Source organism: Pseudomonas sp. SAR267, from assembly GCF_052077595.1.
Classification (GTDB): domain Bacteria; phylum Pseudomonadota; class Gammaproteobacteria; order Pseudomonadales; family Pseudomonadaceae; genus Aquipseudomonas; species Aquipseudomonas vlassakiae.
Genome location: NZ_JBQIHU010000001.1, coordinates 1,719,587 through 1,945,522, shown reverse-complemented (window position 1 = coordinate 1,945,522; position 225,936 = coordinate 1,719,587). Strand labels below are relative to the sequence as shown.

213 protein-coding genes, 1 tRNA gene, 1 other RNA gene and 3 pseudogenes (2 of these 218 only partly in view) are annotated in these 225,936 nt (G+C 62.6%); 124 read left to right on the top strand and 94 right to left on the bottom strand.

Annotation, left to right across the window (positions count from 1 at the left end; genetic code table 11):
- The 5 genes from ACTORR_RS09385 to moaE all read left to right on the top strand — a co-directional run.
- Positions 1–306, top strand: partial view of a polysaccharide deacetylase family protein gene (locus ACTORR_RS09385; RefSeq protein ID WP_313364219.1) — the end only. It extends 822 nt beyond the left edge of the window; only the last 306 of its 1,128 coding nucleotides appear in the window; its start codon lies off the left edge, out of view; it ends in the stop codon at positions 304–306.
- A 282-nt stretch (positions 307–588) separates the two neighbouring features.
- Positions 589–1,983: a PhoH family protein gene (locus ACTORR_RS09380; RefSeq protein ID WP_054884663.1), complete on the top strand. Its 1,395-nt coding sequence runs from the start codon at positions 589–591 to the stop codon at positions 1,981–1,983.
- A 116-nt stretch (positions 1,984–2,099) separates the two neighbouring features.
- Entirely contained in the window at positions 2,100–2,570 is a 471-nt protein-coding gene (gene moaC / locus ACTORR_RS09375) for a cyclic pyranopterin monophosphate synthase MoaC (protein WP_054884662.1), read from the top strand.
- Positions 2,570–2,815, top strand: a complete 246-nt coding sequence (gene moaD / locus ACTORR_RS09370; RefSeq protein WP_099815833.1) for a molybdopterin converting factor subunit 1 — start codon at positions 2,570–2,572, stop codon at positions 2,813–2,815. The genes moaC and moaD overlap by 1 nt, the downstream gene beginning before the upstream one ends.
- Positions 2,816–2,817: 2 nt before the next feature.
- Entirely contained in the window at positions 2,818–3,264 is a 447-nt protein-coding gene (gene moaE, locus ACTORR_RS09365) for a molybdopterin synthase catalytic subunit MoaE (protein ID WP_099815832.1), read from the top strand.
- A gap of 152 nt (positions 3,265–3,416) precedes the next feature.
- Here moaE and rhlB read toward each other — a convergent pair whose 3' ends face one another.
- Together rhlB and ACTORR_RS09355 are read right to left on the bottom strand one after the other, a co-directional pair.
- Positions 3,417–4,880, bottom strand: coding sequence for an ATP-dependent RNA helicase RhlB (gene rhlB / locus ACTORR_RS09360; RefSeq protein WP_099815831.1), 1,464 nt, complete (start codon positions 4,878–4,880; stop codon positions 3,417–3,419).
- Between the two features lie 100 nt (positions 4,881–4,980).
- A complete protein-coding gene (locus tag ACTORR_RS09355; RefSeq protein WP_054884658.1) occupies positions 4,981–5,637 on the bottom strand; it encodes an alpha/beta hydrolase in 657 nt (218 codons plus the stop codon).
- 331 nt (positions 5,638–5,968) lie between these two features.
- Here ACTORR_RS09355 and ACTORR_RS09350 point away from each other — a divergent pair, with 331 nt between their 5' ends.
- The 4 genes from ACTORR_RS09350 (at position 5,969) to ACTORR_RS09335 (ending at position 10,126) form a co-directional block, all read left to right on the top strand.
- Positions 5,969–6,997, top strand: a complete 1,029-nt coding sequence (locus tag ACTORR_RS09350; RefSeq protein ID WP_054884657.1) for an amino acid ABC transporter substrate-binding protein — start codon at positions 5,969–5,971, stop codon at positions 6,995–6,997.
- 67 nt (positions 6,998–7,064) lie between these two features.
- Complete coding sequence (locus ACTORR_RS09345) at positions 7,065–8,243, top strand: amino acid ABC transporter permease (protein WP_054884656.1); 1,179 nt, start codon at positions 7,065–7,067, stop codon at positions 8,241–8,243.
- Between the two features lie 10 nt (positions 8,244–8,253).
- Positions 8,254–9,351, top strand: coding sequence for an amino acid ABC transporter permease (locus ACTORR_RS09340; protein ID WP_054884655.1), 1,098 nt, complete (start codon positions 8,254–8,256; stop codon positions 9,349–9,351).
- A 10-nt stretch (positions 9,352–9,361) separates the two neighbouring features.
- A complete protein-coding gene (locus ACTORR_RS09335; RefSeq protein WP_027918029.1) occupies positions 9,362–10,126 on the top strand; it encodes an amino acid ABC transporter ATP-binding protein in 765 nt (254 codons plus the stop codon).
- A gap of 43 nt (positions 10,127–10,169) precedes the next feature.
- On the opposite strand, the gene algW is transcribed toward ACTORR_RS09335, so the two are convergent.
- Positions 10,170–11,330, bottom strand: a complete 1,161-nt coding sequence (gene algW, locus ACTORR_RS09330) for a Do family serine endopeptidase AlgW (protein WP_054884654.1) — start codon at positions 11,328–11,330, stop codon at positions 10,170–10,172.
- Positions 11,331–11,498: 168 nt separating this feature from the next.
- Here algW and ACTORR_RS09325 point away from each other — a divergent pair, with 168 nt between their 5' ends.
- The 4 genes from ACTORR_RS09325 to ACTORR_RS09310 all read left to right on the top strand — a co-directional run bounded on the left by ACTORR_RS09325 (position 11,499) and on the right by ACTORR_RS09310 (position 16,111).
- Positions 11,499–12,257, top strand: coding sequence for a Nif3-like dinuclear metal center hexameric protein (locus ACTORR_RS09325; protein ID WP_262108700.1), 759 nt, complete (start codon positions 11,499–11,501; stop codon positions 12,255–12,257).
- A 223-nt stretch (positions 12,258–12,480) separates the two neighbouring features.
- On the top strand, positions 12,481–13,398 hold the full coding sequence (gene cysD / locus ACTORR_RS09320) for a sulfate adenylyltransferase subunit CysD (RefSeq protein ID WP_054884652.1): 918 nt from the start codon (positions 12,481–12,483) through the stop codon (positions 13,396–13,398).
- A gap of 16 nt (positions 13,399–13,414) precedes the next feature.
- Positions 13,415–15,316, top strand: a complete 1,902-nt coding sequence (gene cysN, locus ACTORR_RS09315; protein WP_441343621.1) for a sulfate adenylyltransferase subunit CysN — start codon at positions 13,415–13,417, stop codon at positions 15,314–15,316.
- Between the two features lie 156 nt (positions 15,317–15,472).
- Positions 15,473–16,111 carry a hypothetical protein gene (locus ACTORR_RS09310; RefSeq protein WP_177332361.1) on the top strand — a complete coding sequence of 213 codons (639 nt, stop codon included), beginning with the start codon at positions 15,473–15,475 and terminating at the stop codon, positions 16,109–16,111.
- Positions 16,112–16,146: 35 nt separating this feature from the next.
- Here ACTORR_RS09310 and ACTORR_RS09305 read toward each other — a convergent pair whose 3' ends face one another.
- The 5 genes from ACTORR_RS09305 to ACTORR_RS09285 all read right to left on the bottom strand — a co-directional run bounded on the left by ACTORR_RS09305 (position 16,147) and on the right by ACTORR_RS09285 (position 19,239).
- Positions 16,147–16,815 carry an RES family NAD+ phosphorylase gene (locus ACTORR_RS09305; RefSeq protein WP_256218604.1) on the bottom strand — a complete coding sequence of 223 codons (669 nt, stop codon included), beginning with the start codon at positions 16,813–16,815 and terminating at the stop codon, positions 16,147–16,149.
- Positions 16,816–16,878: 63 nt separating this feature from the next.
- A complete protein-coding gene (locus tag ACTORR_RS09300; RefSeq protein WP_054884650.1) occupies positions 16,879–17,061 on the bottom strand; it encodes a hypothetical protein in 183 nt (60 codons plus the stop codon).
- The gene (locus tag ACTORR_RS09295) at positions 17,058–17,324 is read right to left on the bottom strand and encodes a bacteriocin immunity protein (RefSeq protein WP_262108706.1); all 267 of its coding nucleotides are present in this window, start codon (positions 17,322–17,324) and stop codon (positions 17,058–17,060) included. Before ACTORR_RS09295 ends, ACTORR_RS09300 begins: the two co-directional genes overlap by 4 nt.
- Positions 17,318–17,662: an S-type pyocin gene (locus ACTORR_RS09290; protein ID WP_371263241.1), complete on the bottom strand. Its 345-nt coding sequence runs from the start codon at positions 17,660–17,662 to the stop codon at positions 17,318–17,320. The genes ACTORR_RS09295 and ACTORR_RS09290 overlap by 7 nt, the downstream gene beginning before the upstream one ends.
- A 1,097-nt stretch (positions 17,663–18,759) precedes the next feature.
- Positions 18,760–19,239 (bottom strand): Lrp/AsnC family transcriptional regulator, encoded by a 480-nt coding sequence (locus tag ACTORR_RS09285; RefSeq protein WP_054884646.1) that lies wholly within the window; start codon positions 19,237–19,239, stop codon positions 18,760–18,762.
- 127 nt (positions 19,240–19,366) lie between these two features.
- On the opposite strand from ACTORR_RS09285, the gene ACTORR_RS09280 reads away from it, so the two are divergent.
- On the top strand, positions 19,367–20,563 hold the full coding sequence (locus ACTORR_RS09280; protein WP_054884645.1) for a methionine gamma-lyase: 1,197 nt from the start codon (positions 19,367–19,369) through the stop codon (positions 20,561–20,563).
- A 151-nt stretch (positions 20,564–20,714) separates the two neighbouring features.
- Here the strand turns inward: ACTORR_RS09280 and ACTORR_RS09275 are convergent, their stop codons facing one another.
- Positions 20,715–21,152, bottom strand: a complete 438-nt coding sequence (locus ACTORR_RS09275; RefSeq protein ID WP_027918018.1) for a YhcB family protein — start codon at positions 21,150–21,152, stop codon at positions 20,715–20,717.
- Between the two features lie 135 nt (positions 21,153–21,287).
- On the opposite strand from ACTORR_RS09275, the gene ACTORR_RS09270 reads away from it, so the two are divergent.
- From ACTORR_RS09270 to zapE, 3 genes are all read left to right on the top strand, one after another.
- Positions 21,288–21,923: an alpha/beta hydrolase gene (locus tag ACTORR_RS09270; RefSeq protein WP_099815770.1), complete on the top strand. Its 636-nt coding sequence runs from the start codon at positions 21,288–21,290 to the stop codon at positions 21,921–21,923.
- A gap of 25 nt (positions 21,924–21,948) precedes the next feature.
- Positions 21,949–23,298, top strand: a complete 1,350-nt coding sequence (locus tag ACTORR_RS09265; protein WP_441343620.1) for a tryptophan--tRNA ligase — start codon at positions 21,949–21,951, stop codon at positions 23,296–23,298.
- 165 nt (positions 23,299–23,463) lie between these two features.
- Entirely contained in the window at positions 23,464–24,558 is a 1,095-nt protein-coding gene (gene zapE, locus ACTORR_RS09260; RefSeq protein WP_054884642.1) for a cell division protein ZapE, read from the top strand.
- 117 nt (positions 24,559–24,675) lie between these two features.
- Here the strand turns inward: zapE and ACTORR_RS09255 are convergent, their stop codons facing one another.
- Positions 24,676–25,596, bottom strand: a complete 921-nt coding sequence (locus ACTORR_RS09255) for a GlxA family transcriptional regulator (protein WP_178075590.1) — start codon at positions 25,594–25,596, stop codon at positions 24,676–24,678.
- A gap of 224 nt (positions 25,597–25,820) precedes the next feature.
- Positions 25,821–26,861, bottom strand: coding sequence for an NADP(H)-dependent aldo-keto reductase (locus ACTORR_RS09250; RefSeq protein WP_054884641.1), 1,041 nt, complete (start codon positions 26,859–26,861; stop codon positions 25,821–25,823).
- 258 nt (positions 26,862–27,119) lie between these two features.
- Between ACTORR_RS09250 and rplM the strand changes: the two genes are divergently transcribed.
- The 7 genes from rplM to ACTORR_RS09215 all read left to right on the top strand — a co-directional run bounded on the left by rplM (position 27,120) and on the right by ACTORR_RS09215 (position 31,984).
- Positions 27,120–27,548, top strand: coding sequence for a 50S ribosomal protein L13 (gene rplM / locus ACTORR_RS09245; RefSeq protein ID WP_003260798.1), 429 nt, complete (start codon positions 27,120–27,122; stop codon positions 27,546–27,548).
- A 14-nt stretch (positions 27,549–27,562) separates the two neighbouring features.
- Entirely contained in the window at positions 27,563–27,955 is a 393-nt protein-coding gene (gene rpsI / locus ACTORR_RS09240) for a 30S ribosomal protein S9 (RefSeq protein ID WP_003260797.1), read from the top strand.
- A gap of 263 nt (positions 27,956–28,218) precedes the next feature.
- Positions 28,219–28,812, top strand: coding sequence for a ubiquinol-cytochrome c reductase iron-sulfur subunit (gene petA, locus ACTORR_RS09235; protein WP_054884640.1), 594 nt, complete (start codon positions 28,219–28,221; stop codon positions 28,810–28,812).
- Positions 28,812–30,023, top strand: a complete 1,212-nt coding sequence (locus ACTORR_RS09230) for a cytochrome b (RefSeq protein WP_054884639.1) — start codon at positions 28,812–28,814, stop codon at positions 30,021–30,023. Before petA ends, ACTORR_RS09230 begins: the two co-directional genes overlap by 1 nt.
- Complete coding sequence (locus ACTORR_RS09225; protein ID WP_313365665.1) at positions 30,023–30,802, top strand: cytochrome c1; 780 nt, start codon at positions 30,023–30,025, stop codon at positions 30,800–30,802. The genes ACTORR_RS09230 and ACTORR_RS09225 overlap by 1 nt, the downstream gene beginning before the upstream one ends.
- 116 nt (positions 30,803–30,918) lie before the next feature.
- Positions 30,919–31,542, top strand: coding sequence for a glutathione S-transferase N-terminal domain-containing protein (locus tag ACTORR_RS09220; protein ID WP_054884637.1), 624 nt, complete (start codon positions 30,919–30,921; stop codon positions 31,540–31,542).
- A 10-nt stretch (positions 31,543–31,552) separates the two neighbouring features.
- Positions 31,553–31,984 carry a ClpXP protease specificity-enhancing factor gene (locus ACTORR_RS09215; protein ID WP_099815773.1) on the top strand — a complete coding sequence of 144 codons (432 nt, stop codon included), beginning with the start codon at positions 31,553–31,555 and terminating at the stop codon, positions 31,982–31,984.
- A gap of 47 nt (positions 31,985–32,031) precedes the next feature.
- Here the strand turns inward: ACTORR_RS09215 and ACTORR_RS09210 are convergent, their stop codons facing one another.
- The 5 genes from ACTORR_RS09210 to ACTORR_RS09190 form a co-directional block, all read right to left on the bottom strand.
- The gene (locus ACTORR_RS09210) at positions 32,032–32,250 is read right to left on the bottom strand and encodes a YgdI/YgdR family lipoprotein (protein ID WP_054884635.1); all 219 of its coding nucleotides are present in this window, start codon (positions 32,248–32,250) and stop codon (positions 32,032–32,034) included.
- 79 nt (positions 32,251–32,329) lie between these two features.
- Positions 32,330–32,908 (bottom strand): BON domain-containing protein, encoded by a 579-nt coding sequence (locus tag ACTORR_RS09205; RefSeq protein ID WP_054884634.1) that lies wholly within the window; start codon positions 32,906–32,908, stop codon positions 32,330–32,332.
- Positions 32,905–33,498 (bottom strand): phosphoheptose isomerase, encoded by a 594-nt coding sequence (locus ACTORR_RS09200; RefSeq protein ID WP_054884633.1) that lies wholly within the window; start codon positions 33,496–33,498, stop codon positions 32,905–32,907. Before ACTORR_RS09200 ends, ACTORR_RS09205 begins: the two co-directional genes overlap by 4 nt.
- An 86-nt stretch (positions 33,499–33,584) precedes the next feature.
- Positions 33,585–33,956: a YraN family protein gene (locus ACTORR_RS09195; protein ID WP_286934798.1), complete on the bottom strand. Its 372-nt coding sequence runs from the start codon at positions 33,954–33,956 to the stop codon at positions 33,585–33,587.
- Positions 33,956–35,773 (bottom strand): penicillin-binding protein activator, encoded by a 1,818-nt coding sequence (locus ACTORR_RS09190; RefSeq protein WP_054884631.1) that lies wholly within the window; start codon positions 35,771–35,773, stop codon positions 33,956–33,958. Before ACTORR_RS09190 ends, ACTORR_RS09195 begins: the two co-directional genes overlap by 1 nt.
- Before the next feature lie 221 nt (positions 35,774–35,994).
- Between ACTORR_RS09190 and rsmI the strand changes: the two genes are divergently transcribed.
- From rsmI to lpxC, 18 genes are all read left to right on the top strand, one after another.
- Positions 35,995–36,837 (top strand): 16S rRNA (cytidine(1402)-2'-O)-methyltransferase, encoded by an 843-nt coding sequence (gene rsmI, locus ACTORR_RS09185; RefSeq protein ID WP_177332364.1) that lies wholly within the window; start codon positions 35,995–35,997, stop codon positions 36,835–36,837.
- A 67-nt stretch (positions 36,838–36,904) separates the two neighbouring features.
- Positions 36,905–37,264, top strand: an RNA gene (gene rnpB, locus ACTORR_RS09180) — RNase P RNA component class A.
- Positions 37,265–37,573: 309 nt separating this feature from the next.
- Positions 37,574–38,029, top strand: a complete 456-nt coding sequence (mraZ, locus tag ACTORR_RS09175) for a division/cell wall cluster transcriptional repressor MraZ (RefSeq protein WP_011535546.1) — start codon at positions 37,574–37,576, stop codon at positions 38,027–38,029.
- Positions 38,026–38,973, top strand: coding sequence for a 16S rRNA (cytosine(1402)-N(4))-methyltransferase RsmH (rsmH, locus tag ACTORR_RS09170; protein WP_409521012.1), 948 nt, complete (start codon positions 38,026–38,028; stop codon positions 38,971–38,973). Before mraZ ends, rsmH begins: the two co-directional genes overlap by 4 nt.
- Positions 38,970–39,263: a cell division protein FtsL gene (gene ftsL / locus ACTORR_RS09165; RefSeq protein ID WP_054884628.1), complete on the top strand. Its 294-nt coding sequence runs from the start codon at positions 38,970–38,972 to the stop codon at positions 39,261–39,263. The genes rsmH and ftsL overlap by 4 nt, the downstream gene beginning before the upstream one ends.
- Positions 39,263–40,996, top strand: coding sequence for a peptidoglycan D,D-transpeptidase FtsI family protein (locus ACTORR_RS09160; RefSeq protein ID WP_176508370.1), 1,734 nt, complete (start codon positions 39,263–39,265; stop codon positions 40,994–40,996). The genes ftsL and ACTORR_RS09160 overlap by 1 nt, the downstream gene beginning before the upstream one ends.
- Positions 40,993–42,483: a UDP-N-acetylmuramoyl-L-alanyl-D-glutamate--2,6-diaminopimelate ligase gene (locus ACTORR_RS09155; protein ID WP_409521011.1), complete on the top strand. Its 1,491-nt coding sequence runs from the start codon at positions 40,993–40,995 to the stop codon at positions 42,481–42,483. The genes ACTORR_RS09160 and ACTORR_RS09155 overlap by 4 nt, the downstream gene beginning before the upstream one ends.
- The gene (locus tag ACTORR_RS09150; protein ID WP_054884626.1) at positions 42,476–43,843 is read left to right on the top strand and encodes a UDP-N-acetylmuramoyl-tripeptide--D-alanyl-D-alanine ligase; all 1,368 of its coding nucleotides are present in this window, start codon (positions 42,476–42,478) and stop codon (positions 43,841–43,843) included. The genes ACTORR_RS09155 and ACTORR_RS09150 overlap by 8 nt, the downstream gene beginning before the upstream one ends.
- Complete coding sequence (gene mraY / locus ACTORR_RS09145) at positions 43,843–44,925, top strand: phospho-N-acetylmuramoyl-pentapeptide-transferase (protein ID WP_054884625.1); 1,083 nt, start codon at positions 43,843–43,845, stop codon at positions 44,923–44,925. Before ACTORR_RS09150 ends, mraY begins: the two co-directional genes overlap by 1 nt.
- A 6-nt stretch (positions 44,926–44,931) precedes the next feature.
- Entirely contained in the window at positions 44,932–46,278 is a 1,347-nt protein-coding gene (gene murD, locus ACTORR_RS09140; RefSeq protein WP_054884624.1) for a UDP-N-acetylmuramoyl-L-alanine--D-glutamate ligase, read from the top strand.
- Positions 46,278–47,489, top strand: coding sequence for a putative lipid II flippase FtsW (gene ftsW, locus ACTORR_RS09135; protein WP_176508371.1), 1,212 nt, complete (start codon positions 46,278–46,280; stop codon positions 47,487–47,489). The genes murD and ftsW overlap by 1 nt, the downstream gene beginning before the upstream one ends.
- Positions 47,479–48,558, top strand: a complete 1,080-nt coding sequence (gene murG, locus ACTORR_RS09130) for an undecaprenyldiphospho-muramoylpentapeptide beta-N-acetylglucosaminyltransferase (RefSeq protein ID WP_054884622.1) — start codon at positions 47,479–47,481, stop codon at positions 48,556–48,558. Before ftsW ends, murG begins: the two co-directional genes overlap by 11 nt.
- Complete coding sequence (gene murC / locus ACTORR_RS09125; RefSeq protein WP_054884621.1) at positions 48,551–49,999, top strand: UDP-N-acetylmuramate--L-alanine ligase; 1,449 nt, start codon at positions 48,551–48,553, stop codon at positions 49,997–49,999. Before murG ends, murC begins: the two co-directional genes overlap by 8 nt.
- Positions 49,996–50,952 (top strand): D-alanine--D-alanine ligase, encoded by a 957-nt coding sequence (locus ACTORR_RS09120; RefSeq protein ID WP_286934792.1) that lies wholly within the window; start codon positions 49,996–49,998, stop codon positions 50,950–50,952. The genes murC and ACTORR_RS09120 overlap by 4 nt, the downstream gene beginning before the upstream one ends.
- A 5-nt stretch (positions 50,953–50,957) precedes the next feature.
- Positions 50,958–51,827, top strand: coding sequence for a cell division protein FtsQ/DivIB (locus ACTORR_RS09115; RefSeq protein ID WP_054884619.1), 870 nt, complete (start codon positions 50,958–50,960; stop codon positions 51,825–51,827).
- Between the two features lie 14 nt (positions 51,828–51,841).
- Entirely contained in the window at positions 51,842–53,104 is a 1,263-nt protein-coding gene (ftsA, locus tag ACTORR_RS09110; RefSeq protein ID WP_027594020.1) for a cell division protein FtsA, read from the top strand.
- Between the two features lie 55 nt (positions 53,105–53,159).
- Positions 53,160–54,356, top strand: a complete 1,197-nt coding sequence (gene ftsZ, locus ACTORR_RS09105) for a cell division protein FtsZ (protein ID WP_003260772.1) — start codon at positions 53,160–53,162, stop codon at positions 54,354–54,356.
- Positions 54,357–54,470: 114 nt separating this feature from the next.
- On the top strand, positions 54,471–55,382 hold the full coding sequence (gene lpxC, locus ACTORR_RS09100) for a UDP-3-O-acyl-N-acetylglucosamine deacetylase (RefSeq protein ID WP_054884618.1): 912 nt from the start codon (positions 54,471–54,473) through the stop codon (positions 55,380–55,382).
- Between the two features lie 53 nt (positions 55,383–55,435).
- On the opposite strand, the gene ACTORR_RS09095 is transcribed toward lpxC, so the two are convergent.
- Complete coding sequence (locus tag ACTORR_RS09095) at positions 55,436–55,897, bottom strand: DUF721 domain-containing protein (protein WP_099815781.1); 462 nt, start codon at positions 55,895–55,897, stop codon at positions 55,436–55,438.
- A gap of 353 nt (positions 55,898–56,250) precedes the next feature.
- Between ACTORR_RS09095 and secA the strand changes: the two genes are divergently transcribed.
- The 4 genes from secA (at position 56,251) to ACTORR_RS09075 (ending at position 62,091) form a co-directional block, all read left to right on the top strand.
- The gene (gene secA / locus ACTORR_RS09090) at positions 56,251–58,986 is read left to right on the top strand and encodes a preprotein translocase subunit SecA (RefSeq protein WP_286934787.1); all 2,736 of its coding nucleotides are present in this window, start codon (positions 56,251–56,253) and stop codon (positions 58,984–58,986) included.
- 172 nt (positions 58,987–59,158) lie between these two features.
- Complete coding sequence (gene argJ / locus ACTORR_RS09085) at positions 59,159–60,376, top strand: bifunctional glutamate N-acetyltransferase/amino-acid acetyltransferase ArgJ (RefSeq protein ID WP_054884616.1); 1,218 nt, start codon at positions 59,159–59,161, stop codon at positions 60,374–60,376.
- Positions 60,377–60,517: 141 nt separating this feature from the next.
- The gene (locus ACTORR_RS09080) at positions 60,518–61,150 is read left to right on the top strand and encodes a glutathione S-transferase family protein (RefSeq protein WP_054884615.1); all 633 of its coding nucleotides are present in this window, start codon (positions 60,518–60,520) and stop codon (positions 61,148–61,150) included.
- A complete protein-coding gene (locus ACTORR_RS09075; protein WP_286935789.1) occupies positions 61,147–62,091 on the top strand; it encodes a Nudix family hydrolase in 945 nt (314 codons plus the stop codon). The genes ACTORR_RS09080 and ACTORR_RS09075 overlap by 4 nt, the downstream gene beginning before the upstream one ends.
- Before the next feature lie 131 nt (positions 62,092–62,222).
- On the opposite strand, the gene ACTORR_RS09070 is transcribed toward ACTORR_RS09075, so the two are convergent.
- Genes ACTORR_RS09070 through ACTORR_RS09060 form a run of 3 tightly spaced genes read right to left on the bottom strand, consistent with a single transcriptional unit; the run spans position 62,223 to position 65,769 of the window.
- Positions 62,223–62,789: a cob(I)yrinic acid a,c-diamide adenosyltransferase gene (locus tag ACTORR_RS09070; protein ID WP_054884613.1), complete on the bottom strand. Its 567-nt coding sequence runs from the start codon at positions 62,787–62,789 to the stop codon at positions 62,223–62,225.
- A 1-nt stretch (position 62,790) separates the two neighbouring features.
- Positions 62,791–64,821 (bottom strand): sensor histidine kinase, encoded by a 2,031-nt coding sequence (locus tag ACTORR_RS09065; RefSeq protein ID WP_286935788.1) that lies wholly within the window; start codon positions 64,819–64,821, stop codon positions 62,791–62,793.
- 30 nt (positions 64,822–64,851) lie between these two features.
- The gene (locus ACTORR_RS09060; RefSeq protein WP_286935787.1) at positions 64,852–65,769 is read right to left on the bottom strand and encodes a putative 2-dehydropantoate 2-reductase; all 918 of its coding nucleotides are present in this window, start codon (positions 65,767–65,769) and stop codon (positions 64,852–64,854) included.
- 102 nt (positions 65,770–65,871) lie between these two features.
- Between ACTORR_RS09060 and ACTORR_RS09055 the strand changes: the two genes are divergently transcribed.
- The 3 genes from ACTORR_RS09055 to ACTORR_RS09045 all read left to right on the top strand — a co-directional run bounded on the left by ACTORR_RS09055 (position 65,872) and on the right by ACTORR_RS09045 (position 68,785).
- The gene (locus tag ACTORR_RS09055) at positions 65,872–66,357 is read left to right on the top strand and encodes a YajQ family cyclic di-GMP-binding protein (protein WP_054884610.1); all 486 of its coding nucleotides are present in this window, start codon (positions 65,872–65,874) and stop codon (positions 66,355–66,357) included.
- 116 nt (positions 66,358–66,473) lie between these two features.
- Complete coding sequence (locus tag ACTORR_RS09050) at positions 66,474–67,316, top strand: mechanosensitive ion channel family protein (RefSeq protein WP_262108714.1); 843 nt, start codon at positions 66,474–66,476, stop codon at positions 67,314–67,316.
- 224 nt (positions 67,317–67,540) lie between these two features.
- Entirely contained in the window at positions 67,541–68,785 is a 1,245-nt protein-coding gene (locus tag ACTORR_RS09045) for an MFS transporter (protein ID WP_286935786.1), read from the top strand.
- A gap of 69 nt (positions 68,786–68,854) precedes the next feature.
- Here the strand turns inward: ACTORR_RS09045 and ACTORR_RS09040 are convergent, their stop codons facing one another.
- Both ACTORR_RS09040 and ACTORR_RS09035 read right to left on the bottom strand, forming a co-directional pair.
- On the bottom strand, positions 68,855–70,402 hold the full coding sequence (locus tag ACTORR_RS09040; protein ID WP_176508328.1) for an AmpG family muropeptide MFS transporter: 1,548 nt from the start codon (positions 70,400–70,402) through the stop codon (positions 68,855–68,857).
- Positions 70,403–70,445: 43 nt separating this feature from the next.
- Positions 70,446–70,799 carry an MGMT family protein gene (locus ACTORR_RS09035; RefSeq protein ID WP_286935785.1) on the bottom strand — a complete coding sequence of 118 codons (354 nt, stop codon included), beginning with the start codon at positions 70,797–70,799 and terminating at the stop codon, positions 70,446–70,448.
- A 153-nt stretch (positions 70,800–70,952) separates the two neighbouring features.
- On the opposite strand from ACTORR_RS09035, the gene ACTORR_RS09030 reads away from it, so the two are divergent.
- The 5 genes from ACTORR_RS09030 (at position 70,953) to groL (ending at position 75,550) form a co-directional block, all read left to right on the top strand.
- Positions 70,953–71,963 (top strand): DUF481 domain-containing protein, encoded by a 1,011-nt coding sequence (locus ACTORR_RS09030; RefSeq protein ID WP_054884605.1) that lies wholly within the window; start codon positions 70,953–70,955, stop codon positions 71,961–71,963.
- A 91-nt stretch (positions 71,964–72,054) separates the two neighbouring features.
- Entirely contained in the window at positions 72,055–72,786 is a 732-nt protein-coding gene (locus tag ACTORR_RS09025) for a HugZ family pyridoxamine 5'-phosphate oxidase (RefSeq protein ID WP_286935783.1), read from the top strand.
- Positions 72,787–72,853: 67 nt separating this feature from the next.
- Positions 72,854–73,315, top strand: coding sequence for an FxsA family protein (locus ACTORR_RS09020; protein WP_054884603.1), 462 nt, complete (start codon positions 72,854–72,856; stop codon positions 73,313–73,315).
- A 251-nt stretch (positions 73,316–73,566) separates the two neighbouring features.
- Complete coding sequence (locus ACTORR_RS09015) at positions 73,567–73,860, top strand: co-chaperone GroES (RefSeq protein WP_054884602.1); 294 nt, start codon at positions 73,567–73,569, stop codon at positions 73,858–73,860.
- Between the two features lie 49 nt (positions 73,861–73,909).
- The gene (groL, locus tag ACTORR_RS09010) at positions 73,910–75,550 is read left to right on the top strand and encodes a chaperonin GroEL (RefSeq protein WP_418055782.1); all 1,641 of its coding nucleotides are present in this window, start codon (positions 73,910–73,912) and stop codon (positions 75,548–75,550) included.
- A 58-nt stretch (positions 75,551–75,608) separates the two neighbouring features.
- On the opposite strand, the gene ACTORR_RS09005 is transcribed toward groL, so the two are convergent.
- On the bottom strand, positions 75,609–76,337 hold the full coding sequence (locus ACTORR_RS09005; protein ID WP_286935781.1) for a phosphatase PAP2 family protein: 729 nt from the start codon (positions 76,335–76,337) through the stop codon (positions 75,609–75,611).
- 180 nt (positions 76,338–76,517) lie between these two features.
- On the opposite strand from ACTORR_RS09005, the gene colR reads away from it, so the two are divergent.
- The 5 genes from colR (at position 76,518) to ACTORR_RS08980 (ending at position 80,203) form a co-directional block, all read left to right on the top strand.
- Positions 76,518–77,201, top strand: coding sequence for a two-component system response regulator ColR (gene colR, locus ACTORR_RS09000; protein ID WP_003255215.1), 684 nt, complete (start codon positions 76,518–76,520; stop codon positions 77,199–77,201).
- Positions 77,191–78,492 carry a sensor histidine kinase gene (locus ACTORR_RS08995; RefSeq protein WP_054884599.1) on the top strand — a complete coding sequence of 434 codons (1,302 nt, stop codon included), beginning with the start codon at positions 77,191–77,193 and terminating at the stop codon, positions 78,490–78,492. Before colR ends, ACTORR_RS08995 begins: the two co-directional genes overlap by 11 nt.
- 107 nt (positions 78,493–78,599) lie before the next feature.
- Complete coding sequence (locus ACTORR_RS08990) at positions 78,600–79,280, top strand: class I SAM-dependent methyltransferase (protein WP_286935780.1); 681 nt, start codon at positions 78,600–78,602, stop codon at positions 79,278–79,280.
- A 6-nt stretch (positions 79,281–79,286) separates the two neighbouring features.
- Positions 79,287–79,988, top strand: a complete 702-nt coding sequence (locus ACTORR_RS08985) for a lipopolysaccharide kinase InaA family protein (protein WP_054884597.1) — start codon at positions 79,287–79,289, stop codon at positions 79,986–79,988.
- Positions 79,985–80,203 carry a hypothetical protein gene (locus ACTORR_RS08980; protein WP_054884596.1) on the top strand — a complete coding sequence of 73 codons (219 nt, stop codon included), beginning with the start codon at positions 79,985–79,987 and terminating at the stop codon, positions 80,201–80,203. The genes ACTORR_RS08985 and ACTORR_RS08980 overlap by 4 nt, the downstream gene beginning before the upstream one ends.
- A gap of 204 nt (positions 80,204–80,407) precedes the next feature.
- On the opposite strand, the gene ACTORR_RS08975 is transcribed toward ACTORR_RS08980, so the two are convergent.
- The 9 genes from ACTORR_RS08975 to ACTORR_RS08935 form a co-directional block, all read right to left on the bottom strand.
- Positions 80,408–83,452, bottom strand: a complete 3,045-nt coding sequence (locus tag ACTORR_RS08975) for a multidrug efflux RND transporter permease subunit (protein ID WP_054884595.1) — start codon at positions 83,450–83,452, stop codon at positions 80,408–80,410.
- Between the two features lie 13 nt (positions 83,453–83,465).
- The gene (locus ACTORR_RS08970) at positions 83,466–84,614 is read right to left on the bottom strand and encodes an efflux RND transporter periplasmic adaptor subunit (protein ID WP_262108725.1); all 1,149 of its coding nucleotides are present in this window, start codon (positions 84,612–84,614) and stop codon (positions 83,466–83,468) included.
- 223 nt (positions 84,615–84,837) lie between these two features.
- Complete coding sequence (locus tag ACTORR_RS08965) at positions 84,838–85,935, bottom strand: DUF1513 domain-containing protein (protein ID WP_054884593.1); 1,098 nt, start codon at positions 85,933–85,935, stop codon at positions 84,838–84,840.
- Positions 85,936–85,937: 2 nt separating this feature from the next.
- Entirely contained in the window at positions 85,938–87,002 is a 1,065-nt protein-coding gene (locus tag ACTORR_RS08960) for an imelysin family protein (RefSeq protein WP_054884592.1), read from the bottom strand.
- A 19-nt stretch (positions 87,003–87,021) separates the two neighbouring features.
- Entirely contained in the window at positions 87,022–88,449 is a 1,428-nt protein-coding gene (locus ACTORR_RS08955) for a di-heme oxidoreductase family protein (protein WP_054884591.1), read from the bottom strand.
- 291 nt (positions 88,450–88,740) lie between these two features.
- Complete coding sequence (locus ACTORR_RS08950) at positions 88,741–90,078, bottom strand: imelysin family protein (protein ID WP_099815948.1); 1,338 nt, start codon at positions 90,076–90,078, stop codon at positions 88,741–88,743.
- Between the two features lie 159 nt (positions 90,079–90,237).
- Positions 90,238–92,289, bottom strand: coding sequence for a putative bifunctional diguanylate cyclase/phosphodiesterase (locus ACTORR_RS08945; protein ID WP_099815949.1), 2,052 nt, complete (start codon positions 92,287–92,289; stop codon positions 90,238–90,240).
- A gap of 332 nt (positions 92,290–92,621) precedes the next feature.
- Complete coding sequence (locus ACTORR_RS08940) at positions 92,622–93,218, bottom strand: superoxide dismutase (protein WP_054887251.1); 597 nt, start codon at positions 93,216–93,218, stop codon at positions 92,622–92,624.
- A gap of 295 nt (positions 93,219–93,513) precedes the next feature.
- A complete protein-coding gene (locus tag ACTORR_RS08935; RefSeq protein WP_054885087.1) occupies positions 93,514–94,113 on the bottom strand; it encodes a LysE/ArgO family amino acid transporter in 600 nt (199 codons plus the stop codon).
- 90 nt (positions 94,114–94,203) lie between these two features.
- Between ACTORR_RS08935 and ACTORR_RS08930 the strand changes: the two genes are divergently transcribed.
- The 3 genes from ACTORR_RS08930 (at position 94,204) to ACTORR_RS08920 (ending at position 97,044) form a co-directional block, all read left to right on the top strand.
- A complete protein-coding gene (locus ACTORR_RS08930) occupies positions 94,204–95,094 on the top strand; it encodes a LysR family transcriptional regulator ArgP (RefSeq protein WP_054885086.1) in 891 nt (296 codons plus the stop codon).
- Positions 95,095–95,139: 45 nt separating this feature from the next.
- Positions 95,140–96,135 (top strand): NAD-dependent epimerase/dehydratase family protein, encoded by a 996-nt coding sequence (locus tag ACTORR_RS08925; RefSeq protein WP_054885085.1) that lies wholly within the window; start codon positions 95,140–95,142, stop codon positions 96,133–96,135.
- Between the two features lie 87 nt (positions 96,136–96,222).
- The gene (locus tag ACTORR_RS08920; RefSeq protein ID WP_054885084.1) at positions 96,223–97,044 is read left to right on the top strand and encodes a hypothetical protein; all 822 of its coding nucleotides are present in this window, start codon (positions 96,223–96,225) and stop codon (positions 97,042–97,044) included.
- A 39-nt stretch (positions 97,045–97,083) separates the two neighbouring features.
- Here the strand turns inward: ACTORR_RS08920 and ACTORR_RS08915 are convergent, their stop codons facing one another.
- Positions 97,084–98,133: an alkene reductase gene (locus ACTORR_RS08915; protein WP_054885083.1), complete on the bottom strand. Its 1,050-nt coding sequence runs from the start codon at positions 98,131–98,133 to the stop codon at positions 97,084–97,086.
- Between the two features lie 17 nt (positions 98,134–98,150).
- Entirely contained in the window at positions 98,151–98,453 is a 303-nt protein-coding gene (locus tag ACTORR_RS08910; protein WP_286934064.1) for an ArsR/SmtB family transcription factor, read from the bottom strand.
- A 152-nt stretch (positions 98,454–98,605) separates the two neighbouring features.
- Between ACTORR_RS08910 and ACTORR_RS08905 the strand changes: the two genes are divergently transcribed.
- Positions 98,606–99,187 (top strand): acyl carrier protein phosphodiesterase, encoded by a 582-nt coding sequence (locus tag ACTORR_RS08905; RefSeq protein WP_054885081.1) that lies wholly within the window; start codon positions 98,606–98,608, stop codon positions 99,185–99,187.
- A 131-nt stretch (positions 99,188–99,318) separates the two neighbouring features.
- Here the strand turns inward: ACTORR_RS08905 and ACTORR_RS08900 are convergent, their stop codons facing one another.
- Both ACTORR_RS08900 and olsB read right to left on the bottom strand, forming a co-directional pair.
- Positions 99,319–100,107, bottom strand: a complete 789-nt coding sequence (locus tag ACTORR_RS08900) for a lysophospholipid acyltransferase family protein (RefSeq protein ID WP_262108731.1) — start codon at positions 100,105–100,107, stop codon at positions 99,319–99,321.
- Positions 100,107–100,862, bottom strand: coding sequence for an L-ornithine N(alpha)-acyltransferase (olsB, locus tag ACTORR_RS08895; protein WP_054885079.1), 756 nt, complete (start codon positions 100,860–100,862; stop codon positions 100,107–100,109). The genes ACTORR_RS08900 and olsB overlap by 1 nt, the downstream gene beginning before the upstream one ends.
- Positions 100,863–101,009: 147 nt before the next feature.
- On the opposite strand from olsB, the gene ACTORR_RS08890 reads away from it, so the two are divergent.
- The 6 genes from ACTORR_RS08890 to ACTORR_RS08865 all read left to right on the top strand — a co-directional run bounded on the left by ACTORR_RS08890 (position 101,010) and on the right by ACTORR_RS08865 (position 105,752).
- Positions 101,010–101,897: an acyl-CoA dehydrogenase gene (locus ACTORR_RS08890; protein WP_054885078.1), complete on the top strand. Its 888-nt coding sequence runs from the start codon at positions 101,010–101,012 to the stop codon at positions 101,895–101,897.
- A gap of 68 nt (positions 101,898–101,965) precedes the next feature.
- On the top strand, positions 101,966–103,045 hold the full coding sequence (locus ACTORR_RS08885) for a serine hydrolase domain-containing protein (RefSeq protein WP_286934068.1): 1,080 nt from the start codon (positions 101,966–101,968) through the stop codon (positions 103,043–103,045).
- Positions 103,042–103,338 carry an amidase gene (locus tag ACTORR_RS08880; RefSeq protein ID WP_286934069.1) on the top strand — a complete coding sequence of 99 codons (297 nt, stop codon included), beginning with the start codon at positions 103,042–103,044 and terminating at the stop codon, positions 103,336–103,338. The genes ACTORR_RS08885 and ACTORR_RS08880 overlap by 4 nt, the downstream gene beginning before the upstream one ends.
- 44 nt (positions 103,339–103,382) lie before the next feature.
- Positions 103,383–103,964, top strand: coding sequence for a YceI family protein (locus ACTORR_RS08875; RefSeq protein ID WP_099815764.1), 582 nt, complete (start codon positions 103,383–103,385; stop codon positions 103,962–103,964).
- A gap of 1 nt (position 103,965) precedes the next feature.
- Positions 103,966–105,123: a phospholipase D-like domain-containing protein gene (locus tag ACTORR_RS08870; RefSeq protein ID WP_054885074.1), complete on the top strand. Its 1,158-nt coding sequence runs from the start codon at positions 103,966–103,968 to the stop codon at positions 105,121–105,123.
- A gap of 50 nt (positions 105,124–105,173) precedes the next feature.
- Positions 105,174–105,752 (top strand): DJ-1/PfpI family protein, encoded by a 579-nt coding sequence (locus ACTORR_RS08865; RefSeq protein ID WP_054885073.1) that lies wholly within the window; start codon positions 105,174–105,176, stop codon positions 105,750–105,752.
- Here ACTORR_RS08865 and ACTORR_RS08860 read toward each other — a convergent pair.
- Positions 105,749–106,147 carry a nuclear transport factor 2 family protein gene (locus ACTORR_RS08860; protein WP_054885072.1) on the bottom strand — a complete coding sequence of 133 codons (399 nt, stop codon included), beginning with the start codon at positions 106,145–106,147 and terminating at the stop codon, positions 105,749–105,751. The two genes, ACTORR_RS08865 and ACTORR_RS08860, sit on opposite strands and share 4 nt — an antisense overlap.
- Positions 106,148–106,262: 115 nt before the next feature.
- Here ACTORR_RS08860 and ACTORR_RS08855 point away from each other — a divergent pair, with 115 nt between their 5' ends.
- Together ACTORR_RS08855 and ACTORR_RS08850 are read left to right on the top strand one after the other, a co-directional pair.
- Positions 106,263–106,853 carry a GNAT family N-acetyltransferase gene (locus ACTORR_RS08855; protein WP_286934071.1) on the top strand — a complete coding sequence of 197 codons (591 nt, stop codon included), beginning with the start codon at positions 106,263–106,265 and terminating at the stop codon, positions 106,851–106,853.
- Complete coding sequence (locus tag ACTORR_RS08850; protein ID WP_099815763.1) at positions 106,850–107,722, top strand: carbon-nitrogen hydrolase family protein; 873 nt, start codon at positions 106,850–106,852, stop codon at positions 107,720–107,722. Before ACTORR_RS08855 ends, ACTORR_RS08850 begins: the two co-directional genes overlap by 4 nt.
- A gap of 298 nt (positions 107,723–108,020) precedes the next feature.
- On the opposite strand, the gene ACTORR_RS08845 is transcribed toward ACTORR_RS08850, so the two are convergent.
- Positions 108,021–109,544: a fumarate hydratase gene (locus ACTORR_RS08845; RefSeq protein WP_054885069.1), complete on the bottom strand. Its 1,524-nt coding sequence runs from the start codon at positions 109,542–109,544 to the stop codon at positions 108,021–108,023.
- Positions 109,545–109,794: 250 nt separating this feature from the next.
- Here ACTORR_RS08845 and ACTORR_RS08840 point away from each other — a divergent pair, with 250 nt between their 5' ends.
- Entirely contained in the window at positions 109,795–110,715 is a 921-nt protein-coding gene (locus ACTORR_RS08840; RefSeq protein ID WP_286934494.1) for an iron-sulfur-binding ferredoxin reductase, read from the top strand.
- Between the two features lie 123 nt (positions 110,716–110,838).
- On the opposite strand, the gene pyk is transcribed toward ACTORR_RS08840, so the two are convergent.
- A complete protein-coding gene (gene pyk, locus ACTORR_RS08835; protein ID WP_054885067.1) occupies positions 110,839–112,293 on the bottom strand; it encodes a pyruvate kinase in 1,455 nt (484 codons plus the stop codon).
- Positions 112,294–112,474: 181 nt separating this feature from the next.
- On the opposite strand from pyk, the gene ACTORR_RS08830 reads away from it, so the two are divergent.
- From ACTORR_RS08830 to sbcB, 3 genes are all read left to right on the top strand, one after another.
- Entirely contained in the window at positions 112,475–112,861 is a 387-nt protein-coding gene (locus tag ACTORR_RS08830) for a hypothetical protein (protein ID WP_099815760.1), read from the top strand.
- A gap of 124 nt (positions 112,862–112,985) precedes the next feature.
- Positions 112,986–113,345, top strand: a complete 360-nt coding sequence (locus ACTORR_RS08825) for a PilZ domain-containing protein (RefSeq protein WP_054885065.1) — start codon at positions 112,986–112,988, stop codon at positions 113,343–113,345.
- Positions 113,346–113,390: 45 nt separating this feature from the next.
- Positions 113,391–114,830: an exodeoxyribonuclease I gene (gene sbcB, locus ACTORR_RS08820; protein WP_286934497.1), complete on the top strand. Its 1,440-nt coding sequence runs from the start codon at positions 113,391–113,393 to the stop codon at positions 114,828–114,830.
- A 67-nt stretch (positions 114,831–114,897) separates the two neighbouring features.
- Here sbcB and mvaT read toward each other — a convergent pair whose 3' ends face one another.
- Positions 114,898–115,275, bottom strand: coding sequence for a histone-like nucleoid-structuring protein MvaT (gene mvaT, locus ACTORR_RS08815; protein ID WP_099815758.1), 378 nt, complete (start codon positions 115,273–115,275; stop codon positions 114,898–114,900).
- Positions 115,276–115,572: 297 nt separating this feature from the next.
- Between mvaT and purU the strand changes: the two genes are divergently transcribed.
- Both purU and ACTORR_RS08805 read left to right on the top strand, forming a co-directional pair.
- Positions 115,573–116,424 carry a formyltetrahydrofolate deformylase gene (gene purU, locus ACTORR_RS08810; RefSeq protein WP_023378897.1) on the top strand — a complete coding sequence of 284 codons (852 nt, stop codon included), beginning with the start codon at positions 115,573–115,575 and terminating at the stop codon, positions 116,422–116,424.
- Positions 116,425–116,571: 147 nt separating this feature from the next.
- A complete protein-coding gene (locus tag ACTORR_RS08805) occupies positions 116,572–116,802 on the top strand; it encodes a hypothetical protein (protein WP_082433544.1) in 231 nt (76 codons plus the stop codon).
- Here ACTORR_RS08805 and ACTORR_RS08800 read toward each other — a convergent pair.
- From ACTORR_RS08800 to ACTORR_RS08780, 5 genes and pseudogenes are all read right to left on the bottom strand, one after another.
- The gene (locus tag ACTORR_RS08800) at positions 116,708–117,700 is read right to left on the bottom strand and encodes a lysylphosphatidylglycerol synthase transmembrane domain-containing protein (protein WP_286934500.1); all 993 of its coding nucleotides are present in this window, start codon (positions 117,698–117,700) and stop codon (positions 116,708–116,710) included. The genes ACTORR_RS08805 and ACTORR_RS08800 overlap by 95 nt on opposite strands.
- The gene (locus tag ACTORR_RS08795; RefSeq protein ID WP_099815755.1) at positions 117,697–118,461 is read right to left on the bottom strand and encodes a DUF2334 domain-containing protein; all 765 of its coding nucleotides are present in this window, start codon (positions 118,459–118,461) and stop codon (positions 117,697–117,699) included. Before ACTORR_RS08795 ends, ACTORR_RS08800 begins: the two co-directional genes overlap by 4 nt.
- The gene (locus ACTORR_RS08790) at positions 118,454–119,575 is read right to left on the bottom strand and encodes a glycosyltransferase family 4 protein (RefSeq protein ID WP_099815754.1); all 1,122 of its coding nucleotides are present in this window, start codon (positions 119,573–119,575) and stop codon (positions 118,454–118,456) included. The genes ACTORR_RS08795 and ACTORR_RS08790 overlap by 8 nt, the downstream gene beginning before the upstream one ends.
- A gap of 198 nt (positions 119,576–119,773) precedes the next feature.
- Positions 119,774–120,370: pseudogene (locus ACTORR_RS08785) on the bottom strand (methyl-accepting chemotaxis protein); the annotation flags it as partial.
- Positions 120,371–120,631: 261 nt separating this feature from the next.
- Positions 120,632–121,648: pseudogene (locus tag ACTORR_RS08780) on the bottom strand (HAMP domain-containing protein); the annotation flags it as partial.
- 164 nt (positions 121,649–121,812) lie between these two features.
- Between ACTORR_RS08780 and ACTORR_RS08775 the strand changes: the two are divergent.
- Positions 121,813–123,288, top strand: a complete 1,476-nt coding sequence (locus ACTORR_RS08775) for a helicase HerA-like domain-containing protein (RefSeq protein WP_286934506.1) — start codon at positions 121,813–121,815, stop codon at positions 123,286–123,288.
- A 158-nt stretch (positions 123,289–123,446) separates the two neighbouring features.
- Here ACTORR_RS08775 and ACTORR_RS08770 read toward each other — a convergent pair whose 3' ends face one another.
- Both ACTORR_RS08770 and ACTORR_RS08765 read right to left on the bottom strand, forming a co-directional pair.
- Complete coding sequence (locus ACTORR_RS08770; protein ID WP_099815751.1) at positions 123,447–124,919, bottom strand: inorganic phosphate transporter; 1,473 nt, start codon at positions 124,917–124,919, stop codon at positions 123,447–123,449.
- A gap of 315 nt (positions 124,920–125,234) precedes the next feature.
- Complete coding sequence (locus tag ACTORR_RS08765; RefSeq protein ID WP_027917930.1) at positions 125,235–125,435, bottom strand: hypothetical protein; 201 nt, start codon at positions 125,433–125,435, stop codon at positions 125,235–125,237.
- A 454-nt stretch (positions 125,436–125,889) separates the two neighbouring features.
- On the opposite strand from ACTORR_RS08765, the gene pcaR reads away from it, so the two are divergent.
- From pcaR to pcaC, 7 genes are all read left to right on the top strand, one after another.
- Complete coding sequence (gene pcaR, locus ACTORR_RS08760) at positions 125,890–126,765, top strand: pca regulon transcriptional regulator PcaR (protein WP_054885056.1); 876 nt, start codon at positions 125,890–125,892, stop codon at positions 126,763–126,765.
- Positions 126,766–127,056: 291 nt separating this feature from the next.
- Entirely contained in the window at positions 127,057–128,400 is a 1,344-nt protein-coding gene (locus tag ACTORR_RS08755) for an MFS transporter (RefSeq protein ID WP_054885055.1), read from the top strand.
- Between the two features lie 152 nt (positions 128,401–128,552).
- Positions 128,553–129,758, top strand: coding sequence for a 3-oxoadipyl-CoA thiolase (pcaF, locus tag ACTORR_RS08750; RefSeq protein ID WP_177332383.1), 1,206 nt, complete (start codon positions 128,553–128,555; stop codon positions 129,756–129,758).
- A 188-nt stretch (positions 129,759–129,946) separates the two neighbouring features.
- Positions 129,947–131,236 (top strand): MFS family transporter, encoded by a 1,290-nt coding sequence (locus tag ACTORR_RS08745; RefSeq protein WP_286935678.1) that lies wholly within the window; start codon positions 129,947–129,949, stop codon positions 131,234–131,236.
- A gap of 9 nt (positions 131,237–131,245) precedes the next feature.
- Positions 131,246–132,598, top strand: coding sequence for a 3-carboxy-cis,cis-muconate cycloisomerase (locus ACTORR_RS08740; protein ID WP_286935677.1), 1,353 nt, complete (start codon positions 131,246–131,248; stop codon positions 132,596–132,598).
- 11 nt (positions 132,599–132,609) lie between these two features.
- Positions 132,610–133,401 (top strand): 3-oxoadipate enol-lactonase, encoded by a 792-nt coding sequence (pcaD, locus tag ACTORR_RS08735; protein ID WP_286935675.1) that lies wholly within the window; start codon positions 132,610–132,612, stop codon positions 133,399–133,401.
- Between the two features lie 10 nt (positions 133,402–133,411).
- Positions 133,412–133,804: a 4-carboxymuconolactone decarboxylase gene (pcaC, locus tag ACTORR_RS08730; protein WP_028635111.1), complete on the top strand. Its 393-nt coding sequence runs from the start codon at positions 133,412–133,414 to the stop codon at positions 133,802–133,804.
- On the opposite strand, the gene ACTORR_RS08725 is transcribed toward pcaC, so the two are convergent.
- From ACTORR_RS08725 to ttgA, 6 genes are all read right to left on the bottom strand, one after another.
- The gene (locus ACTORR_RS08725; RefSeq protein WP_286935671.1) at positions 133,801–134,313 is read right to left on the bottom strand and encodes an Mpo1 family 2-hydroxy fatty acid dioxygenase; all 513 of its coding nucleotides are present in this window, start codon (positions 134,311–134,313) and stop codon (positions 133,801–133,803) included. The two genes, pcaC and ACTORR_RS08725, sit on opposite strands and share 4 nt — an antisense overlap.
- A gap of 181 nt (positions 134,314–134,494) precedes the next feature.
- Complete coding sequence (locus ACTORR_RS08720) at positions 134,495–135,418, bottom strand: LysR family transcriptional regulator (protein ID WP_286935669.1); 924 nt, start codon at positions 135,416–135,418, stop codon at positions 134,495–134,497.
- A gap of 191 nt (positions 135,419–135,609) precedes the next feature.
- The gene (locus ACTORR_RS08715) at positions 135,610–136,866 is read right to left on the bottom strand and encodes an OprD family porin (protein WP_286935667.1); all 1,257 of its coding nucleotides are present in this window, start codon (positions 136,864–136,866) and stop codon (positions 135,610–135,612) included.
- 351 nt (positions 136,867–137,217) lie between these two features.
- Positions 137,218–138,672, bottom strand: coding sequence for an AdeC/AdeK/OprM family multidrug efflux complex outer membrane factor (locus ACTORR_RS08710; protein ID WP_054885047.1), 1,455 nt, complete (start codon positions 138,670–138,672; stop codon positions 137,218–137,220).
- A complete protein-coding gene (gene ttgB / locus ACTORR_RS08705) occupies positions 138,669–141,821 on the bottom strand; it encodes a multidrug efflux RND transporter permease subunit TtgB (RefSeq protein WP_054885046.1) in 3,153 nt (1,050 codons plus the stop codon). Before ttgB ends, ACTORR_RS08710 begins: the two co-directional genes overlap by 4 nt.
- Before the next feature lie 3 nt (positions 141,822–141,824).
- Entirely contained in the window at positions 141,825–142,979 is a 1,155-nt protein-coding gene (gene ttgA / locus ACTORR_RS08700) for a toluene efflux RND transporter periplasmic adaptor subunit TtgA (RefSeq protein WP_099815744.1), read from the bottom strand.
- A gap of 252 nt (positions 142,980–143,231) precedes the next feature.
- Here ttgA and ttgR point away from each other — a divergent pair, with 252 nt between their 5' ends.
- The gene (gene ttgR, locus ACTORR_RS08695) at positions 143,232–143,864 is read left to right on the top strand and encodes an efflux transport transcriptional regulator TtgR (RefSeq protein WP_099815743.1); all 633 of its coding nucleotides are present in this window, start codon (positions 143,232–143,234) and stop codon (positions 143,862–143,864) included.
- Positions 143,865–143,940: 76 nt separating this feature from the next.
- On the opposite strand, the gene ACTORR_RS08690 is transcribed toward ttgR, so the two are convergent.
- Complete coding sequence (locus tag ACTORR_RS08690) at positions 143,941–145,392, bottom strand: MDR family MFS transporter (protein ID WP_286935582.1); 1,452 nt, start codon at positions 145,390–145,392, stop codon at positions 143,941–143,943.
- Between the two features lie 352 nt (positions 145,393–145,744).
- Between ACTORR_RS08690 and ACTORR_RS08685 the strand changes: the two genes are divergently transcribed.
- Positions 145,745–146,614, top strand: a complete 870-nt coding sequence (locus tag ACTORR_RS08685; RefSeq protein ID WP_054885042.1) for an isocitrate lyase/PEP mutase family protein — start codon at positions 145,745–145,747, stop codon at positions 146,612–146,614.
- A gap of 19 nt (positions 146,615–146,633) precedes the next feature.
- Here the strand turns inward: ACTORR_RS08685 and ACTORR_RS08680 are convergent, their stop codons facing one another.
- Positions 146,634–146,807: a hypothetical protein gene (locus ACTORR_RS08680; RefSeq protein WP_165837344.1), complete on the bottom strand. Its 174-nt coding sequence runs from the start codon at positions 146,805–146,807 to the stop codon at positions 146,634–146,636.
- 44 nt (positions 146,808–146,851) lie between these two features.
- Positions 146,852–147,760, bottom strand: coding sequence for a LysR family transcriptional regulator (locus ACTORR_RS08675; RefSeq protein WP_099815741.1), 909 nt, complete (start codon positions 147,758–147,760; stop codon positions 146,852–146,854).
- A gap of 102 nt (positions 147,761–147,862) precedes the next feature.
- On the opposite strand from ACTORR_RS08675, the gene ACTORR_RS08670 reads away from it, so the two are divergent.
- Both ACTORR_RS08670 and ACTORR_RS08665 read left to right on the top strand, forming a co-directional pair.
- Positions 147,863–148,738, top strand: a complete 876-nt coding sequence (locus tag ACTORR_RS08670) for an MBL fold metallo-hydrolase (protein WP_286935583.1) — start codon at positions 147,863–147,865, stop codon at positions 148,736–148,738.
- A gap of 28 nt (positions 148,739–148,766) precedes the next feature.
- On the top strand, positions 148,767–149,381 hold the full coding sequence (locus ACTORR_RS08665; RefSeq protein WP_054885039.1) for an NAD(P)-dependent oxidoreductase: 615 nt from the start codon (positions 148,767–148,769) through the stop codon (positions 149,379–149,381).
- Between the two features lie 87 nt (positions 149,382–149,468).
- Here the strand turns inward: ACTORR_RS08665 and ACTORR_RS08660 are convergent, their stop codons facing one another.
- Entirely contained in the window at positions 149,469–150,344 is an 876-nt protein-coding gene (locus ACTORR_RS08660; protein ID WP_286935585.1) for a LysR substrate-binding domain-containing protein, read from the bottom strand.
- Between the two features lie 129 nt (positions 150,345–150,473).
- On the opposite strand from ACTORR_RS08660, the gene ACTORR_RS08655 reads away from it, so the two are divergent.
- Positions 150,474–152,111, top strand: coding sequence for a 5-guanidino-2-oxopentanoate decarboxylase (locus tag ACTORR_RS08655; protein WP_286935586.1), 1,638 nt, complete (start codon positions 150,474–150,476; stop codon positions 152,109–152,111).
- A gap of 135 nt (positions 152,112–152,246) precedes the next feature.
- Here the strand turns inward: ACTORR_RS08655 and ACTORR_RS08650 are convergent, their stop codons facing one another.
- Positions 152,247–153,167, bottom strand: a complete 921-nt coding sequence (locus ACTORR_RS08650) for an AraC family transcriptional regulator (RefSeq protein ID WP_286935587.1) — start codon at positions 153,165–153,167, stop codon at positions 152,247–152,249.
- Between the two features lie 202 nt (positions 153,168–153,369).
- On the opposite strand from ACTORR_RS08650, the gene ACTORR_RS08645 reads away from it, so the two are divergent.
- Positions 153,370–153,663, top strand: a complete 294-nt coding sequence (locus ACTORR_RS08645) for a putative quinol monooxygenase (protein WP_054885035.1) — start codon at positions 153,370–153,372, stop codon at positions 153,661–153,663.
- A gap of 45 nt (positions 153,664–153,708) precedes the next feature.
- Positions 153,709–153,942: a hypothetical protein gene (locus tag ACTORR_RS08640; protein WP_099815646.1), complete on the top strand. Its 234-nt coding sequence runs from the start codon at positions 153,709–153,711 to the stop codon at positions 153,940–153,942.
- Here the strand turns inward: ACTORR_RS08640 and ACTORR_RS08635 are convergent, their stop codons facing one another.
- Together ACTORR_RS08635 and ACTORR_RS08630 are read right to left on the bottom strand one after the other, a co-directional pair.
- Positions 153,943–154,548 carry a flavin reductase family protein gene (locus ACTORR_RS08635; protein WP_286935588.1) on the bottom strand — a complete coding sequence of 202 codons (606 nt, stop codon included), beginning with the start codon at positions 154,546–154,548 and terminating at the stop codon, positions 153,943–153,945. It abuts the gene before it with no gap.
- Between the two features lie 100 nt (positions 154,549–154,648).
- The gene (locus tag ACTORR_RS08630; protein ID WP_054885032.1) at positions 154,649–154,975 is read right to left on the bottom strand and encodes a hypothetical protein; all 327 of its coding nucleotides are present in this window, start codon (positions 154,973–154,975) and stop codon (positions 154,649–154,651) included.
- Positions 154,976–155,328: 353 nt separating this feature from the next.
- Here ACTORR_RS08630 and ACTORR_RS08625 point away from each other — a divergent pair, with 353 nt between their 5' ends.
- Entirely contained in the window at positions 155,329–156,081 is a 753-nt protein-coding gene (locus ACTORR_RS08625; RefSeq protein WP_054885031.1) for a COG4705 family protein, read from the top strand.
- A 67-nt stretch (positions 156,082–156,148) separates the two neighbouring features.
- Here the strand turns inward: ACTORR_RS08625 and ACTORR_RS08620 are convergent, their stop codons facing one another.
- The 4 genes from ACTORR_RS08620 to bglX form a co-directional block, all read right to left on the bottom strand.
- Positions 156,149–157,468: an MFS transporter gene (locus tag ACTORR_RS08620; RefSeq protein ID WP_099815645.1), complete on the bottom strand. Its 1,320-nt coding sequence runs from the start codon at positions 157,466–157,468 to the stop codon at positions 156,149–156,151.
- Positions 157,469–157,725: 257 nt separating this feature from the next.
- The gene (locus ACTORR_RS08615; RefSeq protein ID WP_054885030.1) at positions 157,726–159,060 is read right to left on the bottom strand and encodes a sigma-54-dependent transcriptional regulator; all 1,335 of its coding nucleotides are present in this window, start codon (positions 159,058–159,060) and stop codon (positions 157,726–157,728) included.
- Complete coding sequence (locus ACTORR_RS08610) at positions 159,054–160,811, bottom strand: ATP-binding protein (RefSeq protein ID WP_441343619.1); 1,758 nt, start codon at positions 160,809–160,811, stop codon at positions 159,054–159,056. Before ACTORR_RS08610 ends, ACTORR_RS08615 begins: the two co-directional genes overlap by 7 nt.
- Positions 160,812–160,954: 143 nt before the next feature.
- Positions 160,955–163,246, bottom strand: coding sequence for a beta-glucosidase BglX (gene bglX / locus ACTORR_RS08605; protein WP_054885089.1), 2,292 nt, complete (start codon positions 163,244–163,246; stop codon positions 160,955–160,957).
- A 185-nt stretch (positions 163,247–163,431) separates the two neighbouring features.
- Between bglX and ACTORR_RS08600 the strand changes: the two genes are divergently transcribed.
- Together ACTORR_RS08600 and ACTORR_RS08595 are read left to right on the top strand one after the other, a co-directional pair.
- Entirely contained in the window at positions 163,432–164,049 is a 618-nt protein-coding gene (locus ACTORR_RS08600) for a TPM domain-containing protein (RefSeq protein WP_054885029.1), read from the top strand.
- A 72-nt stretch (positions 164,050–164,121) separates the two neighbouring features.
- The gene (locus tag ACTORR_RS08595) at positions 164,122–165,336 is read left to right on the top strand and encodes a class I SAM-dependent methyltransferase (RefSeq protein WP_054885028.1); all 1,215 of its coding nucleotides are present in this window, start codon (positions 164,122–164,124) and stop codon (positions 165,334–165,336) included.
- Between the two features lie 16 nt (positions 165,337–165,352).
- Here ACTORR_RS08595 and ACTORR_RS08590 read toward each other — a convergent pair whose 3' ends face one another.
- From ACTORR_RS08590 to ACTORR_RS08560, 7 genes are all read right to left on the bottom strand, one after another.
- Positions 165,353–166,363 (bottom strand): DUF4917 family protein, encoded by a 1,011-nt coding sequence (locus ACTORR_RS08590; RefSeq protein WP_054885027.1) that lies wholly within the window; start codon positions 166,361–166,363, stop codon positions 165,353–165,355.
- A 203-nt stretch (positions 166,364–166,566) separates the two neighbouring features.
- Positions 166,567–168,267, bottom strand: coding sequence for a SulP family inorganic anion transporter (locus tag ACTORR_RS08585; RefSeq protein WP_054885026.1), 1,701 nt, complete (start codon positions 168,265–168,267; stop codon positions 166,567–166,569).
- A 199-nt stretch (positions 168,268–168,466) separates the two neighbouring features.
- Positions 168,467–168,540: transfer RNA gene (locus ACTORR_RS08580), tRNA-Gly, on the bottom strand.
- A gap of 105 nt (positions 168,541–168,645) precedes the next feature.
- A complete protein-coding gene (locus ACTORR_RS08575; RefSeq protein ID WP_054885025.1) occupies positions 168,646–169,536 on the bottom strand; it encodes an alpha/beta fold hydrolase in 891 nt (296 codons plus the stop codon).
- A 324-nt stretch (positions 169,537–169,860) separates the two neighbouring features.
- Positions 169,861–170,562: a pseudouridine synthase gene (locus ACTORR_RS08570; RefSeq protein ID WP_054885024.1), complete on the bottom strand. Its 702-nt coding sequence runs from the start codon at positions 170,560–170,562 to the stop codon at positions 169,861–169,863.
- Between the two features lie 127 nt (positions 170,563–170,689).
- Entirely contained in the window at positions 170,690–170,920 is a 231-nt protein-coding gene (locus ACTORR_RS08565) for a cysteine-rich CWC family protein (RefSeq protein WP_286934692.1), read from the bottom strand.
- Entirely contained in the window at positions 170,913–172,403 is a 1,491-nt protein-coding gene (locus ACTORR_RS08560) for a sensor domain-containing diguanylate cyclase (RefSeq protein ID WP_441343618.1), read from the bottom strand. The genes ACTORR_RS08565 and ACTORR_RS08560 overlap by 8 nt, the downstream gene beginning before the upstream one ends.
- A 213-nt stretch (positions 172,404–172,616) precedes the next feature.
- Here ACTORR_RS08560 and ACTORR_RS08555 point away from each other — a divergent pair, with 213 nt between their 5' ends.
- Complete coding sequence (locus ACTORR_RS08555; protein WP_054885021.1) at positions 172,617–173,057, top strand: hypothetical protein; 441 nt, start codon at positions 172,617–172,619, stop codon at positions 173,055–173,057.
- Between the two features lie 5 nt (positions 173,058–173,062).
- On the opposite strand, the gene ACTORR_RS08550 is transcribed toward ACTORR_RS08555, so the two are convergent.
- Positions 173,063–174,172 carry an enoyl-CoA hydratase/isomerase family protein gene (locus ACTORR_RS08550; RefSeq protein ID WP_099815635.1) on the bottom strand — a complete coding sequence of 370 codons (1,110 nt, stop codon included), beginning with the start codon at positions 174,170–174,172 and terminating at the stop codon, positions 173,063–173,065.
- A gap of 126 nt (positions 174,173–174,298) precedes the next feature.
- Here ACTORR_RS08550 and ung point away from each other — a divergent pair, with 126 nt between their 5' ends.
- The gene (ung, locus tag ACTORR_RS08545) at positions 174,299–174,991 is read left to right on the top strand and encodes a uracil-DNA glycosylase (protein WP_054885019.1); all 693 of its coding nucleotides are present in this window, start codon (positions 174,299–174,301) and stop codon (positions 174,989–174,991) included.
- Positions 174,992–175,103: 112 nt separating this feature from the next.
- Here ung and ACTORR_RS08540 read toward each other — a convergent pair whose 3' ends face one another.
- From ACTORR_RS08540 to ACTORR_RS08520, 5 genes are all read right to left on the bottom strand, one after another.
- The gene (locus ACTORR_RS08540) at positions 175,104–176,135 is read right to left on the bottom strand and encodes an AbrB family transcriptional regulator (protein WP_054885018.1); all 1,032 of its coding nucleotides are present in this window, start codon (positions 176,133–176,135) and stop codon (positions 175,104–175,106) included.
- On the bottom strand, positions 176,128–177,642 hold the full coding sequence (locus ACTORR_RS08535) for a tripartite tricarboxylate transporter permease (RefSeq protein WP_054885017.1): 1,515 nt from the start codon (positions 177,640–177,642) through the stop codon (positions 176,128–176,130). Before ACTORR_RS08535 ends, ACTORR_RS08540 begins: the two co-directional genes overlap by 8 nt.
- Before the next feature lie 3 nt (positions 177,643–177,645).
- Positions 177,646–178,104 carry a tripartite tricarboxylate transporter TctB family protein gene (locus ACTORR_RS08530; RefSeq protein ID WP_054885016.1) on the bottom strand — a complete coding sequence of 153 codons (459 nt, stop codon included), beginning with the start codon at positions 178,102–178,104 and terminating at the stop codon, positions 177,646–177,648.
- A gap of 178 nt (positions 178,105–178,282) precedes the next feature.
- Positions 178,283–179,263: a Bug family tripartite tricarboxylate transporter substrate binding protein gene (locus tag ACTORR_RS08525; protein ID WP_054885015.1), complete on the bottom strand. Its 981-nt coding sequence runs from the start codon at positions 179,261–179,263 to the stop codon at positions 178,283–178,285.
- 43 nt (positions 179,264–179,306) lie between these two features.
- On the bottom strand, positions 179,307–180,596 hold the full coding sequence (locus tag ACTORR_RS08520) for an OprD family porin (protein ID WP_286934675.1): 1,290 nt from the start codon (positions 180,594–180,596) through the stop codon (positions 179,307–179,309).
- Between the two features lie 201 nt (positions 180,597–180,797).
- Between ACTORR_RS08520 and ACTORR_RS08515 the strand changes: the two genes are divergently transcribed.
- On the top strand, positions 180,798–181,469 hold the full coding sequence (locus tag ACTORR_RS08515; protein ID WP_054885013.1) for a response regulator: 672 nt from the start codon (positions 180,798–180,800) through the stop codon (positions 181,467–181,469).
- Positions 181,462–182,841, top strand: coding sequence for a sensor histidine kinase (locus ACTORR_RS08510; RefSeq protein ID WP_099815633.1), 1,380 nt, complete (start codon positions 181,462–181,464; stop codon positions 182,839–182,841). Before ACTORR_RS08515 ends, ACTORR_RS08510 begins: the two co-directional genes overlap by 8 nt.
- A 64-nt stretch (positions 182,842–182,905) precedes the next feature.
- Here the strand turns inward: ACTORR_RS08510 and ACTORR_RS08505 are convergent, their stop codons facing one another.
- Together ACTORR_RS08505 and ygfZ are read right to left on the bottom strand one after the other, a co-directional pair.
- On the bottom strand, positions 182,906–183,712 hold the full coding sequence (locus ACTORR_RS08505; protein WP_054885011.1) for an HDOD domain-containing protein: 807 nt from the start codon (positions 183,710–183,712) through the stop codon (positions 182,906–182,908).
- 31 nt (positions 183,713–183,743) lie between these two features.
- Entirely contained in the window at positions 183,744–184,685 is a 942-nt protein-coding gene (gene ygfZ / locus ACTORR_RS08500; RefSeq protein WP_054885010.1) for a CAF17-like 4Fe-4S cluster assembly/insertion protein YgfZ, read from the bottom strand.
- Between the two features lie 133 nt (positions 184,686–184,818).
- Here ygfZ and ACTORR_RS08495 point away from each other — a divergent pair, with 133 nt between their 5' ends.
- The gene (locus ACTORR_RS08495) at positions 184,819–185,073 is read left to right on the top strand and encodes an FAD assembly factor SdhE (RefSeq protein WP_008094993.1); all 255 of its coding nucleotides are present in this window, start codon (positions 184,819–184,821) and stop codon (positions 185,071–185,073) included.
- Positions 185,057–185,518, top strand: coding sequence for a protein YgfX (locus ACTORR_RS08490; protein WP_054885009.1), 462 nt, complete (start codon positions 185,057–185,059; stop codon positions 185,516–185,518). Before ACTORR_RS08495 ends, ACTORR_RS08490 begins: the two co-directional genes overlap by 17 nt.
- Here the strand turns inward: ACTORR_RS08490 and ACTORR_RS08485 are convergent.
- A pseudogene (locus tag ACTORR_RS08485) lies at positions 185,505–185,684 on the bottom strand (L-aspartate oxidase); the annotation flags it as partial. The gene ACTORR_RS08490 and the pseudogene ACTORR_RS08485 sit on opposite strands and share 14 nt — an antisense overlap.
- Before the next feature lie 43 nt (positions 185,685–185,727).
- On the opposite strand from ACTORR_RS08485, the gene ACTORR_RS08480 reads away from it, so the two are divergent.
- From ACTORR_RS08480 to ACTORR_RS08450, 7 genes are all read left to right on the top strand, one after another.
- The gene (locus ACTORR_RS08480; protein ID WP_286934681.1) at positions 185,728–187,170 is read left to right on the top strand and encodes a site-specific integrase; all 1,443 of its coding nucleotides are present in this window, start codon (positions 185,728–185,730) and stop codon (positions 187,168–187,170) included.
- A 28-nt stretch (positions 187,171–187,198) separates the two neighbouring features.
- Positions 187,199–187,576, top strand: coding sequence for a hypothetical protein (locus tag ACTORR_RS08475; RefSeq protein ID WP_286934683.1), 378 nt, complete (start codon positions 187,199–187,201; stop codon positions 187,574–187,576).
- An 18-nt stretch (positions 187,577–187,594) separates the two neighbouring features.
- Positions 187,595–188,098 carry a BRO-N domain-containing protein gene (locus tag ACTORR_RS08470; protein WP_286934685.1) on the top strand — a complete coding sequence of 168 codons (504 nt, stop codon included), beginning with the start codon at positions 187,595–187,597 and terminating at the stop codon, positions 188,096–188,098.
- Positions 188,099–188,563: 465 nt separating this feature from the next.
- Entirely contained in the window at positions 188,564–188,854 is a 291-nt protein-coding gene (locus ACTORR_RS08465; protein WP_286934687.1) for a hypothetical protein, read from the top strand.
- 215 nt (positions 188,855–189,069) lie between these two features.
- Positions 189,070–189,471 (top strand): hypothetical protein, encoded by a 402-nt coding sequence (locus ACTORR_RS08460; RefSeq protein WP_054904073.1) that lies wholly within the window; start codon positions 189,070–189,072, stop codon positions 189,469–189,471.
- 50 nt (positions 189,472–189,521) lie between these two features.
- A complete protein-coding gene (locus ACTORR_RS08455) occupies positions 189,522–190,523 on the top strand; it encodes a hypothetical protein (protein WP_054904072.1) in 1,002 nt (333 codons plus the stop codon).
- A 204-nt stretch (positions 190,524–190,727) separates the two neighbouring features.
- Positions 190,728–191,462, top strand: a complete 735-nt coding sequence (locus tag ACTORR_RS08450) for a hypothetical protein (protein WP_286935413.1) — start codon at positions 190,728–190,730, stop codon at positions 191,460–191,462.
- 356 nt (positions 191,463–191,818) lie between these two features.
- Here ACTORR_RS08450 and nadB read toward each other — a convergent pair whose 3' ends face one another.
- Complete coding sequence (gene nadB, locus ACTORR_RS08445) at positions 191,819–193,426, bottom strand: L-aspartate oxidase (RefSeq protein ID WP_286935416.1); 1,608 nt, start codon at positions 193,424–193,426, stop codon at positions 191,819–191,821.
- A 434-nt stretch (positions 193,427–193,860) separates the two neighbouring features.
- Here nadB and rpoE point away from each other — a divergent pair, with 434 nt between their 5' ends.
- The 10 genes from rpoE to pdxJ all read left to right on the top strand — a co-directional run bounded on the left by rpoE (position 193,861) and on the right by pdxJ (position 203,885).
- The gene (rpoE, locus tag ACTORR_RS08440) at positions 193,861–194,442 is read left to right on the top strand and encodes an RNA polymerase sigma factor RpoE (protein WP_003252049.1); all 582 of its coding nucleotides are present in this window, start codon (positions 193,861–193,863) and stop codon (positions 194,440–194,442) included.
- A gap of 31 nt (positions 194,443–194,473) precedes the next feature.
- The gene (locus ACTORR_RS08435) at positions 194,474–195,064 is read left to right on the top strand and encodes a sigma-E factor negative regulatory protein (protein ID WP_054885007.1); all 591 of its coding nucleotides are present in this window, start codon (positions 194,474–194,476) and stop codon (positions 195,062–195,064) included.
- A gap of 12 nt (positions 195,065–195,076) precedes the next feature.
- Complete coding sequence (locus tag ACTORR_RS08430; RefSeq protein WP_099815630.1) at positions 195,077–196,042, top strand: MucB/RseB C-terminal domain-containing protein; 966 nt, start codon at positions 195,077–195,079, stop codon at positions 196,040–196,042.
- A 187-nt stretch (positions 196,043–196,229) separates the two neighbouring features.
- A complete protein-coding gene (locus ACTORR_RS08425; protein ID WP_197895369.1) occupies positions 196,230–197,666 on the top strand; it encodes a DegQ family serine endoprotease in 1,437 nt (478 codons plus the stop codon).
- 182 nt (positions 197,667–197,848) lie between these two features.
- The gene (gene lepA, locus ACTORR_RS08420; RefSeq protein ID WP_176505995.1) at positions 197,849–199,648 is read left to right on the top strand and encodes a translation elongation factor 4; all 1,800 of its coding nucleotides are present in this window, start codon (positions 197,849–197,851) and stop codon (positions 199,646–199,648) included.
- Positions 199,649–199,653: 5 nt separating this feature from the next.
- Complete coding sequence (gene lepB, locus ACTORR_RS08415; protein ID WP_054885003.1) at positions 199,654–200,508, top strand: signal peptidase I; 855 nt, start codon at positions 199,654–199,656, stop codon at positions 200,506–200,508.
- Between the two features lie 161 nt (positions 200,509–200,669).
- Positions 200,670–201,359 (top strand): ribonuclease III, encoded by a 690-nt coding sequence (gene rnc / locus ACTORR_RS08410; protein ID WP_027917873.1) that lies wholly within the window; start codon positions 200,670–200,672, stop codon positions 201,357–201,359.
- Complete coding sequence (gene era / locus ACTORR_RS08405; protein WP_012273926.1) at positions 201,352–202,254, top strand: GTPase Era; 903 nt, start codon at positions 201,352–201,354, stop codon at positions 202,252–202,254. The genes rnc and era overlap by 8 nt, the downstream gene beginning before the upstream one ends.
- Before the next feature lie 163 nt (positions 202,255–202,417).
- Positions 202,418–203,101, top strand: a complete 684-nt coding sequence (gene recO / locus ACTORR_RS08400) for a DNA repair protein RecO (RefSeq protein WP_099815627.1) — start codon at positions 202,418–202,420, stop codon at positions 203,099–203,101.
- A gap of 61 nt (positions 203,102–203,162) precedes the next feature.
- On the top strand, positions 203,163–203,885 hold the full coding sequence (gene pdxJ / locus ACTORR_RS08395; RefSeq protein WP_189660492.1) for a pyridoxine 5'-phosphate synthase: 723 nt from the start codon (positions 203,163–203,165) through the stop codon (positions 203,883–203,885).
- A gap of 123 nt (positions 203,886–204,008) precedes the next feature.
- Here pdxJ and ACTORR_RS08390 read toward each other — a convergent pair whose 3' ends face one another.
- Positions 204,009–205,391 (bottom strand): heavy metal sensor histidine kinase, encoded by a 1,383-nt coding sequence (locus tag ACTORR_RS08390; protein WP_099815626.1) that lies wholly within the window; start codon positions 205,389–205,391, stop codon positions 204,009–204,011.
- The gene (locus ACTORR_RS08385; RefSeq protein ID WP_286935418.1) at positions 205,388–206,062 is read right to left on the bottom strand and encodes a heavy metal response regulator transcription factor; all 675 of its coding nucleotides are present in this window, start codon (positions 206,060–206,062) and stop codon (positions 205,388–205,390) included. Before ACTORR_RS08385 ends, ACTORR_RS08390 begins: the two co-directional genes overlap by 4 nt.
- A gap of 243 nt (positions 206,063–206,305) precedes the next feature.
- Between ACTORR_RS08385 and ACTORR_RS08380 the strand changes: the two genes are divergently transcribed.
- The gene (locus ACTORR_RS08380; RefSeq protein ID WP_054885088.1) at positions 206,306–206,509 is read left to right on the top strand and encodes a hypothetical protein; all 204 of its coding nucleotides are present in this window, start codon (positions 206,306–206,308) and stop codon (positions 206,507–206,509) included.
- 70 nt (positions 206,510–206,579) lie between these two features.
- Here ACTORR_RS08380 and cmoB read toward each other — a convergent pair whose 3' ends face one another.
- From cmoB to ACTORR_RS08345, 7 genes are all read right to left on the bottom strand, one after another.
- Positions 206,580–207,536: a tRNA 5-methoxyuridine(34)/uridine 5-oxyacetic acid(34) synthase CmoB gene (cmoB, locus tag ACTORR_RS08375; RefSeq protein ID WP_099815625.1), complete on the bottom strand. Its 957-nt coding sequence runs from the start codon at positions 207,534–207,536 to the stop codon at positions 206,580–206,582.
- Positions 207,533–208,276, bottom strand: a complete 744-nt coding sequence (gene cmoA, locus ACTORR_RS08370; RefSeq protein WP_099815624.1) for a carboxy-S-adenosyl-L-methionine synthase CmoA — start codon at positions 208,274–208,276, stop codon at positions 207,533–207,535. The genes cmoB and cmoA overlap by 4 nt, the downstream gene beginning before the upstream one ends.
- 89 nt (positions 208,277–208,365) lie before the next feature.
- Positions 208,366–208,758 (bottom strand): protease inhibitor I42 family protein, encoded by a 393-nt coding sequence (locus tag ACTORR_RS08365; RefSeq protein WP_099815623.1) that lies wholly within the window; start codon positions 208,756–208,758, stop codon positions 208,366–208,368.
- Positions 208,759–208,929: 171 nt separating this feature from the next.
- Positions 208,930–211,350, bottom strand: coding sequence for an endopeptidase La (lon, locus tag ACTORR_RS08360; protein WP_099815622.1), 2,421 nt, complete (start codon positions 211,348–211,350; stop codon positions 208,930–208,932).
- A 238-nt stretch (positions 211,351–211,588) separates the two neighbouring features.
- On the bottom strand, positions 211,589–214,000 hold the full coding sequence (locus tag ACTORR_RS08355; RefSeq protein WP_099815621.1) for a glucose/quinate/shikimate family membrane-bound PQQ-dependent dehydrogenase: 2,412 nt from the start codon (positions 213,998–214,000) through the stop codon (positions 211,589–211,591).
- 27 nt (positions 214,001–214,027) lie between these two features.
- The gene (locus ACTORR_RS08350) at positions 214,028–215,374 is read right to left on the bottom strand and encodes a carbohydrate porin (RefSeq protein ID WP_099815620.1); all 1,347 of its coding nucleotides are present in this window, start codon (positions 215,372–215,374) and stop codon (positions 214,028–214,030) included.
- 298 nt (positions 215,375–215,672) lie between these two features.
- Complete coding sequence (locus tag ACTORR_RS08345; protein WP_286935055.1) at positions 215,673–217,718, bottom strand: TonB-dependent receptor; 2,046 nt, start codon at positions 217,716–217,718, stop codon at positions 215,673–215,675.
- A gap of 164 nt (positions 217,719–217,882) precedes the next feature.
- Here ACTORR_RS08345 and ACTORR_RS08340 point away from each other — a divergent pair, with 164 nt between their 5' ends.
- Together ACTORR_RS08340 and ACTORR_RS08335 are read left to right on the top strand one after the other, a co-directional pair.
- Positions 217,883–218,104, top strand: coding sequence for a VF530 family DNA-binding protein (locus ACTORR_RS08340; protein WP_023378991.1), 222 nt, complete (start codon positions 217,883–217,885; stop codon positions 218,102–218,104).
- Position 218,105: 1 nt separating this feature from the next.
- Positions 218,106–218,741 carry a Pr6Pr family membrane protein gene (locus ACTORR_RS08335; RefSeq protein ID WP_286935056.1) on the top strand — a complete coding sequence of 212 codons (636 nt, stop codon included), beginning with the start codon at positions 218,106–218,108 and terminating at the stop codon, positions 218,739–218,741.
- A gap of 120 nt (positions 218,742–218,861) precedes the next feature.
- On the opposite strand, the gene ACTORR_RS08330 is transcribed toward ACTORR_RS08335, so the two are convergent.
- The 3 genes from ACTORR_RS08330 to ACTORR_RS08320 all read right to left on the bottom strand — a co-directional run bounded on the left by ACTORR_RS08330 (position 218,862) and on the right by ACTORR_RS08320 (position 223,382).
- On the bottom strand, positions 218,862–219,620 hold the full coding sequence (locus ACTORR_RS08330) for a siderophore-interacting protein (RefSeq protein ID WP_286935057.1): 759 nt from the start codon (positions 219,618–219,620) through the stop codon (positions 218,862–218,864).
- Positions 219,613–220,158, bottom strand: a complete 546-nt coding sequence (locus ACTORR_RS08325) for a PadR family transcriptional regulator (RefSeq protein WP_054884988.1) — start codon at positions 220,156–220,158, stop codon at positions 219,613–219,615. Before ACTORR_RS08325 ends, ACTORR_RS08330 begins: the two co-directional genes overlap by 8 nt.
- Before the next feature lie 86 nt (positions 220,159–220,244).
- Positions 220,245–223,382: a biosynthetic peptidoglycan transglycosylase gene (locus tag ACTORR_RS08320; protein WP_054884987.1), complete on the bottom strand. Its 3,138-nt coding sequence runs from the start codon at positions 223,380–223,382 to the stop codon at positions 220,245–220,247.
- Between the two features lie 390 nt (positions 223,383–223,772).
- Here ACTORR_RS08320 and ACTORR_RS08315 point away from each other — a divergent pair, with 390 nt between their 5' ends.
- Positions 223,773–225,191: an amino acid permease gene (locus tag ACTORR_RS08315; protein WP_286935058.1), complete on the top strand. Its 1,419-nt coding sequence runs from the start codon at positions 223,773–223,775 to the stop codon at positions 225,189–225,191.
- Positions 225,192–225,207: 16 nt separating this feature from the next.
- Here ACTORR_RS08315 and ACTORR_RS08310 read toward each other — a convergent pair whose 3' ends face one another.
- Complete coding sequence (locus tag ACTORR_RS08310) at positions 225,208–225,441, bottom strand: hypothetical protein (protein ID WP_156351926.1); 234 nt, start codon at positions 225,439–225,441, stop codon at positions 225,208–225,210.
- A 94-nt stretch (positions 225,442–225,535) separates the two neighbouring features.
- Between ACTORR_RS08310 and ACTORR_RS08305 the strand changes: the two genes are divergently transcribed.
- Complete coding sequence (locus ACTORR_RS08305; protein WP_313365324.1) at positions 225,536–225,877, top strand: GtrA family protein; 342 nt, start codon at positions 225,536–225,538, stop codon at positions 225,875–225,877.
- Positions 225,862–225,936, top strand: partial view of a glycosyltransferase family 2 protein gene (locus tag ACTORR_RS08300; protein WP_441343615.1) — the 5' portion only. 888 nt of this gene lie beyond the right edge of the window; 75 of the gene's 963 nt are visible here — the first part of the coding sequence; its start codon is at positions 225,862–225,864; its stop codon lies off the right edge, out of view. The genes ACTORR_RS08305 and ACTORR_RS08300 overlap by 16 nt, the downstream gene beginning before the upstream one ends.

Here is a 225,936-nt window from a genome sequence, read left to right as displayed (position 1 = left end):
CCGGAGCAATACGTGCCGCTGTTCCGCCCGCCATATGGGCAGCGCCGGGCTGACGCCGAAGGGTTCATGGCCAGCCAGCAGCTGCGGGTTTCGCTATGGGACATCGACGCTCAGGATGATGGCGCGCTGACTGCCGAAGCTTCGGCCCAGCGGGTGATAACCTTGATGCTGTTATGGCGCAAGGGGGTGATCCAGTTCCATGACAGCCTGCCCAAGGCCCGGACGGCGCTCGAGTGGTTGCTGCACAACACCGCGCAAAGCGGCATCGGCTGGGAGGGCTGCCACGATTACGCCTATCGCGAATAGAGGGTATGACTTCTGACTGTAGCCTCGTCTGGTGCTGCCGCCAAGCGCTCTTCGTCAATCGGAAAAATAAACTTCAAAATCTCGTAAAAATGCTTTTTCCGGTAATGGCTTTTGCGGTATGAAGAAACCAGACAGCCGATTCCTGCAGCACAGGTGGCGTCATCCAGGCCCACCTTGCCAGGTACGCTTCCCGCCCGTAGCAACGCGGATACGGGGAGAACGGCGGTCACTCTGCGGCGCACACAGAGCGTGCCGTGTGGCTTCGACATAAGGTGACCGAGTATGGATGACCAAGGACGCAACCCTTCCTCCAGCAAGCCAATCCTCTATGTGCTCGATACCAACGTCCTGATTCACGACCCCAACGCATTACTCAACTTCGAGGAGCATCACGTCGCCATTCCGATGACGGTGCTGGAGGAACTCGACAAGCTCAAGACCGGCAAACAGAGCATCGCCGCCGAATGTCGTCAGGCCATCCGCCTGATCGACCAGACCCTCGGTGACGCTTCGCCCAGCGATGTCGAGCAGGGCGTGCCGATTCAGCGTGGCAAGAGCGGCGCCAAGGGCTACTTGTCGATCCTGATGAGCCCGCGCAACGAACCCAGCAAGTTGCTGCCGGAAAACCTCAACGACAACATCATCATCAACACCCTGTTCGAAGTTCGCAGCCGGCGCACCGACCTGGACGTGGTGCTGGTTACCAAAGACATCAACATGCGCCTGAAGGCGCGCGCCTGCGGGATCGCGGCCGAGGACTACAGTACCGACCAGTTGGTTGACGACGTGTCATTGCTGTCCAAGGGCTATCACTCGGTCACCGGCTCGTTCTGGGACCGGGTCAGCAAAGTCGATACCCGCCAGGAACGTGGCCGCACCTGGCATCGGGTGCAGATGATCGATAACCTGCCGGCCGTGCATATCAACGAGTTCATCATTGACGAGCAGGGTTTTGTCGGCTGGGTAAAAGGCATTCGCAACGACGAACTGCTATTGCTCGACCTGCACCAGGAACCCTTGCTGCACCAGGAAGCCTGGGGCCTGAAGCCGCGGGACATTCATCAGAGCCTGGCGCTGTTCGCCTTGCTCGACCCGGACATCCACCTGGTCAACCTGACCGGCGCTGCCGGCTCCGGCAAGACCATCCTGGCCCTGGCCGCAGCCATCGAGCAGACCATGGTCAGCAAGCGCTACCGGCGCATCATCGCCACCCGCAGCGTGCAGGGGCTGGACCAGGAGATCGGCTTCCTGCCGGGCACCGAGGCGGAAAAGATGGAGCCTTGGCTGGGTGCCATCACCGACAACCTGGAAGCCTTGCACATGGACGATGAAAGTACCCATGGCAGCGTCGAATACATCCTCGAACGCGTTCCGCTGCAGTTCAAGTCGCTTAACTACATCCGTGGGCGCAGCTTCCAGCAGAGCCTGATCCTGATCGACGAGTGCCAGAACCTGACGCCGCATCAGATGAAGACCATCATCACCCGGGCAGGCTCCGGTTCCAAGGTGGTGTGCCTGGGCAACCTGGCGCAGATCGACACGCCTTACCTGTCCGCGACCAGTTCGGGGCTGACCTACCTGACCGAGCGTTTCAAGGACTTCCCCCATGGCGTGCACATCACCCTGCAGGGTGTGCCACGCTCGGTGCTGGCCGAGTACGCCGAGTCCCATCTGTAATACCTCCAGCCGGGCGGTGCGCCGCCCGGCCTCTTCGCCGGTCCTGCCGACACATATCGCTGCTCAAACCTGACCCACGGGTTTACACTCTCTGTTCCCTTCACAGGAGCAGAGCAGTGCTGACTCATCTTGATTCCCAGGGGCGCGCCAACATGGTCGACGTCACTGAAAAGGCCGTGACCGAGCGCGAGGCCGTGGCCGAGGCGCGGGTGCGCATGTTGCCGCAGACCTTGCAGATGATCGTCGACGGCGAGCATCCCAAGGGCGATGTGTTCGCCGTGGCGCGCATTGCCGGCATCCAGGCGGCGAAGAAGACCAGTGACCTCATCCCGCTGTGCCACCCGCTGATGCTCACCAGCGTCAAGGTCGAACTGAGCGCCGAAGGCCAGGACGCGGTGCGTATCCTGGCCCGCTGCAAGCTGGCCGGCCAGACCGGGGTCGAGATGGAAGCGCTGACTGCGGCCAGCGTCGCTGCGCTGACGATCTATGACATGTGCAAGGCAGTGGACAAGGGCATGGTCATCGAACAGGTGCGCCTGCTGGAAAAAGTTGGCGGCAAGAGTGGGCACTACAAGGTGGAGGCGTGATGAAGGTCAAAGTGATGTACTTCGCCCGTTACCGTGAATTGCTGGGCGTCGATGCCGAGCGCCTGGAAGGCGAGTTCAAAGTGGTCGACGATGTGCGCCAGGCCCTGGTGGCCAAGGGTGGGCAGTATGCGGTGCTGGCCGAACAGAACCTGATGAGTGCGCGAAACGAAGAGCTGTGCAAGCTCGACGAGCCGCTGGAAGAGGGCGATGAAGTGGCGTTCTTCCCGCCGGTGACCGGAGGCTGAACATGGCAGTGCGAGTGCAACACGGGGCGTTCGACCCGGGGGCCGAGGTCAATGCCATGCATGCGGCCAACGTCGGCGTTGGTGCCGTGGTCGGTTTCGTCGGCTATGTCCGCGATTTCAACGATGGTCGGGACGTGGCGGGGATGTTTCTCGAACATTATCCGGGCATGACCGAGAAGGCCCTGGCCAAGATCGTGGTCGAGGCCGAGCAGCGCTGGCCGTTGCTCAAGGTCGAGGTGCTGCACCGCATCGGTGCGCTGGAGCCGGGTGAGCCGATCGTCTTTGTCGGTGTGGCCAGTGCCCATCGGCAGGCGGCGTTCGATGCCTGCAACTTCATCATGGACTACCTGAAGACCCGGGCGCCGTTCTGGAAGAAGGAAAATACCCAGGATGGGCCGCGCTGGGTGGAAGGCAAGCAGAGTGACCAGGATGCCGCCGGGCGCTGGTAAGGCAGGACACAGATCGCTTTTGTAGGAGCGGCCTTGTGTCGCGAAAGGAGCGCGAAGCGGTCCCAACAATTTCTGCATACAAGCTGAAATCCTGGGGCCGCTCCGCGGCCCTTTCGCGACACAAGGCCGCTCCTACAAGGGCGGCTAGCGCATCAGTGGTGCTTGCGAGGCACCGGTTTCAGCAATTCATCCGGCGGCATCTCGCACTTGATCTTGCGCCCCAGCAGCTCTTCGATGGCCGGTAGCTGGTAGGAATCATCCTCACCGGCAAAGCTGATCGACACCCCGCTGGTGCCCGCGCGGCCCGTACGGCCAATGCGGTGCACGTAGTCGTCCGGGTCTTCCGGCAGGGTGAAGTTGATCACGTGGCTGATGCCGTCGATGTGAATCCCGCGCCCGGCCACATCCGTGGCCACCAGCACGGTGATGCGCCCTTCGCGGAAGTTTTCCAAGGTGCGAATACGCTTGTGCTGCGGTACGTCACCGGACAACTGCGCGGCGTTGATACCGTCGCGCACGAGCTTTTCCTCGATGCGCCGTACCTCATCCTTGCGGTTGGCAAACACCATCACCCGTTCCCACTTGTTCTGGGTCACCAGGTTGTACAGCAGCTTGTACTTGTCGCTGCCGGCCACCGCATACACGTGTTGCTCGACCGTCTCGCTGGCGACGTTCTCCGGCTCGATCTCGACGATCGCCGGGTTGGTGGTCCACTGCTTGGCCAGGTTCATCACGTCGTCGGTGAAGGTGGCGGAGAACAGCAGGGTCTGGCGTTCGCTCTTCGGCGGGGTCTGGCGGATGATCTGCCGCACTTGGGGGATGAAGCCCATGTCGAGCATGCGGTCGGCTTCATCCAGCACCATCACCTCGACCATGTCCAGGTGCACCTCGCCGCGCTGGTTGAAGTCCAGCAGGCGGCCCGGGGTGGCCACCAGAATGTCGCAATGACGGGCTTCCAGCGCTTTGAGCTGCTTGTCGAAGTCCATGCCGCCGACGAAGCTCATCACGTTCAGGCCGGTGTACCTGGTCAGGGCAACGGCATCCTTGGCGATCTGCACCACCAGCTCGCGGGTTGGCGCGATGATCAGCGCGCGCGGCTCGCCCATGTAGCGCTCTTTGGGCGGCGGCGTCTGCTGCAGCTGGGAAATGATCGAAATCAGGAATGCCGCGGTCTTGCCGGTACCGGTCTGGGCGCGGCCGATGGCATCCTGGCCGGCCAGGGTATAACCCAGTACCTGCGCCTGGATCGGCGTGCAGTAAGGGAAACCGAGGTCGTGGATGGCGTGCATCAGCTCGTTTGAGAGCTTGAAGTCGTGGAAGCGGGTCTTGCCCTCTTGCGGCTCGACCACGAAGTCTTCCGGCTTCCACAGGCTCGCCTGGGGCTTTGGCTTGCGTTCGCGGCGTGGTTTGTCCTTGGCCGGCTTGTCGGCAGGCGCTGCCGCGTGGGCGGGTGCTTCTGCTTTGGCGGCGGGCTTGGCGCGGGGCGCGTCCGGTTTCGGCGCGGGCCGGGCCTCGGCAGTGGGGGCGGGCGCCGTCGGCGTCACGCTGGCAGCAGGAGCGGCGGGCTGTGCCGCAGCGTCTCCTTTGCCGAATATTTTCTTGAGTGCCTTGAGCACGATCGTCTCATCAACTGGTTAAGGAATGTACGCCGGGCAGTGTAAAGCAAGATTTGGGCGCGGCGTAGCGGAAAACTCCCACAGCTACAGAAGCTGAGGCTTATTGCAATTGCTTGCTCAGCCAGTCGTGGATATCGCTCAGTTCCTCGACCACCACCTCGTGCTCCATCGGGTATTCGTGCCAGCGTGCGGCGACGCCCCAGGTATTGAGGTATTCGAACGCGGTACGGCCCATGGACGGAATCACTACCGGGTCGTGCACGCCATGCAGGCAGAGGGCCGGGGTGCGTTGCTGGCAAGCGCTCAGCTGATGGCTGTCGGAGAAGGTCGGGGCGTAGGTCGACAGGGCGATCACTCCGCCCAACGCTTCCTGCCACTTTATATAGGCAGTGTGCAGCACCACCGCGCCACCTTGGGAGAAGCCGGCGAGGAAGATCCGCGACAGGTTGATGCCCTTGGCCTGCTCGGCCTTGATCAGGCCGATGATCTGCTCGGCCGATTCTTCCAGCTGTGCTTCGTCGATGGCGCGGGCCGGTGTCATGGCCTTGATGTCATACCAGCTGGGCATGGCGTAGCCGCCGTTGATGGTCACCGGGCGGGTCGGCGCCTGGGGCATGACGAAGCGGGTGCTGGTCAGCCGTTCCTGCATGAATTCGGCCACTGGTAGGAAGTCGTAACGGTCGGCACCCAAACCGTGCAACCAGATCACACAGGCGTCAGCGGTTTTCTGGGGTTCGAGAATCAACGGGTTGGTCATGACTGCTCCGAAAGAGTGCGGATGTTATTAGGCCGTGCGTGAAAAGAAGGCGCTGCAATTGATTGTCGGAAAAAGAATGTCGCAACGATACAACTTTCCCTACTTGACGAGCGCTTAAACGCTCCAGCCAGCAAATCTGGTACGCGCTTTGCACTTCTTCATACGATGCAAAGGGCGGGCCGTGACGGTAACACCCTCTGCACGCGAAGGCTGTCACAGAACAGCCCATTGCGCCAATTGACCCAATAACAAGCCAACAAGGGTCGGATGCGCCTCATAAGGGTGCGGTGCAATTCCGGCTCGTACAACAAGAGCGATTTGGAGGTTGTGAATGAAGATGTTGAAAACCACCCTGGCAGTCCTGACCGCTGCCGCTGCACTGGGCGCCGTGAGCACCGCCCAGGCCGGCGCCACGCTCGATGCGGTAAAGAAGAAGGGCTTCGTCCAGTGTGGCGTGAGCGACGGTCTTCCAGGCTTCTCGGTACCTGATACGCAGGGCAAGATCGTCGGTATCGACGCCGATGTCTGCCGCGCCGTGGCCGCCGCCGTGTTCGGCGACGCGACCAAGGTCAAGTTCAGCCAGCTCAACGCCAAGGAACGCTTCACCGCGCTGCAGTCGGGCGAAGTCGACGTGCTGTCGCGCAACACCACCTGGACCAGCTCGCGCGATGCCGGCATGGGCCTGGTGTTCGCGGGCGTGACCTACTACGACGGCGTCGGCTTCCTGGTCAATAAAAAGCTCGGCGTTTCCAGCGCCAAGGAACTCGACGGTGCGACCATCTGCATCCAGGCCGGTACCACCACCGAACTGAACGTTTCGGACTACTTCCGCGCCAACGGGCTGAAGTACACCCCGATCACCTTCGACACCTCCGACGAAAGCGCCAAGTCGCTGGAATCCGGTCGTTGCGACGTGCTGACCTCGGACAAGTCGCAGCTGTTCGCCCAGCGCTCCAAGCTGGCATCGCCCAAAGATTACGTGGTGCTGCCGGAAACCATCTCCAAGGAACCCCTGGGCCCGGTAGTGCGCAAAGGCGACGAAGACTGGTTCAGCATCGTCAAGTGGACCTTGTTCGCCATGCTCAACGCCGAAGAGGCCGGCATCACCTCGAAGAACGTCGAGGCCGAGGCCAAGTCCACCAAGAACCCGGACGTTGCCCGCCTGCTGGGCGCAGACGGTGAATATGGCAAGGACCTGAAGCTGCCCAAGGACTGGGTAGTGCAGATCGTCAAGCAGGTCGGCAACTACGGCGAAGTGTTCGAGAAGAACCTGGGCAAGAGCACACCGCTGGAGATCGACCGTGGCCTGAACGCTCTGTGGAACAACGGCGGCATCCAGTACGCGCCACCCGTGCGCTGATGGTTGCACCCTGCGGCGGCGTGTTGCCGCCGCGGGCTGTTCGAATCCCTAATGTCCGGGGCACTTCATGCAAAATCATATCGGCGCACGGAAGGGCTTGACCCTGAGTGATCCACGAGTGCGCGCGTGGCTGTTCCAGGTTCTCACGATCGCTTTCGTGGTGGGCCTGGGCTGGTACCTGTTTCACAATACGCAAACCAACCTGCAACACCGGGGTATCACCTCGGGCTTCGACTTCCTCGAACGTAGCGCTGGCTTCGGCATCGCCCAGCACCTGATTCCCTACGTGGAATCCGACAGCTATGCGCGGGTATTCGTCATCGGCTTGCTCAACACCTTGCTGGTGACGTTCATCGGCGTGATCCTGGCGACCCTCCTTGGCTTCATCATCGGCGTGGCGCGGCTGTCGCCGAACTGGATGATCAACAAGCTGGCGACCGTTTATGTGGAAACCTTCCGCAACATTCCGCCGCTGCTGCAGATCCTGTTCTGGTACTTCGCGGTGTTCCTGACCCTGCCGGGGCCAAGGGGCAGCATCAACATCAACGATGCCTTCTTCATCAGCAATCGGGGCCTGAACATGCCCGGTGCCTCGATGGCCGAAGGCTTCTGGCCGTTCGTGGTCGCCCTGGTGCTGGCACTGGTGGCAATCGTGCTGATGGTGCGTTATGCCAACAGGCGCTTCGACGCAACCGGCGAGCCGTTCCACAAGTTCTGGGTGGGGCTGGCGCTGCTCATCGCCATTCCAGGTGCCTGCGCGCTGCTGTTCGGCAGCCCGGTGCATTGGGAGGTACCGCAGCTCAAAGGCTTCAACTTTGTCGGCGGCTGGGTGTTGATCCCTGAGCTGCTGGCGCTGACCCTGGCGTTGACCATCTACACGGCGGCGTTCATTGCCGAGATCGTGCGTTCCGGCATTCGTTCGGTGAGCCACGGCCAGACCGAAGCGGCCCACTCGCTTGGCCTTCGCGACGGCCCGACCCTGCGCAAGGTGATCATCCCCCAGGCACTGCGGGTGATCATTCCGCCGCTGACCAGCCAATACCTGAACCTGGCGAAGAACTCGTCACTGGCGGCCGGTATCGGTTACCCCGAGATGGTCTCGCTGTTCGCCGGTACCGTGCTCAACCAGACCGGCCAGGCCATCGAGGTGATCGCCATCACCATGAGTGTCTATCTCGCCATCAGCATCAGCATTTCGCTGCTGATGAACTGGTACAACAAGCGCATCGCGCTGATCGAGCGGTGAGGATACGCCCGTGAATGCTCATGTTTTCAAACCCGACATGCCGCCACCGGTGAAAACCGTCGGCGTGCTCGCATGGATGCGTGCAAACCTGTTCTCCAGCTGGCTCAACACCCTGCTGACCGTGTTCGCCGTGTACCTGGTGTGGCTGATCGTGCCACCGTTGGTGCAATGGGCGTTGATCGACGCCAACTGGGTCGGCACTACCCGCGCTGACTGCACCCGGTCGGGCGCCTGCTGGGTGTTCGTGCAGCAGCGCTTCGGCCAGTTCATGTACGGCTACTACCCGGCCGAGCTGCGCTGGCGTGTCGACCTCACCGTGTGGCTGGCGGTGCTCGGTGCGGCACCGCTGTTCATCAAGCGTTTCCCGCGCAAGGCCTTCTACGGCCTGGGCTTTCTGGTGCTGTATCCGATCATCGCCTACACCTTGCTGCATGGCGGCGTGCTGGGCCTGAGCAATGTCGCCACCAGCCAGTGGGGCGGCCTGATGCTGACCCTGGTGATCGCTACCGTGGGGATCGTCGGCGCCTTGCCACTGGGCATCCTGCTCGCCCTTGGCCGGCGCTCGCGGATGCCGGCGGTGAAGGTGGTCTGCGTGACCTTCATCGAGTTCTGGCGTGGCGTGCCGCTGATCACCGTGCTGTTCATGTCGTCGGTGATGCTGCCGTTGTTCCTGCCGGAAGGCATGAGCTTCGACAAGCTGCTGCGAGCGATGATCGGGGTGATCCTGTTCCAGTCGGCCTATGTCGCCGAAGTGGTCCGTGGTGGCCTGCAGGCTATCCCCAAGGGCCAGTACGAAGCCGCCGCTGCCATGGGCCTGGGCTACTGGCGCTCGATGGGCCTGGTGATTCTGCCGCAGGCGCTCAAGCTGGTGATCCCCGGTATCGTCAACACCTTCATCGCCCTGTTCAAGGACACCAGCCTGGTGATCATCATCGGCCTGTTCGACCTGCTCAACAGCGTCAAGCAAGCCGCCGCTGACCCGGCCTGGCTGGGCATGGCCACCGAGGGCTACGTGTTTGCCGCCCTGGTGTTCTGGATTTTCTGTTTCGGTATGTCCCGCTACTCCATGCACCTGGAGCGCAAGCTGGACACTGGCCACAAGCGTTAGGAGTTTCGAAATGAGTGAAGCGATCAAGCAGCCTGCCGGCCCCGAAGGCATCATCCAGATGCAGGGCGTGAACAAGTGGTACGGCCAGTTCCATGTGCTCAAGGACATCAACCTGAACGTGCGCCAGGGCGAGCGCATCGTCCTGTGCGGGCCATCCGGCTCGGGCAAGTCGACCACCATCCGCTGCCTCAACCGCCTGGAGGAACACCAGCAGGGCCGCATCGTGGTCGATGGCGTGGAACTGACCAACGACCTCAAGCAGATCGAAGCGATCCGCCGAGAGGTGGGCATGGTCTTCCAGCACTTCAACCTGTTCCCGCACCTGAGCATTCTGGAAAACTGCACCTTGGCACCGATGTGGGTGCGCAAGATGCCACGGCGCAAGGCCGAGGAAATCGCCATGCACTACCTTGAGCGGGTACGCATTCCGGAGCAGGCGCACAAGTTCCCAGGGCAGCTCTCGGGTGGCCAGCAGCAGCGTGTGGCGATTGCCCGGGCGCTGTGCATGAAGCCGAAGATCATGCTGTTCGACGAGCCGACCTCGGCGCTGGACCCGGAAATGGTCAAGGAAGTGCTCGACACCATGGTCGGCCTGGCCGAGGACGGCATGACCATGCTCTGTGTGACCCACGAAATGGGCTTTGCCCGCACCGTGGCGAACCGGGTGATCTTCATGGACAAAGGGGAAATCGTCGAGCAGGCGGCGCCGGATGACTTCTTCGACCGCCCGCGCAGTGACCGGACCAAACTGTTCCTCAGCCAGATCCTGCACTGATACACGCAGTGAAAAAAGGGGCCGCGCATGCGGCCCCTTTTTTTCAGTTCTCTTCCTTCGCCGGGCTCGGCGCCGGTGGTGGTCGTAGCCCCACCTCGGCAATCAGCTTGAGCTGCTGACCATTGCGCATCACCTCGATGGTGATCTTCTCGGTCGGCTTGATCCGCGCTACCTGGTTCATCGACTTGCGCCCGTCACCGGCCGGTTCACCGTTGATGCTCAGGATCACGTCGCCCAGCTGCAGCCCGGCCTTCTGTGCCGGGCCGTCGCGGAAGATCCCGGCCACCACGATGCCCGGACGGCCCTGCATGCCGAACGATTCAGCCAGCTCCTGGCTCAACGGCTGCACTTCGATGCCCAGCCAGCCACGGATCACCTGGCCATGCTCGACGATCGACTTCATCACCTCCAGTGCCAGTTTGATCGGAATGGCGAAGCCGATGCCCTGGGAACCGCCGGACTTGGAGAAAATCGCGGTGTTGATGCCGACCAGGTTGCCATTGGCGTCGACCAGTGCACCGCCGGAGTTGCCCGGGTTGATTGCCGCGTCGGTCTGGATGAAGTCTTCGTAGTTGTTCAGGCCCAGCTGGTTGCGGCCGGTGGCACTGATGATGCCCATGGTCACGGTCTGGCCAACGCCGAACGGGTTGCCGATGGCCAGTACCACATCACCGATGTGGATGTTGTCGGAGCGGCCGATGGTGATGGCGGGCAGGTTCTTCAGGTCGATCTTCAGCACCGCCAGGTCGGTTTCCGGGTCGCTGCCGATCACCCGTGCCAGGGTTTCACGGCCGTCTTTCAGGGCCACGACGATCTGGTCGGCGCCGCTGGTGACGTGGTTGTTGGTGAGCAGGTAGCCCTCGGGGCTCATGATCACCGCCGAGCCCAGGCTCGACTCCCAGCGGCGCTGCTTGGGCAGGTTGTCGCCGAAGAAGCGGCGGAACTGCGGGTCTTCGAACAGCGGGTGGGCGGTCTTGTTCACCACCTTGGTGGTGTACAGGTTGACCACGGCCGGGGCGGCGAGGGTCACGGCGTCGGCGTAGGACACCGGGCCCTGCATGATCCGCGTGGTTTGTGGAGCTTGCTGCAGGTTGACGTCCTGGCTGGGCAGGCCGACCCACTCCGGGTAGCGCTGGATGATCAGTACGGCAATCAGAACACCGGTAAGCAGGGGCCAGCCAAAGTAACGCAACGCCTTGAACATGAACGAGTCCTGGAAAGAGCGGGGGCCGGTGGCCGCGCAATGGGGCATGAGCGCGCGCGATCATACACCGGTTCCCCCGATGCCGGCGACGGCCCATAATGGCCGGCATTATACGGGCGTTCTGCAGGCGTTGCGCCCGTGAAAAGCGCAGATTTCGAGGAGATTTTCATGGCCGTCGCTCTCAACACCCTGGTCGAGGAAGCCGAACGCTACCTGGGCAGCGCGAAGATCCAGGACTATTGCCCCAATGGCCTGCAAGTCGAGGGCCGGCCGCAGGTCAGCCGCATCGTCAGCGGCGTCACCGCCAGCCAGGCCTTGCTGGATGCGGCGGTCGAAGCCGAGGCCGACCTGATCCTGGTGCACCATGGTTACTTCTGGAAGGGCGAGAACCCCTGCGTGACCGGGATCCGACAACGCCGGCTGAAGACCCTGCTCAAGCACGACATCAGCCTGCTGGCGTTTCACCTGCCGCTGGATGTGCACCCTGAAGTCGGCAACAACGTGCAGCTGGCGCGGCAACTGGACGTCACTGTCGAAGGCCCGCTGGACCCGGAAAACCCCAAGGTGGTCGGGCTTGTCGGTTCGCTGGCGGAACCGGTGACCGCGCGCGATTTTGCCCGCCGGGTGCAGGAAGTGCTCGGGCGTGAGCCATTGCTGGTAGAAGGTGACGCGATGATCCGCAGGGTGGGCTGGTGCACCGGGGGCGGGCAGGGCTACATCGACACGGCGATTGCTGCGGGAGTTGACCTGTACCTCACGGGCGAGGCGTCCGAACAGACCTATCACAGCGCCCGCGAGACTGGCGTCAGCTTCATTGCTGCCGGGCACCATGCTACCGAGCGCTATGGGGTGCAGGCGCTGGGTGATTACCTGGCGCGGCGCTTCGCCCTGGAGCACCTGTTCATCGATTGCCCGAATCCTATCTGACATCGGTGTCGCCTGCTTCGCGGGTGAACCCGCTCCCACGGGATCGCGCCGGGCCTGTGGGTTTACCCGCGAAAGGGCCGGGCCTGCCAGCCCAAACCCGCAGTCATATCGTTAGACTTTTTCGATCTAGCCCGCCTCCTAAATAGAAGCAGCCCCTGTGATAAAGTGGCTCGCTCGAACACGGCCCGCAGGCCGTCCATAAGATCGTTTTTCGTGAGTAGCCATGGTCGACAAACTGACGCACTTGAAACAGCTGGAGGCGGAAAGCATCCACATCATCCGCGAGGTGGCCGCCGAGTTCGACAACCCGGTGATGCTGTACTCGATCGGCAAGGATTCCGCCGTGATGCTGCACCTGGCGCGCAAGGCCTTCTTCCCGGGCAAGCTGCCGTTCCCGGTGATGCACGTCGACACCCAGTGGAAATTCCAGGAGATGTACCGCTTCCGCGACAAGATGGTCGAGGAAATGGGCCTGGAGTTGATCACCCACGTCAACCCTGAGGGTGTGGCGCAGGGCATCAACCCGTTCACCCATGGCAGCTCCAAGCACACCGATATCATGAAGACCCAGGGCCTCAAGCAGGCGCTGGACAAGCATGGTTTCGACGCCGCCTTCGGTGGCGCGCGCCGCGACGAAGAGAAGTCCCGGGCCAAGGAGCGCGTGTATTCGTTCCGTGACAGCAAGCACCGCTGGGACCCGAAGAACCAGCGCCCGGAACTGTGGAACGTCTACAACGGCAAGGTCAACAAGGGCGAGTCGATCCGCGTCTTCCCGCTGTCGAACTGGACCGAGCTGGACATCTGGCAGTACATCTACCTCGAAGGCATCCCGATCGTACCGCTGTACTTCGCCGCTGAGCGTGAAGTCATCGAAAAGAACGGCACCCTGATCATGATCGACGACGATCGCATCCTCGAGCACCTTTCCGAGGAAGAAAAGGCGCGCATCGTCAAGAAGAAGGTGCGTTTCCGTACCCTCGGCTGCTACCCGCTGACGGGCGCTGTCGAGTCGGAAGCCGAAACGCTCACCGACATCATTCAGGAAATGCTCCTGACGCGCACTTCCGAGCGCCAGGGCCGAGTCATCGACCACGATGGCGCCGGTTCCATGGAAGACAAGAAACGTCAGGGCTACTTCTAATTTTCAGGGTCACTCCATGTCGCACCAATCCGATTTGATCAGCGAAGATATCCTCGCTTATCTGGCTCAGCACGAGCGTAAAGAACTGCTGCGTTTCCTCACCTGCGGTAACGTGGATGACGGCAAGAGCACCCTGATCGGGCGCCTGCTGCACGACTCGAAGATGATCTACGAGGACCACCTCGAGGCCATCACCCGTGATTCGAAGAAAGTTGGCACCACCGGCGAAGAAGTCGACCTGGCGCTGCTGGTAGACGGCTTGCAGGCCGAGCGCGAGCAGGGCATCACCATCGATGTCGCCTATCGCTACTTCTCGACCGCCAAGCGCAAGTTCATCATCGCCGACACCCCGGGCCACGAGCAGTACACCCGCAACATGGCCACCGGCGCGTCCACCTGCGACCTGGCGATCATCCTGGTCGATGCCCGCTACGGCGTGCAGACCCAGACCCGTCGCCACAGCTACATCGCATCCTTGCTGGGCATCAAGCACATCGTGGTCGCAGTCAACAAGATGGACCTCAAAGGCTTCGACGAAGGCGTGTTCGAGTCGATCAAGGCCGACTACCTGAAGTTCGCCGATGCCATCAACCTGAAGCCAAGCAGCCTGCACTTCGTGCCGATGTCGGCGCTCAAGGGCGACAACGTGGTCAACCACAGCGAGCAATCGCCTTGGTACGCCGGCCCGACCCTGATGGAAATCCTCGAGACCGTTGAAGTGTCGGCCGACCGCAACGTCACCGATCTGCGCTTCCCGGTGCAGTACGTCAACCGCCCGAACCTGAACTTCCGCGGCTTCGCCGGCACCATCGCCAGCGGCGTGGTGCACAAGGGTGACGAAGTGGTCGTGCTGCCGTCGGGCAAGAGCAGCCGGGTCAAGTCCATCGTCACCTACGAAGGTGAACTGGAGAACGCCGGCCCAGGCCAGGCCGTGACCTTGACCATGGAAGACGAGATCGACATCTCCCGTGGCGACTTGCTGGTGCACGCCGATAACGTGCCGCCAGTTACCGACCAGTTCGACGCCATGCTGGTGTGGATGGCCGAGGAGCCGATGCTCCCGGGCAAGAAGTACGACATCAAGCGCGCCACCAGCTATGTGCCGGGCTCGATTGCCAGCATCACCCACAGAGTTGATGTGAACACCCTGGAGCAGGGCGCTGCCAGCGCGTTGCAGTTGAATGAGATCGGCCGCGTCAAGGTCGCCCTGGACGCCGCGATCGCCCTGGACGGTTACGACAGCAACCGCACCACTGGTGCGTTCATCGTCATCGACCGCCTGACCAACGGCACCGTCGGCGCCGGCATGATCATCGCGCCGCCAGTCCTGCCGCACGGCGGCGCCGGGCAGCATGGCAAGCTCGCTCACGTGTCCACCGAAGAGCGCGCCCTGCGTTTCGGCCAGCAGCCGGCCACCGTGCTGTTCAGCGGTCTGTCCGGCGCTGGCAAGAGCACCCTGGCCTATGCCGTTGAGCGCAAGCTGTTCGACATGGGCCGTGCGGTATACGTGCTCGATGGCCAGAACCTGCGCCACGACCTGAACAAGGGCCTGCCACAGGACCGCGCCGGCCGCACCGAGAACTGGCGCCGCGCAGCCCATGTGGCGCGCCAGTTCAACGAAGCTGGCCTGCTGACCCTGGCTGCGTTCGTTGCCCCGGATGCCGAAGGTCGCGAGCAGGCCAAGGCGCTGATCGGCAAAGAGCGCCTGGTGACCGTGTACGTTCAGGCCTCGCCGCTGGCCTGCCGTGAGCGTGACCCGCAGGGCCTGTACGCAGCCGGTGGCGACAATATCCCGGGCGAAAGCTTCCCGTACGATGTGCCGCTGGATGCTGACCTGGTGATCGACACCCAGAGCACCAGCGTTGAGGAAGGTGTGAAGCAGGTGCTGGATGTGCTGCGGCAGCGTGGCGCGATCTAAGCGTTGTTGCTTGTGGAAAACCCCGCTTCGGCGGGGTTTTTTGTTGGTGGGGATATCTATGGTTGATTTATATTTTGACTAATTGACAAGTTGACATGTTTTTCGCGGCGGCCTAGCCTATAGACACATGGGCTATTCAGGCCCTGAGGAGGGTCTATGAGTGCGGTCACCCACGATGCCATTCATCCCGCGCTAGCAAGCATCGAGGCTGCCAAGGCTGCATTGCGGGAGCGCTTCGAGGAGCATCTTGCCCGAGCGTCGGCTGCGGTAGTGCTCAAAGCCGTGGCGCTTGCGGACGAGAAGGCTTTTGCTGCGCTCGCCAAGGTCGAGGTCGAGGTTGAGGCGAAACGCAGTATTGCTACGCGCAACCAGGAAGCGGTGGCCAGGATGAAGGCGCGCGCCTTTGAACGGGTAGACAGCCGCTGTGAGCTGCTTGACGCCAAAGCAGTGTGCGAAATCCTGGGCATTACCAAGCAAGCACTGAGTCAGAAGACCAAGGCGGGGAAGCTCCTGGCCTACACCAAGACCGGCAATCGCAGAAAGTTCTACCCGTCGTTTCAGTTTGCCGAAAACAAGCCAAGGTCAATCGTTGAGGCATTGATGACATCGCTTGATGTTGATCCTGCTGATACGGAAGCAATGAACACGCTCGTTCAGCACTTGGTCGGCAGAATGGATTACTCCGATCCAGGTGAGCCGAGCCACGAAGTGCCCCGGTTTGAAATGCTGGATGATCCAGCCGCTCTGGAAATCATCAAGCGTGACTACCGGAATGCGTTGATGGCGGGACAGTGAAGGCGGGCCTCGTGAGAGGTCCGCCTTTTTCGTGCTTACTCCAGTACTACACCCAGACTTTCCAGGAATTCCACAGCCGTCTCGCCATTCAATAGCAGTGCTTCCATTACCAGCTGGTGGCTGATCGCCTCGACTTGGCGCCTCCGGCCCTCGAACAGCACAAGGTTGCACCCGTCCATTGACCCGGTCACGGTGTAGACCGCTGACTGATAGAGCAGGCCATCGACCTCAGCGACATTCATGCATGCCTGGCTGATTTTTTGGGTGAGTGCATATCCCTCTCGCCCCTGTCCCTTGGCCTGCACGATATCGCGCACTTTGTGGTGGGTGGCTCTATTCGCCAATGCGGCCACGTCAACCACGTTCAATACACGCGCCGCCTTGAGTCGATGCAGTGACGTTTGCGCTAGTCGCCAGAGACTTACTGACTGGTTATCAACACCCTGGCCAGGCTGGAACGACTCGGCGACGGCAACTTCCTCAGTGAGACCGAGGTAATAGACACCGATCTGTTTGGCGGGATCGGCATAGCGGGTGTCGGAGTCTGCTCGGTAGTTGACGGGGTTGGCATCGTAAAGGGAAGGCTGGACGCGGTGCACCACGGTACCTACGGGTATCTGGCGTATCAGCTCCGGGTAACGCCTCAGTGTTTCCAGCACTTGCCTGGCGATTGTATTTTCGGGCTGCTTCGCCATACCGCTCATGAAATGCCTCCGAGCAATCGCGGTGGTGTTCGCAGATAGCGCCATATGAACGGACTGGCCCACCTACCTCTTCTTGTCCTCGACTGACTTGAAGTGCCGGTCATAATCGCTTTGGCGTTCACATCCCTGCTTGTAAGGATCAATGTCGCAGGAAAATTTCTGGTCCTGCTGATCAGGCAAAAGAAAGAATTTGCCGTCTACACAACCGGTCAGAAACAGCATCAACACCCATACAGATTTTTTCATTGCACGTCCTTGAACAGGGGAAGTCCCTTTGATTTTCGCCAGGCGATGATACGTGCGATCACCCCTACGGCGCAGCCCTCCAGTTCGTTTGCCGGGTAGTAGAGGAGGTCAGAGCCATCCGGATGTCCGGCCATGTCGATAAAGTGTTCGAGCAAGCGATCCTGCCAGCTGGAGGTTCCAGACGCCTGTAGCAATTCCTCAACCACCGTCTTGAATTCGGCGCAGGTGTAGTCGGCAAGGGAGTGTTTTGGGCTGATCACCATTTCACCTCCGATGACAGCGCATACTGCAGGGCGCTCATGATCCGCATGTTCTCGGCGTCGTACGTCGCACCGCCAAAGGCGGGTGGGTCGAGGTGGCAGATCTGGTAGTTGCGCACGCCTTTTGCGGTTTCGCAGAAGGGTGCGCGAGGTGGCCAGCCTTTCTTGAGGCGGTTGAGTTGCGAGGTAACGAATTGTTGGGAGTAGACCGGATCTTCGGCGATTGCCAGCCAAAAGGCTTGGGAGAAATCGTCGAAGCTGTAGAAGGAGCGTTTTTCCAGCTTCTTTGCGATGTAACTGGGTAGCGGGAATGCCATGCCGGTATTTCTCTCTTGTTTGATGGTGAGGTCATCGTTCAGCTAGTTGGTTTCTTGATCCAGCGGCGGTGCTCTTGATAGTCCATCTGCCGTTCGCAGCCTTGTTTGTAAGGGTCCAAGTCACACTGGAATTTCATTTCTTGCCTGTTGGGAAGCAGTAGGGGCATTTCGCCTGTGCATCCGGACAATATGAAAATAACGATTACTAATAGCTGTATCATATTGTGCTCGAGTCTATGTGTTGGCAACGTCCTTTTGAGTCGTTGTTTAGTGTGGTTTATTTTTGTGCCAGCGGGGGGAGCCTTGCCATGCATTGGATATTATGGCTAATTTATAAATGTGAAATGTGATAATTGTATGTGGGAGTATTCTATCTTTGCTGTAGGAGATTTTCCCCATGGTTGGGACGGTAATATATTCTGGGTGTGACGGTGAATTGCATTTGCGGATGATGAGCGCGTGCCACTACTGAGTGGTATCCTGAACTTATCTGAATAGGACTTTTGGGAAAAGCAAGTATCAACAGATACAATATCAGCCGTTCCAAGGGTCTGGGGGAGTATTGCTTCCTCCTAATCAGGCCATGCGGGCTGGGCATTTTCATAAGGTCTGATAATGGAAGATTTGTACTTCGTCTTAGGGGCGATGGTAATCTGGTTTTGGAAGACGCTGGTTCGGTCATTTGGATCGCTGATCATACGCAGCCATACAGTTCTACATTCCGTAATCGATCTCGCGAACCGCTTCAGTTTGTCGTGAGTAACTCTGGATTTTTATATGATCCGTCACGCGATAGGATATGGTCTGCGCAAAGCACTGAGACGCTGGATAGGTCCTATTGGACAAATAATCATCTGAAAATTACCGATACCGGGAATATTCTAATATTTGATGGCCGCAATGGGGAGGTTCGATGGGCGCGTCATGGTTATGCGCCAGGACGACTGCCTCGTAAACCTAAGATATATCCTCATGTTTACCCTCCCATTCCTGGTCCGCTCATTGAAATTCCTCATGATTATCCATGAGTTGTAGCGGTGAATTAGGTCGTGCCGATCTCCAAGCTGCATGCTTTGCTTTGATTCTAGTAGTTTGGAGATCGTTATTGATTGTGTGGCTTTTCAGATGTGTATTTCTGATACCGGAATCACCCGTTTTTCCTTGACCGCCTTATAGGAAAAACTCGAATAGATCTCCTTCACCCCCGGCAACCGCTGCAGCACTTCCCGGGTAAATTCCCCAAACGACTCCAGATCCCTCGCCAGAATTTCCAACAAAAAGTCATACCGTCCAGAAATGTTGTGGCAAGCAACGATCTCGGGAATCTCCATCAGCCTCTGCTCGAACGCCAGCGCCATGTCCTTGGTATGCGAATCCATCATGATGCTGACAAACGCCGTCACCCCGAACCCCAGTGACTTGGGTGACAAGATGGCCTGGTAGCCGGTGATATAGCCGTTGTCTTCCAGCAACTTGACCCGCCGCCAGCACGGCGAGGTAGTCAGTGCGACCTGGTCGGCAAGTTCGGAAATGGTCAGACGGGCGTTGTCCTGCAGCGCGGCAAGCAGGGCGCGGTCGGTGCGGTCGAGGCTTGAAGGCATGATTTGCCCTCCTGGTTTCGTATTTGTTGTTTTCATTCCAAAACAGTCGGGAACGCGTGGGCTATTTTGGAAAAATTCAGGCAGCTCGGTGGCATAAGCTTATAACAAACCACCAGAGGCTGTTGCCATGCGCGACTCCCATAACAACACCGGTTTTTCCACCCGCGCCATCCACCACGGCTACGACCCGCTTTCCCACGGCGGTGCCTTGGTGCCACCGGTTTACCAGACCTCAACCTATGCCTTCCCCAGCGTTGAATACGGCGCGGCGTGCTTTGCCGGGGAGGAGGGTGGGCACTTCTACAGCCGTATTTCCAACCCGACCCTGGCCTTGCTGGAGCAGCGTATGGCTTCACTGGAGGGGGGCGAGGCGGGCCTGGCGCTGGCGTCGGGCATGGGGGCCATCACCTCGACGCTATGGACCCTGTTGCGCCCCGGTGACGAGCTGCTTGTCGGGCGAACGGTGTATGGCTGCACCTTTGCCTATATGCACCACGGCATCGGCGAGTTCGGGGTAAAGGTCCGCCATGTCGACCTCAATGACGCCAAGGCGCTAAAGGCGGCGATCACCCACAAGACCCGGATGATCTACTTCGAAACTCCGGCCAACCCGAACATGCAATTGGTCGATATCGCGGCGGTGGCCGAAGCGGCGCGGGGGCATGACCTGCATATCGTGGTCGACAACACCTATTGCACGCCCTACCTGCAGCGGCCACTGGAACTGGGGGCGGACCTGGTGGTGCATTCGGCGACCAAGTACCTCAGCGGCCACGGCGATATCACCGCAGGCCTGGTGATCGGGCGCAAGGCGCTGGTGGACCGGATTCGCCTCGAAGGCCTCAAGGACATGACGGGCGCGGTGCTGTCGCCGCACGATGCCGCGCTGTTGATGCGTGGCATCAAGACGCTCGCGTTGCGCATGGACCGGCACTGCGCGAATGCCCAGCGGGTTGCCGAGTTTCTCGCGCGTCAGCCGCAGGTAGAGCTGATCCAGTATCCGGGACTGCCATCATTTGGCCAATATGAACTGGCGCAGCGGCAGATGCGCCTGCCGGGTGGGATGATTGCTTTCGAGCTCAAGGGCGGGATCGAGGCCGGGCGGCGCTTCATGAATGCGCTGCAACTGTTTGCCCGGGCGGTGAGCCTGGGCGATGCCGAATCGCTGGCGCAGCATCCGGCGAGCATGACCCATTCCAGCTATACCCCCGAAGAGCGGGCGCATCACGGGATTTCCGAGGGGCTGGTGCGGTTGTCGGTGGGGCTGGAGGATGTGGAGGATCTGCTGGTGGATGTGGGGCAGGCACTGAAGGCTTGCAGCTAGGTTGCCTCTCGGGCCTCTTCGCGGGCACGCCCGCTCCCACAGAGATCGCGCAGCCTCAAAACCTGCGCCGTTCCTGTGGGAGAGGGCGTGCCCGCGAAGAGGCCAGTGAATCCAGCCCAAGAAAAAGGCCTCTTGCGAGGCCTTCTTCATTTCAGCGCTTGAGCCCGTAGCTCTCGTCGAGCATGCCCGGCGAGTTCGGCGACTTCGGTGCATAGTCACGTGGCACTTCGGCGGTGTCCTTCGGCGGGGTCAGGCGGTCACGCGGACCCTGGGTGCCCTCGGAGTGCAGCGCGGCCAGCAGGCGCTGGCGGGTCAGCTCGTCGAGCGCCAGGTGGTTGGCGCCGTCGGCCAGGTGATCCTGCACGTCCTGGTAGCTCTGGGTCAGCTTCTTGACCAGTACTGCAGTGCTGTTGAAGTGGGTAACCACCTGGTTCTGGTAGCTGTCGAAGCGCTGCTGGATATCATCCAGCTGACGCTGGGTGCTGCTGGGCGCCGCGTTGGGCAACAGCCGGGCCACGATGAAACCGACCGCCACACCGATGACCAGGGCCAGGGTTGGCAACAACCAAACAAGGAGCGAGAGTTCCACGAGTCCTTCCTCTATAAACGGCTTTGCTTTACGTTAACGGCTCAGACCTGCGCTGTATACCGCGAGCGATCGCAAATCAGAACAGAATTCCTCACCTAGACGAATCGACCCCCTTCGAGGTCACGGAGTAGTGCCTTGCTTGTCCGCGAAACCCCCTTGTTCATCGATGGCCCGATCGGCCAGCTGGAAGCCTTGTACCTGGACGTGGCCGATGCCCGCGGTGCGGTGTTGATCTGCCACCCCAACCCGGTCCAGGGCGGCACCATGCTCAACAAGGTGGTCTCGACCCTGCAGCGCACCGCACGTGACGCCGGCTACGTGACCCTGCGCTTCAACTACCGCGGTGTTGGCCAGAGCGCCGGCAACCATGACATGGGTGCCGGCGAAGTGGCCGATGCCGAGGCCGCTGCAGCGTGGCTGCGCGCGCAGCATCCCGAGCTGCCCTTGGTACTCATGGGCTTCTCGTTCGGTGGCTTCGTCGCCACCAGCCTGGCCGGGCGCCTGGAAGCGCAAGGCGTGGAGCTGCAGCAGCTGTTCATGATCGCCCCGGCGGTAATGCGCCTGACCGCCGACTTCCCGCTGCCGCAGCGCTGCCCGATCGCCGTGGTGCAGCCTGAGGCCGACGAAGTCGTCGATCCGCAGCTGGTTTACGAATGGTCCGACGCACTGGGGCGCCCCCATGAGCTGCTGAAAGTGGCAGAATGCGGACACTTCTTCCATGGCAAGCTGACCGATCTGAAGGATCTGCTGCTGCCGCGCCTTTCGAACTGAGCCAAGCCTGAATAAGCGAACACCCATGACCACGCGTATCCTCACCGGTATCACCACCACCGGCACCCCGCACCTGGGCAACTACGCCGGCGCCATCCGCCCGGCGATCGTCGCCAGCCAGCAGCCGGGTGTCGACTCGTTCTACTTCCTGGCCGACTACCACGCCCTGATCAAGTGCGACGACCCGCTGCGCATCCAGCGCTCGCGCCTGGAAATCGCCGCGACCTGGCTTGCCGGTGGCCTGGACCCGGCCAAGGTGACCTTCTACCGGCAGTCCGACATCCCCGAGATCCCTGAGCTGACCTGGCTGCTGACCTGCGTCGCCGCCAAGGGCCTGCTCAACCGCGCCCACGCCTACAAGGCCTCGGTGGACAAGAACCTGGAAACCGGCGAAGACCCTGATGCCGGGGTGACCATGGGCCTGTACAGCTACCCGGTGCTGATGGCTGCGGACATCCTGATGTTCAACGCCAACAAGGTGCCGGTCGGCCGTGACCAGATCCAGCACGTGGAAATGGCCCGTGACATCGGCCAGCGCTTCAACCACCTGTTCGGCCAGGGCAACGACTTCTTCGCCCTGCCGGAAGCGGTGATCGAGGAGAGCGTGGCGACCCTGCCAGGCCTGGACGGGCGCAAGATGTCCAAGAGTTACGACAACACCATCCCGCTGTTCACCAGCGCCAAGGACATGAAAGACGCCATTTCGCGCATCGTCACCGACTCGCGGGCACCTGGCGAAGCCAAGGACCCGGACAATTCGCACCTGTTCACCCTGTTCCAGGCGTTCTCGACGCCGTCGCAGTGCGCCGAGTTCCGCGAAGAGCTGCTCCAGGGCCTGGGCTGGGGCGAAGCGAAGCAACGCCTGTTCCAGCTGCTCGACGGCCAGCTGGCCGAGAAGCGCGAGCACTACCACCAGCTGATTTCGCGTCCGGCAGACCTGGAGGACATCCTCCTCGCTGGCGCCGCAAAGGCGCGCAAGATCGCCACCCCGTTCCTCGAGCAGCTGCGTGAGGCCGTGGGCCTGCGCTCGTTCCGCAGCAGCGTGCAGGCCAGCACCGAAGTGAAGAAAAAAGGCGCCAAGAGCGCGCGCTTCGTCAGCTTCCGTGATGAAGACGGCAGCTTCCGCTTCCGCCTGCTGGCCGCCGATGGCGAGCAATTGCTGCTATCGCGCAGCTTCGCCGATGGCAAGAGCGCCGGCGCCGTGAGCAAGCAGCTGCAGCAGGGGGGTGACGCTGAGGTGCGCGTTGACGGTCTGGGCTTCAGCCTGTGGCTGAACGACGAGCATGTTGCCGACGGGCCGCAGTTCGGCAGTGCCGAAGCCCGTGATTCGGCGATCGAAAGCCTGCGTGTAGCGCTTCAGCCGCAACAAGACTGAGGCATATTGCCTGTAGGAGCGGGCTTGCCCGCGATCACCGGCGAAGCCGGTGCCATACAGCGTAAAAATGCCTTGAATGAGGCATATTGACGCAAGTCGCATTGCCATTAAGCGGGCCTGTCGCTACAGTGACGGCCCGTTTTTTGTTGCCTCGCTAACGAAATCATGACGCCCCTAGAACGATATCAAGCAGATCTGAAACGTCCCGACTTCTTCCATGACGCGGCGCAGGAAACTGCGGTACGTCACCTGCAGCGTCTGTACGACGACCTGGTGCACGCGCAGAACAACAAGCCGGGCGTGTTCGGCAAGCTGTTCGGCAAGAAGGAGCAGACGCCGGTCAAAGGCCTGTACTTCTGGGGTGGGGTAGGGCGTGGCAAGACCTATCTGGTCGACACCTTCTATGAAGCGCTGCCGTTCAAGCAGAAGATGCGTACGCACTTCCACCGTTTCATGAAGCGCGTCCATGAGGAAATGAAAACCCTCAAAGGCGAGAAGAACCCGCTGACCATCATCGCCAAGCGCTTCAGCGAAGAAGCCAAAGTGATCTGCTTCGACGAATTCTTCGTGTCCGACATCACCGATGCCATGATCCTCGGCACCCTGATGGAAGAGCTGTTCAAGAACGGCGTCTCGCTGGTGGCGACCTCCAACATCGTCCCGGACGGCCTGTACAAGGATGGCCTGCAGCGCGCACGCTTCCTGCCGGCCATCGCCATGATCAAGCAGTACACCGACGTGGTGAACGTCGACAGCGGCGTCGACTACCGTCTGCGTCACCTGGAGCAGGCCGAGCTTTACCACTTCCCGCTCGATGACGCGGCGCACCAGAGCATGCGCGCAAGCTTCAAGGCCCTGACGCCGGAATGCACCCAGGCCGTCGAGAACGACGTGCTGATGATCGAAAATCGCCCGATCAATGCCCTGCGCACCTGCGACGACGTTGCCTGGTTCGACTTCCGCGCCCTGTGCGACGGGCCGCGCAGCCAGAACGACTACATCGAACTGGGCAAGATCTTCCATGCCGTATTGCTGAGCAACGTGGAGCAGATGGGCGTCACCACCGACGACATCGCCCGCCGCTTCATCAACATGGTGGACGAATTCTACGATCGCAACGTCAAGCTGATCATCTCGGCCGAGGTCGAGCTGAAGGACCTGTACACCGGCGGGCGCTTGAGTTTCGAATTCCAGCGGACCCTCAGCCGTTTGCTGGAAATGCAGTCACACGAATTCCTGTCGCGCGCGCACAAGCCTTAGGACACTGGGGCCGCTTTGCGGCCCTTTCGCGACACAAGGCCGCTCCTACAGAAATTCGCGTTCCCCTGTAGGAGCGGCCTTGTGTCGCGAAAGGGCTGCAAAGCAGCCCCATTGGCCTCAAGCCTCTTGTACGAATTGCTGCCGATACTGGTTTGGCGACAACTCCGTGTGCTGGCGGAACAACCTCGCAAAGAAACTCGCATCGTCATAACCGACCTCATAACTGATGGTCTTGATGCTCTTGCGTGTGCTCGACAGCAATCCCTTGGCTGTCTCGATGCGTAACCGTTGCAGGTAGTGCAGCGGTTTGTCACCGGTCGCCCCTTGAAAACGGCGCATGAAGTTGCGGATGCTCATGCCATGGTTGCGAGCCACATCCTCGAAGCGGAACTTGTCGGCGAAATGCTCCTCCAGCCAGTGCTGGATCTGCAGGATGATCAGGTCCTGATGCAGCTTCTGGCCGCCGAAGCCCATGCGCCCTGGCGTGTAGTTGCGCTGCACCTCGTAGAGGATATCGCGGGCTACGGCACGCGCTACATTGGCGCCGCAGAAACGCTCGATCAGGTAGATGTACAGGTCACAGGCTGATGTGGTGCCGCCGGCGCAGTACAGGTTGTCGGCGTCGGTCAGATGCTTGTCCTGGTTCAGGCGGATCTTCGGGAAGCGCTCGGCGAAACTGTTGAAGAAGCGCCAGTAGGTGGTCGCCTCCTTGCCATCGAGCAGGCCGGATTCGGCCAGCCAGAACACCCCACTGGCTTCGGCGCAGAGCACGGCGCCACGGGCGTGCTGTTCGCGCAGCCAAGGCAGCACCTGTGGATAACGTTGCAGCAGGTTGTCGAAATCGTCCCAGAAGGCCGGGAGGATGATGACGTCGGCATCGTCGAGGCCGCCATCGACCGGCAATTGCACATTGCTGAAGCTGTCCACCGGCTGGGCATCGGGGCTCACCAGGCGAATCTCGAACATGGGCTGCAAGCCCAGGCCCAGCTGCTTGCTATAGCGCAAGCTGGCGAGGTGGAAGAAATCCTTGGCCTGCATCAGGGTCGAAGCGAACACCTTGTCAATGGCCAGGATGCTGACGCGCCGCAACGACGCGGAGGGTTGGGTAAACATCATTGTCATTGTTCTTATAGGGTAGAGTGGTCAATCACCGGCTGGATCGTCTTATTTTTTGGCGATTGTGTCTACCCCGCCCCCTCAAGGTCTGCACCAAACCCTGTGGGCGCGGGTTTACCCGCGATGAAGCCGATACCGGGTTCAGCTCAAGGCGCCGGGTTCGGCTGCTCCTGATGGATCGCCTCGATCCCCGCGAGCAGTTCATCACTGAGGTTCAGCTGCAGGCTGTCGAGGTTGCTCTGCAGCTGCACCAGGTCGGTTGCGCCGATGATGTTGCTGGTGACGAATGGCTGCCGGGTCACGAACGCCAGGGCCATTTGTGCCGGGTCCAGGCCATGCGCCCGGGCCAGTTGTACATAACGGCTGCAGGCTGCCACGGTCTGCGGGTTGGAGTAGCGGGCGAAGCGGCTGAACAGGGTCAGCCGGCCTTTTTCCGGTCGGGCACCGTTCTCGTACTTGCCCGAGAGCATGCCGAATGCCAGTGGCGAATAGGCCAGCAGGCCGCATTGCTCGCGGATAGCCACCTCCGCCATGCCGACTTCGAAGCTGCGGTTGAGCAGGTTGTAAGGGTTCTGGATCGACACCGCCCGCGACCAGCCGCGGCTATCGGCCAGGTGCAGGAACTTCATGGTGCCCCATGGCGTTTCGTTGGACAGGCCGATGTGCCGGATCTTGCCGGCACGTACCTGTTCGTCGAGCACTTCGAGGGTCTCTTCCAGTGGGGTGAACAGGTCGTTGGCCAAGTGCTGGTAGCCCAGCTTGCCGAAGAAGTTGGTACTGCGCTCCGGCCAGTGCAGCTGGTAGAGGTCGATGCGGTCGGTCTGCAGGCGCTTGAGGCTCTGGTCCAGCGCGGCGACGATGTGCTGGCGGTTGTGCTTGAGCTGGCCGTCGCGGATGTGGCTGATGCCATTGCCGGGCCCGGCGACCTTGCTGGCCAGTACCCAGTCATCGCGATCGCCGTTGGCACGGAACCAGTTGCCAATGATGCGCTCGGTGGCGGCATAGGTTTCCGGGCGTGGCGGCACCGGATACATCTCGGCGGTGTCGATGAAGTTGATGCCGCTGGCCTTGGCCAGGGCAATCTGCTCGAAGGCCTCGTCCTGGGTGTTCTGCTCGCCCCAGGTCATGGTGCCCAGGCACAGGGCGCTGACGTCGAGGTCGGTACGGCCGAGCTTGCGGTATTCCATCGGGAAAACACTCCTTGGCAAAAGAAGCCCATCAAAGCAGGTTGAAATTTTTCGCGCAATCTGGATAATTCTGCACCTCTCCGCGTGGCGGAAGTGATGCACCACCACGCAGGAAGAACCCCGTCGAACATTGGCGTGCCCGACCCGAGCCCCCAAAAGCGTCAGCGTTCGGCTGCGCGCTTGCCCTTGGCAAGCTGTGCACTATCCAGTAAGATTCGCCGTCTATTTTTCGCTGGGCGGCCTCTGAGGCTTTAGAGAATGAAAACTTTTACTGCTAAACCGGAAACAGTAAAGCGCGAGTGGTTCGTAGTCGACGCCGCTGGCCAGACCCTGGGTCGTCTGGCTACCGAAATCGCTAGCCGTCTGCGTGGCAAGCACAAACCAGAATACACCCCTCACGTTGACACCGGCGACTACATCGTCGTCATCAACGCTGAACAGGTTCGTGTGACTGGTGCCAAGTCTTCCGACAAAATGTACTACTCCCACTCCGGTTTCCCAGGCGGTATCAAGGAAATCAACTTCGAGAAGTTGATCGCCAAGGCCCCTGAGCGTGTTATCGAAACCGCGGTCAAAGGCATGCTGCCTAAGAACCCGCTGGGTCGCGACATGTACCGCAAGCTGAAAGTGTACGCGGGTGCTGCTCACCCACACACTGCTCAGCAGCCTCAAGAACTGAAGATCTAACGGGAAAGTTCATTATGTCGGCGACTCAAAATTACGGCACTGGCCGTCGCAAGACCGCAACCGCTCGCGTATTCCTGCGTCCGGGTACTGGTAACATTTCCATCAACAACCGTTCTCTGGACGTGTTCTTCGGTCGCGAAACCGCTCGCATGGTTGTTCGCCAGCCGCTCGAGCTGACCGAAACCGTTGAGAAGTTCGACATCTACGTCACCGTTTCCGGTGGTGGTGTCAGCGGTCAGGCCGGTGCTATCCGTCACGGTATCACCCGCGCTCTGATGGAATACGACGAAACCCTGCGTGGCGCTCTGCGTCGTGCTGGCTACGTCACCCGCGACGCTCGTGAAGTCGAGCGTAAGAAAGTGGGTCTGCGTAAAGCGCGTAAGCGTCCTCAGTACTCCAAGCGTTAATACCGCTTCGGCAGTCGAAGAAAGCCCGGTTCCTTGGAACCGGGCTTTTTTTTGTGCTTGAACTAACCTGTCAGCATGTCGGTGACCACTGGTCGCATAGACGCAGATCAAGCAAAGCGCGGGTTATGGCTCCCTGTGGGGGTAATCACCTTGTCACTGTGTGGATTTGTTTCTTACCATGGCGACCAATTTTTAGTGCCACAGACACAACCTAAGTACAGGTCAGGTCCAACTGGCCAAGCAAGCTGATGGGAGAGGACTGAATGAGCAATGACGGCGTCAACGCAGGCCGGCGCCGCTTCCTCGTAGCCGCGACATCCGTGGTCGGGGCAGCGGGGGCAGTGGGGGCTGCGGTACCGTTCGTGGGGTCATGGTTTCCCAGTGCCAAGGCGAAGGCAGCCGGGGCACCGGTGAAGGTCAATATTGCCAAGGTCGAGCCTGGGCAGCAGATGGTTGCCGAATGGCGTGGCCAGCCGGTATTCATCGTGCGGCGTACCCAGGAGATCCTTGGCAACCTCAAGAAGATCGAAGGCGACCTCTCCGATCCTCAATCGAAAAGCTCGGTGCAGCCGACCTATGTCGACCCCGAAGTCCGCTCGATCAAGCCGGAAATCCTCATTCTCGTCGGCCTCTGCACGCACCTGGGTTGCTCGCCGACCTTTCGCCCGGAAGTTGCGCCCGCAGACCTCGGGCCGAAGTGGGTCGGTGGCTATTTCTGCCCTTGCCACGGCTCCCACTACGACCTGGCCGGTCGTGTCTACAAGGCGCAACCGGCGCCTCTCAACCTGCCAGTACCGCCGCATTCTTATGAGTCGGACGACATTGTCGTCATCGGCGTCGACCAGGAGAAAGCATGATGAGCAAGTTCATGGACTGGATTGACGCGCGCTTCCCCGCCACCAAGATGTGGGAAGACCACCTGAGCAAGTATTACGCGCCCAAGAACTTCAACTTCCTGTATTTCTTCGGCTCGCTGGCACTGCTGGTGCTGGTCAACCAGATCGTCACTGGCGTATGGCTGACCATGAGTTTCACGCCCTCGGCGGAAGAGGCCTTTGCCTCGGTCGAGTACATCATGCGTGACGTCGAGTATGGCTGGATCCTGCGCTATCTGCACTCCACCGGCGCTTCGGCATTCTTCATCGTGGTTTACCTGCACATGTTCCGCGGCCTGCTCTATGGCTCGTACCAGAAGCCTCGTGAGCTGGTGTGGCTGTTCGGCATGCTGATCTACCTGGCGCTGATGGCGGAAGCGTTCATGGGCTACCTGCTGCCTTGGGGGCAGATGTCCTACTGGGGGGCCCAGGTGATCATCTCGCTGTTCGGCGCCATACCGGTGATCGGCGGCGACCTGACCCAGTGGATCCGTGGTGACTACCTGATTTCGGGCATCACCCTGAACCGCTTCTTCGCCTTGCACGTGGTGGCTTTGCCAATCGTGATTCTCGGCCTGGTGGTGCTGCATATCCTGGCCCTCCACGAAGTAGGCTCGAATAACCCCGATGGTGTCGACATCAAGAAGAAAAAGGACGAAAACGGCATTCCGCTCGACGGCATTCCGTTCCACCCGTACTACACGGTGAAAGACATCGTCGGTGTGGTGGTCTTCCTGTTCGTGTTCTGTGCCGTGGTGTTCTTCTTCCCGGAGATGGGCGGTTATTTCCTGGAAAAACCCAACTTCGAGCAGGCTAACGCGTTCAAGACGCCCGAGCATATCGCGCCTGTGTGGTACTTCACGCCGTTCTACGCGATCCTGCGGGCGGTGCCCGACAAGCTCATGGGTGTAATCGCCATGGGTGCTGCAATTGCCGTGCTGTTCGTGCTGCCCTGGCTCGACCGCAGCCCGGTGCGCTCCATGCGCTACAAGGGCTGGATCAGCAAGGTCTTCCTGCTGGTGTTCTGCATCGCCTTCGTCATCCTCGGCATCCTCGGCGTACTGGCGCCTACGCCTGGGCGTACCTTGCTGTCGCAGGTGTGCACGGTGCTGTACTTCGCCTACTTCGTGTTGATGCCGTTCTACACAAGGCTCGAGAAGACCAAACCGGTTCCGGAAAGGGTGACTGGCTGATGAAAAAGTTGATTGCAGTATTTTTGCTGGCAGTGATGCCTGCCTTTTCCTTCGCTGCCGAACACGGCCTGGAGCTGGACAAGGTCGATATCGACCTGAGCGACAAAGCGGCCATGCAGGACGGTGCGCGCACCTTCGCCAACTATTGCATGGGTTGCCACAGTGCCAAGTTCCAGCGTTACGAGCGGGTTGCCGATGACCTCGGTATCCCTCACGAGTTGATGCTCGAGAAGCTGGTGTTCACCGGGGCCAAGATTGGCGATCACATGCAGATCGGCATGCAGCCCAGCGACGCCAAGACCTGGTTCGGTGCTGCACCGCCCGACCTTACCCTGGTTGCGCGGGTGCGGGGTACCGACTGGCTGTACACCTACCTGCGCAGCTTCTATGAAGACAAGTCGCGCCCGTACGGGGTCAACAACAAGGTGTTCCCGAACGTCGGCATGCCCAACGTGCTGGTCGGCCTGCAAGGCAACCAGGTGATTGGTTGCAAGCAGGTGCAGATGGTGGTCGATGGCAAGAAGCAATTTGACCCATTGACGGGTAGCCCGCTCACCCATGAAGCCTGTGACCAGCTGACCATTACGCCGAATTCCGGTACCCTGAACACCGAGCAGTTCGACGAGAAGGTCAAGAACCTGGTGACCTTCCTGGCCTATTCGGCCAACCCGGTCAAACTGGAAAGCCAGCGCATCGGTACCTACGTGTTGCTGTACCTGGCTTTCTTCTTCGTATTTGCCTACTTGCTCAAGCGCGAATACTGGAAGGACGTGCACTGATCACGCAGTAATTTCTGGTAGTTGAACGCGCCCGCGGGGGGCTGGCAAATTTGCCAGGCCCCCGCGGGCGCGTTTTCATTTAGAGTTTACAAGCATCCCCTGCGAGGAGGCGCTACATGGGCGCAACCAACCGGTTAGCCTGTTATTCCGACCCTGCTGACCATTATTCTCATCGGGTACGCCTCGTGCTCGCCGAGAAGGGCATCAACGTGCAGGTGATCGACGTCGACCCTGCGCGTCTGCCAGCCAGGCTGGCAGAGGTGAACCCTTACGGCAGCGTACCGACCCTGGTCGATCGTGACCTGGCGTTGTATGAGTCTACCGTGGTGATGGAATACCTCGAGGAGCGTTACCCGCATCCGCCGTTGATGCCGGTCTACCCGGTGGCGCGTGGTAATAGCCGTCTGCTGATGCACCGCATCCAGCGTGACTGGTGCGCCCTGGCGGATACCATTCTCGACCCGCGCAGCGCTGAGGCCGCCCGTGTCGAGGCGCGCAAGGCGCTGCGCGAAAGCCTGACCGGCGTCTCGCCGCTGTTCGGCGAGTTTGCTTGCTTCATGAGTGAGGAGCAAAGTCTGGTCGACTGTTGTCTATTGCCCATACTGTGGCGTTTGCCGGTTATGGGTATCGAGTTGCCGCGGCAGGCCAAGCCGCTGCTGGATTACATGGAGCGGCAGTTCGCCCGCGAGCCTTTCCAGGCGAGCCTGTCCTCTGTTGAACGTGAAATGCGCAAGCTTTAAGGAGCCGTTGATGAACTCCAGTCGCCCCTACCTGGTTCGAGCACTGTACGAATGGATCGTCGACAACGATTGCACCCCCCATATGCTGGTCAATGCCGAATTCCCGGCTGTCCAGGTGCCACAAGGTTTTGCCAGTGATGGCCAGATTGTCCTGAACATTTCGCCAAGTGCCGTGCGCAACCTGCACATGGATAACGACGCGGTAAGCTTCGAGGGGCGCTTCAGTGGCGTTGCCCACTCGTTGTTCGTGCCAGCAGGTGCCATCCTGGGGATCTATGCTCGCGAGAATGGCCAAGGCATGGTCTTCGAGCTGGAGCCACCGCTGATGGATGGCGATGAACTGGAAGACGATGCTGTCGAACCGGATGACGATGGCCCGCCGGAAGGGGGTGGCCAGCCTCCACGTCCAAGTGGGCGACCCAGCCTGAAGGTGGTCAAGTAATAAAAAAGGCGATCCGCATGGATCGCCTTTTTTTTGCCAAGCTGAGCTTACAGGTCGCTGATGGTGCGAACCTGGTCCCGATTGATGCGGGTGCGCTTGCCGTCGAGCTGCTGGAATTCGTAGAAGCCCGAGTCCTTGTCGAAGTGCGGGGCGTCGACAGCCTGGATTTCGCGGCCGTCGTTGAGGGTGATCAGGCTTGGGGTCGAGCAGCCAGCCAGGGTGGCGAAGGTGCCGAGCAGCAGGGCGGGCAGCAGAAGCTTTTTCATGCGGTATTTCCTGGAAATTGAACGGGTGGGGCAAGTTGCCGCCGATGCCAGCCGGTAGCGGGCAGCGGCGGCAACTGAATCAGTCGATGTACTCGAACAGCTTGACGATCTTCTGCACGCCAGAGACACCTTGAACCACGGCGGTGGCGGAGTTGGCCTCTTGCTGGGTCACCAGGCCCAGCAGGTAGACGATGCCGTTCTCGGTGATGACCTTGATGCGCGAGCTGGGCACGGCATTGTCGGTGAGCATCTGGGCCTTGATCTTGGTGGTCAGCCAGGCATCGTTGTTGCGCGCCAGGATCGACGAGGGCTGCATCACCTGCAGTTCGTTGTGTACCTTCTTCACTCGCTGGACCTGGCTGGCCGTCTGTTCGGCCAGGCTCTTGAGGTCGGCACGCGGGGTTTGCCCGGCGAGCAGGACGATACCGTTGTAGCTGCTGACGACGATGTGCGAGCTCTTGTCCAGGTCAGGGCTGGCCTTGGCAATGTTCACCGAAGCCTTGGTTTCGATCAGCGAGTCGTCGATCTTGCTGCCGATGGTGCGGGTGCCGCGATCATCCTCGATCGGCGAGTTGCGGGTCGAGGTCAGTACCGAGCTGCAGCCGGTGACGCTCAGGCACAGGGTAAGGGCCATCAGGCCGAGGCGCATGGGGGTCATTCTTCACTCCCGAACAGTTGGCTGTCGATCAGATCGCACAGGCAGTGGATCGCCAGCAGGTGGACTTCCTGGATACGTGCGGTGACCATCGACGGTACGCGGATTTCCACGTCTTCCGGCAGCAGCAGCGATGCCATGCCGCCGCCGTCACGTCCGGTCAATGCTACGACAATCATTTCGCGATCATGTGCGGCCTGGATCGCTTGAATCACGTTGGCAGAGTTGCCGCTGGTCGAAATCGCCAGCAGTACGTCGCCGGGCTGGCCCAAGGCGCGAATCTGCTTGGAGAAGATTTCGTTGTAGCTGTAGTCGTTGGCGATCGAAGTCAGCGTCGAGCTGTCGGTGGTCAGGGCGATGGCCGGCAGGCTCGGGCGCTCACGCTCGAAACGGTTGAGCAGCTCCGAAGAGAAGTGCTGGGCATCGCCGGCTGAGCCGCCATTGCCGCAGGCGAGCATCTTGCCTTCGTTGAGCAGCGCATTGACCATGACCAGGCTAGCCTGCTCGATGTGCGGTGCCAGGATGTCCATTGCCTGTTGCTTGGTGTCGATGCTGGCCTGGAACAGCCGGCGAATTCGGGATTGCATGTCCATCGGGTGACCTTAAGTGGGGCGGTGGCCTTTGCTACGCGCAACAAGGACCAGCCCGCGAAACATAGAGCAAAAAAATCGGAGTGGGTTCAGCATTCGAAGGCGTTTTTCAGCCATTGAAGTGGCCGGCCTGCATGGTGACTGCCCTGCAGGGCGACAACGTCGAAGCGGCAGGGGTGATTGGCCCAGCGGGACTCCTTCTGCAGGAACAGTGTGGCGGCAAGCACCAGTCGTTTCTGCTTGCGCCCGTCAATGCTGCCGAGGGCGCCACCGAAGTCCGCGTGCAACCGGTAGCGGACTTCGATGAATACTACTGTATCGGCGTCGAGCATGACCAGATCAAGCTCGCCGCCTTTGCATCGCCAATTGCGCGTCAGCAGTTGCAGGCCTTGCCCTTGAAGGTACTCAAGGGCTTGGTTTTCTGCTGCCTGGCCGGCGCTGCTTGGCGATGCTGCGGGCATCAGCGCGAGGTATCTGGCAGGCGCTTGACCTGGCCACCAGCAAACTCGGCCCATGGCAACTGGCGCTCGACGCGCTGGCTGGCGTTGATGCTCAGGCTGCCGGACAGGCCTTGCACGCGGTTGTCTGGCAGTGCCTTGAGCTGGCCCAGGCGCGGCGCCAGGCTGTAAGCGTCGACACCCATCGCATACAGGCGGCCGAGGCTGCCGGCAGCCTGTGGCCACTGCTGTACCACCTGCTGGCGCAGGCTGTTGCTGGTGTCGAGCAGCCATGGGGTTTCGCAGAAGCGAATGCCGTTCATGTCGTTGTACTGGTTGACGTCACCGCTGGCGCTGTACAGGTTCGAGGTGGCGTAGACCGGTACGTCCCCGGCGTACTGGAAGTTCAGCGTCGGTTTGATCTGCTGCGCCTGCTGCGGGGTCGAGGCGAGGAAGATGAAGTCGATGTCCTGGCGGCGCGACGGTTGTGCCGCGATAGTACCGCCCACGGTGCTCTGCAGGCTCTGGGCGCGGCCTTCGCTCTGGCGCAGCTGGAACAGGTTGGCGATCTGCTGGGCGAGGGCGACCGGCTGGGCGATGCGCTCGGCGGCGATGATGGTGCCACCATTGCCTTCCCAGTCCTGGCGGAAGGCGGCCAGTACGCGGTCACCCCACTCACCGCTCGGTACCAGGGCAACGGCGCGGACCATGCCATCAGCACGGGCGCGGCGCGCCACTTCACGGGCTTCGTCCTCGGCGGCGAGGCCGAACTGGAACAGCTGCGGTGGTGCTTTCTGGCCGGCGTCGGCGTAGTTCAGGGCGAGGGTGGTGATGGGCAGTTGGCTGTTGCCAGCGAGTTGCTTGACCAGCGGCTTTTCAAGCGGGCCGACCACCAGTTGCACGCCATCGGCCTGGGCCTGGCGATAGAAGGCATCGAGCGAGCCGATGCGCGAGCTGTCGTAGACCTGCACGGCAGGCGCTTGCCCGCCCGCTTGCTGGGCCTGGAAGTGGGCGGCCATGAAGCCGTCACGCAGGGCCCGGGCAACGCCGGCCAGCGGGCCTTCCTGGGGCAGCAGCAGGGCGATCTTGGTCAGCGGCTGGCTGGCCAGTTCCTTGAGCTTGGTCAGCGCCGTTGGCAGCTGCTTGGCGGCTGGGTGATCAGGGTGCTGTTTGCGCCAGGCTTCGATGGCAGCCTGCTGCTGCTCCAGGGTACCGGCGCTTTTCACTGCCAGCGCCAGGCTGGCCCAGCCGGCCAGGATTTCGTTGTTGGCTGGCTGTTGCAGCTGCTCGGCCGGCAGCGAGGCGACCAGGGCCCAGATCGCGTCATGGTTCGCGCTGGCGGCCTGGCCACTGAGCAGCGGGCTCAGCAGCACGCGTTGCTGGGCGGCGGCCATGGCCTGGCCATCGGCTTCGAGGGCGGCGGCATGGACGCTGTAGGTGCGCACCTGCTGTTGCTCCGGCAGCTCTGCAATGTGTTGCAGGCTCGGATGGGACAGCGCGGTCAGGGCCGCCTTGGGCTGGTTGCGGCTCATGGCGAGTTCCGCGCCGAGGGTGGCGGCGAAAATCTGCTGGGCTGGCTTGAGCGTGTCCATCGGCACCTGTTCGAGGATGCGTGCCGCGCGTGGGAAGTCCTTCTGCTTGTAAGCCAGGTCGGCTGCGCTCAGGCGCAGCAGGGCAGCGTCTTCCGCGGACTTGCTGGTGGCGGCCTTCTCGAGCAGTTGCTCGATGCTGGCATCCGGGGTGCGTGGCAGTTCGCCCAGGCTGGATGAGGGCGAGCTGGCGCAGGCTGCCAGCAGGGCAGCGAGGCAGAGGGCTGTGAACAGCCGCAGGCAAGCGATCATGTAAAGGTCCTGTTACTCGATCAAGTTGGCCGGCAATTGTACCCAAGCAGCAGCCGGGGCGCGATCTGCCGTTAGCGGAACCTTCACTATAGGTGGCGTGCGCAGGAGGGCCGAAGAAGTTCTTTGCGCCCTGTTACCGGTGCTCGGGCTACAATGACGCCTTTGATCCGAAAGGCAGGGTGTGTGCAGTGACTGATGTGGCCGGGACTTCGAAATCCACCATGGGGACGCTTTATGTGGTCGCGACGCCCATTGGCAACCTTGATGACATGAGCGCCAGGGCGCTCAAGGTGCTGGCCGATGTCGCCCTGATCGCTGCCGAGGACACTCGGCATTCGATCCGCCTGCTGCAGCACTTCGGCATCGACACGCCGTTGGCGGCCTGCCATGAACACAACGAGCGCGACGAGGGTAGCCGCTTCATTGGCAAGTTGCTGGCCGGTGAAGATGTGGCGCTGGTATCCGATGCCGGTACGCCACTGATTTCCGATCCGGGTTACCACTTGGTGCGTCAGGCCCGTGCCGCCGGTGTCAGCGTGGTGCCCGTGCCTGGCGCCTGCGCCCTGATTGCCGCGCTGTCGGCAGCCGGCCTGCCATCCGACCGCTTCATCTTCGAAGGCTTCCTGCCCGCCAAGGCCGCGGGTCGTCGTGCGCGTCTGGAGCAGGTCAAGGAGGAGCCTCGCACGCTTATTTTCTACGAGGCGCCACACCGCATTCTGGAGTGCCTCGAGGACATGGAGTTGGTGTTCGGTGCCGAACGTCCGGCGCTGCTGGCCCGTGAGCTGACCAAGACCTTCGAGACCCTCAAGGGGCTGCCGTTGGCTGAGCTGCGTGCGTTCGTCGCCGGCGACAGCAATCAGCAACGGGGCGAGTGCGTGGTGCTGGTGGGTGGCTGGAGTGCGCCTGAGGGCGAAGATGCGATCAGCGCCGAGGCCCGGCGCGTGCTGGACCTGTTGCTGGCCGAGTTGCCGCTGAAAAGGGCGGCGGCATTGGCGGCGGAAATTACTGGTGTGCGCAAGAACCTGCTGTATCAGGTGGCCCTGGAAAAGCAGAAAGCGCAGTAGTGGCAATCAGGCATAGTTGACGGTATCGCTTGTTCTTGCGCGCGCGTGCCGTTAACCTTGTCGGCGGAGAGTCGATCGGACAGTCGCTGCCGTCTTTTGTTCCGCAAAAGATGGGGGAGGAAAGTCCGGGCTCCATAGGGCAGAGTGCCAGGTAACGCCTGGGAGGCGCGAGCCTACGGAAAGTGCCACAGAAAATAACCGCCTAAGCACTTCGGTGCCGGTAAGGGTGAAAAGGTGCGGTAAGAGCGCACCGCACGGCTGGCAACAGTGCGTGGCTAGGTAAACCCCACTCGGAGCAAGACCAAATAGGGTTCCATCAGGCGTGGCCCGCGTCGGAACCGGGTAGGTTGCTAGAGGCGTCCAGTGATGGCCGTCGTAGAGGAATGACTGTCCTCGACAAAACCCGGCTTACAGATCGACTCTCCACCTTTTCCTGTCCTGCTTGAATCGATAGCAGATAGCTCCTGGTAATACCAAAAAGATCTTACTCTTAATAATTCACTTTAACTTCGAACGACATTTGTTTGAGTCGGTTTGATTTTTCTCGCGTTTTTCCCCTCCTGGCAGTCTTTCCTCGTTCCTTTGTTGCGCTAAATCTCGGTCCTGTAAGGGATTTCCTTATGAACGTGCCTTGACGGTGCAGCGGACGGATTCCTATAGTGTGCGCAAGTGGCAGAAAGTGGGATGAAGTGGGTTTTCTGACACAGAAAAGCTAACATTGTGGGGAATCGCAGCCGTGTTCCGCGGAGCCAACGCCGTCAGCCTCGATGCCAAGGGCCGTCTCGCCATGCCGAGCCGGTACCGTGACGAGCTCGATTCGCGTTGCAATGGTCAGCTGATCGTGACCATCGACGCCGTAGACCCCTGCTTGTGTGTTTATCCCCTCGATGAGTGGGAACAGATTGAAGCCAAGTTGCGTGCCTTGCCGTCGTTGCGTGAGGAAAACCGCCGCCTGCAGCGTTTGCTGATCGGCAATGCGGTTGACCTGGAGCTCGATGGCAGTGGGCGTTTCCTGGTGCCGCCCCGCCTGCGTGAGTACGCCAAGCTGGACAAAAAGGCGATGTTGGTGGGGCAGCTGAACAAATTCCAGCTGTGGGACGAGGATGCCTGGAACGCGGTTTCGGCAGCCGACCTTGCAGCTATCCAACAACCGGGTGCCATGCCCGACGATTTGCGTGACCTGATCCTGTGACCATAGATAGCGGCTTCAACCACATCACCGTCCTGCTCGACGAAGCTGTCGAGGCATTGGCCCTGCGCGCCGACGGTTGCTATCTGGACGGCACCTTCGGGCGTGGTGGCCATAGCCGCCTGATCCTCAGCAAGCTCGGGCCGCAAGGGCGGCTTCTGGGCTTCGACAAAGATCCTCAAGCGATTACCACCGGGCAAGCGCTGGCGGCCGAAGACGGCCGCTTTGTCATTGTGCAGCGCAGCTTTGCCGAGCTTGGTTCGGAAGTCGCCGAGCGTGGTCTGCACGGCAAGATCAGCGGCATCCTGCTTGATCTGGGCGTGTCTTCACCGCAGCTGGATGACCCTGAGCGCGGCTTCAGCTTTCTCAATGACGGCCCGCTGGACATGCGCATGAACCCGCATCAGGGCATCAGTGCCGCCGAGTTCATTGCTACCGCACCTGTCGAAGAAATTGCCCGCGTGTTCAAGGAATACGGCGAAGAGCGCTTTGCCGGGCGCATGGCGCGTGCCGTGGTCGAGCGCCGCGAAAAGCAACCGTTCACCCGCACCGCTGACCTGGCTGAAGTGCTCAAGGTTGCAAACCCGGCCTGGGAAAAGGGCAAGAACCCGGCGACCCGGGCCTTCCAGGGCCTGCGCATCCACGTCAACAACGAACTGGGTGACCTGGAGGCTGGCCTCGAAGCAGCGCTCGATGCCCTGGAAGTGGGCGGCCGCCTGGCGGTCATCAGCTTCCATTCACTGGAAGACCGCATCGTCAAACTGTTCATGCGCAAGCTGGTCAAGGGCGAGGCCGACAATCTGCCGCGCAATCTGCCGGTACAGCACAAGGTCTTCGAGCCGAAGATCAAGCTGATCGGCAAGGCCCAGTTTGCCTCTGAGGCCGAACTCAAGGCCAACCCACGGTCGCGCAGCGCCGTGATGCGGGTTGCGGAGAAGCTTCGGTGAGCCGGCTTTTCGCCAAACCTCTGCCAGGCGGAAGCTTCCTGATGCTTCTGCTGTTTATCGGTGTGCTGGTTTCGGCCATCGCCGTGTCTTACAGCGCCCACTGGAATCGCCAGTTGCTCAACACCCTGTACGGCGAATTGAATGAGCGCGACAAGGCTCAGGCCGAGTGGGGCAGGCTGATTCTTGAACAAAGCACCTGGACCGCCTCCAGCCGTATCGAGAGCCTGGCCTCCGAGCAACTGAAAATGCGTGTGCCTGCGGCTGACGAAGTACGGATGGTGGCGCCATGATGAAGCTCGAAGGCGCACTCTACCCCTGGCGCTTCCGGGTCGTGATCGGCTTGCTCGCGCTGATGGTGGGCGCCATCTGCTGGCGCATCATCGACCTGCAGGTGGTCGACCGTGACTTCCTCAAGGGCCAGGGCGACGCCCGCAGTCTGCGTCATATTCCGATTCCTGCGCACCGTGGCCTGATCACCGACCGCAACGGCGAGCCGCTGGCGGTCAGTACCCCGGTCACCACCCTCTGGGCCAACCCCAAGGAAATGCAGGCGGCCAAGGATCGCTGGCCACAGCTGGCCGCGGCGCTTGGGCAGAACGCCCAGCAGCTGACCGAGCGCCTGACCCAGCAGGCCAACAAAGAGTTCATCTATCTGGTCCGCGGCCTGACCCCGGAGCAGGGCCAGCACGTGCTCGACCTGAAGGTACCGGGCGTGTATGGCCTGGAAGAATTCCGCCGTTTCTATCCGGCCGGTGACGTGACCGCCCACATGGTTGGCTTCACCGACCTCGACGACCACGGCCGCGAAGGTGTGGAGCTGGCCTACGATGAATGGCTGGCCGGCGTGCCCGGCAAGCGGCAAGTGATCAAGGACCGGCGTGGTCGCCTGATCAAGGACATCCAGGTCACCAAGAACGCCAAGGCCGGCAAGACCTTGGCGTTGTCGATCGACCTGCGCCTGCAGTACCTGGCCACCCGCGAACTGCGCAACGCCATCGCCGAACAGGACGCCAAGGCCGGCAGCCTGGTGATCATGGACGTCAAGACCGGCGAGGTCCTGGCCATGGTCAACCAGCCGACCTACAACCCGAACAACCGCCGTAGCATGTTCCCGGCTGCCATGCGTAACCGGGCGATCATCGACGTGTTCGAGCCAGGCTCGACGGTCAAGCCGATCTCGATGAGCGCGGCGCTGCAGAGCGGCCGATGGAAGCCGACCGACAAGGTCGAAGTGTATCCGGGCAGCCTGCAGATCGGCCGTTACACCATCAAGGACGTGTCCAAGAGCGAGGGGCCGATCCTCGACCTGACCGGCATCCTGATCAACTCTTCCAACGTCGGCATGAGCAAGATCGCCTTCGATATCGGCGGCGAGGCTATCTACCGGGTCATGTCCCAAGTGGGCCTTGGCCAGTACACCGGCCTCGGCTTCCCGGGCGAACGCGTCGGCAACCTGCCTAACCACCGCGAGTGGCGCAAGGCTGAAACCGCGACACTGTCCTACGGCTACGGTGTGTCGGTGACCGCCCTGCAGCTGGTGCATGCCTACGCCGCGCTGGCCAACGACGGCAAGATGGTGCCGCTGTCGATCCTCAAGGTGGACAAGGCGCCCGAAGCGGTGCAGGCCATTCCGAAGGAAACCGCCGAAACCGTCCAAGGCATGCTGCAGCAGGTGATCGAAGCGCCGCGCGGCGTGTTCCGTGCCCAGGTGCCGTTCTACCACGTGGCCGGCAAGTCCGGTACTGCACGTAAGGCCACCGTCGGCTCCAAGGGTTACACCGAAAACGCCTACCGCTCGCTGTTCGCCGGTTTCGGCCCGATGAGCGACCCGCGCTATGCCATCGTCGTGGTCATCGACGAACCGGGCAAAGGTGGTTATTTCGGTGGCCTGGTATCGGCCCCCGTATTCAGCAAGGTCATGTCGGGCACCCTGCGCCTGATGAACGTGCCGCCAGACAACCTGCCGCCGCCAAGCGATCCACAGCAGGCCAGCGCAGCACCCGCCAAGGGAGGGCGTGGATGATGACAATGCCTTTGAGCAAGCTTTTCGCCCACGCCAGCCGCGATCCGCTGATCCGTGAATTGACCCTGGACAGCCGTCAGGTGCGCCAGGGTGATCTGTTCCTGGCCGTGCCAGGTGCCAAGGTTGATGGCCGTGAGCACATTGCCGATGCCCTGTCCCGTGGCGCTGCGGCTGTGGCCTATGAAGAGCAGGGCGTCAACGTGCTGCCGCTTACCGACGTGCCGTTGATTCCGGTGAAAGGCCTGATCGGCCAGTTGTCGCAGATTGCCGGGCGCTTCTACGGCGAGCCGAGCCGCCAGCTGAACCTGGTGGGCGTCACTGGCACCAACGGCAAGACCAGCGTCACTCAGCTGGTGGCCCAGGCGCTCGATGCGTTGGGTCAGCGCTGCGGCCTGATCGGCACCTTGGGCACCGGCTTTTATGGCGAGCTGCAGAGCGGCCGCCTGACCACGCCCGACCCGATCGCCGTGCAGTCGACCCTGAACGACCTCAAGAAAGGCGGCGCCAAAGCCGTGGCCATGGAGGTGTCCTCCCACGCCCTGGAGCAGGGCCGGGTCGCCGCGCTGGAATTCGACATCGCGGTCATGACCAACCTGTCACGCGACCATCTTGACTACCACGGCAGCATGGAGGCCTACGAGGCCGCCAAGGCCAAGCTGTTCGCCTGGCCGAGCCTGCGTTGCCAGGTGGTCAACCTCGATGATGATTTCGGTCGCCGCCTGGCCGAAGACTTCGCCCGCCGCCCGAGCGTGGACCATATCGAGACCCGGTTGCTCAGCTACAGCCTGGAAAACCCGGACGCTTCGCTGTTCTGCCGCGAAGCGCATTTCGACGACGATGGTGTGCGCGCCATCATCGTCACCGCGCAGGGCGAACGCACCCTGCGCAGCCAGCTGCTTGGCCGCTTCAATCTGAGCAACATGCTTGCTGCTGTGGCCACGCTGCTGGCACTGGACTACTCGCTGGATGAGGTTCTCAGGGTCACCCCGCACCTGCAAGGGCCGGTCGGCCGCATGCAGCGCCTGGGGGGCGGTGACAAGCCGCTGGTAGTGGTCGATTACGCCCATACGCCCGATGCGCTGGAAAAAGTCCTCGAAGCCCTGCGTCCGCATGCTCACGGCAAACTGCTGTGCCTGTTCGGCTGCGGCGGCGACCGTGATCGCGGCAAGCGCCCGCTGATGGCCGAAGTGGCCGAGCGCCTGGCCGACCGCGTACTGGTCACCGACGACAACCCGCGTACCGAAGACCCGCTGCGCATCTTCGACGACATTCGACCTGGTTTCGCCAAGCCTGCGGGCGTCGAGTTCGTCGCTGGCCGTGGCGCAGCCATTGCCCATCTGATCGCCACCGCTGCCGCCGATGACGTCATCGTGCTGGCTGGCAAGGGGCATGAGGATTACCAGGAGATCAATGGCGAGCGCCATGCGTTCTCCGACCTGATCGAAGCCGACAAGGCACTTGCAGCCTGGGAGGCTCCGCATGCTTAAGCCCATGACCCTCAGCCAGCTGACCGGCGCCTTGAACGCGCGCCTGGTCAACGCCGACGCCAGCTTCACCGGGGTCAGCATCGACAGCCGTAGCGTCGCTGCCGGCCAGCTGTTCGTTGCCCTGACCGGGCCGCGCTTCGATGGCCATGACTACCTTGCCGACGTGCAAGCCAAGGGCGCCGTCGCTGCGCTGGTCGAGCGCGAAATTGTCAATGTCGATCTGCCGCAGCTGGTGGTCGCCGACTGCCGTATCGCACTCGGCCAGCTTGGTGCGCTGAACCGCGCTGCCTTCGACAAGCCAGTGGTCGCCATCACCGGTTCGAGCGGCAAGACCACGGTCAAAGAGATGCTGGCCAGCATCCTGCGCACCCGTGGCCTGGTGCATGCCACCCGCGGCAACCTGAACAACGACCTCGGTGCTCCGTTGACGCTGCTGGAAATCTCTCCGGAGCACAGCGCCGCCGTGATCGAACTGGGTGCTTCGCGCATCGGCGAGATCCGCTATACCGTCGGCCTGACCCAGCCGCAGGTGGTGATCATCAACAACGCCGGCACTGCTCATGTCGGTGAATTCGGCGGCCCGGACAAGATCGTCGAAGCCAAGGGCGAGATTCTCGAAGGCCTCGGCGAGGGCGGCACCGCCATCCTCAACCTGGCCGACAAGGCGTTCGACATCTGGCGCAAGCGCGCTGGCAGCCATCGTATCTTCAGCTTCGCCCTGGACAACCCGCAGGCCGACTTCCATGCCAGCAACATCGGCCGTGATGCCCGTGGCTGCCCGTCGTTCACCCTGCATGGCCCTGATGGCAGTGTGCCGGTGCAGCTGAACCTGCTGGGTACCCATAATGTCAGTAACGCCCTGGCTGCTGCCGCCGCTGCCCATGCCGTTGGTCTGAGCCTCAGCGGTATCGCCGCGGGCCTCAACGCAGTGCAGCCGGTCAAGGGCCGCACCGTGGCGCAAATCGCCCCCAACGGTGTGCGCGTAATCGACGACAGCTACAACGCAAATCCCACCTCCATGTGCGCGGCCATTGATATACTCCGCGCCTTTTCCGGGCGCACCGTTCTGGTGCTGGGGGATATAGGTGAACTTGGCCAGTGGGCGGAAGAAGGCCACCGTCAGGTGGGCGAGTACGCGCACGGCAAGGTCGATGCCCTTTATGCGGTGGGTTCCAACATGATTCATGCGGTCAAGGCGTTCGGCGCCCATGGCCGCCATTTCGCAACGCAAGCTGAGTTGATCGACGCTGTTCGCGCCGAAACTGCCAGCGAAACCACTATTTTGATCAAGGGCTCGCGCAGCGCTGCGATGGAAAACGTCGTGGCCGCACTGTGCGGTGCCAGCGGGGAGAAACATTAATGCTGCTGCTGTTGGCCGAGTATCTGCAACAGTTCCACAAAGGCTTCGCGGTCTTCCAGTACCTGTCCCTGCGCGGGATTCTTGGCGTACTGACCGCGTTGTCGCTGGCACTGTGGCTGGGGCCGTGGATGATCCGTACCCTGCAGATTCGCCAGATCGGTCAGGCCGTGCGTAACGACGGCCCACAATCGCACCTGTCCAAGTCTGGCACCCCGACCATGGGCGGCGCACTGATCCTGTCGGCCATCGGGGTCAGCACCCTGCTGTGGGCCGACCTGTCCAACCGTTATGTCTGGACCGTGCTGATCGTCACCTTGCTGTTTGGTGCCATCGGCTGGGTCGACGATTACCGCAAGGTGATCGAGAAGAACTCGCGTGGCCTGCCGAGCCGCTGGAAGTATTTCTGGCAATCGGTGTTCGGCCTGGGCGCTGCGGTGTTCCTGTACATGACCGCACCGACCACTGTCGAGACCACGCTGATCGTGCCGTTCCTCAAGGATGTCACCATCCCGCTGGGTATCGGCTTTGTCGTATTGACCTATTTCGTCATCGTCGGCTCCAGCAACGCGGTCAACCTGACCGACGGCCTCGATGGCCTGGCGATCATGCCGACCGTGATGGTGGGTGGTGCGCTGGGCATCTTCTGCTACCTGTCGGGTAACGTGAAGTTCGCCGAATACCTGCTGATCCCCTACGTGCCGGGCTCGGGCGAACTGATCGTGTTCTGCGGGGCGTTGATCGGTGCCGGCCTGGGCTTCCTGTGGTTCAACACCTATCCGGCCCAGGTGTTCATGGGCGACGTCGGCGCGCTGGCGCTGGGCGCCGCGCTGGGCACCATCGCCGTGATTGTGCGCCAGGAAATCGTGCTGTTCATCATGGGCGGCATCTTCGTGATGGAAACCCTGTCGGTGGTGATCCAGGTCGCCTCGTTCAAGCTCACCGGCAAGCGCGTGTTCCGCATGGCGCCGATTCACCACCACTTTGAACTCAAAGGCTGGCCTGAGCCACGCGTGATCGTCCGTTTCTGGATCATTACCGTGATTCTGGTGCTGATTGGCCTGGCAACCCTGAAACTGAGGTAGAAAAGCGTGTCACTGATCGCTTCCGACCAATTCCGCATCGTTGTCGGCCTCGGCAAGAGCGGCATGTCCCTGGTTCGCTTCCTGGCGAACCGGGGCATTGCCTTTGCGGTCGCCGACACCCGCGAGCAACCGCCGGAACTGGAAACCCTGCGTCGTGATTATCCGCAGGTGGAAGTGCGCTGTGGTGAGCTGGACGTGGACTTCCTGTGCCGCGCCAACGAACTGTACGTGAGCCCGGGCCTGGCGCTGGCCACCCCGGCGCTGCAGCAGGCGGCAGCACGTGGCGTGCAGCTGTCCGGTGACATCGAACTGTTTGCCCGCCATGCCAAGGCGCCGATCGTGGCGATCAGCGGTTCCAACGCGAAAAGCACGGTCACTACCCTGGTCGGCGAGATGGCCGCCAAGGCCGGCAAGCGCGTGGCGGTGGGGGGTAACCTGGGCACCCCGGCGCTGGACCTGCTGAGCGACGATGTCGAGTTGTACGTGCTGGAACTGTCGAGCTTCCAGCTGGAAACCACCGACCAGCTCAACGCCGAAGTAGCCACCGTGCTCAACATCAGCGAAGACCACATGGACCGCTACAGCGGCCTGCCGGCCTATCACCTGGCCAAGCACCGGATCTTCCGTGGTGCCCGTCAGGTCGTGGTCAACCGCCAGGATGCCCTGAGCCGGCCGCTGCCGGTGGAAGGCCGTCCATGCTTCACCTTCGGCCTCAACCAGCCAGACTTCAAGGCCTTTGGCCTGCGTGAGGTCGACGGCGAGAAATACCTGGCGTACGAATTCCAGGCACTGATGCCGGTGCGTGAGCTGAAGATCCGTGGCGCCCACAACCAGAGCAATGCCCTGGCGGCCCTGGCCCTCGGCCATGCCGCCGGCCTGCCGTTCGCGCCGATGCTCGAAGCGCTGCGTGAATTCAAGGGCCTGGCTCATCGTTGCCAGTGGATCCGGGAGCGCAACGGCGTCAACTGGTACGACGATTCCAAGGCCACCAATGTCGGTGCTGCCCTGGCGGCGATCGAAGGCTTGGGCGCGGACATCGACGGCCAGCTGGTGCTGATCGCCGGTGGCGACGGCAAGGGCGCCGATTTCGCCGCCTTGCGCGAGCCGGTCAAACGCTTCTGCCGCGCTGTGGTGCTGCTTGGCCGTGATGCCGAACGCCTGGCCGATACCCTGGGCGATGGCGTGCCGCTGGTGCGAGTGAAGACCTTGGATGAGGCTGTGCAGCAGTGCGCCGAGCTGGCCCAGCCAGGCGACGCAGTGCTGCTGTCGCCGGCCTGCGCGAGCCTCGACATGTTCAAGAACTTTGAAGAACGCGGGCGCCTGTTCGCCCAGGCGGCGGGAGGGCTGGCATGATCTTCGGCGTCCTCAAGCCGTACCCTTCGCCGCTGATCAGCGGCCGCGGCGTCGACCTCGACTTTGCCATGCTGGCCGGTTGCCTGGCGCTGCTGGGGCTGGGCCTGGTGATGATCACCTCGGCGTCATCGGAAGTTGCCGCCGTGCAATCGGGCAACCCGCTGTATCACATGTTCCGCCACCTGGTGTACGTGTTGCTCGGCCTGGCCGCTTGTGGCGCGACGATGATGGTGCCGATCGCCACCTGGCAGCGCATGGGCTTCATGATGCTGATCGGCGCCTTCGGCCTGCTGGTGCTGGTGCTGGTGCCGGGGATCGGCCGTGAAGTGAACGGTTCGATGCGCTGGATCGGCTTCAGCTTCTTCAACGTGCAGCCTTCGGAAATCGCCAAGGTCTTCGTGGTCATCTACCTGGCCGGCTATCTGGTGCGCCGTCAGACCGAGGTGCGCGAAACCTGGATGGGCTTCTTCAAGCCGTTCATCGTGCTGCTGCCAATGGCTGCGCTGCTGCTGATGGAGCCGGACTTCGGTGCCACCGTGGTGATGATGGGGGCTGCTGCGGCGATGCTGTTCCTCGGCGGGGTAGGCCTGTTCCGCTTCAGCCTGATGGTGGTGCTGGCGGTGGCTGCAGTGTTCATTCTGGTACAGGCGCAGCCGTACCGGATGGCGCGTCTGATCACCTTCACCGACCCCTGGTCCGACCAGTTCGGCTCCGGCTACCAGCTGACCCAGGCGCTGATCGCCTTCGGTCGTGGCGAATGGCTGGGCGTCGGCCTGGGCAACAGCGTACAGAAGCAGTTCTACCTGCCTGAAGCGCACACTGACTTCGTGTTCTCGGTACTGGCCGAAGAGCTGGGTGTGGTTGGCTCGCTGGTGACCATCGCGCTGTTCGTCTTCGTCACCATTCGCGCCCTGTACATCGGCCTGTGGGCGGAGAAAGCCAAGCAGTTCTTTGCCGCCTACATGGCGTTCGGCCTGGCGTTCCTGTGGATCGGTCAGTTCCTGATCAACATCGGGGTGAACGTCGGGCTGCTGCCGACCAAGGGCCTGACGCTGCCGTTCCTCAGTTATGGCGGCTCTTCGCTGGTGATCTGCTGTGCCTGCGTGGGGTTGCTGCTGCGCATCGAATGGGAGAGCCGCACGCACCTGGGCAGCGAGGAGCATGAATTCAAAGAGAGCGATTTTGCCGAGGAGACCACCCATGGCCGCTGACGGCAAGAACGTCCTGATCATGGCGGGCGGCACCGGGGGCCACGTCTTCCCGGCCCTGGCCTGCGCCCGTGAGTTCCAGGCCCGGGGCTACTCGGTGCACTGGTTGGGTACCCCGCGCGGCATAGAGAACGAACTGGTGCCGCAGGCCGGCTTGCCACTGCACCTGATCCAGGTCAGCGGCCTGCGTGGCAAGAGCAAGCTCTCCCTGCTCAAGGCGCCGTTCACCCTGTTCAAGGCGGTGCTCCAGGCACGTCGTATCGTGCGCGAGCTCAAGCCGGTGTGCGTGGTTGGCTTCGGCGGTTATGTGACCGGCCCGGGTGGTGTCGCGGCACGGCTATGCGGTGTGCCGCTGGTGATCCACGAGCAGAACGCCCGCGCCGGCACCACCAACCGCCTGCTGTTGCCGCTGGCGTCGCGGGTCTGCGAAGCCTTCCCGGCGACCTTTGACGCCAGCGACAAGCTGCGTACCACCGGCAACCCGGTGCGTCCGGAGCTGTTCATGGACGCCGTGCGCGCTCCTCTGGCCGAGCGCCGCGCACGGCTGCTGGTCATGGGGGGCAGCCTGGGTGCGGAACCATTGAACAAATTGTTGCCTAAGGCCCTGTCCGAAGTGCCGGCGAACCTGCGCCCGGAGGTGTTTCACCAGGCCGGCAAGCAGCATGCGCCGGCGACTGCCGAGCGTTACCGCGAGGTGGGGGTCGAGGCCCAGGTCGAACCGTTCATCAAGGACATGGCCCATGCCTATGGCTGGGCCGATATCGTGGTCTGCCGGGCCGGTGCCCTGACCGTCAGCGAACTCGCGGCGGCGGGCCTGCCTTCGATGCTGGTGCCCTTGCCCCACGCAATCGACGACCACCAGACCTACAACGCCCAATATCTGGCCCGGGAAGGTGCTGCCTTCCTCATGCCACAAGCGACAACTGGCGCAGCGCAACTCGCTGAACGCCTGAACGAGGTGCTGATGCAACCCGAGAAACTCAACACCATGGCAGGTACCGCACGGCGCCTGGCCAAACCTGCTGCAACCAGCACCGTGGTCGATATCTGCCTGGAGGTGGCCCATGGTTGAAAGCCAGAAAGCCATGCCCCAGCCAAAGATGGGCCGCATCAATCGCATCCACTTCGTCGGTATCGGTGGCGTGGGCATGTGCGGTATCGCTGAAGTGCTGCTGAACCTGGGCTACCAGGTATCCGGTTCCGACCTCAAGGCGTCGCCGGTGACCGAGCGCCTGGAGTCGTTCGGCGCTGAAATCTTCGTCGGCCACCGCGCCGAAAACGCTGCCAATGCCGATGTGCTGGTGGTGTCCAGTGCCATCAACCCGGCCAACCCGGAAGTCGCCACCGCTCTGGAGCGGCGAATTCCAGTGGTGCCGCGTGCCGAAATGCTCGCCGAGCTGATGCGTTATCGCCACGGCGTGGCGGTTGCCGGTACCCATGGCAAGACCACCACCACCAGCCTGCTGGCGTCGGTTTTCGCCGCCGGCGGCCTGGACCCGACCTTCGTCATCGGTGGGCGCCTGACCGCTGCCGGCACCAATGCGCAGCTCGGCACCAGCCGTTACCTGATTGCTGAAGCCGATGAAAGCGATGCCAGCTTCCTGCACTTGCAGCCGATGGTGGCCGTGGTCACCAACATCGACGCCGACCACATGGCGACCTACGAAGGCGACTTCAACAAGTTGAAGAAAACCTTCGTCGAGTTCCTGCACAACCTGCCGTTCTATGGCCTGGCCGTGATGTGCCTGGACGACCCTGTGGTGCGCGAGATCCTGCCGCAGGTCAAGCGCCCGACTGTCACCTACGGCTTCAGCGAAGAGGCTGACGTGCGCGCCATCAACGTGCGCCAGCAAGGCATGCAGACCCACTTCACCGTGCTGCGCCGCGACTGCGAGCCGCTTGAAGTGTCGGTGAACATGCCCGGCAACCACAACGTGCTCAACGCCTTGGCCACCATCGCCATCGCCACTGACGAAGGCATCAGCGATGACGCCATCGTCCAGGGCCTGTCCGGTTTCCAGGGCGTCGGCCGACGCTTCCAGGTCTATGGCGAACTGCCGGTCGACGGCGGCAGCGTGATGCTGGTCGACGACTACGGTCACCACCCGACCGAAGTGGCTGCGGTGATCAAGGCCGTGCGCGGTGGCTGGCCAAGCCGCCGCCTGGTGATCGTCTACCAGCCGCACCGCTACAGCCGTACCCGCGACCTGTACGACGATTTCGTCCAGGTGCTGGGCGATGCCAACGTGCTGCTGTTGATGGAGGTCTACCCGGCCGGCGAAGAGCCCATCCCCGGTGCCGACAGCCGCCAGCTGTGCCACAGCATCCGCCAGCGCGGCAAGCTGGACCCGATCTACATCGAACGTGGCGCCGAACTGGCACCGCTGGTCAAACCGCTGCTGCGCGCCGGCGACATCCTGATCTGCCAGGGTGCCGGTGACGTCGGTGGCCTGGCCCCGCAACTGATGAAAAGCCCGCTGTTCGCTGGCGCCAAGCAGGAGAAGTCGAAATGACCAGCGCCTACGAACAACTGCATTCGACCCTGGACGTGAAAGCGTTAGGCCGTGTAGCCGTGCTGTACGGTGGCAAGAGCGCCGAGCGTGAAGTGTCGCTGAAGTCTGGCGCCGCGGTAATCGACGCGCTGACCACCGCCGGTGTCGACGTGGTCGGCATCGATGTCGGTGATGACCTGCTGGTGCGCCTGCAGCGCGAGAAGATCGACCGCGCCTTCATCATCCTTCACGGCCGTGGCGGTGAAGACGGCAGCATGCAGGGCCTGCTCGAGTGCCTGGGCATCCCCTACACCGGCAGCGGCATCCTCGCTTCGGCGCTGGCCATGGACAAGCTGCGCACCAAGCAGGTGTGGCAGAGCCTGGGGATTCCGACGCCGCGTCACGCGGTGCTGGCCAGCGAGCACGACTGTGTTGCCGCCGGTACGGAACTGGGCTTCCCGTTGATCGTCAAACCGGCCCATGAAGGTTCCAGCATCGGCATGGCCAAGGTGAACAGCGTGGAAGAGCTGGTCACCGCCTGGAAGGATGCCGCCCGTTACGATTCGCAGGTCCTGGTCGAGCAATGGATTCACGGCCCGGAGTTCACCATCGCCGTGCTGCGTGGCCAGGTGCTGCCGCCGATCGCCCTGGGCACTCCGCACGTGTTCTACGACTACGACGCCAAGTACATCGCCAATGACACCCAGTACCGCATCCCGTGCGGCCTGGACAGTGCCAAGGAGCAGGAGCTGATCGACCTGACCGCGCGCGCCTGCGATGCCATCGGCATCGAGGGCTGGGGCCGGCTGGACGTGATGCAGGACGAGCAAGGCCGGTTCTGGCTGCTCGAAGTCAACACCGCACCCGGCATGACCGACCATAGCCTGGTGCCCATGGCGGCCCGCGCGGCCGGCCTGGACTTCCAGCAACTGGTGCTGGCGATCCTGGCCGAAAGCGTGAAGACGCGAGGTTAACCATCATGCAAGGCGCAATGATACGTCAGCAGCAACCCGTTACCGGCCGCAGCAAGCCGGTGCCGCGCGGTGCCAGCCGACTGGTGGCCGACGAGCCCGTATCGGCGCGCCTGCCGCGGCCCAGCCTGGGTGGCCTCAAGCGCTTGTTGTGGCCGCTGGTGCTGGTAGCTGCGGGCTTTGGTGCCTATGAAGGCGCCATCCGCCTGATGCCGTATGCCGACCGCCCGATCACCAAGATCGACGTGCAGGGTGACCTCAGCTACATCAGCCAGCAGTCGGTGCAGCAGCGCATTGCGCCGTATGTGGCGGCGAGCTTCTTCAGCGTCGACCTCACGGCGATGCGCGCCGAACTCGAACAGATGCCATGGATCGCCCACGCCGAAGTGCGCCGCGTGTGGCCCGACGAAGTGGTGATCCGCCTGGAAGAACAGCTGCCGGTGGCGCGCTGGGGTGACGAGGCCTTGCTCAATAACCAGGGCCAGGCCTTTACCCCGCGCGAACTGGCCAACTATGAGCACCTGCCGCAGCTGGCCGGGCCGCAGCGCGCTCAGCAACAAGTCATGCAGCAATATCAGGTATTGAGCCAGATGCTGCGCCCCATGGGCTTTTCCATCGCTCGCCTGGAGCTGCGCGAGCGGGGCAGCTGGTTCCTGACCACCGGTGCGAGCAGTGCCGGGCCGGGTATCGAGCTGCTGTTGGGGCGCGACCACCTGGTGGAGAAGATGCGCCGTTTCATTGCCATTTACGACAAGACACTCAAAGAGCAGATCACCAATATCGCCCGCATTGATCTGCGTTATTCCAACGGACTTGCCGTTGGTTGGCGGGAACCGAACGCACCGACGACGGCCAAACCCGCCGTTGCGAAGAATTAGAGAGAGGCAGGACCATGGCAAACGCGCATAGCGGCAAAATGATCGTCGGGCTGGACATCGGCACCTCCAAGGTGGTGGCGCTGGTGGGTGAAGTGGGCGAAGACGGCACCCTCGAGATCGTGGGTATCGGCACTCATCCATCCCGCGGCCTGAAGAAGGGTGTGGTGGTGAACATCGAATCGACCGTGCAGTCGATCCAGCGCGCGGTGGAAGAAGCCCAGCTGATGGCTGGCTGCCGCATTCACTCGGCGTTCGTCGGCGTGGCCGGCAACCACATCCGCAGCCTGAACTCCCATGGCATCGTCGCCATCCGCGACCGTGAGGTGAGCGTCGCCGACCTCGAGCGCGTGCTCGATGCTGCCCAGGCCGTGGCCATTCCGGCTGACCAGCGCGTGCTGCACACCCTGCCGCAGGACTACGTGATCGACAACCAGGAAGGCGTGCGCGAGCCGCTGGGCATGTCCGGCGTGCGCCTGGAAGCCAAGGTTCACGTGGTCACCTGCGCGGTCAACGCGGCGCAGAACATCGAGAAGTGCGTACGCCGCTGCGGCCTGGAAATCGACGACATCATCCTCGAGCAGCTGGCCTCGGCCTACTCGGTGCTGACCGACGACGAGAAAGAGCTGGGCGTGTGCCTGGTCGACATCGGTGGCGGCACCACCGACATCGCCATCTTCACCGAAGGTGCGATCCGCCACACCGCGGTCATCCCGATTGCTGGCGACCAGGTCACCAACGACATCGCCATGGCCCTGCGTACGCCGACCCAGTACGCCGAAGAAATCAAGATCCGCTACGCCTGTGCCCTGGCCAAACTGGCCGGCGCCGGTGAGACCATCAAGGTGCCGAGCGTGGGCGATCGCCCACCTCGCGAGCTGTCGCGTCAGGCCCTGGCCGAGGTGGTGGAGCCACGTTACGACGAGCTCTTCACCCTGATCCAGGCCGAGCTGCGCCGCAGCGGCTACGAGGATCTGGTGCCGGCCGGCATCGTCCTCACCGGCGGCACCGCGAAGATGGAAGGTGCCGTGGAACTGGCCGAGGAAATCTTCCACATGCCGGTACGCCTGGGCGTACCGCACAGCGTTCGGGGGCTGAGCGACGTGGTGCGCAACCCGATCTATTCCACCGGCGTGGGCTTGCTCACCTACGGCCTGCTCAAGCAGTCCGAGGACATGGTCCTGACCGGTAACAGCAACAGCAGCAGCAACAGCTATGGCGATGAACCGAAGGCCCCAGTGCTTGAACGCTTCAAGCGCTGGGTCCAGGGCAACTTCTAAGTTTCAAAGCAGTAGTGGTAGGCGCGACAACTAGAGAACTGTAAGGAGAGGGAAAATGTTCGAGCTCGTAGACAACGTCCCGCAAAGTCCGGTCATCAAGGTGATCGGTGTTGGCGGTGGCGGCGGCAACGCCGTCAACCACATGGTGAAGAGCAGCATCGAAGGCGTCGAGTTCATCTGCGCCAACACCGATGCCCAGGCGCTGAAAAACATCGGCGCACGCACCATCCTGCAACTGGGTACCGGCGTGACCAAAGGTCTGGGTGCCGGTGCCAATCCGGAAGTCGGCCGTCAGGCCGCGCTGGAAGACCGCGAGCGCATCGCCGAGGTGCTGCAGGGCACCAACATGGTGTTCATCACCACCGGCATGGGCGGCGGTACCGGCACCGGTGCGGCGCCGATCATCGCCGAAGTGGCCAAGGAAATGGGCATCCTCACCGTTGCTGTGGTGACCCGTCCGTTCCCGTTCGAAGGCCGCAAGCGCATGCAGATCGCCGATGAAGGCATCCGGATGCTGGCTGAGAGCGTCGACTCGCTCATCACCATCCCCAACGAGAAGCTGCTGACCATCCTGGGCAAGGATGCCAGCCTGCTGTCCGCCTTTGCCAAGGCCGACGATGTACTGGCCGGTGCCGTTCGCGGTATCTCCGACATCATCAAGCGCCCAGGCATGATCAACGTCGACTTCGCCGACGTACGCACCGTCATGGGTGAAATGGGCATGGCGATGATGGGTACCGGCTGCGCCAGCGGCCCGAACCGTGCGCGCGAAGCTACCGAGGCTGCAATCCGCAACCCACTGCTCGAAGACGTCAACCTGCAGGGCGCCCGCGGCATCCTGGTGAACATCACCGCAGGTCCTGACCTGTCGCTGGGTGAATACTCCGATGTGGGTAGCATCATCGAAGCCTTCGCCTCCGACCACGCCATGGTCAAGGTCGGCACCGTGATCGACCCTGACATGCGTGACGAACTGCACGTGACCGTAGTAGCCACTGGTCTGGGCGCGCGCATCGAAAAACCGGTCAAGGTGGTCGACAACACCCTGCAGACTGCACAGCAGGTGTATGAGGCTTCCAACCCGGCGCCGGTGCGCCAGGAGCAGCCAGCCGTCAACTATCGTGACCTCGAGCGCCCTACCGTGATGCGCAACCAGGCCCACGCAGGTGCCGCTGCGGCAGCTAAACTCAACCCTCAGGATGATCTGGACTACCTCGATATCCCAGCCTTCCTGCGTCGTCAGGCCGATTGATGGAATTTATCAGGGGTATAAGGGTGATTGGTGTTCAGCAAAGGCCGGGTCTGTTATCATCCCCAGCCTTTGTTGATACCTGTTCGCATTATTTGCGCTGAAGCGGCCAATGCCATGATTAGACAACGCACCCTGAAGAATACCATCCGTGCCACGGGCGTCGGCCTGCACTCCGGGGAGAAGGTCTACCTGACCCTCAAGCCTGCGCCTGTCGACACCGGCATCGTCTTCCGTCGCGCCGACCTTGACCCTGTGGTCGAGATCCCGGCGCGTGCGGCCAACGTCGGTGAGACCACCATGTCCACCACGCTGGTCAACGGTGACGTCAAGGTCGATACGGTCGAGCACCTGCTCTCCGCCATGGCGGGCCTGGGCATCGATAACGCCTACGTCGAGCTCTCCGCCTCGGAAGTGCCGATCATGGATGGCAGCGCCGGTCCCTTCGTATTCCTGATTCAGTCTGCCGGCCTGGAAGAACAGGACGCAGCCAAGAAGTTCATCCGCATCCTGCGCGAAGTGACAGTGACGGAGGGCGACAAGAGCGCCACCTTCCTGCCGTTCGACGGGTTCAAGGTGAGCTTCGAGATCGACTTCGATCACCCGGTCCTCAAGGGCCAGACCCAGAGTGCGGTCGTCGACTTCTCCAGCACCTCGTTCGTGAAGGAAGTCAGCCGCGCCCGTACTTTCGGTTTCATGCGTGACATCGAGTACCTGCGCAAGCACAACCTTGCGCTGGGTGGCAGTGTCGAGAATGCCATCGTGGTGGACGAGACTGGTGTGCTCAACGAAGACGGCCTTCGTTCCGATGACGAATTCGTCAAGCACAAGATCCTCGACGCCATTGGCGACCTTTACCTGCTGGGCAACAGCCTGATTGGCGAGTTCAAGGGCTACAAGTCCGGCCACGCGCTGAACAACCAGCTGCTGCGCAAGCTCATCACTGAAACCGATGCCTGGGAAGTGGTCACTTTCGAAGATGCCAGCACGGCACCGATCTCGTACATGCGCCCTGTTGCGGCTGTGTAAGTTCGAACACTCTCTAGTTCATTAAGGCCACCTTCGGGTGGCCTTTTTTATTTTCAGGGTTTTTCTTTGTGTTTGGCGTGGCTGGCCAACCGCTCCAGGGCGGCACGCAGCTTCGGATCGGCGATGCCTTCGGCGGAATCGCGGATACTTTCGGCGGCATCGTTCGACAGCTCGGTCGTGTTGCCGCCACGCTTGGCCGGCACCAGCGGTGGCTGCACCTTATAGAGGATGCGCTGCAGGTTGCCAAAGGCTTCCAGGGCCTGCAGCTGGCGCTGAAGACGCTTTTGCTGGTAGCGCAGGCGAGTCGCCCAATGGCCGTCGGTCACCACCAGCAACAACGTGCCATCGCGCCACGACGCCACATGACAGTGCTCGCGGGCAGCCGGCTGCAGCTGGCTTTCCAGCAGGCGCTGCAGATGCGCCAGGCGTTCGGCCTGGTTCAGCAGCAGGCGCAGCGGGCGGTTCTGGCGCAGCAGGGTGGCGGGCGGCTGGGCGGCGGAGGGTTTGTAGGCCATGGCGGTGTGCATGAGGTGGCAAGGTGGTCAGTCTAGCATGCCTGCACTGGCCTCTTCGCGGGCACGCCCGCTCCCACAGGATTCGCTGATCCCTGTGGGAGCGGGCGTGGCGAAGAGGCCAGTGCAGGATAAGAGTCATTCCCGCTACGTTTCATCAAGCTGCGGGTTGAACTCAGGGAAAATGCCCCTATCTTAGAAAAGCCCCCGCCAAAGCGCTGTGCCAGCATCGTGGCAATCGACCACTTTCCTCACCATCGTTTCCGGGTAGAATGCTCGTTCGCATGCGGCCTCAGGGCTGCACGGGCGACTCATGGGGCCGCCCTCCATCCCTACGTGTGGAAGATCCTGCCGATATGTTTGCGCCTTTGTTAAAAAAACTTTTTGGAAGCAAGAACGAGCGTGAAGTCAAACGCATGCTCAAGACGGTAGCTATCGTCAATGCCTTCGAAGAGAAGATGGTGGCCCTCTCCGATGAGCAACTGCGGGCCAAGACCGCAGAGTTCAAGGAGCGCCTGGCCAAAGGCGAGACGTTGGACCAATTGCTGCCCGAAGCCTTCGCCGTGGCCCGTGAGGCTGGCAAGCGTGTGATGGGCATGCGCCACTTCGACGTGCAGCTGATCGGCGGCATGACCCTGCACGAGGGCATGATCGCAGAAATGCGTACCGGTGAAGGCAAGACCTTGGTCGGTACCCTGGCCGTCTACCTCAATGCCTTGTCCGGCAAGGGCGTGCACGTGGTCACGGTGAACGACTACCTGGCCCGCCGTGACGCCAACTGGATGCGTCCGCTGTACGAATTCCTCGGTCTGTCCGTAGGCATCGTCTCGGCCTTCCAGCCGCCCGAAGAAAAGCGCGCCGCCTACGCTGCCGACATCACCTACGGCACCAACAACGAATTCGGTTTCGATTACCTGCGCGACAACATGGCGTTCAGCCAGGAAGAGAAGTTCCAGCGTGAACTGAACTTCGCCGTGATCGACGAAGTCGACTCGATCCTCATCGACGAAGCGCGCACTCCGCTGATCATCTCCGGCCAGGCCGAAGACAGCTCCAAGCTGTACATCGAGATCAACCGCCTGATCCCGCGCCTGACCCAGCACATCGAAGAAGTCGAAGGCCAGGTCACCCAGGAAGGCCACTTCACCATCGACGAGAAGAGCCGCCAGGTCGAGCTCAACGAAGCCGGTCACCAGTTCATCGAAGAAATGCTCACCCAGGCTGGCCTGCTGGCCGAAGGGGAGAGCCTGTATTCGGCGCATAACCTCGGCCTGCTGACCCACGTCTACGCCGGCCTGCGTGCGCACAAGCTGTTCCACCGCAACGTCGAGTACATCGTCCAGGACGGCCAGGTCCTGCTGATCGACGAACACACCGGCCGTACCATGCCCGGCCGCCGCCTGTCCGAAGGCCTGCACCAGGCCATCGAGGCGAAGGAAAACCTGAACATCCAGGCCGAAAGCCAGACCCTGGCTTCGACCACCTTCCAGAACTACTTCCGTCTCTACACCAAGCTGTCCGGCATGACCGGTACCGCCGACACCGAAGCGTTCGAGTTCCAGTCGATCTACGCCCTCAACGTCATGGTCATTCCGCCGAACAAGCCACTCGCGCGTAAAGACTTCAACGACCTGGTGTACCTGACCGCTGACGAGAAATACGCCGCGATCATCGCCGACATCAAAGAGAGCATGACCCAGGGCCGCCCGATCCTGGTGGGTACCGCCACCATCGAAACCTCGGAGCACATGTCGAACCTGCTGAAGAAGGAAGGTATCGACCACAAGGTACTGAACGCCAAGTACCACGAGAAGGAAGCCGAAATCATCGCCCAGGCCGGTGCCCCGGGTGCGCTGACCATCGCCACCAACATGGCCGGCCGTGGTACCGACATCCTGCTGGGCGGTAACTGGGAAGCCGAAGTGGCTGCACTGGAGAACCCGACCCCTGAGCAGATCGCCCAGATCAAGGCCGACTGGCAGAAGCGTCACCAGCAGGTGATTCAAGCCGGTGGCCTGCACGTGATCGCTTCCGAGCGCCACGAGTCACGCCGTATCGACAACCAGCTGCGTGGCCGTGCCGGCCGTCAGGGCGACCCGGGTTCGAGCCGCTTCTACCTGTCGCTGGAAGACAGCCTGATGCGCATCTTCGCCTCTGACCGGGTGAAGAACTTCATGAAGGCACTGGGCATGCAGTCCGGCGAGGCCATCGAGCATCGCATGGTCACCAATGCCATCGAGAAAGCCCAGCGCAAGGTCGAAGGCCGCAACTTCGACATCCGCAAACAGCTGCTCGAATACGATGACGTGGCCAACGAACAGCGCAAGGTGATCTACCACATGCGCAACAGCCTGCTGGCGGCCGAGAACATTGGCGACACCATCGTCGAGTTCCGCCAGGAAGTCCTGGACGCCACCATCAGCCAGCATATTCCGCCGCAGTCGCTGCCGGAGCAGTGGGACGTGGCCGGCCTTGAAGCTTCGCTGGCCAGCGACTTCGGCATGAAGCTGCCGATCCAGCAGTGGCTGGACGAAGACGATCACCTCTACGAGGAGACCCTGCGCGAGAAGCTGCTGAACCAGATCACCACCGCCTACACCGAGAAGGAAGACCAGGCCGGTATCGAAGCCCTGCGTACCTTCGAGAAGCAGATCCTGCTGCGTGTGCTGGACGACCTGTGGAAAGACCACCTGTCGACCATGGACCATCTGCGTCACGGTATCCACCTGCGTGGTTATGCACAGAAGAACCCGAAGCAGGAGTACAAGCGCGAGTCGTTCGCGCTGTTCCAGGAACTGCTCGAGTCGATCAAGCGCGACACCATCCGCGTGCTGTCGCACGTTCAGGTGCGCCGCGAAGACCCGGCCGAAGAAGAAGCCCGCCTGCGCCGCGAAGCCGAAGAGCTGGCCAGCCGCATGCAGTTCCAGCATGCCCCTGCGCCAGGCCTTGAAAGCGAGCAACTGAGCGAGGAGGGCGCCGAAGTGGCCGTGGCCGCTGCCCCGGTGCGCAACGACCTGAAGCTGGGCCGCAACGAGCCGTGCTGGTGTGGTTCGGGCAAGAAATTCAAGCATTGCCATGGTCAGATTGAATGATCTGATTCACTCGCTGTAACGTGACAAACCGGGGGCCGCTTTGCGGCCCTTTCGCGAAACAAGGCCGCTCCTACAGGAATCGCAACAATCTTGTAGGAGCGGCCTTGTGTCGCGATGGGGCGCGAAGCGGCCCCGTTTTTTGCAATCAACCGATTTTTCTAGGAGCGCTCTAATGGCTGTTGGTCTTGGTCCTTTGCCCACCCTGCACCCGGTTCCGGGTTTTGAACTCGGCATCGCTTCTGCCGGCATCAAGCGTCCTGGGCGCAAGGATGTGGTGGTCATGCGCTGCGCCGAAGGCTCCAGCGTGGCTGGCGTGTTCACCCTCAACGCCTTCTGTGCCGCTCCCGTGATCCTCTCCAAGCAGCGCGTGCAGGGCACCGTGCGCTACCTGCTGACCAACACCGGCAATGCCAACGCCGGTACCGGCGCGCCAGGCCTGGCAGCTGCCGAACGTACTTGCGCCAAGCTCGCTGAACTGACCGGGGTGCCGGCCGAGTCGGTGCTGCCGTTCTCCACCGGTGTGATCGGTGAGCCCCTGCCGGTCGAGAAGATCGAAGGCGCGCTGCAAGCCGCGCTGGACGACCTGTCGGAAAACCACTGGGCTGAAGCCGCTACTGGCATCATGACCACCGACACGCTGCCCAAAGGTGCCAGCCGCCAGTTCCAGCACGATGGTGTGACTGTCACCGTCACCGGCATCAGCAAAGGCGCCGGCATGATCCGTCCGAACATGGCCACCATGCTCGGCTACATCGCCACCGACGCCAAAGTCGCTCCGGCCGTGCTCAAGGACCTGATCCTCGACGGCGCCAACAAATCGTTCAACCGCATCACCATCGATGGCGACACCTCGACCAACGATTGCTGCATGCTGATCGCCACCGGCAAGGCCAACCTGCCGGAAGTCACCGAAGCCAGCGGAGCGCTGTTCGAAGCGCTGAAGAAGGCCGTGTTCGAAGTGTGCATGGAAGTGGCCCAGGCCATCGTCCGTGACGGCGAAGGCGCCACCAAGTTTGTCACCGTGCAGGTCAATGGCGGTGGCAACCACCAGGAGTGCCTGGATGTCGGTTACGCCGTGGCCCACTCGCCGTTGATCAAGACCGCGCTGTTCGCTTCCGACCCGAACTGGGGCCGGATTCTGGCTGCCGTGGGCCGTGCCGGTGTGCCAGAACTGGATGTCAGCCTGATCGACGTTTACCTGGGTGACGTGTGCATCGCCAGCAAAGGCGGCCGCAGCCCGAGCTACACCGAGGCACAAGGTTCGGCGGTGATGGCTCAGGAAGAGATCACCATCCGTATCGAGCTTGGCCGTGGCCAGTGCAGCGAAACCATCTGGACCACCGACCTGTCCCACGAATACGTGAAGATCAACGCCGAATACCGCACCTGATGTAATGCTGGGGCCGCTTTGCGGCCCTTTCGCGACACAAGGCCGCTCCTACAGGAAATCGCGTTCCCTTGTAGGAGCGGCCTTGTGTCGCGAAAGGGCTGCAAAGCAGCCCCCAAATCCCCAAATACATGGAGCCGAACCATGAGCTATCACCTGATCATCGGCGACAAGCTGTATTCCTCCTGGTCGCTGCGTGGCGCCCTGGCCCTCGAGCTGGCTGGCGTGCCCTATGAAGAAACGCTTATCTCGTTGAACCAGCCCGACACCCGCAAACGCATCCTCGAATTCTCCGCTACCGGCAAGGTGCCGCTGCTCAAGACTGAGCACGGTGTGATCGCCGACTCCCTGGCCATCGCCGAGTACCTCAACGAACGCCACCCCGAGGCCCAGCTGTGGCCGGCAGACGTTGCCGCCCGTGCCCAGGCCCGCTCGGCCTGTGCGCAGATGCACAGCGGCTTTTTCGCCCTGCGCGGTGCCATGCCGTTCGACCTGACACGTGACCAGGGGCTGGATAACATCCCGTTGGAGGTCCAAGTGGATATCGACCGCATCGTCGCGCTGTGGTCCGAATGCCGCCTGGTGGCCAAGGACAGCGGCCCCTTCCTGTTCGGCAAGCCGACCTTGGCCGATGCCTTCTTCGCCCCGGTGGCGGTGCGCCTGCGTAGCTACCGCGTAGAGGTGCCCGCCGAGGCAGCCACCTATATCGAAACCATTTACCAGTGGCCGGCCTTCCAGGCCTGGCGGCAAGCTGGCCTGGCGGAGCGTGCAGGTTGAAAAGAATCCATGTAGTCGCCGCGGTGATCCGCGGCAATGACGGGCGCATTCTGATTGCCCGTCGTGCTGATACCCAGCACCAGGGCGGCCTGTGGGAGTTCCCGGGTGGCAAGGTGGAAGAGGGCGAAGGCGTCGAAGCGGCGCTCGCCCGCGAGTTGCGCGAAGAATTAGGTATCGAAGTGACCCGTTCGCGGGCGCTGATCAAGGTCAGCCACGACTACCCGGACAAGCAGGTGCTGCTGGATGTCCGTGAGGTCGATGCGTTCACCGGCCAAGCCCATGGCGCCGAGGGCCAGCCGCTGGCCTGGGTCGCCCCGCGGGACCTGGCACAGTACCAATTCCCTGAAGCCAACAAGCCGATCGTCGCTGCTGCGCGCTTGCCGGATCAGTACCTGATCACGCCGGATGGCCTGGAAGTGCCGCAGATGCTCAAGGGTATCCAGAAGGCCGTGGCCAGTGGCATCCGCCTGATCCAGTTGCGCGCACCGGACATGTACGACCCCAAGTACCGCGATGTGGCGGTGGACGCGGTCGGGTTGTGCGCCGGCAAGGCGCAGCTGATGCTCAAGGGGCCGCTGGAGTGGCTGGGCGACTTCCCGTCCGCTGGCTGGCACCTGACCGCCTCACAGCTACGCAAGTACGCAGCAAATGGCCGCCCGTTCCCCAAGGAACGCTGGCTGGCAGCGTCGTGCCACAGTGCCGAAGAGCTGGCGCTGGCCGAGCAGATGGGCGTGGACTTCGTCACCCTGTCGCCGGTGCAGGCAACCCAGACCCACCCCGAGGCGGTGCCGTTGGGCTGGGATGAGGCGCAGCGGCTTATTGCCGGCTTCAACCAGCCGGTTTACCTGTTGGGTGGGGTTGGGCCGGGTGAGCGGGAGAAGGCCTGGGAGGCCGGTGCCCAAGGTGTTGCCGGGATCCGCGCATTCTGGCCTGAGGCCTGAGTAATTGGGGTCGCCTTGCGACCCATCGCAGGCAAGCCAGCTCCCGCAGGGATCTCACTGTCCGAGAAATCGGCGCAGTACCTGTGGGAGCTGGCTTGCCTGCGATGGGCTGCAGAGCAGCCCCGGCGATATCAGCCTTTAGGCTTTTCCGCAGGCTGCCACAAAACCTCTGCAACACCCTGCCGCCGCCCAATGATCCGCGCCGCCACGAACAGCAGATCCGAAAGCCTGTTGATATACGCCAACCCAACCCCCTCCAACGGCTCCAGCGCATTCAACTGCTGGCAGCGCCGCTCCGCACTGCGCGCCAGGCTGCGGCACACATGGGCCTGCGCCACCAGCGCCGAACCACTGGGCAGGATGAAGTTCTCCAGTGGCCCCAGTTCTTCGTTCCATACATCGATCGCCGCTTCGAGCCGCTCCACCTCAACCTGATTCAAGGCCTGGTAGCTGGGCATCGCCAACTCGCCACCAAGGTCGAACAAGCGATGCTGGCATGGCGCCAGAACACTGCTCACCTCATCCAGCTTGTGCTCATCCAGGCCAGCCAGCAGCAGCCCGAGCTGGCTGTTGAGGCTGTCCACCTCGCCGATCGCCTCGACCCGTGGGTGGTCCTTGGGTACCCGTCGCCCGTCGCCCAGGCCGGTTTCGCCTTTGTCGCCAGTGCGGGTATAGATCTTCGACAGGCGATAGCCCATGTCATGCCTCCGTGTGGGTCGGCGCAGCCGCTGGCGGCTGGCCGAGGGGCAGGCGCAGGGTGAAGCAGGTGCCCTGGCCGGGCGTGGACTGCACTTCCATCTGCCCCTTGTGGTTGTTGGTGATGATGAAGTACGAAACCGACAGCCCGAGGCCGGTGCCCTGGCCGATCTCCTTGGTGGTGAAAAACGGCTCGAAGGTACGCTTGCGAACGGCTTCGGGCATGCCCACGCCGTTGTCCTCGACCTCGATCTCGGCCCACGGCGGATTCAGCTTCGTACGCAGGATGATGCGCCCTGGCTCGCTGGGCTGCGGCCGCTGATGGATGGCCTGGGCAGCGTTCTTGAGCAAGTTCAGCAGCACTTGCTCCAGCTCGTTGGCGGTGCAGGGCACCGGGCCCAGGTTTGGGTCGAACTGACGGATGATGGCCTGGCCCTTGAAGTCGAAGCCGATGGTCAGGTCGAAGTCGTTGCTGGCGATCTCCACGGCCTGGTCGATCAGCGCCGGCAAGTCGCAAGGCGCCAGTTGGCGGTTGCTGCGACGGCTGAAACTGAGCATGTGGGTCACGATCTTCGCCGCGCGAGCGCCGGCCTGCTGGATGCCGTCGAGCAGTTGCGGTACTTCACGGTTTTCCAGGTAGCGGTTGACGTTGGCCAGGTCGATGCCCAGCTCACTGGCCTGTTCCTGGTTGCGCGGCAGCTCTGCCGAAAGGCGTCGGCGTATGTTCTGTACGTTGTGCAGGATCGCGCCCAACGGGTTGTTGATTTCATGGGCCATGCCGGCTGCGAGGCCGCCGACCGAGAGCATCTTCTCCGACTGCACCATCATCTCTTCCAGCGACAGGCGCTGGGTGATGTCGTCGATACGGATGACCACGCCGCGACCGCCGCCGCCCATCAGCGGGTAGAAGGTCAGGGCGTAATGACGCAGGTCGTCGCCCTTGGGCCAGGTGACCCGCTCGATTTTCGCCACCCGGTGCTTTTCGACGCTTTCCTTGAGCTGCGGCAGGAACGGCTTGAGTGGTTCGAAGGCGATGAAGATCGGCTGGTTCAGCGCTTCGTCCAGCGGCGTGCCGGAAAGCACCGTGGCCTCGTGGTTCCACTGCGTTACATAGAGTTGCTCATCGAGGGCGATCAGTGCCGAGGGCATGGAGTCGATGATGCTGTTGAGGTAGTTCTGGAACCCGGTGAGCTTCTTCTCGATCTTGCTGCGCACCTGGACTTCCAGCTCCAGTTTGCGATTGGTGTTACGGGTTTCCTCGGCCAGGCCTTGGGCTTGGTCGTAGGCGGTCTGGAATTCATCGCGGGTGCGCTTGAGTTGCTGCTCGCGGGCCTCGATACGCGAAAGCATGGTGTTGAAGGCTTCGGCCAGGCTGCCGATCTCATCGTCGTTGCCGCGGGTAGCACGCAAGGCATAGCTTTCTTCGCGGGTGACCTGACGGCTGAGTTCTTCGAGCTGGTTGATCGGCTGGGTGATCAACCGCTTGATCTGCCTGGCGATGACCAGCCACAGCAGGATGCTGAACACCAGGATCGCCAGGCTGGCGCTGAGCGTGCCGGTGTAGAACGCCGTGGGCAGCTCACTGCTGGCCACCAGCAGCAGGTGCGCCGGTGGGCTGGCGTCGCGCGGGATGCGGATCAGCTGGGTGCTGCGAAACTCCATCAGGCGCCAGCCGTCGATGTTGCGGTAGCGCTTGGGCAGGGCCAAAGACTCGCCGTGCTGGAGCTGGGCCAGCATGCTGCCGTCGCCGCCGTAGATGGCCGCGGCGCGTAGCGGCGTGTAGCTGTCCAGCTCCTTGAGCAGGGCCGTGGCGGTCTCGGTCGAGTCGCCGGCACGGGCCGACAGTTGCGGGTTGGCCACCAACTTGCCGATGGTCTGTAACGCCTGCGGCGCCATGCTCTCCTGGGTGATCCAGTAGGCGGCGCTGATGAAGGTCAGGTTGGCGACCAGCAGGATGGTCACCAGCAGTACCAGCAGGGCTGCCAGCAGTTTCTGCCCGACCGGGAGGTTTTCCAGGCGTTGGCGCAGGCTCATGGGCAAGGCAATGTCCGTATTGGGTTGACGTCAGGCGCTGGGCAAACCACGCGCTCGCAGGTTATCGACCAGGCGCTGGTGCAGGTGTTCCAGCTGCGGCAACGCCATGCCGTGGCGCTCGGCTGCCCGGCAGGCATGGCCCAGCAGGTAGTGCACTTCGGTGCGCCGGCCAGCGCGCACGTCCTGGTACATGGAAGAGTAGTTGGCCGCAGTGGCCAGGATCACCCGCAGCACTTCTTCGCCCAGATCGGCTGCGGCTTCGGGCTGGCCGCAACGGCGCAGCAGCTCGGCCAGTTCCGTGCTCAGTGCTTCGACCTCGCCGAGGTGCCCGAGCAGACCGCCGTTCTGGCAATCGTGCAGCACCGTCAGCGGGTTGATGGCGCAGTTGAGCGCCAGCTTGCGCCACAGGCGGGTAAGGATGTCGACCGTCCATTCGGCGGCAATGCCCGCGTCGTTCAGGTCATCGAACCATGCTGGTGGGGTGGGGTTGGCCGGGTCCCCCAGCCAGTTGAAACCATGACCGGCGAAGCGCACTCGCCAGTCGTCCTCGCGGAATGCACCTTCGGTGCTGGAGGCGAAGATGCAGCGGGCGAGGGGGGCCTGGTCGGCCACTTCGTCCTGGCTACCCAGGCCGTTCTGCAATAGCACCAGTTCTGCGCTCTCAGCCAGGCGCGGCGCCAGGCCGGCGACGGCGGGAGCGGCATCGTAGGCCTTGCAGGCTACCAGCAGGCGATGGATGGGGCCGCCGGATTCGGCCGTTTCGGCCGGGATGGCGTAGCGGCGGGTTTGCTCCTGCTCGGTCAACGTCAGGCCGCCGGCCTGCTGGTAGGCCTGCAGGCGCTGCGCATCACGCAGGATCAGGCGCACTGCCTTGCCGGCGCGTGCCAGGCGGCAGGCCCAGAGGCTGCCGAGGCTACCGGCGCCGAGAATATGCCAGGTGCTGCTCATCTGCGTTTCGCAACCCGTTATAATGAGCCCGCATTTTAACCCGCTAACACCGACGCGCTCCATGTTCAGACTGAGCGCGCGTTTATTTTATGGAGATTACCCATGCCTTCGTTCGACGTGGTATCGGAACTGGACAAGCACGAAGTGCAGAACGCGGTCGACAACGCCATCAAGGACCTCGATCGCCGCTATGACCTCAAGGGCAAGGGCAGCTTCGAGTTCAAGGACAAGGAGCAGACCGTGGTGCTGACCGCCGAGGAAGAATTCCAGCTCGAAGCCATGCTGGAAATCCTGCGCCTGGCGCTGGTCAAGCGCAAGATCGACGTCAAGTGCCTGGAAACCAAGGACCCGTACGCCTCGGGCAAGGAAAAGAAACAGGAAGCCAAGTTCCGCGAAGGCATCGACAAGGACCTGGCCAAGAAGATCGTCGCCACCATCAAGGACGGCAAGCTCAAGGTCCAGGCCGCGATCCAGGGCGAGCAGGTGCGTGTCACCGGTAAGAAGCGTGACGACCTGCAGGAAGCCATTGCCCTGCTGCGCACCAAGGAATTCGACATGCCGCTGCAGTTCAACAACTTCCGCGACTGATCGCTGGGTTGCCCGGAACCTCGATGGCGCAATGATGTCCATGGGGGCCGTGGCCGCTGGATGACCGGCGGCCTGCTTTACTGTGTACGTGCCGCACGGCATCAGGAGATGAATACATGGATTTGAACGCTGAAGTCGATCAGCTGGTCCGCCAGTCGCAGACCTGGATCCCCATGATCATGGCGTATGGCAGCCGTCTGCTGCTTGCGCTGGTGACCTTGGCCATCGGTTGGTGGATCACCAACAAGGTCAGTGACCGCTTGGCCAGGCTTGTCGGCCTGCGGGTCGCGGACCCGGCGTTGCAGGGTTTCATTCGCACGTTGGCCAACATCGTCATGAAGGTGATGCTGGCGATCAGTGTGGCGTCGATGATCGGCATCGAGACCACTTCGTTCGTGGCAGCCATGGGTGGCGCTGTGCTGGCTGTCGGCCTGGCGCTGCAGGGCAGCCTGGCGAACTTTGCCGGTGGCGTGCTGATCCTGATGTTCCGCCCGTTCCGCATCGGCGACTGGATCGAAGCACAGGGTGTATCCGGTACCGTCGACAGCATTCAGATCTTCCACACCGTGCTACGGACCGGTGACAACAAGACCGTGATCATGCCGAACGGCAGCCTGTCCAATGGCATCATCACCAACACCAACCGCCAGCCGACGCGCAAGGTGGTGTTCGATGTGGGGGTGGACTACGAGGCTGACTTGCAGAAGGCCCGCAACGTGTTGCTGGAGCTGGCGCAGGACCCGCGCGTGCTGCAGGACCCGGCGCCGCAGGCGGTCGTCTCGACCTTGGGTGACAGCTCGATCACCGTGTCGCTGCGCCTGTGGACCAAGACCGCCGACTACTGGGACGTGATGTTCATGCTCAACGAGCATGCCCGTGACCGGTTGAAGGCTGAAGGAATCGACATTCCGTTCCCGCAGCGGGTGATCCGCGTGGTGCAGGAGACTGCAACGCAGTAATACCGCGTTGCAACCGGGGCCGCTCCGCGCCCCTTCGCGGGCACGCCCGCTCCCACAGGTATCGCACAAGCTTCGAGACTTGTGCAGTACCTGTGGGAGCGGGCGTGCCCGCGAAGGGGCGCGAAGCGGCCCCGGCTATTTCTGTTCCCTTACACTTGTTCACAGCAATTCCCCGGCATTTCTGGCATATAGCCTGTCCCCCAGCCTGCACCTGATACACCATCATGAAACCACTGCTGTACATCACTCCGCTTCGGGCTCTGCTGTTCGGCCTGACCCTGGCCCTGTTCGAGCTGCTCACCTACCTGGCCAGTGACGCCGTGATGCCGGCGATGCCGGTGGTGGTCGAGCACCTGAACGCCAGCCCCGAATACATCCCGCACGCGCTCAACCTGTACCTGCTCGGTGGCGTGGTGCTGCAATGGCTGATCGGCCCGCTGGCCGACCGCTATGGGCGCCGTCCACTGTTGCTGGCCGGCTGCGCGTTTTTCGGCGGCGCCTGTCTGGCCACCTATTGGGTGCAGGACATCGGCCTGTTCAACCTGCTGCGCCTGTTGCAGGGCATCGGCCTGGGCTTCGTGGTGACGGTCAGCTACCCGGCACTGAACGAGTCGTTCAGTGAAGCGGACGCGGTGCGCATGATGGCGTTGCTGGCCAACATCGCCCTGCTGTCGCCGCTGCTCGGCCCGCTGGTCGGTACCCTCATGCTGCAATGGCTGGACTGGCGCTGGCTGTTCGTAGCCTTTGCCATCGGCGCGGTGTTGTGCTGGTTGCTGCTGCATCGGCTGATGCCGGAAACCCTCGGAGTGGAGCGTCGCGATGGTTCACGTCTGCCGTTCACCCCTATCCTCCTGCTGCCACTGCTCGTCGGTTACGGCCAGTTGCTGGCCAACCGCAAGTTCGTTGCCGGCAGTGCCGCGCTGGGTCTGGTGGGCTTGCCGCTGATTGGCTGGATCGGCCTGTCGCCGGTGCTGCTGATCCACGATGAGGGGCTGAGTACGATGGCCTATGCGCTGTGGCAGTTGCCGGTGTTTGGTGGGCTGATCCTGGGTAACCTGGTCATCAACCGCATTGCCGACCGCTACCCGCTGCCGGCTTTGGTGCGTGGTGCGCTTGGGCCGTACCTGGCCGGCTTGTGCCTGATGGTGCTGGCGACCTGGGTGTGGCCGACGGTGACCAGCGTGGTCGCTGGCATGTCGCTGTATGCGTTGGGGCTGGGCGTGGCCAATGCGGTGCTGTACCGCATGACGCTGTTCGCCAGCGAGCAAAGCAAGGGGCTGGTGTCGGCGATGCTGGGGATGATCACCATTGCCTTGCTGGGGCTGGGCGGGGCGGTTCTGGCGATGATCGGGGCGGGGGACAGCTTGTTGCACTTTGCCCTGGCGGCTGGCGTTGCAGGTGCCCTGGCACTTTGGCCGCTCTGGTTCGTGGTAGGAGGGCGGCCTGGGGAAAGTGCCGCCGCTCAATAACTGTCGTTGCGTTGCCGGCCTTTTCGCGGGTTCACCCGCGAAGAGGCCGGTACAGGCAGCGGAGAAGGATCAGGGCTGTTCGGCCGCCGGGTTATCCACCGGCACCTGCTTTCCCCGGCTCACTTCCTGGCGCCAGTGCAGCGCGATCAGGATCAGCGTGGGCACGCCCAGCAACGCAGTGATCAGGAAGAAGTCGTGATACCCGTATTTCTCCACCATCACCCCTGAATAGCCGCCGATCAGGCGTGGCAGCAACAGCATGATCGAACTGAGCAAGGCATATTGCGTGGCCGAGAACTTCAGGTTGGTCAGGCTCGACAGGTAGGCGACGAACGCCGATGTCGCCAGGCCCGAGCTGAAGTTGTCCAGCGAAATGGTCACCACCAGCATTTCCAGGTTCGGCCCCATGTCGGCCAGCATCAGGAACAGGATGTTGGTGGCCGCCGAGGCCGCGCCGCCGATGAACAGGATCGGCAGGATGCCGAAACGCACGATCAGCAAGCCGCCGACGCCTGCACCGACCAGGGTCATGATCAGGCCGAAAACCTTGCTGACGCTGGCGATCTGGTCCTTGGTGAAGCCCATGTCGATGTAGAACACGTTGGCCATGACGCCCATGACCGTGTCCGACATGCGATAGGTGGCAATCAGGCCGAGCAGCAACAGGGCCTGCCAGCGGTAGCGGGAGATGAAGTCGTGCACCGGTGTCAGTACCGGGGCCAGGCCACGCCGGCCCATGCTCGAAAGGCAGGCCCAGGTCAGCAGCACGTACAGGATCAGGCGCAGGAAGGCACGGTCTTCCAGCAGCAGGTCGAGAGGCGTCGCATCGCCGGAAATGACGCTTGACCAGCCGGTGTTGAACATCTGGGTAAAGCTGGCCGGCACCGACACCAGCAGGATGATCAGCACGAACACCGAGGCCATCTGATGCATCAGGCCATAGCGTGCGGCCGACAGCTGGGTGCGCATTGGCACCGCTGGTTCACGCATCACCAGGGTGGTGAACAGTGCCGGTAGCATCAACACACCGAACAGCACGTAAGTACCGGCCCAGGCCTTGTGCAGGTAGCTGAAACCGGTGGAGCCGAACCACTCAGCGAAGAACAGCGCGCCTGCTGTCGCGAGCAGGGCGGCAACCCGGTAGCCGGCCATGTAGCTGGCGGCAAGGGCCGCCTGGCGCTGGTCGTCGGCAATCTCCAGGCGATAGGCATCCACGGCGATGTCCTGAGTGGCCGAGGCAAAGGCCACCAGCACCGCCAGGGCGATCAGCCAGGAAAGGTGTTGCTGCGGGTCGCACAAGCTCATGCCGACCAGCCCGATCACCACCAGCGATTGCGACAGCAACAGCCATGAGCGCCGTCGCCCCAGGCCGCCAAGCAGCGGCAGGCGCCACTGGTCGAGCAGCGGTGACCAGACCCATTTGAAGGCATAGGCCAGGCCGATCAGGCTGGCGTAGCCAATGGTTTCACGGGCCACGCCGGCTTCACGCAGCCACACCGACAGGGTCGAGAACACCAGCATGTAGGGCAGGCCGGCGGCAAAGCCCAGCAGCAAAAGTACCAAGGTTGACGGGCTGGCATAGGCAGCAAGCGCAGCGCGCCAGGTTTTACGGGGCATGGGCCAACATCTGCCTCAAATTTGCGAAAACAAAGCGCGCACTCTAACCGCTGTGCTCCATCGGACGCCAGCCATGGAGCGTCAGATCCACACGATTATTGGTCACATTCACGCCCTCTGCGCGCAGTCTGGCCCGCTGTTCATCGCCCGAAGGCGTGCCCGGCGCCAGGCTCAGCCGCCCGCCAGCACCGAGTACCCGGTGCCAGGGCAGGCGCGTGTCGGCTGGCAACTGCCCAAGGATACGCCCGACCCAACGTGCCGCCCGCCCAAGCCCCGCCAGCTCGGCGAGCTCGCCGTAGCTGACCACCTTGCCCTCTGGTACCTGGCCAAGCACCGAATACAGCGCCGTTCGTCGGGCTTCGGGCGATGCCAGGGTGTGCTCATATCCCTCAGACATCAGGGCTGCCCTGGCCTGGGATGAAACCGGACGAATGGTTGCAGCAAATGAGAGTTGAACTCAACGGCATGCTCCTGGGTCAGTCCTTGCTCTGGTCGGTGGTATCTGGATAATGCCCGGCTTTTTTCGTCAAATCGAACCTGTAGCGCGCTTATGTATTCTAGATCCTTGCTTTGCCTGTTGACCGCTTCCCTGTGCGCCAGTCCGGTGTTCGCCGACACCGTGTGGATGAAGAACGGCGACCGGCTCAGCGGCAAGATCCGTGTATTCGACGGTGGCAAGCTGCTGCTGGAAACCCCCTATGGCGGCTCGATCTCGCTGGACTGGAAACAGGTCCAGACCCTGGAGAGCGACCAGGAACTGCTGGTCAAGCAGGACGCCTATAGCGGCGAGAAGGCCAAGTCGCTGAAGGCTGCCGAGCCGGGCAAGGTGACCCTGGCCAACGGCGATGCGCCGAAGACGGTCGACCTCGCCAGTGTCCAGCAGATCATGAAGCCAAAACCGCTGGTCGAGGACTTCATCTGGAAAGGCAATGTCGACGTGGCCATGGACTACAAGCGTGCCGAGACAGACAGCGACGACTACGACGTCGACTTCAAGACCACTGCCCGCCACGGTCGCTGGCGGCACAATGCCGAAGGCGAATACAACCGCGAATCCAAGGACGACGTCACCACCACCGACAACTGGAGCGCCGAATACGCGCTCGACCGCTTCATCACCGAGAAGTGGTTCTGGCAGGGGCGCATGGAGTACAAGCGCGACCGCATCGAAGACCTCTCCCGCCAGCGCACGATCGGTACCGGCCCTGGCTACCAGTTCTGGGACGATGAACTGGGCGCGTTCTCGCTGGGCTCGCTGATCAACCGTACTGATTTCGAGTACCAGGACGGCGCCAAGGACAACTTCTACTCGGCAGCGGTGAAGTGGGACTATACCCGCTACCTGATCGGCAAGAACGTCCAGCTGTTCACCAATGGCGAGTTCGCCAAACCGCTGGGCGGCGTGGCCGACTACGCGCTGGATGCCGAAGTGGGGCTGCGCTACAAGGTCACCGAATGGGCTTCGCTCAACCTCAAGGCAGAAAAGGACATCATCACCGGGACGCGCGACAGCGATCTGGACAAGACCCGCTATACCGCAGGGTTCGGTGTGGCCTGGTAAATCGTCGGGGACTGCACAGCAGCCCATTGGCGCTGGCAGCTGACAATGCTTATCTTGTCAGCATCCAGTCCGCCGTCAGGAGCCGCCCTCTGTGAGTACCAACGCCATTCGTCCCGCCCGGGAACTGCTGCTCAAGGAATACCGCGGCGTGCTTTCGACCCATTCCAAGTCCATGCCTGGCTTCCCGTTCGGATCAGTGGTGCCGTACTGCCTGGATGCCCAGGGCAATCCGCTGATCCTGATCAGCCGCATCGCCCAGCACACCCACAACCTGCAGAAAGACCCAAAGTGCTCGCTGCTGGTCGGTGAGCGCGAAGCTGAAGACGTGCAGGCCGTCGGCCGCCTGACGGTGATGGCCGAGGCGCACAAGTTGGTCGACGAGGCTGCCATCGAGGCCGCCGCCGAGCGCTACTACCGCTACTTCCCCGATGCCGCCAACTACCACAAGGCCCATGATTTCGACTTCTGGGTCCTGCAGCCGGTGCGTCATCGCTACATTGGCGGCTTCGGTGCGATCCACTGGCTCGACCAGGTCACCCTGGCCAATCCCTTTGCGGGCAAGGCCGAGGCGAGCATGATCGAGCACATGAACAGCGACCATGCCAATGCCATCGCTCATTATGTCGCGCTGAGCGACCTGCCGCGCAGCGTGCCGGCACAGATGGTCGGCATCGACAGCGAAGGCATGCACCTGCGTATCGGCCAGGGCATCTACTGGTTGGCATTTCCCGCGCCTTGCAACACTCCGACACAAGTCCGCGAAGCCCTGGTTCTGCTGGCGCGCGCCGACCAATGGCCGACTGCGAGTGAAGTCGAGGCTTGAAATAGCGAGCGCATGCATCCATCTGTAGGTCTTACAGGAAGGGTCTCTTCCGACGAGGAATGCTTTGATGCGTGCTTTTCTACTGCTGTTTCTCCTGTTTCCGGTGCTGGAGTTGTTCGTTTTCGTCAAGGTTGCCGGCGCCATCGGTTTCTTTCCGGCGCTGCTGCTGATCATCGCCGGCTCTGCATTGGGTGTGCTGGTGGTCCGCGTGGCGGGCCTCGCCACCGCCCTGCGTGCCCGTGAAAGCCTGCAGCGCGGCGAACTGCCCGCCGAGGACATGTTCCAGGGCCTGATGCTGGCCGTGGGTGGTGGTTTGCTGCTGTTGCCCGGCTTCATCAGCGATGTGCTGGGCCTGCTGTGCCTGCTGCCGTTCACCCGCCATCTGGCGGCGCGCAAGATGCGCCAACGCGCCGAAGCCCAGGCCATGCGCCAGCGTGCGTTCCAGGACGAGCCGTTCCAGGCACCGCCGCGTGACGGCGGCCATCGGCCGAACGTGATCGAAGGCGAGTACGAGCGCCGCGATCAATAATCAGAACTGTATCTTCCGGGGCCGCGCAAGCGGCCTCGGTCTTTTTGAGTGCCCTGAAATTTTTTGCATATCAAGCCTTGTAATTGCATATGGCGGCCTCATGTATGTGGTCACCGCAAGGTTTCTGGTGGTAACACCAGTCATGACAAAGGTGGTTCGCCCTTTGCGGGCCACCCCCGGCATCGCCGGATTGCATTAACCCGCCGGTTTCGTACCGGCCGATGAAAACCACTATTTGGGAGAGATCGACAATGAAGCTTCGTCCTCTGCATGACCGCGTAGTCATCCGTCGCAGCGAAGAAGAATCGAAAACCGCTGGCGGTATCGTCCTGCCGGGTTCGGCCGCAGAAAAACCAAACCGCGGTGAAGTCGTTGCAGTTGGCACCGGTCGCGTTCTGGAAAACGGCGAAGTACGTGCGCTGGCCGTTAAAGTCGGTGACAAAGTGGTATTCGGCCCTTACTCGGGCAGCAACACCGTGAAAGTCGATGGCGAAGACCTGCTGATCATGGCCGAGAACGAAATCCTCGCCGTTATCGAAGGCTGATTTTCCCCGACTTCCCGTTACTCCAAAGATTTTCAAGGATTAAACGATCATGGCTGCTAAAGACGTAAAATTCGGCGATTCCGCTCGTAAGAAAATGCTGGTTGGTGTCAACGTTCTGGCTGACGCAGTAAAAGCGACCCTCGGCCCGAAAGGCCGTAACGTAGTGCTGGCCAAGAGCTTCGGCGCTCCGACCATCACCAAGGACGGCGTTTCCGTCGCCAAAGAAATCGAGCTGAAAGACGCCTTCGAAAACATGGGCGCCCAGCTGGTCAAGGAAGTTGCTTCCAAGGCCAACGACGCTGCCGGTGACGGCACCACCACCGCTACCGTTCTGGCTCAGGCCATCGTCAACGAAGGCCTCAAGGCCGTCGCTGCCGGCATGAACCCGATGGACCTGAAGCGCGGCATCGACAAGGCCACCGCCGCCGTTGTCGCCGAGCTGAAGAACCTGTCCAAGCCATGCGCCGACTCCAAGGCCATCGCTCAGGTAGGCACCATCTCCGCCAACTCCGACAACTCCATCGGTGAAATCATCGCCGAAGCCATGGAAAAAGTCGGTAAAGAAGGCGTGATCACCGTTGAAGAAGGCTCGGGCCTGGAAAACGAACTGTCCGTAGTAGAAGGCATGCAGTTCGACCGTGGCTACCTGTCGCCATACTTCGTCAACAAGCCGGACACCATGGTTGCCGAGCTGGAAGGCCCGCTGCTGCTGCTGGTCGACAAGAAGATCTCCAACATCCGTGAGCTGCTGCCAGTTCTGGAAGCCGTTGCCAAGGCCGGCCGTCCGCTGCTGATCGTTGCCGAGGACGTGGAAGGCGAAGCCCTGGCTACCCTGGTAGTCAACAACATGCGCGGCATCGTCAAGGTTGCTGCGGTCAAGGCCCCGGGCTTCGGCGACCGCCGCAAGGCCATGCTGCAGGACATCGCCGTCCTGACCGGCGGCCAGGTCATCTCCGAAGAAATCGGCCTGACCCTGGAAACCACCACCCTGGAGCACCTGGGCAACGCCAAGCGCGTCATCCTGTCCAAGGAAAACACCACCATCATCGACGGTGCTGGCGTTGACGCCGACATCGAAGCTCGCGTCAAGCAGATCCGTGCCCAGATCGAAGAAACCTCTTCGGACTACGACCGTGAGAAGCTGCAAGAGCGTCTGGCCAAGCTGGCTGGCGGTGTTGCCGTGATCAAGGTCGGTGCTGGCACCGAAGTTGAAATGAAAGAGAAGAAAGCCCGCGTTGAAGACGCCCTGCACGCTACCCGTGCTGCCGTCGAAGAAGGCGTGGTGCCTGGCGGTGGTGTTGCCCTGGTTCGCGCCCTGGCAGCCATTGCCGATCTCAAAGGCGACAACGAAGACCAGAACGTCGGTATCGCCCTGCTGCGTCGCGCTGTAGAAGCGCCGCTGCGCCAGATCACTGCCAACGCCGGCGACGAGCCAAGCGTTGTCGCTGACAAGGTCAAGCAAGGTTCGGGCAACTACGGCTACAACGCCGCTACCGGCGAATACGGCGACATGATCGAGATGGGTATCCTCGACCCAGCCAAGGTCACCCGTTCGGCTCTGCAAGCTGCAGCTTCGATCGGCGGTCTGATGATCACCACCGAAGCCATGGTTGCCGACCTGCCGGAAGACAAGCCAGCTGCTGGCATGCCTGACATGGGCGGCATGGGTGGCATGGGCGGCATGATGTAAGCCAGCCTTACCCCCTGCACCAAGAAAAAGCCCCGCCTAGTGCGGGGCTTTTTCATTTTCAGGCGACGCGATGCTCGGCGGCTGGCACCTCGACCATGCCCTTGCGGTACAGCACCAGGTAATACGAGCCCAGGCCAATCAACCAGCAGAACACGGCGGTCCACACGTTATGCGACAGGAAGTGCGCCCCCTGCAGCATCCGCCCCAGCCCCAGCGCCGAGCCCGCCACCAAAGCCACCCCGAACGCCACCCGCGCCAGCTTCGGCTTGCGATCACGCAGCATGAAGAACAGGCCGAACAGGCAGAAACCGGTGGCGGCATGCCCACCTGGCCAGCACAGGCCTGGCTTGTCGGTTGCCGGGCGATGTTCCAGCAGCTTGCTGTAGGTTTCCTTGCCGCCGAACTGGGTCAGGCTCCAAGGGCATTGCACCTGGGTCACCTTCTTCAGCGGCGTGACGAAGGCGGTTGAAAGCCCCAGCGCCAGCACCAGGCAACCCAGCTCGCGGCGCCAGCTGAACAGGCGCTTCCAGAAGAAGCTCGAGGCGAACGCGCCCAGCGAGATCAGGCCAAGCAGGATCACGCCTTGCTTGACCCGGTCATGCATGACGGTTTCCAGCAGGTAACTGTGACGCCCGATGAACTGCCCGGCGGCGGCGTCGTAGAACAGGTTGGCGACGTCCATGTCGACCGAGGTCAGTTCCAGCAGGAGCAGGGTCGCGGCAACCGCCAGCGGTATGCCCAGGTACAGCCAGAGGTTGATCGGACGCGGACGAGTGCGTTGTTGCATGACAGCTCCAGGGGGTAAAAAGACCGGGCATTGTCATGCGCCCGCTATTCTCTGTCCGTGAAGGATCAGTGAAAAAACTGTCAAGTTCGCTGAATTTGCCCCAGGGCTGGCACAGTACCGGCGATGGCCTTAAGCTGCGCCTGCCGCGCACCGTAGCGAAGCGCCGCACAGGAGAACCCGATGCGTATTCTTTTGGTTGAAGACAACCGCGATATTCTTGCCAACCTTGCCGATTACCTGGGCATGAAAGGCTACACCGTCGACTGCGCCCAGGATGGTCTGTCGGGCCTGCACCTGGCCGCCACCGAGCATTACGACCTGATCGTGCTCGACATCATGCTGCCCGGTATCGATGGCTATACCCTGTGCAAGCGCCTGCGCGAGGATGCCCGCCGTGACACCCCGGTGATCATGCTCACGGCCCGCGACCAGCTGGACGATCGCCTGCAAGGCTTCCGCTCTGGTGCCGATGATTACCTGCTCAAGCCCTTTGCCTTGTCCGAACTGGCCGCGCGCATCGAAGCGGTGCTGCGCCGGGCCCAGGGCGGCGGGCGCCGTACCCTGCAGGTCGCGGACCTGAGCTACGATCTCGATACGCTCGAAGTGACCCGCCAGGGCCGCCTGCTCAAGCTCAACCCGGTCGGCCTCAAGCTGCTCGCCGTACTGATGCAGAAAAGCCCGCACGTGCTGCGGCGCGAAGTGCTGGAAGAAGCCCTGTGGGGTGATGATTGCCCTGATAGCGACAGCCTGCGCAGCCATGTGCACCAGCTGCGCCAAGTGATCGACAAACCGTTTGAAAAACCGCTGCTGCATACCGTCCATGGCGTCGGCTATCGCCTCGCCGAGGGCCGCGATGGAGTTTAAGCAAAGCCTTGCCCAGCGCATCATCATCGCCTTTGCGTTGATGAGCGCGCTGGTGGCCGGCGCCTTCGCCTTCGGTATCGTCGCCACCGTGCATTTGGTTGAGGAGCGCCTGATCTCATCGGTGCTCGGCGGCGACCTGCAGCGCCTGCTGCGCATGGACAGCGTCAGTGACTGGAGCCACCGGCCACGGCCTGACCAGCTTTTCTACTTCAGTGGCGGGCGCGATGATTTCGAGCTGCCCAAGGACTTGCGCCACCTCGATGTGGGCTTCCATGAAGTATTCCGCGACCAGTTGTCCTACCACGCGATGGTCGAGATCGTCGATGGTCGCCGCTACGTACTGCTGCAGGACCAAAGCGATTTCGAAGAGCGCGAGCGGGTGCTGTTCGCCGTGGTGGTGGTGGGCTTCGTGCTCAGCCTGGTACTGGCCGTGGTGCTCGGCTGGTTACTGGCGCGCAGGGTCATGGCACCGGTCATCCGCCTGGCGCGCCAGGTTCGCCATCGTGACCAGTTGCTCGGCCTGGCGCCGCCTTTGGCACCGGACTACGCGGCCGACGAAGTCGGCCAGTTGGCGGCGGCGTTCGACGATACCCTCGGCCGGCTGCGTGATGCACTGACCCGCGAGCGCTTGTTCACCAGCGATGTCAGCCATGAGCTGCGCACGCCGCTGATGGTGCTGGCCACCTCGTGCGAACTGCTGATGGAAAACCCCAATCTGGATACCCGCTCGCGCAATCAGGTAGAGCGCATCGCCCGCGCCACGGAAGAGATGCGCGAGCTGGTCAAGACCTTCTTGATGCTGGCGCGTGCCCAGCGTGACCAGGGAGCCGTGGCGTCCCAGGCAACCCTGCGCGAAGTCGCCGACGACTTGATCGGGGTGTGGCGCGATACCATCGAGCAGAAGGGCCTGGCGCTCTACTATGATGGCCAGGTCAGTGCAGGCCCATTGCTGTACAACGCCACCTTCCTGCACTCGGTGATGGGCAACCTGCTGCGTAATGCCGCGCATTACACGGATAGCGGTTATATCCGCCTGAGCCTGGAGCTCAACGGCTTCAGTGTCGAAGACAGTGGCGTGGGTATCCCGGAGGAAAAGCGCGAGGCCATGTTCCAGCCTTTCGTGCGTGGCGAGGAGCGGCGTGGCGAAGGCCTCGGCTTGGGCCTGTCGCTGGTACAGCGGATCTGCGATGACCAAGGCTGGCGGGTGACATTGACTTCGACGTCGCCGCACGGCTGCCGCTTCCAGGTGGACCTGAGCCAGAGTGCGGAAAAGACCGATCCCACCCTGTAATATGATGAAACAGTCCTGCCGTTTGGTGACGTTATTTTCACATTGGCATGACCTGTTTCCCACGATTTGTTACCTAAGGTAGGCGCATTGAAGATAGGAGCCTCTCGATGCGCAGCCCGATCAAACTCGAATTTTCCGAGAAGTACGACCAGCAACATGCCCAAGCGTATTTCCTCAAGCATCAGGATGGACTGGCACGACGCCTGTCCCACAAGCGCGACGAGCATCTCGCCCGTCGGGCCCTGACGCTGGCCGGCGAACCGGGCCTGGTCCTTGATCTGCCCTGCGGAGCGGGCCGATTCTGGCCGCTGCTGGCGGAAAAGCCGAACCGGGTGATCATCGGCGCCGATAACTCCGAGGCGATGATCAAGACCGCCTGTGCCGCACAACCGCCAGAAGTGGTGGCGCGGGTACGCCCTTTGCAGACTTCGGCGTTCGCCATCGATTTGCCGGATAATTCAGTCGACAGCATTTTCTGCATGCGGCTGTTTCACCATATCGGCCAAGCGGCTCATCGCAAAACCATTCTTGACGAGTTTCAAAGGGTTAGCCGTGACAGCGTAATCCTGTCATTGTGGGTGGACGGTAACTTCAAGGCTTGGCGCCGCCAGAAGCTCGAGCAAAAGCGCAGTGCCAACGGCGAGCAGGGCAGCTATCAGAACCGTTTCGTGTTACCGGTAGAAACGGTTGAAGCAGAATTCAAGGCCGCCGGCTTCAGAATCCAGGAGCGCCTCGACTTCCTGCCGTTCTATGCCATGTGGCGGGTATATGTATTGCGTAAGGGGTAGTGTTTGATGGCTGTAGCCCAAAATGGGGAGTCGCGGTTCGATTATTACTGGCGCCAGCAAGGTGAATGGGTCGAGGAACCCAACCAGCGGCGCGGTGGTGAAAGTGGCGTACAACGTCTGAGGGATGGCAACGGCAAGGTGCTGTATGCCAAGCGTCAGGTTGGCCATATCTATCGCAGCCTGTTACACCCATTCGGCAGGCCGACGGTGTTGCGCGAGCTCGATGCACTGAACAGCTTCGAACAACTCGGCGTGCGCGTGCCACGTATCGTGTTTTGTGGTGCCGAGCGTGATCCTGAGCATCAATGGCGTGCGCTGCTGGTCAGCGAGGCGCTGGATGGCTTTGTCGAGCTCGACACCTGGCATGCCGAAGGTGCGCGCGAGCGTTATCCCCAGGTGGTGCATGAACGCATGCTCAAGGACCTGGCCGACAACCTGGCGCGCATGCACCTGGGGCATTGGCAGCATGGCTGCCTGTACGGCAAGCACGTCTTCATCAAGGTCATCGGCGCAGGTGAGCAGGCCCGCGTCGAGGTAGCACTCCTGGACCTGGAAAAGTGCCGACGACGCATCAGTTGTCAGCGGGCCGCGGGCAACGACCTGCGCCAGCTGCGCCGCCACTCGTCGCTAAATGACACGGAATGGCAAACGCTGCTCTATTTTTACCAGATGGCGTTTGGCAGCGCTGTCAAAGGGTTAGGGCAATGAAACTAGAAATAGCTCGAGCTTTGTTCCTGGTGGCTGGGTTGGCTGTGACCACGGCGGCGGTAGCTGCCTGGGAAGAACCGCGGCCTGTGGTGTTCAGCAAGGCTGGCCAATGCGCGGTGCCGCATACGGTGAAGCAGCAGAACAAGGCCGAGCCGGACCAGGATCTGCTGTTGTTCCTCTTTGGAATGCGCCAGGGGCTACGGCCATTTGGCTGATACAGCTCGAGCAAGATAAAGGCCTCGCCAATGCGAGGCCTTTGTTTTTTCTGTGTGCCTCATCGGCTCTTCGCGGGCAAGCCCGCTCCCACACGGATCGCGCCAGCTTAAAATTGAGCAAGACAGTTGCTCCTGCAGGGCCAGCACATTGCTCAAGGGGTACGTTGTCTCTGTGGGAGCGGGCGTGCCCGCGAAGGGGCCGGATCAGGCGACAACAGGCTCCTTGGCTGCTGATTTGTGTGCCAGCAAGGTGTAGATACACGGCAACACGAACAGGGTAAACAAGGTCCCGATCGACATCCCGGTGGCAATCACCGTGCCGATGTCGAACCGGCTGACTGCCCCGGCACCGGTAGCCAGAATCAGCGGCACCATGCCGAACACCATGGCCGCCGTGGTCATCAGCACCGGCCGCAGGCGAATGGCGGCAGCCTCCTCGATGGCCTGGCGGATGCTCAAGCCCTGTTCCTCTCGCAACTGGTTGGCAAACTCGACGATCAGGATGCCGTGCTTGCTGATCAGGCCGATCAGGGTCACCAGCCCCACCTGGGTATAGATGTTCATGCTGGAAATGCCCAGGAACAGCGGAAGCAGCGCGCCACAGATCGACAAGGGTACGGTCACCAGAATCACCAGCGGGTCGCGGAAGCTCTCGAACTGCGCGGCCAGTACCAGGAAGATGATCGCCAATGCCAGGCCGAAGGTCACCCACAGGGCGCTGCCCTCCTGAACGTACTGCCTGGCCGCCCCGGCATAGTCGAAGGCAAAGCCCTCAGGTGCTTCTTCCCGGGCGATATCGCGCACCGTCTGCAACGCCTCGCCAATGCTGACCATCGGCACCCCTTGGATGATCGCCGAGTTCAGCTGCTGGAACTGGTTGAGCTGGCGCGGGCGGGCCCGGTCACGGAGCGTGATCAGCGTCGACAACGGTAGCAGCTGCCCTTGCTCGTTCTTCACGTAGTAGTTGTTCAGCCAGCCGGCGTTGTCCCGGAAGGGCCGCTCCACCTGGGCAATCACCTTGTAGCTGCGGCCTTCGAGGGTGAAGCGGTTGATTTCAGCCTCGCCCAGCAGGGTTGCCAAGGTACTGCCCAGCGTATCCATGGACACACCCATCTGCGCCGCCTTGGCCCGGTCGATGTCGACCACCACTTCTGGCTTGTCGAAGGCCAGGTCGATGTCGAGGAAAGCGAACTTGCCTGATGCCTGCGCCCTCTGCTTGACCCGCTGGGCGACTTCCAGCAGGGCAGGGTAGTCCCCGGCGGTGTTGATCACGAACTGAAACGGCAGGCCTTCGCCGGTACCCGGCAGCGACGGCAGGTTGAAACCGAAGATCTGCAGCCCACCGATCTGCTCGAGTTTGGCCTGCACCAGCGGCAGCAGCTCCATCTGCGTGCGTTGGCGTTCGTTCCACGGCTTGAGCAGAAAGCCACCGATGCCGCTCTGCACGCCGTTGAAGCCGTTTATCTGGAACGACGAGTAGTACTCGGGGAAACTCTTGAACAGCGGCGTGAACTGGTCGGTGTAGGCATTCAGGTAGTCGAGGTTGGCCGGCTGTGGCGAACTGCTCATCATGAAGATCACGCCCTGGTCCTCATTGGGCGCCAGTTCGTTCTGAGTGAACTTGAGCAACAACGGGATCAGGCACAGGATGATCACGGCGAACACCAGTACCACCGGGCGGCTGTCGAGGGTAGCGTGCAGCACGCGCTGATAACGCAGCTTGAGGCCGTCGAACAGCACATCGAGCCGATGGGCCAGGCCGCTGGGGTTCTGCTCCTGGCGCAGCAGCAGGGCGCACATCATCGGCGACAGGGTCAGGGCGACGATGCCGGAGATCACCACCGCCCCGGCCAGGGTCAGGGCGAACTCCTTGAACAGCGCACCGGTGAGCCCGGTGAGAAAACCGATGGGGGCGTACACCGCGGCCAGGGTGATGGTCATCGACACCACCGGCATGGCGATCTCCCGTGCGCCCTCCAGGGCCGCGTCGAAGGGGGACTTGCCTTCCTCCATGTGCCGGTGAATGTTCTCTACCACCACGATGGCGTCGTCCACCACCAGGCCGATGGCCAGCACCATGGCCAGCAGCGTCAGCAGGTTCAGCGAGTAACCCATCATCTGCATGAAGAACAGCACGCCAATCATCGACAGCGGAATGGTCACCACCGGGATCAGCACCGAGCGCAGGGCGCCGAGGAACAGGAACACCACCACGATGACGATCAGCACCGCTTCGCCGAGGGTCTTGATCACTTCGTCGATGGAGGCCTGGATGAACAGTGTGGCGTCGTAGGCGATCGATACCTTCAGCGCCGAAGGCAGCTGGCTCTCCAGCTCGGGCATGATGCGCCGTACTTCCTTGATCACGTCCAGCGGGTTGGCTGCCGGAGTGGCCTTGATGCCGATATAGACAGACGGCGTGCCGTCGAACGAGCTGACCGTGTCGTAGTTTTCCGCGCCCATTTCCACACGTGCCACATCACCCAGCAGTACCCGGCTGTCGCCGGACACCTTGAGCGGCAGGGCGGCAAAGGCTTCGGCCGATTTCAGCTCGGTGCTCGCGTTGATGCTGGTGACCACGTATTCGCCCTTCACCTCGCCGGCGGCGGAGAGGAAGTTGTAGCGGCGCACGGCATTGGTCACGTCGCTGGCGGCCAGGCCGAAGCCGGCCAGTTTCACCGGGTCGATCCAGATACGCATGGCGAACACCTGGTTGCCAAGGATTTCCGCCTCGGCCATGCCTGGCAAGGTGGCAAGCTTGGGCTGGATCACCCGCGACAGGTAGTCGGTGATCTGTGGGTTGCTCATATCCTTGCTGTAGAAGCTGATGTACATCAGTGCCGAGGCGTCGGCGGCCTCCTTGCTGAGCACCGGGTCTTCGGCGTTCTGCGGCAGCTGGTTGCGCACTTCGTTGGCCTTGGCCAGCAGTTCGGTGAACAGGCGGTCGCTGTCGGCGCCGACGCGCGCGTAGATGGAAATCACCGAGAAGTTCTGGCGGCTGACCGAGGTCATGTAGTCGATGCCTTCGGCACTGGCCAGGCTCTGTTGCAGCGGCTGGGTGATGTAGCCCTGAATGGTCTCGGCGTTGGCCCCGGGGTAGGCGGTGGTCACCGTGATCAGGGCGTTCTCCATTTTCGGGTACTGGCGGATCTGCAGTTTGTGCCAAGCCTGGAAACCGAGCAGCAGGATCAGCAGGCTGACCACGCTGGCCAGCACCGGGCGGCGGATGAACGGGTCGGTGAACGCCATGCCTGCCTCCTGCTCAGTCGCTGCGCGGTGCGCCCTGTTCGGGCTTGAGCGCGCTGTCCTGGCCAATCCGGATGGCCGCTCCAGGGGTCAGCTTGAGCTGCCCGGCGGTGACCACCTGCTCCCCGGCCTTGAGGCCTTTGCTGACCACCACCAGCCCATCGCGGCGTTCGCCGGTCTGTACGGTGCGCTGTTCGGCGCTGAGCTGTGGCTCGCCCTTTTCGTCGGTGACGGGGTTGCCGTCCTTGTCCTGCTTCGGCGTGGCGACGTACACCGAGTTGCCATAGAGGGTATAGGTGATTGCGCTTTCCGGCACGACCACCTGGGGTTGCGGGTCGGGCAGCAGGATCAGCAGGTTGGCGAACATGCCTGGCAGCAGTTTGTCTTCCGGGTTGGCCAGGGTCGCGCGAACCAGCAGGTTTCGCGTGTTCTCATCGACCTTGGGGTTGATCGCGCTGAGGCTGGCCGGGAAGGTCTGGCCAGGGTAGGCGGCCACCTGCACCAGCACCTGCTGGCCCAGGCTCAGGCGCGGCAACGCCTGCTCTGGGACGTTGAAGTCGACGTACAGGCTGGACAAATCCTGCAGGGTGGCAATCACCGTGCCGGCGGCCAGGTACTGGCCGATGTCCACCTGGCGAATGCCGATGGTGCCACTGAACGGCGCGTTGATGCTTTTCTTGATCTTCTGCGCCTTGAGCTGTTCAACCACCGCCTGATTGCGCCGGTACTGGGAGGACAGGCGATCGAATTCACCGCGGGAGATGGCGGCATCACCGACCAGCTGGCTGCCGCGACCGAAGTCGACCTTGGCCAGCCCCAGGTCGGCCTGGGCAGTGCCGAGCAGGGCGGTTTCCTGGTCGTCGTTGAGCTGCAGCAGCGGTTGCCCGGCTTTGACCTTCTGCCCGGAGTCGAAGTACAAGGCCTTGACGATGCCCTCCACTTCCAGGCTCAGTTCGACGCCTTGCAGGGCCTTCAGGCTGCCGACGGCAGGCAGGCGCTCCTGCCACTGGCGCTGTTCGGCCGGGGCGGCCGCAACAGTGATGGGTGGCCTGGGCGCAGAGAACATCTGGATCTGTTGGTAGATCGAGAAGCCCTTGTAGCCCCCCAGGGCCAGCACGATCAACAGAACGACAGCCAACATGATGAGCATGCGGCGGCGTAGCATAAGTCCGGTTCCTTGGATGCGTGATTGTTATTCGCTCGAACACGACAACGGGCGATCCTGCCCACGTGCGGATGGAGGAAGTATTGCAGAAGGGGGAGGAGATTGCCTGTGCCGGCCCTTTCGCGGCTAAAGCCGCTCCCACAGGGACCGCGTAGTCAGAGGGTGCGCGGTCCCTGTGGGAGCGGGCGTGCCCGCGAATAGGCCGGCACAGGCGGCAGAAAAATCAGACCAGATGCAGGTGGTTGTCCCAGAACCCGGACGGCAGGTCCATCGGTTGCCCGATGAGCTCGGCCTTGCGGCAATCGTAGAAGCGGCAACGACCCTGCCCGGACGTCACGACAAATCCATCCTCGACCGCACCGACCCCGGCGCAATCGGGCATCGGGGCATCGAGCTTCACCGCACCGCTGTCCAGGTCCCAGACGAACAGGCGGTTGGCCCGCGGTGCGGTCAATGCTACCAGGCGCAGGTCGCTGTGGATGGCGACGCTGGCGGTGTACTGGGCCATCGATTGCAGCTGGCGCTCCGGCACCGGGAAGGCCTTGAACGGCTCGCCCGGGCGCTTGATCGCCAGCAGCTCGGCGGTTTCGTCGGCAGCCCCCATGAACTGCTGGCAGGCGGCAATGGTGCCATCGTCGCCCACTGCGAGGTGGCGCACGCTGTTCATCTGCTGGGCCAGGGTTTCCTTGCTCAGCAGGGTGCCGTCGCGCTGCATCAGCACCAGGCTGGGTTCCATGGCGTCGAGGTTCATCTCGACCCGGCTCTCGGCCTCGGTGCGGATACCGCCGTTGGCCACGACCAGGGTTTCGCCGTCCGGCAGCCAGGCCAGCTCGTGGGGGCCGATGCCATGGGTCGGGATCTCACCGCTGTGCACCAGGCGCTCGCCCTCGAAACGGTACACGCCGAGCACACCGCGGCCTGGGTCGGTGGTGTCGTTTTCGGTGGCATACAGCCATTCGCCACCCTTGTGGATCACCGCATGGCCATAGAAGTGGCGGTTTGGTTGCGAGGTGATGGTCTGCAGCAGGCGCCCATCGCGCAGGTCGACCAGGTAGCTTTCGGTACCGGGGCGACGGGCGACGAACAGGGCGATCGGCAGCTCGGGGTGGTTAATGATGGCATGGCAACGCTGGGCGACCTGGGTGCTGAACACCTGGGTGCCGTCCAGGCGGAACCCGACCGCGTAATGCTTGCCGTCGCCATCGTCCCGCGCCGACAACAGCAAGGGTTCGCTGCCTTTGTTGCGCAGCAGGCTCCAGCCGCCCAAGGTCAGGGCGCTGAGCAATACGCTACCGAGTTTGAGGGCCTGGCGTCGCAGCATGATCAGTCACCGTCGTTGGCATTGAAGCCCAGCTGGATGTTCAGCGCCTTGGCCAGGTCGCCTTCGTGCAGGCGGTGGACGGCGTTCAGAGCATCGTAGATCTGATTGAGGGTCTGCTGCCCGGCGTCGTCGGCCAGCAGCTCGCCGAGGGTCTTCTGGTTGTCGGCCAGCAGTTTGAGCGCCGTAGCGTAGGCGTCGTCGATCTTCTGCGCCAGGGGTTTCTGATCGCTGGGCAGCAGGCCGCGCAGGCCCTGGTTGTCGACCCCGACCCACACCGCCTGGGCGGCCTTGAGGGTGGCTTCCAGGCTTTTCAGCGAGGAGTGGCTGCGCCAGGCTTCGGCCTGCAGCGGTTGTGGGATGCCCTTGCTCTGCCGGCCCATGGGGGCGCCCAGCTTCTTCTTCAGGGTATCCAGGGCGGTAACCTGGGAGCGCAGCAGGTCGGCGATCGCCTCGTGAGAGTCGGCGTAGCGCTGGTTGGGGAACTTGGTCATCTGCGACAGCATGCCGTCGGTGCTGTTCCAGGTCTTGAGAATATCCTCGGCCAGGGCCTTCTGGTGATCGGCAATGGCGACCAACAGCGGGCAATAGCGGGCCTTCTGCTCGGCAGTGGCGATGTCTGGCTTGCTGTCGAAAAGGATGTACTCGTAAGCCGACAGGCCGCGTACCACGACGCTGGCCTTGCCCAGGGCGGCGGCATCGACCGGCTTGTCGCCATTGACCAGCTGCTCGACCTGGCGGCCGACCAGGTTCTTCTTGTCCGGCCAGAATTGTACCTGCCAGGCGCGGTTGCCTTCGGCCAGCGGGCCGACCAGCAGCGGTTGCAGTTCGGCCCAGGCTTTTTGCGCATTGAGGAAATCGGCGCGGGCGGTGTCCAGGCTTTCCTTGCCCTCACAGTAGGCCAGGGCGCTGGCGGCCAGCTGGCGGTCGGCTTCGACCCAGCGGCTGTAGGTCGGCAGGATCACCTGCTTGGCGATGGCGGCGGAAGTCACTGCCTGCGGGTCCTGCGGCGAGCAGGCACCCAAGGCGAGTGCGGCGAGGCTGGTGAACAACAGTTTGGGTCGGAACATGCCCGGCTCCTTGCGCGTTTCAAAGTGAGTTCAGGAAAGCCAGCAACGCGGCGCGCTGCTCGGCATTGAAGGTCAATACATGGTCGCGCGCCGACTGTGCTTCGCCGCCGTGCCAGAGCACGGCTTCGAGCAGGTTGCGGGCGCGGCCGTCGTGCAGGTACTGGGTGTGGCCGCTGACCGTTTCGGTCAGGCCGATACCCCACAACGGCGGGGTACGCCAGTCCTGGCCGTTGGCGGCGAATTCGGTGCGCTCGTCGGCCAGGCCTGGGCCCATGTCGTGCAACAGCAGGTCGCTGTAGGGGCGGATCACCTGATTGGCCAGCTCCGCTTCGGCGGTGTTGGCGGCAGTGGTGAACTGCGGGATATGGCAGGCCTGGCAGCCGGCCTGGAAGAACAGGTTCTTGCCGGCCAGCACTTGCGGTGCGGCGACGTCACGACGTGCCGGCACGCCGAGATTGCGGGTGTAGAAGGTGACCAGGCGCAGGATGTTGTCGCTGACCTCCTTCTCGTCGCCTTCACCGTCGCCATTGGGCGCGGCCAGGCAGTCGACCTGGGCCGGGGTGCAGTCGTCCTTCGGTTGCAAGCGGCTGGTCAGGCCCATGTCGCCGTTGAAGGCGTGCACGTTCTGCTGGTTGACGTTGGGCTGCCCGGCCTTCCAGCCGAAGCGGCCGATCACGGTCTTGCCCTGGGCGTCGTCCCAGACCCGGTTGGCGCGGCCGCGGATACCATCGTGGTTGCGGTCGTCCGGGTCTTCGTTGGCCAGGATGTCGGCTTCGGCGATGGCTTCGAGCAGGCCCAGGCCAATCATCGGCGGGGCGACACGGGCCGAGAAGCGCGTGTCGGGGTGCATCGGGCCGTAGCCAAGCTGGGTGATCTGCAGGGTCGGGCGGCGCAGTTCGACCGGGTGGCCGTCCTTGAAGGTAACGGTCTGGGTGGAGTAGTTCACCCGCACCTTGCCCTCTGGCGCCACGCCGGGGATGGCCATGTCCTGTAGCTGGGTGCCGTAGACCGGCTCAGGGACCACGCCCAGGCGCTCGATCTGCTTGGCCAGGTAAGGCTGATCGGGGATCGACAGGCGCACCAGCATGCCCACGGCATTGCTGTCATCGGGCCCAGGTGGATGCCCGCGGCCATCGCGCACGTGGCAGTTCTGGCAGGCCGTGGTGTTGAACAACGGGCCCAGGCCATCACGCGCGGTGGTGGTGGACGGGGCGATCACCCAAGGGCTGCGGAAGAAGCTGTTGCCCACGGCGAAGTCCAGGCGCCGCTCGGCCGAAAGGTTGGCCGAGGGCAGGGAAAACGCCTTGCGGTCGTCGCGCTGAACCGTTGCCTGGCCGCCAGACAGCGCTTCGCCGGGCTCGGCCTGGGTGAAACGCGGGGCGTCATCACAGGCGGCAAGGGCGAGGGCCAGCAGCAGAGGGGAGAGTCGGGACAGCGACGAGGACATGCAAAATCCTGGGCGTGGACGAAAAACCGGCGTGCAAGCTTAGCAGGCCAGCCTTGTTTGAATAAGAGCAATTTGCAATTACCCGGGTGAAAAGAATGTTAAATGCCAGCATTTTCATCAGTCTGCACCGGCCTCTTCGCGGGCAAGCCCGCTCCCACAGGGGCCGCACAAGACCAGAGCCTGGGAAGATCCTGTGGGAGCGGCGGTGCGGCGATCCGACTTGCCCGCGAAGAGGCCGGGACAGAAAAAAGGCGACCCGAAGGTCGCCTCTTGGTGAACCGAAATTGTCGATCAGAATTCGTGATCGGCGGTGTCCGGGTTCAGGTTGGCGATGCCCAGCTTGCCTGCAGCCTGTTCGATCGAGCCGGTCTGCTTGACCAGCGAGGCGATGGCATCACGCACGATCTGGTTGCCGGCAGCGTTGTCGGCGGCGATCAGTTGGTCATAATGCTCACCCTTGAGCGCGTGGTCGACCATCACCTGGATTTTCGCTTCGGTGGCTTCGAGGTCGGCCTTGAGGGTGGCGTCGGCAGCCGGATCGGCTTTGGCCACCAGCGAGGACAGGCTCGGGCCGGTCAGCTTGGTGCCGTCGACACGGGTGTACTCGCCCAGGTAGACGTTACGGATGCCCTTGGCGTCGTAGAAGTGCGAGTAGTGGGTGTTGTCGCTGAAGCAGTCCTGCTCGTCTTCCGGCGAGTTGGCTTCCAGCGAGACCTTCATGCGCTCACCGGCCAGTTCGCCCAGCGACAGGCTGCCCATGCCGAACAGCATCTTGCGCAGGCCATCGGCCACCGGCTCGGCTTCCAGCGTGGCACGGTAGTTGTCGGCGACGTTCGGCTTCCAGTTGCCGACCATCTCTTCGAGGTCCTTTACCAGCAGCTCGGTGACCGCTTTCAGGTAGGCGCGGCGACGGTCGTTGTGGCCGCCGGTGGCACCTTTGCCTTCCAGGTAATCGGAAGCCGGGCGGTTGCCTGCGCCTGGGCCGGTGCCGTTGAGGTCCTGGCCCCAGAGCAGGAACTCGATGGCGTGGTAGCCGGTGGCGACGTTGGCTTCGGAACCTGCCAGTTCGTTCAGGCTGGCCAGTTTCTCAGGGGTTATGTCCTTGACATCGACCTTCTCTTCACCAACCTGGATCTCGGTGTTGGCAATGATGTTGGCGCTGGCCGCCGGGTTGCCCAGGGCATGCTCATAGCTCTTGTCGACATAGTCGATCAGGCCTTCGTCCAGCGGCCAGGAGTTCACCTGACCTTCCCAGTCATCAATGATGGTATTGCCGAAGCGGAACACCTCGCTCTGCAGGTAAGGTACGCGCGCGGCAGCCCAGGCCTCTTTGGCGGCTTTCAGGGTTTCGTCGTTGGGCTTGGCAAGGAACGCGTCGACGGCGGTCTGCAGGGTCTTGGCGGTGCTCAGCGCGTCGCTGTACACGGCATAGACCATTTCGGAGTAATGCTTGACCACGGCTTTGCCGGCCGCTTCGTCGACAGCCCCGGGCGCCGCTGCTGCGGTGCTGGCCGCAGCAGGTGCCTGAGCTTGCGGAGCGGCAGCCTTGTCATCCTTGCCTTCGCCGCAACCGGCGAGAGCGATGGCGATGGCGAGCAGACTGGCGGAGGCCAGAGGCATACGAATCATTATTGGTTTTCCTGCGTCGTGTGGTTGGACCAAGGGGTTAGGCCGTGCGCCGTGGCACGCGAAACGACAACATCATGCGAAAGATTTGCATTTGCTGTAAAGGGGTTGGCGCGCAATTCATGCAAATGCGCATCACGGGCCGGAATCGAGGGGCAAGCCTTACAGCGCGGAGACCTGATTGCGCTGGGCTTGTTTGAGGAAGTTGGTCAGTTCGCGGGCCGACAACGGCTTGCTGTAGTGATAGCCCTGACCTTCATGGCAGCCTTGGGCGATGATGTAGGTTTCCTGCTCGGCGGTTTCCACACCTTCGGCGATTACCTGCATGCCCAGGCTCTTGCCCAGCTGGATGATGGCGCGAACGATGGTCGCATCATCGTCATCGTCGAGCAGGTCCTGGACGAAGCTCTTGTCGATCTTGATCTTGTCCAGCGGCAGCGACTTCAGGTAGCTGAGCGACGAGTAACCGGTGCCGAAATCGTCGATGGCGATCAGCGCCCCCGAGCGGCGCAAGCTGAGCAGGTGCTGGGCGGCGGTGCTGATGTCTTCCATCAGGCCGGTCTCGGTCACCTCCAGCTCCAGGCTGCGCGGAGGCAGGCGGTAAGCCTGCAGCAGGTTGTTGACCACCCGCGGCAGCTCGCTGTGATGCAGCTGGACGGTGGACAGGTTGACCGCCATGCGTAATTCGCTGAAGCCCATGTCATGCCATTCGCGCAACTGCCGGCAGGCCTGGTCGAGTACCCACTCGCCAATTCTGATGATGCTGCCGTTCTGTTCGGCCAGGGGGATGAACTGATCGGGCGGGACCATGCCGAGCTCCGGGTGTTGCCAGCGCAACAAGGCCTCGACGCCGACCACGCGGTGGTCGCGGTAACTGATTTGCGGTTGGTAGACCAGGTACAGCTGGTTGCGCGGCAGGGCTTCGCGCAGGTCTTTTTCCAGCTCGCGGCGGCGGCGCATTTCGCTGTCGACGCTGGCGATGTAGAACTGGTAACGGTTGCGCGAGCGGGCCTTGGCCAGGGTCATGGTCTGTTCGGCTTTTTGCAGCAGCTTCTCGGTGCTGTCACCGTCCTCCGGGAACAGCGTGATGCCGATGGTGGCGCGCAGGCGGATTTGCTGTTGGTCCAGGGCGAACGGCAGTTCGAGGTCGTCGAGAATGATCTGGGCCAGCTCTGCCGCCTCGTAGGGCTGCTGGATATTGGCCTGGACCAGGGCAAACTGGTCGCCTCCCAGCCGCGCCAGAGAACCCAGGCGGCCACTGTGAGCGCGCAGGCGATCGGCCAGGGCCAGCAGCAACTGGTCGCCGGCCTGGTAGCTGAACTGCTCGTTGATGCCCTTGAAGTCGTCCAGGCCCACGCACAGTACGGCCACGCGATGTTGCAGGCGGCCGGCGTCGGCGAGGATCTTGTCGAGTTGCTCCTGCAATTGCTGGCGGTTCGGCAGGCCGGTGAGGAAATCGTACTGCGCCATGCGCTGCAAGCTGTTCTCGGCTTCGTGGCGCAGGTGGGTGTTGCGCTCGATCGAGGCCAGCAGCTGGTTGGCGGTATTGACCCAGAGGCCCAGCTCATTCTTCTCGTGGCCCTTGAGCAGCGGAATCTGGTGCTGGCTGGGGCGGTCAGGGTTGATCTGGGTAAGGTGCTCGATGATCTTCGACAGCGGCTTGGTCAGCAGCCAGTGATACACCAGATAGAGCACCAGGCCCATGGCCAGGGCGCGCAGCACGCCGGAAATGAAGATGATCACCGCATTGACCAGGAAGTCTTCGCCATAGGACGACGTGTCGAGGGTGATGCTCAGGTCGCCGTAGTACTCGCTGTACGGGCCACGGCCGACCAGTTGGGTGGTGTAGGTGCGTTCCTGGCCGAGGATCAGGTCGGTCAGCCAGCGCATCGGCATGTCCTGCAGCGGACGGGACTTTTCCGCCAGCATGGTTTCGTTGGGGTGGCCGATCGAAGCCATGCGCACCGACTCGTCCTGGAACAGGCCTTCCATCACCTGCATGCCCATTTCACGGTCGAGGCTGTATACCGCCTGGGTGGAGGGGTCGCGGAACATGTCGAGAATGCGTTGGGCGTCGTTATTGACGGCCTGGCGGGTCTTGTAGGTGTCGTAGACGATCTGCGCGCAACTGAGGACGACGCCGACCGCCAGCGCCGAAAGGAGCACGACCCTGAGCAACTTGACCGACAAGCTGTTCCGCAATTCCAGCTTCAATGGGGTTTTCCTTAATCCATGCGCATAACATCATTTTGCCATTAACCGTTGGCAATACACTATCGGCCGACCTTGGGTAGTGTATCGGTTGCCCGACCCTGCAACTTGAGTGCGCGGTATCAAACTTCCAGACGGTTGATGTTAGCGTGCTCTACGCGCTGAGCAAGCAAAACCGTGCCGGCCTCTTCGCGGCTAAACCCGCTCCCACAGGTACTGCGCCGCCTGTGATCTTGAAGCTGTCCCTGCGGGAGCGGGTTTACCCGCGAAGAGGCCGACACAGGCATGAAAAAACCCGGCACATGGCCGGGTTTCTTCGTTCAGGGCTGACTGAATCAGGCCTTGAAGGTCTTGCCTTCGAACTGCTCGGCAACGAATTTCCAGTTGACCAGGTTCCAGAACGCCTCGACGTACTTCGGACGCAGGTTGCGGTAGTCGATGTAGTAGGCGTGTTCCCAGACATCGCAGGTCAGCAGCGGGGTGTCGCCGCTGGTCAGCGGGCAGCCGGCGCCGATGGTGCTGGCCAGGGCCAGGGTGCCGTCAGCTTTCTTCACCAGCCAGCCCCAGCCGGAACCGAAGGTGCCGACCGAAGTCTTGGTGAACTCTTCCTTGAACTTGTCGAAGGAACCGAAAGCAGCGTTGATGGCATCAGCCAGGGCGCCGGTCGGCTGGCCCCCGGCGTTAGGTGCCAGGCAGTTCCAGTAGAAGGTGTGGTTCCAGACTTGAGCGGCGTTGTTGAAGATGCCGCCCGAAGAGCTCTTGACGATCTCTTCCAGGGTCTTGCCTTCGAATTCGGTGCCTGGGACCAGGTTGTTCAGGTTCACGACATAGGTGTTGTGGTGCTTGTCGTGGTGATACTCCAGGGTTTCCTTGGAGATGTGCGGCTGCAGGGCATCGTGGGCGTACGGCAGCGGCGGCAATTCAAAAGCCATGGTGGATCTCCTGATTCAGGTCTGTTTGCGGTTTGCGCAAGGCCGGTCACGGGCGGCCCGATGTACGTCGGCGAGTTTGTACTCTTTGCGACGCAAGGCCTGGATCATAGCACCGGGCCCGACGCATAACCACGCAACAAAGATAGGGAATAGAGGTTCCAGAGCGGTTGGCGGCTGCCGACCGGCGGTGTTTGCCCGGGTGCTTGTCTTGATGTTTGTGTTGCCTGTGAGATCGAGCGCCGCCCGCGCGGCGCTCGATTTCACAGGCGCTGAAAATGTTGTGCCAAGTCCGAGGTCAGTTGAACACCAACTGCGCAGCCACAGCGAACATCATAACCGCCACCATCAGGTCGAGCATGCGCCAGGTCGCTGGCCGGGCAAGCCATGGCGCCAGCCAAGCGGCGCCGATCGCCAACGTTGAGAACCACAGCAGCGATGCGCTGGCCGCCCCGGCCACGTAGGCACCTGGGGCCGTCTGCTGGGCACCGAGCGAGCCGATCAGCAGCACGGTGTCGAGGTACACGTGCGGGTTGAGCAGGGTAACCGCCAGTGCGCTCAGCAGTACCGCCCGGCGCGAGCGCATGCCCTGGCCTTCCTGATGCTGCAGGCTCTGCTTGGAGAAAGCGCTGCGCAGGGCCTTGGCGCCGTACCAGATGAGGAACACTGCGCCGCCCCAGCGGGCGATCGCCAGCAGCGTCGGGTTATGCGCCAGCACCGTGGCCAGGCCGAACACCCCGGCCGCCACCAGGATCGCGTCGCATACGATGCACAGCGCAGCCACCGGCAAGTGATGCTCGCGGCGCAGGCTCTGGGCGAGGACGAAGGCGTTTTGTGCACCGATGGCCATGATCAGGCCGAAGGCCACCAGCATGCCGTTGAGATAGCTTTGCCACATGGCGAATACTCCAAACAAGATGCTGGATATTGTGGCGAGTGAGGCTGTATAAGAAAAACAAATAACGCTGATCCATCATTAGGAAAATCGATGTTCGACTACAAGCTGCTGGCTGCCCTCGCGGCGGTGATCGAGCAAGGCGGTTTCGAACGTGCCGCGCAGGTGCTTGGGCTGTCTCAGTCGGCCATTTCGCAACGCATCAAGCTGCTCGAAGCGCGGGTCGGCCAACCGGTGCTGGTGCGTGCTGCACCGCCGAGCCCGACCGAAGTCGGCCGGCAACTGCTCAACCATGTGCAGCAGGTACGGCTGCTCGAACGTGACTTGCAACGCCAGGTGCCAGCGTTGGACGAGGAAGGCATGCCCGAGCGTCTGCGCATCGCCCTGAACGCCGACAGCCTGGCGACCTGGTGGGCCGGTGCAGTAGGAACATTCTGCGCCGAGCATCAGCTGTTGACCGACCTGGTGGTTGAAGACCAGGAGGTTGGCCTCAAGCGCATGCGTGCGGGCGAAGTGGCGGCCTGCCTGTGCGGCAGCGAGCGGCCAGTGGCTGGCGCACGCAGCCTGCCCCTAGGCGCCATGCGCTATCGGGCGCTCGCCAGCCCAGGGTTCATGGCGCGGAATTTCCCGCAGGGTTTCGCGGCGCAACGGCTGGCCCGCACGCCGGCCATCGTCTACGGGCCAGACGATTTCCTGCAGCACCGTTACCTGGCTTCGCTGGGGATCGAGGACGGCTTCCTGCACCATTTATGCCCGTCGTCCGAAGGTTTCCTGCGCATGACCGAAGCCGGTCTGGGCTGGGGTCTGGTGCCTGAATTGCAGGCTCGTGAGCAATTGGCCAATGGCCAACTGGTGGAAATCTGCAGCGATACCCCCATCGATGTGCCGTTGTACTGGCATCATTGGCGCAACGGCGGGCACCTGCTCGCGCAACTGACCGAACACCTGCGGCACACGGCACGGCATTGGCTGGTGCCCTTGTAGCGGCGGCTGGCGTCTGTTGCATCTGAAATCAAGGCGGAGTCATACATGCAAATTCTGGTCACCGGCGCGAGCGGCTTCATTGGCGGGCGTTTTGCGCGCTTTGCCCTGGAGCAAGGCCTGGCTGTGCGGGTCAGCGGCCGGCGCGCCGAAGGCGTGGAGCACCTGGTCAAACGTGGTGCACAGTTCATCCCTGGCGACCTGGGTGACCCTGAACTGGCCCGCCGCCTGTGCCAAGGCGTCGAGGCGGTGGTGCATTGCGCGGGGGCAGTGGGCAGCTGGGGGCGCTACCAGGACTTCCATCAAGGCAATGTGGTGGTCACGGAAAACGTCGTCGAGGGCTGCCTCAAGGAGCATGTGCGGCGCCTGGTGCACCTGTCGTCGCCGTCGATCTATTTCAATGGGCGTTCGCGCCTGGGTATCCGGGAAGACCAGGTGCCGCGTCGTTTTCACGACCACTATGCGCAAACCAAGCATATCGCCGAGCAGAAAGTCTTCGGGGCCCAGGAGTTCGGCCTGGAGGTGTTGGCGCTGCGGCCACGCTTCGTTACCGGGGCCGGTGATGCAAGTATCTTCCCGCGCTTGATGCAGATGCAGCGCAAGGGCCGTGTGGCGATCATCGGCAACGGCCTGAACAAGGTCGACTTCACCAGCGTGCACAACCTCAACGAGGCGCTGCTCAGCGCGCTGTTCGCCGAAGACCGTGCACTGGGCCAGGCCTACAACATCAGCAATGGCCAGCCGCTGCCGCTGTGGGACGTGGTCAACTACGTGATGCGCCAGATGCAGCTGCCGCAGGTTACCCGCTACCGCCCTTACGGCCTGGCCTACAGCCTCGCGGCGCTGAACGAAGCCGCCTGCATGCTGTGGCCCGGGCGCCCGCAGCCAACTTTGTCGCGTCTGGGCATGCAGGTCATGAGCCGTGATTTCACCCTGGACATCAGCCGCGCCCGTCAATATCTGGATTATCAGCCCAAGGTCAGCCTGTGGACCGCTCTGGATGAATTCTGTGCCTGGTGGAAGCATCAACCGCCGGGCCAGTGAACCCGATCGACAGATGATGGTCATCAGTGCGCCGCACGAGCGGTTTATACTCATGTCTCTTTGCTACCACCGCGGTTGAAGCCACCTATGCGTAACGATCCCCACGACGATTTCGATGATGTGCCTACCTTGCGGGCGGGTACCCCCGACGACGACGAGTTGCTGCCCGCGCACGTCGCGCGCAGCCGCCAAAAGGCCGCCAGGCCCGCCAGCAATGGGCCACTGTGGGCATTGCTGGGCGCGTCGTTGATCGCTTTGGCAGGGCTGGGCTGGTGGAGCTTTCAGCAGATCTCGCTGATGGAGCAGCAACTGGTGGCCACCCAGGAAAGCTTCGCGCGGATCAGCGAAGAAGCTGCCGGGCGTTTGCAGGCCATCAGCGGCAAGGTCGATGCCAGCGAGTCATCGACTGCCACCGGCAGCGAAGCATTGAAGCTGCAGATTCGTCAGTTGCAGGCCAGCCTGGCCGAGCAGGGCAAGCAGCAGCAAGGTGTGGCCGGGCAGGCGGGTGACCTGGGCAAGCGCCTGGAGCAGGTGCTGGCCGATACCCGTGAGCAGCAGAAAGCGGTGACCGAGTTGCAGACGCAACTGCAGGCCCAGTTGAAGGCCGTGAATGCTGAGTTGGCGGCGCTGAAGTCGGGGCAAGTGGATGGCGGCAAGCTCGATGGCCAACTGAAGAACCTGAGCGATGAAGTGGCCGCATTGAAAAAGCAGGGCAACCAGAAAGCGGCAGTGGAAAGCCTGGAGCAGGATGTGCTGGTGCTCAAGACCCAGATGGAAAACCGCACGGCGTCATCGAGTGGCGCGACGGTGCAAGAGTTCGATGCGTTCCGCGGGCAGACCACGCGCAACTTCAATACCCTGCAAAGTCAGATTCAGAACCTGCAGCAGCAGATCAATTCCCGGCCTTGAACCTGTCGGGGGCCGCTTTGCGGCCCCCGACGAGCTCGGTTACAGGCGCGGATAGTCGATGTAGCCCACTGGCCCTTTGCCATAGAACGTCTCCGGATGTGCCTCGTTCAGCGGAGCATCCGCCGCCAGCCGCGCCGGCAGGTCTGGGTTTGCTATGAACGGCACGCCGAACGCCACCGCATCTGCCTTGCCCGCCGCCAGGGCAGCGTTGGCGCTGGCCTTGTCGAAGCGTTCGTTGACGATATAGGGGCCACCGAATGCCGCCTTGATCAGCGGGCCGATGCTGTCGTCAGCTTCCTTCTCCCGCGAGCAGATAAAGGCAATGCCGCGTTTACCCAGTTCGCGCGCCACGTAGGTGAAGGTCTCGGCGCGGTCGGCATCGCCCATGTCATGGGCATCGGCACGTGGTGCCAAGTGCACGCCGACGCGACCTGGGCCCCACACGTCGATAGCTGCATCGGTCACTTCCAGCAGCAGCCGCGCACGGTTTTCCAGCGAGCCGCCGTACTGGTCGGTACGCTGGTTGGTGCTGCTCTGCAGGAACTGGTCCAGCAGGTAGCCATTGGCGCCGTGGATTTCCACGCCGTCGAAACCGGCGGCCTTGGCATTCTCGGCAGCGCTGCGGTAGGCCTCGACGATGTCGGCGATCTCTTCGGTTTCCAGGGCGCGCGGGGTCGGGTACTCGCTCAGCGGGCGCACCAGGCTGACGTGGCCTTTGGGCTGGATCGCGCTGGGCGCTACGGGCAGTTCGCCATTGAGGTAGCTGGGGTGGGAGATACGGCCAACGTGCCACAGCTGCAGGAAAATGCGCCCGCCAGCGCCGTGCACGGCCTGGGTGACGTTATGCCAGCCGCGCACCTGCTGGTCGTTCCAGATGCCGGGCGTGTCGGGGTAGCCGACGCCCATCGCGCTGACCGATGTCGCTTCGCTGAGAATCAGGCCGGCACTGGCGCGCTGCACGTAGTATTCGGCCATCAGCGCATTGGGCACGCGGCCTTCGTCGGCGCGGCAGCGGGTCAGCGGGGCCATGATGATGCGGTTGGGCAGTTGTACGTCGCCCAGTTGGATCGGATCGAAAAGCGTGGTCATAACGGTTACCTGCCTTGTCAAAGCGCTTGGCGCAGTTGTTCGAGGAACGCCTCGATGGTGGCTTCGTTGCGTTTGAAGAAGTGCCACTGGCCGACCTTCTGGCTGCTGATCAGGCCGGCCCGTTGCAAGGTGGCCAGGTGAGCAGAGACGGTCGACTGCGACAGCCCGCAGCGTTGGTCGATCTGCCCGGCGCAGACACCGTTCTCGGTGCTGTGGTGCTGGTCGGGAAATTGCGTTGCCGGGTCTTTCAGCCAGCTGAGGATTTCTCGCCTGACCGGGTGGGCCAGTGCTTTTATGATTTCGTCGAGATCGAGGGGCATGGATGGAGGCTCGTGCTGTAGCGGTGTATCGCGATATGGCGAAACTAACATCGTTATTTCGCGATATACAAATATGAAGAAGTTCTGAGCTTGGCGCGAATCGCTATATCGCGTTATAACGATATACGGGCCGGGAGTGCTAGACTGCGCCCATGAACTACCTTGCACACCTGCACCTGGGCGGCCCGGCGCCGCAGCAACTGCTTGGCAGCCTGTATGGCGACTTCGTCAAAGGCTCGCTGGAGGGGCGCTTTCCGCCTGCGCTGGAGGCGGCCATCCGGCTGCATCGGCATATCGACAGCTACACCGACCAGCACCCCTTGGTGCTGGCAGCGCTGGCGCGTTTTCCGCGGGAGCGGCGGCGCTTTGCCGGGATCGTCCTGGATGTGTTTTTCGACCATTGCCTGGCGCGGCACTGGGGGGATTACGCTGAGCAGCCGCTGGTGCAGTTCACCGGTGATTTCTACCGGGTGTTGCTGGCCGAGCCCGAGTTGCCGGGGCGGCTGGCGCGGATTGCGCCGTTCATGGCAGCGGATGACTGGCTGGGGGCGTATGGCGATTTTGCCGCGCTGGAGCAGGTGTTCAACGGCATTGCCCGACGATTGTCGCGGCCGCAAGGAATGGCCGGGGTGATGGATGAGCTGGAGCGGTTGTATGAACCGTTGCTGGCGGATTTCAGAGCGTTCTATCCACAGCTGCAGACGTTTGCTGCAGCGAGGCGTTTTGATAGCTAAGTCTTGTGCTGCCTGTGCTGGCCTCTTCGCGGCTAAAGCCGCTCCCACAGGATCACCACAGGCTCGAAAACTCTGATGTACCTGTGGGAGCGGTTTTAGCCGCGAAGAGGCCAGTGCAGGCAATCCATGAATCAAGCAGCGCGTGCCTGACGCCGAGGCATCACCGCCACTTCCTCAGCCCCGAACAACGCCATGTGAATCGCCTGTTGCGCCTGAAATGCCAGCGCCGCACGTTCCTTCTCGATGCTGCCAATCGGCTTCAACAGGTGAATGCACACCTCACTCCGTGGCTCGGCAAACAAGCGCATCAGGTGTGAAACCAGGTCATCGTCGCCAATGAATGGCGCAATCGGGTCCGCCTCGCCATTGCGCAAGTACTGGATGGCCACCGGCTGCACTGCCACGCCCTGGTCGATGGCCCCGGCCAGCAGACGACCGTGGAAGGTGCGCAACTGGCGCCCGTCGGTGGTGGTGCCTTCGGGAAAGATCAGCAGTGGCCGTGCCTGGCCCAGTTGCTCGCTGATCTGTTCGCGCAGGCGTTGGCCATCGCCGCCACCGCGGCGGATGAACAGCGTGCCGGCCTTTTCCGCCAGCCAGCCGGCCACCGGCCAGTGACGCACTTCGGCCTTGGACAGGAACGACAGCGGCAGCAGCATGCCGAGCAGGGGAATGTCGGTCCAGGAAACGTGGTTGCTGACCCACAACATCGGCTGTTTTGGCAGCTCACCGATTACCCGTACCTCGAAGGGCAAGGCGGCGACCAGGCGTTTCATGAACCAGCAGGACCAGCGCTGGCGAAGCTCGATCGAAGCCTTGATGCCCAAGCGTTCGCCCCCGGCAATGACACCGGCCATGAGCATGCCCAGCGACAATACCAGCAGCAGCCGCCAGAGGCGGGCGACTACCCGCAGGCCAGGCATCAGACCGCTGCCTTGAAGTGGCGGGCGTAGCGCGGGCAGAGGTCGTCGCGCTTGAGCAGGATGAACACGTCGGCGACCTGGAAATCCTCGTCCCAGCACGGCTCGCCGCAAATTTTTGCGCCCAGGCGCATGTAGGCCTTGAGCAGTGGCGGCATTTCAGCGATCACGTTGTTCGGCAGGGCCAGGCTGGGCAGCGGGTTCTTCGGCACGGCACGCAGGTGCTCGGTGCACAGGTAGCGCTCGCGCAGGCGCTGCATGACCGCGTGGGCTTGCATGCCGCCGTCCTGCATGGGGATGCTGGCGCAGCCCATCAGGTAGCTGTAGCGCCCCTCGTTGAGCACCTCCGCCAGCTCACCCCAAAGCACGGCAATGGTGCCGCCGTTGCGGTAGTTGGCGGCGACGCAGGTGCGGCCGAGTTCGAGAATCGGGCCCTGCAGTTGCAGCAGGCCATGCAGGCTGAATTCTTCTTCGCTGTAGAAGCGCCCCAGGCTGCTGGCTGCCTGGTGGTCGAGCAGGCGCGTGGTGGCCACCAACTCGCCAGTGCTCAGGTCGCGCACGCCGATGTGGCGGCAATGTACGTCGTAGTCATCCATGTCCAGGCCCAGTTCGGCGCCTTTGAGCTTGGCCTTGAACTCCGCGCTGAACACCTTGTAGCGCAGGGCCTGGGCTTCCTGCAGGGCCGCAGCGCCGACCAGGCGTTCGGCTTGCAGACGGCGTTCAGTGCTGTTGTCGCCAGAGTGAGCGATCCGAGTCATTACGAGTCTCCATAAGCCAGCCATGAAAGGTTGCGGCCGGTCGGCTTTGTTGTGCAAAGTCAGCCTAGGTAGGCGCGGTGTCACCCCTGTGAACCTTTGGTGATGCTTGCATGACACACCCCGACAGCCCCCGTGAAGGAGCGTCCGATGGCTTGGTTGCAACGACTCAACGACCCCCTCCGCCAGCCCCTTTCCGGCACTTTGGGCGAGGCCTATGCCGCGCAGCTCGAACGTCTTGGCGCGGTAGCCCCGTTCGAACTGGCGGTGCTGGGCGGCCGCGCCATGGCCACGCCAGGCCTGGCGTTCCTCATCGGTTACCAAGCTGCCTTGCGCGTGCTCTGGCCCAGCGCACCGGCCAGCCTGGGTGCGCTGTGCGCCACCGAGCGGCGCAGCGTGCGCCCGGCAGACATGCATACCCGGCTGGTCGGTTTGCGCCTCAATGGCGCCAAGGATTTCGTCACCGCCGGCCTGGATGCCGAGTGGCTGCTGGTGGCCGCACGCAGCGAAGCGCTGGGTGAAGCGCCGCGGCTGAGTCTGGCGGTGGTCTACCCGGGGGAGGCCGGGGTTACGCTGGACGCATTGCCGACCCTGCCGCTGATGCCCGAAGTAGGACATGGTCGCCTGCACTTGCAGGACGCGGCGTGCGAGCTGCTGGCTGGCGATGGCTGGGACGCTTACGTCAAACCGTTCCGCTCGCTGGAAGACTTGTACGTGCTCGCGGCGCTGACCGCCTGGCTTTACGGGGTAGGGCAGGAGTGTGGCTGGCCGCAGGAGCTGCGCCTGCGTCTACTGGGGCTGTTGGCGGCATGTGCCGAGGGTAGCCGACAGTGCGCTGACAGCGTCGGCTGCCACCTGTTGCTGGGGGGATTGTTTTCGCAGTTTCAGGAGCTGCGCGGGGCAATCGACAAGGCGCTGCTGGCAGGGCCGGAGCAGTGGGCGCAACTTTGGCAGCGCGATCAGGGGGTGCTTGCATTGGCCACTGCGGCGCGGGAAAAGCGCCTGGCCAAGGCCTGGTTGGCAGCAGGGCTGTCATGAAAGCCTGAAAAACTGGGGGACCTTTTGGATCCTGGGGCCGCTTCGCAGCCCACACTTGGGCGATAACGATGAAAGCACTGCTTCTGAGTCTTGCATTGGCTGTGTGCCCCGCCTGGGCCGAGGTCTGGCCGGAACCGGACTGGCCAGTCGACGACACTGCCCTCGACTGGCAAGCCGTCGATGCCTACGCTTTTCCGGAGCGCAACGCCAGCGAGCGCAGCGGCATCCGCACCGACGCCTTGTTGATCATCCGTGACGGTCGCATCCTCCACGAACGCTACAACGCCCCCACCACCGCCAATACCGCGCACCTGACCTGGTCGGTCAGCAAGAGCGTGCTGGCCACCGTGCTCGGCGTGGCCCAGGGTGAAGGCCGCTTCCAGCTGCAGGACCCGGCCGCACGCTTCTACCCGCCGATGCAGGCCCACCCTGATGTGCAACTGGCCGACCTGCTGCACTGGGCCAGTGGCCTGGACTGGCAGGAAGACTACGAGTACGCACCGCTGAAGTCCTCGGTGGTGGCCATGCTCTATACCCGCGGGCGCGACGACATGGCGGCTTATGCCGCTGCCCGCGCCAGTGCCGAAAAGCCTGGCCAGCGCTTTCTCTACTCCAGCGGCGACAGCAATGTGCTGGCTGCCGCACTGCGCGGCATGCTCGATGCCCGTACCTATGCCGACTATCCCTGGCAAGCGCTGTTCACCCCGCTGGGCATCGATAGCGCGGTGTGGGAGCGTGATGGCGAGGGCACGTTCGTCGGCTCTTCCTACCTCTACCTCAGTGCCCGCGACCTGGCGCGCATCGGTTTGTTGATGCAACGCGATGGTCGCTGGCAAGGGCACCCGCTGTTGCCAGCAAGCTGGGTTGCGTTCAACCGCACAGCGTTCACCCAGGCCGCCGCAGTAGCCGGTGAACCCACCCCGGGCGGCCACTGGTGGCTCAACCTGCCACTGGCAGGAAGCCCGACACCGTGGCCCGACGCCCCGACCGATACCTATGCGGCGCTCGGCCACTGGGGCCAGGCGTTGTATATCGTGCCGTCGCAGAAGCTGGTGATCGTGCGCTATGCCGATGACCGCGACGGCAGCTACCGCCATAACGAACTGCTCAAGCGGGTGCTCGCAGCACTGACCAGGGAGGGCGCATGAAGCGCGTGCTGTTGCTGATGATCGTCGCCTTGCTTGGCTGGGCATGGCTGAAGCGCCAGGCATTGGCGGACTTCCCGGGCATCCTCTCGGCCTATTCGGCCAAGGAATACTGCTCGTGCCGCTTCGTGATGGGCTTCGACGAAGCCTATTGCCGGGGTTATGTGAAGCAATGGTTGCCCCTGAGCCGGCTGGAGGAAGACGGCCCACAGCGGCGTGTCCGCGCCGAAGGCCTTGGCCAGCGCAACCAGGCGGTCTGGCAGGGCGCGCAGGCGGGCTGCCGCTTGCTGCCATGAGGACGGGCGGGTAAGGTTGGCGGTCAAGTTTCACGAGACCTGCCATGTTCAAGCTGCCCCGTATCCTGCCTGCCCTGCTGCTGGCTTTGTGCCTGCCCGCCCACGCCAACTGGCACCTCGATGGCGAGTCCTCACGCCTGTCGTTCGTCACCGGCAAGAACGGGGACACTGCCGAGGTGCATCGCTTCCTGGTCTTGCACGGCAGCGTCGACCGCAAAGGTGCGGCAGCGCTGCGTATCGAGATGGACTCGGTGAGCAGTGGCATCCCGCTGCGTGACGAGCAGATGCGCGACAACCTGTTCGAGGTGCAGCGCTTCGCCGAGGCGAACGTGAAGGCGCAGATCGACCTGCGGCCGATCAACGACCTGGCCGATGGCGCACAAATCGAGCTGCGCCTGCCGCTGACGGTCACCCTGCATGGCCAGTCGCACAGTTATAACGCGCTGTTGCTGGCCACTCGCCTGGATGAGCGGCGCTTTCAGGTGGTGACCCTCGAACCGCTGGTGTTGCGGGCCTCGGACTTCGGCCTGCTGCCGGGGCTGGAAAGCCTGCGCACGTTCGCCAAGCTGAAATCCATCAACCCGTCGGTACCGGTCAATGCGGTACTGATCTTCAACGCCCGCTGACATGTCGGGGCCGGTCTTCCCATGGCGGGGTGGCAATCAGTTCGAACTGCTGATCGACGGCCCCGAGTTCTTTCCGCGCATGCTCCAGGCGATCATGCGCGCCGAGTTCCAGGTCGACCTCGAACTGTATCTGGTCGAGGCGGGTGCATGTGCCGAGGCTGTGGTAGAGGCGCTGGAGCAGGTGGCTTTGCGTGGCGTACGCGTGCGTTGCCTGTTCGATGACTACGGCTCGCTGGCCTTTACCGCAGCGTTGCGCCAGCGCCTGGTGGAAGCCGGGGTGTACTTGCGCTGCTACAACCGCCTGCGCTGGAAGCGGGGATTTCGCAACCTGTATCGCGACCATCGCAAGCTCTTGCTGGTGGACGAACGTTGGGCGGTGGTGGGCGGCACGGGCGTCACCGATGAGTTCTGGACGCCAGGTGAGCCGGCCAGCGCCTGGCACGAAGTGATGGTGCAGATGCAAGGGCCAGTGGTGAGCGACTGGCAGTTGCTGTTCGATCGCCAGTGGCAAGCCAACAACCGCCGCACCGCCTGGCGCCCGGCTGAAGGCTTTGGCCTGCCGCGCCTGCCAAGGGTGCCGGTGCAGGGCCAAGGCATGGGCCGCGTGGCCTATGCCGACGCCCGTCAGCACCAGGACATCCTGCATTCGCTGGTGCGGGCGATCAACAGTGGCAAACAGCGGGTGTGGCTGGCCACGCCCTATTTCCTGCCGACCTGGAGCGTGCGCCGGTCGTTGCGCCGCGCTGCCAGCAAAGGCGTCGATGTGCGGCTGCTGCTGACCGGGCCACGCACCGACCACCCTTCTGTGCGTTATGCCGGGCATCGCTATTACCCCCGCTTATTGCGCGCCGGGGTGCGCATCTACGAATACCAGCCGTGCTTCCTGCACCTGAAGATGGTGCTGATCGACGACTGGGTCAGTATTGGCTCGTGCAATTTCGACCACTGGAACCTGCGCTTCAACCTGGAGGCCAACATCGAGGCCCTGGACCCGCCGTTGACGGCTGCCGTGCAGGCCAGCTTCGAGCGTGATTTCGCCTTGAGCGAGGTTGTCGACCTTCACCACTGGCATGCCCGCCCGCTGTGGCGACGGGTGAAGCAGCGCGTATGGGGCTGGCTGGACCGGCTGGTGGTCAACTTGCTCGACCGGCGCGACTGAGAGCGGCTATCGTGCAGTGACTGTCCAAGGCAATCGAAGGAGTGGGTGCGATGACGGCGAAGAAGATTCTCATGCTGGTGGGCGACTATGTCGAAGACTACGAGGCCATGGTGCCGTTCCAGGCCCTGAGCATGGTCGGACACACGGTGCATGCGGTGTGCCCGGAGAAGGTCGCAGGGCAGACCGTGCGCACGGCGATTCATGATTTCGAAGGCGAGCAGACCTACAGCGAAAAGCCCGGGCACAATTTTGCCCTCAACTATGATTTCGTGCGGGTGCGGGCCGAGGGTTACGACGCGTTGCTGATCCCGGGTGGCCGTGCGCCGGAATACCTGCGCCTGGACGAGAAGGTGCTGGAACTGGTTCGGGCGTTCGACCAGGCGGGCAAGCCGATTGCCGCAGTGTGCCATGGCGCGCAGTTGTTGGCGGCGGCGGGTGTGCTGGAAGGGCGCGAGTGCAGTGCCTATCCGGCCTGTGCGCCGGAAGTACGCCTGGCCGGTGGCACGTTCATCGATATCGCGGTGGACCAGGCGCACGTCGATGGCAACCTGGTGACCGCGCCGGCGTGGCCGGCGCACCCGGCATGGCTGGCCGCTTTCCTCAAGGTACTGGGTACCCGGATCGCTTAACCGACTTGCTCGACCCAGTCGTTGAGGTTGTAGTAATTGGTCACCCGGGCAATCTTGCCGCAGTGAATGTAGAAGAAGGCCCCCGCCGGCAGCACGTAGGTCTGGCCATTGGCTGCCGGCAGCCCTTCGTCGTCGGCCAGGTATTGGCCATGCACGGTGAATTCCGCAGCCGCCCGGCTGCCGTCGGCGTTCTGCATCACCACGATGTCGGCCAGGCGCTCGCGGTAGCAGCGGTTCATCTTGTCCATGAACGCAGCGAATCTGGCTTTGCCCATCTGCCGCTCGCCCTGGTTGATGTCGTGGATCACGTCTTCGCTGAGCAGTGCCAGGAAGGCCGGCATGTCGCCAGCATTGAAGGCGGCGTAGTAAGCATTTACCAGTTCGGTAGCGGTCATGGAACAATACCTGTCGTGTAGGGAAAAGGCGGTGCGTTGGCTCGGATGATAGGGTTTCCCCTCAAGCCCGGCTTAGCCGAGCGCGTCATCCACATCGACAAAACGACCGCCAAGCATGGAAATACGCCTGTTGCACGGCGCCGCTATCGCGCCTCACATCGATGACCTCGCTCGCCTGCGCCTGACCGTGTTTCGCGAGTTTCCCTATCTGTACGACGGTACCCCGGAGTACGAGGCCGACTACCTGGCCAGCTATGCCCGTTCCGGGCGCAGCCTGGTGGTGCTGGCCCTGGATGCCGGCCAGGTCATTGGCGCCTCGACCGCCCTGCCGCTGGTGGACGTAGCCCCGGAGTTCCAGCAGCCGTTCCTGGCGCTGGGGCGCGACCCGGCAAGCGTCTACTACTTCGGCGAGTCACTGGTGCTGCCCGAGTACCGTGGCCGCGGCCTGGGCGTGCGCTTTTTCATCGAGCGCGAATCCTATGCCCACAAGCTGGCCGAGTTCGACTTCTGCGCGTTCTGTGCCGTCGAGCGACCGGGAGGACACCCGCGCCGGCCTGCGGATTACAAGCCGCTGCATGGGTTCTGGCGCAATCGTGGCTTCCTGCACGACCCTTCCCTGCGCACCCGCTATGCCTGGCGCGACCTGGACGAGCAGGAAAGCTCGGAAAAGATCCTGTCGTTCTGGACCAAGGAGCTGCCGATTTGATTCGTCTCGCAGCCTGCCAGTACGCCATCGAGTTGCATGAAACCTGGGATGCCTATGCCGACCATCTGCAGGCCTTGTGCGCCGAGGCGGTGGAAGCGGGCGCCCGGTTGCTGCTGTTGCCGGAATACGCCGGGCTGGTGCTTAGCGGCCAGTTGCCGGCCGAGCAGCGGGGTGACCTCAAGGCTTCGATCGCCGGCATCCAGCCGCTCATCGAGCCGTGGCTGGCGCTGTGCGAAGGGATTGCCCGGCGCTGGGGCATCTACCTGCAGCCGGGCAGCCTGCCGGTGCTCGACCTGGATGGGCAGTACCGTAATCGGGCCTGGCTGTTCGGCCCAAAGGGCAAACTCGGTTATCAGGACAAGCTGATGATGACCCGCTTCGAGCGGGAGCAGTGGGGCATTGCTGCCGGAGAGGGGCTGCAGGTGTTCGACACTGATCTTGGGCGCCTGGGCATCCTGATCTGTTACGACAACGAGTTCCCGATGCTGGCGCGGCGCCTCGCCGAAGGTGGTGCCGACCTGATCCTGGCGCCGAGCTGTACCGACACCGAGGCGGGTTACCACCGGGTGCGCATTGGCGCACAGGCACGGGCATTGGAAAACCAGGTAGCCGTGTTGCAAAGCCCGACGGTAGGGGTGGCGCCCTGGTCGCCGGCACTGGATGAGAACATCGGCCGGGCTGGGCTGTTCGTTCCGCCGGATCATGGGATGCCGGGGGACGGGGTGGTTGCGCTGAGTGGGGCGATGAGCCCGGTGAGCAGCCAGTGGCTGGTGTGTGAGGTGGATCTTGAGGAAGTGCGGCGGGTGAGGCGGGAGGGGCAAGTGTTTACCCGCAGGGACTGGCCGGAACAGTTCGAGAGGCTTCTGTGAGAGCGGCGGCGCCTGTTCGCGGGTACGCCCGCTCCCACAGATACAGCGTAGCCTTCAGGCTTGAGCCGTACTTGTGGGAGCGGGCGTGCCCGCGAAGCAGGCGCCGCCGTTACAGCAGGCTTCCCACAGATACAGCGTAGCCTTCAGGCTTGAGCCGTACTTGTGGGAGCGGGCGTGCCCGCGAAGCAGGCGCCGCCGTTACAGCAGGCTTCCCACAGATACAGCGTAGCCTTCAGGCTCGAGCTGTACTTGTGGGAGCGGGCGTGCCCGCGAAGCAGGCGCCGCCTTTACAACAGGTTTACTTCACTTCGACTGCCAGGCTCTGGGCAATCTTGCTCTGCCACAGGGCAGGGCCAGTGATGTGCACCGACTCACCGTTGCTGTCGACGGCGACGGTCACCGGCATGTCCTTGACCTCGAACTCGTAGATCGCTTCCATGCCCAGTTCGGCGAAGGCCAGGACCTTCGACTTGCGAATCGCCTGGGCCACCAGGTAGGCGGCGCCGCCGACGGCCATCAGGTACACGGCCTTGTTGTCCTTGATCGCTTCGATCGCGGTCGGGCCACGCTCGGACTTGCCGATCATGCCCAGCAGGCCGGTCTGCTCAAGGATCTGGCGGGTGAACTTGTCCATGCGGGTGGCAGTGGTCGGGCCGGCTGGGCCTACCACTTCGTCACCGACTGGATCGACCGGGCCGACGTAGTAGATGAAGCGGCCCTTGAGGTCTACCGGCAGTTGTTCACCGCGGTTGAGCATCTCGACCATGCGCTTGTGGGCCGCATCGCGACCGGTGAGCATCTTGCCGTTGAGCAGGATGGTCTCGCCCGGTTTCCAGCTGGCGACTTCTTCCGGGGTGATGTCGTCGAGGTTGACGCGACGGGCGCTTGGGCCGGCTTCCCAGACGATTTCCGGGTAGGCGTCCAGCGACGGCGCTTCCAGCTCGGCCGGGCCGTTGCCGTCGAGCACGAAGTGGGCGTGACGGGTGGCGGCGCAGTTCGGGATCATGCACACCGGCAGCGAGGCGGCGTGAGTCGGGTAGTCCATGATCTTGACGTCGAGCACCGTGGTCAGGCCGCCCAGGCCCTGGGCGCCGATGCCCAGCTGGTTGACCTTCTCGAACAGCTCCAGGCGGATCTCTTCGAGGCGGTTTTGCGGGCCACGGGCTTTCAGTTCGTGGATGTCGATGGACTCCATCAACACTTCCTTGGCCATGACCGCAGCCTTCTCGGCGGTACCGCCGATGCCGATGCCGAGCATGCCAGGCGGGCACCAGCCAGCGCCCATGGTGGGAACGGTCTTCAGCACCCAGTCGACGATCGAGTCGGACGGGTTGAGCATGGCCATCTTCGACTTGTTCTCCGAGCCGCCGCCTTTGGCTGCAACGTCCACTTCGACCTTGTCGCCAGGGACGATGGAGTAGTGGATGACGGCCGGGGTGTTGTCCTTGGTATTCTTGCGGGCACCGGCCGGGTCGGCCAGGATCGAAGCGCGCAGGACGTTTTCAGGCAGGTTGTAGGCGCGACGCACACCTTCGTTGATCATGTCGTCGACGCTCATGGTGGCGCCGTCCCAGCGCACGTCCATGCCCACGCGGATGAACACGGTCACGATACCGGTGTCCTGGCAGATCGGGCGGTGGCCAGTGGCGCACATGCGCGAGTTGATCAGGATCTGGGCGATCGAATCGCGTGCCGCAGGCGACTCTTCACGCAGGTAGGCCTCGTGCATCGCCTGGATGAAATCGACGGGGTGGTAGTACGAAATGAATTGCAGGGCGTCGGCGACGCTCTGAATCAGGTCGTCTTGCTTGATCACGGTCATGCAGCGCGCTCCTCTTAAAGACGGGAACATTCAAAAAGACGCTCGACGGTGCCGACCAGCGTGTCGAAGCGCCTTGCAAGGCGCGCCGGCAGGCTGGCCGACGCAAAAGGGCGCGGCAGTATAGCGCGCCTCACCGCGCGAAACACCTGCGCGTGGTCTGGACCATGGTCGGCAGCTGGCAGGCATCCTTTTTGCTGCCAATGCGCGCTTGGCATACAGTGACTCGATGATCGACGGAGACAGACTTACCATGCCCGAACTTTGCGTGGGCGAGCGCCGCTGGGCGGTGCCGAACGGCAGCAACCTGCTCGATGCCCTCAACGGTGCCGGGCTGAATGTGCCCTACAGCTGCCGTGCCGGCAGTTGCCACGCCTGCCTGGTGCATTGCCTGGAAGGGCAGCCGGCGGACGCCTTGCCCGAGGCCCTGGCGCTCGACAAACATGCCCTGGGCTGGCGCCTGGCCTGCCAGTGCCAGGTGGTAGAGGACCTGCGGGTGGCCGTGTTCGACCCGCAGCAGGACGGGGTGCCGGCACAGGTGTGCGCGGTCGACTGGTCTGGCGATGTGCTGCGCGTGCGGCTGCGACCGGAGCGGGCGCTGCGTTATCAGGCGGGGCAGCATGTGGTGTTGTGGAATGGCGCTGTTGCCAGGCCTTACTCACTTGCCAGCTTGCCGGGGGAGGATGACTTCCTCGAGTTTCATATCGATTGCCAGCATCCCGGTGCCTTTTGCGACAAGGCGCGTGGGTTGCAGGTGGGCGACCAGTTGCGCCTGGGCGAGTTGCGGGGCGGGGCGCTGCATTACGACCCGGACTGGCAGGCGCGGCCGCTCTGGCTGCTGGCAGCGGGCACTGGCCTGGCGCCGTTATGGGGCATCTTGCGCGAAGCGTTGCGCCAGGGGCATCAAGCGGAGATCCGGGTAATGCATGTGGCGCGGGACAACGCAGGGCACTACATGGCTGAGTCGCTGATGCAACTGCAGGGGGTGACGGTCGAGCTGGTACTGGCGGAACAGATGGAGGAGGCGCTGGCGGGGTTGCGGCCGTCATCGCGGCAGACAGTGGCGCTGGTGTGCGGGGCGCCGGGACGCGTCGAGCGGTTTGCCCGGCGGCTGTTCATTGCCGGGGTGCCGCGGGGGCAGGTGTTTGCCGATGTGTTCGTCGAGCATGCCTGAATGAGCAGGGAGGGCTTTGCCCTCCTTTCGCGACACAAGGCCGCTCCTACAGGGAAATGCAATCGCCTGTAGGAGCGGCCTTGTGTCGCGATTGGGCCGCAAAGCGGCCCCATTTGGAGCAGATCAACCGACCATCGGGTCACCGACGTGGAGGATCTTCATGCCGTTGGTGCCACCGATGGTGTGGTAGCTGTCGCCCTTGGTCAGGATTACCCAGTCACCTTGCTCCACCAGGCCGCGCTTGAGCAGCTCGTCGACGGCCGCCTGGCTGACCTTGTCGGCCGGCAGCGAAGCCGGGTCGAAGGCAATCGGGTAGACGCCGCGGAACATGTTGGCGCGGGCCTGGGTGGCGCGGTGCGGTGACAGCGCGAAGATCGGCACGTGCGAACGCAGGCGCGACATGATCAGCGGGGTGTAGCCGCTTTCGGTCAGGGCGATGATCGCCTTCACGCCCGGGAAGTGGTTGGCGGTGTAGATGGCCGCCAGGGCGATGCTTTCGTCGCAGCGCTCGAAGGTGGTGTGCAGGCGGTGGCTGGACTTCTGGCTGGTCGGGTGCTTTTCGGCACCGGAACAGATACGCGCCATGGCCTGTACGGCTTCGATCGGGTAGGCACCTGCGGCGCTTTCGGCCGACAGCATCACCGCATCGGTGTTGTCGAGTACGGCGTTGGCCACGTCGGACACTTCGGCGCGGGTCGGCATCGGGTTCTGGATCATCGACTCCATCATCTGGGTCGCGACGATCACCGCCTTGTTGTTGCGGCGGGCGTGCTGGATGATCTTCTTCTGAATGGCGATCAGCTCGGCGTCGCCGATTTCCACACCCAGGTCGCCACGGGCAACCATGACGGCGTCGGAGGCGAGGATCAGCTTGTCGAGTGTTTCATCGTCGGCAACGGCTTCGGCGCGTTCGATCTTGGCCACCAGCCAGGCGCTGCCGCCAGATTCGTCACGCAGCTTGCGGGCGTATTCCATGTCGCTGGCGTCACGCGGGAACGAGACGGCCAGGTAGTCCAGGTCCATTTCCGCGGCGAGCTTGATGTCGGCCTTGTCTTTTTCGGTGAGGGCCGGAGCGGTCAGGCCGCCACCTTTGCGGTTGATGCCTTTGTGGTCCGACAGCGGGCCACCGATGATCACCACGCAGTGCAGGGCATCTGCGGTGGCGGTCTCGACGCGCATGACCACACGGCCGTCGTCGAGCAGCAGTTCGTCACCGACGCCGCAGTCCTTGACCAGGTCGGGATAGTCGATACCGACGATGTCCTGGTTGCCTTCGGTCAGCGGGTGGGCGGTGGAGAACGTGAACTTGTCACCGATCTTCAGTTCGATGCGCTTGTTGGCGAACTTGGCGATGCGGATCTTCGGACCCTGCAGGTCGCCCAACAGTGCGACATGGCGGCCGTTCTTGGCGGCGATGTCACGGATCAGGCGGGCGCGTGCCTTGTGCTCGTCCGGCGTGCCGTGGGAGAAGTTCAGGCGTGCCACGTCCAGGCCGGCAAGGATCAGCTGTTCGATCACTTCCGGCGAGTTGCTGGCGGGGCCAAGGGTGGCGACGATTTTGGTACGGCGGATGCTCATGCACAGACTCCTATAGTGAAGCGCAGCGAAAGGCTACTCCTCAATTACGCTGTAGTCATTGTTCCGTTGCACTACCTGCGGCCGATGCAGGGTGGCATTTGAACGGGTGGGAGTATCCTTGCAAAACGCTGTGAAGATTTGCCGGCAATGGCCGATACACTGGCATCAAAGGAGATACCCCATGCGCGCCCTGATCATCATTGCCCTGGCGGCCAGCACCGTCGGCTGCACCCGCTGGTCCATGGACCACCACCTGAACAACGCCTACCGCGCCTATGACCGGGGCGACTGTTCGAAGGTCATGCTGGAGTTGTCGCAGGTCGACCGCACCAGCCGTGCGCGGCCGTTCATCCACCCGGAAGTGTCGCTGCTGCGCGGTCAATGCCTTGAGCGTGACATGCTTTATGTGGATGCCGCGCAAACCTACGAGTACCTGATCCAGCAGTACCCGGGCAATGAATACGCCTATCGCGCCAAGGCGCGGCTGGAGACCCTGCAGAAGCTCGGTCACTACCGGGGTGGGGAGGCGGCAGTGACCAACCCGGTGACTACCCCCACTTGGCGTTAACACCAAGGTGTCTCTAATTTCACGGGATTTGCCCGGGCTGCTGCGCTAATCTGTAACTCAGTCGTTACAGCAACCGCCAGTACCTCGCATTCCTGGCACCAGGTACAGGACTGCACTCGCTATCATGTTCATCCAGCGCCATATCGAACGCCATCAGTTGCCTTGTGTGCTGACGGTCTACAACCGTTTCACCGATCAGCCGATCGGTCAGCTGGGCAATGCCTCCGAAGACGGCATCATGCTGATCAGCTCGCTACCCGTGCTGGTCGGGCCGGACTTTGAACTGCAATTGCGCCTGCCGTTGGCGGGTGGCGGGTTTCAGTTCATCAACCTGACCGCCAGCTGCCTGTGGTGCCGGGAAGACCAGACCCCGGGCCACTACGATTCTGGCTTCATGCTGTTGCAGGCGCCGCGCGAATACGACGAATTCGTCCGCTCGCTGCGCGACTATTTCAGTTTCCGCCCCGCCAACGCTTCCGCCTGAGCCTGTCTCCGCTAGAATCGGTCGACCTTGAAACAGGACGACCCCGTGACTTCCAGCATCTTCTGGCACGACTACGAAACCACAGGCATCAACCCGCGCTGCGACCGGCCGCTGCAGGTTGCAGGTGTGCGCACCGATTTCGAACTCAACGAGATCGAAGAACCGATCAACCTCTACTGCCGCCCCTCGGACGATATTCTGCCGCACCCGGCGGCCTGCCTGGTCACTGGTATCACCCCCGAGCAACTCGCCAGGCAGGGCTTGTGCGAAGCCGAGTTCATGACCCGGGTGCACGCGCAACTGGCGCGCCCCGGCACATGCAGCGCCGGCTACAACACCCTGCGTTTTGACGATGAAGTCACCCGCTACAGCCTGTACCGCAACTTCTTCGACCCTTATGCCCGCGAGTGGCAGGGCGGCAACAGCCGCTGGGACCTGATCGACGTGGTGCGCACTGCCTATGCCCTGCGCCCGGAGGGTATCGTCTGGCCACAACAGGACGGGCGCACCAGCCTGCGCCTGGAATTGCTCAGCCAGGCCAATGGCATCGACCACGGGCATGCCCATGAAGCGCTTTCCGACGTACGGGCCACCATTGCTTTGGCACGCCTGATCAGGCAGAAACAACCCAAGTTGTACGAATGGCTGTTCCAGTTGCGCAGCAAGCACAAAGTGATGGAACAGATCTGCCTGTTGCAGCCGATGGTGCATATATCTGGGCGTTTTTCTGCGGCGCGTAATTATCTGGGCGTGGTCTTGCCGTTGGCCTGGCACCCGCGTAATCGCAATGCACTGATTGTATGCGACCTGCACCAGGAAACCCTACCGTTAATAAGGGAAAGTGCCGAGGTACTGCGCGAGCGTTTGTACACGCGGCATGAGCAATTGTCCGAGGGGCAATTACCGGTTCCGCTCAAGTTGGTGCAGATCAATCGCTGCCCCGTAGTGGCTCCGCTTTCGGTATTGCGCCCTGCCGATCAGCAGCGACTGGGCATCGATTTGCCACAGGTGCAATCACGTGCTGAACAACTGGCTAAGCAACAGGCGCTGTGGCAAGACAAGCTGGAGTTTATCTATGGCAAGGAAGATTTCGCTGCGGTGGAAGACCCGGAACAGCAGTTGTATGACGGTTTCATCGGTGATCGCGACCGTCGCTTGTGCGAGCAAGTTCGTACGCTGGACCCTGCCCAGTTAGCGCATGGCCACTGGATGTTCGATGATTCGCGCCTGCCGGAGTTGCTGTTCCGGTATCGCGCCCGTAACTTCCCGCAGACCCTGAACAGCGAAGAGCGCCAACGCTGGTATGGCTTCTGCCAGCGACGCCTGAGCGACCCGCAGTGGGGCGCACCGAACACGCTGGGGGATTTCGAGCAGGCCAGGCTGAGCGCCTGGGCCAACGCCGACGAGGCCGGACGGCGGGTGTTGGCGGCGTGGCAGGCGCATGCCCGCAACTTGGCTGAGCAGTTTGCCATCAGTGTTGAATGAACAAACAAAAACGCCGGCATCATGCCGGCGTTCTTGTTGGTATATGTAGCAGCGTTGCTGCGGACAATCAGTCCAGCAGGGTCGCCCAGCTTTCAACCACGTCGCCGCCCCATTTGGCTTTCCATTCTTTCAGGGTCTTGTGGTTGCCGCCTTTGGTTTCGATCACTTCACCGTTGTGCGGGTTCTTGTATTGCTTGACCTTGCGCGCACGCTTGGTAGCAACAGGTTTCGCTGCACCGCGTGGGCCTTTGCTCAGTTTCGACTCTGGGTCGAGCAGGGCAATGACGTCGCGCAGCGACTTGGAATATTCGCCCATCAGGTTGCGCAGTTTGCCTTCGAACTCCAGTTCTTTCTTCAGCTTGTCATCCTGCGACAGGTTGGCCAGGCGGGCCTGAAGTTCCTTGATGGCTTCTTCGGTAGCGCGGTACTCGTTGATCAGGGACATGGAGTGTTCCTTTAATGCGTGTTCAGAAATGTGTGAGGCAATAATAGACAGGCGATACTCTCAAGTAAACATATTATTCAGTACTTAACTGTTATTAGCCCTGTGACAAAATATCTCAAGATTAAGAAAATTTTACATAAGGCCCTGGACTTCGGCCTGGTTGTGATCAGGCTGTAGCCGCCGGGCTCACGGCCAGGGTGGCCGGGCATATCATTGCCGGCGGGCGCGATGATTACTGCGTTTTTCTGGTCGGGCCGCTAGAATGAGCGCCTTTGCGAAGTTCTGGAGTCTTAATTCATGCGCACCTATCGTCTGGTGATCGCCTGCCCCGACCGTGTTGGCATCGTGGCGAAAGTCAGTAATTTCCTGGCCTTGTACAATGGCTGGATCAACGAAGCCAGCCACCACTCTGATGAACAGAGCGGCTGGTTCTTCATGCGCCATGAAATCCGCGCCGAATCGCTGCCATTCGGTATCGAGGCGTTCCGTGAGGCCTTCGCGCCGATCGCCGAAGAGTTCTCCATGACCTGGCGTATTACCGACTCGGCGCAGAAGAAGCGTGTGGTCTTGATGGCCAGCCGCGAATCGCACTGCCTGGCTGATCTGCTGCACCGCTGGCACACCGATGAACTGGACTGCGAGATCCCGTGCGTGATTTCCAACCACAACGACCTGCGCAGCATGGTCGAGTGGCACGGTATTCCGTTCTTCCACGTGCCGGTCGACCCCAAGGACAAGGCCCCGGCCTTTGCCGAAGTGTCGCGCCTGGTTCAGGAGCACGCGGCTGACGTGGTGGTGCTGGCGCGTTACATGCAGATCCTGCCGCCGCAACTGTGCCAGGACTATGCCGAAAAGGTCATCAACATCCACCACAGCTTCCTGCCATCGTTCGTCGGCGCCAAGCCGTATCACCAGGCAGCCCTGCGTGGCGTGAAGCTGATCGGTGCGACCTGCCATTATGTAACCGAGGAGCTGGACGCCGGCCCGATCATCGAGCAGGACGTGGTGCGTGTGAGCCACGCCGACAGCATCGAAGACATGGTCCGCTTCGGCCGTGATGTCGAGAAGATGGTTCTGGCCCGTGGCCTGCGCTATCACCTGGAAGACCGCGTACTGGTGCATGGCAACAAGACCGTGGTATTCGACTGATAGTCAGTGGGGCTGCGCAGCAGCCCTTGTGGGAGCGGGCGTGCCCGCCAAGCAGGCGGTGCGATGGATGGCACCGGCGTCGCCGGTGTTCGCGGGCACGCTCGCTCCCACAGGGGCGTGAAGCACCCTCGTTAACGGGAGTCACTTATGGCCAAGCGTAACCAGCCCACAGCCTCATCCCCACCCACCCTCGGCGAAGGCTGCCTGGCCCGCTACGACCCCGAAGCCCTGAGCGACGATGACGGCACCGACTTCCCCGATGCCGCCCAATTGTGGCGCCAGCTCAACCCGCCTGACCCCGCCAGCGCTCCAGCAACGGACGCGCCAGCAGGCAGAAAAACACCGGCCCGCCCGCCAGCAGATAAAAGTAGTAAGTGATCGCCCGCCAGATGAAGATCGCCGCTGCGGCTGTCGAACTGCCCACCAGCGGCGTCAGCAGGCTGGCTGATGTCAGCTCGGCGGCACCAGCGCCACCTGGCAGCAGGCTGAATTGCCCGGCGCTGAGCGACAGCATCTGCACCAGGAAGCTCGGGATCCACGATAGCTCCACCCCCAGGCCCTGCAGCACCAGGTACAGCACGCTGTAGCGCAGGCTCCAGTGCAGGCAGGTGAGGGTGAACACCAGCGCCAGGGTGCGTTTGGGCAGCTGCCAGGTCTGTGCCAGGGCGTCGATGAAATGCAGAACCTTGCGGGCCCAGCGGCGTTTGCGCCTGGCGGGCATGCCCAGGCGTTGCAGCAGGCGCCCGTTGAAGCGCATCACAGCCCGGCGATAACGCAGCAGTACCACGATCATGGTCAGGGCTGCACACAGCATCAAAGCGCTGCCCAGCAACATGCTTTGCTGACTGCGCCCGAGGCTGTGGAACAGGGCATAACCGGCAATCGCCAGCATCGCGCAGAAAAAGAACAGCAGGTCGTTCAACTGATCCATGGCAAATACCGCACCACTACGGGCCGGCCCGATGCGGTCACGGGCGAGCAGGGCCATCAGGGTGATCGGGCCGCCGCTGCCGCCAGGCGTGGTACAGATAGCGAACTCGGTGGCCATCACCACGCCCAGGCTGCGCACCCGACCCAGCTGCGCCGCCTGCTGGCCGAGCAGCAGGCGCAGGCGCATGGCATTGATCACCCAGCACAGCAGGATCATGCCGAGCAGGGCCAGCAATAACCGGGTGTCGAAGGCCGCCAGCCTGGGCAGCAGTTCGTCGCCGCCGAGCCAGGCCGGCACCAGCAGGGCGCCAGCCAGTGCCAGGGCCAGCCAGCCGAAGCGGTTCATGCGCCCACCTGGCGCTCCAGCCACGCCGACTTGGTCAGTGGCTCCCGGCCTTGCTGCAGCAAGTGATCGAGGGTGCGCAGCCAGTAATTGCGCGATGAGCGGTGGCGCATGTCGACAGGATGCAAACCCAGACGCAGGGTGTCAGCGCTGCGCCAGCGCCGACACTGCCAGTCGCAGACCACCTTCGACAGCCCCCGGCGCCACGCGCTGCGTGCGCTCCATACCAGCCCCGGCGCCTCGAACGCGGTGAAGTCCGGCAAGCGGTAAAGGTGCCGGGGCGTGCTGGTGTAACGCAGGGGGAGCTGGCTCAGTGCCTGCCGGGTGCCTTGGCTCATCAGCCAGGCCGGGGCGACGAACCCGGCCACTGGCCAGCCTTGCCCGGCGAACAGCGCCAGGCCTCGTTCCAGGCGCTGCAGGGCTTGCGCCTGGTCCAGGGCATAGAATTCGCCTTCGTGGGTGTAGATGCGCCGCATGAAGTACTCGCCGAGGCTGCGCGGGGTGGGCCCATCGTCGGCGTGGTAAAAGCCGTGCAGGGCCAGCTCGTCACCCTGCGCCAGGCGCCGTTCGAGCAGGCGGCAGAAGGTTGGTGAGCGGGTCAGCGGGTTGCGGTGATGAAAGTCCGGCACCACCAGCCAAGTCATTGGCACGTCACCCATCTCGTCCACGGCCTGCACGAACGGCTGGTAGTCCGGCCAAGTCTCGGGCGCCACATCGTGCAGCACCAGCATCAGGCTGCCCGAGGCGGTAGCGGCCTCAGCCATGGGCGCGGACCTGAGGTTGGTGGCCGAGCACTGCCTGGTAGTGTTGCAGCAGGCCGCAGACCACGTTGTCCCATGAATAATGTTGCTCCACATGGCGGCGAGCCTGGGCACCCAGCTTGCGCACGCCGGCTTCGAACGCTTCGCGCACCGCCAAGGCCATCGCCCGGCCATCATTGGCCGGGCACAGACGGCCACACTGATCGTTGACGATTTCGCCGAACGCCCCGGCGCGAACCGCGACCACCGGCGTGGCACTGGCCATGGCTTCGAGGATGACCAGGCCGAAGGTTTCCTGGTCGCCAGCATGCACCAGCAGGTCGGCGCTGGCCATCAGCCGGGCGACTTCTTGCGGCGGGCGGAAATGGTCGATGACGGTGACGTTCCCGGGCACGTTGGCCGGCATGTTCGAGCCGACCAGCAACAGGTGGTAGGGCTGCCCAAGGTGTTGCATGCATTCGAGCAGCACGGGCAGGTTCTTCTCCCGTGAGCCACGCCCGGCATAGATGAGCAGGCGGCTGGTATCGGCGATGCCCAGCTGGGCCCGCAGTTGCGGGTCGCGCCGGTCAGGGTGGAAGGTCTGCAGGTCGACACCCAGCCGCTGCACGTGCACGTCGCGCACGCCGAGGCGGCGCAGTTTGTCGGCCATCACCAGGCTCGGCGCCAGCACCCGGTCGAAATTGCCATAGAGTTTGCTCACATAGGCTTCGACATTCGGTGTGAACCAGTTACCCATGCGGTTGCTCACCAGCAGTGGCAGGTCGGAGTGGTAGAAGCCGATCACTGGCACGTCGAGCTTGCGCCGGGCTTCCAGCGCCGCCCAGGCAGTCAGGTAAGGGTCGCCGACTTCGATCAGGTCGGGCTTGAGGTGGCGCAGCACGTTGCACCAAGGCGCCAGGCGCACCGGGAAGCGGTAGCCGTTGCCGAAAGGCAGGGGCGGTGCAGGGACCTGGTAGATGCCATCGGCATGGCTGGCGCTGGGGCCGGGGATCAGAAGGCTGTGGCGTACGCCCGCAAGCGCGTCGAGGCGATGGTGTTTGGCGTCGAGGTAAGTCCGCACGCCGCCGCTGGCCGGGGCGTAGAACATGGTGATGTCGGCGATGTGCACGATCAGCATCCCTCCGGGATCGTCTTCGGGTTTGTCATCTGGCGATGACGCGCCTAAAGGTTGACCTACCAGAAGGATAGTTTGTTCGATCGGGTTGGGCGGCAGGGCAGGGGTGGATTCTTCGCGGCTTAAGCCGCGCTCCTGCAGGGAATTGCGCAATCCTGTAGGAGCGGATTTAGCCGCGAAGCAGGCGACGCGGTCTGGCGGTCAGATCCGGAAGCTGCCGACCAGATGCTTCAGGCGGGTGGCCTGCTGCTCCAGGTCCGAGCAGGCGCGCAGGGTGGCCTGGAGGTTCTCGACACCTTCCTGGTTGAGCATGTTGATTTCGTTGATGTCCATGTTGATCGAATCGACCACTGCGGTCTGCTCTTCCGTGGCAGTGGCCACCGACTGGTTCATGCCGTCGATTTCGCCAATGCGCACGGTCACGCTGTCCAGGCGCTCGCCGGCCTGGTTGGCGATCTGCATGCTGTCCTGGCTGTGGCGCTGGCTCTGGCTCATGGTATCGACCGACTCGCGGGCGCCGACCTGCAACTCTTCGATCATGGTCTGCACCTGCTGTGCCGACTCCTGGGTGCGGTGCGCCAGGTTGCGTACCTCGTCGGCAACCACGGCGAAACCACGCCCGGCCTCACCGGCGCGGGCCGCCTCGATCGCAGCATTGAGCGCCAGCAGGTTGGTTTGCTGGGAAATACTGGTGATCACTTCGAGGATCTGGCCGATGTTCACGGTCTTGCTGTTGAGCGTCTCGATGTGCGCGCTCGAGGTGACGATCAGGTCGGACAGGCGGTTCATCGCGGCGATGTTGCGCTCCACCACCTGCTGGCCTTCCTCGGCCAGCAGGCGCGCGGAGCTGGCGTGCTGCGAGGCTTGAGCGGCATTGCCAGCGATTTCCTGGGCAGCGGCGCCAAGTTCGTTGATGGCTGCGGCGACGCTGTTGGTGCGGTTGGACTGCTCGTCGGAGTTGGCCATCGATGAATTCGAGGCGCTGATCACGCGCAGGGCCACTTCATTGACCTGCTCGGTCGCCGACGACACTTCGCGGATCGAGCCGTGGATGCGTTCGACGAAGCGGTTGAAGGCTTTGCCGAGGATGCCGAACTCGTCGTCGCTGTGGATGCTCAGGCGCTTGGTCAGGTCGCCTTCACCTTCGGCGATGTCTTCCATGGCCCGGGTCATGGTGAGCAGCGGCTGCATCAGCACGCGGATCAGCAGGCCGAGCAGGCCGATGATGATCACCACCGCCACCAGCGTGGCGATCACCGCCGAGGTGCGGAAGGTGCTGAGCATGGCAAAGGCCTTGTCCCGGTCCACCGAAAGGCCGATGTACCAGTTGGCCGAAGGCAGGCCCTTGATCGGGGTGAAGGTCAGCAGGCGGGCTTGGCCGTCGGCGCTGACTTCGGTCAGCGCGCCGGACAGTTTCGGCGTGTCCTGTGGGAACAGGTCCGACAGCGACTTCATCACCAGATCCTTGTCCGGGTGGACCAGGATCTTGCCTTGGTCGTTGACCAGGAAGGCATAACCCATGCCGCCAAAGTTCAGCGAGTTGATGATTTGTACCAGGCCATCGAGGGCAAGGTCGCCACCGACCACGCCGACGTTGGCGGAAACCTTGCTGATGATGCCGATGACCATCTTGTTGGTGGCCATGTCGATGTAAGGCTCGGTGAGAATGGTGCCCTGCGCGTTCATGCCGTCCTTGTACCAGGGGCGGGTGCGCGGGTCGTAGCCATCGGGCATCTTGGAATCAGGGCGCACGCTGAAGCCACCATCGACCTTGCCCAGGTAGACCGTGAGGAAGCTCGAGATCAGGGCATTCTGGCCCATCAGTGTTTCAGCGTTGGCCGGTTGCTGGGCAATGTTCTGCGCCAGGTTTTCGACCAGTTTGATACGGCCATCGAACAGGTTGCGGATGTTGGTCGAAGTGGACTCGCCCATTTCAGCCAGATAATTCTCCAGATCCTGGCGGATCGCATTACGCTGAAGGTAATCGTTGTAAAAGGTGAATAGGCTGAAGGCGAGTATCACGATCAATGACGCAGCCAGAAGGATCTTGTGGCTGAAACGCAGGTTTTTGTTCATGGCGTAATCGATTCCGCTAAGGTTTTATCGGGCGTTCGCACGGTATCGCTGCAAACAGTGCAACATCCCGAAAAGTCCTTTTCGGTTGCTCCTGTCTATTAAGGCGAATATCACCCAATGGTATCGGCCGAATTAAGCCAAAGCTTGAGCGGGGGATGAGAGAGATGTCGGATACTTCGACCATAGTTGTAGGTGCTGACCCAGGCGGTCAGCCAGTCCAGCAAGCCATGCGCCTGGCCAATCGCCATGGCCTGGTCGCCGGTGCTACGGGTACTGGCAAGACCGTGACCCTCCAGCACCTGGCGGAGGTGTTCAGCGATGCCGGGGTGGCGGTGTTCGCGGCAGACGTCAAAGGCGACCTGTGCGGCCTGGGTGCTGCAGGCACGCCACAAGGCAAAGTGGCCGAGCGAATCGCTGGCATGCCTTGGCTTGGGCATACCCCCCAAGCCTATCCGTTAACGCTCTGGGACGTGGCGGGGCAGTCGGGGCACCCGTTGCGGACCACGCTCAGCGAAATGGGCCCGCTGCTGCTTGGCAACCTGCTGGAGTTGACCGACAGCCAGCAGGCCGCCCTGTATGCGGCATTCAAGGTGGCGGATCGCGAAGGCTTGCTGCTGCTCGACCTGAAAGATCTCAAGGCCCTGTTGGCGCACCTGAAGGACAACCCGCAACTGCTCGGCGAAGACAGTGCGTTGATGACCACTGGCTCGACTCAGGCCTTGCTGCGCCGGCTGGCGACGCTGGAGCAGCAAGGGGCTGAGGCGCTGTTTGGCGAACCGGCGCTGCAACTGGAGGACCTGTTGCGGCCGGATGCCGATGGCCGCGGGCGTATCCACCTGCTCGACGCCAGCCGGCTGGTGCATGAGGCGCCGAAGGTGTACGCGACATTCCTGCTGTGGTTGCTGGCTGAGCTGTTCGAGCAACTGCCGGAGCGCGGTGATGCTGACAAACCGGTACTGGCGCTGTTCTTCGATGAGGCGCATCTGTTGTTCAACGGCACGCCGAAAGCACTGCAGGACCGCCTGGAACAGGTGGTACGGCTGATCCGTTCCAAGGGGGTTGGCGTGTATTTCGTCACCCAGTCGCCGGGCGATCTGCCCGATAGCATATTGGCCCAATTGGGCTTGCGTATCCAGCATGGCCTGCGCGCCTTTACCGCCAAAGAGCAAAAATCGCTCAGGGCCGTGGCGGATGGCTTCCGCCCGAACCCGGCGTTTGACAGCCTGGCGGTGCTGACCGAACTAGGGATTGGCGAGGCGTTAGTCGGCACCCTGGAAGACAAGGGCACGCCGGCGATGGTCCAGCGGGTGCTGATCGCGCCACCGCAATCGCGGATCGGGCCGCTGAGTGCGGCCGAGCGCAGCGCGTTGATTGCGGCTTCGCCTTTGCTGGGGCGGTATGACAAGGCGATCGACCGGGAGTCGGCGTATGAGATGCTGACCCAGCGCAAAGGTGAGCCGGTCGAGCCGGCGCCAGTGCCGAAAGCGGATGAAGAGAGTTTCGCCGACAAGGCAGGGGATTTTTTGCAGAGTGCGGCGGGGCAGGCGATCAAGTCGGCGGTGCGCCAGGCGGCCAATCAGTTCGGGCGGCAATTGGTGCGGGGGTTGATGGGGTCATTGCTGGGTGGCAAGAAGAAGTGAAGGCAGCGCGGCCTTTGTGGGAGCGGCCTTGTGTCGCGAAAGGGCCGCCCAGCGGCCCCAGCAATCTGTGCTTTTGCATAGATCCTGGGGCCGCTTCGCAGCCCTTTCGCGACACAAGGCCGCTCCCACAGGGCGCCTTTTCAGTGCAGCGGGATCGCTCAGGCCAGTGCCTTGGACGCCAGCCAGAACAGGCCGGCCGCCAGGCCCATCGAGGCCGGCAGGGTCAGTACCCAGGCCAGCAGGATGGTCTTCACGGTGCCGCCTTGCAGGCCGCTCTTGTTGGCGACCATGGTGCCGGCAACGCCGGACGACAGCACGTGGGTGGTCGACACCGGCAGGGCGAACACGTTGGCCATGCCAATGGCGCAGGCTGCGGTGATCTGCGCAGACATGCCCTGGGCATAGGTCATGCCCTGCTTGCCGATCTTTTCGCCGACGGTCAGTACCACACGCTTCCAGCCGACCATGGTGCCCAGGCCCAAGGCCAGGGCAACGGCCACGATCACCCAGAACGGAGCGTATTCGGTCGTGGCGGTCAGGTCCTTGCGCAGCTTCTCGAGGTCGGCCTTTTCACGGGCCTCCAGGCCAGGCAGCTTGCCTACTTTCTTCGCAGTGTCGTCCAGGCACAGCAAATAGCGGCGCACTTCAACACGCTTCTCGGCATCCAGCGCATGGTAGTCGGTCACGCCTTGCAGCGACGCCTGCAAGGCGGCAATGGTCGGTTCGGTCTGTTGCGGGTTGCAGCTGAACTGCTCCGGCAAGTCGGTCGACTTGGCCTTGCCCAGTGCCAGGAACTCGCCGAGGGTGGCGGCGTTGCGCTGGTAGAACTGGCTCATGTGCAAGGTGGCGTCGCGGGTGCGCTCGATCTGGTAGGTGGTGCTGTTCAGGTCGAGGACGAACTTGGCCGGAACGATGCCAATCAGCACCAGCATGATCAGGCCGATGCCTTTCTGGCCATCGTTGGACCCGTGCACGAAGCTCACGCCCATGGCCGAAATCACCAGGACCAGGCGGTTCCAGAACGGTGGGTGCTTCTTGTCGTCGAGCTTGCGGCGCTGTTCCGGCGTCTTATGCATCTTCGACAGCGGGCGCCACCATTTCAGGCCGATGAGCACCAGGGCTGCGACAGCGAAGCCGGCGATCGGCGAGACCACCAGCGACATGGCGATGTCGATCGCCTTCTGCCAGTTGACGCCATCGCCCAGCGGGATGTCGTTGATCAGTGCATTGGCCAGGCCCACCCCGAGGATCGAGCCGATCAGGGTGTGCGAGCTGGATGCGGGGATGCCGAAGTACCAGGTCCCGAGATTCCAGGTGATGGCGGCGGCCAGCAACGAGAAGACCATGGCCAGGCCATGCCCGGTATTCACATTGATCAGCAGCTCGACCGGCAGCAGGTGCACGATGGCGTAGGCCACCCCGACACCACCGAGCAGAACGCCGAGGAAGTTGAACACCCCGGAGAAGAACACGGCCAGGTGTGGTGGCATGGCTTTGGTATAGATGACGGTGGCTACCGCGTTGGCGGTGTCATGAAAGCCATTGATGAACTCGAATGCGAGCACGAAGGTCAGGGCGAGCAGCAGGCTCACCAATACCCAGGCATCCAGTCCGCTGAATAAATCGATCATGAAGGTTGTCTGGCGGTCATAGGGGGGCGGGATTATGCCAGAAAACCTTGGCAATCGATGCACCCACTGCTGACCGATGGCAGCGTTGTGAGTGCGCTCTCAGCCTGGCTGGCGGCGAGATTTGGCGAAATAAGTTCCGCAAAAAAACGAGAAAAAGCAAAAAAAACGGCAAATATCCGGGAAAATCCAGGAGCGATCAGGCTTCAAACGGTTGTATGAAATTTGTGTGATTCCATTTCATCCTCGGCTTTTCAGTAAAGATAAGCCGCGTCGAGGGCGCTGCGCCCGCGACGTGATGGCCGTGCAGCGAGCAGATCAGGGTTGCTCGCTGCGCAGTTCCTTTTCCATTTTTTCCAGTTCCTGGCTGAACGCCTGGTCCTGGACAGTGGCACGTTTGCGCCACGGCTTGCGTTCCGGTTCCGGTTGCGCGGCATAGGTGGTGACTTCACCACCGTAAACTTCCTTGTAACGTTCTGCCTGGCGCTCGAGTTCTGCGCGCAGTTCATCTTTCGTCACAGTAATACCTGAATGAGTAGTCGTGGGTTGGTGTTGTGCACAGGACAAATTGTCCATACATGCGACGTGCTGTGGGCGAACGAAACCTGGCCAGTGTTGCATGGCAGCGTGTCGATCCGGGCCAGCGGAATCGATTATAGCAATCAGTAAATCGTCAAACAGGGGGTGCTTATGTAATGGCGTGCAAAGTTTCAATAACCTTGGCGGTTCGTACAAACTTTGAGCAAACAGTACCTGCTGCAGTTCACTGTGTTTTAACCAAAGCAGAAATAAAACGGCCCCGCACGAGGCGAGGCCGTTACCTTGGGACTTCTACGGTGGGTACCTGACCAGTCTCTCCAAAGAAGCCACATGTGGCAGGAGAAAGGTATAAGTAAATTTGTCGGCGGTCAATTGCGATTATCGGCCGTTCGTTCGATAATCGCACGAGCCAGCGATTTATTTGAGGTGAGCGATGAACGACGAAACCACGGCCAACGAAACTGCCAACCCAGAAGCGCCCCGCCCAAGCGCACCTGCGCTGGCACCGCCGATCGTGGCTTCGCCGGCCAAGCGTATCCAGGCGTTCACGGGTGACCCTGATTTCATGACCTCCCTGGCGCGTGGCCTGGCGGTGATCCAGGCCTTCCAGGAGCGCAAGCGCCACCTGACCATCGCCCAGATCAGCCATCGCACGGAAATCCCCAGGGCTGCCGTGCGCCGCTGCCTGCACACCTTGATCAAGCTGGGTTACGCCACTACCGATGGGCGTACCTATTCGCTGTTGCCGAAAGTGTTGACCCTGGGCCATGCCTACTTGTCGTCAACACCGCTGGCGGTGTCGGCCCAGCCCTACCTGGACCGCATCAGCGACCAGTTGCACGAGGCTGCCAACATGGCAACCCTCGAAGGCGACGACATTCTGTATATAGCCCGCTCGGCTACGGTGGAGCGGCTGATTTCGGTCGACCTGTCGGTCGGCGGGCGGTTGCCGGCCTATTGCACGTCCATGGGCCGTATCCTGCTGGCGGCGATGGACGACACCAGCCTGCGCGAATACCTCGACCGCGCCGACCTCAAGGCGCGCACCAGTCGTACCCTGAATGACCCTGAGTCATTGTTCGCCTGCATTCAACAAGTGCGGGAACAGGGTTGGTGTGTGGTCGACCAGGAACTGGAACAAGGGCTGCGCTCGATCGCCGTGCCTATATATGATGCGTCCGGGCAGGTGCTGGCGGCGCTGAACGTGAGCACTCACGTCGGGCGGGTGACTCGCAGTGAACTGGAGCAACGCTTCCTGCCGATCCTGCTGGCGGCCAGCCGCGATCTTTGTCACCAGTTGTTCGGCTGACAGCATTGGCGAGACTGTTTCCTGTTCGATAAACGCACAGTGTCGCTCCGGGTCAATTGCGCCTCCTCCAATCGCTGATTAATGTCTCTCGCAACGGTCGGCTCAGCCGACCGATACAAGAAAAACATAAGAGGCGCATCTCATGACCACTGTCACTCGACTGCCGCGGCCGCACCCGTTCGCAGTACCGTTGTATCCAGGCTGACTCAGGCCGCACTTCATCGCTATCAAGCCCTGTACTGTCGACCCTGGTGCAGTGGCCGAACCGTGCCCCCTTTCTGGATAATAACAATGAACCAACCACAGTCTGTCGGGAACGATCTCGACGTTCAGTCCTTCATCAATCAACAACCGCTGTCGCGCTATCAGTGGCGCGTGGTGATCCTCTGCTTTTTGATCGTCTTCCTCGATGGCCTCGACACGGCTGCAATGGGCTTCATCGCGCCAGCCCTGTCGCAAGAGTGGGGGATCGACCGTGCCAGCCTCGGCCCGGTAATGAGTGCCGCGCTGATCGGCATGGTGTTCGGTGCCCTGGGTTCCGGGCCGCTGGCCGACCGTTTCGGGCGCAAGGGTGTGCTGGTCGGTGCGGTGCTGGTGTTCGGTGGTTTCAGCCTGGCTTCGGCCTATGCCAGCAACGTTGATCAGCTCCTGGTGCTGCGCTTCCTCACGGGCCTGGGGCTGGGGGCGGGGATGCCCAATGCCACCACGCTGTTGTCCGAATACACCCCGGAGCGCCTCAAGTCGCTGCTGGTGACCAGCATGTTCTGCGGCTTCAACCTGGGCATGGCCGGCGGTGGCTTCATTTCGGCGAAGATGATCCCGGCCTACGGCTGGCACAGCCTGCTGGTGGTCGGTGGCGTGCTGCCGCTGCTGCTGGCCGTGGTGCTGATGGTCTGGCTGCCGGAGTCGGCGCGATTCTTGGTGGTGCGCAACCGCGGTAACGACAAGGTGCGCAAGACCCTGGCACCGATCGCGCCGGCGGTGGTGGCCCAGGCGACCAGCTTCAGTGTGCCGGAGCAGAAGGCCGTGGCTGCGCGCAATGTGTTTGCGGTGATCTTCTCGGGTACTTATGGCCTGGGCACGGTCCTGCTGTGGCTGACCTACTTCATGGGCCTGGTGATCGTCTACCTGCTGACCAGCTGGCTGCCGACGCTGATGCGCGACAGCGGCGCCAGCATGGAGCAGGCTGCGTTCATCGGTGCGCTGTTCCAGTTCGGCGGCGTGCTCAGCGCTGTAGCGGTAGGCTGGGCCATGGACCGCTTCAACCCGCACAAGGTCATTGGCATCTTCTACCTGCTGGCCGGTGTGTTTGCCTACGCCGTGGGCCAGAGCCTGGGCAATATCACCGTGCTCGCGACCCTGGTGCTGGTGGCTGGCATGTGCGTCAACGGCGCGCAGTCGGCCATGCCGTCGCTTGCAGCACGCTTCTACCCGACCCAAGGCCGCGCCACAGGCGTATCGTGGATGCTGGGTATCGGCCGCTTCGGCGCCATCCTTGGGGCCTGGAGTGGTGCAACGCTGCTGGGCCTGGGCTGGAATTTCGAGCAGGTCTTGACCGCCTTGCTGGTGCCGGCGGCGCTGGCGACGGTGGGGGTGATCGTCAAAGGGCTGGTGAGCCACGCCGACGCGACCTGATCCGGCGGGGCTGCACTGCGGCCCCGTAAACGGAGATGGATAGCAGAGCAACATTTGGTTCGATAATCGCACATATAGTCGATTATCGAATTGTAAGCGACCCCTCTGTCTCCTTAATCTGGGCTCAACGTAGCACCCCTGGCAGGAGAAGCCTGATGCGTGAAGTATTTATCTGTGACGCCATCCGCACCCCGATCGGCCGCTTCGGCGGCGCCCTGGCCGGCGTGCGTGCCGACGACCTGGCGGCCGTGCCGCTGAAGGCGCTGATCGAACGCAACCCGTCGGTACAGTGGGGCGAGCTCGACGAAGTGTTCTTCGGCTGCGCCAACCAGGCCGGTGAAGACAACCGCAACGTCGCGCGCATGGCCCTGTTGCTGGCCGGCCTGCCAGAGAGCGTGCCGGGCGTGACCCTGAACCGCCTGTGCGCTTCGGGCATGGATGCCATCGGTACGGCCTTCCGTGCCATTGCCAGCGGTGAGATGGAGTTGGTGATTGCCGGCGGCGTCGAGTCGATGTCGCGTGCGCCGTTCGTCATGGGCAAGGCCGAAAGCGGCTATTCGCGCAACATGAAGCTGGAAGACACCACCATCGGCTGGCGTTTCATCAACCCGCTGATGAAAAGCCAGTATGGCGTCGACGCCATGCCGGAAACCGCCGACAACGTGGCTGATGACTACAAAGTGTCCCGCGCTGACCAGGACGCCTTCGCCCTGCGCAGCCAGCAGAAGGCGGCTGCGGCCCAGGCCGCCGGCTTCTTCGCCGAAGAGATCGTGCCGGTGCGTATCGCCCACAAGAAGGGTGAAACCATCGTCGAGCGTGACGAGCACCTGCGCCCGGAAACCACCCTGGAAGCGCTGACCAAGCTCAAGCCGGTCAACGGCCCGGACAAGACGGTTACCGCCGGCAATGCCTCGGGCGTCAACGATGGCGCTGCGGCACTGATCCTGGCCTCGGCCGAGGCAGTGAAGAAACACGGCCTGACCCCGCGCGCCCGGGTACTGGGCATGGCCAGCGCCGGCGTCGCGCCGCGTGTCATGGGCATCGGCCCGGTGCCGGCGGTGCGCAAGCTGACCGAGCGCCTGGGTGTGGCGGTCAGTGATTTCGATGTGATCGAGCTCAACGAAGCGTTTGCCAGCCAAGGCCTTGCGGTATTGCGTGAGCTGGGCGTGGCCGACGATGCGCCGCAGGTGAACCCCAACGGCGGCGCCATCGCCCTCGGCCACCCGCTGGGCATGAGCGGTGCGCGCCTGGTGCTGACAGCACTTCACCAGCTGGAGAAGAGTGGCGGCCGCAAGGGCCTGGCGACCATGTGTGTGGGCGTTGGCCAAGGTCTGGCGTTGGCCATCGAGCGCGTTTGATCGGTGCCGGCCTCTTCGCGGGTAAACCCGCTCCCACAGGGGGAACCACGCCTCCCTCTGTGGGAGCGGGTTTACCCGCGAAGAGGCCGGCGCTTTCGACACAAGGCCATTTGCCAGCCCGCAAGCTGAACGAGTGTGTTACCGGGTATGTCTAGACTTACCTGTGACCCTTCAGGAGTAAACACACCATGACCTCAACCTATTACACCGGTGAAGAGCGCAGCAAGCGCATCTTCGCTATCGTCGGTGCCTCATCGGGCAACCTGGTTGAATGGTTCGACTTCTACGTCTATGCCTTCAGCGCGATCTACTTCGCCGCGTCGTTCTTCCCCTCCGACGACCCCACCGTGCAGTTGCTCAACACGGCCGGTGTCTTCGCTGCAGGTTTCCTCATGCGCCCGATCGGTGGTTGGCTGTTCGGCCGCCTGGCCGACCGCCATGGCCGCAAGAATTCTCTGATGATCTCGGTGCTGATGATGTGCTTCGGCTCGCTGATGATCGCCTGCCTGCCGACCTATTCGAGCATCGGTGCCTGGGCACCGGCGCTGCTGCTGCTCGCCCGCCTGATCCAGGGCCTGTCGGTGGGAGGCGAGTACGGCACCACCGCGACCTATATGAGTGAAGTGGCCCTGCGCGGCCAGCGCGGCTTCTTCGCGTCGTTCCAGTATGTGACCTTGATCGGTGGCCAGTTGCTGGCGGTACTGGTGGTCGTCATCATGCAGCAACTGCTCACCGATGAAGAATTGCGCGCCTGGGGCTGGCGCATTCCGTTCGTGGTTGGCGCCATCGCCGCGCTGGTTTCGCTGATGCTGCGCCGCTCGCTGCACGAGACCAGCAGCGCCGAAACCCGCAAGGACAAGGACGCCGGCACCATCAAAGGGCTGTTCCGCCACCACACCGCAGCGTTCATCACCGTACTGGGTTATACGGCCGGCGGTTCGCTGATCTTCTACACCTTCACCACCTACATGCAGAAGTACCTGGTCAACACGGCCGGGATGCCGGCGAAGACCGCCAGTTTCGTGATGACCGGCGCGCTGTTCCTGTACATGGTGATGCAGCCGTTTTTCGGCATGCTCTCCGACCGCATCGGCCGGCGTAACTCGATGCTGCTGTTCGGGGCGCTGGGCACGCTCTTCACCGTACCGCTGCTGATGGCGCTGAAGACCGTGAGCAGTCCGTTCATGGCCTTCGTGCTGATCACCCTGGCGCTGTGCATCGTCAGTTTCTACACCTCGATCAGTGGCCTGGTGAAAGCCGAGATGTTCCCGCCGCAGGTCCGTGCGCTGGGCGTGGGCCTGGCTTATGCAGTAGCCAACGCGGCATTTGGTGGCTCGGCCGAGTACGTGGCCCTGGGCCTGAAGACCATGGGCATGGAAAACACGTTCTACTGGTACGTGACGGCCATGATGGCAATCGCTTTCCTGTTCAGCTTGCGCCTGCCCAAGCAGGCGGAATACCTGCACCACGATGATTAAGGACGTTGCATGAGCAACCAATTGTTCGACGCCTACTTCACCGCGCCGGCCATGCGCGATGTGTTCTCCGACCGTGGCCGGCTGCAGGGCATGCTCGATTTCGAAGCCGCGCTTGCGCGTGCCGAGGCCGCCGCCGGCTTGGTACCGCACAGCGCCGTGGCGGCCATCGAGGCAGCTTGCCAGGCCGAGCGCTATGACGTGCAGGCCCTGGCCGATGCCATCGCCACTGCCGGCAACTCGGCGATCCCGCTGGTCAAGGCGCTAGGCAAGGTGATCGCCAGTGGTGTGCCCGAAGCCGAACGCTACGTGCACCTGGGCGCCACCAGCCAGGATGCGATGGATACCGGGCTGGTCTTGCAGTTGCGCGCTGCACTGGACCTGATCGAAGCCGATCTCGGCAAGCTGGCCGAGACCCTGGCTCGCCAGGCCTTGCTGCATGCCGACACGCCACTGGTGGGGCGCACCTGGCTGCAACATGCCACGCCTGTGACGCTTGGCATGAAGCTGGCGGGTGTGCTCGGTGCCTTGACTCGCCATCGCCAGCGCCTCCAGGAACTGCGCCCGCGTCTGCTGGTGCTGCAGTTCGGCGGTGCTTCGGGCAGCCTGGCGGCCTTGGGTAGCAAGGCCATGCCGGTGGCTGAAGCGCTGGCCGAACAACTCAAGCTGAGCCTGCCCGAGCAACCTTGGCACACCCATCGGGATCGGCTGGTGGAGTTCGCTTCGGTATTGGGCCTGGTTGCCGGCAGCCTGGGCAAGTTCGGCCGTGATGTCAGCCTGTTGATGCAGACTGAAGCCGGGGAGGTGTTCGAGCCTTCCGCACCGGGCAAAGGTGGCTCCTCAACCATGCCGCACAAGCGCAACCCGGTGGGTGCGGCGGTGCTTATCGGCGCCGCTACCCGCGTGCCGGGCCTGCTTTCGACGCTGTTCGCCGCCATGCCCCAGGAGCATGAGCGCAGCCTCGGCCTTTGGCATGCCGAATGGGAAACCTTGCCGGATATCTGCTGCCTGGTCTCTGGCGCCCTGCGCCAGGCCCAGGTGATCGCCGAAGGCATGCAAGTGGATGCCGAGCGCATGCGCCGCAACCTCGACCTGACACAAGGCCTGGTGCTGGCCGAAGCGGTCAGCATCGTGCTCGCCCAGCGCCTGGGCCGTGACCGTGCACACCACTTGCTGGAGCAATGCTGCCAGCGGGCCGTGGCCGAACAGCGCCATTTGCGCGCCGTGCTGGGTGACGAGCCGCAGGTCAGTGCCGAGCTGAGCGCGGAAGAACTCGACCGCCTGCTCGATCCTGCTCATTACCTCGGCCAGGCCCGCGTCTGGGTGGCGCGCGCCGTGGCTGAACATCAACGTTTGACTGCCTGAAGGAGACCGCTGTGGCGCACTTGCAACTGGCCGATGGCGTACTGAACTACCAACTCGACGGCCCGGCCGATGCGCCGGTGCTGGTCCTGTCCAACTCGCTGGGTACTCACCTGGGCATGTGGGACAGCCAGATTCCGTTGTGGAGCGAGCACTTTCGCGTGCTGCGCTACGACACCCGTGGCCACGGCGCTTCGCAGGTCACTGATGGCCCTTACAGCATCGAGCAACTGGGCCGGGATGTACTGGCGCTGCTCGACGCGCTGGACATCCAGCACGCGCACTTCGTCGGCCTGTCCATGGGCGGCCTGATCGGCCAGTGGCTGGGTATCCATGCAGGCGCGCGCCTGCACAGCCTGACCCTGTGCAACACCGCCGCCAAGATCGCCAACGACGAGGTGTGGAACACCCGTATCGACACCGTGCTCAAGGGCGGCCAGCAAGCCATGGTCGACCTGCGCGATGCGTCCATCGCCCGCTGGTTCACCCCGGCGTTTGCCCAGCAGCAGCCACAAGAAGCCCAGCGCATCTGCCAGATGCTGGCGCAAACCAGCCCGCAAGGGTATGCCGCCAACTGCGCGGCTGTGCGTGACGCCGACTTCCGCGAGCAACTGGGTCGCATCCAGGTGGCGACGCTGATCGTCGCCGGTACCGAAGACGTGGTCACCACACCGGAGCACGGCCGCTTCATGCAAGCCGGCATCATCGGTGCCACCTACGCCGAGTTCCCGGCCGCGCACCTGTCCAACGTCGAAATCGGCGAGGCATTCAGCCGCCGCGTACTCGACTTCCTGCTGGCTCGCTGAGGATTTGGCCATGGATGAGAAACAACGTTACGACGCTGGCATGCAGGTTCGCCGTGCGGTGCTGGGTGATGCCCATGTGGACCGCAGCCTGGAGAAGCTCAACGACTTCAACGGCGAATTCCAGGAAATGATCACCCGGCATGCCTGGGGTGACATCTGGACCCGTCCGGGCCTGCCGCGGCACACCCGCAGTCTGATCACCATCGCCATGCTGATCGGCATGAACCGCAACGACGAGCTCAAGCTGCACTTGCGCGCGGCAGCCAACAACGGCGTGACCCGCGACGAGATCAAAGAAGTGCTGATGCAAAGCGCGATCTACTGCGGCATCCCGGCAGCCAATGCCACCTTCCACCTGGCCGAGTCGGTGTGGGATGAGCTGGGCGTAGAGTCGCGGGGTTAAACCCCGCGCACGGCCACCGGCCCGGCATTGGCTTCCACAGCCTGTTTCAGTGCCGGGCACAGGCCCAACATGAATGCCGCTTCAGCCACCACGAACAGCGGGCCGATGATCAGCCCGCTGATATCGTCGATGAATGCCGGTTTGCGGCCTTCGTAATGATGCCCGACGAACTGGATGATCCAGCCCACCACGAACGCACCCAGCCCGGCGCCGAGCCACAGGGCGGTGGTTTGCGTGGCCAGTGCCTGGCCGAGCCACAGGCACAGGCCCAGCAGCAGGCCCATGACCAGGCCGAAGCGCAGGTCCAGGCGCAGGTAGAAGCGCACGGCAGCGGCCGCGGCGAGCAGGGCAGGTGATAGCCAGATACCGGCAACGTCCCAGCCGGGGCGCGACAGCAGCACTGTGACGGCGACGACGATCAACGGAATGCCGACGAAGTGAGTGGCGATGTTGCGTGGGTCGCGGTGGTAGTTGGCGTATTGACTCAGGTGTTCGACGAGGTTTTTCATTGTTGTTCCTCCCTGGTTTGCCTGATCGGGGTGTGCTGGCCTCTTCGCGGGTAAACCCGCTCCCACAGGTACGGCGCAGTTCTCCGCAGCTGTGGTATCCCTGTGGGGGGGTACCCGCGACAGGGCCGGGACTGGCAACCCATATAGCCCAGAATAGCCGGAAGCCACCACCATCATCAGCTCAGCGAATGGCCGTCACGCGCATTGGTGCATCCAGCCCCACCAGGGTCTCGATCATTGCCCGTGCCGCCGGTGACAACCGGTAGCCGCTGCGGCTGACCACTCCACACCTCACGCTCAGCACTTCCAGTGCCGATGGCAGGTTGCGCCAGTGCAGGCGCACCAGGCGCCCGCTGGCGAGGTCCTCGGCCACGGCCTCTTCACTGGCCGTGCCCACGGCATCGCTGGCCAGCACCACGCTGCGCAATACCGCCAGGTGCTCGGTCTGTAGGTGCGGGATGAAGTCGCTGCGCCCACTGAGGTTGGCCAGGCGCTTGCGCACGCCAGGGGCGAGCAGGGCGCTGGCCAAGGGGTAGGCGAACAGATCGTTGGTCGACAGGCTGTCCTTGGCCAGCAGCGGGTGGCCGGGGCGGCAGAAGAACAGCCCGGGGCGCGGCGTGAGCGGTTCGGTGTGGAAGTTGGGGTCGGCTTCGAAGGGGCGGATGTCGTCAACGAAGAACTCGATTTGTTCGCGCCGTAAGGCCTGGCCCAGGCGCTCGGCATTGTCCACCATCAGCGCCGTGCGGATGCCGGGGTGGCTGGCGATGAAATGCTGCAATGCTTGCGGGACCAGGCGCACAGCCAGGGCCGGGCCGCTGCCAAAATGCAGCTCACCCGCGTCGAGCTTGGTCATCTGCAGCACTTCATTGCTCAACTGGTTGGCGCCTTGCACCAGGCGGCGGGCGTGCTGCAGCACCACCAGGCCCTCGGGAGTAGGGTGCAGGGCTTTGCTGGCGCGGTCGACCAGAGGGCAGCCGAAGTTTTGTTCGAGGCTCTGGATGGCCCGGCTGAAGGCGGGTTGGGTGATGCCCATGGCTTCGGCGGCGCGGACGAAACTGCGGTATTCGGTGAGGGCGATGAAGTAGCGCAGTTGGCGAAGGTCCATGTCGAGGCTCTGCGGCGGAACAGGGCTCGATTTAAGCGGCTACTGCATATGTCGTCAAAGAAGGTTTATTGATTTGGTTATGTCTTTTAATTATTCAAAGGGCAGCTGGCCTCTTCGCGGCTAAAGCCGCTCCCACAGGTCTGACCCAGTACTCTGTGGGAGCGGCTTTAGCCGCGAAGAGGCCGTTGGATTTAGAGGAGATTCAGCGGATAGCTCACGATCAAGCGGTTCTCATCGAACGCGTTGGTACTGAAATCCCGGCGCATGGTGGAATTACGCCATTTTACCGACAGGTCCTTGAAGGTGCCGGACTGGATCACATAGGCCAGCTCGCTTTCCCGTGCCCATTCCTTGCCGTCGGTCACGCCGCCAGCGGTGACATTGTCGCCCTTGATGTAGCGGTTCATCAGGGTTAGGCCGGGAATGCCGACGGTGACGAAGTTGAAGTCATGGCGTACCTGCCAGGAGCGTTCCTTGGCATTGTCGAAGCTTGAGTTGTAGCTGTCGTTGGCCAGGGTGCCGCCACTGGTGCCGTTGACCCGCAGCCAGGCATTGTCACCGCTGACCTTCTGCAGGCCGACGTAGAAGGTGTTGCCCTTGTAGCGCGCCGAAAGCATCGCCGAGGCGGTCTTGTTGTCCAGCTGGCCTGCGCGTTCGGCGCCATCTTCCTTGCCCCAGAAATAGCCCAGGTTGGCCCCCAGCGTCCATTCGCCCAACGGCTGGCTGTGCACCACGTTGAGGTACTGCTGGCGGTAGATGTCCTTGAGCTGGGCGTCCCACAGGCCGATCATGGTGCGCTTGTCGTTGAAGGTATATTCACCGCCGCCGAAGTTGAAGCGGTCGGAGGTGAAGGCCGCGCGGCCGTTGAGCGACATGTCTTCCATGCTCGCGTCGTTGCGCGGGCTGTTGCCGCGGAACTGGCCGGCATACAGGGTCAGGCCCTCGATTTCTTTCGAGGTGACCTGGCCACCACGGAAGGTTTGCGGCAGCGAACGGCCGTCGTCCGAGCGCAGGATCGGCAGTACCGGCATCCATTCACCGACTTTCAGCTCGGTCTCGGACAGCTTGGCTTTCAATGCCACGCCCAGGCGGCCGAAGTCGTCGGCGGGGCGGCCGTCGTCATGCACCGGCAGCAGCTGGGTGTTGGCGGTACCTTTGCCGCCATCGAGCTTGATCGAATACAGGCCCAGTACGTCCACGCCGAAGCCGACAGTGCCTTGGGTGAAACCGGAGCGGGCATCGAGGATGAAGCTCTGGGTCCATTCTTCGCCCTTGCCCTGCGGGTAGGCCGGGTCGACGAAGTTGCGGTTTATGTAGAAGTTGCGCAGGTTGAGGCTGGCCTTGGCGTCCTCCATGAACCCGCCATTGTCGGCGGCGCATACAGGCAGGGCGCAGGAAATGGCCAACAGGCCGGGCAGCAGCTGGCGTGCGGGTTGCGAAGTGCTCATCTGTCGTAAATCTCTTGTTTTTATGGGCGAACCTGCGCTGCAGGATGCGGCCTGCAGGCGAGGGTCTTTTGATGAACTTGCGAAGCGTTGCGTGGGGGATGGTGCGGGGCTGGGCGGGGGTGAGGCAATTCGCCGCAAACGGTATTGGGCGATAATCGAACGCTATGTAACGTCTAGTTAATTATTTGCCCGAGCTGGCCTCTTCGCGGGCTTGCCCGCTCCCACAGGTACTGCACAGCCTTCAGATTCTGTGCAGTACCTGTGGGAGCGGGCAAGCCCGCGAAGAGGCCAGTACAGGCGAGACACAAAAAAGCCCAGCGCGAGGCTGGGCTTGAGGCGGTTGCCGGTCGATCAGCCTTTCGGTGTGTCCACCGAAGCCTGCTGGTTGGCCTGGCCACTCTGCTCGTACCAGCCACCGCCGAGCGCCTTGTACAGATTGACCTCGCTGGTCAGCTGCGAGAGGCGGTCGGTGATCAGCGACTGCTGCGACGAGTACAGGTTGCGCTGGGCATCGAGGAAGGTCAGGTTGCTGTCGATACCGATGCGGTAGCGGCGTTCGGCCAGGCGGTAGTAGTCCTGGTTCGCCTGCACCAGGTCGCGTTGCGCCTGCAGCTGCTCTTCGAAGGTCTTGCGCGCCGCCAGGCCATCGGAGACTTCCTGGAAGGCCGTCTGGATGGTTTTTTCGTACTTGGCGACGTTGATGTCCTTCTGGATCTTCGAGTAGTCCAGGCTGGCCTTCAGGCTGCCGGCGTTGAAGATCGGCAGGTTGATCTGCGGCTGGAACAGCCAGGTGCCCTGGCCGCCGGCGAACAGGTGGCCCATGTCGGGGCTCAGGCTGCCGGCGTTGGCGGTCAGGCTGATGCTCGGGAAGAACGCAGCACGGGCCGCACCGATATTGGCATTGGCGGCTTTGAGCAGGTGCTCGGCTTCCTGGATGTCGGGGCGACGCTGCAGGATCTCGGACGGCAGGCCGGCCGGCACTTCGGCCAGCTGGTCGGCATCGAGCTCCAGCGGCTTGGCCAGGTCGGCCGGAATGCCGGTACCCAGCAGCACGGTCAGGCTGTTGACGTCCTGCGCCACCAGGCGCTGGTACTGCGAGTACTTGACCCGTGCGCCTTCCACGGCGGTGCGCGACTGGCTGACGTCGAGCGCCGAAGCCACACCGACTTCGTTGCTGCGACGGGTGAGGTTGTAGCTTTCCTCGTAGGTCTTCAGCGTCTCTTCGGTCAGCTTGAACAGGGCTTGGTCGGCCTGCCAGGTGTAGTAGGCGTTGGCCACGCTGGCCACCAGGGCGATCTGCGTGGAGCGGCGCGCCTGCTCGCTGGACAGGTAGGTTTCCAGGGCCTGCTCGGTCAGGCTGCGGACGCGGCCGAACAGGTCCAGCTCATAGGCGCTGACACCCAGGGTGGCCGAGTACTGGCTGGTGATGCCGGATTCGCCGGTTTGCGACATGTTCGCCGGCACACGCTGGCGGCTGCCGCTGCCGGTGGCCGAAACCGCCGGGAACAGGTCGGCCCGCTGGATGCGGTACTGGGCACGATAGGCGTCGATGTTCAACGCCGCCACACGCAGGTCGCGGTTGTTGACCAGCGAGGTCTGGATCAGCTGCTGCAGTGCCGGGTCGTGGAAGAACTGGCGCCAGCCCTGTTCGGCGGCGGCGACTTCGGCCGACTGGGTCGGCGAGTACGCAGGGCCTTGCGGCCACTGCGCAGCCACCGGCGATTCCGGGGTCTGGTAGTCAGGAATCAGCGAGCAGCCGCCGAGAATGAAAGCGGTTACCGCCAGGGACAACAAAGACTTGGTCATTGCCCAGCCTCATAACGTGGAGTTTCAGGGGTGGCGTCCTTTTCCGGCTCTTTGCTGCCGAACAGCGACGACACTGCGACGAAGAATAGCGGTACCCAGAAGATTGCCAGGACGGTCGCACTGATCATGCCGCCGATCACACCCGTGCCGATGGCGTGCTGGCTGCCGGCGCCGGCGCCGCTGGAGATGGTCAACGGTACCACGCCGAGGATGAACGCCAGCGAGGTCATGATGATCGGGCGCAGACGCATGCGGCACGCTTCGATGGCCGAGTCGTACAGGCTGCGGCCCTGCTCATGCAGTTCCTTGGCGAATTCGACGATCAGGATCGCGTTCTTCGCCGCCAGGCCGATGGTGGTCAACAGGCCGACCAGGAAGTACACATCGTTGGACAACCCGCGCAGGCTGGTGGCGATCAGTGCACCGATGATACCCAACGGTACGACCAGCACCACGGCGATCGGGATCGACCAGCTTTCATACAGCGCTGCCAGGCAGAGGAACACGAACAGTACCGAGAGGGCGAACAGCGCCGGCATCTGCGAACCGGAGAGTTTTTCCTCGTAGGACGTGCCGGTCCAGGAGAAGCCGACGCCGCTTGGCAGTTCACTGGCAATGCGCTCGACCTCGGCCATGGCGTCGCCGGTACTGTAGCCCGGGGCCGGGGCACCCAGGATTTCCATGGCCTCGACGCCGTTGTAACGCGACAGCTTCGGCGAACCGTAGGTCCACTCGCCCTTGGCGAAGGACGAGAACGGTACCATCTCGCCGGCGCCGTTGCGCACGTACCATTTCTGCAGGTCTTCCGGGCTCATCCGCGAGTTGGGTTCACCCTGGATGTACACCTTCTTGACCCGGCCACGGTCGATGAAGTCGTTGACGTAGCTGGCACCCAGGGCAATCGACAGGGTGTTGTTGATGTCGGAGATGGTCACGCCGAGGGCGCTGGCACGTTCGTCATCGATGGTCAGCTGGTATTGCGGTTCGTCGTTCAGGCCGTTCGGGCGCACGGCACTGAGGATCTTGCTCTGTGCGGCCTTGGCCAGGAACTGGTTGCGCGCTTCCATCAGCTTGGCATGGCCGACGCCGCCGCGGTCCTGCAGGAACACGTCGAAGCCGGTGGCGTTACCCAGCTCCAGCACCGCAGGCGGGGCGAAGGCGAACACCATCGCGTCACGGAAGGTAAAGAAGTGCTGCTGGGCACGCTGGGCCAGGGCGAACACGCTGTTCTCCTTGGAACGTTCACCCCACGGCTTGAGCATGATGAACGCCATGCCCGAGCTCTGGCCGCGACCGGCGAAGTTGAAGCCGTTCACGGTGAATACCGAGGATACGGTGTCGGCTTCGTCCTTGAGCAGGTACTCGCGCATCTGGTCGACCACCACCTGGGTGCGCTCGGCACTGGAGCCAGCCGGTGTCTGCACCTGGGCGAACAGTACGCCCTGGTCTTCTTCAGGCAGGAACGCGGTAGGGATGCGGGCGAACAGCCAGATCATGCCGACCACGATCAGCGCATAGGCCAGCAGGAACGGCACCTTGTTGCGCAGGATCGCGCCGACACTGCGCTCATAACCGTTGACGCTGCGGTCGAAGTTACGGTTGAACCAGCCGAAGAAGCCACCTTTGGCGGTGTGGTGCTCGCCTTTCTTCAGCGGCTTGAGCATGGTTGCGCACAAGGCCGGGGTGAAGATCAGCGCCACCAGCACCGACAGGCCCATGGCCGATACGATGGTGATGGAGAACTGCCGGTAGATCACACCGGTGGAGCCGCCGAAGAACGCCATGGGCAGCAGTACCGCCGACAACACCAGGGCGATACCCACCAGGGCGCCCTGGATCTGCTCCATGGAGCGCTTGGTTGCCTCCTTGGGTGGCAGGCCTTCCTCGGACATCACCCGCTCGACGTTTTCCACCACGACGATGGCATCGTCCACCAGCAAGCCGATGGCCAGGACCATGGCGAACATGGTCAGGGTGTTGATGCTGAAGCCCGCAGCGGCAAGGATGCCGAAGGTGCCCAGCAGCACCACCGGTACGGTCATGGTGGTGATGATGGTGGCGCGGAAGTTCTGCAGGAACAGGTACATCACCAGGAACACCAGGACCACCGCTTCGATCAGGGTGTGAATCACGCCGCTGATCGATTCGGTGACCACCGGGGTGGTGTCATACGGGAACACCGCTTTCACCCCAGGCGGGAAGAACGGTTCCAGGTCGGCAATGGTCTTGCGCAAGGCCTTGGCGGTGTCCAGGGCGTTGGCGCCGGTGGCCAGTTTGACTGCAAGGCCGGAAGCCGGCTTGCCGTTGAACTGGGCACTGACCGCATAGTTTTCACCGCCCAGGCCGACCTGGGCAACATCACCCAGGCGCACCTGCGAACCGTCGCTGTTGACCTTGAGCAGGATCTTTTCGAACTGCTCGGCGGTCTGCAGACGGGTCTTGCCGATGATGGTGGCGTTCAGCTGGGTGCCTGGCATGGCCGGGAGCCCGCCAAGCTGGCCGGAGGACACCTGCACGTTCTGTGCAGCCACCGCGGTCTTGACGTCGACCGGGGTCAGCTGGAATTTGTTCAGCTTGGCCGGATCGAGCCAGATACGCATGGCGTACTGCGCACCGAACACCTGGAAGTCACCCACACCGGCAGTCCGCGAAATCGGGTCCTGCATGTTGGAAACGATGTAGTTGGCCAAGTCGTCCTTGGTCATGCTGCCGTCTTCGGACACCAGGCCGATCACCAGCAGGAAGTTCTTCACTGCCTTGGTGACGCGGATACCCTGCTGCTGCACTTCCTGCGGCAGCAACGGGGTGGCCAGGTTCAGCTTGTTCTGCACCTGGACCTGGGCGGTGTCAGGGTTGGTGCCCTGCTCGAAGGTGGCGGTAATAGTCATGCTGCCGTCGGAGTTACTTTCCGACGACACGTAACGCAGGTTGTCGATACCGTTGAGCTGCTGCTCGATGACCTGCACCACGGTGTCCTGCACGGTCTGCGCCGAGGCGCCCGGGTAGGTCACGGCGATGGCGATAGCCGGCGGCGCGATGCTTGGGTACTGGTTGATCGGCAGCTTCAGGATCGACAAGGCGCCGACCAGCATGATCACCAAGGCGATCACCCAGGCGAAGATCGGGCGATCGATAAAGAACTTCGACATGGTTTACTCCGCTTTGGCGTCTGCTTTGGCCGCGCTGGCCTGATCAGGTTTGCCTGGCTGCTTGACGTTGGTGGCGTCGCTGACCTTGACCTCGACACCTGGGCGCACGTACTGCAGGCCCTCGGTGATCAGGCGGTCGCCCGGGTTCAAGCCTTCCTCGATCAGCCAGTCGCTGCCCAGGGTACGGCTGGCCTTGAGCTGGCGCAGTTCGACCTTGTTCTCCTGGTTGACCACCAGTGCGGTCGGCGCGCCCTTGAGGTCGCGGGTCACGCCCTGTTGCGGGGCCAGGATGGCATTGGCATTGACCCCGGCCTTGAGCCGTGCATGCACGAACATGCCAGGCAGCAGGGTGTGGTCGGGGTTGGGGAACAGCGCACGCAGGGTCACCGAGCCGGTGGTCTCATCGACCGCGACTTCGGAGAATTCCAGGCGGCCTTCCTGCTTCAGCAGGCTGCCGTCTTCCAGCACCAGCTGTACCGAGGCGGCGTTGTCGCCGGCCTTCTGCAACTGGCCGCTTTCCAGGTCACGGCGCAGCTTGAGCAGCTCGGCGGTGGACTGGGTGACGTCGACGTAGATCGGGTCGAGCTGCTGGATGGTGGCCATGGCGTTGGTCTGGCCATTGCTTACCAGGGCGCCTTCGGTGAACGCGGAACGGCCGATGCGGCCGCTGATCGGTGCGAGGACCTTGGTATAGCGCAGGTCGATCTGCGCGCTTTTCAGCGAAGCTTCGGCTTGCAATCGTTTGGCATTGGCGTCGTCGTATTCCTGTTTCGACACCGCCTGCTCGTTGACCAGCTGCTTGTAGCGCTCGGCCAGCGACTTGGTGGACTGCAGGTTGGCCTGGGCGTTGGCCAGGTTGGCTTCGTACACGGCCGGGTCGATCTGGTACAGCTGTTGGCCTTCCTTGACCTCGCTGCCTTCCTTGAACAGGCGCTTGAGGATGATGCCATTGACCTGTGGGCGTACTTCGGCGACGCGGTAGGCACTGGTGCGGCCCGGCAGTTCCGAGGTCAGGGTGAAGGGTTGTGGCTGGATGGTCACGACGCCGACCTGAGGAGCCTGCGCTGCGGGCGGGGCTTCTTCTTTCTTACAGCCACTTAGCAGGGTTGCCAGGGCGACGGCGGAAACCAGAGCGGTAACGGCTGGCTTGAATTGCATAGGATCCTCGGGTCGCAAGAGCAGGGAGACGCTCAAGAGTAATGGAAGAGTCTTGTCAGAAAAAAACTATCCGGTGGATAAATAGCTTACTAACGAATATACTTACATTCACGGTTGTTTGTAAATACCGCTGGGTAGTACTTGGCTACTACCGCAGCCCTTGATTAGCCCATCCGAGAGTCACCCTGCAGAGGTGACCCCGGCGGTTTCCCCCCTGCACAGCGCAGCGGGCCCAGATGAGGTTGCACTGCCATGGTCCGTCGAACCAAAGAAGAAGCCCAAGAGACCCGCGCCCAGATCATCGAGGCAGCGGAAAGGGCCTTCTACAAGCGCGGCGTCGCGCGCACCACATTGGCCGACATCGCCGAACTGGCGGGCGTGACCCGGGGGGCGATCTACTGGCATTTCAACAACAAGGCGGAGTTGGTGCAGGCGCTGCTCGACAGCCTGCATGAAACCCATGACCATCTGGCGCGGGCCAGTGAAAGTGAAGACGAACTGGACCCGCTCGGCTGCATGCGCAAGCTGTTGCTGCAGGTGCTCAACGAGCTGGTGCTGGACGCCCGTACCCGGCGTATCAATGAAATCCTGCATCACAAGTGCGAGTTCACCGATGACATGTGTGAAATCCGCCAGCAGCGCCAAGGCGCGGTGCTGGACTGCCATGTGGGCATCGACCTGGCGCTGGCCAATGCCGTTCGCCGAGGTCAGTTGCCGGCGGAGCTGGATGTCGGGCGCGCTTCCGTCGCCTTGTTCGCCTATGTTGACGGCTTGATCGGGCGCTGGTTGCTGCTACCGGACAGCTTCGATCTGCTGCGCGACGCGGAAAAATGGGTCGACACAGGGCTGGATATGCTGCGCTTGAGCCCCGCGCTGCGCAAATGACACTTTGTTAAGGATTGTGAGGAAGTGTTTCCCTCATGTATTAAGTGAGTATTAATGCTGTGGGCTCCCACAGCCCTTAACGGCCACGCAATTGCCGGTCCGGCAACGCCAGGGCCGCCAGCAGCCCCAGCAAGGCAATTCCCGCACTGCCCAGCAACAACTGGCGGAACGTCTCCAGCAGTTTCATCTGCGTGTGCGGGTCCGCCTCACCTGCCTTCAGGCTCCCCAGCAGCGGGTTGCCCAGCAACTCGAAACCACCTTGTTGAAGCAGCGCCAGCAACAGGCTGGACATGCAGGCCACGCCCATGGCCCCGCCGAGCGAGCGGAACAGGTTGGTGGTGCTGGTGGCCACGCCGATATCCTTGCTTTGCACCGCGCTTTGCGTACCCACCAGCGAGGTTGGGAACTGCAAGCCGCAGGCGATACCGGTCAGCAGCATGAACACGGCACTGAGCAAGCCAGCCTGGGGGGGCGTGATGGCCATGGCGAAGATTGCCATGGGCATCAGCACGGCACCGGCCAGAATCTGTGGTTTGAAGCGCCCGGTGCGGCTGGTCATGCGGCCACCGGTGAAGGCGCCCAGGGGCAAGCCCATGGCCAGTGGCAGCAGGTGCAATGCGGCGCTGTCGGCACCGGCGCCAGTGATGCCCTGGTAGCGCAGCGGCATCAGCATGGTCAGCGAGATCGACTGGAAACTGGCGAAGAAGATCACCCCCCAGCACAGCACGGCCACCCGGTTGCCGAACAGGTCCATGGGCAGCAGCGGTTCATCGTAGCGACGCTCGTGGCCGACGAACAAGGCCAGGCCGAGCACCGCGCAGGCGAACAATGCCAACACGGGAGGGGCGGTCCAGGGCTGCCCTTGGCCGACCAGGGTGATGCCCAGCAGCAAACTGCCCAGGCCGACAATCAGCAGCACGGCGCCAAGGTAATCCACCCGGGCCTGGCGGTGCTGCACTGGCATGCCGGCCAGGGCGCGACGAATCGCCCACAGCGCGAGCAGGCCCAGCGGCAGGTTGATCCAGAATACCCAGCGCCAGGACAGGTATTCGGTCAGCCAGCCGCCCAGCACAGGCCCGGCCACGCTGGCCACGGCGTACATGCTGCTGAAGTAGCCCTGATAACGGCCCCGTTCACGCGGCGGCACGAAATCCCCGATGATTGCCTGGCTCACCGACACCATGCCGCCGGCACCGATGCCTTGCAGTACGCGCGCCATGACCAGCTGCTGCATGTCCTGAGCCAAGGCGCAGGCGATCGAGGCCAGGGTGAACAGGCTGATGCCTGTAAGGATCATCCGCCGCCGGCCATACAGGTCACCGAGCTTGCCGTAGATCGGCACGGCTACGGTCATCGCCACCATGTAGCCAGAAATCACCCAGGCAAGCAGGCCGACGTCGTTGAACCGGGCCGAGATGGCCGGCAGCGACACGGCGACGATGGTCTGGTCAAGGGCACCAAGGAAGATCGCCAGCATCAGGGCGGTCAGCACGTTGCGCAGGACGGTCGGGGGCAGGGCGGCTGTCACGGGAGTACCTTGTCTGGAAGGGTGACGCGATAGGCCGATTGTAACCCGAGTTAGGTAGCTTCCTATGTACTATCTGCATCGCCTATGCAAGATCGGCATTGGCGCATTCATCCAGAGCAGCATGGCTGCATGATATCGTTGGTATGCCACAGGGGCTGAAAGCCGCGGCCTGCACCAGCTTGGTGCAGCAATTTGTCGCAGGTTGTCAGGCCACTGTCTCCCACACCTTTTATTCCTCTGCCTGCATGTCGAGCATGACCGCCCAGATGGCGACGGTTGGAACAGGTCAGGTAGACCCGATTCAGGGGTCGGTAGCAACCGTTCAATTTCTACATATATAAGCGGAGTGATCATGCCCAAGGCTTCCCATCAAGATCTGCGTTTTGCCTTCCGCGAGCTGCTCGCTTCAGGGGCCTGCTACCACACCGCCTCCGTATTCGACCCGATGTCGGCGCGCATCGCTGCCGACCTGGGCTTCGAAGTCGGCATCCTCGGCGGTTCGGTGGCTTCATTGCAGGTGCTGGCCGCACCGGACTTCGCCCTGATCACCTTGAGCGAATTTGTCGAGCAGGCCACCCGCATTGGCCGTGTGGCGCAACTGCCGGTGCTCGCCGATGCCGACCACGGTTATGGCAATGCGCTCAACGTCATGCGCACGGTCATCGAACTGGAGCGCGCCGGCGTCGCTGCGCTGACCATCGAAGACACCCTGCTGCCTGCCCAGTTCGGACGCAAGTCCACTGACCTGATCTCGGTCGAGGAGGGGGTGGGCAAGATCCGTGCGGCCCTGGAAGCGCGTGTCGACTCGTCGCTGTCGATCATTGCCCGGACCAACGCCGGGGTGCTTTCCACCGAGGAAATCATCGTCCGCACCCAGAGCTACCAGAAGGCGGGTGCCGACGGTATCTGCATGGTCGGTGTGAAGGATTTCGAGCAGTTGGAGCAGATTGCCGGGCACCTGACCGTGCCGCTGATGCTGGTGACCTACGCCAACCCTGCCCTGCGTGACGACGAGCGCCTCGCTCGCCTGGGTGTGCGTATCGTGGTCGATGGCCATGCCGCCTACTTTGCCGCGATCAAGGCCACCTATGACTGCCTGCGCCTGCAGCGCGGCCAGCAGAACAAGTCCGAGAACCTGAGCGCCACCGAGCTCTCGCACACCTATACCCAGCCTGAGGACTATATTCGCTGGGCCAAGGAGTACATGAGCGTCGAGGAGTGATTGGCGTGGCGCCAATCAACTAACGGACGGCACTCAAGGTTGCGGTGTGGGGCACGCAGTGTTCCTGCTCGCAACGGTTGGCCGCACTGGGCTGGCTGCGCAGCAGTTCGGCCCGCCAGCAGGCCGAGCCATACAGCGCCGCGACCGCGGTCAGGGCCATGACCATGGCGACTCTTCTGGACTTGATGCCCATGGTGCTCACCTCCTGTTACTGCACAGGTGACACTCTAAGCATAGTCAATACAAATCCCGGTCCCACTCCGGTTCGTCCTTGAACCGTTGCACCAGAAAATCCAGCATGCTGCGCAAGGTCGCCGGCATATGCTTGCGCGAGGTGTAGACCGCGTTCAGGTTCAGCTCCCGTGGCCGCGCTTGCGGCAGCAGCCGCACCAGGGCGCCGCTGCGCAGTGCCGAGGCCGCCTGGTAGGTTGGCAGCATGGCGATGCCGGCACCTGCCAGTGTTGCGTTCTGCAGCGTCATGACCTCGTTGGCGCTGATGTTGCCTTGCACCGGCACGGCAATCTGCTGGCCGCCCACCTCGAAATGCCACAGGCTGTGGCCGAAATAGGCATGGGTCAGGCAGTTATGCTGGCTCAGTTCCTCGACCCGATGCGGCGTGCCGTGCTCGCGCAGGTAGGCGGGTGTTGCACAGATTACCGAACGGCACACGGTCAGGCGCCTGGCAATCAGGTTCGGGTCCAGATCGTTGCTGGTGCGGATCGCCAGGTCGATCCGCTCGTCCACCAGGTTGACCGTGCGATCGAGCATCTGCAGTTCAACCTTCACCCCAGGGTAGCGCCGCACATATTCGGCGACCGCATCGGCCAGCTGCGCCTGGCCAAACGACGTACTGACACTGATACGCAGGGCACCCTTAGGCGAATCTTGCGGTTGTTGCACGGCGGCCTGCAGGTCGCCGGCCAGGTCCAGCAACTGCCGGCAGCGGGGCAGGGTTTCCTGGCCGGCAGCAGTCAGGCTGAGCTTGCGCGTGGTGCGCTGCATGAGCCGTGCGCCGACCCATTCCTCCAGCTCGGCCAGGTAGCGCGACACCACAGGCCGCGACAGCTGCAGGTGGTCTGCCGCTGCCGACTGGCTGCCCAGATCGACGACGGTGACGAAAACGCGCATGGCGTTGAGACGGTCCATTATTTGCCCGATTTTAGAAACAAACTATGTCTGAGCATCGCATTTTTTGTCATGGATCGGGCAACTAAGCTGTTGCCCATCGTTCATCCCGCAGGAGTCACCATGTCGTTCCTCACCCCCTTGCGTGGCCTGCTGCTGGCCTGCATCACCCTGGCCGGCCCGGCACTGGCCTCCGAGCCGTTGCAGCTGGAGGTTTACAACCCGGGGCATCAGGCCATTTTCCCGGTCAGTTCGGTGATCGTCAGTGGCGAGAAAGAGGCCATCCTGGTCGATGCCCAGTTCGGCAAGGCCCAGGCCGAGCAACTGGTGCGGCGCCTGCAAGCCAGCGGCAAACGCCTGACCACCATCTACATCAGCCACGGCGACCCGGATTACTACTTCGGTCTGGACACCGTGACCCAGGCCTTCCCCGACGCCAAGGTGTTCGCCTCGGCAGCCACGCTGGCCCATATCCGCCAGACCATGGACGCCAAACTGGCCTACTGGGGGCCACAGATGGGCGCGGACAAACCGGCACGGCTGGTGCTGCCGCAGGTGCTGCACGGCCACACCCTGATGCTGGAAGGTCGGTCGCTGGAGGTCGTCGGCCTGGATGGCCCGCAACCGGATCGCAGCTTCGTCTGGATTCCGTCGATCAGGGCAGTGGTCGGCGGTGTCGTGGTTGCGCAGAACATCCACGTGTGGATGGCTGACACCCAGACAGCCAGGTCCCACGCCGACTGGCTTGCCACCCTGGCGAAGATCGAGACCTTGGCACCGCGTACGGTGGTGCCTGGCCATTACCTGGGCCAGAGCGACCACTCACTCGACGCCGTGCGCTTCACGTCGGGCTACATCCGCGCGTTCGATGCCGAAGCGGCGAGGGCGAAGGATAGCGGCGCGTTGATTGAGGCGATGAAACAGCGCTACCCCGCGCTTGCCGATGAGAGTTCGCTGGAGCTCGGCGCGAAGGTCGCCAAGGGCGAAATGAAGTGGTAATTGCGTTCAACTGACAGGAGCATTTTCGATGAGCAAGATCGCAATCATTGGCGCCACCGGCCGTGCCGGCAGCCAATTGCTGGAAGAAGCCCTGCGCCGTGGCCACAGTGTGGTGGCCATTGCCCGTGACCCATCGCAGTTGCAGGGGCGTGAAGGTGTAACCACCCAGGCATTGGATGCCAAGGACAGTGCCGCCCTGCAGCAGGCGGTCGCAGGCGTCGACGCGGTGCTCAGTGCAGCGCATTTCTCGACCCTCGAACCCCACGCCATCATCGAGCCGGTCAAGCGCGCCGGGGTCAAGCGCCTGCTGGTGGTGGGCGGCGCAGGCAGCCTGCTGCTGCCTTCCGGGCACCGCGTGATCGACAGCCCGGACTTCCCGGAGGCCTACAAGGCCGAGGCCAGTGCCGGGGTGCGTTTTCTCGATGTGCTGCGCCAGGAGCCGACGCTGGACTGGACCTTTCTCTCGCCATCGGCGGAGTTCGTCGAAGGCGAGCGCAGCGGGCACTACAAACTGGGCAAGGACCATCTGCTGATCGGTGCTGATGGCAAAAGCACAATCACCTTTGCCGACTTTGCCATTGCCATGCTCGATGAGCTGGAGAAACCGGCGCACTCGCGCCAGCGCTTCACCGTCGGTTACTGAGTCGTCTGCTTCGCGGGCATGCCCGCTGCCACAGGTTTCAAGCCTGGTGCCGAACCTGTGGGAGCGGGCGCGCCCGCGAATAGGCCCTCATTGACTGGCTCGGCTTTCCAGCCAATCAAACAATTCCACCAAGCCTGGCAGATGGCTCTTGGGGTGGCTCACCAGGTAATACCCTTTACCGGTCTGCACCTTCAGCGCAAACGGCATGCACAGCCGCCCCCCGCGCAAGTCATCACCGATCAGCGCCCAATCACCAATCGCCACCCCGGTTCCCTGCGATGCCATGGCCATCGCCATGTCCAGTGTTTCGAAATGCTGCTTCGGCCCCTGTGCCTCCAGCACCACGCCTGCTGCCTGCAGCCACAGCCGCCAGTCATGTTCATCCCGTGATGGATGCAGCAGCATGTGCCGGGCCAGATCCTGGATCTGCTGCAGGGGGACCGCCCCTTTCAACAGCGAAGGCGCGCACACCGGTGTCAGTTGCTCGTCGAACAGCTTGCGCACCCGCAGCCCATGGTTCGGCGCAGCGCCATAGACCACGGCGGCATCGAACCCCTCACGGCGAAAGTCCACCCCGTGCTGCACCGTGGTGGTCAACTCGACCGGCACGTCGGGTCGCAGCGCCTGCCACTCCATCAGCCGCGGCAGCAGCCAGCGCATCACGCAGGTCGGTGCCTTGAGCTGCAAGGTGGCGCTGCGCCCGCCCACTTCACGCACGCCTTGTTCGATAAGGCCGAAGATCTGCTGCACCCGAGGCAGCCAGTCCTGGCCTTCGCGGGTCAGGCTCAGGCCGCGAGCCTGGCGCTGGAACAAGGCGTAGCCCAGGTGCTCCTCGAGCCCGGCGATCTGCCGGCTGACGGCGCCTTGGGTGATATGCAGCTGCTGTGCGGCACGGGTGAAATTGCAGTGCTGTGCGGTGACCAGAAAGGTGTGCAGGGCGGGCAGGGGGGGTAGCCGTTTCATTGCGCTGAGCCATGATTACAGGACATGGCTAGTATGTGTTTTTTTGCATTGTGGCGGTAGCGCTGCCTTGGGTCCAATGGGCGCAGATTGCAACAAGATTCCCCCCAACAAGATCTTAGGTGAAACCCCATGGCAACCTGCGGCGAAGTATTGGTCAAACTCCTTGAAGGCTATGGCGTGGACCATGTCTTCGGCATTCCCGGCGTACATACCGTGGAGCTCTACCGTGGCCTGGCGGGCTCGTCGATCCGCCACATCACCCCGCGCCACGAGCAGGGCGCCGGGTTCATGGCTGATGGCTATGCGCGTACCCGTGGCAAGCCAGGCGTGTGCTTCATCATCACCGGCCCCGGGATGACCAACATCACCACCGCCATGGGCCAGGCCTATGCCGATTCGATCCCGATGCTGGTGATTTCCAGCGTGCAGTCGCGCGATCAGCTGGGCGGTGGCCGCGGCAAGCTGCACGAATTGCCGAACCAGGCAGCGCTGGTGTCGGGCGTTGCAGCGTTCTCGCAGACGCTGATGAGTGCCGATGACCTGCCGCAGGTGCTGGCTCGCGCCTTTGCCGTGTTCGATGGCGCCCGCCCGCGCCCGGTGCATATCGAGATCCCGCTGGACGTGCTGGTCGAGCCCGCCGACCACCTGCTGCCTGGCCGCCCTGTGCGCAGTGCTCGCGCAGGTGCTGCACCCCAGGCTGTAGCCGCCATGGCCGAACGCCTGGCCAATGCCCGCCGGCCGCTGATCCTGGCCGGTGGTGGCGCGCTGGCTGCGGGCGCACCGCTGGCGCTGCTGGCTGAGCACTTGCACGCACCGGTGGCACTGACCATCAATGCCAAAGGCCTGCTGCCAGCCAACCACCCGCTGCAGATCGGTTCGACCCAATCGCTGGTCGCCACCCGTGAGTTGGTGGAAGAGGCCGATGTGGTGCTGGCAATCGGCACCGAACTGGCCGAGACCGACTATGACGTGACCTTCAAGGGCGGCTTCAAGATTCCCGGCAGCCTGCTGCGCATCGACATCGACCCGGACCAGACCGTACGCAACTACCTGCCGGAACTGGCGCTGGTGGCGGATGCCGAACTGGCTGCGCAATCCCTGCTTGAGGCCTTGCGTCAGCTACCCGCACCGGTGTGTGCCGAGGGCTGGGGCGTTGCCCGTGCGCAGCGCCTGCGCGAAGCGTTGGCAACGGGCTGGGACCAGCCGACGCTGAGCCAGACACGCCTGCTGAACAGCATTCTGCAAAGCCTGCCCAACGCCATTCTGGTTGGTGACTCAACCCAGCCGGTGTACACCGGCAACCTGACCCTGGACATGGATCAGCCGCGCCGCTGGTTCAATGCCTCGACCGGCTACGGCACCTTGGGTTATGCATTGCCAGCGGCGATGGGTGCCTGGTTGGGCAGCGCCGAGCAAGCGGCCGAGCGTGCGCCAGCGGTCTGCCTGATTGGCGATGGCGGGCTGCAGTTCACCCTGCCAGAGCTTGCCAGCGCGGTGGAGGCGCAGGTGCCGCTGATCGTGCTGCTGTGGAACAACCAGGGTTACGAGGAAATCAAGAAGTACATGGTCAATCGGGCGATCGAGCCGGTCGGGGTGGATATCCATACCCCAGACTTCATCGGCGTGGCACGGGCGCTGGGTGCCGAGGCTGTGCACGTGGCCGATGTCGCGCAACTGCAGGCTGCGCTTGGCAAGGCGGTGGCGCGCAAGGGCCCGACCTTGATCCAGGTCGACCAGAACCAGTGGCAGGCTTCAGTGGTGGAGTGAAATAGCGTCTTTCCTGCCCGGGCCTCTTCGCGGGTAAACCCGCTCCCACAGGTACTCCCCAGCATTCAAGGCTTGTGGTGATCCTGTGGGAGCGGGTTTACCCGCGAAGAGGCCGGTGCAGGTTCACGTGATTCTTCAACCGGCGCTGGCGCGCAACCGCGCCACATCTCGAATCGGCGGTGCGCCATACAGCCGGCTGTACTCGCGGCTGAACTGCGACGGGCTTTCGTACCCCACCCGGTAGGCCGCCACCGCTGCTTCCAGGCCGTCGTTGAGCATCAGCCGCCGCGCTTCCTGCAGGCGCAGTTGCTTCTGGTATTGCAGCGGGCTCATTGAGGTCACGGCCTTGAAGCGGTGATGCAGGGTCGAGATGCTGAGGTTGACCTCGCGCGCCAGGTCCTCGATGCGCAGCGGCTGCTGGAAGTTCTGGTTGAGCCAGGTAATGGCCTGGCTCACCCGGTGGGTCTGGCTGTTGGCCAAGGCGATTTCGTACAGGCGATAACCCTGCGGCCCACGTAGCAGGCGGTAAAGAATCTCGCGACGAATCAGCGGCGCCAGCATGCCGATGTCGCGCGGGGCATCCAGCAAGCGGACCAGCCGCAGCAGCGCGTCGAGCAGCTGCGGATCGGTGCGTTCCACATACAGGCCGCGACCGGAGGGCAGGTTGGGCACCAGCATCGGCCCGCTCTCTGCGATCAGCTGGCTGATTTCGGCCGGGTCGAGGTCCATGCGCAAGCCAAGGCTGGGGTGCTCCGGGCTGGCGTCCAGCCGCACCGCGCTCAGCGGCAAGGTCACCGACACCACCATGTAATGCAACGGGTCGTAGGCGTATTGCTCGTCGCCGAGGAACAGGCTCTTGCTGCCTTGCGCCAGGATGCACAACGCCGGTTGTGCCAGGGTCGGCACCGATCGGACGTTTTCGGTGTAGCGCACCAGATACAGGTCGTCGATGGCCGAGGCGGGGCCGTAGGGTTCACCGGCGTGCCTGCGGATCAGGTCGGCCAGTTCCTGGCGTTGTACTTCCAGTGTCGGGTCGATGGACCGGGCTGTGGTCATGATGGCTTTCCTCTGCTGACCGACGCAGCATAGGTTTGGGCAATGACAGGCGCTAGTCGAAAGCTGCACGTCGATTGCCTGATCCTGCCGCGCTGCAGGATCAGGCAATCGCCGAGCAGTAATGGCCTAACGCGTCGCGTGCGCCAGCCCCTAATCTTGGCAGCCTGGTATTTCCGCCCGCTTGCTTCAAGGAGATCGTGCAATGACCCTACGACAACCGGTCACCCATCTGGCTTTCATCCGTGCCAGCAGCGGTCGCTCCGCAGAACTCGGCGCCCGCCTGCGCGACCTGCTGGAGCCGTCATTACGTACCCCGGGTTGCCTGAGCTTCAGCGTGCAGCGTTCCCAGGCCGACGCCGACCTGTGGCTGCTCAGCGGTAGCTGGCGAGATCAGCAGGCGATGAGTGGTTATTTCGCTTCACCTACCCTGGATGTGTTCGGTGAACTGGTCCAGGCGCAGGTCGTCAGCAGCCTCGACTTGCATACCTTCGATTGAAACACGGTTAGAATGCCGCCCTTCGATCAACAGGCGGAAGGCAACATGGCACGTAGAGAATTCCCGCATTTCGAAGCGGTTTCGGCGATGGTCCCGGTGGAAGGCGGCGGCTATCACGCCGCTATCGCGGTCAAGGCCCTGGGCATGGGCGGCGCGCCGCGCTTTCACAAGGTACTCGACGAACAAGTGTTCAAAAGCGCCGTGGCGGCTGACGAAGCCGCCTGCGCCGAGCTCGCACGCCTGCAGGGCGTGGGCGAGGAAGGCGAACTGATCTGGTGATCAGGCCTGTGGGCGAGCCATCTTGAACAGGTTGCCCAACTCGAAGTAATCCGCCGGGCCACCGCCACGCAGGATCGGTTCGGCGGCAGCGGTGTCGTAGATACCGTTCTTCAGCAGGTGTTCGGCGATGTGCACCGCCACCACTTCACCCAGGATCAACCAGCTCGGCACCAATGCCTGATCGGCGCGCTTGAGCTGGACGATCTGGCTCACCTTGCATTCGAAGGCCACTGGCGTTTCGCCAACGCGCGGCACCTTGACGATGTTCGATGCCACCGCAGTCAGGCCGCTCAGTTCGAACTCGTCGATATCGGCGGCAACGGCCGCGCAACTTTGGTTCATCTGCTCGGCCAGTGGCCGGGTAGCCAGGTTCCAGACGAACTCACCGGTCTGCTCGATGTTGTTCAGGCTGTCTTTGCGCCCGACGCTGCAGAACCCGATGATCGGTGGAATGTAGTTGAAGGCATTGAAGAAGCTGTACGGCGCGAGGTTCAGCTGGCCGTCCCGGCTCTGTGAGGAGATCCAGCCGATCGGGCGCGGGCCGACGATGGCATTAAATGGGTCGTGGGGCAGGCCGTGGCCTTTGGCGGGTTCGTAGTAGTACATCTGCCAGCATCCTTGGAACGAGGCGCCTAGCGTGCCAAGCCTTCGGCCGTCTGGAAATGATCAAGCCCGGCCGAGGCCGGGCTGGTAGCGCACAACAGGGTTAGCTGATGCGGTGGGCGTTGGTGCGGTCGAAGCCGTCTTCGGCGAAGCGTTGGCCGCCAGTGCGGTCGAAGCCGTCTTCGGCGAAGCGTTGGCCGCCAGTGCGGTCGAAGCCGTCTTCGGCGAAGCGTTGGCCGCCAGTGCGGTCGAAGCCGTCTTCGGCGAAGCGTTGTGCGCCAGTGTGGTCGAAACCGTCTTCGGCGTAGCTGGCCGATTGAGATTGAGCGGCGGCGAAAGTGTGGGCATTGGTGCGATCAAAACCATCTTCGGCAAAAGCGCCAGCAGCGAATACCGAGAGGGCCAGGGTGAGGATCAGTTTGCTTTTCATGGTTGTTGCTCCTTTGGATTCGAGAGGTTGTTTGTTTCTATGGGGTTAATGCTACGCCTATTAAATTGATTAAAAAGCGCAAAAAATAGCGTTTAAAAATCGAATTAGTAGATATTTAGGCCGTGCGCTTTGCCGCCCAGCGTTTGCTCAAGCTTGTCGATGAGGTGTGTTATGCCCAGGCGAGCGCAATGCTTCGCCAGCCACTGCAGATTGCGGGTGGTGGATTAATCGCTGGTTAAGAACGCAAAATCTTAATTTGTAACAGCGTATGAACGCTTTTTTCATATATCGCCAACCGATTTTTCAGGCGCTGCTCAGCACCATCGCCGCACTCAATTCCGGAGCGGCAAACGATGAACAAACTCCCGCAAATCACCTTGGCCTTCTGGGTCATGAAGATCTGCGCCACCACCCTTGGCGAAACTGCCGGTGATCTGCTGTCGATGACCCTTAACGTGGGTTATGCCGTCAGTTCGATGGTGCTGATCAGCGTGTTTCTGGTGACCTTGTTCGGTCAGCTGTTTTCGCGCAGTTATCATCCGATGCTGTATTGGCTGGTGATTCTGTCCACCAGCACGGCTGGCACCACCATGTCTGACTTCATGGACCGCACCCTGGGCCTGGGTTATGCCGCGGGTTCGGCAATCCTGATCGGCATCCTGCTGCTGACCTTCCTGGTCTGGCGCCTGAGCGGCAACCCACTCGACGTCACCCGCATCAAGAACCGCACCGGTGAAATCTATTACTGGATCGCCATCCTGTTCTCCAACACCCTGGGTACCGCGCTGGGTGACTACCTGGCGGATGACTCAGGTCTGGGCTTTGCTGGCGGTGCACTGCTGGTTGGCAGTGCCATCGCTCTGGTGGTACTGGCCCGATACTGGACGCGCATTCCCGGTGTGGTGTTGTTCTGGGTGGCCTTCGTGCTGACCCGTCCGTTCGGCGCGACCCTTGGCGACGTCCTGACCAAGCCGCATGAGAAGGGCGGGCTGGATTTCGGCACCATCGGTTCTTCCGCAGTGCTGGGCGGTGTGCTGCTGGTGCTGGTGCTGATGGCGAGCTGGTCCCAGAAGCGTGAGCCGCGCCAGGTGCTGGAAATGTCCTGATTACGGGTGTTTGACAAATAAAAAGGGCGCCCTCGAGAAGGCGCCCTTTTACATTACGCAATGGCATTCAGTCAGTGGTAATCCGCGAATGCTGCTTGGTGTCCTTCATGGTCGCATACACCAGCAGCGAGCAAGCGATGCACGCCGTGACGTACCAGTAGAAGCCGCTTTCCATGCCGACGCTCTTGAACCACAGCGCCACGTACTCGGCGGTGCCGCCGAAGATCGACACGGTCAGCGCGTACGGCAGGCCAACACCCAGGGCGCGGATTTCGGTAGGGAACAGCTCGGCCTTCACCACTGCGTTGATCGAGGTGTAGCCGCTGACGATGATCAGCGCTGCCATGATCAGGAAGAACGCGCCCCACCAGGTCTGGATGGTGTGCAAGGTGCTGAGGATCGGCACGGTAAACAAGGTGCCGAGCACGCCGAAAGCGATCAGGATCGGGCGACGGCCGATCTTGTCGGACAGGCCACCGATCACCGGCTGCAGGCACATGAACAGGAACAGCGTGGCCGCCGAGATGGTGGTCGAATCGCTGATGCTCATGCCTACGGTGTTGACCAGGTACTTCTGCATGTAGGTGGTGTAGGTGTAGAAGGCCAGCGTGCCGCCCATGGTCAGGCCGACCACGGTCAGCAGCTCCTTGGGGTGGCGCATGAGGGTGCGCATCAGGCTTTCCTTGGCCTTTTCCTTCTTGGTGAAAGACGCCGTTTCTTCCATGCCGCGGCGCAGGTACAGGGCAACCACTGCGCACAGGGCACCGATCACGAAGGGTACGCGCCAGCCCCAGGCATACAGCTGCTCGGTGGTCAGGGTCTGTTGCAGGATGATAAGTACCGCCAAAGCGATGAGCTGGCCGGAAATCAGCGTCACGTACTGGAAGCTGGAGAAGAAGCCACGGCGGTCCTTGCTGGCCATCTCGCTGAGGTAGGTGGCCGAGGTCCCGTATTCGCCGCCCACCGACAGGCCCTGCATCAGGCGTGCGATGACCAGCAGGATCGGCGCGGCGACGCCGATGGTTTCATAGCCGGGGGTCAGGGCGATCACCAGGGAGCCGGCACACATCAGCAGCACCGAAGCCATCAGTGCAGCCTTGCGCCCCTTGCGGTCGGCGTACAGACCCATCAGCCAGCCACCGATCGGGCGCATCAGGAAGCCCACGGCGAAGATCGCAGCGGTGTTGAGCAACTGGGCGGTGGAGTCGCCGGCGGGGAAGAAGGCTTTGGCGAAGTACAGCGAGAACGCGGCGTAGACGTACCAGTCGTACCATTCGACCATATTGCCGATGGAACCACTGAAGATCGACTTCAGGCGGCTGGCGGTGGTTTTTTCAGCGGCGGGCGTGACGGCCGCCCCGGCTGGCAGGGAGGTGGCGTTATCCATCAGGGATACCTTCTCGTTGTTTTTGTGGAGCGCGCCGAAGCGCAGCTTGCCTGGGCAATAGCAGAAGGTGTGCCAAATGGGTGCGTAGCGATCCAAATGGGGGCGTTGCAGCGTCACGGGAACCGCGTGTTACCTGGCGCGGCGCAGTTCCCTGTGGCAGCGGGCGTGCCCGCGATGGGCTGCCCAGCAGCCCCCGAAATCGCGCAGGGATAAGCGGATTTTCGCCGATCAAGATCCGTCGATAAGCGGATTTCCGCCTATTCCCGCTCGACGAATGCCTCGCGGACCAAACCGTGGCGCTGCATCTTTTCGTTCAGCGTGCGCCGAGGCAGCTGCAAGGCCTCCATCACCGCCTTGATCTCCCCCGCATGCTGGCGCAAGGCAGCACGCAGGCACTGGGCCTCGAACGCTTCCATCTGTTCACCCAACGACTGACCGGCAGGCGCTACCTCGATGTTCGGCGAACCCAACCCCAGGGCATGCCGCTCCGCGGCATTGGCGAGCTCACGCACATTGCCCGGCCAGTCATGGGACAGCAGCTGCGCCAGTTGCGCACCGCTCAGAGCGGGCGCCGTGCGCCCCAGCTTGGTCGCGGCCGCACGGGCGAAATGCTCGAACAACAGCGGGATATCCTCACGCCGTTCACGCAGCGGCGCCAGGCGCAGTTCCGCCACGTTCAGGCGATAGGCCAGGTCCTCGCGGAAACGCCCGGCACGGGCTTCTTCAAGCAAATCGGGCTTGGTAGCGGCAATGATCCGCAAGTCGACGCTGATGCTCTGGTTAGCCCCCAGCCGCTCCAGCTTCTGCTCCTGGATCACCCGCAACAGTTTGGCCTGCTGGGCCAGCGGCATGCTCTCGATCTCGTCGAGGAATACCGTACCGCCGTTGGCGTATTCCAGCTTGCCGATGCGTTTGCCCTGGGCGCCGGTGAAGGCGCCGCTTTCGTGGCCGAACAGTTCGGCTTCGAACAGCGCTTCAGGGATGGCCGCGCAGTTGAGCGCGACAAACGGTTTTTCGGCACGCGGGCCGAAGTCGTGCAGGCAACGCGCTACGCGCTCCTTGCCGCTACCGGTCTCGCCGCGGATCAGCACATTGACCGGCAGGCTGGCCAGGTCCAGCACCTGTCGGCGCAACTGCTGCAAGCCCTGGGACATGCCCAGCAGGGTCGTTTCCAGGCGTGACTTGACGTCGGCCTGCTCGTGCAGCCGTCGGTTCTCCAGGACCAGCTGGCGTTTCTCCAGGGCGCGGCGCAGGCTGCCCAGCAAATGTTGCGGTGTAAACGGCTTTTCCAGGAAGTCATAGGCGCCGTTGCGCATCGCTTCGACCGCCATCGGCACATCTCCATGGCCGGTCAGCAGGATCACCGGCAGGTCCGGGTCATCCCCCTGCAGGCGTTCGAGCAGCTGCAGGCCACCCATGCCCGGCATGCGCACGTCGCTGATGATCACCCCGGCAAAATGCGCGGGCAGCTGGGCCAGGCAGTCTTCGGCACGGGCGAACAGTTGCACGCTGAAGCCCGACAGGCTTAGCCACTGCTCGACCGCCGTGCGGATGCTGGCTTCATCATCGACGACGATCACTGAATTCAACATACAGGCTCCAGGTCACGGGGCAGGGTCATGCTCAACCGGGCGCCGCCCGGCAGGTTCTCGGCGTGTAACTGGCCGCCAGCTTCGACGATGATGCCATAGGAAATCGCCAGGCCCAGGCCCAGGCCTTCGCCTACCGGCTTGGTGGTGAAGAACGGGTCGAAGACCTTGGCCAGGTCAGCTTCGGCAATGCCGCCGCCGGAGTCCAGCACGCTGAGGCGCCACTGCCCATTATCCGGTTCGATGCGGACCTCCAGGCGCCTGTAGCGTTTGTCGGCCATGGCATCGAGGGCGTTGCGCAGCAGGTTGATCAATACCTGTTCGAGGCGGATGGCATCGCCCCGGACCCAGGCCGGGCGTGCCAGGTACAGGGCCACTTCGACTTCCTCACTGCGTATGCGAGTGTCCAGCAAGTGCAGGGCCTGGTCGACCACGGTGGCCAGGTCGAGGCGTTCACGCAGGCCGACCGGGCTGTTGCGGGCGAAGGTCTTCAGATGGCTGGTCAGGGCAGCCATGCGCGTGAGCATTTGCTCCAGCGGTTCGAGGGCCTTGCGCGCGTCGTCGTAACGGCCGTGGTCAAGCAACAGACGCAGGGTTTCCAGTTGCATGCGTTGGGTCGTCAGCGGCTGGTTGATCTCGTGGGCCATGGCCGCCGACATCTGCCCCAGGGCAGCCAGTTTGGCCGCTTGCACCAAGCCTTCCTGGGCGGTGCGCAGCTCGCGCGTACGTTGCTCGACCTGGCGCTTGAGCTCTTCGCGGCTGCGCTGGCGCAGGCGCGCCAGGCGCAGACGCTGGCTGACGAACAGCGCAGCGAACACCAGGCTCAGCCACACCGCTGCAGCACCCAGTGCAGCGTTGCGACCGGCAGCTTCGACCTGGGGGCTGCGCAGCAGGTGCAAGGTCCAGTCTTCGCCTTCCAGCGGCAGGCTCTCCCAAAGGAATTCGGCGCTGCCATCGGGGCTCTGCACCCGGCTCAGATGACTGTTGCTGGCGAAGCGAGTCAGCACCTGATGCTGAAGCGGCACCAGCGGCTGCTTGTCGTACTGGCGGGTTTCGGCCAGCTCGGCGCGGTCGGCGCCTGTGAGTGGCTTGAGTTGGCGGTAGCGCCAGCCTTCCTGGTTGGCGATGAAGGTGATGCCCCGGGCGTCACTGACCAGCAGGATGTCACTGCCCTGGCGCCATTCGCGTTCGAGCTCGGGGAACTCCAGCTTGACCACCATGGCGCCGAGGAAGCGCCCCTGTTCATCGCTGACCGCGCTGGCCAGGAAATAGCCCGGCACACCGCTGGTCACGCCAACCGCATAGAAGCGGCCACTGCCCTGGCTGCGGGCCTGCTTGAAGTAGGGACGAAAGCCATAATTGGAGCCAACGTAGGTGGTCGGCAGGCGCCAGTTGCTCGCGGCCACGGCCAGCCCGGTACGGTCGAGCAGCTCCAGGGTAGAAGAGTTGGCGGCGCCGTTGATGCGTTCGAGCTTGAGGTTGAGCGCGTGTTGCGTTTGCTCACTGACCGGGCCGCGCAAGGCCTCGATCAGTTCCGGGTCCAGTGCCAGCACGGCGGGCAGGGCGCGGTAGCGATCGATCAGGGTGTGCAGGGCGTTGGCGTACAGCACCAGTTGCTGGCTGGCGCGGCGGGCGTCGTCTTCCATGGCCTGGCGCTTGGCCTGGTGCATGGCCCAGCCGGCGCTGAGCACAGTGCCGAGTACGATGAGCAGGGTGATCAGCCCCAGACGCAGGGCGCGAAAGGACAAGGGCATGGGGCGGATCCGGATTCAGGGATATCAGGCCTGGCCTCTTCGCGGGCTTGCCGCTCCCACAGGATACTCACAGCCCAATGGGCTTGTGCAGTACCTGTGGGAGCGGCAAGCCCGCGAAAGGGCCGGTACAGGCAACCTTTCAGTTACAGCAGTTCGAAACTCTTTTGTTGCACCGCCTCGGAGTCCAGCCCGACCTGCACATTGAACTCGCCAGGCTCGGCCACCCGCTGCAGCTGGCCATTGTAGAACTTCAGGTCTTCCTCGCTGATGCGGAAGGACAAGGTCCGCGATTCGCCGGCCTTGAGCAGCAGCTTCTGGAAGTTCTTCAGCTCCTTGACCGGGCGGCTCATCGACGCCGAAACATCCTGCAGGTACAGCTGCACCACGGTCTCGCCGTCAAGCTTGCCGGTGTTCTTCACCGTCACCTTGGCCTCCAGGGTGTCGCCACGCTTGAGGTCCTTGCTCGACAGGGCCAGGCCCGACAGCTCGAAGCTGCTGTAGCTCAGGCCATAGCCGAACGGGTACAGCGGGCCGTTGGGTTCTTCGAAATACTGCGAGGTGTAGTTGCCTGGCTTGCCGGGGGTGTATGGGCGGCCGATGCGGGTGTGGTTGTAGTACATCGGGATTTGCCCGACCGAGCGCGGGAAGGTGATTGCCAGCTTGCCCGACGGGTTGTAATCGCCGAACAGCACGTCAGCGATGGCGTTGCCGCCTTCGGTGCCGGAGAACCAGGTTTCGAGGATGGCGTCGGCCTGTTCACGCTCCCAGCTGATCGACAGCGGGCGGCCGTTCATCAGCACCAGTACCAGCGGCTTGCCGGTGGCTTTCAGGGCCTTGATCAGCTCGCGCTGGCTGGCGGGGATTTCCAGGGTGGTTCGGCTCGACGACTCGTGGGACATGCCACGGGACTCACCGACCACGGCCACGACCACATCGGACTGCCTGGCAGCCTTGACCGCTTCATCGATCAGCACGGCCGCAGGGCGTGGGTCATCGACGATTTCCGGGGCATCGAAGTTGAGGAAGTTCAGGTAGTCGAGGATCGCCTTGTCGCCAGTGACGTTTGAGCCTTTGGCATACACAAGCTTCGCCTTGCCCTCGACGGCGCGGCGCAGGCCTTCGCGCACGGTGACCGAGTGCATCGGCTTGCCGTCGGCGGCCCAGCTGCCCATCATGTCGATCGGCGCATCGGCCAGCGGGCCGACCAATGCGATGGTACCGGCCTTTTTCAGCGGCAGTGTCTGGTTGCGGTTTTCCAGCAGCACCAGGCTGCGGCGTGCCACGTCGCGGGCGACGTCGCGGTGCAGACGGTCTTCGGCGTAGTAGTCTTTCAGGTCGGTTTCGGCCTTGCCGATGCGCACGTACGGGTCCTTGAACAGGCCCATGTCGTATTTGGCGCCGAGCACCTCGCGCACGGCCTGGTTCAACTCCTGCTGGGTCACTTCGCCGGACTTCAGCAGCCCTGGCAGTTCCTCGCCGTACAGGGTGTCGTTCATGCTCATGTCGATGCCGGCCTTGATCGCCAGCTTGGCAGCTTCGCGGCCGTCGCGGGCAACACCGTGGCGGATCAGCTCCTGGATGGCGCCGTGGTCGCTGATGGTCACGCCCTTGAAGCCCCATTGCTTGCGCAGCAGGTCGTTCATCAGCCAGGTGTTGGAAGTGGCTGGCACGCCGTTGATCGAGTTCAGCGCTACCATCACCCCGCCAGCACCGGCGTCGAGCGCGGCGCGGTAGGGCGGCAGGTAGTCGTTGTACATCTTCGGCAGGCTCATATCCACCGTGTTGTAGTCGCGCCCGCCTTCCACCGCGCCATACAGGGCGAAGTGCTTGACGATGGCCATGATGCTGTCGGCGTTGGCCGGGCTGCTGCCTTGGAACGAGCGGACCATTACCTGGCCGATCTTCGAGGTCAGGTAGGTATCTTCGCCGAAGCCTTCACTGGTACGGCCCCAGCGCGGGTCGCGGGCGATGTCGACCATTGGCGCGAAGGTCATGTCCAGGGCGTCGGCCGACGCTTCGATGGCCGAGGTGCGGCCGACCTTGGCGATGGCATCCATGTCCCAGCTGGCGGCCAGGCCCAGGCCGATCGGAAAGATGGTGCGCTCGCCATGGATGGTGTCGTAGGCGAAGAACATCGGGATCTTCAGGCGGCTGCGCATGGCGGCGTCCTGCATCGGCCGGTTCTCGGGGGCGGTACGCGAGTTGAAGGTACCGCCGATGCGCCCGGCGGCGATTTCTTCGCGGATCTTGTCGCGGGGCATGTCCGGGCCGATGCTGATCAGGCGCAGCTGGCCGATCTTTTCGGCTTCGGTCATCTGGCTGATCAGATGATCGATGAACGCCTGCTTGTCCTGCAGGGGCGGGGCGGATGGGGCGGCAAGGGCCGCCTGGCTGGCAAGGCCCATGGCCAGGCCCAGCAAAGACAGTTTCATCATCAATTCCATTGTCGAGGCTTTGCCGTACCCAACGGATACGTGCATGGCCGAAGTTTTCAGGCGGCTATTGTTGTACGATTCGCCGGTAATTCATCCAGCAGCGGATTATGCCTGAATATGTCGGCTGCGGAGGAAGCCCCGAGTGCCGGGAAAACAACTATAAGAACGCTTGAGAGACCGAAGGCATGACGCCCCTCAACGAATACGAACGCCGCCAGGTGGCCGAAGCCATTGCCCGCGTCGAGCGGCGCACCGACGCGCAACTGGTAACCGTCCTGGCGCGGCGGGCCGATGATTACGCCTACCTGCCGCTGTTCTGGGCTGCGGTGCTGGCGCTGGCCGTGCCTGGCCTGCTGCACTGGCTGCTGGGCTGGCCGGGCGTGCGTGGGCTGCTGGTAGCCAATGTGCTGTTGTTCATCGGCCTTTGCCTGTTGCTGCGTAGCCCTCGTGTGGCTGCGTGGCTGATTCCGGCCACCTTGCGCCGCTGGCGCGCCTCGAGCCTGGCGCGCCAGCAATTTCGAGAGCAGAACCTGGAGCGCACGGAGGGCGCCACGGGGGTACTGATCTTTGTCGCCGAGGCGGAGCGGCATGTGGAAATCCTCGTCGACCAGGGGATCGATCGCCATCTCGATGCGCAGGTCCGGGCGGCGATGGTTGCGCGTTTGGCCGAGCAGGTGCGCCAAGGGCGTACCTTGCAGGGTTTTGTCGAATGCATCGAAGCCTGCGGCGAACTGCTGTGCCAACAGGTGCCTCGCACCCATGCACGCAACGAACTGCCCAACCGTCTGGTGATTCTCGACTGAAGCGGCGGCTGCAGGGTGTAGAATGCGCGGCATTGCGCAACGCGCCCCTGCTATCCGAGGCACCCGTTTTCCATGTCCGCCAGTACTTCCGCTTCCCCCGCGCCGGATGCCCGCGCCCAGTTCCTCGACCTGCTGAGTGCCGCGCTGCACGGCAGCACCTTGGTCAAGCTGGTGCTGGCGCGCCATGTCGGTGCCGATCAGACCTTGCAGCGCATCATCGCCAAGCCTTTGCAGGTGAAGGGCCAGGCCCAGCTGTCCTTGGTCTACCGGCACCAGACCCGCGACATCACCCGCAACCTGCCGCTGGACCAGGCCCAGGCGCTGGTCGCCGAGTTGCTGCCGGCAAGCTTCCGCAACGCCCACCTGTTCGATGCAGACGGCGAAGTGCAGCTGACCTTCAGCAAGAAGGGCAAGCCGATGCTTCAGCGCCACGGCGCGCAGGCCCCCCGCGAAGCGGTTGCCAATAGCGGCCATGATCGCGAGAAAAAACGCTATCTGGAGCTGACGCGGCCGTTCCTGCGTGACCTGGGCGTGACCGATGCCCATGGTGCACTGATCCCGTCCATGTCGCGCAAGTGGAAACAGATCAACAAGTTCATCGAAGTCTTTGACCATGCCCTGGCCAACGCCCCGCTGGCGGCTGATCAGGCGCTGCGGGTAGCTGATTTCGGGTCGGGCAAGGGCTACCTGACCTTCGCCATGCATGACTACCTGCGCAATACCCTGTCCCGCCAGGCGCAGGTGACCGGGGTGGAATTGCGCCAGGACATGGTCGACCTGTGCAATGCCGCTGCGCAACGCCTGGAGCACCCGGGCCTGGAATTCCAGTGCGGCGACGTGCGCAGTGTGGTGCCCGAGGCCATCGAGGTGATGATTGCACTGCACGCCTGCGATATCGCCACTGACTACGCCATCCACACGGGTATCCGCTGCAACGCCGCGATCATCATGTGTTCGCCATGCTGCCACAAACAGATCCGCCCACAACTGCACAGCCCCGGGTTGCTGCAGCCAATGCTGCAATACGGCCTGCACCTGGGGCAGCAGGCCGAGATGCTCACCGACAGTTTGCGTGCGCTGTATCTGGAAGCCTGTGGCTACGAGACCAAGGTGTTCGAGTTCATCTCCCTGGAACACACCAACAAGAACAAGATGATTCTTGCAGTGAAGCGCCGGCAGGTGGGGGACAACGCAGCCTTGCTGGAGAAGATCGAACAGCTCAAGGCGTTTTACGGGGTGCAGGAGCATTGCCTGGAGACCCTGTTGCGGGCGGATAAGCTGATCTGATTACAGCTCGGGATATCTAGCGACGAGCTGCCGGTACTTCGATAGCGAGTTCTTCGAACCCCAACGGATGCGTGCTGGCATCGAAGAAGTGCAGCGCCGTCCCGGTCATATCCCCGAACCGTTCGACGAAGTGCTGCTTCTGGTTGATCACCGATGCCTCGCTCAACGGCCGTATGGCAATCGACAGGTGGGCCGGCCGCGCCTGGCGAATGGCTTCGACCAGGTGCTGGTCAGTACTGTCCAGGTGCTGCCCGAAAAGGCATAAACCCTGGCTTTCCTGTGCCAGTTGAGCCAAGCCCCAGGCCAGGTAATCCGAGTTGCGAATGGCGCGCAGTTTCTCGTCGCTGCGGTCTTCGTTGATGAACAACGGTACTTCACCCGGAATGTTCACCGCAAAACCGTCCAGCAGCTCGGCGCTGTCGGCGCTGCGCTGGCGGGTGCTGCCGTCGGGCAGCTTGAGCAGGTGCAGGCCGCCGTGCAGGTGCAGCACACGGGTACCTTGGCTGCGGGTGCGGCGTACGTCGAAGAAACCCTGATCGTCGAACAGCGCGGCAAAGCCCTGAGGGTTGTGCTGCAGGGCCCATGGCAGGATCAGGTCGTAGTTGCTGGTGTAGACGCTGCGGTACTCGCGCAAGGCCTGGTTGATCGACGCCAAGGTGGCAGCGGGCACCAGCGGCCAGGGCAGGTGCAGGGTGCGAATGGCGTGGATCAGGCCTTCCTTGATCGAGTAATAGCGGTTCAGCGGCGCGGTGGAGTTGATGGCCAGGGCGGCGTTGGCGCGCACGGTGTGATTCAGGGTGCTCAGTACCGGCTCGAACAACTCGGTGCCCAGCGACTTGAACAAGGCCTGGTCGCTGATCGCCAGGCCCTTCTTGCGCCCGGCGCGTTGGGCTTCCTCGTACAGCGAGAAGTAGCCGAACGGTTTCCACAGCGCACGACTGGCGCCGTTGCCCAGCAGCAGGGCTGGGCACGGGTGGCGCTGGTTGAGGTCTGGCCATGAGGCGAGGCGGGCGTCGAGAGCTGGCATGTGCGGTCCGTTCGGTGGCGCGGGAAACGGCGGGGACTTTAGCATGTCGTGCAAGGTGAGCGAGGGTTGGTGTTTGCATTGCCACCTTGTACTGCTTGTTCCGGCCTCTTCGCGGGTAAACCCGCTCCCGCGAAGAGGCCGGAACAAGCTACACAAGACCCGCATGACGAAACAGGGCTCCGGCTGCGCTGCAGTCCGCTTCTTTATTTAGCCACTGGCTCCTTGCGACTCCTGTTCCGCCAGACCCGATACGCGCGTATCCCTGCTCGCACCGAGCCGAACAGCAGCTTGTCTTCCATTTCCCGCGCCAGTCCCGAACGCACCAGCATGCGCAAAAAGGTGCCGCGTGCGCGGGCGATGGCGAAGTGGATGCCTTGTGCCGTCAGGGTGTCGCGCACTTCGCGCAGGGCGGCGATGCCGCTGACGTCGATGCTGCTCACCGCTTCCGCATCGAACAGCACTGCCTGAGGCTGGGCCTGGCTTTGCACCGCTTCGAGCAGGCGCATCTTGAAATAGTCGGCGTTGAAGAACAGGATCGCGTCGTCGAAGCGGTATACCACCAGGCCCGGTACGGTACGGGCGTCCTTGTGCTTGCGGATGTCGACCTGGCCTTCGGTGCCCGGCAGCCAGCCTAGTACGGCGTCGGTGGGCTGGTAGATGGTGTAGAGCAGGCGCAGGATCGCCAGGGTCACGGCAAACACGATGCCCGGCAGCACGCCCAGACCGAGCACGCCGACTGTGGTCAGCAGGCACAGCCAGAACTCGAAGCGGCTCAGGCGCCTGATGCTGCCCAGCGACCTGATGTCGATCAGGCCCCAGCCGGCCATCAGCAGCACGGCGCCCAGTACCGCCTGCGGGATCCACGCCATGGGTGCGGTGAAGAACAGCAGGATCAAGGCGATGACCAGTGCAGCGATGATGCCGACCAGCTGGCTCTTGCCGCCGACCATGTCATTGACTGCCGTGCGCGAGTCGGCGCCGCTGATGGCAAACCCTTGGGAGATTCCGGCGGCCAGGTTGCTCACGCCGAGGGCGACGAACTCGTGGTTGGCGTTGATCGCATAGCCGTGGCGTGCGGCGAAGCTGCGCGCGGTGAGCATCGCGCTGCAGAAGCTTACGGTGGCGATGCCCAGGGCATCGCGCAGCAGGCTCTTGGTTTCACCGAGGTTGCTGTGCGGCCAGGCAAGCGTGGGGATGCCGGACGGCACGGGCCCGAGAATGGCGACGCCAAAACGGTCGAGGCCGAGCAGGCCGACCAGCAATGTAAAGATCGCCACGGTCACCAGGGCCGCTGGCAGGCGCGGGTAGCGGCGCGGCAGCCAGACCAGCAGCGCCAGCCCGGCCAGGCCGATGGCCAGGGTCATCCAGTGGATCTCGTTCAGGCGCTGGAAGAAATTCACCACGCTGAGGATGAAGCCGTCACCCTCGATCTTGAACCCCACGACCTTCGACAGTTGCCCGGCAATCAGGCTCAGGCCGATGCCGTTGAGGTAACCGATCAGAATCGGCCGCGAGAAGAAGCTGGCGATGAACCCGGCGCGCGCCAGGCCGGCGACAATCAGCATCACCCCAACCAGCACGGTGACGATCACCGACAGTTCGGCAATGCGATGCGGGTCGCCCATGGCCAGTGGCGCCACGGCGCCCGCGATCATGGCGCAGGTGGCGGCGTCCGGGCCGACCATCAACTGCCGCGAGCTGCCGATCAGGGCATAGACCATCATTGGCAGCACGCAGGCATACAGGCCGTATTGCGGCGGCAGGCCGACGATCTGCGCGTAGGCAATGGCGATGGGGATCTGGATCGCGGCCACCGACAGCCCGGCCTGGAGGTCGGGCTGGAACCATTCACGACGGTAGTGCAGGAGGTTGGCAAGGCCGGGTAGCCAGCGGGACAGAAACATGCGTCGTCCTTTCGAAATGTTTCACGGTTCCATGAAGCATATGCGCCCCACGCCGTTTCGCTTGCATGCGAATTGAAGCGGAAGGTATCGAACGCGGCCATGGGCCATATCAATGAAAGGGCAGAAACGAAAAAAGGAGCCTTGGGCTCCTTTTGACAGCGATGACGTTGCTGAACGCCATGCGGGGAAATGCACGATGTGGAGCGGGTAGAGGGAATCGAACCCTCAACTAAAGCTTGGGAAGCTTTCGTTTTGCCACTAAACTATACCCGCGTCTGCGCTGGACTTTTTACCAGAACCCTCTCTGAATTAGAAGCCCACGTTATAAAAAAGCTTGTCGGCGCCCCGTGACCTGCGGGTGTCGGGGCGCCGATGCGCTCAGATGGCCAATGCATGCTGCCCCTGCTGGATGTATGCGTGACTGCGTTGACGGGCCTCGCGCATGGTCGGCTTGAGGAACCCGAGCATGGCGTTACGGGTGTCATCACAGGCTGCCTTGTGTTCCATGTCGAGGAAGTGGCCAGCATCGCGGATCACGCTGAACTGGCTGTTGCCTATATGCTTGCCGAATTCCCGTGCATCTTCGACCGTGGTGTATTCGTCGCGCTCGCCGTTGATGAACAGCACCGGGATGTCGATGTTGCGCGCGCCGTTCAACGCCCGTTGCAAGTCACGCTGCAGCACTTCGTTGATGTGGAAGTGCATCTGCGCGTACTCATGGCTGTCCAGGCCGCTGACATGCCGGTAATTGAAGCGCTTGAACAGTGATGGCAGGTACTTGCCGATGGTGTCGTTGACCAGGTTGCCGACCTGGTAGCGATCACAGGCGGCCAGATACTGGCAACCACGCTCAAGGTAGTCGCGCATCGGCTCGTTGATGATCGGCGAGAACGAGCTGACCACCGCCTTCTTCACCCGCCGCGGCTGGTGCGCCAGCGCCAGCAGCGTGCAGGCCCCGCCCCAGGAGAAGGACATGACGTGATCGCACTGGAAGCGATCGATCAGTTCGAGAAGGATCTGCGCCTCGTCCTCCTTGCTGATCAGCCGTTCCTGGCGGTTGTGTGGCTTGGACTTGCCGGCATAGGGCTGGTCGTACAGCACAACATTGAAATGCGGGTGCAGGTTGCGCACCGTCTGGGCAAACGAGGCGGTGGTGGCCAGCGACCCATTGATCAGGATGATCGTCTTTTCGGCCGCATCCGCGCGATAGAACTCCGTGTAAACCCGATACTGACCTTGGATATCAAGTACAGCGATTTCTGGCCTCATGTCATCGACTCCTGGCGCAAAAAGGGTAATCGCGTCACCTAGGGTGCACGTTCTTTATGACAGGTAGGCATTCGCCTGAATAAATCGGGGGGCCCTGTGTCGATCCTTGGCACATTTGTCGACGATATTGTTGTGGCGGGCAATTTGCCGTGCCCCAAGGCATCTGGGCTTCGGGTGGCCGGCAAAAGGTGTCATGAACGGCAGGCGTGACTGGGTGGTCACTCGCGGACTGACAAGCTAGGAGTCAAGCAGTGGCACAGCGATCCCGCAAGTGCCGTTTGCGCAAATTTGTGACTCGGGCCGCTCAGCGGTCGTATGGCGGTATTACGGCATTCGGACCGAAGCGATTTCGTCCGCTGTCAGAGCCCTGAATTGGCCAGGTTGCAGGCCCGGATCGAGCTGGATCGTGCCCATGCTTTCGCGATGCAGGCCAACCACTTTGTTGTCGAAATGGCCGAACATGCGCTTGATCTGGTGGTAGCGTCCTTCGACGATGGCCAGCCGTGCCTGACGCGGGCCAAGGATGTCGAGTCGGGCGGGCAGGGTGGTCAGGTCTTCGAAGGCGAAATAGAACCCTTCGCTGAACTTGGCAACATAGTGCGCGCCGATCTCGTCTTCGGTTTCCACCAGGTAGTGCTTGGGCAGCTTGGTGGCCGGTTGGGTCAAGCGCCGCGACCACTGGCCGTCGTTGGTCAGGATCATCAGGCCGGTGGTGTTGAAGTCCAGGCGCCCGGCGATGTGCAGGTCCTCGCGCAATTCGCCGGGCAGCAGGTCGAGCACGGTGCGGTGCTGCGGGTCTTGCGTGGCGCTGACGCAGCCCGCGGGCTTGTGCAGCATCAGGTAACGTGCGGGGCGGCCGGCCTGCAGCAGTTGCCCGTCCACCTCCACGCGGCTGAATGCCCGGACCTCTGCCTTGGGGTCGCTGACCACTTCATGGTCCAGGCGCACCCGGCGCTGCACCAGCAGCAGGCGCACTTGCTGACGGTTGTAGCAGGGCAGGTTGGCGAGGAAGCGGTCGAGGCGCATGTAAGTATCTGACTCAAGGAGAACGTTGTGGGAGCGGCTTCAGTCGCGAACACCGGCAAAGCCGGTGCCAGGCAGCGTGTCGCCTGCTTCGCGGCTAAAGCCGCTGCCACAGGGATCGCGGCAACTCTTAATATCGAGCAAAACAGTCGGGCCCACCTGCAGTTTCAAGCTGGTCTTGCACGGCGGCGCAGCGTGGGCACAGGCAGGCCTTGTCGCGCAGTTCGGCAGGCAGGGCCTGGAGTACGGCGGGGTCGATGGTCACGCCATAGCACCAACAGGCCTGGGTGGCGCTGCGAGGGTCGGCCAGGCTGCACTGGTTGAGGGCACCGCAGGCGGGGCAGTGCTGGTTGTCATTCATGTCCGGTTCCGGGTGTTTCACTGCAGACGCGGTTGCGGCCGGCCTGCTTGGCACGATAAAGCGCACGGTCGGCGCGGGTCAGCAGGGCGTGCAGCGTATCACCGGGCTGCAAGGCGCTCAGGCCGATACTGGTGGTGAGGGGCAAAGGTTGGCCTTCGTAACTGAACGTGAATTGCTCGGTACGACGGCGGATCTTCTCTGCCACGTCGATGGCCTGCCGGCCCTCGGCCTCGCGCAGCAGCACGATGAATTCCTCACCGCCCCAGCGGCAGAGTATATCCGACTGCCGAAGGCTGCCCTGCAGCACGTTGGCAAACTGGCGCAGCACTTCGTCGTCGGCCAGGTGGCCATGGGTATCGTTGAGCACCTTGAAGTGATCGAGATCGATCAGCAAGGCGGCCAGCGGCGCGCAATCGCGCTGGGCCTCCTGCAGGGCCTGGACGGCCAGCAGGTCGAAACTGCGCCGGTTGGGCAGCCCGGTCAGGCTGTCGAGGGTCGCCAGCGCCTCGGTACTGGCTTGGTGGCGCCTGAGCATGCCATTGAGCAGCAACAGAACGACCAGGGTGATCATCGCGCAGATCACCAGGTTCAGGTACAGCGAGTGGCGAATAGGCTCCAGGGCTCCGGTCTCGCGCTTGTCGACCAGCAGGTACCAGCCCAGTTCAGGCAATTGCCGCACATTGAGGAAGTGGCTGTGGCCTTTGCTGTCCTTGTACTCGTGGCTGCCTTCGGTGGGGGTCGCACGCTGCGCCAGCAAATCGTTCAGGTCGGCATTGTCGGTCAAGGGCTGCCCGATCTTCAGGCCAAGAAGACCTCCCTCCGAGCCGGTCAGGATGACCTTGCCCGTGGCGTCGGTGAACAACACCGAGCGCTGGTAACGGCGCTGGTACTTGTCGATCAGCTTGACCACCGCGTTGACACTCAGGCCCACCCCGGTGGCGCCAATGAAGCGCTGCTGGTAGTCCATCACCCGATAGTTGATGAACACCGTCAGGTTGTCCTGGTTGGCCATGTCCAGGTCGACGTTGATCTCGTACGGCGCGTTCAGCTCGCGCAAGCGGAAGTACCACGCGTCGCGCCAGGTGTCCGGTACCACCTGCTTGAGTATGCCCTTGGCCTGGTAGTAGGTCAGGGTGCGGTCGGAGACGAAGAAGGAGGTGAAGGTGTCCTGCTTGCCCATGACCTCGCCAAGAAAGCGAGTGATGCGCTGGGTGTCCTGCTCACCCGCCAGTACCCAGTCGCGCAGAAAGGTATCCTGGGCCATCATCGAGGCGATCAGCACCGGGCGGATCAAGTCTTTCTGGATTTCCGAATAGACGGTATCGGAGGTGAGCGGCAACTCGGTATTGATGATGCCGTCGCGGATTGTGCTGCGCGAGGCGAAATAGCTGATCAGCGATGTGGCGAGAAAGCCGCAGGTCAGCAACGACAGCAAGGCGAGGATCAGCGAGCGCTGTGAAAACAGGGCGGAGCGGGCGGGCATGATCTTCCCATATTGTGTGCCGGGGGGCTCATTCTATTGGGATGACAGGTAAATGACTGCATGTTTTTAAGGGTTATTTCCACCTGTATCAATTTGTTGCTGAAATGGCACTGCACCTGAGTGCCGTTGTCTGATTCATTGTCGATGAACGCATTTGCGTCGACGCTCGCCAGCGCCGCTGTTCGAGCACCCCCAGCGGTCCAGGAGGCCGCCATGTCCTATCGAATTCTGTTGATCGCCCTGCTGGGTCTGATGACGTCCGCCTGTGCGCCCTACTATGAGGGCGGTGGCTATTCCCGTTCCGAATACTATTCGACCGATCGTTATGTCGCGCCGGGGTATTACCGCTATGACCGTTACTATGTGACGCCGCAGCCGCGCTATTACTACCAGCCGGCGCCCCGTTACTACCGGCCCGCACCGGCTCCCTATTACCGGCCGGGCCCGACGCCGGGGATGAACCAGTGGCATGGCAATCCACGCTACGACTACGGCAATCGCCAGCGCTACGACTATGGCCGGGATCGCGACCGCCATGACTATCGCGATGGCAGCCAGCGCTACCAACATGATCGCTGGCATTCGAACAATCGCGGGGACGACGACCGTCAGTCGGATCGTGGGCGCGGAAGGGACCATGACTGGCGCCGCTGACCGCCTCATGCCCCGAGGTCGGCCAACGGATGCCGACCTTCCCACACCTTGGCGAAATGCGCCTCGACCACCGCCGCTGGCACCTGCGCTACATCGGGCCAGTGCCAGCGTGGCTGGTTGTCCTTGTCCAGCAGGCGCGCGCGCACGCCTTCACTGAATTCCGGGTGTCGGCAGCAGTTGAGGCTCATGCTGTATTCCATCTGGAACACCTGGGCCAGTGACAGGTGCCGGGCACGCCGGATCTGTTCCCAGACCAGGTGCGCCGTCAGCGGGCAGCCTTCATGCAGCCGTTGGCCGGCCTCGGCCAGCAATGGATCAGGGTGATGCTTGAGGCTTGCCAAGGCGCGCCAGGCGGCAGCCGGGTCGGCCACATCCAGCAGCTCGTCGATCACCTGGCGCCTCGGCAGCCATTGCGCCGCTGGCAGTTCGGCCCAGGCACGATGCTGTTCGGCCTTGAGCAGGCTGTTCAACTGCAGGTCGGTCTGCTCCTGCCAGTTCAATTGCAGCAGCTCCTCGAGCAATGCCTCTTGCTGTTCCTCGCCGAAGAACCGATCAGCCAGGCCCAGGTCGAGTGCATCTCGGGCGTTGATCGGTGCGCCGGTCAGCCCGAGGAACAAGCCGAGCTTGCCGGGCAGGCGGGCGAGAAACCAGCTGGCTCCCACATCCGGGTAAAGGCCGATGCTGATTTCCGGCATGGCCAGGCGGCTGCTTGGGGTGACGATGCGTACATTTGCGCCCTGCAGCAGCCCCATGCCGCCGCCCAGCACATGCCCGTGGCCCCAGCACAGCAGCGGTTTCGGGTAGGTATGCAGGCGGTAATCCAGGTGGTATTCAGCGGCAAAGAAGGTCGCAGCCAGCGCAGGAACGCTGCCGGGGCGGGCCAGGCAGGCCTGGGCCAGCGCCCGCACATCGCCGCCGGCGCAAAAAGCCTTGGCACCATTGCCACGCAACAGCACACAGACGACCCCAGGGTCGCTGGCCCAACTGTGCAGCTGTTCGCCAAGCACTTCGATCATCGGCAGGTTGAGGGCATTGAGCGCCTTGGGGGCATCGAGTGTGGCGATGCCGATTCGGGCGCCATCGGCGCCGGTGAGTACCTCGCAATGAATGGCCATGGACTACCTCGCACAAGTCATCCCCCAAGTATGGCCCGCGTGGCCGATCATGCCGGTCGTCGGTCGGATCGATTGACAAGGGCAAATGGCTTACCTAGTGTCGCGCCATTGTTTACGGATGGCCCCATGACTGAAGACGATCGAATCAAACTCGAACCCAGCTGGAAGGCTGCACTGCGCGCCGAGTTCGACCAGCCCTACATGCAACAGCTGCGGGAGTTCCTGCGCCAGGAGTACGCTGCCGGCAAGGAAATCTATCCGCCGGGGCCGCTGATCTTCAATGCGCTCAACTCCACGCCGCTGGATCAGGTCAAGGTGGTGATCCTCGGCCAGGACCCGTATCACGGCCCGGGCCAGGCCCATGGTCTGTGCTTCTCGGTGCAGCCGGGCGTGCCGGCGCCACCCTCGCTGGTCAACATCTATAAAGAGCTGCAACGTGACCTGAACATCCCGATTGCCAGCCATGGCTACCTGCAGAGCTGGGCCGAGCAGGGCGTGCTGCTGCTCAACACGACCATGACCGTAGAGCGCGCCAATGCAGCCTCGCATGCGAAGAAGGGCTGGGAGTTGTTTACCGACCGGATCATCCAGGTGGTCAGCGAGCAGTGCCCGAACGTGGTGTTCCTTCTGTGGGGCGCGCATGCCCAGAGCAAGCAGAAGCTGATCGATGGCACCAGGCACCTGGTGCTCAAGTCGGTGCACCCGTCGCCGCTGTCGGCCTATCGCGGGTTCCTCGGCTGCGGACACTTCAGCCGCACCAACAGCTTCCTCGAACAGCGTGGCATGGCGCCCATCAACTGGGCATTGCCGCCACTCTGAAACCGCGTCGCCTTCTTCGCGGGCAAGCCCGCTCCCACAGGGATAGCGCAGACCTCAAGGACTGTGCAGTCCCTGTGGGAAGCGGGCTTGCCCCGCGAAGCAGGCGACGCGATTACTGAGTGTTGGTGTTCCAAAGTCTGAACAACGGCTCGGCCAGAAACAGCACCAGGATCAACCGCACCACCTGCAGCGCCGTCACCAGCGGCACCGACAGCTGCAGGGTCTCGGCCGTCAGGCTCATCTCGGCGATGCCGCCCGGCATCATCCCCAGGGTCAGCGAACGCAGGTCCAGTTCGGTCAGCACGCTCAATCCCCACGCTGCGCTGCCGGCAATCGCCATGCACAGCGCCGTGGCCAGCAGTGTGCGGGCGAGGAAGGAGGGGGCGCGGCGGAAGAACGCACGGTTGAAATGGCAGGCCAGGCCGCTGCCGATCAGCCACTGGCCGATCTGGCTGGCACCGTTGGGCAAGCCGATCTGCAGGTTGCCTGCCAGGCTTACCGACGCGGCGACCAGCAACGGCCCGAACAGCCAAGGGTTGGGCTGGCGCAGGCGCTGCCAGGCGAAGCCCAGCGCCACGCCCAGTGGCACGATCAGCGCCAGCCAGCCCCAACTGACACTGCCAGCGTGATTCAGCGGCACACCGTCACCCAGCAGGTACTTGAACAGCGCCGGCACGCACAGCACCACGGCCAGCACGCGCAGGCTCTGCGCCGCCGCGACCTGGCTGAGCACCGCGCCATTGCGAGCGCCAAGATTGACCATCTCCCCTGAGCCACCGGGCATGCTGGCAAAGAACGCCGTGGCGCGGTCTTCACCGGTGCGCCGCAGCAGCCAAACGCTGATCACGCTGGAAAGCGTGGTAAACAGTGCGCCGAAGAAGATCAGCGCGAAGTGGCTGGCGACCTGCTCGATCACCGCCGGGGTGAAGTGCAGGCCGATCCCGATACCGATGATGCATTGCCCGCACTTGCGGCCATTGGGGATTTCCGACAGCTGCCAGGGCGTCAGGCAGCGCACCAGGATGATCGCCAGCAACGCACCGACCATCCACGGCAAAGGCCAGCCGACCTTGCTGGCGGCAAAACCGCCAGCAAGGCCGACCAGCCCGGTTGCGACAAACAGCGGCAGTGAGCGATCAGGCATCCGCCATGGCCTGGCGCTGCAGGCTGCGCTTGCGCCAGATGCGCAGCAGCGGCAGGGTCAGCATGCAGATCGTCAGCACCCACACCGACAGGCTGATCGGGCTCGACCAGAGGATGCCCAGCTCACCGTTGGAAATCGACAGCGCCCGGCGCAGGTTCTGCTCCATGAGCCCGCCGAGGATGAAGCCGAGCAGGATCGGCGACAGCGGGAAGTCCAGCTTGCGCAGGATGTAGCCCATGATGCCGATGCCGACCATCAGGAATAGGTCGAAGGTGGTGGCATGCACGGCGTACACGCCGATCGCGGTGATGATCGCGATCACCGGCACCAGCGCCCAGTTCGGCACGGCAAGGATGCGGGTGAAGATGCGGATCATCGGGATGTTCAGGATCACCAGCATGATGTTGGCGATGAACAGCGAGGCGATCAGGCCCCAGACGATGTCTGGCTGCTGTTCGAACAGCAGCGGGCCCGGGGTGATGTTGTACAGGGTCAGCGCGCCGATCATCACCGCCGTCGTGCCCGAACCTGGAACGCCGAGGGTCAGCATCGGCACCAGGGCGCCGCAGCAGGATGCACCGATGGCGGTTTCCGGGGCTGCCAGGCCGCGGGCGTCGCCTTTGCCGAACTTGCCCTTTTCTCCGGCGATGCGTTTCTCGGTCATGTAGGCCACGGCGCTGGCCAGGGTCGCGCCGGCACCCGGCAGCACGCCCATGATGAAGCCCAGCAGGCCGCAGCGGATGTTGACCACGAACACCGAGGCCGCTTCCTTGAGGTTGAACAGCATGCGCCCGGTGGCCTTGACCGCCTCGTGGCCATGGTGGGTCTTTTCCAGCAACAGCAGGATTTCGCTGACGGAGAACAGGCCCAGCACCAGCACCACGAACTGGATACCGTCGGCCAGGTGTACGCTGTCACCCGTGAAGCGGTACACGCCGCTGTTGGCATCGATACCGACTGCCGACAGGAACAGGCCGATCAGTGCGGCAATGAAGGTCTTCAGTGGCTTGTCACCGGCCATGCCGCCGAGGGCGACGATGGCGAACACCATCAGCACGAAGTATTCCGCCGGGCCGAAGGCAATCGCCCATTTCGCCAGCAGCGGGGCGAACAGCACCATGCCGCAGGTGGCGATGAACGCGCCGATGAACGAACTCCATGCCGACAGCGACAAGGCCACGCCAGCCAGGCCCTGGCGCGCCATCGGGTAGCCATCGAGGGTGGTCATCACGGTCGAGGCTTCGCCCGGAATGTTCAGCAGGATCGAGCTGATCCGGCCGCCGTATTCGCAACCCAGGTACACCGCGGCCAGCAGGATCAGCGCCGACTCCGGCGGCAGGCCCAGGGCAAAGGCGATCGGGATCAGCAGGGCCACGCCATTGATCGGGCCCAGGCCCGGCAGCAGGCCGACCACGGTGCCAATCAGCGTGCCCGACAGGGCGGTGACCAGGTTGTAAGGGGACAGGGCGACGCCGAAGCCCTGGCCCAGGTAGCTCAAGGTATCCATGTGTCAGTTCTCCAGTACGCTCAGCAGGCCGAGGGGCAGGGGTACGTCCATGACGCGGTCGAACAGCCAGTAGAGGAACACGCTCATGCCCACCACCACGAGGGTGCTGTTCAACCAGCGGCCGCCATACAGGCGCGCCATGGGGATGCCGACCAGGATGGCGCTGAGGATGAAGCCCAGGGCTTCAAAGGTGGCGGCGAAGATGATCAGCAGGCCGACGCAGGCGGTGATCTTGATCAGGGTTTCGCGGTCGAGCGCCGGCTCGTCGTCCTTGCGCACGATAGGCGTGGGGCGAATGGCCAGGTACAGCAAGCCCAGGCTCATCAGGCCGAGCATCAGCAACGGGTAGGCGCGTGGCCCCACCGGTTCGTAGGAAAACGCGGCCTGGTAAGGCCAGGCCATCACGGCCAGGGCGGCGCACACCGCCAGCAGGGCCAGGGCGAAGATGCGTTGCAGGATCATGAAGGAATCCTCGTTGTTATCGACGAGACGCGGAGCCTTTGTGGGAGCGGCCTTGTGTCGCGAAAGGGCCGCGTAGCGGCCCCAGGATTTCAGCGGCGCTGCGCATATTGCCGGGGCTGCTGCGCAGCCCTTTCGCGACACAAGGCCGCTCCCACAAAGAGCGGACCGCGCATGGGGCTTACTGGATCAGGCCGAATTCCTTGGCCAGTGCCTTGTACTCAGTCACCTGCTTCTTCACATAGCCGTCCAGCTCCGCACCGGTCATGGCGAACGGGAACAGCTCGCGCTGGTCACGCAGCTTGGCGAAGTCTTCCGATGCCAGCATCTTGTCGAACGAGTCTTTCCACCAGGCGTAGTCCTCGTCGCTCACCTTCGGCCCCAGGTAGAAACCGCGCACCACCGGCCAGACGATGTCGTAGCCCTGTTCCTTGGCGGTGGGGATATCTTTCATCTCCGGCTCGTCCAGGCGATGTTCCGAGAACACCGCGAGGATGCGCATGTTGCCGCTCTGGATGTGCGGCATGGAGTCGGAGATGTCGGTAGAGCCGACCTGGATATGCCCACCCAGCAGCGCGGTGGCGATTTCGCCGCCGCCTTCCAGGGCCACGTAGCGCAGGTCGCGCGGGTTGATGCCAGCGGCCTTGGCGATGAGTGCGGTCTGCATCCAGTCCTGGCTGCCGACGGTGCCGCCGGAGCCGATCACCACCTTGCTCGGGTCCTTCTTCAGTGCCGCGACCAGGTCGTCGAGGGTCTTGTAGGGCGAATCACTCTTCACCGCGATGGCGCCATAGCTGGTGCCGACTGCGGCCAACCACTTCACCGCGTTCTCGTCGAAGCGGCCGAACTTGCCCTGGGCCAGGTTCAGCAGCGAACCACTGGACCAGGCCACCAGGGTGCCAGCGTCGGCCGGGCGCTGGGCAACCACGGCGTTGTAGGCGACTGCACCGACACCGCCAGGCATGTAGGTCACGCGCATCGGCTTGCTGAGGATCTTCTCCTCCACCAGGGCGCTCTGCACCAGTTTGCAGGTCAGGTCGAAGCCACCGCCGGGCGAGGCCGGGGCGATGCATTCAGGGCGTTTCGGTTCGGCGGCGAGGGCATTGCCGGCCAACAGCAGGCAGCCGGTGGCGAGGACGAGGCGGCGCAGTGAAAAGGTCATCGAATGTCTCCGTGAGCGTTTTTGTTTTGGGTTACCGCATGGGTTACCAGAGCGCTACGCTGTAGCTCACCAGCAGCCGCACTTCGTCCGCATCGCGAGCGAAGTTGGAGCGGAAGGTGGCGTTGCGCAGGCGCACGGCGACGTTCTTCAACGGGCCGCTTTGTACCACGTACTTCAGTTCGGTGTTGCGTTCCCACTCCTTGCCCTCGCCACCGGCGGCACGGCTGACGTTGTCGCCGTTGATGTAGCGGGTCATGAAGGTCAGGCCGGGGACGCCGAGGGCGGCGAAGTTGTAGTCGTAGCGCGCTTGCCACGAGCGCTCGTCGGCACCGGCAAAGTCGTTGATCTGGACGAAGTTGACCAGGTATGGATCGGCGCCATCGACGTAGGGGAAGGCGCTGTCGCCGGAAAGCTGCTGCCAGGCCGCGCTGACCTTGTGCCCGCCCAGGCTGTAGCTGAGCATGGTGTTGAAGGTGGTGTTGTCGATGCGCCCGGCCTTGGCCGCGCCGGCATCGTCGCTGATCGCCAGGCGCACGTCGGCGCCGAAGGTGCCCGGGCCCCACGGCTGGGTGGCAAGCATGCCGATGAAGTGCTGGCGATAGATGTCGTCGAGCTGGGCGAAGTGGTAGCTGCCGGTGATGCGATCGGTGAACTTGTAGTCCAGGCCGGCCAGGTCGAGGTTGTCGGCGCTGAACGTGCCACCGAAGCGGCCGTTCTTGTTGTTGAGGGCCAGGTCTTCCCAGTTGGTGTCGTTGCGGTCCATGGCCTTGTCCAGGCGCCCGCCGGTGAAGGTCAGGCCCTTGATCTCCTGGGAGGTCAGCAGGCCGCCCTCGAAGGTCTGCGGCAGGATGCGCCCGTCGTTGGGCTGCAGGGTCGGCAGTTCCGGGATCAGGGTACCGATCTTCAGTTCGGTCTTCGACACTTTGACCTTGCCGGTCAGGCCGAGCTTGGAATACTCGTCGGCGGCCTTGCCGTCATCGTGGGTCGGCAGCAGGCCGGTGCCGGTGCGGTCGGGGCTGGAATCGAGCTTGATGCCCATCATGCCCAGCGCATCCAGGCCGAAGCCCACGGTGCCATCGGTATAGCCGGACTCGAAGTTGAGCATGAAGCCCTGGGCCCACTCGTCGCGCTTGGATTGTTGCGCGCTGGTGCCATCGCGGAAGTCGCGGTTGAAGTACATGTTGCGGGTTTCGAAGGTCGCCGTGCTGTCTTCGAAGAAGGCGGCCTGGCTCAGCGGGGCGACACCGGCAAGTGCAAGGGCGCAGGCGATGGCAGAAGGACGTGCGGACAGGTAACGGCTAGGCGCGAACGCCTGAGGCTGCGATGACAGCATCGGGATGACTCCGTTTTTTTGTTCTTATTCGTTGCACCTTGCTGGTGCTTTTTTTCGGCGCGTGGGGCGACCGTGGTGCGATGCTAGGTAATGAACCTTTCGCTAACCTTTCAGCGTGAAAGGTTTGTTCCGAGGGGCTTCACAGGCTTGCCGACAGCGGTACACTCCGCGCCACCGCCCCACCCGAGCAGGGAGAATCCGATGCGTGTGCTGTTGGTCGAAGACCATCTGCAACTGGCCGAAAGCGTGGCCCAGGCCCTGAAGAGCCAAGGCCTGACCGTGGATGTATTGCACGATGGCGTAGCTGCCGACCTGGCCTTGGCCAGCGAGGAATATGCCGTTGCCGTGCTCGACGTGGGCCTGCCGCGGATGGACGGTTTCGAGGTGCTGGCGCGCCTGCGCGGTCGTGGCAAGACCTTGCCGGTGCTGATGCTTACCGCGCGCAGCGATGTGAAGGACCGTGTGCATGGCCTGAACCTTGGCGCCGATGATTACCTGGCCAAGCCTTTTGAACTGACCGAACTTGAAGCCCGGGTAAAGGCGCTGCTCAGGCGCAGTGTGCTGGGCGGCGAACGCCAGCAGCGCTGCGGGCCGCTGGTCTATGACCTGGACACCCGGCGCTTCAGCCTCGGCGAGGACAACCTGACCCTGACCTCGCGCGAACAGAGCGTGCTGGAGGCTCTGATCGCCCGCCCGGGCCGGGTGATGAGCAAGGAACAGCTGGCCGCCCAGGTATTCGGCCTGGATGAAGAAGCAAGCCCGGATGCCATCGAAATCTACATCCATCGCCTGCGCAAGAAACTCGATGGCCACTCGGTCGCCATCGTCACCTTCCGTGGCCTGGGTTACCTGCTCGAGCACCGCGATGCGTGACAACGGCAGCTTGCGCGGGCGGCTGCTGGGCAACCTGGCACTGCTGCTGGTGGTACTGATGCTGGCCAGCGGCCTTAGCGCCTACTGGAACGGTCGCGAAGCAGCCGATACCGCGTATGACCGCACCTTGCTGGCTTCGGCGCGGACCATCGCTGCCGGGCTGTCCCAGCGGGACGGCAGCCTGAGCGCCGATGTGCCCTATGTGGCGCTGGACACCTTCGCCTACGACAGCGCCGGGCGTATCTACTATCAGGTTCTGGACATCAATCAGAAGCTGATTTCCGGTTATGAGCACTTGCCGCCACCGCCGCCCGGCACGCCGCGCACTGACGACTATCCGGCGCTGGCGCGCTTCTACGACGCCACCTATCTTGGCCAGGATGTGCGAGTGGTCAGCCTGCTGAAGGCGGTGAGCGAGCCGAACATGAACGGCATGGCGGAAATCCGCGTGGCCGAGACCGAAGAGGCGCGGGTGCGCATGGCCCGTGGGTTGATGGCCGATACCCTGCTGCGTCTGGGTATGCTGGCGCTGGGCGCGCTGGTCATGGTGGGGTTCGCGGTCAGCGCGGCACTTCGCCCGCTGGAGCGCCTGCGTACGGCGGTAGAGGAGCGTCAGCCGGATGACCTGCGGGCGTTGCCGGTGGTCCAGGTGCAACGTGAACTCGGCCCACTGGTGCGCGCCTTGAATCACTTCACCGAACGATTGCGCGGGCAGTTCGAACGCCAGGCGCAATTCATTGCCGAGGCTGCCCACGAACTGCGCACCCCGCTGGCGGCACTGAAGGCGCGAGTCGAGCTGGGGTTGCGTTCGCAGCAGCCCGAAGAATGGCGGCAGACCCTGGAGTCGGCTGCACAAGGCACTGATCGCCTGACTCATCTGGCCAATCAGTTACTGTCGCTGGCGCGGGTCGAGAACGGTGCCCGGGCGATTGCCGAAGGCGGTGCCCAGCGCCTGGACCTGAGCCAGCTGGCCCGTGAACTGGGCATGGCCATGGCGCCACTGGCCTACAACCGGGGCGTCGCCTTGGCCCTGGAGGCCGAGGCGCCGGTGTGGTTGAAGGGCGAGCCGACGCTGCTCAACGAGCTGCTCAGCAACCTGGTGGACAATGCGCTGGCGCATACCCCGACGGGCGGCAATGTGATCCTGCGGGTGCTGGCGCCGGCAGTGCTGGAGGTCGAGGATGATGGGCCGGGGATTCCCGAAGCAGAGCGTGAGCGGGTGTTCGAGCGTTTCTATCGCAGGGGCGTGCAGGGCAGTGGGCTGGGGTTGGCCATCGTCGGTGAAATCTGCAGGGCGCACCTGGCGCAGATCAGCCTGCATGATGGCGAGAAGGGCGGGTTGAAAGTGCGGGTGAGTTTTATTGCCGACTGATGGGTTGCCTGTGCCGGCCCCTTCGCGGGCATGCCCGCGAGGAGGCCGGCGCAGGCAAAACAAGTCAGCGCAACATGCTCCGCGCTTCCAGCAACTCGGCAACCTCCAGTTCGGTGCCAAACGGCAGCCCAAGATGGCGATAAGCAGGCAACGCCGCCAACGGCCGGCTGCGCGCGCGCTGGCTCAGGCACTTGGCGATCTGCACCACATCGATGTAGTCAACCTTGTCGGTGCGCCGGTCCAGGTCCTGGACCTGGCTCGGCAGGTTGACCAGCTGCTCGGGAAACTCCCACGAAGAGAGGATCTTGTCGCCCAGTACTGGCTGGATCTGCTCGATCACATAATGCAGGCAGACCGGGTCGGAAAGCAGCTCGTTGTGTTCTTCGGCGTAGATCAGCACCGGTAGTGCACCGATCTGGTTGACCAGCCCACCGAGTGTTGCCTGGTCGGGTTTCAGTTGGGTGAAACGGCGGCAAATTTCGTAGCTGATGCCGGCAACTTCAAGGCTGTTCGACCAGATATCGCGCAGCTTCTGTTCAACTGCCGGCGAGCGGGCATGGAAGATCTGTTCGATCACCAGGCCGATGGCCAGGTTGCAGCTGTAGTTGATGCCCATGCGGGTGATGGCCGTGTGCAAGTCGGTGACTTCGACCGCGGCACGCAACAGCGGGCTGTTGACCACCTTGATCAGGCGCGCCGACAGGGCGGCATCACGGCCGATCACCTTGCTCAGGGCAGCAACGCTGATCTCGCTGTCTTCGGCGGCCTCGCGAATGCTCAGGGCTACCTCGGGCAGGGTTGGCAGGACCAGGTCATCGTTATCGATGGCAGCCAGCAACTGCGCTTGAACCATCTCGGCCAGCTTGTTCATGAACGTCTCAACGGCAAGGGTGGTGCACTGTTCAGCGCTGGATTTCCTGATCGCGGTCCAGCTCGTACGGCAGGCTCAACACCTGCAGGCTGGGGCCTTCGAGGCTGCCCAGGTGCAGGTTGTCGTCCTCTACCGACTCGGCGCTGAGCACCGCTAGCAGCTCGCAACCCTGCCCTGTGCTGGCGGCCAGCACGACCTCGCCAACTGACGAGCCATGGGTCGGCGAGAAGATTTCCGTTCCCGGAGCGGGAATAGCCTGCTGCTCGAGTGCCAGCCGGTACTGGCGGCGCTTGAGCTTGCCCAGGTACTGCATGCGCGCGACGATTTCCTGGCCGGTGTAGCAGCCTTTCTTGAAACTCACGCCATCAACGGCCTGCAGGTTGATCATCTGCGGGATGAACAGCTCACGGGTCGGGCCCGTGACCTGGCCGATACCGGCGCGCACTTGCCCGAGCAGCCAGTCGTTGAGGCTGCCTTGCGGCAATGCGGCTGCCAGTTGTTGGCGAACGCTGTCGGCCTGGGCTACCGGTACCCAAAGTTCGGCACGGTCGGCGGAGACTGCAATAGCGATCAGGCCATCATGGCGAACGGTGCTGCCCGGCGCTGGCGGAAGGTCCAGGCCCAGTGCCTGCAGCGCGGCGCTGCCACCTTGCAGGCCGAAGCGTGCCCAGGCTGCGCTCTCATCAGTGAGCGTGGCCTTGGAAAAGACGGCGTACTTCTTCAGGTCTGCCAGTTGAGGCTCCAGCAACTCGCTGGCCATGGCCAGCAGGTAACCGTTGCCCTCGGGCAGGATGCGGAAGCTGGACTGCATGCGCCCCTTGACCATGCAGCGCGCGCCAAGGCTGGCGTGCTCCAGGCTGAGGTAGTTGATGTTGCAGGTCAGCTGGCCCTGCAGGAACTTGCCGGCGTCGGAGCCGCGGACGGCGAGGATGCCCTCGTGGGACAGGGGGCTGAAGAAAGCGGAATCGGCCATGGGTCATCGCGGTGGCTAAAGACTGGGGGCCATCATAGAACGCCAGTAACAAAATAGGTAGGTGACTAGACCAACGCCCTGTGCCGCTTCGTTCACTGCGCGGTATACTGCGCGACCATTCGAGGAGGGCCCCATGGTCGAACAAACTGAACTCAACCGGCTTTTCTGGCACAGCCGCCGCGGCATGCTGGAACTGGACGTACTGCTGGTGCCATTCACCCAGGAGGTCTACCCGACCCTGAGCGAAGCCGACCGCGAACTTTATGTCCGCCTGTTGAGCTGTGAAGATCAGGACATGTTCGGCTGGTTCATGGAGCGCACCGAGTCGGAAGACCCGGAGCTGCAGCGCATGGTCCGCATCATTCTGGACCGTGTCCAGCCCAAGTGAGTGTTTCCAGTGCCGTTGGCAGGGCTCACGCCTGCTGCTGGCGGCCTACCTGGGTTGCCAGGGGCTGGCGCTACTGGTCTTGTGGCTGAGCGCGCTGCCCTGGTGGCTCGGCTTTTGTATGCTTGCTGCTTGTATCGCCCACGCTCGCTGGGTGATTCCCCTGCGCATCCTGCTGACTGATCCCCGTGCCGTTACCGGTTTGCGCCGCGATGCGACGGGCTGGCAGGTCTTCAGCCGGGCGCTGGGCTGGCAGCCGGTGGCCTTGGCTCGGGACAGCGTGGCGCTGCCGGGGCTGGTGGTGTTGCGGTTCGTCAGGGCAGGGCACTGGCTTGGCGAGAGCCAGTGCGTGCCACGGGATGCCTTGGATGCTGACCAGCACCGACGTTTGCGAGTGAGGCTGAAGTTCAGCCGGCGCAGGTTCGCTGCCTTGTTCAGGCCGGGCTGAGGATGGTGTCCTTGGCCTCGGGCAGCATCCCCGGATAATCCAGGGTGTAATGCAGCCCGCGGCTTTCCTTGCGCTGCATTGCCGAGCGAATCATCAGCTCGGCTACCTGAGCCAGGTTGCGCAGTTCGATCAGGTCGCGGCTGACCTTGTAGTTGCTGTAGAACTCGACGCTATGAGGCTAAACCCAATGGATACAGGGGTTTCAGCCGATGACCATCAATCCACGCTCCCAAACTGGGACAAACCTGTTACAAACTGCCCTCGCCAAGCCATACCACTATCGTCGGTCTGGTCGCTATTACCTTCGCCTTCGCCCTCAAGGCACCTCAATGGGCTTCTTCACGCTGTCACTCAGGACCACCGACAAGGCCACCGCTATGACCATCTCGCAAGACATCCTCTCGACCCTAAAGGCGTACCATCTGGACAATCCAGAGGCGTCATGGGATGAGCTGAGAGAGCGTCTCTTGGACATCGCTGAGTACAGCCTGACGATGGCCCATGGTGATAGCTCACTGGTCGCCTACGAGATGATTAACGATGAGCACCATCAGGCTCTCCGTGAGGCAAGCGCAAAGCTGCCCCTTAGCGTCAATCAGCAGCGGGCTGTGAGCAAGGCACTGGAGATCATTGAGGCGTCTCAGGAGCGCATGAAGGGCAGGTCGGGGAATCTGGTGGAGATCGTAAAGGGTCTAAAGGATGAGTCTTGTAGCACGTCAGTGGCCCTGTCTCCGTCCCTATCTGTAAGTTCATCTGAGCGGCTGACCTTCAAGGCTCTCTCTGCGCTGTACTTGGACGAACTCAAGGACAACGTGACGCCGGGAACCATGCGAGATGCCAAGTCGTCCTGTAAGGAGATCGCTGAGATTCTCGGTGATTTGGACCTGAAGACCCATACGCGGGAGGATATGAAGAAACTTCGAGAGAAGCTCTTTGAGGGGCGCAAGGCTTCAACTGTGAAGAAGATACTGACCCGGCTATCAACAGTGATGAAGTGGGCGGTGAACAACGACTACATCTCCAAGGCGCTGACTGAGGGCCTGAAGCCAACCAAAGGCGCTGATAGCTCCCGTGAGGCGTTCTCTCAGGATCAGGTGAAGGCCCTTATGGCTCACGCTAAGAACCTGCCAGTGGACGCATGGCAACGCTGGGCGTTGTCCCTTGGGGTCATCACTGGGACCCGTATTGAGGAACTTAGGCAGTTAACGAAGGCCGATGTTAAGCAGGTCGGGGATGTCTGGGTCATCGACATCAATAGGAACGATGGCAAGACAGCCAAGACCAAGAATGCGCTTCGTGTCATCCCGTTGACCGATGGGGCCTATGGATTCGACCTGAAGGCTTTCCTTGAGTTTGTCCAAAGGGCGGACTCTCGCCTGTTCGCTTTGGGCGCTGGGCGATTCTCTGAGTTGCTCAATGGGCTTATCCGTGATGTCTTGGGTGTGAAGGCTGATCGGACGCAAACCTTCCATTCGCTACGGCACTCGCTGGCTGGTGCTCTGAAGGCCGCTGAGATTCCCGTGGGCACCGCTGAGTCAATCTTGGGGCACGCTTCAGGGTCGATCAGTTATGACCTCTATGGGGCGGGGAGTGCGGTTGAGGTGGGGCGTATGGCTGAGGCGCTCGTGAAGGCGCTTTCGATAGCTAAGTGATATCATCAAGGTTTCGAATGGAGGCGCTATGAGAAACCTTGACCTTTATGGAATCCAAAAGGTAAACAGTGAGTTGCACCAGCGAGCCTTGGTAGTTGACCGAATTACTTCGCTTGGCGAAAAGACGGCTCGCATCATGGCATGGCAGTGCTTCATCCAAGACCAGATTCAATTGGATGATAGCAATGAGCGGACTGCCAACCTTGCACGTATTAAGCATGGAGAGGCTATTGCAGCCTTCTGGGAGACCGGCGATCAAATGGACATTGATTCCAATACTTTCGTCTCGCACTTTTTCGATGAGTTGGGCGTCATCAATCAGAAGGTTACCAAGAAAGGTGTGCAGATCGTATTCTATATATTCGTTGCTCTCGGTCTGTTCGGCCTCTATAAGATTTTCTTCTGATTTGAGAAGCGCAATTTCATGGGCATCGAGCTGGATGTCCTCGTGGGCCACCCTGAACATGAACTGCTGTTCGTGGCGACTCAGGTGGCCCGAGCGGCTGGCTTGAAGAACCCGAGCCACGCGATCTTTAACTATCACCGAGTCAACGCCGATCACTCTGGGCTGATGCGCTGGGCTGATGTTCAGGTCTCTCATTCCGTGAGAGACACCCCGAGTCACCTCTCGGTGCAGCACCTGCAAGGGCGCTCGTGGATTGCAACTGAGTCGTGGGTCTATCGGATGCTCCTGAAGGGAAACGCTCCCCAGTCCGAGCCGTTCCGCAAGTGGGTCGCTGAGGAAGTCCTCCCGACCATCCGCAAGACCGGCCAGTACAACGCTGCTGAGTCGAGTGACCCAATTGCCGTGGGCATCATGGATGAGCTGAAGCTGCTCCGTGGTGAGCTGGTGGAGCTGAAGGAGATCGTTAAGGCTCTGGGGCTTCCTGTGGGGACCGCTAAGGCCCTGTTGTCAACCAGAATTTAAAAACCCTCACTATGGCCAGGACACACAGGGATCACAAAAAGAAATCTCACAGTGTCCTGCCATCCCTACCGGGCATCCTTGCGATCCCGATCAGCGACGACCAAGCGATAAGAGACCAGCCACCATTGCGGTGATGTGAGCCAGCGCCAGCAGTCCCCGATAAGCAGACCACAGCGTCTGGCTCCAGTAGGAAGGAGCACAGCTTGATATTGTCGATCCATGAACCGATGCCCACGAAGGGCACCGTTGGGGAGACCATGCACGGGATTGGGGCCACCGTGTATCGCTCAAGTTGTACGGGGGCCTTTAACTTAAAGATAACTCTTAGAGCAACTCTATCATTATTATCTTTAAATCAATCCAACAATTAAGTCTTAAAGAAAATCTCATAGACCTCTCTAAGTTAGGGATTGGTCTTGCGACCATGATATCCCCATTCAATCAGCCACCTCAAAGGAGGTCCAGATGAAATTCCATTTTGCACTTGACGGCATCCCACAAGGACGCCAAGAGACCCTGTTGTCTATTGAGTCATCCATGCTCACTGGTCGTCACCGTCTCGCCGTATTCAACCTCAAGAATATCGGTCTACGGACCAGTAAAGGACATGAGAGCTGTCTTGAGTATGTGTCGGGCAAGCTGGGAGCGTTTCTCTTAGATCCCCTTGAAGAAGTTCTTAAAGCCACGGGCCTTGACCTGATCCGTTTCTACCATGTCATTAACGCCGTGCCTGTGGTTCTTACAGGTCGTCGCTAAGTTCCAACTTTGACCGTCGCCACGGTTGATCCCTTCGATGCCCTTCAGGCTTGCCATGTCCTGAATCAGCGTCATCAACACCAATACCACTTGAAACCCAGAACCTTTTGATCGTCCTTGAAGATGCCCGCGAAGGCTTTCTCCTTGGCCGTCTGGTCGTGCGCGTCTATGGCGCAAGGACGAATCAAAGGGTCCCCAATAGGAGAACCCAAACCATGAAGATCACTATCACGAAAGTCCTGAAGAACGAAGTCACCGTGTCGGGCCAGACCCTGAACCGTGAGTACGTAGAGAACATCATGCTGCCCATGCTGGTCGCCCAATGCGGGACCGTTAAGGGCCAGCAATTCGAGATCGTTAAGGCGTTCGATGAGGCCGGTCTGTCGCTCCAAGCGATTCCTGTAGTTGCCCGAGAGTACCGCCAAGACCAATACCAGAAGGCCCAAGAGAAGGCTCAGAGAGAGGCTGAGGCCCGTTGGCATCAAGAGCGCTGCCGTGAGTACACACCTCGTGAGATCGCCCAAGCGAAGGCCGATAAGGAAGCCCGAGCCGCTGCCATTCGTGAGCATGGTGCCCGTATCCGTGCTGCCTCCCGTGCCAATAGCGCTGGCTGGTAACAGCACCTCGACACACAACCACTTCATTCATCTATTCAGGAGAAACAACCATGACTAAGCCCTTCCAGTACACCAAACCTTCGACCTACACCACCGCCATCACCGATGAGCACACTGGGTCGATTCGATTCAACACTGCTGATGTTCGCCCAGAGACCCAAGCGGCCACCGATGTATCCGTCTATGTGGAGGCCCTTGTGGAAGCCGCTGAGGACTACCTGAACGGCGATGAGTGGCGAGAGGCTGCCATGGAGGCGACTCCTTGTGAGTTCCGTCCGGCTGGCTCTGAGGCCACAGGGCAACAAATCATCACCATGGCCGACCGCTCTGTCGCCTTCGACCCTCGCAAGAACTGGGATAACGAGACCATCAGCAAGGGTGAAGTCCTGGCCGGTTCTGTGATCTTCACCGAAGCAACCGACACGGCATTGGTCATCAGTCACCGCGCCACCATCCTCGACCACAATCTCATGGCAGGCTTCACTGTCCAGTCTATGGAGCAGACCGCTGACAAGATGCTCCGTGACATCGAGCACAGCGCAGCCGGTAAGGTCGCTGCCATCTTGGCGACTGCCCCAAGCACTGAGAGCGTCTCTGAGGCTAAGCCAACAGGTAAGCCTATGGAGATCGCTGAGGAACTCATTGACCTCATGACGACCCACGTTAACCAGACTGTAGGGACCTCGCTGAGCGACTTCGTGATCCTGCTGCCCGTGTCACTGGTGGCTGTCCTTGAGCGTGCTGCTCAACGTGCTGGTCAGGACTCTATCGAGGACCTCATTGGCGCAGGCGTACAGCCGTACACCGGGACCGACCACGGCATCTTCATGTTGCCCAAGCTGTTCACCTCGCTGAGCTACCGTGAGCGTCAAGACGGCAGCGTGTGGCGCATCGAAGCGACCCGCAATCCGAACGCCCAAGGCTGGGACCTTGAGATCATGGCTGTGGTGGACATCATCGCCAACGGCATGGTCAAGGTGAAGCTCACTACCGATGGTCTTCAGACCGTCCAAGTGCCGTTCCCGCTGGTCACTCGCATTGCCCTGAGCTGATCTAAAAGCGCCCCGTAAGGCCGGACCTAAAGAGGGACCGGCAGGGGCACAGCTTCACCTATCCGCATCATCGCCCGTCGCTGGGCATCCATCTAATCGAAAGTCTTCCTGTTTGTTCCTTCATGCCACCGGCAGAACCCTTGGTCGGGTCTTTCGGCTGCCCGTGGGAGCGAACTTGAGGGAGCAAACAAGAGGAAAAGACCAATGAACATGAGCAACAACCCAATCCCCGTAGCCATCATGGGCAAGACCTTCACTGCCAATCAGGACCGGATGTGGCATCTCAACGAGATCCATAAGGGTCTCGACCTGCCAGACAGCAAGTCCCCATCGAAGTGGGACAATGAAATCTCACGAGCACTCGAAGCTTCCCGAAATTTCGTTAAGGTGGACAAGGTAGGCTCATTCGCTGATGAGCTTGGAACCATTGCCTACGCGATGTGGGTCTCCCCTGAGTTTTACCTGATGGTGGCCTCCGCCTTCGTTGCCATGCGTAACCACGCTGTCAGTGAGCTTCGTCATAAGGATGCCCTCTTAGACGCCAACATGCCCAAGGCTTCGACCCTCGACATGAAAGCCCGAGGCGCTGGCCTCACATGGACTGAGGCTTGCCGGGTTGCTGGTATTCAACAGCCACGCCTTGCCCTTGATGCTCTGGTCTCCATGAAAGCCTTCGTATACTCCTTAGACAACTTCGGGACCCGAGACGGCTCACCACGGCCACACAAGAAAGGCTTTGAGGTGGGGGCCTTTGTGAAGGTCTCATCGGACTTCGGTAACCGTGAAGGATGGCGGGTAAAACCCCGTGGTCTCGACTGGCTCCGTGAGAAGGCCCAAGAGATTAACCTCAACGTGTCCGAGACGAAGGCCCTCAAGGCTAAAGCCAAGCGAGCCTCCAAGGCTTCACGCATCGACCAGTGGGGCAGGGTCATCAAATAACCATCAACCTACAGGAGAACCCCATGGACCACCTACAGGCCCTCTACTGGGTCTGTCTGGCCGTTCAACTGGGGTTCTGGTTGTGGTCGCATAGACCACCGTAGTTAGCTGCTCGCCAGTGGTGTCAGCCACACCAGCTCACAGCAGGCCCTTTGAGAATCTGACAGAAAAATCTGAAAGGTCACCATTACAAGACTTCCCGCGCAGGCTCCCCCGTAGGCCCTCGCATGGGTGCCTGTGGGCGCGTTAAGGACCCTCGCGGGCAGGCGATAAGGACCCCAGCGATGGGACAAAGATGCGCCAAAGCTGTTACAAACGGGGCCTTACCGTGCTACGCTGAGGCTTCCTAACGTGCCTCATTTGTCGGGTGTAAGGATCGTATCCTTCGCCTCTGGCAGCATCTCTGGATAGTCCAGCGTGTAGTGCAGACCCCGAGATTCCTTGCGTTCCATGGCTGACCTAATCATCAGCTCTGCTACTTGAGCAAGGTTCCTCAGTTCAATCAGGTCTCTGCTTACTCGGTAGTTGCTGTAGAACTCGTCGATCTCGTCGAGCAGCAGGCGAACCCGGTGCTCGGCGCGCTGCAGGCGTTTACTGGTGCGCACGATACCCACGTAGTCCCACATGAAGCGCCGCAGCTCGTCCCAGTTGTGCGCGATGATCACGTCTTCGTCGGAGTCGGTGACCTGGCTGGCATCCCAGCAGGGCAGGGCTCTGGGCATGTCGATCTGATCCAGATGCGCCTCGATGTCCGCCGCTGCGGCACGGCCATAGACAAAGCACTCCAGCAACGAGTTGCTGGCCATGCGGTTGGCACCATGCAGGCCGGTGAAGCTGGTTTCGCCGATGGCGTACAGGCCAGGGACATCGGTGTGGCCACGATCATCGACCATGACTCCGCCACAGGTGTAATGGGCCGCAGGAACCACCGGGATCGGCTGACGGGTGATGTCGATGCCGAAGCCCAGGCAGCGCTCATATACGGTGGGGAAGTGGCCCTTGATGAAATCGGCCGGCTTGTGGGTGATGTCCAGGTAGACACAGTCGACGCCCAGCCGCTTCATTTCGTGGTCGATGGCGCGGGCGACGATATCGCGCGGTGCCAGTTCTTCACGCGGGTCGAAGCGCGGCATGAAACGCTCGCCATTGGGCAGGCGCAACAGCGCACCTTCGCCACGCAAGGCTTCGGTGATCAGAAAGCTCTTGGCCTGGGGGTGGTACAGGCAGGTCGGGTGGAACTGGTTGAACTCCAGGTTCGCCACCCGACAGCCGGCGCGCCAGGCCATGGCAATGCCATCGCCGCAGGCGCCGTCAGGGTTGCTGGTATAAAGGTAGACCTTGGCTGCGCCCCCCGTGGCAAGCACGGTGAAGCGCGCTCCGAAGGTGTCGACCTCTCCGCTGCTGCGGTTCAGTACGTAAGCCCCCAGGCATCGGTCACCCGCCAGCCCCAGGCGGCGCTCGGTGATCAGGTCGACCGCCACGCGTTGCTCCAGCAGCTCGATGTTCGGGCGCTTGCGGGCTTGCTCCAGCAGCGTGGTGAAAATCGCCGCGCCGGTGGCGTCGGCAGCATGGATGATGCGTCGGTGGCTGTGGCCGCCTTCCCGGGTCAAGTGGAATTCGAAACCGCCATCATCGACGCTGTAGTGTTCGTCTCGGGTAAACGGTACACCTTGCTCGATCAGCCACTCGATGGCTTCGCGGCTGTGCTCGACGGTAAAGCGCACAGCCTCTTCGTGGCACAGACCACCACCGGCATTGAGTGTATCTTCGACATGCGACTGCACGGTGTCGGTGTCATCGAGTACGGCGGCGACCCCACCCTGGGCCCAGAAGGTCGAGCCGTTGGCCAGGTCGCCCTTGCTCAGCACGGCAATGCGCAGATGGCCGGGGAGGTTCAGTGCCAGGCTGAGACCGGCTGCGCCGCTGCCGATCACCAGGACATCATGTTGGAATTGTTGGCTCATGTCGGGACACTAGTAATCTTTGGAAAGGGCGCGGCACAATAGTCACGTGCAGATGGCAATGTGAAACTATCGTGAATGCTGGCCGGGGTGCCTTTATAGCAGCCTGCGGTAGCCAATTTCCATGCCACTACGGACGTTGCGTCAATCTTTGTGGGAACTTTCCGATACGGCCGGAAATCCTATGAAGGCTGCCCGCACGCCATAATTTGCCGCGGCGACGCGGGCGGCAGCTCTATACGGGCTGACACCTGCGTATTCGAATCCTGATTATCGACGCAGCGGGCCGTGACCGTGCCGCGTCTTCCGTGCGAGCCGACCAAGGGCCGCAGGAAACTTGCTTGGAGGGGAGAACTTTTGCGCAAAGCCCGAGTCTATGGTTGCAAGCCTGAACAAAGGCTGTGGCAACGCTCCTTCGAGTTCACTGAGGAGTGTTCATGCTAACCCAGGAAGAGGATCAGCAGCTTGTCGAGCGCGTGCAGCGCGGAGACAGGCGAGCGTTCGATCTGTTGGTGCTGAAGTATCAGCACAAGATTCTAGGGTTGATCGTGCGGTTCGTTCACGACACCCACGAGGCCCAGGATGTGGCGCAGGAGGCCTTTATCAAGGCCTACCGTGCGCTTGGCAATTTTCGCGGTGACAGTGCGTTTTATACCTGGCTGTACCGCATCGCCATCAACACGGCGAAGAACTATCTGGTGTCCCGTGGAAGACGGCCACCAGACAGCGATGTGAGCTCCGAGGATGCGGAGTTTTACGACGGCGATCATGGTCTCAAGGATCTCGAGTCCCCAGAGCGCTCGTTGTTGCGGGATGAAATCGAAGGCACTGTCCATCGCACCATCCAGCAACTGCCCGAAGATTTGCGCACGGCATTGACCCTGCGTGAATTCGACGGGTTGAGTTACGAAGACATTGCCAGCGTCATGCAATGTCCGGTGGGTACCGTGCGCTCTCGAATCTTCCGCGCTCGGGAGGCCATAGACAAAGCCCTGCAGCCGTTGTTGCAGGAAACCTGAGACAGCGGCGACAGCCAAGAGAGGAACCGCCATGAGTCGTGAAGCTTTGCAGGAATCGCTGTCCGCGGTTATGGATAACGAAGCGGACGAACTGGAATTACGCCGGGTGTTGAATGCCGTCGACGATTCCGAAACCCGTGCCACCTGGTCGCGTTACCAGGTAGCCCGCGCAGCGATGCACAAGGAGCTGTTGCTGCCAAACCTGGATATCGCCTCGGCGGTCTCCGCCGCGCTGGCTGACGAAGCCGTGCCGGCCAAGGTCAAGCAGGGCCCATGGCGTAGCATTGGCCGCCTGGCCGTCGCTGCGTCGGTCACCGTAGCGGTGCTGGCGGGTGTGCGCATGTACAACCAGGACGAGATCACCGGCGCCGAGCTGGCTGCCCAGCAGCCTGCGCAGCAAGGCCTGAGCATGCCACAAAGTCAGGGCCCGGCTGTTTTGGCAGGCTATAGTGAAAGCAGTGAGCAACCGACCGGGCCGATGGCCAACGGCGTGCTGCAGAACCAGGCCGGCTGGGATCAGCGTCTGCCAGGCTATCTGCGCCAGCATGCGCAGGAATCCGCGCTCAAGGGCACTGAAACCGCATTGCCGTATGCCCGCGCCGCCAGCCTGGAAAACCGCTAAGTAAGGAGGATCATGCGCGCGCTACCTCTCCTGTCGCTGCTGTTAGGCAGCTGCATGACGGTGCCAGCGTTGGCGGCCAACTCCTCGCCCGAGGCGAGCGAATGGTTGAACAAGCTGGCACAGGCCGAGCAAAACCAGAGCTACCAAGGCTCTTTCGTCTACGAACGTAACGGCAGCTTCTCTTCCCACGATATCTGGCATCGCGTTCAGGACGGCAAGGTCAGCGAGCGGCTTCTTCAGCTCGATGGCTCCGCCCAGGAAATCGTGCGCGTGGACGGTAAGGTGCAGTGCGTCAGTGGTGCCTTGGCGAGCGGGGTGGGCAACCCTCCCGATTCTGCACAGCGCTCGCTCGATCCTCTGAAACTGATGAGCTGGTATGACCTCACGGTGGCGGGCAAGTCTCGGGTTGCAGACCGTGACGCGGTGATTGTCACGCTGACACCGCGTGACCAGCACCGCTACGCATTCGAACTCCATCTGGACCGCCGTACCGGCTTGCCGCTGCGCTCATTGATGCTCAATGACAAAGGGCAACTGCTCGAGCGCTTCCAGATGACCCGCCTGGACACCGACGACTTGCCTACCGACCAGGAGCTGCAAGCCAGCGCCGCGTGCAAGCCTGTCGAGCATGTGGCCAACAACACGCGCGAGGCGGTTGGCGGTTGGCGCTCCGACTGGCTGCCGCCGGGCTTCGAACTGATCAACAGCACGGTACGCCGCGACCCGGAGCGGAACAGTTCGATCAGCAGCCTGATGTATGACGATGGCCTGGCCCGTTTCTCTGTGTTCCTCGAACCCGTGAAGGATGACGCCGGTGCCGATGTACGCACCCAGCTTGGCCCGACCTCGGCCGTTTCCCGGCGACTGAACACGCCCAAAGGCAAAGTTCAGGTCACCGTGGTGGGCGAAATACCGCTGGGTACGGCAGAACGTATCGCGCTGTCGATGCGGCCTCAGGATGCCCAGGCGCGCCAGTGACGGCGCGCTTTTGCGGGCCGGATCAAGGGCAATGCAAAGGCGAACGGACACGCGGCTGAAATGAAATTAAAGCATTGTCATTTGCAATCCTTCGGCAAATTTTTTATAGGTCAGGCTTCCAGGAGTCTGGCCTTTGCTGCTTTGTGCAGGGCTATTTCCAACTACCGCTCGTTGTGACGGGAGCCGTATGTCAATACCACGTTTGAAATCCTACCTAACGATGTTCGCCGCTGTGCTGATGCTCGGCCAGGTGCTCAGTGCCCAGGCCGATGAAGCCCTGCCGGACTTCACCACCCTGGTCGAGCAGGCCTCGCCGGCCGTGGTCAACATCAGCACCAAGCAGAAACTGCCGGACCGTGTCGCCTCCGGGCAGATGCCGGACCTCGAAGGCCTGCCGCCGATGTTCCGCGAGTTCTTCGAACGCAACATGCCACAGCAGCCGCGTTCGCCGCGCGGTGACCGCCAGCGCGAGGCCATGTCGCTGGGCTCGGGCTTCATCATCTCCAGCGATGGCTATGTACTGACCAACAACCATGTGGTCGCCGATGCCGACGAGATCATCGTCCGCCTGTCTGACCGCAGCGAGCTGCAAGCCAAGCTGATCGGCACCGATCCGCGCACCGACGTGGCCCTGCTGAAGGTCGAGGGCAAGAACCTGCCGACCGTCAAGCTGGGTGACTCCGAGAAGCTCAAGGTCGGTGAGTGGGTGCTGGCCATTGGTTCGCCGTTCGGCTTCGACCACTCGGTGACCAAAGGCATCGTCAGCGCCAAGGGCCGTACCCTGCCCAACGACACCTATGTACCGTTCATCCAGACCGACGTGGCCATCAACCCGGGTAACTCCGGTGGCCCGCTGTTCAACATGAAGGGCGAGGTGGTCGGTATCAACTCGCAGATCTTCACCCGTTCCGGTGGCTTCATGGGCTTGTCCTTTGCCATCCCGATCGACGTGGCCCTCGATGTGTCCAATCAGCTGAAGAAAGACGGCAAGGTCAGCCGTGGCTGGCTGGGCGTGGTGATCCAGGAGGTCAACAAGGACCTGGCTGAATCGTTCGGCCTCGACAAGCCGGCGGGCGCCCTGGTGGCGCAGGTGCTGGAAAACGGCCCGGCTGCCAAGGGCGGCCTGCAGGTGGGTGACGTGATCCTGAGCATGAACGGCCAGCCGATCGTCATGTCGGCCGATTTGCCGCACCTGGTCGGCAGCCTGAAGGATGGCGAGAAGGCCAAGCTCGAAATCATCCGCAACGGCAAGCGCCAGACCCTGGACGTCGCCGTCGGCCCGATGCCGGATGACGATGCTGACATCGGCGCCGGTACCGGCCCCGAAGGCGGCGCCGAGCGCAACAGCAACCGCCTGGGCGTGTCCGTGTCTGACCTCACCGCCGAACAGAAGAAGACCCTTGAGCTCAAGGGTGGCGTGGTCATCAAGGAAGTTCAGGACGGCCCGGCGGCGATGATCGGTCTGCGTCCGGGCGATGTCATCAGCCACCTGAACAACCAGGCGGTGGTGTCGGCCAAGCAGTTCACTGAAATTGCCAAGGACCTGCCGAAGAACCGTTCGGTGTCGATGCGCGTGCTGCGTCAGGGCCGTGCCAGCTTTATCACCTTCAAACTCGCTGAATAAGCGGGCTCGGGGGTGGCAGAGGGCAGCTTCGGCTGCCCTTTTTCATGAAAGTTCACAATTGCAGGCACGAATGCTGTGTACAGTCCGATAGAGGAATCTCCCATATCCCAGCAGCTTAAGGTACAATTCCCGGCTATTTTTCGGCGGGCGTCCGGCTCGCAGCCTTTTCCGAGTGTTGACCCGTGAGTGATTTGAGTCATATCCGCAATTTCTCCATCATCGCCCACATCGACCATGGCAAGTCGACGCTGGCCGACCGTTTCATTCAAATGTGCGGTGGCCTGTCGGCGCGCGAAATGGAGGCCCAGGTACTGGATTCCATGGACCTGGAGCGCGAGCGCGGTATCACCATCAAGGCCCACAGCGTCACGCTCAACTACAAGGCGCAGGACGGCAAGGTCTACCAGCTGAACTTCATCGATACCCCAGGCCACGTCGACTTCACCTATGAAGTTTCGCGTTCGCTGGCAGCCTGTGAAGGTGCGCTGCTGGTGGTCGACGCCGGCCAGGGCGTCGAAGCCCAGTCGGTGGCCAACTGCTACACCGCCATCGAGCAAGGCCTGGAAGTCATGCCGGTGCTGAACAAGATGGACCTGCCCCAGGCCGATCCGGACCGCGTCAAGGACGAGATCGAGAAGATCATCGGCATCGACGCCACCGATGCCGTAGCCTGCAGCGCCAAGAGCGGCATGGGCGTGGACGAAGTGCTGGAGCGTCTGGTACAGACCATCCCTGCGCCGGAAGGTGATATTGAAGCGCCACTCCAGGCGCTGATCATCGACTCCTGGTTCGACAACTACCTGGGCGTGGTCTCGCTGGTGCGTGTGCGCCACGGCCGCGTCAAGAAAGGTGACAAGATCCTGGTCAAGTCCACCGGCAAGGTGCACCTGGTCGACAGCGTCGGTGTGTTCACCCCGAAGCACACCCAGACCGCCGACCTGAAGGCCGGTGAAGTAGGCTTCATCATTGCCAGCATCAAGGACATTCACGGCGCGCCGGTCGGTGACACCCTGACCCTGTCCGCGACCCCAGAGGTCGAAGTGCTGCCAGGCTTCAAGAAGATCCAGCCGCAGGTGTATGCCGGTCTGTTCCCGGTCAGCTCCGACGATTTCGAGGACTTCCGCGACGCCCTGCAGAAGCTGACCCTCAACGACTCGTCGCTGCAGTACATGCCGGAAAGCTCCGACGCCCTGGGCTTCGGCTTCCGTTGCGGCTTCCTCGGCATGCTGCACATGGAGATCATCCAGGAGCGCCTGGAGCGCGAATACGACCTGGACCTGATCACTACCGCGCCAAGCGTGATCTACGAGCTCGAACTCAAGACCGGCGAAACCATCGTCGTCGACAACCCGTCGAAGCTGCCGGATGTCTCGTCCGTGGCCGATTTCCGCGAGCCGATCGTCACCGCGACCATCCTGGTGCCGCAGGAGCATCTGGGCAACGTCATCACCCTGTGCATCGAGAAGCGTGGCGTGCAGCGCGACATGCAGTTCCTCGGCAGCCAGGTGCAAGTGCGGTACGACATGCCGATGAACGAAGTGGTACTTGACTTCTTCGATCGCCTGAAGTCGACCAGCCGCGGCTATGCTTCGCTGGACTATCATTTCGATCGCTACCAGTCGGCCAACCTGGTCAAGCTGGATGTGTTGATCAACGGCGACAAGGTCGATGCCCTGGCATTGATCGTGCACCGCGACAACGCGGCCTACAAGGGCCGTGCGTTGACCGAGAAGATGAAGGAGCTGATCCCTCGGCAGATGTTCGACGTAGCGATCCAGGCTGCCATTGGCGGCCAGATCATCGCGCGGACGACCGTCAAGGCGCTCCGAAAGAACGTACTGGCCAAGTGCTACGGTGGTGACGTCAGCCGTAAGAAGAAACTGCTGGAGAAGCAGAAGGCCGGTAAGAAACGCATGAAACAGGTGGGCAACGTGGAGATTCCACAGGAAGCCTTCCTCGCCGTGCTCAGGTTGGATAGCTAGGTCCTATGTCGCTAAATTTCCCGCTGTTGCTAGTCATCGCCGTCTTTGTCTGCGGTCTGCTGGGCTTGATCGATCTGCTGTTCCTGGCTCCGCGCCGGCGGGCAGCGATCGCCAACTACCAGGGCAGCGTCACCCAACCAGAAATGGCGGTGGTCGAGCGCCTGAGCAAAGAGCCGCTGCTGGTCGAATACGGCAAGTCGTTCTTCCCGGTGCTGTTCATCGTGCTGGTGCTGCGCTCGTTCCTGGTCGAACCGTTCCAGATCCCTTCAGGGTCGATGAAGCCGACCCTGGAAGTGGGCGATTTCATCCTGGTGAACAAGTTCTCCTATGGCATCCGCCTGCCGGTGATCGACAAGAAGGTCATCGAGGTGGGTGACCCGCAACGCGGCGATGTGATGGTGTTCCGCTACCCGAGCGACCCGAACGTCAACTACATCAAGCGTGTGGTCGGCCTGCCGGGCGACAAGATCAGCTACACCAGCGACAAGCGGCTGTTCGTCAACGGCCAGCCGATCGCCGAGCAGCTGGTCGGTGCCGAGCCAGGTACCCTGGGCAGTGCCGAGCTGTACAAGGAAAAGCTCGGCGAGGCCGAGCACCTGATCCGCAAGGAAATGACCCGTTATCGCATGCCGCCGGACCAGCAATGGACCGTGCCGGCCGGCCATTACTTCATGATGGGCGACAACCGCGACAACTCCAACGACAGCCGCTACTGGGATGATCCGAAAATCCCTAAAGAGCTGCACGGCATGGTTCCGGACCGGAACATCGTCGGCAAGGCCTTCGCGGTGTGGATGAGCTGGCCAGAGCCCAAGCTCAGCCACTTGCCCAACCTGTCGCGGGTCGGCCTGATCCATTGATACCCTTCGGCGCTGTCCTGCAGACAGCGCCGAATGCATTTCTGACATAGGCTGTGTTCTCAAGGAACGAGAGATTCGCCGCTCGCCGCGACGGACCACAGCCAAACAGTCTTTCAGGATGTTGATTTGAACAACGCGTTGAACAACCAACGGGTGGCTGCATGAGTGCTTCCCTTGCCCGTCTCGAGCGCAAGCTCGGCTACACCTTCAAGAACCAGGAGCAGATGCTGCTGGCCCTGACTCACCGCAGCTACGCCGGGCGCAACAACGAGCGCCTGGAGTTTCTCGGTGACGCCATTCTTAACTTCGTCGCCGGCGAGGCGCTGTTCGAGCGCTTCCCACAGGCCCGTGAAGGCCAGTTGTCGCGCCTTCGCGCCCGCCTGGTCAAGGGCGAGACCCTGGCCCGCCTGGCCCGTGGCTTCGACCTGGGTGATTACCTGCGCCTGGGCTCGGGTGAGCTCAAGAGCGGTGGCTTCCGCCGCGAGTCGATCCTGGCTGATGCCCTGGAGGCGCTGATCGGCGCCATCTACCTGGATGCGGACATGCAGACCGCGCGCGAGCGTGTTCTCGCCTGGCTGACCGACGAGTTCGAAGGCCTGACCCTGGTCGACACCAACAAGGACCCGAAAACCCGCCTGCAGGAGTTCCTGCAATCGCGCAGCTGCGAGCTGCCGCGTTACGAGGTGGTCGACATCCAGGGCGAACCGCACTGCCGCACCTTCTTCGTCGAATGCGAAGTGGTGCTGCTGAACAACAAGAGCCGTGGCCAGGGCGTCAGCCGGCGTATCGCCGAGCAGGTCGCCGCCGCTGCTGCACTGATCGCCCTGGGCGTGGAGAATGGCAATGACTGATAACAATCCGACCCGCTGCGGTTACGTGGCCATCGTCGGCCGCCCGAACGTGGGCAAGTCGACCTTGCTGAACCACATCCTCGGCCAGAAGCTGGCGATCACCTCGCGCAAGCCGCAGACCACACGCCACAACATGCTCGGTATCAAGACCGAGGGTGACGTGCAGGCGATCTATGTCGATACCCCGGGCATGCACAAGGCCAACGACAAGGCCTTGAACCGCTACATGAACCGCAACGCCTCGGCCGCCCTGAAGGACGTCGACGTGGTGATCTTCGTGGTCGACCGCACCAAGTGGACCGACGAGGACCAGCTGGTGCTTGAGCGCGTGCAGTACGTGACCGGCCCGCTGATCATCGCTGTCAACAAGACCGACCGCATGGAAGAGAAGGCCGAATTGATCCCGCACCTGCAGTGGCTGCAGGAACAACTGCCGAACGCCGAAGTGATGCCGATTTCCGCGCAGCAGGGCCACAACCTGGACGCGCTGGAAGCCCAGATCGCCAAGCACCTGCCGGAAAACGATCATTTCTTCCCGGAAGACCAGATCACCGACCGCAGCAGCCGTTTCCTCGCCGCCGAACTGGTGCGCGAGAAGATCATGCGCCAGCTGGGCGCCGAGCTGCCGTACCAGATCACCGTGGAAATCGAAGAATTCAAGCAGCAGGGCCACGTGCTGCACATCCATGCACTGATCCTGGTCGAGCGCGATGGCCAGAAGAAAATCATCATTGGTGACAAGGGCGAACGGATCAAGCGCATCGGCTCCGAGGCGCGCAAGGACATGGAGGTGCTGTTCGACTCCAAGGTCATGCTCAACCTCTGGGTCAAGGTCAAAGGCGGCTGGTCCGACGACGAACGCGCCCTGCGTTCGCTGGGCTACGGCGACCTCTAAGCCTTAGCGCGCACACCTGTAGGAGCGGCCTTGTGTCGCGAAAGGGGCGCGGAGCGGCCCCAAGATCTCAACAAGCACACAGATTCTGGGGCTGCTGCGCAGCCCTTTCGCGACACAAGGCCGCTCCTACAGAGGTCGCGTCAAGCCCGCTCAGAGATCGTAAATGGACCAACCCACCCCGCAGCCGGCCTACGTCCTGCACAGCCGCGCCTACAAGGAAACCAGTGCTCTGGTGGACTTCTTCACGCCCCAGGGCCGCCTGCGTGCGGTGCTGCGCCGTGCACGCGGCAAGGGTGGCAGCCTGGTGCGGCCGTTCGTACCGCTGGAAGTGGAACTGTTCGGTAAAGGTGAGCTGAAGAACGTCAGGCGCCTGGACACGGTCGGTATTGCTGCGTGGCTGCATGGCGACGCGCTGTTCAGCGGCCTCTACCTCAATGAACTGCTGATGCGCCTGCTGCCCGCCGAGGCGCCGCAGCCCGAACTGTTCGAGCATTACGCGCTGACCCTGCAGGCCTTGGCCGAGGGAAGGTCGCTGGAACCCTTGCTGCGTTCCTTTGAGTGGCGGTTGCTGGAGGACTTGGGCTACGCCTTTTCGCTCCACCACGACGTCAACGACGACCTGATCGAAGCCGACGGCCTCTACCGGCTGCGGGTCGATGCCGGCCTTGAACGGGTGTACCTGGCCCAGCCCGGACTGTTCAACGGCACCGAGCTGCTGGCCCTGGCCCATGCCGACTGGGACGCCCCCGGCGCCCTGCTGGCGGCCAAGCGCCTGATGCGTCAGGCCCTGGCAGTGCATCTGGGGGCAAAACCGCTGGTCAGCCGGGAACTGTTTCGCAAGCGCTGAGCACGTCGTATGCTGTGTGGCTCAATCCTCAGGAGAGCCTTTCGTGACTCACAGCAACCGCATGCTTCTCGGCGTCAACATCGACCACGTGGCAACCCTGCGCCAGGCCCGCGGTACCCGCTATCCGGACCCGGTCAAGGCTGCGCTGGATGCCGAGGAAGCGGGCGCCGATGGCATTACCGTGCACCTGCGCGAAGACCGTCGGCATATCCAGGAGCGCGACGTGCTGTTGCTCAAGGACGTGCTGCAGACGCGCATGAACTTCGAAATGGGCGTCACTGAAGAGATGATGGCCTTTGCCGAGAAGATTCGCCCGGCGCATATCTGCCTGGTCCCAGAGACCCGTCAGGAGCTGACCACCGAAGGTGGCCTGGACGTGGCCGGCCAGGAGGCGCGGATCAAGGCGGCGGTCGAGCGCTTATCGCGTACCGGTGCTGAAGTGTCGCTGTTCATCGATGCCGACGAGCGGCAGATCGAGGCTTCGCGCCGTGTCGGTGCGCCGGCTATCGAGTTGCACACCGGGCGTTATGCCGATGCACAGACCCCGACCGAAGTGGCGGAGGAACTGCAACGCATCGTCGATGGCGTTGCGTTTGGCGTGGGCCAGGGGCTGATCGTCAATGCCGGGCATGGCCTGCATTACCATAACGTCGAGGCGGTGGCAGCGATCAAGGGCATCAATGAGCTGAACATCGGCCATGCCTTGGTTGCGCATGCGCTGTTCGTCGGCTTCAAGGCCGCTGTGGCCGAAATGAAGGCATTGATCGTCGCGGCTTCGCGCTGATCCCTCGGCTGCCTGTAATGGCATCGCCGGCAAGCCCGCTCCCACAGGTATTGCGCAAGCCTCAAGGCCTGTGGAGTACCTGTGTGTGGGCATGCCCGCGAAAGGGCCAGTGCAGGTAACCCCTTACTCAGCCCGAAACAGCAGGGTAAACCGCGTGGGTCCCTCAGGCCTGCTGCGGACCTCGACCCGCCCCCCATGCAACTGCATGATTGACTTCACGATCGCCAACCCCAATCCCGTCCCGCCCTCCAGCCGCGATCGCCCCGATCCCACGCGATAGAACCGCTCAAACAGCTGCGGCCAGTGTTCTTCGGCAATCCCCGGCCCCTGGTTCTCCACCCACACCCGTACCTCACTGCCTTGCCGCTCGATGCCCAGCTTCACCGCCTGTCCTTCAGGCCCATGGCGAATGGCATTGCTCAACAGGTTCGACAGCGCCCGCTGGAACATCAAACGGTCCCCCAGCGCCGTCCCCCAGCCCTGCAAGCGCAGCTCGATGTTCTTGAGTTCGGCACTGAAGGCAAACAGCTCGCTCACCTGCGCCGCTTCGTCCGCCAACGCCAGCGGCTTGAGCGCCACCTGCGCCTGGGGTTGGCTGACCTGGGCGAGGAACAGCATGTCGTTGATGATGCGGTTGAGCCGGGTCAGCTCTTCGACACTGTCTTCCAGCACTTCCCGGTAGTGTTCGCCATCGCGTTCACGGGCCAGGGTGACTTGGGCCTTGCCCATCAGGTTGCTCAGCGGGGTGCGCAGCTCGTGGGCAAGGTCATCGGAAAACTGCGAAAGCTGGCGCACCCCTTGGTCCAGGCGATCGAGCATCACATTGATGCTGCGCGCCAGCTCTGCCAGCTCCAGCGGTAAGCCGGTCGCGGGCAGGCGGTGTTGCAGGTCTTGGGCGGAGACCCTGCCGGCGATGCGACGGAAGTGGCGCAGCGGCTGCAAGCCGCGTTGCACGAGCCACCAGGCGCCAGCGCCGATCAGCAGCAGCAGCAGGGGCAGGGCCAGCAGCGTCGAGTGCAGGTAGGCTTGCAGCAGGGCATGGTCGTCGGCGCGGTTGAGCGACATCATCACCCGCACCGGGGTGTCGTCGCGCAGGCGCATCTGCCGGGTGGCGGTAAGGATCTGATTACCGCTGCTGTCACGCCATTCGTGGTAGTTCAGCCGTGCATCGGTATGCAATTCGCCCACCCGGGATTCAAGGGCCGGGCCGAGGCTGAGCAGGTGCGGGTGGCGCCCCTCAAGGGCCAGTATGCTGAGGCTGAGGTTGTCGTGGCCCATCACCAGGTCGAGCAACGGATGGGCGCGGCTGCCAAGGTCTTCGCTGCGCAGGTCGACCCGCAGGTTATGTTCCACCTGCAACATCTTGCGCGCGAGGTCCCTGCGGGCGCGGCTGTCCAGTTCGTGGTCGAGGGCGAACACCGCCAGGCAGGCGAGCAGCAATATCAGCGCGGCGCCCATCAGGGTCACACTCAGGCCCAGGCGCAGGGACAGGCTGGCGTACTTCACACACGGGCCTCCAGTACGTAGCCGACGCCGCGCAAGGTGTGGATCAGCTTGTCTTCGAACGGATCGTCGATCTTCGCCCGCAGGCGGCGGATCGAAACCTCGACCACATTGGTATCGCAGTCGAAATTCATGTCCCACACCAGCGAGATGATCTGCGTGCGCGACAGCACCTCGCCGCTCTGGCGCATCAGCAGGTGGAGCAGGGCGAACTCCTTGGCGGTCAGGTCGATGCGTTTGCCGGCGCGGTAGGCGCGGTGGCGGCCGGGGTCGAGCTCAAGGTTGGCGACGCGCAGTGTGCTCGGTTGCAGTTGTTGATCGTTACGCCGCAGCAGGCTGCGGATGCGCGCCAGCAACTCGGGAAACTCGAACGGTTTGAGCAGGTAGTCATCTGCGCCCAGGTCCAGGCCTTTGACCCGGTCCGACAGGCGGCCATGGGCCGTCAGCATCATGATTCGCGTGGCCGATTCGGCGCGCAGACGCTGCAGCACCGTCCAGCCATCGAGTTCGGGCAGGTTGACGTCGAGAATGATCAGCTCATAAGGCTGCTGGCGCGCCAGGTGCAGGCCGTCGGTGCCCGTGTGGGCGCAGTCGACCACGTAGCCGTTTTCACGCAGGCCTTGTTGCAGGTAGTCGGCGGTACGCAGTTCGTCCTCGATGATCAGCAGGCGCATGGGTGGGCTCGGTATGGCTGGAAAAGGGCAGGATTCTCAAGCCTGAAGGGGCTTCAGGGTCAAGCCGCAGGATGTTACGGCATGCAAATGGCCCATCGGCGTAGATAACGGATTTGTAATCCTGGTGTTATCTGCCTGTCTGCCAAGGCCACATTGCAAGACTGTAATGCGCGCCTCACCTTGCCGTTAGCTGCCCGAGGATACGATGGCCCAGTCTGATCGCTTATCAACGAGGCAAGCATGATGAACCTGACCCGATACCTGTTGCTGGCGACCCTCGCCCTGGGCGCTGCCAGCGCCTACGCCGAAGGCGGCGGCGAACGTTCCAAGCAGTTCTGGCAAGCATTCCGTCAGGACCAGGAGCGCCTGCACGGCGACACGCAACAGGCGATCGCCGAGCGCGAGCGCAAGGCGCAGGAGAAGGCCCGCGAGGTGGCCAAGGACTAAGGCAACGGCAGCTGTGCCGGCACTGCTCCCCGGCACAGCTGTGATTCGGGCGTCCACATGGACGCCCTTTTTATTTGCGCGCCAACAGGGTGGCGCGGCGTGGGGCGGGCAGGCCTTCAATGGTCTTGCTGTGGTCGTTGGGGTCGAGGAAATCGCCCAGCGACTGGTAGCGCATCCATTCGGTGCTGCGCTGCTCCTCGATGCTGGTAACGCTCACGTCCACGCAGCGCACCTCGCTGAACCCGGCGCGGCGCAACCAGCGCTCCAAGGCCGGTACCGATGGCAGGTACCAGACATTGCGCATCTGCGCGTAACGGTCTTCGGGCACCAGTACCTGGTTTTCGTCGCCCTCGATCACCAGGGTTTCCAGCACCAGCTCGCCGCCTTTGACCAGGCAGTCCTTGAGCGCCAGCAGGTGCTCGATGGGCGAGCGGCGGTGGTAGAACACGCCCATGGAGAACACGGTGTCGAAGCCTTCGAGGTTGGCCGGCAGCTCTTCCAGGGCGAATGGCAGGTGCCAGGCGGGCAGGTCGGGCAGGTATCGCTGCACGGCCTGGAACTGGCAGAAGAACAGCCAGTTGGGGTCGACGCCGATGACCATGTCGGCACCAGCACCGAGCATGCGCCACTGGTAATAGCCGTTGCCGCAGCCAACGTCGAGCACGCGCTTGCCCTTGAGGTCGAGGTGCGGGCCGACCCGCGACCACTTCCAGTCCGAGCGCCACTCGGTGTCGACATGCACGCCGAACAGGTCGAACGGCCCCTTGCGCCAAGGTGACAGGCCCATCAGCGCCTGGCGCATCTGCGCACGGGTGGCGTCATCGCACTCGCAATCCAGGCGCAGGCCATCAGCCAGGTCGATTTCGCTGGGCTGCAGGGCCGGCAGCGCATCCAGCGCGCCGCGCCAGCGGTCGAGGTCGCCGTGGCCTTTTTCCAGCTTGGCTTGCAGTTGTGCTTGCAGGCCCTGGGACCAGGAAGCCAGGGGCGTGCCCGCCAGGCGGCGGACGAGGGGGGACAGATCGATCATGGCAGGGCTATCAGCGAGGCAAAATTGAGGCATTGGAACCACGGCACCACCTTGGTGAAGCCGGCCGCGTGCAGGCGTTCCTGATGGGCTTGCAGGGTGTCGGGCTTCATCACGTTCTCGATGGCGCTGCGCTTCTGGGCGATTTCCAGTTCGCTGTAGCCATTGGCCCGCTTGAAGTCCAGGTGCAGTTCGTTGAGCAGGGTCTGCTCGTTGTCATCGGCGAAGCGCAGTTTCTCCGAGAGGATCAGCGCACCGCCGGGCAGCAGCGCCTGGCGGATCCGGCTGAGCAGCGCCAGGCGTTGTTCAGGGGCGATGAACTGCAGGGTGAAGTTCATTGCCACCACCGAAGCCGGCTCGAAGGGCAGGGTGAGGATATCGGCTTCCAGCACGTCGACCGGCAGCAGTTCCTGGAACATCGAGTCCTGGGCGGTGAGGTACTGGCGGCAACGTTCGACCATGGCGGCGGAATTGTCCACCGCTATCACCCGGCAACCGTCGCTGCGCACATGGCGGCGCAGCGACTGGCTGACGGCACCCAGCGAGGCGCCCAGATCGTAAAGTGCAGAGTTCGGCTGGGCGAAGCGCGCGGCCAGCACGCCGAGGTTTTCGACGATGGTCGGGTAACCGGGCACCGAGCGCTTGATCATGTCCGGGAACACACGCACCACATCTTCGTTGAACACGAAGTCGGGGACTTGCTCCAGAGGTTGGGCGAAAAGGCGGTCGGGTTGTTTGCTCACGGTGAATCCAGGCGGCTGGCGATATGCAGGGCCGGCATTCTAGCCAAACCGCGAGTTGGATGCATGGTTGGCTGACCAGCGCTTTGCGTTCAGTTGACCCGGATGGCGCAATCGAAGGTCTGTACCGGGCGTACTTCCGGCGCCCAGGGCTGCTGGTAGACCAGCACCAGGTGGCCTTCACCGGCGGCGCGGGCCTGGTAACGCCAGGTCGAAATGCCCGAGCTGCCGACGATACCGGCGTCCTCGGGGGCACTGTAGACCTCGGGGCCCAGGCTGTGCAGCACGTTGGAGGCCGGATTCTGTACCAGCCAGCGGTAGCCGGTGGTGGGGTTGCTGGGCAGCGTCAGGGTGAGGTTCTGGCCGACCTGCAGGCGCTTGGGGCATTCGCTTTCGGCGTCCAGTTCGACGGTTTGCTTCGGCTGTTGGGCGCAGGCGGCGAGCAGGGCGAGGCTCAGGGGAACGAGCAGGCGAGGTGCGGTCATGGTGGCTCCGAAGACTGGCGATGGCCTGAGGATACCCGATGATCGAGGAATTTTGTGCTGCCAGTGCCGGCCTCTTCGCGGCTAAAGCCGCTCCCACAGGAACGGCACAGCGCTGGAAAACTGTGATTTCCCTGTGGAAGCGGCTTTAGCCGCGAAGAGGCCGGTAAAGGTTCAGAACAGGACTTTGGCCACGTCAGCGAAGCGCTTGGCGAAATGCACGGTCAAGCCGTCGCGCAGGTAGTCCGGCAGCTCTTCGAAGTCCCCACGGTTCGGCTCCGGCAGGATCAGCTCGAAGATCTTCTGCCGCCGCGCCGCGATCACCTTCTCGCGCACGCCACCGATCGGCAGTACCTGGCCGGTGAGGGTGAGCTCGCCGGTCATGGCCACGCCTTTCTTCGGCGCCTGGTCGCGGGCCAGCGACAACAGCGCGCTGGCCATGGTGATGCCGGCGCTCGGGCCATCCTTGGGCGTCGCACCTTCGGGCACATGCAGGTGAATGAACGCTTCGTTGAAGAAGCCGGGGTCACCGCCAAACTGTTTAAGGTTGGAACTGACATAGCTGTAGGCGATTTCAGCGGATTCTTTCATCACATCACCCAGCTTGCCGGTTAGCTTGAAGCCGCGATTCAGGGTGTGGATACGCGTCGCCTCGATCGGCAGGGTCGCACCGCCCATGCTGGTCCAGGCGAGGCCGGTGATCACACCTTTGCCTGCCAAAACCTGCTCGCTGCGGAACACCGGCATGCCCAGGGCGGCCTCGAGGTCCTTGTTGCCGATCTTGAGCTTGGCATCCGGGTCGTCCAGCAGCTTGACCACGGCCTTGCGCACCAGCTTGCCCAGCTGTTTCTCCAGCTGGCGCACGCCAGCTTCCCGGGCATAGCCCTCGATCACCGTGCGCAGGGCGCTGTCGCTGATGCTCAGGCTGGTCTTGGCCACACCGGCCTTTTCCAGCTGCTTGGGCCACAGGTGACGCTTGGCAATGGCCATTTTCTCTTCGGTGATGTAGCCGGACAGGCGGATCACTTCCATGCGATCGAGCAGCGGCCCGGGGATCGAGTCGAGGGTGTTGGCGGTGCACACGAACAGCACCTTGGACAGGTCCAGGCGCAGGTCGAGGTAGTGGTCGAGGAAATCGACGTTCTGCTCCGGGTCGAGGGTTTCCAGCAACGCCGAGGCGGGGTCGCCCTGGTAGCTCTGGCCCATCTTGTCGATCTCGTCGAGCATGATCACCGGGTTCATCACCTCGACTTCCTTCAGCGCCTGCACCAGCTTGCCCGGCTGGGCGCCGATGTAGGTGCGGCGATGGCCCTTGATCTCGGCCTCGTCGCGCATGCCGCCGACGCTGAAGCGGTAGAACGGCCGGCCGAGGGATTCGGCGATGGACTTGCCGATGCTGGTCTTGCCCACCCCGGGCGGGCCCACCAGCAGCACGATCGAGCCGCTGATCTCGCCCTTCCAGGCGCCAACGGCGAGGAATTCGAGGATGCGCTCCTTGATATCGTCCAGGCCAGCATGGTGCTGGTCGAGCACTTTGCGCGCATGCTTGAGGTCGAGTTTGTCCTTGCCGTACAGCCCCCAGGGCAGGGCGGTGGCCCATTCCAGATAATTGCGGGTGACCGCGTACTCGGGCGAGCCGGTCTCGAGGATGGCCAGTTTGCCCATTTCTTCATCGATGCGCTTTTTCGCCTGCTCGGGCAGGGTCTTGCCGGCAAGCCGCTGCTCGAACTGCTCGAGGTCGGCGCTGCGATCGTCCTTGGTCAGGCCCAGCTCCTGCTGGATGACCTTGAGCTGTTCCTTGAGGAAGAACTCACGCTGGTGCTCGCCGATCTGCCGGTTGACCTCGGCGGAAATCTCGTTTTGCAGGCGCGCCACTTCCACTTCCTTGCGCAACATCGGCAAGACTTTTTCCATGCGCTTGAGCATGGGCACGCAGTCGAGCACTTCCTGCAGCTGGTTACCAGTGGCGGAGGTGAGTGCAGCGGCAAAGTCGGTGAGTGGCGACGGGTCGTTGGGGCTGAAGCGATTGAGGTAGTTCTTAAGCTCTTCGCTGTACAGCGGGTTGAGCGGCAGCAGCTCTTTGATCGCGTTGATCAGTGCCATGCCGTAGGCCTTGACCTCGTCGGTCGGTTCCGCTGGCTGGCGCGGGTATTCGAGCTCGACCAGGTACGGCGGGCGATGATGCTTGAGCCAGGTGCGGATGCGCACCCGGGTCAGCCCCTGGGCGACGAACTGCAGCTTGCCGTTTTCGCGGCTGGCGTGATGCACCTTGACCAGGGTGCCGTACTCCGGCAGGGCCGAGGTGTCGAAATGGCGGTGGTCTTCCGGCGGGGTGTCCATGAAGAACAGTGCCAGCGAATGGTGTTCGGTCTTGGCCACCAGGTCGAGGGTTTCGGCCCAGGGTTCTTCATTGACGATCACCGGCAGCACTTGTGCGGGGAAGAACGGGCGGTTGTGGATCGGGATCACGTAGACCTTGTCCGGCAACTGCTGGCCGGGCAGGGCGAGGGCGTGGCCGATATCGACCTTGGTGTCAGGCTGTTCGATTGCGTTGTGTTCGTCGGGTTGTTCCGGGAAATCCTGCTGGTCGCTCATGGGGCACCTGCGTGAATGACTATGGTGCTTAGATGGGGCGGGGGGGAATGGGTTTCAATGGTAGACGAAGGGCGCAGGGGGAGGGTTTCATCTTTGCCAGCGTATGCCGGCCTTGCTTGTGTAGGAGCGGCCTTGTGTCGCGAAAGGGCTGCAAAGCAGCCCCAGCTATTGCTCAATGCTGCTGAATGCTGGGGCCGCGTTGCGGCCCTTTCGCGACACAAGGCCGCTCCTACAAGCGTTAATCAGCCAATTTGTAAGCGATGATGTAATCGCCCATTTTCGTGCCCAGCGAGCCATGGCCGCCGGCGACGATCAGCACGTACTGCTTGCCGTTCTTGCCGGTATAGGTCATTGGTGTGGCCTGGCCACCCGCTGGCAGGCGCGCCTTCCACAGTTCCTTGCCGTTGTTCACGTCATAGGCGCGCAGGTACTGGTCGAGGGTGCCACTGAGGAAGCCGACGCCACCTGCGGTGACGATCGAGCCGCCCATGCTCGGTACGCCCACCGGCATGCCGATCGGCACCGGGGTGCTGTCACGGGTAGTGCCGTTCTTGCGCTTCCATACCACCTTGTTGGTGAACAGGTCGATGGCCGCCACGTAGCCCCAGGCAGGCGCCTGGCAAGGGATGCCGATTGGCGACATGAACGGGTGCATGGTCACTGCGTAGGGCGCGCCGGTATTCGGCTGCACGCCGCTGGTCTCGCTTTCGCGCTTGCTCCCGGCAGCCACCTGCTCACGCGGCACCATCTTCGACACGAAGGCCATGTAGTTAGGCGAGGTGAACAGCAGCTGGCGTACCGGGTCGACCGACACGCTGCCCCAGTTGAACACGCCGACGTTGCCTGGGTAGACCAGGCTGCCCTGTTCGGACGGCGGGGTGTACTGGCCCTCGTAGCGCAGCTCGCGGAACTGGATGCGGCACAGCATCTGGTCGAACGGGGTGGCGCCCCACATGGCCTGCTCGGTCAGCTCAGGGCCAAGCAGGTTGAGGTCAGAGCGGGCCTGGGTCGGTGCGGTGTGGTCACCCTTGACCGCGCCTTGCGGAACCGGGATCTCGCGAATCGGCACGATCGGCGTGCCGTCGCGGCGGTCGAGCACATACAGGCTGCCCTGCTTGGTCGGCACGATGATCGCTGGCTTGATCTCGTCCTTGGTCTTGAGGTGCACCAGGGTCGGCTGGCTGCCGACGTCCATGTCCCACAGGTCGTGGTGGGTGAACTGGTAGTTCCAGCGTGCCTTGCCGGTGGCAAGGTCCAGGGCAACCACGCCGGCACTGTACTTCTCGGCGCCTGGGGTGCGGTCGGCGCCCCACTGGTCAGGGGTCTGGTTGCCCAGCGGCAGGTAGACCATGCCCAGGTCCTCGTCGACGCTGGCCAGCGACCACATGTTGGCCGAGTTGCGGCTGTACATCTTGCCGGGGGCCAGTGGCTTGGTGTCGTCCGGGTTGTTGCTGTCCCAGTTCCATACCAGGCGGCCATCGTGCACGTCATAGGCGCGGATCACGCCAGACGGTTCGTTGGTCGACTCGTTGTCGGTCACATGGCCACCGATGATCACCAGGCTGCGGGTGATCGCCACGGGCGAGGTGGAGTAATAGCCGCCTGCGGTGAACGGGCCGATACCGGTGGTCAGGTCGATCGCACCCTGGTTGGCGAAGCCTTCGCAGACCTTGCCGTTGTCGGCGTTGATGGCAATCAGGCGGGCGTCGGCGGTCGGCAGGTAGAGGCGGCGCGGGCAGGCCTGAGCCACGGCCTGGCCGGCGTCGGACACCTTAGGTGCCGGGCTGCCGTCGCGGCTGACGTAGCTGTTCTCGTCATAGTACGAGACGCCGCGGCAGGTCATGTGGGCGAAGCCCTTGAACGTGCCGACCGGGGTCTTGATCTGTGGGTCGTAGCGCCAGATTTCGGCGCCGGTGTCCGGGTCCAGGGCCAGCACCTTGCTGTGGGCGGTGCAGGCATAGAGCATGCCGTTGGCTTTCAGCGGGGTGTTTTCGTTGGTCAGTTCGACCGGGTCGTTGTCGGTCGGCAGGTCACCGGTGCGGATACGCCAGGCTTCTTCCAGGCGGTAGGCGTTCTGCGGGGTGATCTGGCGCAGCGGCGAATAGCGGTCGCCGTGCTCGGTACGGCCATAGGCCTGCCAGTCGCCATCCGGCATGGCCGGTGCGGCGCTGCCCATTTCGCTGTTGTCGCGGCCGAGTTCGCCAAACACTTCACCCGGGTGAGTGAACTGGCTGCCCAGGGCACAGGCGCCCGAAGCCAGCACGGCGACGCTCAGCAGCGCGGTGTTGGCCTTGGCCGCAGGGCCGGTCAGCGGACGGCGTGCCCACGGCAGCAGCAGCACTACGCCGATGGCGAACCAGATGGCCAGGCGCGGTACCAGTTGCCACCAGTCCAGGCCCACTTCCAGCATGGCCCACACCGTGCTGCCCAGCAGCACCAGGCCATAAAGGCCCAGGGCGAGGCGGCGCTTGGCCAGCAGCAGGGCACCCGACACGGCGAAGCCGATACCGGCAATCAGGTAGTACAGCGATCCGCCCAGCTGGCTCAGCTTGATGCCGCCGGCCAGCAGGGCCAGGCCCATCAGCAACAGCAGCACGCCCATCAGGCGTGGTAGCCAGCGGGTTCCTTGGTTGGCACTGTCAGTGCTCATTTTAGGTTCTCCGTTGTAGAAAGGTGGTCAGAAAGTACTTTGGATCTTCAGGCCGCCGATCAGCGCGCTGTCGACCTGCGACACCCCGCCCGGATGGCGGATGTACTGCAGGTTCGGGCGCACCGTGAGCCAGTCGGCCAGGTGGATGCCGTAATAGAGTTCGGCGCTGTATTCGGTGTCTTGCACCGGCAGGTAGCCTGGGTTGTCATAGTCGTCGAGCCCGGCCACCTGATTGGCCAGGCGGGCGTTCTTGCGGTAGGCCGGGTTGGCGTGCACGCGGGCGACGGCGAAGCCGATGTCGTCCTTGGCGCGGGCGTCGAAGGGGCCTTTGTAAACCAGTCCTGCCTGAACATAGTTGTCGATGACATTGGTCTTCTTGTCGTGCACCGTGGCGTTGGCGAACAGGCTCAGGCCGCGCGACTGGTCGGACGCCAGCGAAGTGACCTGCTGCTGGGCGCCGAGCCACAAGCCGTGCTTGCTTGAGCTGCTGCGGTAGGCGGCGCCACTGATGGCAGCTGGCTGGCCGTTACCGTCCTTGAGAACATCCTGTGCCTTGGCATTACTGTAGTAGTAGCCGACGCGATATTCCCCTTTAAGGTCTTGGAAGCGTGGGCTCCACACCAGTTCAATCGGCATCACCGCGCCCTGGGTGCCACTGCCGCTGAGCTTGAAGCCGTTGCCCGATTCCAGGTTGGACGGGTTCTGCTCGTACACGCCGACTTGGGCGTACAGCTCAGGGGAAAGGTTGTAGCGCACGCGCATGGCCCACTGGCTGACCGGCCAGTTGTACCAGATGCCGCCAACCCAGTTGCCCACCTGCGAGCCGCAGAAAGCCAGGTTCTGGAAGTCGCAGGGGAAGCTGTTGAAATCCTCGCCTTCGCCGAAACGGCCGACTTTCACGTCCAGGGCACCGTCGAAATATTTCTGCTTGATCCACATTTGCGTCAGCCGCCAGGTTTCGCCGCGGCCCCAGACCTCCTGAGCCGAGGTGAAGCCGCCGACCCGCGGGTCGTTGATGCGGTCATTGCTGATGTTATCGCCGTGGCGTTCAGTGACCGTCAGTTGCAGCTCGGTGTCGTTCCAGCCGAGGATCTTCTCCAGGTCCAGGTGGCTGCCAAAGGTGAACTGGTCGCTGTAGCGGGCCGTGCGGTCGTGGTCGTAGCCGCCGTGCAGGTTGCTGCCCATCTCGCCGGTGTAGCCGAGGGTGAAGTCGTAGCCTTTGTCCAGCAGCTCGCTGCGGGTGCCGCCCCAGTCGCCAAACATCCAGGGAGAGTCCTTGGCGAAGGGTTCGCTGGCACTGGCCGTGCTCGGCAGGGCGGCGGTGAAAGCGATGAGGGCAAAGCCGGTGTAGCGGGTTTTGGGCAGTTGGAACATGAGATAGCGCTATCTTTTTGATTATTGAGCAAAGGGCAAGCGCACCGAAAAGCGTGCTCTTCGATGTATATGGCAATTGGGAATGCTGGATGAAGCGATTCAGCTTGCGGCCGGGAGGATATAGGGGAAGTTGTAAGAAAAAAAGACAAATTGTCGCAGTTGATTGTTGCCGATCTGGTAACAAACCCTGTGGCAGAGGTGTGATGCGCCACCTGTGGGAGCGGGTTCACCCGCGAATGCGATGCCAGCGCACATGCCGCATTCGCAGGTGAACCGCTCCCACAGGAACCGCGTCAGGTCAGAATGTGGTGCGCAACCCGACTTCCACACTGCGCCCCGGCGCGGGGGCAATATCGCGCAGGATCGAACTTGCATAGCGCACGGTCTGGTCGGTCAGGTTCTCCCCACGCACGAAGGCCAGCCACTGGCTCTGGCCGATATCGAAGCGGTAGCCGACGCTGGCGCCGAGCGTGGTGTAGCCATCGGTACTGGTCTCATTTTCAGGCTTGCGATGCTGCGACGCGGCATGCTGCACATCGACCCGCGCCTGCCAGCGGTCCAGTTCCCATACCAGCCCACTGTTCAGCCGCAAGGGGGCAATACGCGGCAAGGGCTCGCCGCTGTCGAGGTTCTTGGCCCGTGTGTAGTCGCCGGACAGTTCCAGCGCGAAGCTGCCATAGCGGTTCTCGAGCAGCTTCCAGCGGTCTTGTGCCTCGATGCCGTAGAAGCGCGCACGCACGCCCTGGTACTGGTACTCAGGGAAGCCGCCATCGTCATGATCGTGGTCATGATCATCCTCGTCATGGTCGTGATCATGGCCTTCACGCAGGTTACCCGTGCCGATCAGGCCGATGTAGTTACGGAAGTGGCTGTAGAACACCCCGACGCTGCCCTTGTGGGTGCCATTGTCGAAGCGCAGGGCCAGGTCGGCGGAAATGGCCTTTTCCTTGTTCAGGCTGGCATCACCGACTTCATACGCGCCGGTGGCCACGTGGGCGCCGTTGGCATAAAGCTCGTAGAACGTCGGGGCCCGCTCGGTGTAGCTGAGGTTGGCCGCCAGCGACCAGATCGGGTCGAGCTGGTACACCGCGCCCGAAGACAGGCTCAAAGCATTGAAACTGCTGGCGCTGTCGGCATCGACGAAGTTCTCGTTACCCTTGGCATCAGGTTCGACCCGAGTATGTTCCATGCGGGCGCCCAGGCTCAGGTTCAGGCGCTCGGTGGCCTGCCATTGTTCGAGCATGAACACCGCCAGGCTGTCGGTGTCGGTGTGCGGGACGAAGGCTTCCTCGCCCAATGCCGAGAATTCGTTGCGGCTGACCTGCGCACCGATCACTCCTTCAAGCGGGCCGAACGGCTGATGACGCGCTTCGATACGGGCTTCGTAGCCCTTGTTCCTGAAGGTGGTATGCACCTCGCCTTCTTCGATCTCGCTGTGCTCGTAGTCGGTGTAGCCGGCATCGACCTTGACCGAACTGAAGGGGCCATCCAGATCACGCATTTCCGAGGCAAAGGCGTAGTGGTCTTGCTTCATGTCCAGACGCACGCCGGATTCGGCCACCGAACCGTAGTTGCTGTCGTAGCGGCTGTAGGACAGGCCGGCGTAGCCATGCTCCCAGTTGTAGGCACCGCCGATCGCGCCTCCATCCTGGCGGCCGTCGCTGTTTTCCAGGCGGTGGCGGCTGCCTGGTGCGTCGGCGTCACGGACCTTGGTGCTCTGCGCGTAGCCGGGGATGCGCAGGTCATTGAACTGTCGACTGTTGGCGTCCAGGTGCAAGGCGAAGGTGCCGTCACCGGCTTCCAGCTTGCCGGCGCTGCTGCGGGTGGTGTCGGCGCCGCCGTAGCGCAGTTCGCCGGCACCGTGGATGCCCTCGATCGGTGAATCGGGGATGCGATTGTCGAAGGTGTTGACCACGCCGCCGATGGCATTGCCGCCGTAGAGCAGGGCGGCCGGGCCGCGGACGATCTCCACGCGGTCGACCGTGACCGGGTCCAGCGGCACCGCGTGGTCGTAGGACAGCGACGAGGCATCCAGAGCCCCCACGCCATTGCGCAGGATACGAATGCGGTCGCCATCCAGGCCACGAATCACCGGGCGGCTGGCGCCAGGGCCGAACCAGGTGGAGGCCACGCCGGGTTGCTTGTTCAGGGTTTCACCGAGGCTGCCGTGCTGCTGTTGCAGCAGGTCGTCACCCTCCAGGACGGTGCTGGGTGCAGCCAGTTGACGATTGCCTAACGGGTTGGCAGTGATGACCTGGGGTTCCAGTTCCACGGCCTGGCTGGGTGATGAGGCGAGCCACAGGGCGACAGCCAGGGGGGAGAGACGAAGCGGGATGTGCAGCATGGGGATGAGGCGTTCCTTGGCAGATATTTAGTGTTGTTACAATATAACATTGCCATTTCAGCACAGAGGTTTTGCGCCTGGCCAGCGGTTTTTCCACAAGCACCACACATCCCACCCGCCACTACACTCGTGTAAGGTGCGCATCTTTCCTACGGAGCACTGGCATGAGCACGGCCCAACACAACGCGCTGCACGGCAAGACCCTCGAACAGATCCTCACCGAACTGGTGGCGCACTACCAATGGCAGGGCCTGGCCGAACGCGTTGACGTGCGCTGCTTCAAGAGCAACCCGAGCATCAAGTCGAGCCTGACCTTCCTGCGCAAGACCCCTTGGGCGCGGGAGAAGGTCGAGCAGTTGTACGTGAAGCTGCAGCGTCAGGCCTGACATGCCACGGCGCCCCTGGCTGACGTCAATGGCGTTGCTTGGCTGGTTCGGCCTGGCGGTGCAGGTTTACCTGGTGCTGCTGGCGCGCTGGCAGGAGCAGGCCAGTCTGATTGGTGGACTGATCAATGTGTTCGGTTACTTCACGGTACTGACCAATACCCTGGTGGCGACGGTGCTCAGCTACGCGGCCTTTGGCCGCGAGTCCGCGGCAAAGCGCTTCTTTCTGTCGCCATCGGTGAGTTCGGCGGTGGCTGCCAGCATCGTGCTGGTGGCCCTTGCCTACAGCGTGATGCTGCGCCACCTGTGGCAGCCCGAGGGCTGGCAGTGGCTGGCGGATGAACTGCTGCACGATGTGATGCCGCTGCTGTTTGCCTTGTACTGGTGGTTCGAGGTGCCCAAGGGCAGCCTGCGGTTCCGGCACCTGATGGTGTGGGCGCTTTACCCAGCGGTGTATTTCGCCTATGCACTGTGGCGGGGGCGTGAGATTGGGGCGTATGCCTATCCGTTCATCGACGTGGCGAGCCTGGGCTACGGGCAGGTCATGCTCAATGCGCTGGGGGTGTTGGCGGGGTTCTGGGGGATTGGCCTGGTGTTGCTGGCGCTGGACCGGTGGCGGGGAAGGTACCGATTGGCTTGACTTGCACCGGCCTCTTCGCGGGCATGCCCGCTTCCCACATAACACTGCAGCCCTCAAGGTTTGCGCAGTACCTGTGGGAGCGGGCGTGCCCGCGAAGAGGCCGGTGCAGGAGAGAGCAGATCACTCGTCGTCCGCAGTCCCGTCGGCACGCCAGTAAGCGGCGGCCTTCAAGGCATCTTCTGTCACGCCTTTCTCCAGCAACAAGGCCTTGGCCAGCCGAGTCAGTGACTTCTCAAGCGCCACCCAGCTGTACAGCTTGCCTTCCGGCAACGCCAGATCCTTGAGCAACGCGAGCAGGTCCTCATCCCGCTTGACCCAGATGATTTCGACGTGCGCTGCGCTCGGCAACGGCTGGCGCTCCTGTTCATCCTCGATCTGGATCACCGCCAGCACCCGACGCCCCGCCGGCAGTTCTTCCAGTCGCCGGCCAATCGCCGGGATCGCCGTCTCATCACCCACCAGCAGGTAGCTGTCGAAGATATCCTGCACCACCATCGATGCCCGAGGCCCGGCGATGTTCAACGTCTGCCCAGGTTCTGCCTGTGCAGCCCAGGTCGAAGCAGGGCCGTCGCCGTGCAGCACGAAGTCGATGTCCAGTTCGTTGGCCGCCAGGTCGATACGGCGCGGCGTGTACTCGCGCATGGTTGGCCGAGCGCCGCCGTCACGGCCCAGGTTGCGGGCGTCGATGGCTTGCTGCTGCTCGGCAGTTTCCGCGAACAGCAACTTGATGTGGTCGTCACTGCCCAGGCTGGTGAAACCCTGCAGCTCGGTGCCACCCAGGGTGATGCGGCGCATGCGCGGGGTGAGGTCGGTCACCCGCAGTACCTGCAAGCGACGTTGGCGGATTTCGTGATTGACGCGGTGAATGGTGTCACTCATGAGGATTCTCCCTGACTGGATCGGTTGGCCCGCAGGCAATGGCCTTGGCAGTGTCGTTGAGCAGGTTGCGTACCCGTTCGATTTCTTCCGGTGTCCAGCGGCCGCTGTGCATGTGCAGGGCATGGCGCAAATTGCCGACCGCTTCGTGGATTTCCGGCGGGCGGTCATGGCCACGCAGGGCGCGCTTGCTGACTTCGATGCGCATGCGCACGCCGTCCAGGGCGACGGCCTGATCGGCCAATGCGGTACGGCCGGCTGCGGTGATGGCGTACAGGCGTTTGCTGCCATGCACCTGGCCACTGATCAGTTCGGCTTCTTCGAGGAAATTGAGGGTGGGGTAGATCACCCCAGGGCTCGGCGTGTAGTTGCCGTCGAACAGGTTCTCGATCTGGCGGATCAGGTCATAGCCGTGGCCCGGTTGCTCGCAGAGCATCGACAGCATCAGCAGCTTGAGGTCACCCGGGGCGAACACCCGCGGGCCACGCTCGCCACGGGCGGGGCGGCGTTCAAAAGGGTCATGTGCGCCATGGTCACGCATTAGCAGGCTTCCGGTGTTTAGATATATCGCAAGATATTACTCAAGATATATCTAAACACAAGCCTCTAAATGCCGATGATTATCATCTACGTCTTGGATGAATCGTTGCCATGCATCGCAATCTGCGGTGGCTTGCATTCGTTCGGGTTGCCCGGTTGCAAGTACGGCATCAGGATCGGTGCCATGCCCTTGAGCACCTGGACGGGCAATGCCGACGTGAACTTGAACGCCTCAGCCGAGCGTCCAGGCACGAAGGCCGTCAGGGTGCCGAAGTGGTTGTCGCCGAGGAAGAACACGAAGGTGGCGGTACGGTTCAGCGAACGCGAGCCGATCAGCCGCCCGCCAGCACCGAAGCTTTCGATACGGTTGTCGCCGGTACCGGTCTTGCCGCCCATTACCAGCGGCGTGCCGTCATTGAGCTTGAAGCTGCCGGAGATGCGCCGTGCGGTCCCGGCGTCGACCACCTGTGACATGGCACCCTTCAGCGCCCGCGCCACTGCCACAGGCAGGATCCGCACACCACGGTCCGGGTCGCTGACCAGCTTGGTTTCATAGGGCGTATGGGCGGCGAAATGCAGGGTATCGATACGCAGCGTCGGCAGGCGCACGCCGTCATTCTGGATGATGCCGACCAGTTCCGACAGCGCGGCCGGGCGGTCGCCGGAGCTGCCGATGGCGGTTGCCAGCGACGGCACCAGATGATCGAACGGGTAGCCTACGCGTTTCCAGCGTTGATGGATGTCGAGGAACGCCTCGATCTCGACCATGGTGCGGATGCGGCTGTCACGCGCACCCTGGTGCCGGCTCTTGAACAGCCAGCTGTAGACCTCCTGGCGCTCGAAACGGCTGGCGTTGACCATTTCGGTGAGCGTGGAACTCGGGTTCTTCAACAGGTAGCCCAGCAGCCACAGGTCCAGCGGGTGGACCTTGGCGATGTAACCCTGGTCGGGCAGGTCGTACTTGCCTGGGCCATAGGCTTCGTACATCTCCGCCAGCTTGCCGTCGGTGAGTTTGCCCAGGGCGATCTTGTCATCCTTGCTGTGGGCACGGACGAAGGCATTGAAGGTTTCCTGGCCGGCTTCCGGGAACAGGTAGCGGTGCACCGCAGCCAGGCGCTGCGGGGTGGCGCGCATGCTGTCGAGGAAGGTGTCCAGGCGCTGTTGCGATGTCTTGCGCTGGTACTTCTTCCAGAAGCGCATCAAGTAACTGGTACCTTCCTTGTCGGCGAAGCGGGCCAGGTATTCCTGGCGACGTGGGTCGGAGTCGTCCTTGAGCAGCGGCACGCGGTTGAACGGCTGCTGGTAGGTGACGTAGCGCACCAGGTCGCGCATCAGGCGGATGAACGGCAGGTTGATCGACTCGCGCAAGGCATCCTTGAGGGTCGGGTTGCGGTTGTTGTCTTCCTTGCGGAAGTTGTTGAACACGTGCATGCCGCCACCGGTGAAGAAGGCTTCGCCGGTATTGGCCGAGTACTTGCGCTCCAGCGCCGCATCGAGCATGGCGTCCAGGCTCTGGTTCTTGCTGTTCTGTGCCAGCCATTCCAGCGACCACTGGGTGATGCGGTCGAGCTCGGCGACTTCGACTTTCTTCAACTCGGCGGCAGGTTTGCCTGCGTACTTGTCGTGCAGCTCGGCGATGATCTCCAGATAGGTCGTGAGCACCCGCAGCTTGGCGGTCGAACCCAGTTCCAGTTTGCTGCCTTCGTTGATGTCGAACGGCTGGTTGGTACTGTCGGTTTGGACCCGCACCCGCGAACCATCGGCCGTGCGTTCGAACAAGGTGAAACTGTAGCTCACCTGGTCGGTGGTCTTGGCGGTGAGTAGGCGTTCGCCGATCAGGCCCATCTGCGCAGCGAACTCCGGGTCGGCAAGGTTTTTCAGGTACTGGCTGACCTGCAATTGCAGGTCGGCCTGCAGGGTACTGGTGGCTGACACGTCGAGGCGGTCGAGATCGTACAGCGGGCGGTTGAGCATGGCTGCCAGGCGGTTGCGCGCCAGGCTGATGCCTTTGTTGGTGATGATCGGCACGATGGTCGGCTGGGCAACCCAGTCGCGGTAGACCGCCTTGCTGGCCAGCGCCGCACTGGCCAGCGGTGGCTCGATGATGTTGGCGGCCGCCAGTACGCGGATATGCGCGTCGGTGAGTTCGGCCAGTTCGACCCGGCCCTTGGACAGGTAATGCGAAGGGCGGCGCTGGGCAATCATCAGCGACAGCACCTGGCGCAGGGCCAGGCCGCGTGCGGCCATGCTCTCCGGGTCCGTGGCGGTGGAGTTCAGCGCCTGGTTGACCTGGTCGAAATCGGCGCCGTACCACACCCGCAGGCCCTCGGCCATGCCGTGCACTTCGCCATGCCCGGGCACAGCCGACAGCGGCACGCTGTTGAGGTAGTCACGCACGATCCGGTGGCGCGCTTCGCTGGTGTCGGGGCCGCCCTGGTAGGCGCGTACGCTGGCCGAGATCATCTGGCGAATCTTCTCGGCACCATTGACCGTCAGGCCATCCGGTGAGTGGCGGTACTTCTCCAGCTGGGTGGCCAGGGTACTGCCACCCGCTGACTGGCCAGGCAGGGCCAGGTACTTGGCCACCTGGCTGTACGCGGCCTTGGCAAAGCGCGGCCAGTCCACGGCCGGGTTGTTCTTCACGTCCCTGGTATCGAGCAGGTCGCGGTTCTCGATGAACAGCAGGCTGTTGACCATCACCGGCGGAATGGAGGCGAAATCCGGGTACAGGTGTTGCGGGTAGTTGTACTGGTACAGCGTCTCGCCCCGGCAGTCGGTGATCGACAGGCCGGCCTGGATCTTTTCGATGTATGGCGCGAACAGGCCGTGTTCGACATAGCGCATCAGCGCCGGGGAAAACCGCACCTGCTCGCTGATCAGGTAGTCGCGCTTGAGCAGGCGTGGCAGGAACTCGCCCAGCCCGCTGTAGCCCAGGCGCTTGTCGAAGGGCCCTTCGCCCGGATAGATGATCGCATCGCTCGGCCCTGGCTGCAGCGAATAGGTGAGGGTGGTGGCCAGCTTGCTGAATTCGCGTGACTGCAGGTTGGAGGTGCGGAACTCGTCGTAGGCAGCAAAACCGATGGCGATCAGTGCCACCAGCAGGATCAGGAAAATCAGCCGCCACCAGAGCCTGCGCTGACGTGGGGGCTGCGGTTGTGGCGTCATGGCCGGAGGTGCTTCAGATGCTTCCGTTCTGCTTGGTTCCGATTGCCACAGTGCGCCCATAGTCTTCTATCCGGCCAGATATCTTCGTCTTGCTTGTCTGAAGCTTAGACGTTGGTGGGAACAGGTGAAAAATTTGTAGGAAGCCGAGAATAGTGGCGTAGGACTATGCGGCTTTGGTGTGGGTTTATTCCTATGACGTTGTTGGTAGGGTGGTAGTGGAATTGGGGGCTGGCGCGCCAGCTCCGAAAAACTCGCTGAATTTTCCTGGTTATACAGCGAAAACCCCTGTATCGGACTTCCTATACTGCTCGGCCCTTCGCCGTGCCGGCCGCTCTAGCCCGGCACACGAGCCGGCCCACGAGGCCAGCCTGGCAAGCCAACGTCCCGCCTATCGGCAGGGCTGGTGCTGCACGAAGGTCTACTCCAATAACAAAATGAGGTTGTATTGCTATGCCAGTCGGCAACCCTTCTGCCCCTGCCGAGCCCATCGAGGGCGGCCCGCTCAAGCGTGAGCTGGGCGAACGGCACATCCGTTTGATGGCGCTGGGCGCCTGTATCGGCGTCGGACTGTTCCTCGGTTCGGCCAAGGCCATCGAAATGGCCGGTCCCGCGATCATGCTTTCCTACATCATTGGTGGCCTGGCGATCCTGGTGATCATGCGTGCCCTCGGCGAGATGGCCGTGCACAACCCGGTCGCCGGTTCGTTCAGCCGCTATGCCCAGGACTACCTTGGCCCGCTGGCTGGCTTTCTCACCGGCTGGAACTACTGGTTCCTGTGGCTGGTGACCTGCGTCGCGGAAATCACTGCCGTCGCCATCTACATGGGCATCTGGTTCCCCGATGTGCCGCGCTGGATCTGGGCCTTGATGGCGCTGGGCAGCATGGGCGCAGTCAATCTCATCGCGGTCAAGGCGTTTGGTGAATTCGAGTTCTGGTTCGCCCTGATCAAGATCGTCACCATCATTGCCATGGTCCTCGGCGGCATTGGCGTGATCGCTTTTGGTTTCGGTAATGATGGCGTCGCCGTGGGCATCTCCAACCTGTGGAGCAACGGCGGCTTCATGCCCAACGGCGTGACGGGCGTGCTGATGTCGCTGCAGATGGTGATGTTCGCCTACCTGGGCGTGGAAATGATCGGCCTTACCGCCGGCGAAGCTCGCAACCCGCAGAAAACCATCCCCCAGGCGATCGGCTCGGTGTTCTGGCGCATCCTGCTGTTCTACGTCGGCGCCCTGTTCGTGATTCTGTCGATCTACCCATGGGACGGCATTGGCAGCCAGGGCAGCCCGTTCGTCATGACCTTCGAGCGTCTGGGTATCAAGACCGCTGCCGGGATCATCAACTTCGTGGTGATTACCGCTGCGCTGTCGTCGTGCAACGGCGGCATCTTCAGTACCGGGCGCATGCTCTACAGCCTGGCGCAGAACGGCCAGGCCCCGGCCGCCTTCGCCCGCACTTCGAAAAGCGGCGTGCCGCGCAATGCACTGCTGCTGTCGATCGGTGCGCTGCTGCTGGGCGTGCTGGCCAACTACCTGGTGCCGGAAAAGGTGTTCGTCTGGGTAACCTCGATTGCCACCTTCGGTGCGATCTGGACCTGGGTGATGATCCTGCTGGCGCAGATCAAGTTCCGCGCCGGCCTGTCGACCGCCGAGCAGAAAACGCTGAAATACCGCATGTGGCTGTGGCCGCTGAGCTCCTACCTGGCCCTGGCCTTCCTGGTGCTGGTGGTGGGCCTGATGGCGTACTTCGAGGATACCCGCGTGGCGCTGTACATTGGCCCGGCGTTCCTTGTGCTGCTGACGGTGCTGTATTACGCGTTCCGTCTTGCGCCAAAGCAGGAGCAGGGCATCGTCAGCCCGGCTTCCTGATGTGAAAGGGGGGCAGCTAGGCTGCCCCTTGCCCGATCACCGGGGTCGCTGCCACGCGTTGCCCCAACTGCTGGTTCCAGTCCAGCCCGCCCGCCAGCATCAGCATGGCCACCAGCCCGCCCAATGCGGTCAGCAACTGCACCGGCCAGCGATCCCCGCCCCATCCTGCAACTCTGCCGCGCCGTCCAACCTTGCAGCCACGGGCCGCTTCGCCATCACCGTCAACTGGCATTTCTGTCAGTAGTCCCATTGCCTGATTTCCCCTAGCTTGGCTTAAAGGCCAAGCAGGGAAGGCTCGAACACGCATGCATCGCAGAATGCCAGCATTCCTCAAGTATCTGATCGTGGGCACCTTCAACACCGCTATTCATGTCGTGGTGTTTGCGGCGATGCAACTGGCGGGCAACGACCAGGCCCTCAGCAACCTGGTCGCGTTCATGGTGGCGCTGTCCTTTTCATACATTGCCAATGCCCGGTTCACCTTCAGGGTGCCCGTTTCGTTCATGCGCTACTGCGTATTCGTGGCGGGGATGGGCAGCCTCAGTGTGTCACTGGGATGCCTCGCCGACAGCCAAGGCTGGCCACCGCCGTTGACCGTCGGGCTGTTCTGCCTGGTCAGCCTGTTGCTGGGCTTTGTATTTGCGCGATGGGTCTTCACGGAGAAGCGTAGATGGATATTTCGCTGATCGTGCCGGTTTTCAATGAGGAGCAGGCGATCAGGCCATTCCATGACGCAGTGCGCCAG

Coding starts and splice junctions, on each gene's coding strand:
- ACTORR_RS09380 (WP_054884663.1), top strand. CDS start 589: ATGGATGACCAAGGACGCAACCCTTCCTCCAGCAAGCCAATCCTCTAT.
- moaD (WP_099815833.1), top strand. CDS start 2,570: ATGAAGGTCAAAGTGATGTACTTCGCCCGTTACCGTGAATTGCTGGGC.
- moaE (WP_099815832.1), top strand. CDS start 2,818: ATGGCAGTGCGAGTGCAACACGGGGCGTTCGACCCGGGGGCCGAGGTC.
- ACTORR_RS09355 (WP_054884658.1), bottom strand. CDS start 5,637: ATGACCAACCCGTTGATTCTCGAACCCCAGAAAACCGCTGACGCCTGT.
- ACTORR_RS09350 (WP_054884657.1), top strand. CDS start 5,969: ATGAAGATGTTGAAAACCACCCTGGCAGTCCTGACCGCTGCCGCTGCA.
- ACTORR_RS09345 (WP_054884656.1), top strand. CDS start 7,065: ATGCAAAATCATATCGGCGCACGGAAGGGCTTGACCCTGAGTGATCCA.
- ACTORR_RS09335 (WP_027918029.1), top strand. CDS start 9,362: ATGAGTGAAGCGATCAAGCAGCCTGCCGGCCCCGAAGGCATCATCCAG.
- algW (WP_054884654.1), bottom strand. CDS start 11,330: ATGTTCAAGGCGTTGCGTTACTTTGGCTGGCCCCTGCTTACCGGTGTT.
- ACTORR_RS09325 (WP_262108700.1), top strand. CDS start 11,499: ATGGCCGTCGCTCTCAACACCCTGGTCGAGGAAGCCGAACGCTACCTG.
- cysD (WP_054884652.1), top strand. CDS start 12,481: ATGGTCGACAAACTGACGCACTTGAAACAGCTGGAGGCGGAAAGCATC.
- cysN (WP_441343621.1), top strand. CDS start 13,415: ATGTCGCACCAATCCGATTTGATCAGCGAAGATATCCTCGCTTATCTG.
- ACTORR_RS09310 (WP_177332361.1), top strand. CDS start 15,473: ATGAGTGCGGTCACCCACGATGCCATTCATCCCGCGCTAGCAAGCATC.
- ACTORR_RS09305 (WP_256218604.1), bottom strand. CDS start 16,815: ATGAGCGGTATGGCGAAGCAGCCCGAAAATACAATCGCCAGGCAAGTG.
- ACTORR_RS09300 (WP_054884650.1), bottom strand. CDS start 17,061: ATGAAAAAATCTGTATGGGTGTTGATGCTGTTTCTGACCGGTTGTGTA.
- ACTORR_RS09295 (WP_262108706.1), bottom strand. CDS start 17,324: ATGGTGATCAGCCCAAAACACTCCCTTGCCGACTACACCTGCGCCGAA.
- ACTORR_RS09285 (WP_054884646.1), bottom strand. CDS start 19,239: ATGCCTTCAAGCCTCGACCGCACCGACCGCGCCCTGCTTGCCGCGCTG.
- ACTORR_RS09280 (WP_054884645.1), top strand. CDS start 19,367: ATGCGCGACTCCCATAACAACACCGGTTTTTCCACCCGCGCCATCCAC.
- ACTORR_RS09265 (WP_441343620.1), top strand. CDS start 21,949: ATGACCACGCGTATCCTCACCGGTATCACCACCACCGGCACCCCGCAC.
- zapE (WP_054884642.1), top strand. CDS start 23,464: ATGACGCCCCTAGAACGATATCAAGCAGATCTGAAACGTCCCGACTTC.
- ACTORR_RS09255 (WP_178075590.1), bottom strand. CDS start 25,596: ATGCAGGCCAAGGATTTCTTCCACCTCGCCAGCTTGCGCTATAGCAAG.
- ACTORR_RS09250 (WP_054884641.1), bottom strand. CDS start 26,861: ATGGAATACCGCAAGCTCGGCCGTACCGACCTCGACGTCAGCGCCCTG.
- rplM (WP_003260798.1), top strand. CDS start 27,120: ATGAAAACTTTTACTGCTAAACCGGAAACAGTAAAGCGCGAGTGGTTC.
- rpsI (WP_003260797.1), top strand. CDS start 27,563: ATGTCGGCGACTCAAAATTACGGCACTGGCCGTCGCAAGACCGCAACC.
- petA (WP_054884640.1), top strand. CDS start 28,219: ATGAGCAATGACGGCGTCAACGCAGGCCGGCGCCGCTTCCTCGTAGCC.
- ACTORR_RS09230 (WP_054884639.1), top strand. CDS start 28,812: ATGAGCAAGTTCATGGACTGGATTGACGCGCGCTTCCCCGCCACCAAG.
- ACTORR_RS09225 (WP_313365665.1), top strand. CDS start 30,023: ATGAAAAAGTTGATTGCAGTATTTTTGCTGGCAGTGATGCCTGCCTTT.
- ACTORR_RS09220 (WP_054884637.1), top strand. CDS start 30,919: ATGGGCGCAACCAACCGGTTAGCCTGTTATTCCGACCCTGCTGACCAT.
- ACTORR_RS09215 (WP_099815773.1), top strand. CDS start 31,553: ATGAACTCCAGTCGCCCCTACCTGGTTCGAGCACTGTACGAATGGATC.
- ACTORR_RS09210 (WP_054884635.1), bottom strand. CDS start 32,250: ATGAAAAAGCTTCTGCTGCCCGCCCTGCTGCTCGGCACCTTCGCCACC.
- ACTORR_RS09205 (WP_054884634.1), bottom strand. CDS start 32,908: ATGACCCCCATGCGCCTCGGCCTGATGGCCCTTACCCTGTGCCTGAGC.
- ACTORR_RS09200 (WP_054884633.1), bottom strand. CDS start 33,498: ATGGACATGCAATCCCGAATTCGCCGGCTGTTCCAGGCCAGCATCGAC.
- ACTORR_RS09195 (WP_286934798.1), bottom strand. CDS start 33,956: ATGCCCGCAGCATCGCCAAGCAGCGCCGGCCAGGCAGCAGAAAACCAA.
- ACTORR_RS09190 (WP_054884631.1), bottom strand. CDS start 35,773: ATGATCGCTTGCCTGCGGCTGTTCACAGCCCTCTGCCTCGCTGCCCTG.
- rsmI (WP_177332364.1), top strand. CDS start 35,995: ATGGGGACGCTTTATGTGGTCGCGACGCCCATTGGCAACCTTGATGAC.
- ACTORR_RS09160 (WP_176508370.1), top strand. CDS start 39,263: ATGAAGCTCGAAGGCGCACTCTACCCCTGGCGCTTCCGGGTCGTGATC.
- ACTORR_RS09155 (WP_409521011.1), top strand. CDS start 40,993: ATGATGACAATGCCTTTGAGCAAGCTTTTCGCCCACGCCAGCCGCGAT.
- ACTORR_RS09150 (WP_054884626.1), top strand. CDS start 42,476: ATGCTTAAGCCCATGACCCTCAGCCAGCTGACCGGCGCCTTGAACGCG.
- mraY (WP_054884625.1), top strand. CDS start 43,843: ATGCTGCTGCTGTTGGCCGAGTATCTGCAACAGTTCCACAAAGGCTTC.
- murG (WP_054884622.1), top strand. CDS start 47,479: ATGGCCGCTGACGGCAAGAACGTCCTGATCATGGCGGGCGGCACCGGG.
- murC (WP_054884621.1), top strand. CDS start 48,551: ATGGTTGAAAGCCAGAAAGCCATGCCCCAGCCAAAGATGGGCCGCATC.
- ACTORR_RS09120 (WP_286934792.1), top strand. CDS start 49,996: ATGACCAGCGCCTACGAACAACTGCATTCGACCCTGGACGTGAAAGCG.
- ACTORR_RS09115 (WP_054884619.1), top strand. CDS start 50,958: ATGCAAGGCGCAATGATACGTCAGCAGCAACCCGTTACCGGCCGCAGC.
- ftsA (WP_027594020.1), top strand. CDS start 51,842: ATGGCAAACGCGCATAGCGGCAAAATGATCGTCGGGCTGGACATCGGC.
- ftsZ (WP_003260772.1), top strand. CDS start 53,160: ATGTTCGAGCTCGTAGACAACGTCCCGCAAAGTCCGGTCATCAAGGTG.
- lpxC (WP_054884618.1), top strand. CDS start 54,471: ATGATTAGACAACGCACCCTGAAGAATACCATCCGTGCCACGGGCGTC.
- ACTORR_RS09095 (WP_099815781.1), bottom strand. CDS start 55,897: ATGGCCTACAAACCCTCCGCCGCCCAGCCGCCCGCCACCCTGCTGCGC.
- secA (WP_286934787.1), top strand. CDS start 56,251: ATGTTTGCGCCTTTGTTAAAAAAACTTTTTGGAAGCAAGAACGAGCGT.
- argJ (WP_054884616.1), top strand. CDS start 59,159: ATGGCTGTTGGTCTTGGTCCTTTGCCCACCCTGCACCCGGTTCCGGGT.
- ACTORR_RS09080 (WP_054884615.1), top strand. CDS start 60,518: ATGAGCTATCACCTGATCATCGGCGACAAGCTGTATTCCTCCTGGTCG.
- ACTORR_RS09070 (WP_054884613.1), bottom strand. CDS start 62,789: ATGGGCTATCGCCTGTCGAAGATCTATACCCGCACTGGCGACAAAGGC.
- ACTORR_RS09065 (WP_286935788.1), bottom strand. CDS start 64,821: ATGAGCCTGCGCCAACGCCTGGAAAACCTCCCGGTCGGGCAGAAACTG.
- ACTORR_RS09060 (WP_286935787.1), bottom strand. CDS start 65,769: ATGAGCAGCACCTGGCATATTCTCGGCGCCGGTAGCCTCGGCAGCCTC.
- ACTORR_RS09055 (WP_054884610.1), top strand. CDS start 65,872: ATGCCTTCGTTCGACGTGGTATCGGAACTGGACAAGCACGAAGTGCAG.
- ACTORR_RS09050 (WP_262108714.1), top strand. CDS start 66,474: ATGGATTTGAACGCTGAAGTCGATCAGCTGGTCCGCCAGTCGCAGACC.
- ACTORR_RS09045 (WP_286935786.1), top strand. CDS start 67,541: ATGAAACCACTGCTGTACATCACTCCGCTTCGGGCTCTGCTGTTCGGC.
- ACTORR_RS09040 (WP_176508328.1), bottom strand. CDS start 70,402: ATGCCCCGTAAAACCTGGCGCGCTGCGCTTGCTGCCTATGCCAGCCCG.
- ACTORR_RS09035 (WP_286935785.1), bottom strand. CDS start 70,799: ATGTCTGAGGGATATGAGCACACCCTGGCATCGCCCGAAGCCCGACGA.
- ACTORR_RS09030 (WP_054884605.1), top strand. CDS start 70,953: ATGTATTCTAGATCCTTGCTTTGCCTGTTGACCGCTTCCCTGTGCGCC.
- ACTORR_RS09020 (WP_054884603.1), top strand. CDS start 72,854: ATGCGTGCTTTTCTACTGCTGTTTCTCCTGTTTCCGGTGCTGGAGTTG.
- ACTORR_RS09015 (WP_054884602.1), top strand. CDS start 73,567: ATGAAGCTTCGTCCTCTGCATGACCGCGTAGTCATCCGTCGCAGCGAA.
- groL (WP_418055782.1), top strand. CDS start 73,910: ATGGCTGCTAAAGACGTAAAATTCGGCGATTCCGCTCGTAAGAAAATG.
- ACTORR_RS09005 (WP_286935781.1), bottom strand. CDS start 76,337: ATGCAACAACGCACTCGTCCGCGTCCGATCAACCTCTGGCTGTACCTG.
- colR (WP_003255215.1), top strand. CDS start 76,518: ATGCGTATTCTTTTGGTTGAAGACAACCGCGATATTCTTGCCAACCTT.
- ACTORR_RS08995 (WP_054884599.1), top strand. CDS start 77,191: ATGGAGTTTAAGCAAAGCCTTGCCCAGCGCATCATCATCGCCTTTGCG.
- ACTORR_RS08990 (WP_286935780.1), top strand. CDS start 78,600: ATGCGCAGCCCGATCAAACTCGAATTTTCCGAGAAGTACGACCAGCAA.
- ACTORR_RS08985 (WP_054884597.1), top strand. CDS start 79,287: ATGGCTGTAGCCCAAAATGGGGAGTCGCGGTTCGATTATTACTGGCGC.
- ACTORR_RS08980 (WP_054884596.1), top strand. CDS start 79,985: ATGAAACTAGAAATAGCTCGAGCTTTGTTCCTGGTGGCTGGGTTGGCT.
- ACTORR_RS08975 (WP_054884595.1), bottom strand. CDS start 83,452: ATGGCGTTCACCGACCCGTTCATCCGCCGCCCGGTGCTGGCCAGCGTG.
- ACTORR_RS08970 (WP_262108725.1), bottom strand. CDS start 84,614: ATGCTACGCCGCCGCATGCTCATCATGTTGGCTGTCGTTCTGTTGATC.
- ACTORR_RS08965 (WP_054884593.1), bottom strand. CDS start 85,935: ATGCTGCGACGCCAGGCCCTCAAACTCGGTAGCGTATTGCTCAGCGCC.
- ACTORR_RS08960 (WP_054884592.1), bottom strand. CDS start 87,002: ATGTTCCGACCCAAACTGTTGTTCACCAGCCTCGCCGCACTCGCCTTG.
- ACTORR_RS08955 (WP_054884591.1), bottom strand. CDS start 88,449: ATGTCCTCGTCGCTGTCCCGACTCTCCCCTCTGCTGCTGGCCCTCGCC.
- ACTORR_RS08950 (WP_099815948.1), bottom strand. CDS start 90,078: ATGATTCGTATGCCTCTGGCCTCCGCCAGTCTGCTCGCCATCGCCATC.
- ACTORR_RS08940 (WP_054887251.1), bottom strand. CDS start 93,218: ATGGCTTTTGAATTGCCGCCGCTGCCGTACGCCCACGATGCCCTGCAG.
- ACTORR_RS08935 (WP_054885087.1), bottom strand. CDS start 94,113: ATGTGGCAAAGCTATCTCAACGGCATGCTGGTGGCCTTCGGCCTGATC.
- ACTORR_RS08930 (WP_054885086.1), top strand. CDS start 94,204: ATGTTCGACTACAAGCTGCTGGCTGCCCTCGCGGCGGTGATCGAGCAA.
- ACTORR_RS08925 (WP_054885085.1), top strand. CDS start 95,140: ATGCAAATTCTGGTCACCGGCGCGAGCGGCTTCATTGGCGGGCGTTTT.
- ACTORR_RS08920 (WP_054885084.1), top strand. CDS start 96,223: ATGCGTAACGATCCCCACGACGATTTCGATGATGTGCCTACCTTGCGG.
- ACTORR_RS08915 (WP_054885083.1), bottom strand. CDS start 98,133: ATGACCACGCTTTTCGATCCGATCCAACTGGGCGACGTACAACTGCCC.
- ACTORR_RS08910 (WP_286934064.1), bottom strand. CDS start 98,453: ATGCCCCTCGATCTCGACGAAATCATAAAAGCACTGGCCCACCCGGTC.
- ACTORR_RS08905 (WP_054885081.1), top strand. CDS start 98,606: ATGAACTACCTTGCACACCTGCACCTGGGCGGCCCGGCGCCGCAGCAA.
- ACTORR_RS08900 (WP_262108731.1), bottom strand. CDS start 100,107: ATGCCTGGCCTGCGGGTAGTCGCCCGCCTCTGGCGGCTGCTGCTGGTA.
- olsB (WP_054885079.1), bottom strand. CDS start 100,862: ATGACTCGGATCGCTCACTCTGGCGACAACAGCACTGAACGCCGTCTG.
- ACTORR_RS08890 (WP_054885078.1), top strand. CDS start 101,010: ATGGCTTGGTTGCAACGACTCAACGACCCCCTCCGCCAGCCCCTTTCC.
- ACTORR_RS08885 (WP_286934068.1), top strand. CDS start 101,966: ATGAAAGCACTGCTTCTGAGTCTTGCATTGGCTGTGTGCCCCGCCTGG.
- ACTORR_RS08880 (WP_286934069.1), top strand. CDS start 103,042: ATGAAGCGCGTGCTGTTGCTGATGATCGTCGCCTTGCTTGGCTGGGCA.
- ACTORR_RS08875 (WP_099815764.1), top strand. CDS start 103,383: ATGTTCAAGCTGCCCCGTATCCTGCCTGCCCTGCTGCTGGCTTTGTGC.
- ACTORR_RS08870 (WP_054885074.1), top strand. CDS start 103,966: ATGTCGGGGCCGGTCTTCCCATGGCGGGGTGGCAATCAGTTCGAACTG.
- ACTORR_RS08865 (WP_054885073.1), top strand. CDS start 105,174: ATGACGGCGAAGAAGATTCTCATGCTGGTGGGCGACTATGTCGAAGAC.
- ACTORR_RS08860 (WP_054885072.1), bottom strand. CDS start 106,147: ATGACCGCTACCGAACTGGTAAATGCTTACTACGCCGCCTTCAATGCT.
- ACTORR_RS08855 (WP_286934071.1), top strand. CDS start 106,263: ATGGAAATACGCCTGTTGCACGGCGCCGCTATCGCGCCTCACATCGAT.
- ACTORR_RS08845 (WP_054885069.1), bottom strand. CDS start 109,544: ATGACCGTGATCAAGCAAGACGACCTGATTCAGAGCGTCGCCGACGCC.
- ACTORR_RS08840 (WP_286934494.1), top strand. CDS start 109,795: ATGCCCGAACTTTGCGTGGGCGAGCGCCGCTGGGCGGTGCCGAACGGC.
- pyk (WP_054885067.1), bottom strand. CDS start 112,293: ATGAGCATCCGCCGTACCAAAATCGTCGCCACCCTTGGCCCCGCCAGC.
- ACTORR_RS08830 (WP_099815760.1), top strand. CDS start 112,475: ATGCGCGCCCTGATCATCATTGCCCTGGCGGCCAGCACCGTCGGCTGC.
- ACTORR_RS08825 (WP_054885065.1), top strand. CDS start 112,986: ATGTTCATCCAGCGCCATATCGAACGCCATCAGTTGCCTTGTGTGCTG.
- mvaT (WP_099815758.1), bottom strand. CDS start 115,275: ATGTCCCTGATCAACGAGTACCGCGCTACCGAAGAAGCCATCAAGGAA.
- purU (WP_023378897.1), top strand. CDS start 115,573: ATGCGCACCTATCGTCTGGTGATCGCCTGCCCCGACCGTGTTGGCATC.
- ACTORR_RS08805 (WP_082433544.1), top strand. CDS start 116,572: ATGGCCAAGCGTAACCAGCCCACAGCCTCATCCCCACCCACCCTCGGC.
- ACTORR_RS08800 (WP_286934500.1), bottom strand. CDS start 117,700: ATGAACCGCTTCGGCTGGCTGGCCCTGGCACTGGCTGGCGCCCTGCTG.
- ACTORR_RS08795 (WP_099815755.1), bottom strand. CDS start 118,461: ATGGCTGAGGCCGCTACCGCCTCGGGCAGCCTGATGCTGGTGCTGCAC.
- ACTORR_RS08790 (WP_099815754.1), bottom strand. CDS start 119,575: ATGCTGATCGTGCACATCGCCGACATCACCATGTTCTACGCCCCGGCC.
- ACTORR_RS08775 (WP_286934506.1), top strand. CDS start 121,813: ATGTCGGATACTTCGACCATAGTTGTAGGTGCTGACCCAGGCGGTCAG.
- ACTORR_RS08770 (WP_099815751.1), bottom strand. CDS start 124,919: ATGATCGATTTATTCAGCGGACTGGATGCCTGGGTATTGGTGAGCCTG.
- pcaR (WP_054885056.1), top strand. CDS start 125,890: ATGAACGACGAAACCACGGCCAACGAAACTGCCAACCCAGAAGCGCCC.
- ACTORR_RS08755 (WP_054885055.1), top strand. CDS start 127,057: ATGAACCAACCACAGTCTGTCGGGAACGATCTCGACGTTCAGTCCTTC.
- ACTORR_RS08745 (WP_286935678.1), top strand. CDS start 129,947: ATGACCTCAACCTATTACACCGGTGAAGAGCGCAGCAAGCGCATCTTC.
- ACTORR_RS08740 (WP_286935677.1), top strand. CDS start 131,246: ATGAGCAACCAATTGTTCGACGCCTACTTCACCGCGCCGGCCATGCGC.
- pcaC (WP_028635111.1), top strand. CDS start 133,412: ATGGATGAGAAACAACGTTACGACGCTGGCATGCAGGTTCGCCGTGCG.
- ACTORR_RS08725 (WP_286935671.1), bottom strand. CDS start 134,313: ATGAAAAACCTCGTCGAACACCTGAGTCAATACGCCAACTACCACCGC.
- ACTORR_RS08720 (WP_286935669.1), bottom strand. CDS start 135,418: ATGGACCTTCGCCAACTGCGCTACTTCATCGCCCTCACCGAATACCGC.
- ACTORR_RS08715 (WP_286935667.1), bottom strand. CDS start 136,866: ATGAGCACTTCGCAACCCGCACGCCAGCTGCTGCCCGGCCTGTTGGCC.
- ACTORR_RS08710 (WP_054885047.1), bottom strand. CDS start 138,672: ATGACCAAGTCTTTGTTGTCCCTGGCGGTAACCGCTTTCATTCTCGGC.
- ttgB (WP_054885046.1), bottom strand. CDS start 141,821: ATGTCGAAGTTCTTTATCGATCGCCCGATCTTCGCCTGGGTGATCGCC.
- ttgA (WP_099815744.1), bottom strand. CDS start 142,979: ATGCAATTCAAGCCAGCCGTTACCGCTCTGGTTTCCGCCGTCGCCCTG.
- ttgR (WP_099815743.1), top strand. CDS start 143,232: ATGGTCCGTCGAACCAAAGAAGAAGCCCAAGAGACCCGCGCCCAGATC.
- ACTORR_RS08685 (WP_054885042.1), top strand. CDS start 145,745: ATGCCCAAGGCTTCCCATCAAGATCTGCGTTTTGCCTTCCGCGAGCTG.
- ACTORR_RS08680 (WP_165837344.1), bottom strand. CDS start 146,807: ATGGGCATCAAGTCCAGAAGAGTCGCCATGGTCATGGCCCTGACCGCG.
- ACTORR_RS08675 (WP_099815741.1), bottom strand. CDS start 147,760: ATGGACCGTCTCAACGCCATGCGCGTTTTCGTCACCGTCGTCGATCTG.
- ACTORR_RS08670 (WP_286935583.1), top strand. CDS start 147,863: ATGTCGTTCCTCACCCCCTTGCGTGGCCTGCTGCTGGCCTGCATCACC.
- ACTORR_RS08665 (WP_054885039.1), top strand. CDS start 148,767: ATGAGCAAGATCGCAATCATTGGCGCCACCGGCCGTGCCGGCAGCCAA.
- ACTORR_RS08660 (WP_286935585.1), bottom strand. CDS start 150,344: ATGAAACGGCTACCCCCCCTGCCCGCCCTGCACACCTTTCTGGTCACC.
- ACTORR_RS08655 (WP_286935586.1), top strand. CDS start 150,474: ATGGCAACCTGCGGCGAAGTATTGGTCAAACTCCTTGAAGGCTATGGC.
- ACTORR_RS08650 (WP_286935587.1), bottom strand. CDS start 153,167: ATGACCACAGCCCGGTCCATCGACCCGACACTGGAAGTACAACGCCAG.
- ACTORR_RS08645 (WP_054885035.1), top strand. CDS start 153,370: ATGACCCTACGACAACCGGTCACCCATCTGGCTTTCATCCGTGCCAGC.
- ACTORR_RS08640 (WP_099815646.1), top strand. CDS start 153,709: ATGGCACGTAGAGAATTCCCGCATTTCGAAGCGGTTTCGGCGATGGTC.
- ACTORR_RS08635 (WP_286935588.1), bottom strand. CDS start 154,548: ATGTACTACTACGAACCCGCCAAAGGCCACGGCCTGCCCCACGACCCA.
- ACTORR_RS08630 (WP_054885032.1), bottom strand. CDS start 154,975: ATGAAAAGCAAACTGATCCTCACCCTGGCCCTCTCGGTATTCGCTGCT.
- ACTORR_RS08625 (WP_054885031.1), top strand. CDS start 155,329: ATGAACAAACTCCCGCAAATCACCTTGGCCTTCTGGGTCATGAAGATC.
- ACTORR_RS08620 (WP_099815645.1), bottom strand. CDS start 157,468: ATGGATAACGCCACCTCCCTGCCAGCCGGGGCGGCCGTCACGCCCGCC.
- ACTORR_RS08615 (WP_054885030.1), bottom strand. CDS start 159,060: ATGTTGAATTCAGTGATCGTCGTCGATGATGAAGCCAGCATCCGCACG.
- ACTORR_RS08610 (WP_441343619.1), bottom strand. CDS start 160,811: ATGCCCTTGTCCTTTCGCGCCCTGCGTCTGGGGCTGATCACCCTGCTC.
- bglX (WP_054885089.1), bottom strand. CDS start 163,246: ATGATGAAACTGTCTTTGCTGGGCCTGGCCATGGGCCTTGCCAGCCAG.
- ACTORR_RS08600 (WP_054885029.1), top strand. CDS start 163,432: ATGACGCCCCTCAACGAATACGAACGCCGCCAGGTGGCCGAAGCCATT.
- ACTORR_RS08595 (WP_054885028.1), top strand. CDS start 164,122: ATGTCCGCCAGTACTTCCGCTTCCCCCGCGCCGGATGCCCGCGCCCAG.
- ACTORR_RS08590 (WP_054885027.1), bottom strand. CDS start 166,363: ATGCCAGCTCTCGACGCCCGCCTCGCCTCATGGCCAGACCTCAACCAG.
- ACTORR_RS08585 (WP_054885026.1), bottom strand. CDS start 168,267: ATGTTTCTGTCCCGCTGGCTACCCGGCCTTGCCAACCTCCTGCACTAC.
- ACTORR_RS08575 (WP_054885025.1), bottom strand. CDS start 169,536: ATGAGGCCAGAAATCGCTGTACTTGATATCCAAGGTCAGTATCGGGTT.
- ACTORR_RS08570 (WP_054885024.1), bottom strand. CDS start 170,562: ATGCGCCTCGACCGCTTCCTCGCCAACCTGCCCTGCTACAACCGTCAG.
- ACTORR_RS08565 (WP_286934692.1), bottom strand. CDS start 170,920: ATGAATGACAACCAGCACTGCCCCGCCTGCGGTGCCCTCAACCAGTGC.
- ACTORR_RS08560 (WP_441343618.1), bottom strand. CDS start 172,403: ATGCCCGCCCGCTCCGCCCTGTTTTCACAGCGCTCGCTGATCCTCGCC.
- ACTORR_RS08555 (WP_054885021.1), top strand. CDS start 172,617: ATGTCCTATCGAATTCTGTTGATCGCCCTGCTGGGTCTGATGACGTCC.
- ACTORR_RS08550 (WP_099815635.1), bottom strand. CDS start 174,172: ATGGCCATTCATTGCGAGGTACTCACCGGCGCCGATGGCGCCCGAATC.
- ung (WP_054885019.1), top strand. CDS start 174,299: ATGACTGAAGACGATCGAATCAAACTCGAACCCAGCTGGAAGGCTGCA.
- ACTORR_RS08540 (WP_054885018.1), bottom strand. CDS start 176,135: ATGCCTGATCGCTCACTGCCGCTGTTTGTCGCAACCGGGCTGGTCGGC.
- ACTORR_RS08535 (WP_054885017.1), bottom strand. CDS start 177,642: ATGGATACCTTGAGCTACCTGGGCCAGGGCTTCGGCGTCGCCCTGTCC.
- ACTORR_RS08530 (WP_054885016.1), bottom strand. CDS start 178,104: ATGATCCTGCAACGCATCTTCGCCCTGGCCCTGCTGGCGGTGTGCGCC.
- ACTORR_RS08525 (WP_054885015.1), bottom strand. CDS start 179,263: ATGACCTTTTCACTGCGCCGCCTCGTCCTCGCCACCGGCTGCCTGCTG.
- ACTORR_RS08520 (WP_286934675.1), bottom strand. CDS start 180,596: ATGCTGTCATCGCAGCCTCAGGCGTTCGCGCCTAGCCGTTACCTGTCC.
- ACTORR_RS08515 (WP_054885013.1), top strand. CDS start 180,798: ATGCGTGTGCTGTTGGTCGAAGACCATCTGCAACTGGCCGAAAGCGTG.
- ACTORR_RS08510 (WP_099815633.1), top strand. CDS start 181,462: ATGCGTGACAACGGCAGCTTGCGCGGGCGGCTGCTGGGCAACCTGGCA.
- ACTORR_RS08505 (WP_054885011.1), bottom strand. CDS start 183,712: ATGAACAAGCTGGCCGAGATGGTTCAAGCGCAGTTGCTGGCTGCCATC.
- ygfZ (WP_054885010.1), bottom strand. CDS start 184,685: ATGGCCGATTCCGCTTTCTTCAGCCCCCTGTCCCACGAGGGCATCCTC.
- ACTORR_RS08495 (WP_008094993.1), top strand. CDS start 184,819: ATGGTCGAACAAACTGAACTCAACCGGCTTTTCTGGCACAGCCGCCGC.
- ACTORR_RS08480 (WP_286934681.1), top strand. CDS start 185,728: ATGACCATCAATCCACGCTCCCAAACTGGGACAAACCTGTTACAAACT.
- ACTORR_RS08475 (WP_286934683.1), top strand. CDS start 187,199: ATGAGAAACCTTGACCTTTATGGAATCCAAAAGGTAAACAGTGAGTTG.
- ACTORR_RS08470 (WP_286934685.1), top strand. CDS start 187,595: ATGGGCATCGAGCTGGATGTCCTCGTGGGCCACCCTGAACATGAACTG.
- ACTORR_RS08465 (WP_286934687.1), top strand. CDS start 188,564: ATGAAATTCCATTTTGCACTTGACGGCATCCCACAAGGACGCCAAGAG.
- ACTORR_RS08460 (WP_054904073.1), top strand. CDS start 189,070: ATGAAGATCACTATCACGAAAGTCCTGAAGAACGAAGTCACCGTGTCG.
- ACTORR_RS08455 (WP_054904072.1), top strand. CDS start 189,522: ATGACTAAGCCCTTCCAGTACACCAAACCTTCGACCTACACCACCGCC.
- ACTORR_RS08450 (WP_286935413.1), top strand. CDS start 190,728: ATGAACATGAGCAACAACCCAATCCCCGTAGCCATCATGGGCAAGACC.
- nadB (WP_286935416.1), bottom strand. CDS start 193,426: ATGAGCCAACAATTCCAACATGATGTCCTGGTGATCGGCAGCGGCGCA.
- rpoE (WP_003252049.1), top strand. CDS start 193,861: ATGCTAACCCAGGAAGAGGATCAGCAGCTTGTCGAGCGCGTGCAGCGC.
- ACTORR_RS08435 (WP_054885007.1), top strand. CDS start 194,474: ATGAGTCGTGAAGCTTTGCAGGAATCGCTGTCCGCGGTTATGGATAAC.
- ACTORR_RS08430 (WP_099815630.1), top strand. CDS start 195,077: ATGCGCGCGCTACCTCTCCTGTCGCTGCTGTTAGGCAGCTGCATGACG.
- ACTORR_RS08425 (WP_197895369.1), top strand. CDS start 196,230: ATGTCAATACCACGTTTGAAATCCTACCTAACGATGTTCGCCGCTGTG.
- lepB (WP_054885003.1), top strand. CDS start 199,654: ATGTCGCTAAATTTCCCGCTGTTGCTAGTCATCGCCGTCTTTGTCTGC.
- rnc (WP_027917873.1), top strand. CDS start 200,670: ATGAGTGCTTCCCTTGCCCGTCTCGAGCGCAAGCTCGGCTACACCTTC.
- era (WP_012273926.1), top strand. CDS start 201,352: ATGACTGATAACAATCCGACCCGCTGCGGTTACGTGGCCATCGTCGGC.
- recO (WP_099815627.1), top strand. CDS start 202,418: ATGGACCAACCCACCCCGCAGCCGGCCTACGTCCTGCACAGCCGCGCC.
- pdxJ (WP_189660492.1), top strand. CDS start 203,163: ATGCTTCTCGGCGTCAACATCGACCACGTGGCAACCCTGCGCCAGGCC.
- ACTORR_RS08385 (WP_286935418.1), bottom strand. CDS start 206,062: ATGCGCCTGCTGATCATCGAGGACGAACTGCGTACCGCCGACTACCTG.
- ACTORR_RS08380 (WP_054885088.1), top strand. CDS start 206,306: ATGAACCTGACCCGATACCTGTTGCTGGCGACCCTCGCCCTGGGCGCT.
- cmoB (WP_099815625.1), bottom strand. CDS start 207,536: ATGATCGATCTGTCCCCCCTCGTCCGCCGCCTGGCGGGCACGCCCCTG.
- ACTORR_RS08365 (WP_099815623.1), bottom strand. CDS start 208,758: ATGACCGCACCTCGCCTGCTCGTTCCCCTGAGCCTCGCCCTGCTCGCC.
- lon (WP_099815622.1), bottom strand. CDS start 211,350: ATGAGCGACCAGCAGGATTTCCCGGAACAACCCGACGAACACAACGCA.
- ACTORR_RS08355 (WP_099815621.1), bottom strand. CDS start 214,000: ATGAGCACTGACAGTGCCAACCAAGGAACCCGCTGGCTACCACGCCTG.
- ACTORR_RS08350 (WP_099815620.1), bottom strand. CDS start 215,374: ATGTTCCAACTGCCCAAAACCCGCTACACCGGCTTTGCCCTCATCGCT.
- ACTORR_RS08345 (WP_286935055.1), bottom strand. CDS start 217,718: ATGCTGCACATCCCGCTTCGTCTCTCCCCCCTGGCTGTCGCCCTGTGG.
- ACTORR_RS08340 (WP_023378991.1), top strand. CDS start 217,883: ATGAGCACGGCCCAACACAACGCGCTGCACGGCAAGACCCTCGAACAG.
- ACTORR_RS08335 (WP_286935056.1), top strand. CDS start 218,106: ATGCCACGGCGCCCCTGGCTGACGTCAATGGCGTTGCTTGGCTGGTTC.
- ACTORR_RS08330 (WP_286935057.1), bottom strand. CDS start 219,620: ATGAGTGACACCATTCACCGCGTCAATCACGAAATCCGCCAACGTCGC.
- ACTORR_RS08325 (WP_054884988.1), bottom strand. CDS start 220,158: ATGCGTGACCATGGCGCACATGACCCTTTTGAACGCCGCCCCGCCCGT.
- ACTORR_RS08320 (WP_054884987.1), bottom strand. CDS start 223,382: ATGGGCGCACTGTGGCAATCGGAACCAAGCAGAACGGAAGCATCTGAA.
- ACTORR_RS08315 (WP_286935058.1), top strand. CDS start 223,773: ATGCCAGTCGGCAACCCTTCTGCCCCTGCCGAGCCCATCGAGGGCGGC.
- ACTORR_RS08310 (WP_156351926.1), bottom strand. CDS start 225,441: ATGGGACTACTGACAGAAATGCCAGTTGACGGTGATGGCGAAGCGGCC.